Annotated in this window: 211 protein-coding genes and 1 riboswitch (1 of these 212 cut by a window edge); of the genes, 93 read left to right on the forward strand and 118 right to left on the reverse strand. The window is 42.4% G+C overall.

Annotated elements, in window-relative coordinates; translation table 11 throughout:
* Window positions 1-270: hypothetical protein (locus tag ABIN91_RS20150; RefSeq protein WP_348053273.1), on the forward strand; the 270-nt coding region annotated here is incomplete at its 5' end.
* A gap of 114 nt (window positions 271-384) precedes the next feature.
* The gene (locus ABIN91_RS20155) at window positions 385-1,317 is read left to right on the forward strand and encodes a hypothetical protein (RefSeq protein WP_348053274.1); all 933 of its coding nucleotides are present in this window, start codon (window positions 385-387) and stop codon (window positions 1,315-1,317) included.
* 51 nt (window positions 1,318-1,368) lie between these two features.
* On the opposite strand, the gene ABIN91_RS20160 is transcribed toward ABIN91_RS20155, so the two are convergent.
* Entirely contained in the window at window positions 1,369-2,958 is a 1,590-nt protein-coding gene (locus tag ABIN91_RS20160) for a S41 family peptidase (RefSeq protein WP_348053276.1), read from the reverse strand.
* Window positions 2,959-3,070: 112 nt separating this feature from the next.
* Between ABIN91_RS20160 and murQ the strand changes: the two genes are divergently transcribed.
* The 5 genes from murQ to metF all read left to right on the forward strand — a co-directional run bounded on the left by murQ (window position 3,071) and on the right by metF (window position 10,545).
* Window positions 3,071-3,883: an N-acetylmuramic acid 6-phosphate etherase gene (gene murQ, locus ABIN91_RS20165; protein WP_348053278.1), complete on the forward strand. Its 813-nt coding sequence runs from the start codon at window positions 3,071-3,073 to the stop codon at window positions 3,881-3,883.
* A gap of 36 nt (window positions 3,884-3,919) precedes the next feature.
* A complete protein-coding gene (locus ABIN91_RS20170) occupies window positions 3,920-4,486 on the forward strand; it encodes a hypothetical protein (protein WP_348053280.1) in 567 nt (188 codons plus the stop codon).
* A 56-nt stretch (window positions 4,487-4,542) separates the two neighbouring features.
* Window positions 4,543-5,283: a Bax inhibitor-1/YccA family protein gene (locus tag ABIN91_RS20175; protein ID WP_348053282.1), complete on the forward strand. Its 741-nt coding sequence runs from the start codon at window positions 4,543-4,545 to the stop codon at window positions 5,281-5,283.
* Window positions 5,284-5,442: 159 nt separating this feature from the next.
* Window positions 5,443-5,553, forward strand: a riboswitch (SAM riboswitch).
* Between the two features lie 149 nt (window positions 5,554-5,702).
* A complete protein-coding gene (gene metH / locus ABIN91_RS20180) occupies window positions 5,703-9,419 on the forward strand; it encodes a methionine synthase (RefSeq protein WP_348053284.1) in 3,717 nt (1,238 codons plus the stop codon).
* 169 nt (window positions 9,420-9,588) lie between these two features.
* Complete coding sequence (gene metF / locus ABIN91_RS20185) at window positions 9,589-10,545, forward strand: methylenetetrahydrofolate reductase [NAD(P)H] (RefSeq protein WP_348053286.1); 957 nt, start codon at window positions 9,589-9,591, stop codon at window positions 10,543-10,545.
* Between the two features lie 3 nt (window positions 10,546-10,548).
* Here the strand turns inward: metF and ABIN91_RS20190 are convergent, their stop codons facing one another.
* The 5 genes from ABIN91_RS20190 to ABIN91_RS20210 all read right to left on the reverse strand — a co-directional run bounded on the left by ABIN91_RS20190 (window position 10,549) and on the right by ABIN91_RS20210 (window position 16,962).
* Entirely contained in the window at window positions 10,549-11,160 is a 612-nt protein-coding gene (locus ABIN91_RS20190) for an HAD family phosphatase (RefSeq protein ID WP_348053288.1), read from the reverse strand.
* Window positions 11,161-11,285: 125 nt separating this feature from the next.
* Window positions 11,286-12,596, reverse strand: a complete 1,311-nt coding sequence (gene thrC / locus ABIN91_RS20195; RefSeq protein WP_348053290.1) for a threonine synthase — start codon at window positions 12,594-12,596, stop codon at window positions 11,286-11,288.
* Window positions 12,597-12,600: 4 nt separating this feature from the next.
* The gene (locus tag ABIN91_RS20200) at window positions 12,601-13,560 is read right to left on the reverse strand and encodes a homoserine kinase (RefSeq protein WP_348053292.1); all 960 of its coding nucleotides are present in this window, start codon (window positions 13,558-13,560) and stop codon (window positions 12,601-12,603) included.
* Between the two features lie 56 nt (window positions 13,561-13,616).
* Entirely contained in the window at window positions 13,617-16,064 is a 2,448-nt protein-coding gene (gene thrA, locus ABIN91_RS20205) for a bifunctional aspartate kinase/homoserine dehydrogenase I (protein WP_348053294.1), read from the reverse strand.
* A gap of 592 nt (window positions 16,065-16,656) precedes the next feature.
* A complete protein-coding gene (locus ABIN91_RS20210; protein WP_348053296.1) occupies window positions 16,657-16,962 on the reverse strand; it encodes a phage tail protein in 306 nt (101 codons plus the stop codon).
* A gap of 142 nt (window positions 16,963-17,104) precedes the next feature.
* On the opposite strand from ABIN91_RS20210, the gene rsgA reads away from it, so the two are divergent.
* Complete coding sequence (rsgA, locus tag ABIN91_RS20215; protein ID WP_348053298.1) at window positions 17,105-18,025, forward strand: ribosome small subunit-dependent GTPase A; 921 nt, start codon at window positions 17,105-17,107, stop codon at window positions 18,023-18,025.
* Window positions 18,026-18,168: 143 nt separating this feature from the next.
* Here the strand turns inward: rsgA and ABIN91_RS20220 are convergent, their stop codons facing one another.
* Window positions 18,169-20,526, reverse strand: coding sequence for a hypothetical protein (locus ABIN91_RS20220; protein WP_348053300.1), 2,358 nt, complete (start codon window positions 20,524-20,526; stop codon window positions 18,169-18,171).
* Window positions 20,489-21,505 carry a hypothetical protein gene (locus ABIN91_RS20225; protein WP_348053302.1) on the reverse strand — a complete coding sequence of 339 codons (1,017 nt, stop codon included), beginning with the start codon at window positions 21,503-21,505 and terminating at the stop codon, window positions 20,489-20,491. The genes ABIN91_RS20220 and ABIN91_RS20225 overlap by 38 nt, the downstream gene beginning before the upstream one ends.
* Before the next feature lie 35 nt (window positions 21,506-21,540).
* Between ABIN91_RS20225 and dtd the strand changes: the two genes are divergently transcribed.
* A complete protein-coding gene (gene dtd, locus ABIN91_RS20230; RefSeq protein ID WP_348053304.1) occupies window positions 21,541-21,999 on the forward strand; it encodes a D-aminoacyl-tRNA deacylase in 459 nt (152 codons plus the stop codon).
* 11 nt (window positions 22,000-22,010) lie between these two features.
* Entirely contained in the window at window positions 22,011-22,337 is a 327-nt protein-coding gene (locus ABIN91_RS20235) for a nucleotide pyrophosphohydrolase (protein ID WP_348053306.1), read from the forward strand.
* Window positions 22,338-22,495: 158 nt separating this feature from the next.
* On the opposite strand, the gene ABIN91_RS20240 is transcribed toward ABIN91_RS20235, so the two are convergent.
* The 3 genes from ABIN91_RS20240 to ABIN91_RS20250 all read right to left on the reverse strand — a co-directional run bounded on the left by ABIN91_RS20240 (window position 22,496) and on the right by ABIN91_RS20250 (window position 25,680).
* Window positions 22,496-23,215: a 2-phosphosulfolactate phosphatase gene (locus tag ABIN91_RS20240; RefSeq protein ID WP_348053308.1), complete on the reverse strand. Its 720-nt coding sequence runs from the start codon at window positions 23,213-23,215 to the stop codon at window positions 22,496-22,498.
* Window positions 23,216-23,348: 133 nt separating this feature from the next.
* A complete protein-coding gene (gene gcvT, locus ABIN91_RS20245) occupies window positions 23,349-24,428 on the reverse strand; it encodes a glycine cleavage system aminomethyltransferase GcvT (RefSeq protein ID WP_348053310.1) in 1,080 nt (359 codons plus the stop codon).
* Window positions 24,429-24,474: 46 nt separating this feature from the next.
* Complete coding sequence (locus ABIN91_RS20250) at window positions 24,475-25,680, reverse strand: glycosyltransferase family 4 protein (RefSeq protein ID WP_348053312.1); 1,206 nt, start codon at window positions 25,678-25,680, stop codon at window positions 24,475-24,477.
* 100 nt (window positions 25,681-25,780) lie between these two features.
* On the opposite strand from ABIN91_RS20250, the gene ABIN91_RS20255 reads away from it, so the two are divergent.
* Window positions 25,781-27,688, forward strand: coding sequence for a DUF4153 domain-containing protein (locus ABIN91_RS20255; protein WP_348053314.1), 1,908 nt, complete (start codon window positions 25,781-25,783; stop codon window positions 27,686-27,688).
* A gap of 6 nt (window positions 27,689-27,694) precedes the next feature.
* Here the strand turns inward: ABIN91_RS20255 and ABIN91_RS20260 are convergent, their stop codons facing one another.
* Genes ABIN91_RS20260 through ABIN91_RS20270 form a run of 3 tightly spaced genes read right to left on the reverse strand, consistent with a single transcriptional unit; the run spans window position 27,695 to window position 30,739 of the window.
* On the reverse strand, window positions 27,695-28,291 hold the full coding sequence (locus ABIN91_RS20260) for a ribonuclease HII (RefSeq protein ID WP_348053316.1): 597 nt from the start codon (window positions 28,289-28,291) through the stop codon (window positions 27,695-27,697).
* 3 nt (window positions 28,292-28,294) lie between these two features.
* A complete protein-coding gene (locus tag ABIN91_RS20265) occupies window positions 28,295-29,533 on the reverse strand; it encodes a PP2C family protein-serine/threonine phosphatase (protein ID WP_348053318.1) in 1,239 nt (412 codons plus the stop codon).
* Between the two features lie 42 nt (window positions 29,534-29,575).
* Window positions 29,576-30,739: an ABC transporter permease gene (locus ABIN91_RS20270; protein WP_348053320.1), complete on the reverse strand. Its 1,164-nt coding sequence runs from the start codon at window positions 30,737-30,739 to the stop codon at window positions 29,576-29,578.
* Window positions 30,740-31,030: 291 nt separating this feature from the next.
* On the opposite strand from ABIN91_RS20270, the gene bamD reads away from it, so the two are divergent.
* The 4 genes from bamD (at window position 31,031) to purN (ending at window position 33,617) form a co-directional block, all read left to right on the forward strand.
* Window positions 31,031-31,951 (forward strand): outer membrane protein assembly factor BamD, encoded by a 921-nt coding sequence (bamD, locus tag ABIN91_RS20275; RefSeq protein ID WP_348053322.1) that lies wholly within the window; start codon window positions 31,031-31,033, stop codon window positions 31,949-31,951.
* A gap of 12 nt (window positions 31,952-31,963) precedes the next feature.
* Window positions 31,964-32,296 carry a DNA-directed RNA polymerase subunit omega gene (locus tag ABIN91_RS20280; RefSeq protein WP_348053324.1) on the forward strand — a complete coding sequence of 111 codons (333 nt, stop codon included), beginning with the start codon at window positions 31,964-31,966 and terminating at the stop codon, window positions 32,294-32,296.
* A 143-nt stretch (window positions 32,297-32,439) separates the two neighbouring features.
* Window positions 32,440-32,961 (forward strand): hypothetical protein, encoded by a 522-nt coding sequence (locus ABIN91_RS20285; RefSeq protein WP_348053326.1) that lies wholly within the window; start codon window positions 32,440-32,442, stop codon window positions 32,959-32,961.
* A 77-nt stretch (window positions 32,962-33,038) separates the two neighbouring features.
* Complete coding sequence (gene purN, locus ABIN91_RS20290; RefSeq protein WP_348053328.1) at window positions 33,039-33,617, forward strand: phosphoribosylglycinamide formyltransferase; 579 nt, start codon at window positions 33,039-33,041, stop codon at window positions 33,615-33,617.
* A 20-nt stretch (window positions 33,618-33,637) separates the two neighbouring features.
* Here the strand turns inward: purN and ABIN91_RS20295 are convergent, their stop codons facing one another.
* Complete coding sequence (locus tag ABIN91_RS20295) at window positions 33,638-35,311, reverse strand: glycosyltransferase family 39 protein (protein WP_348053330.1); 1,674 nt, start codon at window positions 35,309-35,311, stop codon at window positions 33,638-33,640.
* A 159-nt stretch (window positions 35,312-35,470) separates the two neighbouring features.
* Between ABIN91_RS20295 and ABIN91_RS20300 the strand changes: the two genes are divergently transcribed.
* Window positions 35,471-36,889 carry an ATP-binding protein gene (locus tag ABIN91_RS20300; protein ID WP_348053332.1) on the forward strand — a complete coding sequence of 473 codons (1,419 nt, stop codon included), beginning with the start codon at window positions 35,471-35,473 and terminating at the stop codon, window positions 36,887-36,889.
* A gap of 123 nt (window positions 36,890-37,012) precedes the next feature.
* On the opposite strand, the gene ABIN91_RS20305 is transcribed toward ABIN91_RS20300, so the two are convergent.
* The 4 genes from ABIN91_RS20305 to ABIN91_RS20320 all read right to left on the reverse strand — a co-directional run bounded on the left by ABIN91_RS20305 (window position 37,013) and on the right by ABIN91_RS20320 (window position 39,181).
* The gene (locus ABIN91_RS20305; RefSeq protein ID WP_348053334.1) at window positions 37,013-37,204 is read right to left on the reverse strand and encodes a cold-shock protein; all 192 of its coding nucleotides are present in this window, start codon (window positions 37,202-37,204) and stop codon (window positions 37,013-37,015) included.
* A 177-nt stretch (window positions 37,205-37,381) separates the two neighbouring features.
* On the reverse strand, window positions 37,382-37,573 hold the full coding sequence (locus tag ABIN91_RS20310; protein ID WP_348053336.1) for a cold shock domain-containing protein: 192 nt from the start codon (window positions 37,571-37,573) through the stop codon (window positions 37,382-37,384).
* Between the two features lie 105 nt (window positions 37,574-37,678).
* Window positions 37,679-38,761 carry a ketoacyl-ACP synthase III gene (locus ABIN91_RS20315; RefSeq protein ID WP_348053337.1) on the reverse strand — a complete coding sequence of 361 codons (1,083 nt, stop codon included), beginning with the start codon at window positions 38,759-38,761 and terminating at the stop codon, window positions 37,679-37,681.
* A gap of 210 nt (window positions 38,762-38,971) precedes the next feature.
* Complete coding sequence (locus ABIN91_RS20320; protein WP_348053339.1) at window positions 38,972-39,181, reverse strand: hypothetical protein; 210 nt, start codon at window positions 39,179-39,181, stop codon at window positions 38,972-38,974.
* 189 nt (window positions 39,182-39,370) lie between these two features.
* On the opposite strand from ABIN91_RS20320, the gene ABIN91_RS20325 reads away from it, so the two are divergent.
* Window positions 39,371-39,703: a hypothetical protein gene (locus tag ABIN91_RS20325; protein ID WP_348053341.1), complete on the forward strand. Its 333-nt coding sequence runs from the start codon at window positions 39,371-39,373 to the stop codon at window positions 39,701-39,703.
* A 25-nt stretch (window positions 39,704-39,728) separates the two neighbouring features.
* On the opposite strand, the gene ABIN91_RS20330 is transcribed toward ABIN91_RS20325, so the two are convergent.
* The 8 genes from ABIN91_RS20330 to ABIN91_RS20365 all read right to left on the reverse strand — a co-directional run bounded on the left by ABIN91_RS20330 (window position 39,729) and on the right by ABIN91_RS20365 (window position 44,779).
* Complete coding sequence (locus tag ABIN91_RS20330) at window positions 39,729-40,334, reverse strand: hypothetical protein (protein WP_348053343.1); 606 nt, start codon at window positions 40,332-40,334, stop codon at window positions 39,729-39,731.
* Between the two features lie 63 nt (window positions 40,335-40,397).
* Window positions 40,398-40,820 (reverse strand): VOC family protein, encoded by a 423-nt coding sequence (locus ABIN91_RS20335; protein WP_348053345.1) that lies wholly within the window; start codon window positions 40,818-40,820, stop codon window positions 40,398-40,400.
* A 70-nt stretch (window positions 40,821-40,890) separates the two neighbouring features.
* Window positions 40,891-41,376: an SRPBCC family protein gene (locus ABIN91_RS20340; RefSeq protein ID WP_348053347.1), complete on the reverse strand. Its 486-nt coding sequence runs from the start codon at window positions 41,374-41,376 to the stop codon at window positions 40,891-40,893.
* Window positions 41,373-41,714, reverse strand: a complete 342-nt coding sequence (locus tag ABIN91_RS20345) for a metalloregulator ArsR/SmtB family transcription factor (RefSeq protein ID WP_348053349.1) — start codon at window positions 41,712-41,714, stop codon at window positions 41,373-41,375. The genes ABIN91_RS20340 and ABIN91_RS20345 overlap by 4 nt, the downstream gene beginning before the upstream one ends.
* Window positions 41,715-41,784: 70 nt before the next feature.
* Entirely contained in the window at window positions 41,785-42,516 is a 732-nt protein-coding gene (locus ABIN91_RS20350; RefSeq protein WP_348053351.1) for a MauE/DoxX family redox-associated membrane protein, read from the reverse strand.
* 81 nt (window positions 42,517-42,597) lie between these two features.
* Entirely contained in the window at window positions 42,598-43,158 is a 561-nt protein-coding gene (locus ABIN91_RS20355; protein WP_348053353.1) for an AraC family transcriptional regulator, read from the reverse strand.
* 10 nt (window positions 43,159-43,168) lie between these two features.
* A complete protein-coding gene (locus ABIN91_RS20360) occupies window positions 43,169-44,113 on the reverse strand; it encodes a Smr/MutS family protein (protein WP_348053355.1) in 945 nt (314 codons plus the stop codon).
* Between the two features lie 66 nt (window positions 44,114-44,179).
* Entirely contained in the window at window positions 44,180-44,779 is a 600-nt protein-coding gene (locus ABIN91_RS20365) for a hypothetical protein (protein ID WP_348053357.1), read from the reverse strand.
* A 64-nt stretch (window positions 44,780-44,843) separates the two neighbouring features.
* On the opposite strand from ABIN91_RS20365, the gene ABIN91_RS20370 reads away from it, so the two are divergent.
* The 8 genes from ABIN91_RS20370 (at window position 44,844) to ABIN91_RS20405 (ending at window position 53,397) form a co-directional block, all read left to right on the forward strand.
* The gene (locus ABIN91_RS20370) at window positions 44,844-45,575 is read left to right on the forward strand and encodes a phytanoyl-CoA dioxygenase family protein (RefSeq protein ID WP_348053359.1); all 732 of its coding nucleotides are present in this window, start codon (window positions 44,844-44,846) and stop codon (window positions 45,573-45,575) included.
* The gene (locus ABIN91_RS20375; RefSeq protein ID WP_348053361.1) at window positions 45,562-46,092 is read left to right on the forward strand and encodes an NAD(P)H-dependent oxidoreductase; all 531 of its coding nucleotides are present in this window, start codon (window positions 45,562-45,564) and stop codon (window positions 46,090-46,092) included. The genes ABIN91_RS20370 and ABIN91_RS20375 overlap by 14 nt, the downstream gene beginning before the upstream one ends.
* 9 nt (window positions 46,093-46,101) lie before the next feature.
* Window positions 46,102-46,320, forward strand: a complete 219-nt coding sequence (locus ABIN91_RS20380; RefSeq protein ID WP_348053362.1) for a VF530 family protein — start codon at window positions 46,102-46,104, stop codon at window positions 46,318-46,320.
* Window positions 46,321-46,478: 158 nt separating this feature from the next.
* On the forward strand, window positions 46,479-48,365 hold the full coding sequence (gene htpG / locus ABIN91_RS20385) for a molecular chaperone HtpG (RefSeq protein WP_348053364.1): 1,887 nt from the start codon (window positions 46,479-46,481) through the stop codon (window positions 48,363-48,365).
* Between the two features lie 254 nt (window positions 48,366-48,619).
* Window positions 48,620-48,904, forward strand: coding sequence for a hypothetical protein (locus ABIN91_RS20390; RefSeq protein ID WP_348053366.1), 285 nt, complete (start codon window positions 48,620-48,622; stop codon window positions 48,902-48,904).
* Entirely contained in the window at window positions 48,865-49,308 is a 444-nt protein-coding gene (locus ABIN91_RS20395) for a hypothetical protein (protein WP_348053368.1), read from the forward strand. The genes ABIN91_RS20390 and ABIN91_RS20395 overlap by 40 nt, the downstream gene beginning before the upstream one ends.
* 353 nt (window positions 49,309-49,661) lie before the next feature.
* Window positions 49,662-50,162 (forward strand): cupin domain-containing protein, encoded by a 501-nt coding sequence (locus ABIN91_RS20400; RefSeq protein ID WP_348053370.1) that lies wholly within the window; start codon window positions 49,662-49,664, stop codon window positions 50,160-50,162.
* Between the two features lie 454 nt (window positions 50,163-50,616).
* Entirely contained in the window at window positions 50,617-53,397 is a 2,781-nt protein-coding gene (locus ABIN91_RS20405) for a glycosyl hydrolase (protein WP_348053372.1), read from the forward strand.
* Between the two features lie 48 nt (window positions 53,398-53,445).
* Here the strand turns inward: ABIN91_RS20405 and ABIN91_RS20410 are convergent, their stop codons facing one another.
* The 6 genes from ABIN91_RS20410 to hflX all read right to left on the reverse strand — a co-directional run bounded on the left by ABIN91_RS20410 (window position 53,446) and on the right by hflX (window position 59,884).
* Window positions 53,446-53,808: an RNA-binding protein gene (locus ABIN91_RS20410; protein WP_348053374.1), complete on the reverse strand. Its 363-nt coding sequence runs from the start codon at window positions 53,806-53,808 to the stop codon at window positions 53,446-53,448.
* 58 nt (window positions 53,809-53,866) lie between these two features.
* Window positions 53,867-56,755, reverse strand: coding sequence for a DNA gyrase/topoisomerase IV subunit A (locus ABIN91_RS20415; protein WP_348053376.1), 2,889 nt, complete (start codon window positions 56,753-56,755; stop codon window positions 53,867-53,869).
* Between the two features lie 84 nt (window positions 56,756-56,839).
* A complete protein-coding gene (locus ABIN91_RS20420; protein WP_348053378.1) occupies window positions 56,840-57,265 on the reverse strand; it encodes a PIN domain-containing protein in 426 nt (141 codons plus the stop codon).
* A 3-nt stretch (window positions 57,266-57,268) separates the two neighbouring features.
* On the reverse strand, window positions 57,269-57,514 hold the full coding sequence (locus ABIN91_RS20425) for a DUF6364 family protein (protein ID WP_348053380.1): 246 nt from the start codon (window positions 57,512-57,514) through the stop codon (window positions 57,269-57,271).
* 51 nt (window positions 57,515-57,565) lie between these two features.
* A complete protein-coding gene (locus ABIN91_RS20430) occupies window positions 57,566-58,642 on the reverse strand; it encodes an alginate lyase family protein (protein ID WP_348053382.1) in 1,077 nt (358 codons plus the stop codon).
* Between the two features lie 57 nt (window positions 58,643-58,699).
* Complete coding sequence (hflX, locus tag ABIN91_RS20435; RefSeq protein WP_348053384.1) at window positions 58,700-59,884, reverse strand: GTPase HflX; 1,185 nt, start codon at window positions 59,882-59,884, stop codon at window positions 58,700-58,702.
* Window positions 59,885-59,998: 114 nt separating this feature from the next.
* On the opposite strand from hflX, the gene ABIN91_RS20440 reads away from it, so the two are divergent.
* Window positions 59,999-60,211: an alkylphosphonate utilization protein gene (locus ABIN91_RS20440; protein WP_348053386.1), complete on the forward strand. Its 213-nt coding sequence runs from the start codon at window positions 59,999-60,001 to the stop codon at window positions 60,209-60,211.
* A gap of 329 nt (window positions 60,212-60,540) precedes the next feature.
* Here ABIN91_RS20440 and ABIN91_RS20445 read toward each other — a convergent pair whose 3' ends face one another.
* The gene (locus tag ABIN91_RS20445; protein ID WP_348053388.1) at window positions 60,541-62,082 is read right to left on the reverse strand and encodes an aldehyde dehydrogenase family protein; all 1,542 of its coding nucleotides are present in this window, start codon (window positions 62,080-62,082) and stop codon (window positions 60,541-60,543) included.
* Between the two features lie 255 nt (window positions 62,083-62,337).
* Between ABIN91_RS20445 and ABIN91_RS20450 the strand changes: the two genes are divergently transcribed.
* The 4 genes from ABIN91_RS20450 (at window position 62,338) to ABIN91_RS20465 (ending at window position 70,420) form a co-directional block, all read left to right on the forward strand.
* Window positions 62,338-63,741, forward strand: a complete 1,404-nt coding sequence (locus ABIN91_RS20450; RefSeq protein WP_348053390.1) for a tetratricopeptide repeat protein — start codon at window positions 62,338-62,340, stop codon at window positions 63,739-63,741.
* 119 nt (window positions 63,742-63,860) lie between these two features.
* Window positions 63,861-64,622: a phosphosulfolactate synthase gene (locus tag ABIN91_RS20455; protein ID WP_348053392.1), complete on the forward strand. Its 762-nt coding sequence runs from the start codon at window positions 63,861-63,863 to the stop codon at window positions 64,620-64,622.
* 471 nt (window positions 64,623-65,093) lie between these two features.
* A complete protein-coding gene (locus ABIN91_RS20460) occupies window positions 65,094-66,749 on the forward strand; it encodes an exosporium protein (RefSeq protein ID WP_348053394.1) in 1,656 nt (551 codons plus the stop codon).
* 356 nt (window positions 66,750-67,105) lie between these two features.
* Window positions 67,106-70,420 (forward strand): vitamin B12-dependent ribonucleotide reductase, encoded by a 3,315-nt coding sequence (locus ABIN91_RS20465; protein ID WP_348053396.1) that lies wholly within the window; start codon window positions 67,106-67,108, stop codon window positions 70,418-70,420.
* A 72-nt stretch (window positions 70,421-70,492) separates the two neighbouring features.
* Here the strand turns inward: ABIN91_RS20465 and ABIN91_RS20470 are convergent, their stop codons facing one another.
* From ABIN91_RS20470 to ABIN91_RS20480, 3 genes are all read right to left on the reverse strand, one after another.
* Window positions 70,493-70,921, reverse strand: a complete 429-nt coding sequence (locus ABIN91_RS20470; protein WP_348053398.1) for a hypothetical protein — start codon at window positions 70,919-70,921, stop codon at window positions 70,493-70,495.
* Window positions 70,922-71,061: 140 nt separating this feature from the next.
* The gene (locus ABIN91_RS20475) at window positions 71,062-71,706 is read right to left on the reverse strand and encodes a porin family protein (protein WP_348053400.1); all 645 of its coding nucleotides are present in this window, start codon (window positions 71,704-71,706) and stop codon (window positions 71,062-71,064) included.
* 110 nt (window positions 71,707-71,816) lie between these two features.
* Window positions 71,817-72,212, reverse strand: a complete 396-nt coding sequence (locus tag ABIN91_RS20480) for a hypothetical protein (RefSeq protein WP_348053402.1) — start codon at window positions 72,210-72,212, stop codon at window positions 71,817-71,819.
* A 336-nt stretch (window positions 72,213-72,548) separates the two neighbouring features.
* Here ABIN91_RS20480 and ABIN91_RS20485 point away from each other — a divergent pair, with 336 nt between their 5' ends.
* Together ABIN91_RS20485 and ABIN91_RS20490 are read left to right on the forward strand one after the other, a co-directional pair.
* Complete coding sequence (locus ABIN91_RS20485) at window positions 72,549-72,929, forward strand: RNA-binding protein (RefSeq protein ID WP_348053404.1); 381 nt, start codon at window positions 72,549-72,551, stop codon at window positions 72,927-72,929.
* 874 nt (window positions 72,930-73,803) lie between these two features.
* Complete coding sequence (locus tag ABIN91_RS20490) at window positions 73,804-74,280, forward strand: Lrp/AsnC ligand binding domain-containing protein (protein ID WP_348053406.1); 477 nt, start codon at window positions 73,804-73,806, stop codon at window positions 74,278-74,280.
* 4 nt (window positions 74,281-74,284) lie between these two features.
* Here ABIN91_RS20490 and ABIN91_RS20495 read toward each other — a convergent pair whose 3' ends face one another.
* Together ABIN91_RS20495 and ABIN91_RS20500 are read right to left on the reverse strand one after the other, a co-directional pair.
* Window positions 74,285-76,555, reverse strand: coding sequence for a Tex family protein (locus tag ABIN91_RS20495; protein WP_348053408.1), 2,271 nt, complete (start codon window positions 76,553-76,555; stop codon window positions 74,285-74,287).
* Between the two features lie 109 nt (window positions 76,556-76,664).
* Complete coding sequence (locus ABIN91_RS20500) at window positions 76,665-76,871, reverse strand: hypothetical protein (RefSeq protein WP_348053410.1); 207 nt, start codon at window positions 76,869-76,871, stop codon at window positions 76,665-76,667.
* 150 nt (window positions 76,872-77,021) lie between these two features.
* On the opposite strand from ABIN91_RS20500, the gene ABIN91_RS20505 reads away from it, so the two are divergent.
* On the forward strand, window positions 77,022-77,480 hold the full coding sequence (locus tag ABIN91_RS20505; protein WP_348053412.1) for a VOC family protein: 459 nt from the start codon (window positions 77,022-77,024) through the stop codon (window positions 77,478-77,480).
* Between the two features lie 215 nt (window positions 77,481-77,695).
* A complete protein-coding gene (locus ABIN91_RS20510; protein WP_348053414.1) occupies window positions 77,696-78,580 on the forward strand; it encodes a hypothetical protein in 885 nt (294 codons plus the stop codon).
* On the opposite strand, the gene ABIN91_RS20515 is transcribed toward ABIN91_RS20510, so the two are convergent.
* Entirely contained in the window at window positions 78,577-79,389 is an 813-nt protein-coding gene (locus ABIN91_RS20515) for an alpha/beta hydrolase-fold protein (protein WP_348053416.1), read from the reverse strand. The genes ABIN91_RS20510 and ABIN91_RS20515 overlap by 4 nt on opposite strands.
* Window positions 79,390-79,525: 136 nt before the next feature.
* On the opposite strand from ABIN91_RS20515, the gene ABIN91_RS20520 reads away from it, so the two are divergent.
* From ABIN91_RS20520 to ABIN91_RS20565, 10 genes are all read left to right on the forward strand, one after another.
* Window positions 79,526-80,230 carry an alpha/beta fold hydrolase gene (locus tag ABIN91_RS20520; protein WP_348053418.1) on the forward strand — a complete coding sequence of 235 codons (705 nt, stop codon included), beginning with the start codon at window positions 79,526-79,528 and terminating at the stop codon, window positions 80,228-80,230.
* An 84-nt stretch (window positions 80,231-80,314) separates the two neighbouring features.
* Window positions 80,315-81,400, forward strand: a complete 1,086-nt coding sequence (locus ABIN91_RS20525) for a hypothetical protein (RefSeq protein ID WP_348053420.1) — start codon at window positions 80,315-80,317, stop codon at window positions 81,398-81,400.
* A gap of 144 nt (window positions 81,401-81,544) precedes the next feature.
* Entirely contained in the window at window positions 81,545-82,642 is a 1,098-nt protein-coding gene (locus ABIN91_RS20530) for a carboxylate-amine ligase (RefSeq protein ID WP_348053422.1), read from the forward strand.
* A gap of 21 nt (window positions 82,643-82,663) precedes the next feature.
* Window positions 82,664-83,497, forward strand: coding sequence for a GMP synthase (locus tag ABIN91_RS20535; RefSeq protein ID WP_348053424.1), 834 nt, complete (start codon window positions 82,664-82,666; stop codon window positions 83,495-83,497).
* A 5-nt stretch (window positions 83,498-83,502) separates the two neighbouring features.
* Window positions 83,503-84,702: a hypothetical protein gene (locus tag ABIN91_RS20540; RefSeq protein WP_348053426.1), complete on the forward strand. Its 1,200-nt coding sequence runs from the start codon at window positions 83,503-83,505 to the stop codon at window positions 84,700-84,702.
* A 143-nt stretch (window positions 84,703-84,845) separates the two neighbouring features.
* Window positions 84,846-85,007 carry a FeoB-associated Cys-rich membrane protein gene (locus ABIN91_RS20545; protein ID WP_348053428.1) on the forward strand — a complete coding sequence of 54 codons (162 nt, stop codon included), beginning with the start codon at window positions 84,846-84,848 and terminating at the stop codon, window positions 85,005-85,007.
* Between the two features lie 69 nt (window positions 85,008-85,076).
* On the forward strand, window positions 85,077-88,451 hold the full coding sequence (locus ABIN91_RS20550; protein WP_348053430.1) for a glycosyltransferase: 3,375 nt from the start codon (window positions 85,077-85,079) through the stop codon (window positions 88,449-88,451).
* 103 nt (window positions 88,452-88,554) lie between these two features.
* On the forward strand, window positions 88,555-89,538 hold the full coding sequence (locus tag ABIN91_RS20555) for a pyruvate dehydrogenase complex E1 component subunit beta (RefSeq protein WP_348053432.1): 984 nt from the start codon (window positions 88,555-88,557) through the stop codon (window positions 89,536-89,538).
* 70 nt (window positions 89,539-89,608) lie between these two features.
* On the forward strand, window positions 89,609-90,403 hold the full coding sequence (locus ABIN91_RS20560) for a hypothetical protein (protein WP_348053433.1): 795 nt from the start codon (window positions 89,609-89,611) through the stop codon (window positions 90,401-90,403).
* Window positions 90,404-90,411: 8 nt separating this feature from the next.
* Entirely contained in the window at window positions 90,412-91,482 is a 1,071-nt protein-coding gene (locus ABIN91_RS20565; protein ID WP_348053434.1) for a sugar O-acetyltransferase, read from the forward strand.
* On the opposite strand, the gene ABIN91_RS20570 is transcribed toward ABIN91_RS20565, so the two are convergent.
* From ABIN91_RS20570 to ABIN91_RS20580, 3 genes are read right to left on the reverse strand one after another with little or no spacing between them, the layout of a single operon-like run.
* On the reverse strand, window positions 91,483-92,139 hold the full coding sequence (locus ABIN91_RS20570; RefSeq protein WP_348053435.1) for an HD domain-containing protein: 657 nt from the start codon (window positions 92,137-92,139) through the stop codon (window positions 91,483-91,485).
* A 5-nt stretch (window positions 92,140-92,144) separates the two neighbouring features.
* Complete coding sequence (locus ABIN91_RS20575) at window positions 92,145-92,690, reverse strand: hypothetical protein (RefSeq protein ID WP_348053437.1); 546 nt, start codon at window positions 92,688-92,690, stop codon at window positions 92,145-92,147.
* Between the two features lie 3 nt (window positions 92,691-92,693).
* Complete coding sequence (locus tag ABIN91_RS20580) at window positions 92,694-93,869, reverse strand: class I SAM-dependent RNA methyltransferase (protein ID WP_348053439.1); 1,176 nt, start codon at window positions 93,867-93,869, stop codon at window positions 92,694-92,696.
* Between the two features lie 81 nt (window positions 93,870-93,950).
* Between ABIN91_RS20580 and ABIN91_RS20585 the strand changes: the two genes are divergently transcribed.
* Complete coding sequence (locus ABIN91_RS20585; protein WP_348053442.1) at window positions 93,951-94,316, forward strand: DUF3127 domain-containing protein; 366 nt, start codon at window positions 93,951-93,953, stop codon at window positions 94,314-94,316.
* Window positions 94,317-94,557: 241 nt separating this feature from the next.
* Here the strand turns inward: ABIN91_RS20585 and ABIN91_RS20590 are convergent, their stop codons facing one another.
* Together ABIN91_RS20590 and ABIN91_RS20595 are read right to left on the reverse strand one after the other, a co-directional pair.
* A complete protein-coding gene (locus tag ABIN91_RS20590) occupies window positions 94,558-95,142 on the reverse strand; it encodes a carboxymuconolactone decarboxylase family protein (protein WP_348053444.1) in 585 nt (194 codons plus the stop codon).
* Window positions 95,143-95,365: 223 nt separating this feature from the next.
* Window positions 95,366-95,911 (reverse strand): peroxiredoxin, encoded by a 546-nt coding sequence (locus ABIN91_RS20595; RefSeq protein WP_348053446.1) that lies wholly within the window; start codon window positions 95,909-95,911, stop codon window positions 95,366-95,368.
* 487 nt (window positions 95,912-96,398) lie between these two features.
* Between ABIN91_RS20595 and ABIN91_RS20600 the strand changes: the two genes are divergently transcribed.
* Both ABIN91_RS20600 and ABIN91_RS20605 read left to right on the forward strand, forming a co-directional pair.
* Window positions 96,399-99,260 carry an insulinase family protein gene (locus ABIN91_RS20600; RefSeq protein WP_348053447.1) on the forward strand — a complete coding sequence of 954 codons (2,862 nt, stop codon included), beginning with the start codon at window positions 96,399-96,401 and terminating at the stop codon, window positions 99,258-99,260.
* A 108-nt stretch (window positions 99,261-99,368) separates the two neighbouring features.
* Complete coding sequence (locus ABIN91_RS20605) at window positions 99,369-101,948, forward strand: ligase-associated DNA damage response DEXH box helicase (protein WP_348053448.1); 2,580 nt, start codon at window positions 99,369-99,371, stop codon at window positions 101,946-101,948.
* Here ABIN91_RS20605 and ABIN91_RS20610 read toward each other — a convergent pair.
* From ABIN91_RS20610 to ABIN91_RS20725, 24 genes are all read right to left on the reverse strand, one after another.
* Window positions 101,945-102,232: a hypothetical protein gene (locus ABIN91_RS20610; RefSeq protein WP_348053449.1), complete on the reverse strand. Its 288-nt coding sequence runs from the start codon at window positions 102,230-102,232 to the stop codon at window positions 101,945-101,947. The two genes, ABIN91_RS20605 and ABIN91_RS20610, sit on opposite strands and share 4 nt — an antisense overlap.
* A gap of 18 nt (window positions 102,233-102,250) precedes the next feature.
* Window positions 102,251-102,616 (reverse strand): VOC family protein, encoded by a 366-nt coding sequence (locus tag ABIN91_RS20615; RefSeq protein ID WP_348053450.1) that lies wholly within the window; start codon window positions 102,614-102,616, stop codon window positions 102,251-102,253.
* Between the two features lie 50 nt (window positions 102,617-102,666).
* A complete protein-coding gene (locus ABIN91_RS20620; protein WP_348053451.1) occupies window positions 102,667-103,257 on the reverse strand; it encodes a TetR/AcrR family transcriptional regulator in 591 nt (196 codons plus the stop codon).
* A gap of 79 nt (window positions 103,258-103,336) precedes the next feature.
* A complete protein-coding gene (locus tag ABIN91_RS20625; RefSeq protein ID WP_348053452.1) occupies window positions 103,337-103,636 on the reverse strand; it encodes a pyrimidine/purine nucleoside phosphorylase in 300 nt (99 codons plus the stop codon).
* Between the two features lie 45 nt (window positions 103,637-103,681).
* On the reverse strand, window positions 103,682-103,954 hold the full coding sequence (locus ABIN91_RS20630; protein WP_348053453.1) for an Ada metal-binding domain-containing protein: 273 nt from the start codon (window positions 103,952-103,954) through the stop codon (window positions 103,682-103,684).
* A 2-nt stretch (window positions 103,955-103,956) separates the two neighbouring features.
* Entirely contained in the window at window positions 103,957-104,805 is an 849-nt protein-coding gene (locus tag ABIN91_RS20635; RefSeq protein ID WP_348053454.1) for a methylated-DNA--[protein]-cysteine S-methyltransferase, read from the reverse strand.
* 66 nt (window positions 104,806-104,871) lie between these two features.
* On the reverse strand, window positions 104,872-106,176 hold the full coding sequence (locus ABIN91_RS20640) for a M20/M25/M40 family metallo-hydrolase (protein WP_348053455.1): 1,305 nt from the start codon (window positions 106,174-106,176) through the stop codon (window positions 104,872-104,874).
* Window positions 106,177-106,179: 3 nt separating this feature from the next.
* Window positions 106,180-108,009 carry a M61 family peptidase gene (locus ABIN91_RS20645; protein ID WP_348053457.1) on the reverse strand — a complete coding sequence of 610 codons (1,830 nt, stop codon included), beginning with the start codon at window positions 108,007-108,009 and terminating at the stop codon, window positions 106,180-106,182.
* 64 nt (window positions 108,010-108,073) lie between these two features.
* Window positions 108,074-108,640, reverse strand: a complete 567-nt coding sequence (locus tag ABIN91_RS20650) for a thiamine pyrophosphokinase (protein ID WP_348053458.1) — start codon at window positions 108,638-108,640, stop codon at window positions 108,074-108,076.
* Window positions 108,641-108,970: 330 nt separating this feature from the next.
* The gene (gene gmd / locus ABIN91_RS20655; RefSeq protein ID WP_348053459.1) at window positions 108,971-110,107 is read right to left on the reverse strand and encodes a GDP-mannose 4,6-dehydratase; all 1,137 of its coding nucleotides are present in this window, start codon (window positions 110,105-110,107) and stop codon (window positions 108,971-108,973) included.
* Window positions 110,108-110,272: 165 nt separating this feature from the next.
* Window positions 110,273-111,142 carry a glucose-1-phosphate thymidylyltransferase RfbA gene (gene rfbA, locus ABIN91_RS20660; protein WP_348053461.1) on the reverse strand — a complete coding sequence of 290 codons (870 nt, stop codon included), beginning with the start codon at window positions 111,140-111,142 and terminating at the stop codon, window positions 110,273-110,275.
* Between the two features lie 239 nt (window positions 111,143-111,381).
* Window positions 111,382-111,954, reverse strand: a complete 573-nt coding sequence (locus ABIN91_RS20665; RefSeq protein WP_348053462.1) for a DUF3109 family protein — start codon at window positions 111,952-111,954, stop codon at window positions 111,382-111,384.
* Between the two features lie 17 nt (window positions 111,955-111,971).
* Window positions 111,972-112,742 carry a DUF3108 domain-containing protein gene (locus ABIN91_RS20670; RefSeq protein WP_348053463.1) on the reverse strand — a complete coding sequence of 257 codons (771 nt, stop codon included), beginning with the start codon at window positions 112,740-112,742 and terminating at the stop codon, window positions 111,972-111,974.
* Between the two features lie 34 nt (window positions 112,743-112,776).
* The gene (locus ABIN91_RS20675) at window positions 112,777-113,292 is read right to left on the reverse strand and encodes a DUF2480 family protein (RefSeq protein ID WP_348053464.1); all 516 of its coding nucleotides are present in this window, start codon (window positions 113,290-113,292) and stop codon (window positions 112,777-112,779) included.
* Window positions 113,293-113,364: 72 nt separating this feature from the next.
* A complete protein-coding gene (locus ABIN91_RS20680) occupies window positions 113,365-115,479 on the reverse strand; it encodes a peptidylprolyl isomerase (RefSeq protein WP_348053465.1) in 2,115 nt (704 codons plus the stop codon).
* Window positions 115,480-115,573: 94 nt separating this feature from the next.
* Window positions 115,574-116,179, reverse strand: coding sequence for an LPS export ABC transporter periplasmic protein LptC (gene lptC / locus ABIN91_RS20685; RefSeq protein WP_348053466.1), 606 nt, complete (start codon window positions 116,177-116,179; stop codon window positions 115,574-115,576).
* Window positions 116,180-116,188: 9 nt separating this feature from the next.
* A complete protein-coding gene (locus tag ABIN91_RS20690; RefSeq protein WP_348053467.1) occupies window positions 116,189-117,520 on the reverse strand; it encodes a hypothetical protein in 1,332 nt (443 codons plus the stop codon).
* The gene (locus ABIN91_RS20695) at window positions 117,513-118,259 is read right to left on the reverse strand and encodes a type III pantothenate kinase (protein WP_348053469.1); all 747 of its coding nucleotides are present in this window, start codon (window positions 118,257-118,259) and stop codon (window positions 117,513-117,515) included. Before ABIN91_RS20695 ends, ABIN91_RS20690 begins: the two co-directional genes overlap by 8 nt.
* Window positions 118,259-118,951: a phosphoribosylformylglycinamidine synthase subunit PurQ gene (gene purQ / locus ABIN91_RS20700; RefSeq protein WP_348053471.1), complete on the reverse strand. Its 693-nt coding sequence runs from the start codon at window positions 118,949-118,951 to the stop codon at window positions 118,259-118,261. The genes ABIN91_RS20695 and purQ overlap by 1 nt, the downstream gene beginning before the upstream one ends.
* Before the next feature lie 45 nt (window positions 118,952-118,996).
* Window positions 118,997-119,986: a DUF6427 family protein gene (locus tag ABIN91_RS20705; protein WP_348053473.1), complete on the reverse strand. Its 990-nt coding sequence runs from the start codon at window positions 119,984-119,986 to the stop codon at window positions 118,997-118,999.
* Window positions 119,987-120,234: 248 nt separating this feature from the next.
* Window positions 120,235-121,233 (reverse strand): glycosyltransferase family protein, encoded by a 999-nt coding sequence (locus ABIN91_RS20710; RefSeq protein WP_348053475.1) that lies wholly within the window; start codon window positions 121,231-121,233, stop codon window positions 120,235-120,237.
* 46 nt (window positions 121,234-121,279) lie between these two features.
* Entirely contained in the window at window positions 121,280-122,134 is an 855-nt protein-coding gene (locus ABIN91_RS20715; protein WP_348053477.1) for a UDP-2,3-diacylglucosamine diphosphatase, read from the reverse strand.
* A gap of 280 nt (window positions 122,135-122,414) precedes the next feature.
* Complete coding sequence (locus ABIN91_RS20720; RefSeq protein ID WP_348053478.1) at window positions 122,415-122,936, reverse strand: DinB family protein; 522 nt, start codon at window positions 122,934-122,936, stop codon at window positions 122,415-122,417.
* Entirely contained in the window at window positions 122,933-123,631 is a 699-nt protein-coding gene (locus ABIN91_RS20725; RefSeq protein WP_348053479.1) for a YjjG family noncanonical pyrimidine nucleotidase, read from the reverse strand. Before ABIN91_RS20725 ends, ABIN91_RS20720 begins: the two co-directional genes overlap by 4 nt.
* Before the next feature lie 129 nt (window positions 123,632-123,760).
* Between ABIN91_RS20725 and ABIN91_RS20730 the strand changes: the two genes are divergently transcribed.
* The 8 genes from ABIN91_RS20730 to ABIN91_RS20765 all read left to right on the forward strand — a co-directional run bounded on the left by ABIN91_RS20730 (window position 123,761) and on the right by ABIN91_RS20765 (window position 131,873).
* Complete coding sequence (locus tag ABIN91_RS20730) at window positions 123,761-124,057, forward strand: hypothetical protein (RefSeq protein ID WP_348053481.1); 297 nt, start codon at window positions 123,761-123,763, stop codon at window positions 124,055-124,057.
* Window positions 124,058-124,297: 240 nt separating this feature from the next.
* Complete coding sequence (gene uvrB / locus ABIN91_RS20735; RefSeq protein WP_348053483.1) at window positions 124,298-126,325, forward strand: excinuclease ABC subunit UvrB; 2,028 nt, start codon at window positions 124,298-124,300, stop codon at window positions 126,323-126,325.
* A 1-nt stretch (window position 126,326) separates the two neighbouring features.
* Window positions 126,327-126,752, forward strand: a complete 426-nt coding sequence (locus ABIN91_RS20740; RefSeq protein WP_348053484.1) for a hypothetical protein — start codon at window positions 126,327-126,329, stop codon at window positions 126,750-126,752.
* A 103-nt stretch (window positions 126,753-126,855) separates the two neighbouring features.
* A complete protein-coding gene (locus ABIN91_RS20745; protein ID WP_348053486.1) occupies window positions 126,856-127,704 on the forward strand; it encodes a hypothetical protein in 849 nt (282 codons plus the stop codon).
* 94 nt (window positions 127,705-127,798) lie between these two features.
* The gene (locus ABIN91_RS20750) at window positions 127,799-128,590 is read left to right on the forward strand and encodes a hypothetical protein (RefSeq protein ID WP_348053488.1); all 792 of its coding nucleotides are present in this window, start codon (window positions 127,799-127,801) and stop codon (window positions 128,588-128,590) included.
* A gap of 192 nt (window positions 128,591-128,782) precedes the next feature.
* Complete coding sequence (locus ABIN91_RS20755; RefSeq protein ID WP_348053489.1) at window positions 128,783-129,037, forward strand: DUF4834 family protein; 255 nt, start codon at window positions 128,783-128,785, stop codon at window positions 129,035-129,037.
* Window positions 129,038-129,039: 2 nt separating this feature from the next.
* Complete coding sequence (locus tag ABIN91_RS20760) at window positions 129,040-129,327, forward strand: hypothetical protein (protein WP_348053491.1); 288 nt, start codon at window positions 129,040-129,042, stop codon at window positions 129,325-129,327.
* 68 nt (window positions 129,328-129,395) lie between these two features.
* Window positions 129,396-131,873 carry a hypothetical protein gene (locus ABIN91_RS20765; protein WP_348053492.1) on the forward strand — a complete coding sequence of 826 codons (2,478 nt, stop codon included), beginning with the start codon at window positions 129,396-129,398 and terminating at the stop codon, window positions 131,871-131,873.
* Window positions 131,874-132,282: 409 nt separating this feature from the next.
* On the opposite strand, the gene ABIN91_RS20770 is transcribed toward ABIN91_RS20765, so the two are convergent.
* The 3 genes from ABIN91_RS20770 to ABIN91_RS20780 form a co-directional block, all read right to left on the reverse strand.
* Window positions 132,283-132,747: a phage tail protein gene (locus tag ABIN91_RS20770; RefSeq protein ID WP_348053494.1), complete on the reverse strand. Its 465-nt coding sequence runs from the start codon at window positions 132,745-132,747 to the stop codon at window positions 132,283-132,285.
* A gap of 52 nt (window positions 132,748-132,799) precedes the next feature.
* Window positions 132,800-134,914, reverse strand: coding sequence for a tetratricopeptide repeat-containing sensor histidine kinase (locus ABIN91_RS20775; RefSeq protein WP_348053496.1), 2,115 nt, complete (start codon window positions 134,912-134,914; stop codon window positions 132,800-132,802).
* Between the two features lie 232 nt (window positions 134,915-135,146).
* Entirely contained in the window at window positions 135,147-136,991 is a 1,845-nt protein-coding gene (locus tag ABIN91_RS20780; RefSeq protein ID WP_348053498.1) for an FAD-dependent oxidoreductase, read from the reverse strand.
* A gap of 52 nt (window positions 136,992-137,043) precedes the next feature.
* On the opposite strand from ABIN91_RS20780, the gene ABIN91_RS20785 reads away from it, so the two are divergent.
* The 12 genes from ABIN91_RS20785 to ABIN91_RS20840 all read left to right on the forward strand — a co-directional run bounded on the left by ABIN91_RS20785 (window position 137,044) and on the right by ABIN91_RS20840 (window position 148,343).
* Window positions 137,044-138,729, forward strand: coding sequence for an amidase (locus ABIN91_RS20785; RefSeq protein ID WP_348053500.1), 1,686 nt, complete (start codon window positions 137,044-137,046; stop codon window positions 138,727-138,729).
* A gap of 11 nt (window positions 138,730-138,740) precedes the next feature.
* A complete protein-coding gene (locus ABIN91_RS20790; RefSeq protein ID WP_348053502.1) occupies window positions 138,741-139,262 on the forward strand; it encodes a YfiT family bacillithiol transferase in 522 nt (173 codons plus the stop codon).
* Between the two features lie 76 nt (window positions 139,263-139,338).
* Window positions 139,339-139,968: a hypothetical protein gene (locus tag ABIN91_RS20795; RefSeq protein ID WP_348053504.1), complete on the forward strand. Its 630-nt coding sequence runs from the start codon at window positions 139,339-139,341 to the stop codon at window positions 139,966-139,968.
* A 93-nt stretch (window positions 139,969-140,061) separates the two neighbouring features.
* Window positions 140,062-140,796 carry a DNA-formamidopyrimidine glycosylase family protein gene (locus tag ABIN91_RS20800; RefSeq protein ID WP_348053506.1) on the forward strand — a complete coding sequence of 245 codons (735 nt, stop codon included), beginning with the start codon at window positions 140,062-140,064 and terminating at the stop codon, window positions 140,794-140,796.
* Between the two features lie 42 nt (window positions 140,797-140,838).
* Window positions 140,839-142,149, forward strand: coding sequence for an Ig-like domain-containing protein (locus ABIN91_RS20805; RefSeq protein WP_348053508.1), 1,311 nt, complete (start codon window positions 140,839-140,841; stop codon window positions 142,147-142,149).
* Between the two features lie 43 nt (window positions 142,150-142,192).
* Window positions 142,193-142,384, forward strand: a complete 192-nt coding sequence (locus ABIN91_RS20810; protein WP_348053509.1) for a DUF2683 family protein — start codon at window positions 142,193-142,195, stop codon at window positions 142,382-142,384.
* The gene (locus ABIN91_RS20815) at window positions 142,375-142,641 is read left to right on the forward strand and encodes a Txe/YoeB family addiction module toxin (protein WP_348053510.1); all 267 of its coding nucleotides are present in this window, start codon (window positions 142,375-142,377) and stop codon (window positions 142,639-142,641) included. The genes ABIN91_RS20810 and ABIN91_RS20815 overlap by 10 nt, the downstream gene beginning before the upstream one ends.
* A gap of 140 nt (window positions 142,642-142,781) precedes the next feature.
* On the forward strand, window positions 142,782-143,879 hold the full coding sequence (locus ABIN91_RS20820) for a VWA domain-containing protein (RefSeq protein WP_348053512.1): 1,098 nt from the start codon (window positions 142,782-142,784) through the stop codon (window positions 143,877-143,879).
* Between the two features lie 127 nt (window positions 143,880-144,006).
* Window positions 144,007-145,503, forward strand: a complete 1,497-nt coding sequence (locus ABIN91_RS20825) for a sigma 54-interacting transcriptional regulator (RefSeq protein WP_348053513.1) — start codon at window positions 144,007-144,009, stop codon at window positions 145,501-145,503.
* Between the two features lie 17 nt (window positions 145,504-145,520).
* Window positions 145,521-146,804, forward strand: a complete 1,284-nt coding sequence (locus tag ABIN91_RS20830; protein WP_348053517.1) for a metallophosphoesterase — start codon at window positions 145,521-145,523, stop codon at window positions 146,802-146,804.
* 44 nt (window positions 146,805-146,848) lie between these two features.
* Window positions 146,849-147,721 carry a UbiA family prenyltransferase gene (locus tag ABIN91_RS20835; RefSeq protein ID WP_348053519.1) on the forward strand — a complete coding sequence of 291 codons (873 nt, stop codon included), beginning with the start codon at window positions 146,849-146,851 and terminating at the stop codon, window positions 147,719-147,721.
* Window position 147,722: 1 nt separating this feature from the next.
* Complete coding sequence (locus tag ABIN91_RS20840; RefSeq protein ID WP_348053521.1) at window positions 147,723-148,343, forward strand: methyltransferase domain-containing protein; 621 nt, start codon at window positions 147,723-147,725, stop codon at window positions 148,341-148,343.
* A gap of 145 nt (window positions 148,344-148,488) precedes the next feature.
* Here ABIN91_RS20840 and ABIN91_RS20845 read toward each other — a convergent pair whose 3' ends face one another.
* The 3 genes from ABIN91_RS20845 to ABIN91_RS20855 are packed head-to-tail and all read right to left on the reverse strand — an operon-like array spanning window position 148,489 to window position 152,757.
* Window positions 148,489-149,178: a response regulator transcription factor gene (locus ABIN91_RS20845; RefSeq protein WP_348053522.1), complete on the reverse strand. Its 690-nt coding sequence runs from the start codon at window positions 149,176-149,178 to the stop codon at window positions 148,489-148,491.
* Window positions 149,179-149,191: 13 nt separating this feature from the next.
* Complete coding sequence (locus ABIN91_RS20850) at window positions 149,192-150,835, reverse strand: HAMP domain-containing sensor histidine kinase (RefSeq protein ID WP_348053523.1); 1,644 nt, start codon at window positions 150,833-150,835, stop codon at window positions 149,192-149,194.
* Between the two features lie 14 nt (window positions 150,836-150,849).
* Window positions 150,850-152,757, reverse strand: a complete 1,908-nt coding sequence (locus ABIN91_RS20855; RefSeq protein WP_348053525.1) for a prolyl oligopeptidase family serine peptidase — start codon at window positions 152,755-152,757, stop codon at window positions 150,850-150,852.
* 196 nt (window positions 152,758-152,953) lie between these two features.
* Here ABIN91_RS20855 and ABIN91_RS20860 point away from each other — a divergent pair, with 196 nt between their 5' ends.
* The 3 genes from ABIN91_RS20860 to rfbC are packed head-to-tail and all read left to right on the forward strand — an operon-like array spanning window position 152,954 to window position 155,680.
* Window positions 152,954-154,804, forward strand: coding sequence for a tetratricopeptide repeat protein (locus ABIN91_RS20860; RefSeq protein WP_348053527.1), 1,851 nt, complete (start codon window positions 152,954-152,956; stop codon window positions 154,802-154,804).
* Between the two features lie 19 nt (window positions 154,805-154,823).
* On the forward strand, window positions 154,824-155,126 hold the full coding sequence (locus ABIN91_RS20865; protein WP_348053528.1) for a DUF4286 family protein: 303 nt from the start codon (window positions 154,824-154,826) through the stop codon (window positions 155,124-155,126).
* A gap of 2 nt (window positions 155,127-155,128) precedes the next feature.
* Window positions 155,129-155,680, forward strand: coding sequence for a dTDP-4-dehydrorhamnose 3,5-epimerase (rfbC, locus tag ABIN91_RS20870; protein WP_348053529.1), 552 nt, complete (start codon window positions 155,129-155,131; stop codon window positions 155,678-155,680).
* Between the two features lie 146 nt (window positions 155,681-155,826).
* Here the strand turns inward: rfbC and ABIN91_RS20875 are convergent, their stop codons facing one another.
* The 20 genes from ABIN91_RS20875 to ABIN91_RS20970 all read right to left on the reverse strand — a co-directional run bounded on the left by ABIN91_RS20875 (window position 155,827) and on the right by ABIN91_RS20970 (window position 175,897).
* Window positions 155,827-156,675, reverse strand: coding sequence for an OmpA family protein (locus ABIN91_RS20875; RefSeq protein ID WP_348053531.1), 849 nt, complete (start codon window positions 156,673-156,675; stop codon window positions 155,827-155,829).
* A 28-nt stretch (window positions 156,676-156,703) separates the two neighbouring features.
* Complete coding sequence (locus ABIN91_RS20880) at window positions 156,704-157,366, reverse strand: DUF2461 domain-containing protein (RefSeq protein ID WP_348053532.1); 663 nt, start codon at window positions 157,364-157,366, stop codon at window positions 156,704-156,706.
* Window positions 157,344-157,751 (reverse strand): DUF983 domain-containing protein, encoded by a 408-nt coding sequence (locus tag ABIN91_RS20885; protein WP_348053533.1) that lies wholly within the window; start codon window positions 157,749-157,751, stop codon window positions 157,344-157,346. Before ABIN91_RS20885 ends, ABIN91_RS20880 begins: the two co-directional genes overlap by 23 nt.
* A gap of 87 nt (window positions 157,752-157,838) precedes the next feature.
* Window positions 157,839-158,114: a hypothetical protein gene (locus ABIN91_RS20890; protein ID WP_348053535.1), complete on the reverse strand. Its 276-nt coding sequence runs from the start codon at window positions 158,112-158,114 to the stop codon at window positions 157,839-157,841.
* A gap of 25 nt (window positions 158,115-158,139) precedes the next feature.
* Window positions 158,140-158,712: a DUF420 domain-containing protein gene (locus tag ABIN91_RS20895; protein ID WP_348053537.1), complete on the reverse strand. Its 573-nt coding sequence runs from the start codon at window positions 158,710-158,712 to the stop codon at window positions 158,140-158,142.
* Between the two features lie 11 nt (window positions 158,713-158,723).
* Window positions 158,724-159,410 (reverse strand): SCO family protein, encoded by a 687-nt coding sequence (locus ABIN91_RS20900; RefSeq protein ID WP_348053538.1) that lies wholly within the window; start codon window positions 159,408-159,410, stop codon window positions 158,724-158,726.
* Between the two features lie 13 nt (window positions 159,411-159,423).
* On the reverse strand, window positions 159,424-159,768 hold the full coding sequence (locus ABIN91_RS20905; RefSeq protein WP_348053539.1) for a cytochrome C oxidase subunit IV family protein: 345 nt from the start codon (window positions 159,766-159,768) through the stop codon (window positions 159,424-159,426).
* A 19-nt stretch (window positions 159,769-159,787) separates the two neighbouring features.
* Window positions 159,788-160,519, reverse strand: a complete 732-nt coding sequence (locus ABIN91_RS20910; protein ID WP_348053540.1) for a cytochrome c oxidase subunit 3 — start codon at window positions 160,517-160,519, stop codon at window positions 159,788-159,790.
* An 18-nt stretch (window positions 160,520-160,537) separates the two neighbouring features.
* Window positions 160,538-161,128: a cytochrome c oxidase subunit 3 gene (locus tag ABIN91_RS20915; RefSeq protein WP_348053541.1), complete on the reverse strand. Its 591-nt coding sequence runs from the start codon at window positions 161,126-161,128 to the stop codon at window positions 160,538-160,540.
* Window positions 161,129-161,135: 7 nt separating this feature from the next.
* Complete coding sequence (gene cyoE, locus ABIN91_RS20920) at window positions 161,136-162,011, reverse strand: heme o synthase (RefSeq protein WP_348053620.1); 876 nt, start codon at window positions 162,009-162,011, stop codon at window positions 161,136-161,138.
* A complete protein-coding gene (locus ABIN91_RS20925) occupies window positions 162,008-163,072 on the reverse strand; it encodes a COX15/CtaA family protein (protein WP_348053542.1) in 1,065 nt (354 codons plus the stop codon). The genes cyoE and ABIN91_RS20925 overlap by 4 nt, the downstream gene beginning before the upstream one ends.
* An 85-nt stretch (window positions 163,073-163,157) precedes the next feature.
* A complete protein-coding gene (locus ABIN91_RS20930; RefSeq protein WP_348053543.1) occupies window positions 163,158-165,044 on the reverse strand; it encodes a cbb3-type cytochrome c oxidase subunit I in 1,887 nt (628 codons plus the stop codon).
* A gap of 17 nt (window positions 165,045-165,061) precedes the next feature.
* Window positions 165,062-166,252 carry a cytochrome c oxidase subunit II gene (locus tag ABIN91_RS20935; protein WP_348053544.1) on the reverse strand — a complete coding sequence of 397 codons (1,191 nt, stop codon included), beginning with the start codon at window positions 166,250-166,252 and terminating at the stop codon, window positions 165,062-165,064.
* A gap of 53 nt (window positions 166,253-166,305) precedes the next feature.
* Entirely contained in the window at window positions 166,306-167,565 is a 1,260-nt protein-coding gene (locus ABIN91_RS20940) for a quinol:cytochrome C oxidoreductase (RefSeq protein ID WP_348053545.1), read from the reverse strand.
* Between the two features lie 15 nt (window positions 167,566-167,580).
* Window positions 167,581-168,168 carry a cytochrome c gene (locus tag ABIN91_RS20945; RefSeq protein WP_348053546.1) on the reverse strand — a complete coding sequence of 196 codons (588 nt, stop codon included), beginning with the start codon at window positions 168,166-168,168 and terminating at the stop codon, window positions 167,581-167,583.
* Entirely contained in the window at window positions 168,152-168,688 is a 537-nt protein-coding gene (locus ABIN91_RS20950; protein ID WP_348053548.1) for a DUF3341 domain-containing protein, read from the reverse strand. The genes ABIN91_RS20945 and ABIN91_RS20950 overlap by 17 nt, the downstream gene beginning before the upstream one ends.
* A gap of 2 nt (window positions 168,689-168,690) precedes the next feature.
* Entirely contained in the window at window positions 168,691-170,163 is a 1,473-nt protein-coding gene (gene nrfD, locus ABIN91_RS20955) for an NrfD/PsrC family molybdoenzyme membrane anchor subunit (protein WP_348053550.1), read from the reverse strand.
* 29 nt (window positions 170,164-170,192) lie between these two features.
* The gene (locus tag ABIN91_RS20960; RefSeq protein WP_348053551.1) at window positions 170,193-173,270 is read right to left on the reverse strand and encodes a TAT-variant-translocated molybdopterin oxidoreductase; all 3,078 of its coding nucleotides are present in this window, start codon (window positions 173,268-173,270) and stop codon (window positions 170,193-170,195) included.
* 34 nt (window positions 173,271-173,304) lie between these two features.
* Window positions 173,305-174,639: a c-type cytochrome gene (locus ABIN91_RS20965; protein ID WP_348053552.1), complete on the reverse strand. Its 1,335-nt coding sequence runs from the start codon at window positions 174,637-174,639 to the stop codon at window positions 173,305-173,307.
* 274 nt (window positions 174,640-174,913) lie between these two features.
* Window positions 174,914-175,897: a deoxyhypusine synthase family protein gene (locus tag ABIN91_RS20970; protein ID WP_348053554.1), complete on the reverse strand. Its 984-nt coding sequence runs from the start codon at window positions 175,895-175,897 to the stop codon at window positions 174,914-174,916.
* Window positions 175,898-176,086: 189 nt separating this feature from the next.
* On the opposite strand from ABIN91_RS20970, the gene ABIN91_RS20975 reads away from it, so the two are divergent.
* Both ABIN91_RS20975 and ABIN91_RS20980 read left to right on the forward strand, forming a co-directional pair.
* Window positions 176,087-177,040 (forward strand): alpha/beta hydrolase, encoded by a 954-nt coding sequence (locus ABIN91_RS20975; protein WP_348053555.1) that lies wholly within the window; start codon window positions 176,087-176,089, stop codon window positions 177,038-177,040.
* Between the two features lie 195 nt (window positions 177,041-177,235).
* Entirely contained in the window at window positions 177,236-178,435 is a 1,200-nt protein-coding gene (locus tag ABIN91_RS20980; protein WP_348053557.1) for an MFS transporter, read from the forward strand.
* A gap of 64 nt (window positions 178,436-178,499) precedes the next feature.
* On the opposite strand, the gene ABIN91_RS20985 is transcribed toward ABIN91_RS20980, so the two are convergent.
* From ABIN91_RS20985 to ABIN91_RS20995, 3 genes are all read right to left on the reverse strand, one after another.
* Window positions 178,500-179,192, reverse strand: coding sequence for an ATP-dependent Clp protease proteolytic subunit (locus ABIN91_RS20985; protein WP_348053562.1), 693 nt, complete (start codon window positions 179,190-179,192; stop codon window positions 178,500-178,502).
* Window positions 179,193-179,321: 129 nt separating this feature from the next.
* On the reverse strand, window positions 179,322-179,585 hold the full coding sequence (locus tag ABIN91_RS20990; RefSeq protein WP_348053564.1) for a hypothetical protein: 264 nt from the start codon (window positions 179,583-179,585) through the stop codon (window positions 179,322-179,324).
* Window positions 179,566-180,105 carry a sigma-70 family RNA polymerase sigma factor gene (locus tag ABIN91_RS20995; RefSeq protein WP_348053565.1) on the reverse strand — a complete coding sequence of 180 codons (540 nt, stop codon included), beginning with the start codon at window positions 180,103-180,105 and terminating at the stop codon, window positions 179,566-179,568. Before ABIN91_RS20995 ends, ABIN91_RS20990 begins: the two co-directional genes overlap by 20 nt.
* 572 nt (window positions 180,106-180,677) lie before the next feature.
* On the opposite strand from ABIN91_RS20995, the gene ABIN91_RS21000 reads away from it, so the two are divergent.
* The gene (locus ABIN91_RS21000; protein ID WP_348053567.1) at window positions 180,678-182,333 is read left to right on the forward strand and encodes a glutamine--tRNA ligase/YqeY domain fusion protein; all 1,656 of its coding nucleotides are present in this window, start codon (window positions 180,678-180,680) and stop codon (window positions 182,331-182,333) included.
* Between the two features lie 218 nt (window positions 182,334-182,551).
* Here the strand turns inward: ABIN91_RS21000 and ABIN91_RS21005 are convergent, their stop codons facing one another.
* The 4 genes from ABIN91_RS21005 to ABIN91_RS21020 form a co-directional block, all read right to left on the reverse strand.
* Entirely contained in the window at window positions 182,552-183,541 is a 990-nt protein-coding gene (locus tag ABIN91_RS21005) for a hypothetical protein (RefSeq protein WP_348053569.1), read from the reverse strand.
* 333 nt (window positions 183,542-183,874) lie between these two features.
* Window positions 183,875-184,441, reverse strand: a complete 567-nt coding sequence (locus ABIN91_RS21010; protein ID WP_348053570.1) for a hypothetical protein — start codon at window positions 184,439-184,441, stop codon at window positions 183,875-183,877.
* 9 nt (window positions 184,442-184,450) lie between these two features.
* On the reverse strand, window positions 184,451-185,002 hold the full coding sequence (locus tag ABIN91_RS21015) for a hypothetical protein (protein ID WP_348053571.1): 552 nt from the start codon (window positions 185,000-185,002) through the stop codon (window positions 184,451-184,453).
* Between the two features lie 3 nt (window positions 185,003-185,005).
* Complete coding sequence (locus ABIN91_RS21020; protein WP_348053572.1) at window positions 185,006-186,334, reverse strand: hypothetical protein; 1,329 nt, start codon at window positions 186,332-186,334, stop codon at window positions 185,006-185,008.
* A 349-nt stretch (window positions 186,335-186,683) separates the two neighbouring features.
* Here ABIN91_RS21020 and ABIN91_RS21025 point away from each other — a divergent pair, with 349 nt between their 5' ends.
* Window positions 186,684-187,430: a terminase small subunit gene (locus tag ABIN91_RS21025; protein ID WP_348053573.1), complete on the forward strand. Its 747-nt coding sequence runs from the start codon at window positions 186,684-186,686 to the stop codon at window positions 187,428-187,430.
* Between the two features lie 26 nt (window positions 187,431-187,456).
* Here ABIN91_RS21025 and ABIN91_RS21030 read toward each other — a convergent pair whose 3' ends face one another.
* Window positions 187,457-188,350, reverse strand: a complete 894-nt coding sequence (locus ABIN91_RS21030) for a carbohydrate kinase (protein ID WP_348053574.1) — start codon at window positions 188,348-188,350, stop codon at window positions 187,457-187,459.
* A 204-nt stretch (window positions 188,351-188,554) separates the two neighbouring features.
* On the opposite strand from ABIN91_RS21030, the gene ABIN91_RS21035 reads away from it, so the two are divergent.
* Window positions 188,555-188,980, forward strand: a complete 426-nt coding sequence (locus ABIN91_RS21035; RefSeq protein WP_348053575.1) for a nuclear transport factor 2 family protein — start codon at window positions 188,555-188,557, stop codon at window positions 188,978-188,980.
* A gap of 1 nt (window position 188,981) precedes the next feature.
* Window positions 188,982-189,206, forward strand: a complete 225-nt coding sequence (locus ABIN91_RS21040; RefSeq protein ID WP_348053576.1) for a hypothetical protein — start codon at window positions 188,982-188,984, stop codon at window positions 189,204-189,206.
* 32 nt (window positions 189,207-189,238) lie between these two features.
* On the opposite strand, the gene ABIN91_RS21045 is transcribed toward ABIN91_RS21040, so the two are convergent.
* From ABIN91_RS21045 to ABIN91_RS21060, 4 genes are all read right to left on the reverse strand, one after another.
* The gene (locus ABIN91_RS21045; RefSeq protein WP_348053577.1) at window positions 189,239-190,120 is read right to left on the reverse strand and encodes a cupin-like domain-containing protein; all 882 of its coding nucleotides are present in this window, start codon (window positions 190,118-190,120) and stop codon (window positions 189,239-189,241) included.
* Window positions 190,121-190,258: 138 nt separating this feature from the next.
* A complete protein-coding gene (locus tag ABIN91_RS21050; protein WP_348053579.1) occupies window positions 190,259-190,807 on the reverse strand; it encodes a fasciclin domain-containing protein in 549 nt (182 codons plus the stop codon).
* 227 nt (window positions 190,808-191,034) lie between these two features.
* Window positions 191,035-192,156: a radical SAM family heme chaperone HemW gene (gene hemW, locus ABIN91_RS21055; protein WP_348053580.1), complete on the reverse strand. Its 1,122-nt coding sequence runs from the start codon at window positions 192,154-192,156 to the stop codon at window positions 191,035-191,037.
* 97 nt (window positions 192,157-192,253) lie between these two features.
* Window positions 192,254-193,612 carry a trehalase family glycosidase gene (locus ABIN91_RS21060; protein WP_348053581.1) on the reverse strand — a complete coding sequence of 453 codons (1,359 nt, stop codon included), beginning with the start codon at window positions 193,610-193,612 and terminating at the stop codon, window positions 192,254-192,256.
* A gap of 191 nt (window positions 193,613-193,803) precedes the next feature.
* Here ABIN91_RS21060 and ABIN91_RS21065 point away from each other — a divergent pair, with 191 nt between their 5' ends.
* From ABIN91_RS21065 to gldN, 7 genes are all read left to right on the forward strand, one after another.
* Window positions 193,804-195,711, forward strand: a complete 1,908-nt coding sequence (locus tag ABIN91_RS21065) for a 7TM diverse intracellular signaling domain-containing protein (protein WP_348053583.1) — start codon at window positions 193,804-193,806, stop codon at window positions 195,709-195,711.
* A 128-nt stretch (window positions 195,712-195,839) separates the two neighbouring features.
* Window positions 195,840-196,766 (forward strand): DUF4271 domain-containing protein, encoded by a 927-nt coding sequence (locus tag ABIN91_RS21070; protein ID WP_348053584.1) that lies wholly within the window; start codon window positions 195,840-195,842, stop codon window positions 196,764-196,766.
* A 26-nt stretch (window positions 196,767-196,792) separates the two neighbouring features.
* Window positions 196,793-197,551 (forward strand): uroporphyrinogen-III synthase, encoded by a 759-nt coding sequence (locus ABIN91_RS21075; protein ID WP_348053585.1) that lies wholly within the window; start codon window positions 196,793-196,795, stop codon window positions 197,549-197,551.
* 244 nt (window positions 197,552-197,795) lie between these two features.
* Window positions 197,796-199,112 (forward strand): SUMF1/EgtB/PvdO family nonheme iron enzyme, encoded by a 1,317-nt coding sequence (locus ABIN91_RS21080; protein ID WP_348053586.1) that lies wholly within the window; start codon window positions 197,796-197,798, stop codon window positions 199,110-199,112.
* Window positions 199,113-199,168: 56 nt separating this feature from the next.
* Window positions 199,169-199,960: a gliding motility protein GldL gene (gene gldL / locus ABIN91_RS21085; RefSeq protein WP_348053588.1), complete on the forward strand. Its 792-nt coding sequence runs from the start codon at window positions 199,169-199,171 to the stop codon at window positions 199,958-199,960.
* 39 nt (window positions 199,961-199,999) lie between these two features.
* Entirely contained in the window at window positions 200,000-201,541 is a 1,542-nt protein-coding gene (gene gldM, locus ABIN91_RS21090; RefSeq protein ID WP_348053589.1) for a gliding motility protein GldM, read from the forward strand.
* 20 nt (window positions 201,542-201,561) lie between these two features.
* Window positions 201,562-202,533, forward strand: coding sequence for a gliding motility protein GldN (gene gldN / locus ABIN91_RS21095; RefSeq protein ID WP_348053590.1), 972 nt, complete (start codon window positions 201,562-201,564; stop codon window positions 202,531-202,533).
* A 74-nt stretch (window positions 202,534-202,607) separates the two neighbouring features.
* Here gldN and uvrC read toward each other — a convergent pair whose 3' ends face one another.
* Window positions 202,608-204,446 carry an excinuclease ABC subunit UvrC gene (gene uvrC / locus ABIN91_RS21100; protein WP_348053591.1) on the reverse strand — a complete coding sequence of 613 codons (1,839 nt, stop codon included), beginning with the start codon at window positions 204,444-204,446 and terminating at the stop codon, window positions 202,608-202,610.
* Between the two features lie 156 nt (window positions 204,447-204,602).
* Here uvrC and ABIN91_RS21105 point away from each other — a divergent pair, with 156 nt between their 5' ends.
* Window positions 204,603-205,736 (forward strand): AI-2E family transporter, encoded by a 1,134-nt coding sequence (locus ABIN91_RS21105; protein ID WP_348053592.1) that lies wholly within the window; start codon window positions 204,603-204,605, stop codon window positions 205,734-205,736.
* A complete protein-coding gene (locus ABIN91_RS21110; RefSeq protein ID WP_348053593.1) occupies window positions 205,723-206,754 on the forward strand; it encodes an aldo/keto reductase in 1,032 nt (343 codons plus the stop codon). The genes ABIN91_RS21105 and ABIN91_RS21110 overlap by 14 nt, the downstream gene beginning before the upstream one ends.
* Before the next feature lie 73 nt (window positions 206,755-206,827).
* Here the strand turns inward: ABIN91_RS21110 and ABIN91_RS21115 are convergent, their stop codons facing one another.
* Window positions 206,828-208,360: an SUMF1/EgtB/PvdO family nonheme iron enzyme gene (locus tag ABIN91_RS21115; protein ID WP_348053594.1), complete on the reverse strand. Its 1,533-nt coding sequence runs from the start codon at window positions 208,358-208,360 to the stop codon at window positions 206,828-206,830.
* A gap of 276 nt (window positions 208,361-208,636) precedes the next feature.
* Here ABIN91_RS21115 and porV point away from each other — a divergent pair, with 276 nt between their 5' ends.
* Both porV and ispF read left to right on the forward strand, forming a co-directional pair.
* A complete protein-coding gene (porV, locus tag ABIN91_RS21120; RefSeq protein ID WP_348053595.1) occupies window positions 208,637-209,824 on the forward strand; it encodes a type IX secretion system outer membrane channel protein PorV in 1,188 nt (395 codons plus the stop codon).
* Between the two features lie 93 nt (window positions 209,825-209,917).
* Window positions 209,918-210,397: a 2-C-methyl-D-erythritol 2,4-cyclodiphosphate synthase gene (ispF, locus tag ABIN91_RS21125; protein ID WP_348053596.1), complete on the forward strand. Its 480-nt coding sequence runs from the start codon at window positions 209,918-209,920 to the stop codon at window positions 210,395-210,397.
* 3 nt (window positions 210,398-210,400) lie between these two features.
* Here ispF and ABIN91_RS21130 read toward each other — a convergent pair whose 3' ends face one another.
* The 4 genes from ABIN91_RS21130 to ABIN91_RS21145 all read right to left on the reverse strand — a co-directional run bounded on the left by ABIN91_RS21130 (window position 210,401) and on the right by ABIN91_RS21145 (window position 214,032).
* Window positions 210,401-210,871, reverse strand: coding sequence for an FKBP-type peptidyl-prolyl cis-trans isomerase (locus tag ABIN91_RS21130; protein ID WP_348053597.1), 471 nt, complete (start codon window positions 210,869-210,871; stop codon window positions 210,401-210,403).
* 278 nt (window positions 210,872-211,149) lie between these two features.
* Window positions 211,150-211,344, reverse strand: a complete 195-nt coding sequence (locus ABIN91_RS21135; RefSeq protein WP_348053598.1) for a hypothetical protein — start codon at window positions 211,342-211,344, stop codon at window positions 211,150-211,152.
* 23 nt (window positions 211,345-211,367) lie between these two features.
* A complete protein-coding gene (gene aspS, locus ABIN91_RS21140) occupies window positions 211,368-213,113 on the reverse strand; it encodes an aspartate--tRNA ligase (protein ID WP_348053599.1) in 1,746 nt (581 codons plus the stop codon).
* Between the two features lie 118 nt (window positions 213,114-213,231).
* The gene (locus tag ABIN91_RS21145) at window positions 213,232-214,032 is read right to left on the reverse strand and encodes a hypothetical protein (protein ID WP_348053601.1); all 801 of its coding nucleotides are present in this window, start codon (window positions 214,030-214,032) and stop codon (window positions 213,232-213,234) included.
* 449 nt (window positions 214,033-214,481) lie between these two features.
* Here ABIN91_RS21145 and ABIN91_RS21150 point away from each other — a divergent pair, with 449 nt between their 5' ends.
* The 6 genes from ABIN91_RS21150 (at window position 214,482) to ABIN91_RS21175 (ending at window position 223,343) form a co-directional block, all read left to right on the forward strand.
* Complete coding sequence (locus ABIN91_RS21150; RefSeq protein ID WP_348053602.1) at window positions 214,482-216,872, forward strand: TonB-dependent receptor; 2,391 nt, start codon at window positions 214,482-214,484, stop codon at window positions 216,870-216,872.
* 32 nt (window positions 216,873-216,904) lie between these two features.
* On the forward strand, window positions 216,905-217,537 hold the full coding sequence (gene pnuC / locus ABIN91_RS21155) for a nicotinamide riboside transporter PnuC (RefSeq protein ID WP_348053604.1): 633 nt from the start codon (window positions 216,905-216,907) through the stop codon (window positions 217,535-217,537).
* A gap of 262 nt (window positions 217,538-217,799) precedes the next feature.
* Entirely contained in the window at window positions 217,800-218,909 is a 1,110-nt protein-coding gene (locus tag ABIN91_RS21160; protein ID WP_348053605.1) for an acyl-CoA dehydrogenase family protein, read from the forward strand.
* Between the two features lie 161 nt (window positions 218,910-219,070).
* Entirely contained in the window at window positions 219,071-220,729 is a 1,659-nt protein-coding gene (gene pafA / locus ABIN91_RS21165; protein ID WP_348053621.1) for an alkaline phosphatase PafA, read from the forward strand.
* Window positions 220,730-220,881: 152 nt separating this feature from the next.
* The gene (locus tag ABIN91_RS21170) at window positions 220,882-221,505 is read left to right on the forward strand and encodes a thiamine phosphate synthase (RefSeq protein WP_348053607.1); all 624 of its coding nucleotides are present in this window, start codon (window positions 220,882-220,884) and stop codon (window positions 221,503-221,505) included.
* Window positions 221,506-221,702: 197 nt separating this feature from the next.
* On the forward strand, window positions 221,703-223,343 hold the full coding sequence (locus ABIN91_RS21175) for a S8 family serine peptidase (RefSeq protein WP_348053609.1): 1,641 nt from the start codon (window positions 221,703-221,705) through the stop codon (window positions 223,341-223,343).
* Between the two features lie 271 nt (window positions 223,344-223,614).
* Here ABIN91_RS21175 and ABIN91_RS21180 read toward each other — a convergent pair whose 3' ends face one another.
* The 5 genes from ABIN91_RS21180 to ABIN91_RS21200 form a co-directional block, all read right to left on the reverse strand.
* A complete protein-coding gene (locus ABIN91_RS21180; RefSeq protein WP_348053610.1) occupies window positions 223,615-224,304 on the reverse strand; it encodes a response regulator transcription factor in 690 nt (229 codons plus the stop codon).
* 7 nt (window positions 224,305-224,311) lie between these two features.
* Entirely contained in the window at window positions 224,312-226,189 is a 1,878-nt protein-coding gene (locus ABIN91_RS21185; protein ID WP_348053611.1) for a HAMP domain-containing sensor histidine kinase, read from the reverse strand.
* 304 nt (window positions 226,190-226,493) lie between these two features.
* Window positions 226,494-227,831, reverse strand: a complete 1,338-nt coding sequence (locus ABIN91_RS21190; RefSeq protein ID WP_348053612.1) for a histidine-type phosphatase — start codon at window positions 227,829-227,831, stop codon at window positions 226,494-226,496.
* A gap of 77 nt (window positions 227,832-227,908) precedes the next feature.
* Window positions 227,909-229,315 carry a hypothetical protein gene (locus ABIN91_RS21195; RefSeq protein ID WP_348053613.1) on the reverse strand — a complete coding sequence of 469 codons (1,407 nt, stop codon included), beginning with the start codon at window positions 229,313-229,315 and terminating at the stop codon, window positions 227,909-227,911.
* 9 nt (window positions 229,316-229,324) lie between these two features.
* On the reverse strand, window positions 229,325-230,686 hold the end of the coding sequence (locus tag ABIN91_RS21200; protein WP_348053614.1) for a TonB-dependent receptor. 1,446 nt of this gene lie beyond the right edge of the window; only the last 1,362 of its 2,808 coding nucleotides appear in the window; its start codon lies off the right edge, out of view; the stop codon is at window positions 229,325-229,327.

Genomic DNA, 230,686 nt, shown 5'->3' on the forward strand with positions numbered 1-230,686 from the left:
CTGGGTTTCTTTGAGACTCAAGAATCAAGAGCCAAGAATCAAGACAAAAAAGAGCAGGAAGCGGGAAGCTTGAAGCCGGAAGCTTTGGTTGTTGACGCGGATGGTGATTTAGGATTTGTTGCCGGGAATGGAACTAAAAAAGACGAAAATATTCTTACTTTATCCCCCCTTGTGGATGCGATGAATGAGGGTTGCAGCAATTTGGTGATTAACGGTTGTACCGCAAGAGAGAGCCTTGCGGGAGCCATGGAAGTATCTGCACGAACATAGCAGGCCGCTTATTTAATCCTGCCTAATTAGCCATATTAATTTCCACCATTCCTACTTGCAAATAAAAAATATAGTGCTTATTTTCAATCAATTAATCATCTTTAAATAACCACTATGAATCTTATCAAAACAACCTCAAAAACAAATCCTTTGTACGTTGGTGAGTTTAGAAGCCAACAGGAGTGCGCGCATTTAACTGCTAATTTCAGAAAAAGTTTTCCTGATGAAATTACTTCGGTAAACATCAAAAGATCTGTGATCCAAAACCTGCTCGATAACGAAAACGTTTCGGGGATCCGTTTCATGTACGGCCTGGGCGATAAGAACGATGCTGCATCGAGGGTGATCATATTAATGCCCTGCAATTTTACCATGCAAGGCAATATCCCAAATGTGATTTTTAACAAAAGCGGCTTTTACACTCACAATGGCGATATGATATCCCTGGATGATGCCTGTGGCAAACAAGTTAATCATGTTTTCAGGATGAAAAGCCAGAATCCCGAAATTGCGTATACTAAAATTTTAAGGGGTTACTTTTTAGGAAAGGCAGGTTTGCTGGAACTAATTAACCGGGTAACTGATGAATATGTTAGTTACAATTTCGGGTACGATATTACTTCAAATTCAACACTGAAACCGGTGATCCGGTCAATCGACGGGGATGATGACGGGCTCGACCATGGAAAACTCTGTCCGCCAGATACTGATTGTGGTATGGAAAGCGACATTACCTGTGTTGCTACCTATGTTGCCGAGTATTATGCAGCCAACAAAGAAGGAGAGTTAAATATTTTGCGCGGCTTTAGAGATATTGTTTTAAACGAGAATTTAGCAAGCGCGGCTATCGAAAAATATTACACCATTTCGGCATCAATAATGGAGCAGTTGTATAAAGATGTCGCCAAAACAGAGGTAGCCCAAACACTTTACCATAACTACTTCAAAACATCGGTAGCATCGTTAGTTGCTGATGATAAGGCCCAGGCATTCCGGATATTTGAGGAGTGCATGCAATACTTAACCGATAAATACTTGTACCAATAATTGCATAGATCAAACAATAAAAGCTGCCTTAAATACCCGAGGCAGCTTTTATTACTGCACCACCTCAACGGCTTTCTTCACCGCGACATCCTCATCATTAATGCTGGTATAGTAAGCCACGTCACCCCATTTAAAGTGCGCGGCGGCAGCCTTCAAATAACGTTTGATATTCGCCTTTGAACGTTCGATCTCTCCCGAATCCATCTGCTTTAAGCTTTTGGTAGCGTAAATAATAAAGCGGGTAAGTTCATCATCGGTAACGGTATAAGCTTTGTTAAAGCTGTTGAAAGTGGGATATTTGGCCAGTTTGCCTTGCATTTTTTGCAGCACATAGGCCATAAAAATATCCTGGTTGTTTAAATCATACAGCAGTTTGGTATTGCTTACGGTATCGGCAGGTACAAATACATCGGGCATAATGCCACCACCGCTGTACACCTTTTTACCGCTCAGGGTATGATATTTGGATGGTTGTTGGAACAGGCTATCATCCAGGTTGTTCTTTGCCGAAAACAGTTCGCCCTTTTGCATCCGGCTGGCCAGCTCGTTATGGTAACGCTCAACGCCGCCATGATACGATTTTTGTACCGACCGGCCCGATGGTGTATAGTACCTCGCCACAGTCAAATTAACCGCCGAGCCATCCTTAAAAGCAAACTGCTCCTGCACCAGCCCCTTACCAAACGAACGCCTTCCCACAATAGTGGCCCGGTCCAGATCCTGCATCGCGCCAGCCAAAACCTCACTCGCGGATGCCGAATATTCGTCGATCAGGATAGCCAGCTTGCCTTTTTCAAAGCTGCCGGTATCGGTACTAAAATAATCGGTACGGGGTTCGTGAACGCCTTTGGTGTATAAAATAAGTTTCCCGGCAGGCAAAAACTCGTCGGCCATTGCGGTTGCCGCGCTCAGGTAGCCACCGCCGTTATTGCGCAGGTCGAGTGTAAGTTTGGTCATACCTTGGGCTTGCAGCTTTTTAAGGGCTGCTTTAAAATCCCGGTCGGTAGTGGCGGCAAACTTGCTTATTTTAATGTAGCCGGTTTGCGGGGCGATGATGTAAGCGGCATCTAAACTACTCAAGTTAACGCGGCCACGCTTCAGGTTCACGGTTAACACCTTCGCCGAAGCATGGTGCAGTAAACCCAATTGCAGCCCGCTATCTTTTGGCCCCACAAAGGCTTTATGAATGGTTTGGATAGTGAGATGCGTGCCGGAAAATGGCTTCCCGTTAAGGTTAATCACCCTGTCGCCGCCAATAACACCCGCCCTGGCTGCCGGCGAACCTGCCACAACCTGTGTAATGTAAAGGGTATCATCAATCAACTGATACGATACGCCAACGCCGTTAAAACCACCGTTCAGCTTTTCGTTAACAGATTGCGCCCGCTGCGGCGGAAGGTAGAGCGAATGCGGATCGAGGTTTTGTAAAAACTGGTTCACGGTTTCGCCCTCAAGGCTATCCACATCAACCGAATCCACGTATCTATCGTGCACCAGCCTCACCACACTGGATAGTTTATTGTCTTTCCCAAAACTAAAAGCATGCCTTCCCCAACCACGATCGTTCAATATCGTACCAATTATTACACCCATAAACAGGATAATAATTGCGCTAAACAGGTTAAAAAAGTTGATTTTCATGCCTTGTATGGCTGCTAAAATAAACAAAGCATAGCTTTAGCAATAATTTTTATGTACGATTGCATTAAGTATCTCCAAAAATTTACCGATTTTTGCTAAACAAGCATTTAACGTGGAAATAATAACAGAAAAGGAATCCTACTACCATAACCTGGATAAAATGTCGGTATCAGAGATACTGCACAACATTAACCAGGAGGATAAAAGCGTACCGCTGGCTGTAGAAAAAGCCATCCCGCAATTAGAAAAATTGGTAGCCGTTACCGCCAAACGCATGCAAAACGGCGGCAGGTTGTTTTACATAGGTGCAGGCACAAGCGGCCGTTTAGGCGTTGTTGATGCATCAGAGTGCCCGCCAACCTACGGCGTACCCTTTGATTGGGTAGTAGGCATCATAGCCGGTGGCGATGGCGCCATCCGCAAAGCGGTTGAGTTTGCCGAAGATGACACCGAACAAGCCTGGAAAGATTTGTTGGAATATGATATCACCGAGAAGGATGTTGTGGTAGGTATAGCCGCGTCGGGCACTACGCCTTATGTTATTGGCGGCCTGCGCACAGCTAACGAGCATGGCATTGCCACAGGCTGCATAGTTTGTAACGAGGGAGGCCCGGTTGCCGCTGTAGCGCAATACCCGGTTGAGGTAGTTACAGGCCCCGAGTTTGTTACGGGTTCAACCCGGATGAAAGCCGGCACAGCCCAAAAGCTGATATTGAATATGCTGAGCACATCGGTAATGATCAAATTGGGCCGCGTACAGGGCAATAAAATGGTGGATATGCAACTATCAAACCATAAGCTGATAGATCGTGGTACCCGTATGGTGATGGATGCCACCGGTGCCGACGAGCAAACCGCCGCCGAATTGTTAGAGCAACACGGCAGCGTGCGCAAAGCGGTTGATAAGTACATGCAGAAGAAATAAGCAACACAAACTTTCGTTTTAAGCACAGAAGGTTAAATGCACGAGATAGAGCCATATTACCGCTGGAGAGACGATTACGTAGCATCGGAAGATGAGCTATCGCCTTTTTATGCTACCGAATATAACGAGTTTGAGTTTGATAAGCAGGTGTACAATTACCTGCTCCACCCCCAGTGGGATTCTTTCGGCTCAAACACCATGTACATTAAAGTACTGTTTGCCGATTACGACCGTAACTACGCAATCATCGAATTAATTGGCGAGTGGAACGATGCCATCGACAACGACATTATGCTGCTCAAGCGCGAGATCATCGAACTGATGATGGATGCCGGAATAGACAAATTCATCCTGATCGGCGAAAACGTTTTAAACTTCCACTCCAGCGATGATTGCTATTACGAAGAATGGTTCCAGGAGGTTGAAGATGGCTGGATAGCAGGTATCAACTTCCGCGATCATGTGATCAGCGAATTCAAACGCAACAATATCGATTACTACATCAACTTCGGCGGCGTGTTAGATGATCTGAACTGGCGCACCCTAAAACCCCTCCAGGTATTCAAAAAGGTAGAAGAACAACTGGTAAAACGCTTAAACTAAATATCAATTCTTAACGTTATATTTGAGTAACAAAAACCAATCATATTTTTAATAAAATGGACAACAATAAATTAAATTACACGTACGATAATATCATCCAGGTTGATGAAAACACGGTAACCCGCAAGTTTATGGCCAACGTATTTTTATGGATGTTTTTAGCATTAGGCATATCGGCACTTTGCGCTTTCGAGGCCGCCTTTAACCCAAGCGTTCGCGATGTTATATACGATGCCACTACAGGCCAAAGAACAGGTTTAGGTACATTAACAATATTTGCGCCCTTCGCTTTCATCATGGTAATGGGCTTGGGCTTACAAAAACTGGCTTACCCTATACTGGTTGTATTGTTCATCGCATTTGCGGCGGTAATGGGTGTTGGTTTAAGTTCAATCTTTTTACAATACACTATCAACGCCATATTAGGCGTATTCGCAAGCACATCGGTACTGTTTGCGGTTATGGCTATTGCCGGATATACCACTCAAACCGATTTAACCAAGTTTGGCTCCCTAATGATGATGGGCTTAGTTGGCATCATCATCGCATCAGTAGTAAACTGGTTTCTGCAAAGCAATCAATTAGATTATATCATCAGTTTTGTTGGTGTAGCCGTATTCATCGGTTTAACCGCTTACGATGTTCAAAAGCTAAAACAGATAGCCGCAACCGAAGATATTGATGGTACCCTGAAAAGCAAGTTAGGCTTAATGGGCGCATTGAGCTTATATCTTGATTTTGTTAACCTGTTCCTGATGCTGCTGCGCTTATTCGGCGGTGGCCGCGGACGGAATTAATCAGTAAACTCTTTACGCAAAGCCTCCGCCAAAAACGGGGGCTTTTGCTGTTTAAGGCAGAAACTAAAAGCATCGGGTTACTTAAGTCAGCACCGTGTCCTATCTTGATTCCTGATTCTTAACTCTTGCATCTCTCCCTTTTATTGTGCAACTTTGCGCTGCTTATAGAGAAAGACGGAGGGATTAGACCCTGCGATGTCTTAGCAACCTGTACTTACAAGGTGCTACATTCTACTCAGGTCACACTTCGCGGCCCGGGACAGATAAGCGAAAGTCAATATTAACGCCCGACTTTTCGATATAAGCTTTTTTTTAGTATCAAGTAATTAGTATCAAGTAGCAAGATGATTTTCTGATCGTCAAAATCTGCTACTGATATTCTTCGTACTTGATACGTGATACTAACTACTTGATACTACATGGATATCAGACAACAACTAAAAAAACGCATCCTCATCATCGACGGGGCAATGGGCACCATGATACAACGGTACCAATTGCAGGAAGCCGATTTCCGTGGGGAACGTTTTAAAGATCATCATTCAGATTTGCAGGGTAATAACGACCTGCTCAACATAACACGCCCCGATATTATCAAAGCCATCCACGCCGAATATTTGGAGGCTGGTGCCGATATCATCGAAACAAACACTTTCAGCACACAGGTAATTTCACTTGCCGATTACGCCCTCGAAGAATTAGCCTATGAGCTAAGCTTTGAAGGCGCACGCATAGCCCGCGAAGTAGCCGATGAATATACGGCCAAAAACCCTGATAAACCCCGCTTTGTAGCCGGTGCCATCGGGCCAACCAACCGTACTGCTTCCCTATCGCCAGATGTAAATGATCCTGGTTACCGTGCCGTTAGCTTTGACGATCTGGTAGAAGCTTACTACACGCAGGTTCGTGGTTTAGTTGATGGTGGTTCGGATGTACTATTGATCGAAACTATATTCGATACCTTGAATGCCAAGGCAGCGATCTTCGCCATCAAAAAATATGAGGATGAGTGTAAGGCAGCGGGTAAAGATTACCCGGCTTTCCGCAAAACGGGCGGTATTATGATATCAGGTACCATTACCGATGCCTCGGGACGTACCTTATCCGGGCAAACCGTTGAGGCTTTCTGGAACTCCATTCGCCATGCTAACCTGTTATCGGTTGGTTTAAATTGCGCTTTGGGAGCTAAGGACATGCGCCCTCACATCGAAGAATTATCCGCTAAAGCGGGAGTATATATTTCGGCTTACCCCAACGCGGGTTTGCCAAACGAATTTGGCGCTTATGATGAGGCCCCGCACGAAACCGCCCACCTGGTGGAAGACTTTATGCAGGCCGGACTGGTGAACATTGTTGGTGGTTGCTGCGGCACCACGCCCGATCACATCAGTTGCATTGCCCGCAAGGCAGATAATTTCCCGCCAAGGCAGATCCCGGTTATTCAAAACAACATGCGTTTGAGTGGCCTCGAAGCTATTACCCTCACCCCCGAAAGCATCTTCGCTAACGTAGGTGAGCGTACCAATATTACAGGTTCGCCAAAATTCAGCAAGCTCATTTTAGCCGAAGATTACGAAGGCGCATTGGTAGTTGCCCGCCAACAAGTTGAAGGCGGCGCGCAGGTGATTGACGTGAACATGGACGAGGGTATGATAGACTCGGAAGCAGCCATGACCAAGTTTATGAATCTGATCGCTTCTGAGCCAGATATAGCCAAGCTGCCTATCATGGTCGATTCCAGTAAATGGACCGTAATAGAGGCTGGTTTAAAGTGTTTACAAGGCAAAGGCATTGTTAACTCCATCTCGTTGAAAGAGGGAGAGGAAAAATTCATAGAATCTGCCCGTAAAATTATGGCTTATGGTGCCGCTACGGTAGTGATGGCATTTGACGAAACTGGTCAGGCCGATAGTTTGGCGCGTCGTATTGAGATCTGCCAGCGCAGCTACGATATTTTGGTGAAGGAGGTTGGCTTCCCTGCCGAAGACATCATTTTTGACCCCAATATATTAACCGTTGCCACGGGACTTGAAGAGCACAACAACTACGCTGTAGACTTTATTGAGGCTACCCGCTGGATAAAACAAAACCTGCCGTATGCTAAAGTAAGCGGTGGTGTGAGTAATATCTCGTTCTCCTTCCGGGGAAACAATACCGTGCGCGAGGCGATGCACTCCGCCTTTTTATACCACGCCATTCAGGCCGGTATGGATATGGGTATTGTAAATGCCGGGATGCTTGAAGTATACGAAGAGATCCCAAAACCATTGTTAGAGCTGGTTGAAGATGTATTATTAAATCGCCGTCCCGATTCAACCGAACGCCTGGTTGAATACGCCGATACCGTAAAAAGCAAGGGCAAAGAGATTGTTAAAGACGAAGAATGGCGTAAAGACCCTGTTGAAAAACGCCTATCGCACGCGCTGGTAAAAGGTATTATTGAATACCTTGACGATGATGTGGAAGAGGCCCGCCAAAAATACCCTAAACCATTAGAGGTTATTGAAGGCCCGCTGATGGATGGAATGAACATCGTGGGCGACTTATTCGGCGCGGGTAAAATGTTCTTACCACAGGTTGTAAAATCTGCCCGTGTAATGAAAAAAGCCGTGGCTTACCTGCTGCCATTCATAGCCGCAGAAAAAGCCCGTGTATTAGCCGCCGGTGGTGGCGATAGCGGCGGCCGCAGCAATGCCGGTAAAATATTGATGGCCACTGTAAAAGGTGATGTGCATGATATTGGGAAGAATATTGTAGGCGTAGTACTGGCCTGTAATAACTTTGAGATCATCGATCTTGGGGTAATGGTTCCGGCACATAAAATTATCGAGGAAGCTAAAAAGCAAAACGTTGATATCATTGGTTTGAGCGGATTGATCACCCCATCGTTAGATGAGATGGTTCACTTTGCCAAAGAGATGGAACGCGAAGGGTTCACCATTCCGTTAATTATTGGTGGTGCAACCACATCACGCATCCACGCCGCGGTGAAGATCGACCCTAACTATTCTGGCCCGGCAATTCACGTTTTGGATGCATCACGTAGTGTAACCGTGTGCAGCAACCTGATGAACAAAGATAATCGTGATGGCTATATTCAAGGCATTAAGGATGAATACGCCAAGGCCCGCGAAGCGCATTTGAACAAAAAGAGCGACAAGCGATTTGTAACCATTGATGATGCAAGAAAGCAAACTATCGATTTAGACCTGGATGCTATCCCTGCCAAGCCATCATTTTTAGGCACTAAAGTTATCGAAGCGTATCCGTTAGAAGAACTTGTTCCGTACATCGACTGGACACCTTTCTTCCACACCTGGGAACTCCGCGGAAGCTACCCTAAAATATTTGACGATAAGGTGGTAGGCGTTGAAGCCAAAAAGCTTTATGATGATGCCCGTACTTTATTAACCGAGATTGTAGATAACAAATTATTGCAGGCCAATGGCGTTATCGGTTTCTGGGCAGCTAACGGCGTTGGCGACGATATTGAACTATACACCGATGATACCCGAACCGAAGTATTATCAACCATTTACACGCTTCGCCAACAGGCAGAGAAAGTAAAGGGTGAACCATATTACGCCCTATCCGATTTTATCGCGCCCAAAGAAAGTGGTGTTGCAGATTATTGGGGTGGCTTTGCTGTAACAGCAGGTATCGGTTGCGACGAGTTAGTAGCCAAATACGAAGCCGATCACGACGATTACAACAGCATTATGGCCAAAGCCTTAGCCGACAGGTTAGCCGAAGCCTTCGCCGAAAAAATGCACGAACTGGTGCGTAAAGATTACTGGGGCTACGCCAAAGATGAGAGCTTAGGCAGCGAAGACCTGATCAAAGAAAAGTATCAGGGAATCCGCCCGGCACCGGGTTATCCCGCCTGTCCGGATCACACCGAAAAAACAACACTGTTCGAACTACTATCAGCCGAAGAAAACGCCAAAATGCATCTAACCGAAAGCTTAGCCATGACACCGGCCGCATCAGTAAGTGGCTTCTACTTCGCGCACCCACAAGCCAGATATTTTGGTTTGGGTAAGATTGGGAAAGATCAGGTTATTGATTACTCAGAAAGAAAACAAATGGATTTAGAAACGGTAGAACGTTGGTTGAGTCCGAATATTAACTACTAACCACCATGTCATTTCGACGATAGGAGAAATCTTTTGCGCGCTGCCGGTCAACACCATGCAAACGCACAAGAACAAAGCAGAAGATTTCCCTCTCGTACCTCGTTCGAAATGACATAGTTTTACATATAATTGCACAATAAGATTAAATAAGCCTTCACTGGGGTTGCACATGAAAATTACGGAGCATATTAAAAACGCAAATGGAAAGACTCTCTTTTCTTTTGAACTACTTCCCCCAATAAAGGGTCAAAGCATACAAGGCATCTATAACGCCATCGATCCCTTAATGGAGTTGAACCCTCCATTCATTGATGTAACCTCCCTGCGTGAAGATCACGTTTACAAAGAGCACGATAACGGCCTGTTAGAAAAACTCATCACCCGCAAACGCCCTGGTACTGTAGCGGTTTGTGCGGCCATTATGAATAAGTATAAGGTTGATGCCGTTCCGCATTTAATATGTGGTGGTTTTACTAAGGAAGAAACCGAATACGCCCTTATCGACCTGCAATTTTTAGGCATCGACAACGTATTGGTGCTCCGTGGTGATGCCCGAAAGGCAGAATCCGGCTTCGTACCGACTCCCGGCGGCCATGCCTACGCTACCGACCTATTAGGCCAGGTAGTGAACATGAACAACGGCATGTACCTGCACGATACCGGCCCATCAGCCTACAAAACAGATTTTTGCATAGGCGTTGCCGGTTACCCTGAAAAACACTTCGAGGCCCCAAACCTAAAAACCGACTTTAAATATCTCAAGCAAAAGGTTGATATGGGCGCAGGCTTCATTGTAACCCAAATGTTTTTTGATAACAGCAAATACATCGAGTTTGTAAATAACTGCCGGGCCAATGGTATCAATGTGCCTATTATTCCGGGCTTAAAACCTATTACCGTATCCAAGCAATTGATCAGCCTTTCCAAAATATTCCATATCGATATTCCGGAAGCATTGAGCGAGGCCATTACCGATTGTAAAAACGAAAAGGATGTTAAAGAAGTAGGCATACAATGGATGATACAGCAATGTAAAGAGCTGGTTGAGTTTGGCATACCCCTACTGCACTTTTATACCATGGGTAACCCCGAGCCTACTAAACGCATTGCGCAGGCGGTATTTTAGTAGCTACTGAATTTGAATATTGAGATCTTCAAATGCTTTTTTTAATTCATCAGCCGAAACAAAGTGAATAGATTCAATCCCCATTTCCCTTGCGGCAATGATATTGCGGTAGTTATCATCAATAAACAAGCACTCGCCAGCTTTAACATCGTATCTATCTAAAAGCAGCTGATAAAACTCCGGAACAGGTTTACGCATACCTTCGGCGCCTGATACCACAATACCATCAAACCAACTCAAAAAATCGTAATGCTTTAAGGCGATAGGGAAAGTTTCGGTACTCCAGTTGGTTAAAGCGTAAAGCTTGTACTTACCGCTATCTTTTAACTGTTTAAACAGCTCCACCGTTCCCGGGATAGCACCGCCTAACATTTCTTCCCAACGCTCATAATAAGCGCGGATATTAGCCTCATGCTCGGGGAATTGCTGAACCAGCAAATCGGTACCATCCTTTATAGATCGCCCGGCATCCTGTTCCTCGTTCCAATGCATAGTGCAAATGGCATCCAGAAACGTTTTGATGTCTTCATCATGATCAAACAGTTTGCGATAGAGCAGGTATGGATTCCAGTCTATCAATACATTGCCGAGGTCGAAGATGATGGTGGTGATCATGGGTTAAAAAAGCTATGTCATTGCGAGGAACGAAGCAATCGCGAACTATACAGGGCGAATAAGCATGGCCGCTATGCCTCCGTGCGATTGCTTCGTTCCTCGCAATGACAATTTGAGAATTCCTTTTATTCGTTATTTAATAACCACCATTTAAACCCTTTAAAATCGCTACCCATCGCGCTCACAACGGGCAACTTACCCTGCATTTCTTTCACAGATTCAGGCACCACAATAGCCGCGTGGATCTCATCCGAAAACACATCTGGAAACTTACAAGGATGAGCCGTAGATAAAAACACACCCGCGCTTTGATCTTCCGGATGCTGGACCTGGTAATCCTTCAAAGCTTTCCAGGCGATAGCAGTATGCGGACAAACCACATAATTATATTGGCTGTAAACCTGGTTAATGGCTTCAACGGTTTGCTCGTCTGTATAGCTTACACCCCGAACCAGTTTCTTCAATTCGGCAGTATCACCTTTAAACATTTCGTCAATGCGTACCCAGTTGCTTGGGTTGCCCACGTCCATCGCGTTTGATAAGGTTTGCACCGATGGCTTAGGCTCATATACTCCGCCATTCAAAAATGCCGGAACGGTATCATTGGCATTAGTAGCAGCGATGAATTGTTTAACCGGCAGGCCCAATTTCCAGGCCAGTAAACCTGCGCCTATGTTACCAAAATTTCCGCTCGGTACACAGAATGTCACTTCACTTTTACCTTCGCGCAATAGCTGCGCATAAGCATTAAAGTAATAGAATGTTTGCGGAATTAACCTTGCGATATTGATAGAATTTGCCGATGTTAAGCGGAACTTTTTATTTAGTTCATTATCAGTAAAAGCTTGTTTAACCAAAGCCTGGCAATCATCAAAAGTACCGTCAACCTCAATAGCACGAATGTTTTTGCCATTGGTGGTTAATTGCTGCTCTTGTATCGCGCTTACTTTCCCTTTAGGGTACAATATAGTTACCCGGGTATTCGGCACACCTAAAAAGCCTAAGGCTACGGCACCTCCTGTATCGCCGCTGGTGGCTACCAATACATCCAGCAGTTGCTCGCCATCACGCAAAAAGTAGCTCATCACCCGGCTCATAAAGCGGGCGCCAAAATCCTTAAAAGCTAACGATGGGCCATGGAATAACTCCAGCACATAAACGTCCTCTTCAAGCTTTACTATTGGTGCCTCAAAGTTAATGGCATCGTCAATTATAGCTTTCAGATCATTTTCCGGGATAGAACCTGACAGCAATGTTTTAGCCACCTCAAAAGCGATCTCCGGAAGGGAATATTTATCAAGGTTCTTGATAAAGTGGGCATCCAGTTGCGGGATGCTCACTGGCATATACAATCCCTTATCCTGCGGTAAGCTATTAAAAACCGCTTCTTTAAACGGAACCTGGGTTAATGTGTTATTAGTACTGTAAAAATTCATGATCTTATCCGATTATTTTTGGCCCTTCTTGGTTCACGGCCGAAACATAGGTTTCACTCGCAATGTGTAAACCGGTTAAATGTTGTTGTATTTTATTGGTGATATTAACGGCCGTTTGCTCATCTCGTGTAAACGCAAATACCGACGGGCCAGAACCCGAAATACCGAAACTTACAGCGCCCAATTCCATCGCCATCTCGCGCATCTTATAAAAATCAGGTATTAGTATAGATCGTGTTGGCTCAACTAAAACATCGTGCATGCTGCGGCCTATCAGGTCAATATCATTCATAAACAAACCGGTAACCAAGCCGGCTACGTTACCCCACTGCACCACCGCATCTTTCAGCAATACGCTTTTGCGGATCATTTGCCTGGCATCACGCGTAGGTACATCCACATCCGGGAAAACAATAGCGCAATACAGGTTAGGTGTGGGCAGCTTAATAATATCCAAAGGCTCATAACTGCGTATCAGTACAAAGCCGCCCAACATAGCCGGGGCCACGTTATCGGCATGACCGGTACCGCAGGCAAGCTCCTCGCCCTTCATGGCGAAGGGCACCATTTCCATCGCGGTAAGTGGCCTATCCAATAGCTCATTAATGGCAAACAAACCCGCCACCGTACTCGCCGAACTTGAACCTAATCCACTACCTATCGGCATCTTTTTGTGCAACTCAATATCCACACCAACATCAGTACGGTTAATGTGCTTTAGGTAATGCTGCACACTGGCGCTCACGGTATTCTTATCCGCGCTCATGGGCAGGCGGCCATTGTCACCGGTAATTTTGCTGATGCTTACGCCGGGCTTATCCGTAAAACGCATCACCACTTCATCGCCAGGCGCGTTAACCGCGAAACCCAGCACATCAAAGCCGCAAACTACATTGGCAACTGTTGCCGGAGCAAATACTTTTAGGCCCCCCAACCCCCTAAAGGGGGAGTTTATTATGTCCATTTCTTTATAAATTCTTTATTCAACTATTCGTTCCCCCTTCAGGGGGTTAGGGGGCTCTACGCTCCCACATTCACAATATCCGCGAACACACCGGCCGCGGTAACTTCGGCACCCGCGCCCGGTCCTTTCACTACCAACGGACGCTCTTTATAGCGTTCAGTGGTGAACGATATGATGTTATCACTCCCCGATAAGGTATAAAAAGGATGGTTCTCATCAACCATTTGCAGAGTGATGGATACCTGTCCGTTTTCTAACTGACCAATATAACGCAACACTTTTCCCTCTGCTTCGGCCATAGCCTTCATATCGGCGAAGAACTTGTTTTCGTTGTTCAACTCCTTGTAAAACTCATCCACAGTACCGGCATCTAAACAAGCCTTTGGCAACATGCTTTCAATGTTAACATCGCTTGGTTCTAATACATAACCAGCATCGCGGGCCAGTATCAGCATTTTGCGCATAAAGTCGGTACCACGTAAATCATCACGCGGGTCTGGTTCGGTATAGCCTTTTTCCTGGGCAATTTTTACGGTATCATGGAAAGTGGCATCGCCTTTAAAGTTATTGAAGATGAAAGATATCGTCCCCGAAAGGATGGCTTCTATCTTGATCACCCTGTCGCCGCTCATCATCAAATCTTTCAATGTACGTACTATTGGCAAACCTGCACCCACATTGGTTTCGTAATAAAAATCGACACCGTGTTTGCGGGCGCTATCTTTAAAGGTTTTATATTGCTCGTACGATGCCGAGTTACCAATCTTATTACAGGTAACTATCGATATATTCGATTTAAAAATAGTATCGTAGTATTCAATTGGTTTCGGGCTCGCGGTATTATCGGCAAACACGCAGTTAGGCAAATTCATCTGCTTCATCTCGGCCACAAAGCCTTCTAAACTGGCTTGTTTGTTAGATTCCTCCAAAGTTTCTTTCCAGTTATCCAACGATAAACCATCCGAATTGAAAACCATCTTCCGGGTATTCACCACACCAACCACTTTTATCTGGATACCATTATTCTTTTCCAAAAACGCGGCATGCTCACCCAACTGTTTAAACAGCGTGGTGCTGATATTACCTGTACCGGCCACAAATACATGTAGCGTTTTATTCAGTAACTCAAAGAAAGAATCGTGCACAGCGTTCAACGCCTTGGCCATATCGTTTTTAGATATGATAACCGAGATATTATACTCCGACGAACCCTGCGCAATAGCCCTTACATTGATACCATTACGGCCCAAAGCATGGAACAATTTTCCGGAAATACCCGGAGTTTGTTTCATATTCTCGCCAACTATGGCCAATATAGATAGGTTGGGTTCTATCTGTGGTTTGTCCAGCTTTTTAGCTGCGAGTTCCAGTTCAAATTCCTGCTCAATTAAGTGCTGGGCTTTCACCGCATCCGCGGGAGGAATAGCGAAGGTAATGCTATGCTCTGAAGATGATTGAGTGATCAGTATCACGCTGATCTGCTCACGGGCCAGCATCGAAAACAGGCGACCACTAAAGCCAGCTTTACCCACCATACCGCTACCTTCCAGGTTAATGATGCTTACCTCATTGATCGACGAGATACCTTTTATCGGAAGATTAGAAGCAGCGCAATCGTGCTTGATATAAGTACCCTCAAAATCTACATCAAAAGTATTGAGAATGCGGATAGGGATCTTTTTCAAAAAAGCCGGGATCATGGTTGGTGGGTAAATTACCCTCGCGCCGAAGAAAGAAAGCTCCATCGCTTCGGTATAAGATAATTCCGGTAACGAGAACGCTTTTTTAACCATGCGCGGGTCGGCGGTCATCATGCCGTTTACATCAGTCCATATCTGGATCTCGCTGCAATTTAATGCCGAACCTATAATAGCAGCGGTATAATCGCTGCCACCCCTGCCTAAAGTTGTGATGCGACCATCTTCGTTGCTGGATATAAATCCGGTAACGAACAGCAACTTGTCCGTGTTATCGTAATAATAATTGCGCACCAGCATATCGGTCAAAGCCATATCAACCTTGGCATGGCCAAAACTGCTATCGGTTTTGATCAGGTCGGCAGCGTTAACAAATACCGCGTTCGGGAATTGCTGTGCCGCAATTTTGCTGATCATAAAAGTTGAGCAACGCTCGCCATAACTTAACACTAAGTCGCGGGTTTGGGCAGTTAACTCGCGCAGACTGTAAATGCCTTGCAGCAAATCTTCAAGCTCATTAAAGTAGATCTTCAGTTTGGTGAACACCGGATTTTGGCTCTGTACATCCATCAGCGCCTTGATCACATCAAAATGCTTGCGTTCTAATTCGGCCAAATCAGCCGTAAACGTTTGTCCCGTGGCTGCCTTCTCGGCCATAGCGGCCAATAAGTTGGTTACACCGCTCATGGCGGATAATACAGCTACGGGATTTTTACCGTTTGCTACCTCTTTTTCAAGAATGTTGAGTACGGTTTTGATACTGGATACCGACCCTACCGATGTGCCTCCGAATTTTAGAACTTTCATTTTATTAGATATGAGTATTGAGATTTGAGTATTGAGACAGTTTCCTGCTCACTCATTCCCTTATTGCTTTAAAACAAAAAAGCCTCTCTCTTTTCGGAGGAAGGCTTTTTTGTGGTTTTATATTTTGATTATTAATCCCAAAAACTATCCTTCCTCCGTTTTAACCCCGGTGGTAGTTGTTGTTGTGCTTGTAATAATCGACTTTGTGTTCATTTCTCTGTTTGCTTGCCGCTCAATTGATTAGCGACGGTAAAGTAAGCAGTTAAATTTTATATATGCAATTTTATTTGATCTTTTTGCGATAAAGTATATTGATTTAGTAGGAAATGTATTCTATACATCGTTACTGTAACAACCATTAAATTTTGATTAATTATATTAACCATAGAAAAATAAAATATACCATTTGGCATAGTATTTGATTTACACCTATCGTATCAAATTTAAAAACTATGGGAACAGTGTTGATTGCAAGCGGAATTGTTATTGGAGTTTTGGGTATAACCCGCGGAATACAAATCGTAATTAAAAAGTATAAAATATATTAAAAACCTGTTTCTTACATTTTATAATTAACAATTGAACGCTGTTACTAACGGAATATATTGCCATAGGTAAACTTAATAAGATACCTAAAAGGCAGATTATTTATTTGTTGAACACCCAGATCTGGAAGCCTGAATGAACCACCATCATCACCGGGCTTATTATAAGTAGCAACAATAACGGCGTACAATTCGGGATATAAGTGAATATCACTTGTTCGCCCATCACAGATCATCCAGCCCCAGGCTTCTATGTTAATCTGCCTTGAGGGTTCAGCGGAGAAGTCTGGATAAAGTACAATTGTACCCACAGGCACATTTACATTTAATTGCGGCGATGGGAAACCTTGCATATATTTTAATTATGTTATAATAAATATACAAACTTACTATTATATAATTGAGCGTCTGCCCCGATTAAATTCTATAGGTTAAAAGCATCTTGATTACTGATTCTTGGCTCTTGATTCTAAACCCCTATCTTTGCAAAACTAAATGCAGGGATTAATTACAAAATCAACAGGGAGCTGGTACCAGGTACAAACGCCGGAAGGGCGCAGGGTGGATTGCCGTATCAAAGGTAAATTCCGGATCAAGGGTATAACTACCACTAACCCGGTAGCTGTAGGTGATAGTGTTGATTTTGACATGGAGCCCGAGCAGGAAACCGGCGTGATCACCACCCTGCACGAGCGCAAGAATTACATTATCCGCAAATCCATCAACTTATCGCGACAAGCGCAAATTATCGCTGCCAACCTCGATCAGGCTTTCCTGGTGGTTACACTGGCATCACCACGCACCTCGCTTGGCTTTATCGACCGGTTTCTGGTTACTGCCGAAGCTTACCACATCCCCGCAAGGTTAATCTTCAACAAACTCGATCTGTTCAGTAAAGAAGGCTTAGATATCTTAGCCGAGTACAGCGCCATATACGAAAAATTAGGTTACCCATGCTACCATGTTTCGGCCACCAAAAACCTGCACGTGGATAAAGTAATTGAGCAATTAAAAGACAGGACGAGCCTTTTCTCCGGCCACTCCGGCGTAGGTAAATCAAGCCTCATCAATACTATTTTACCCGAACTAAGCCTACGCACCACCGAAGTATCCGAATGGCACGATAAGGGCATGCACACCACCACCTTTGCCGAAATGTTTGAACTACCTTTCGGTGGATTCATTATCGATACACCCGGCATCCGCGAGTTTGGTATTGTTGATATTGAGCAATCAGAATTAGGCCGTTTATTCCCCGAGATCCGCCAGCACATGGAAGACTGCCGCTTTAAAAACTGCCGCCACATTAATGAGCCAGGCTGCGCGGTACTAACCGCTGTTGAGAATGGTGAGATCGAATTATCACGCTATGAAAGCTATTTGAGCATCTATCATGGTAATGATACGAGGGCGTAGTTTTAAGAATCCCCCTGCTTGTCATTTCGACGATAGGAGAAATCTTCTGCGCTGATAAGTCTACACTATGCCTCGCCACCGTGTCAATCGCTCGCAGAAGATTTCTCTCTCGTACCTCGTTCGAAATGACATTTTGTTGATTGTTACTTCCCCATCAACACATAATCCTTCAAATAGCTGCACTCTCCTACTGCTTTTTTAAAGATGGCTGTTTTACGGTATTTGGTTTTTAGCTCGTCAAAATAATCACTGCCTTTTAACTGCTGCATGTAGTTTTTTTGGAGGGCATCATAATTATCCATGCCATAGTTGGGCATTACCAATTGCTTTTGATGGCATTTGGCGGCCATAAAGGTACACTTGGCCTTAAATTCTTCGTTGCTGCTTAATGAGCGGGCCAGCAGGTAATACTTTTCGGCATTTTTGGTTTTAACATAATCGGCATCGTAGCTGTATTGATAATCGCGCCCAAAATCCATCGAACTCCAATTGTACGATATCAAATACCAGGCATTACCATAGTGCGATGTATTGTACAATCCGGTAGCATACCTGTAATAATAAGATGGTGCATTTGGCGCGTCTGTTTTAATCTTCTGTTCCAGGTCGTTCATCGCGTCGGCAAATTGCAGCTTGTTAAACCCTTTGGTTTTACCGTAACGCATTACTTTAGGGTAATCATTTATCCGGTCAATAAACGGATCGCCCTTGTAATAATCTTCCGGCGATTTATTGAGTTCAACCGGGTCAACCTGCTTAAGCGCGATAATGGCTTTGGCGTATTGATGCTCACGCAGGTAAGCCGTGCCTAAAAGCTCGTACAGGTAATTCAATTTAAAGTTGCCCACTTTGTTAACTAAAAAATTAAGGTAAGGCACCGTTGGAGGCACCTTTTTCCAACGGATGATGCGGGCTATTTGTATAGAATGCAAACCAGTTTCCCAAAATTCGTTTATGGCGTAATCACTTCCGCTCTTTAACAGGGCCAGCGCCGCCCGTGTACTATCTCCCTGCCTTAAATACCCCGGAGCCAAAATTTGCTGGTAAAAATCGCGGGCTGTATTGGTAAACTTGTGATCATCGTGATAAGGATATTCAGACGTTTTATTTTCGGCTTTAACCTTACCATCCAGCCATTGCAAAGCCGGCAGCAACTGTCCCTCATTAACATCGTTCAGTTTTTGTATCCCCTGCGCAGATAGTAATAACCGGATGATCTGTTTCTGATCATTCTGTGCAGGGCTTAAACTCTCGCCGCTTAAAGTCCGCAATTCATCAAAGCCCCCGGCGTTATCGCCCTGCATCCATGCCATGTAGGCAATGGCTAAAGCACCCATGTTATAATCGGGATATTTGCGCTCCTTTACCACCAGTTTACAAAAAGCGCTCAGCTTATTCATGTAATTTCTGAGGGTAATGTCTTTATCCGCATCGGCTTTCGAATATTGATTTGCCGTTGTAAGCCTGTTCTTTTTATAAAGGTAAGGCGTTAAAAATTGTTCCTCAAGCTTATTAAGCTCGCGCGTAAGCAACAAACCAACCATGGGCGATGCTGGCTCTATCTCGTAAACCTTCTCTAACGGTTGCAAGTTATTGTCGGTATTACCAAAGGCATCCATGGCATATATTACAGCCTTTTCGTTATTGTTTGCAGCAAGGGCAATTACGGCAGCGTTGTTACCGCGCAAGTATTTATAATTAATGTAGGCCTGTATCCGCCTTTCAGGATATTGAGAAAACACTTTCGAGAACAGATAGGCCGATTGTACACTATCTTTCAAATGCCTCAACTCACCCGCTTTCAGCGCCAGCGACCAACCCTTAATATGGCTTTTTGACGAGGTAAGCACCAGGTAACGGTTATAAATTTTTAACGCTTCGCTATAAGCCCGGCCATAATGCAGCAAGCGTTGAGCCTGGTAATAATACCGTAGCTGAATAAATTTGTCTTTTTCGAGCAGAGCAGTTTTAAGGGCCGCGTTACCTGCAACGCGCAGGGCTATTGTATCAATGGGTTTAGGGTTCCAGTAATCAGATGCTACGTTAGCTATCTTCTCTGCTCCTTTAACAAAGCGGTAATATTTAAAGGCCTGGCTATTCCGTTTAAGTGCTTTTAAAAAGGAGTTGTTAGTCAAACTATCCGGAAGTTTGTCACCTGTTTTAAGATACCCCTCCTGCAAAAGCGAATCGGCTTTGGGGGTTAAATGGTACATGGCTTTTAACACATCGGCGGCGCTAACTTCTTTGCCTAAATAGGCGCTCCATTCTTCGGCGTTTATTTCGGCTTCGCTTGCGGGTTCGGTTTCATCGTAAACATACAGCGCGCTGGTATAATAAAATGACCTGTATTCTTTTTGATGTTGAACATCGTTATGGAAAAACGATACATAATAATCATAAGGATCTATCTCGGCCCCGCAGGCTAAAATAAGGGCTATTCCGGCACCAAAACAAGCTATAAAACTAACGCACCAAATTAGCGGTGTTCTGCAGATCCTCATATTTGTATTTTTTAACCATAGCCCCATCTAAATGAAAGTACACGATATTAACTTCGCCGGGTTTTAAATATTGTGCAATGTAAGCCGCTGCAGCCTGCACCGCTTTGATATCCGAATCTTCCCAACGCACCTCATCGCCTTTGTGTAAACCGTAAGCAGGCAAATCTGTTTCGGCGGTATACAGATTATTTCCTTTTGATGCGAATTGATTTGTTTGGTTTAAATTATCAAATTTTATCCGCTTATCAATACCAATATACTGCTTATCGCGAAAAGCCACCACCCAACTAAACAGCGGCAAACCAATATCCATTGGCATGGGATAGGTACCGAGGTTATCATCTGTATATTTTTCAAGTTCGCTCAACTCAATGATAGAGTTTTGCACACCATATTTGCGCAGGTTGCCCATATTATAGCACATCAGCAAAACCTTATCGGCAGGTGGTACACCGCTTGTTTTTTGATTTTTAAGCTGATGCAGGCGCAACGTTACCGAGAGTTGTTTATCACCGATAAGGCGCTTGATCTGTTTGAGCAGATAAAAATAATTGTCGCGGGTTTCCTGTGTCCAGTCACAATCTATCTGGAGTTCATTAAAGTTTGCTTTGCCAGCTTGCTCTGCTTTGGCTTTTACAAAGTTGTTGAGCTTACGCGACAGATCATCCATCCGCGCATGCGTAATATTTCTTAAAACATCATTCACAATAAATACTACCGGAATGATCTGTAAACTATCCGGCAGTTTATTTTGAAAAGTGATGGGTGATATCGGAATGGGATTAACACCATCATCGGCCATATCAATATCCATTATCCTAACGTACAGTTTATGCGCGTTCAATCGTTTGAGGTAGCTATCGGCGGTATCATTTTGCCTGTAAACAGTTTTCCAATAATAAAAGGAAGTGTTTACCTTTCTGCCGGGTTTGCAGGCGGCAAGCAGTACAACAATTAAAAACAGATAGCCCAAACGCATTAACCAAAGTTATTAATTAAAACAGAAGCTGAAATATGAGGGCAGTTATTCAACGCGTAAGCCATGCGAATTGCAAAGTAGATGGCAAAATTACCGGCGAAATTGAAACCGGATTACTGGTTGTGTTAGGCGTTGCCGATGATGATACCACCGAAGATTTAGAGTGGCTTTCCCAAAAACTAACAAACCTGCGTATTTTTGGCGACGAAAATGGTTTGATGAACAAGAGCTTAATAGATGTTGATGGTAATATTTTATTGATATCGCAATTCACCCTTTTCGCCCAAACCAAAAAAGGGAATCGCCCATCCTTCATCCGCGCGGCAAGGCCGGATAAAGCTATACCGATGTATGAGCAGATGATTGCCACACTGGGAAAGCTATTGAATAAAAAAATAGCCACGGGCATTTTTGCAGCCGATATGAAAGTAGAGCTACTCAATGATGGGCCTGTCACCATCATTATGGATACCAAAGACAAAGAAAACCATTAATTTAGCCTATCATGACTATACAACAAGCACAAAAAGAAGTTGACCAATGGATAAACACCACCGGAGTGCGTTACTTTAACGAACTAACCAACACTGCCATCTTAATGGAAGAGGTTGGTGAGGTTGCCCGGATAATGGCGCGCAAATACGGCGAGCAATCGTTCAAAAAATCGGACGAGGAAGTTAACCTGGCCGATGAAATGGCTGATGTGCTTTTTGTACTGATATGCCTGGCTAACCAAACAGGGATTGATCTCACTGAAGCTTTGGAGAAGAATATGATCAAAAAAAATATCCGCGATGCGGACCGGCATAAGAATAATGAGAAGTTGAAATAAGATTTCCCTTTTGTCATTTCGATAGAGCAGGGGCAGGAATGTGCGGCTGCGCGAAAGAGAAATCTTCTTGGCGCGATGAGTATGCTGTAGACCAAGCAAATGTATATGAACCTTCCAGAAGATTTCTCCCTTCGGTTCGCAATGCCATAGTTTGTTATTTAAACCAACTTCACTAATTTATCACCCTTCAAAACCGGGATAGCCGTTGTAATATCCACATGCAAACAAAAAGCGATATCATCTAAAATCCCCAATTGCTTCATCCGTTCACCATGTGATGTTTTGCTCAGGTAAGCGCCCAGATCTGGTTTGGCTAAACTGTACATATCATTGGCGGCTATGGTGGCATCATCCCATTTATAATCGAGTTCTTGGAGTTGATCGGCAACGGCCCCGGCAAATACGGTATCTTCAATATTGAAGTTGTTTTTCCAGCCGGCGCAAACCAGCAGGATGTTTTCGTTTTGGGTTTTCAGCCAGTTACACAGCGATGTTAAATTCAAGAATGAGCCTATCACAATTTGTTTGGCCTTAATGCTCATGTGCAGGGCATGGGTACCGTTGGTTGTGGTTAGCACTATGGTTTTGCCCGCCACTTTTTCTTTAGTGTACGAGAATGGCGAGTTGCCAAAATCAAAACCATCCACTACCGCGCCATCACGTTCGGCGGCTAAAAGATAATCTAAACCCATTTCGCGATAAGCGGCGCACTCTTCTACTTTGGCAACGGGGATAATAGCTTCGGCTCCGTTATCAATACCATAGCAGATGGATGAGGTAGCGCGAAAAATATCTATTACCACTACAATACTATCTTCAATATTGAATAAAGGCAGTAAAGCTGGACTTAGGCAAACTTCTAATTTCTTTTGTATCATGCTGATCTTATTAGCACAGGCTAATAATTAGTATTGTCATTTCGAGGCACGAAGCAATCGCGAACTATGCACGACCGCTTAGCTTCTGTGCGATTGCTTCGTACCTCGAAATGACATGGTGGTGATTGTAAGATTATTTATAAAAAGGCGGCTTTGCAACCTGGGCCTTTACTTTGTTATCGCGAATTTTGATATAGATCTCGGTTCCCTCTTTAGCGAAGGCTGTATTTACATAGCCCATACCTATCGGTTTTTGTAACGATGGCGATTGTGTGCCCGAGGTTACTTTACCTATTACGTTGCCTTCGGCATCAACAATTTCGTAATCGTGGCGGGGTATGCCGCGGTCAATCATTTCAATGCCTACCAGCTTGCGGGTTACGCCTGCCGCCTTTTGATCTGCTAAAGCTGCGGAGTTGGTGAACTCTTTATTGAATTTGGTTACCCAGCCTAAACCAGCTTCCAATGGCGATGTGGTATCGTCAATATCGTTCCCGTAAAGGCAAAAACCCATTTCTAAACGCAGGGTATCGCGCGCGCCCAAACCTATTGGCTTAATACCAAATGGCTCGCCTGCTTTAAAAATGGCATTCCAAATTTCTTCGGCATGTTCGTTATCAAAATATACTTCAAAGCCACCCGCGCCGGTATAACCCGTTGCCGATATCAATACGTTATCAATACCCGCGAATGTTCCTTTTTGGAAGGTATAATATTCCATCGAGGCCAGGTCGATATCAGTGAGGCTTTGCAGGGCTTCGGCTGCCTTGGGGCCCTGGATGGCTAAGAGCGAAGTACGGTCGGATATATTTTTCATGGTTACCCCCATGTTGTTGTATTTGGAAATCCAGTTCCAGTCTTTGTCAATGTTTGATGCATTAACTACCAGCATATAGGTTTTCTCGTCAATGCGGTAAACCAGCAAATCATCAACTATACCACCATCTTCGTTAGGTAAGCATGAGTATTGCACTTTGCCATCATACAGTTTTGAGGCATCGTTACTGGTTACTTTTTGGATAAGGGCTAATGCGTTATCACCTTTCAAAATAAACTCGCCCATGTGGCTCACGTCAAAAACACCTACGGCTTTGCGTACGGTATCGTGTTCGGCATTAATGCCCGTGTATTGTACTGGCATGTTATATCCAGCGAAGGGAACCATTTTTGCCCCTAACTTGATATGGACATCGGTTAAAGCCGTATTCTTCATAAACAGTGTTGTTTTATTTGGCAAAAATATTAAAAAATGCCGGATCTCAGGCCCCCAGAAGCTGTTGGTAAAAATTTATAAATTTCTCGGTTACCACGTTGGTATCATGTTCCTGCTCAATTAAAAGGCGGGCGTTTATGCCTATGCGCTTGCAATATTCCTCATCGCCAATGCATCGTTTTATAGCGCTGAAGAATTCGTCCCTGTCGTTAGCTATCAAAATATTATCGCCGTTGGAGTAGTGCAAACCTTCGGCACCCAAAGTTGTGGTGATGATGCATTTTTGCATGGCCATGCCCTCTACGATTTTAACGCGCATACCACCACCGGACAGTAGAGGCACTACCATGATTGATTTGCTGTTCACAAACTCCAGGGCATCGTCAACTTCGCCCTGAATAAATATTTTACCCATTACCTCGTACTCGTCAAACCTTTCGGGGATATTTTTGCCGCCTACATAAAATTTTACACGCAGCTCGCCATCGGTGATATCGGCCGAAAAATTATCCAGGAACCACTCCATTCCCTCCCGGTTAGGCATCCAATCCAAAGCTCCCAAAAAGAACAGGCTGGGGAATTCTGTTTTACTATAATCGGGCTTATATCGGGTTAAATCAATCCCAACGGGCATTACCTTAATGGGTACTCTGGAACCGTATTGCAGCATCAGTTGCTTATCCTGACCGGTTAGGGTAACTATAGCATCAAAAATATTAAGGTATTTTAACTCATAAGCTTTGATACGTTTAGCCAGTAAACGCAGGTATGTTTTTTTAATAGGATCGGCCTTTTGCTCGGATAGGCGCTGCCATATTAAATGTTCAATGTTGTGCGCCCTGTACACCAGTTTTGCCGTACTGTTTTTGCGGATAGCAGGCAGATATGACGACATAAACAAACCCTCGAACTGAATGATATCGTATTGAACGCGCTTAAGTTCGTTGATCAATACCTTTTCGAAACCAACATCGTAAAAACGATCTACATTATAAGTTCGGCGGCCTACCAGGTTGAGAATGAATTGCCATGGGGATAAGCGGATATCGATATCGTAAGATTGGTAATATATCCTGCGGATCAGTTCATCATCATTATCCAGACTAATACCCCGCTGGTTTTTGTTGTTAAGCGTGAATACCGATACCTCGTGACCTTCGTTCACCAAACCCAAAATGGTATTGCGTACCACAATGGGGTAGCCTCCGTTTTGAGGGAATGGGACACGGTTACTGAGGATGAGGATTTTCACAAAGGGTTGATTAGTGTAACAAAAATAGTAAGCCTTGGGGCTTATACAATGATAGCGCTAAAAATAAAACTTAATTATATATTTACTTAAACCTGTCACCATGAAACTCCCATCAATAAAATTGCTGGCGCAAAATACTTTTAGTGTATTTAAACGTTTTCCGCTCGAAGTTATCTCTGTCGTATTTGGCTCTACCATCGCAACCATAAACATCAAATCATCCTATCATAACTATGAATTTGATGGTACCCTGTATACCAGGCTTACCATGCTGGCCAGTTTGAGCTTGCTGCTCAATTTATCGGCAACCTTGTTTACAGCCAGCAAGCAAATTAAAGGTATTGCTAAATGGGGGTACCATATTGTTGCCTGCATTGTTATTGCGGGTTTATTTTTTATGCTGAATCCTTACAATCATGGCACAGCCTACCTCATACGTTTCTTTTTGATCAGCCTGTCATTCCACCTGTTAGTTGCTATTGCGGCGTTTATTGGGGTGCCGCATGTTAATGGCTTCTGGCAGTTTAACAAAACGCTTTTTTTACGCTTTTTGGCCTCATTTTTATATGGGGTAGTTTTATACCTGGGGCTTGCCGGGGCTTTGGCTTCAATGAACTTTTTGTTTAACACACATTTTGAATGGGATACTTTTTCTATCCTTTGGGTGTGGGTAGTTGGAGTTTTCACCTCAGTTTTCTTTTTGGCGGGTGTACCCAATGATCTGAATGCGCTTGAGCACGATGAAAACTACCCTAAAGGGCTAAAAGTTTTTACGCAATATGTATTGATACCATTGGCAACAGTGTATGTAATTATCTTGCTATCCTACGAAGGTAAAATACTTATAGAATGGCGGTTACCAAAAGGTATGGTATCTGATTTGATACTGGGCTATGCAGTTTTCGGCATCCTGTCGTTACTGTTGGTTTATCCGATACGTAACCTGGAAGAGAACAAGTGGCTTAAAACCTTTGCCAGGTCTTTTTATTTTTTGATGATACCCCTTATTGTATTGTTATTTTTAGCGGTGGGCACACGGGTATTTAAGTATGGCATTACAGAATACCGTTACTTTTTAATACTGCTGTCGTGCTGGCTGTTTTTCATTACGCTATACTTTTTAATATCCAAAAAGCAAAATATCAAACTGATACCAACTTCGCTATGCATACTTACGTTGTTATCGGTTTACGGGCCACAAAGCGCGTTCTCGGTTTCTGAGTTTTCGCAGCGCCGGGTGCTCCAAAACATTTTTGAAAAATATGGCGCCGTTAACGATGGTAAGTTAATATCATTAGCTGATAAAAAGGTTAGCAATAAAGATGGCCGACGAGCAGTATCAACCCTGGAATATTTAATAGACAGCCACAATTTAACTTCGCTGCAAACATTTTTTAAGCGCGACCTGACGGAAGTTATTGACTCAATAAGTAAACTAAAAAACAAAGCCGGAAAGATTATAGTGGTTGACCGATACGATTTACACAATAAAAAACTGGAGTGGGCTAAGGCCTATCTTGGACTATCGAAATTTAACTGGAACAGGTATAGCAGAGACACTGATACGGATGTGGTTGAAATAAAAACTAAGAACCTTCGTGCTAAAGCAGATGGGGTAATCGAAATAAAAGGATTTGATTATATTATTAACGGACAATACCTTGAGGACGACACCACATTGCACCACTATACTGGCATAGCCTTTAAACAGCGACACGATAAAAACAAAAACACCTACAACCTGACGTTGAATAACGAAAGGATTGTATTTGAAATAGCCCCCTTGGTGAATAAGCTGCTTAAAGACAAAAACTTAAAGAATTATAAAGACAAAAATGAATATCAGGATGAGTACACTTTTCCGAAAGACATGCTTGAGTTAAGGGCTGAAAGTAAAAGCTATTTAATTATATTTAAGATAGATAACATTACTGTTGATGCACCTAAAATTGGCAATCAGGATCTTAATTCTGTTAGGGGAGATTTTTATATTAAAATTAAGCATTAGGCTTGATTAAAATAACTCCATTTGTGGGTCGGTTACACGGAAGGTACGGCGGTGATATGGGGTAAAACCCAGTTCCATAACCGTGTTACGGTGTTTAATGGTAGGATATCCTTTGTTGGTATGCCAATCGTACTCGGGATGTTCGAGGGCTATTTTTTGCATAAAATCATCGCGGTAGGTTTTGGCCAGTATGGATGCCGCGGCTATGCTGAAATATTTACCATCGCCTTTGATGATGCAGTGGTGTGGTGTGGTGCCGTATTTGTTAAAACGGTTACCGTCGATAATTAACAGTTCTGGCGATATGTGCAATTTTTGAATGGCGCGGTGCATAGCCAGGAATGATGCGTTGAGGATATTGATCTCGTCGATCTCGATATTATCAACCGATGCTACGGCATGGGCTATGGCGCATTGCTCAATTTCTTCGCGCAGCTTGTAACGGTTTTCTTCGTTAATCTGTTTGGAATCGTTCAGCAGATCGTGCTCAAAATCGGGTGGTAAAATTACAGCCGCGGCAAATACCGGGCCTGCAAGGCAACCGCGTCCGGCTTCGTCGCAACCGGCTTCTAACAATTCGTATTGAAATCTGGCTAACAGCATTTACTAAAATATGCGCAAAGTTAACAAAGTGATATCATCTATCTGTTTCGATTTTACTTTAGAGTTTAACTCATTCAACAAAGCCTGATTAAACTTATCGGGAGTCATCTCGCCGTTCGCAATTAAAAAATCCATTAATGTTTCTTCGTTCCAGTTTTCGGCATCGCTGGGTTCATAATCCAGCAGGCCATCGGTATAGTTTACAATTAACGACCCCGGCTCAATATCTATTTCACCCTGATTAATAAACGGCAACTCATCAAAAGCGCCTATCATGGTGGTACCCAATTTTAACTCGACAGCCTCGCCGTTAGAGTATAAAAGCGATGGGTTGTGCCCCGCATTAATAAAGTTTAAACGACGGGTTTCCTCATTATATTTTGCCAGGAACAAAGTAATAAATTTTTCGCCCTTGGTTATTTTGATCACAATACGGTTAAGGCGCTCAACAATGTTTGTCAAATCCTCTTCAACCGTGGCCCAGGCACGTAAGCTGGCCTGGAAGTTGGCCATTAACAACGCCGCCGAAATACCTTTGCCGGATACATCGGCAATGCACCACATAAATTCCTTTTCGTTAAGGCGGATAAAGTCGAAATAATCGCCACCAATGTTTTGATGCGGCAGGTAACGCGCGCCAATTTCTACCCCGGTTTCAATATGCAGCCTTATCGGGATCAGCATGTTTTGCACCTCAACCGCCAATTCCATTTCGCGCTGAAAACGCTCAGCTTCTATCCGCTCCCGGAATAGCCTTTTATTCTCGAGCGCTACCACAATCACATTCATAATGGTTTGAATGAAATTGAGATCATTGTTAAGCATTTCGCCCGAAGTAGTAAACTCGCCGATCAGGGCAAAAGCCAACAGCTTGCTTTTATGATAAATGGGGATAAAATAATCGTAAGATGAGAGGATGCTGTCGTTATGCGATGTAAGTTTAGCGGGCAGCTTAAACTTATTCAGTTTCATGGATGATTTATAGAGATCTGTGTTGCTCTCAAAATCGCCCCCGTATTTTGCTATGCAATAGTAACTGCCAAATTTCTCGATCATGAAGCGAAGCTTACCTACATTAAGGTAATTTTTGAGGATAACTTCGAGCATACTAACCAGCACCTGGGTGGAAGTATTTTTGTTGATGGCCCGGGTAACTTCGAGCAATGAGTTTAGCTCCGACTGCCGTTTTAACAGCAAGCGAATTAATTCACTCTCGTCGTTATTGTGATCAAGGTCCTCCATTAAAAACTGTTAGATAGACAGGTAACTAAATTACAAAAAAAACTATATCCGCACGTTTTGCGATTTAATATCGAAAGCATCGCGTAAACCAATGGTTACCAGGTTAAAGGCGTACACCATCAGCATAATGGCCACCCCGGGTAACACAGCAAGGTAAGCATCATCCATAATAATATAACCGTAATGTTCCTTGATCATGCCTCCCCAGGTTGGTGTTGGCGGCTGCGCGCCGAAGCCTAAAAAGCTTAAACCGGCTTCTAACAAAATAGCCGAAGCAAAGTTAGATGATGCCAAAACCAGTATAGGGCCTACTATATTCGGCAAAATATGCTTCCAGATGATGCGGTTATTGGTGAAACCCAAGGCATGCCCGGCCTCAACAAACTCAAACTGCTTTACACTCATTACCTGCCCCCTAACCAGCCTTGCCACATCAACCCACATAGAAATACCAACGGCAATATAAATTTGCCCTAGGCCCTTACCTAAAGCGAAGGATATGGCGATAACGAGCAGTAAGGATGGCAGCGCCCATAAAACATTCATCACCCAACTTAGGCCGGCGTCAATCCGGCCACCGTAGTATCCGGCCATAGCCCCAACAAAAACGCCAATAAGCATGCTGATGATAACAGCCACCAAACCAACCGATAGCGATATACGCGCGCCTAAAATAATGCGGCTCAATAAATCGCGACCGTACAAGTCTGTGCCAAGCAAGTATGTTTTTTTAATGATCTGATCTTTTTGTATTTGTTGGCGTATGCTTGCGCGGAGGGCATCGTTAACGTTAGCAGGAGTTCTTTTTTGACCACTTACCACCTCAAAAACACTGTATCCATGTTTCTCGGGTTTATCTTCGTTGCCGATGAACTGATCAACCAGAATTGAATCGCCATTAAAATGATAAGCCGTGATGGGTACACTGCGATACTGATCCGGCTGACCGAACAACATCTTACTAATAATATTAACCTGCTCCACATGCTCAGGCTTTTTTATCCGCAACAGCGTGAATTGCGAACCCGGTTTTTTGATGCTGAGTTGCAGTAGCATGTTGTTTGAATCGGGCGTACTGTCAGGTGTTATCAGGTAACCCAGTAAAGCAGCTAAAACAGAAATGATGATGAACACCAGCCCACCAAACGCTAACTTATTGCGTTTAAAGGTTTTCCATATTCGTTGGCCGGGCGTATTATCTGTCATATTTGGTAATGGCTAAATATCGTTTATTTGGCCGAATAAACAATCAGTATTTGGTAAAATGAATGAAACGGTAAAGGTTTGGGATATTTTGATCCGTAATTATTAAGGTTATGATTGATGCCGGATAGAGCAATTACAACCTAAAAAGATTGGTAATATAACCTCCAATTATAGCCATAGCGTTAAAATATGTTAAATGCGGAGACTTAAAAACGGGATGTGAAAAAACGGTTTTATATTGCACCGAAATAAATAATTGACTGATTTACATTATTGAATTATCTTTGCAGGATGTTTAAAAAACAAAAAGCCCTTATTGGCACACTCGTGCTTGCCTTGTTTATTGCCTTAGCAGGCTGTAAAAGCAAGTTTGAGAAGCTAAAAGCCAGTAATGACAATGCTAAAAAATACCAGGAAGGTATTAAATATTACAACAAAAAAGAGTACACAAAGGCGCTCGACCTGTTTGAAGACCTTGTACAAAAGTATCGCGGGCAAACTGAAGCCGAAGATTTATACTACTATTACGCGTACACAAACTACAAACTGAAAGATTTTACATCGGCACGATACCACTTTAAGGTTTTTGCGGATAGCTATCCTAACAGTAGCCGTACCGAGGAGTGTAGGTTCATGTCGGCGTACTGTTATTACCTTGATTCGCCAAATTTTTCGTTAGATCAGGATAATACACAGAAGGCCATTGATGCCATGCAGTTATTCATCAACTTGTACCCTAAGAGCGAGCGTGTTGCCGAGGCGAGCAAGCTGATACAAAATTTAAGGGATAAGCTGGAAGAAAAATCATACGCTAACTCTAAACTATATTTAATTATAGGTGATTATCAATCGGCAGTTATTGCGTTTGGTAATACATTACGTGATTATCCGGATACTAAATATGCCGAAGAACTTGAGTTTTTAACTATTAAAGCGCAATATTTATACGCTAAAAACAGCTACGAGGTTAAACAAGAAGAGCGTTATAATGCGGCCATCGCGTTTAGTCAGCAATTTACTGAAAAGTACCCAAAAAGCAAATACGATAAAGAAGCGGAAGCTTTTAAAAAGGATAGTGAGCAGGGTATTATACAAAGTAAGCGTATATTAGCCGAAGCTGTTACCAACGAGCGTTTGTATAAAAAGATACAGGCTGAAAAATATGGCGCTCCACCAGAACTAAAAGCAGACACAACAAAAGTAAAAAAGTAAAATCCCAATAAAATGACAAATGTTACTAACAAGCCAACTGTGGCAGGAAGTACAATAACACGCGATTTACGCGAGTTAGACGTACAAACAGATAATATTTACGAGTCTATCGTAATTATGGCTAAAAGGGCTAACCAGATATCAAACAACGTAAAGGAAGAATTGCACCAAAAGCTTTCTGAATTTGCTTCATCAAACGATAACCTGGAAGAAATTTTTGAAAACCGTGAGCAAATTGAAATATCTAAACACTACGAAAGAATGCCTAAAGCAACTTTAGTAGCCGTTCAGGAATTTTTAGAGAACAAGGTTTACTACCGTAACCCGGCTAAAGAAAACTTGTAATACCCGGCTACGCGGGTTATTGAAATTATCCCGGTTGCTTTTTAAAGCGACCGGGTTTTTTGTTGATATGCCCCAACTGCCGCTATGATGAAATATTAACTACTGCCGCCCGTTATTATGGCAGGATATTATAACTTTGAACTGTGCGTTTTTTTAAGAGATACAGGCTTTATGTATGTGCATCGCTACTTTTGGCGGGTATTGGTTTGTTCAGTAACTCGTGCAAAAAAGACAACAGCGATACCTTGAGCTATTTTTTAACTACCGGCACATGGCAGTTAGCTTCGGTAACGAGGCAAACATTTGTTGGCGATACCTTGAAAACTATTGGTACAGATACATTGAACCTTACATGTAACTTAACCCAAACCTTTAAGTTTAATACCGATAACTCTTGCACTTATATTAATTACCATTGCATTAATCAAAGCTCAAAAGGTACCTGGGCGTTAGATATAGACAACCTGAACGTGCAAACTACTTTAAGTGCCCAGGATACTTCAAAAAACACAATTGTTACTGTAAAAGCATTTGATAATGCACAGATAGAAACACTGGGACAATACTCGTTAGTTTTAAGAACCGGCTATACAAGTTCGTATTATACCTCAAAAACCAAACGTGTAATTGTACGTTATGGATTTGTTCACGCTGTTAATCAATAATATTAAATGAAAATGTATACCTTAGAAATGTTCAAAATTATATATTTGAACAGGTATATTTAAAAACATAGTATTACTTGAAAAAACGCATCGCTATTTTTGCTTCCGGATCGGGATCAAATGCTCAAAAAATTATGGAGCATTTTAAACGCAGCGCTATCGCCGAAGTAGCGCTCATTTTAACTAATAACTCCGAAGCTTACGTTTTACAACGTGCCGATAACTTTGAGATCCCATCGCATATTTTTGACAGGCAGGAGTTTTATCATACCGATGACGTGATCCGCCTATTGAAAAACCTACAGGTTGACCTGATCGTTTTAGCCGGATTTTTATGGCTCATACCACCATCGTTATTACAGGCCTTTCCTAATAAGATCATCAATATCCATCCGTCATTATTGCCCAAATATGGTGGCAAGGGTATGTACGGCGATCGTGTGCATAACGCGATACTGGCAGCTAAAGAGGATGAATCGGGGATTACGATACACTTTGTTAACGAAGAGTTTGACGAGGGTGAAGTAATACACCAATCGCGCTTTAAGATTGAGGCTGATGACGACCTTGAAATGGTAAAGTTTAAAGGGCAGCAATTAGAGCACGCTCATTTTGCCAAGGTTATTGAGAGCCTGCTGAAAAAAATGAAGTCGTAATATATAGCGCAGCCTTCCCCCTATTTCACCATTACCAACTCAACTTGCTCTAAAGTGCTTTTACGTGTTCTCTGATTGAGGAATGCGGGTTTTAAACGGGTGATCCAATACCGTTGGAAGGTTTTAACTGGCGTGATCTGCCAGCCTTGAGCTTTTAAAAATTCGATATTGTTAGGATAGCCATACATCAGAAACGGTTTTGATGGTAGTTTACCTGTTCCGTTCTCGGTAATAGTATAAAGCGGCTGATCAAGGTAAAACTCCATCGGGTAACTATAATCGTTTACACGGATGCATTGTACTACCGGCAGTTTGCCCGGGTTGTTTTGATTGATCCAGATAGCGGCTTCGCTGCCTGATTGGTATTTTAGCAGCGAAGGATAAAATGCCAGATTGAGATATAGGTTAACAATTATACCCGCTAATATAGTACGCACGCCTACTCTCTGATACCAGGTGAGCGTTAACCGCGATGGCAAAATTAACATCACAACAAATAAAGCCAGCAGTATTAAACACGTGAGCCAGTTAAAGCTATCGGGATTAAAGAAGTATTGAAGCGCGATAACTAATAACATCAGCAAACTAATGATAACTGTTTGTATGATGTGGATTGCTTTGATGCTTTTAGCTTGCACTACACCATACAGGTATTGCGCTGTTATAATAGCGTAGAATGGAAAGATGATATTGGTATAAAAAGGCAATTGAAACTTAGATGCCGAGAATACCAGAAAGGTTAATGCAAAGCCACACATAGAATACCACTCGGCTTGCTGCGCATTTTTTCGATTTTTTTTAATGAACTGAAATACCCCGGCAAACAGCAGTAACGACCAGGGCAAAAAAGCCCAAAGCGTAGTATGCACAAAAAATGTAGGGTCGCCGTGCCCTTTAATGGGGCCGGTGTTGAAAAACCTACCAAACTGGCTATCCCAAAAAAAGAATTTAATACCCGATACGTTATGATGGCCAAATACGGTTTTTTCGGGATGTAGGTCAAACTGTTCTCGTAAACAATAAAGTTCGGGCAAAATGAATATTAGTATCAATAGCGCGCTTAAAAGCCATCGCCAGTGGAATAGTAGTCTCCATTGTTTGGTGATGCTTAAGTGGCCCACAATAGCGCCACCAATGGGTATAAGGGCAAACATTCCCTTTGTCATTAAAGCGCAGGCTGCAAACCCGCTGGCTATGGTGATATGCAGTATGGTTTTGCTTGTGAGCGATTTATAGAAATGATAAACCGAAGCAATGATCAACCCGGTTAAATAAGGCTCGGCCCGAACATCCTGGTTAGATATAACGATGTGCTGGGCAGTTAACAGTATCAATACCGACCATAGCGCAATTTCTTTATTGTACAAGCTCTTGGCAAAAAGATAAGTATAACGCGCACCCATCAGTAAAAAAAGAATAGCCGGTAACTTATAGGCCCAGGTTGTAATGCCCAAACATTTAAATGATAAGGCAGCCATCCAAAACGGAAAATGTGGTTTATCAAGCCAATCGCGGCCCTCGGCAAACAAATCTATGTAATTGTTGCGCAGTACCATGCTTTTGGCTATGCCCGCGTAAAGTGCGCCATCGGGAGCTACTATTGTAACAAATAAGCCGCTAAAGTTTAATAAAACAACCAGGCCAATAAAAATGTATAACCATTTATAAGTATTAGCCGTATTACTTTCATCCATATCAATGCCGCTTAAAGGTGTAAAGGTAATCAGATTTTTGCTTTAACAGTTGAGTAGCCTTGTAACACCTACATAATTTAAATTATCTATTTTATGCCAAAAAAGCTTACATTCATATGGTCATATTACCTAACAAAATAGAACTATAAGTCACCCATTATGCCTGGCTTTAAAAAACCGTTGTTGACTGATTCTGCTTTGGCAAAAAGTCCGTTTTACATAAAATACGGTGTGCCTTTGCTGTTAACGGTTATTGTTACCATTATCAAGATATCGCTTACCAATTATATCGGACAAAAAACTCCTTTCCTTTTATATTTTGGTGTTGTAATTATTACATCCAGATATTTTGGAAAAACACCTGCCATTGTAATCACATTATTATCCGCTATAGCTGCCAATACCTTTTTTATATCCCCGGTTGATCCCTTTGTATTTAACAACGACGCACTGTTACAGGTGGCTATATTTATTGGCGAATGCTCATTATTAATAGCCTTAAGTAATGCTTTAAGCAAAGCGGTAACTATAATTAATGAAAAAGACATTGTATTTAAAACGCTGGTTGAAAAAAGTTCGGAAGGTATCATAACCGTTAATGCCGATGGTAAAATAACTTATTGCAGCCCATCGGTACAAAACATTATTGGTTATACCGGCGAAGAGTTTATGAGCTTACCTGCATGGCAATTACTGCATGAGGATGAAGCACTTGAGGTTAAAGAACAATATTACCGCTTTGCGGCCCACCCCGGCAAACATATCACCATGACCCACCAAATGAGGCATAAAAATGGCGATTATATTTGGATAGAGAGTAAAATGAGCAACTTATTAGGTGAGCCGCCCATTAACGCCGTGATAGCTAATTTTACTGATATAAGCGACCGGATATTTGACAATAAGCTACGCGAGGACTTTATCGGCATCGCATCGCACGAGTTAAAAACGCCTTTAACCAGTTTAAAAGCTTATACCCAGGTACTGCAAAATCGCTTTAGAGACAATACCGACGAAACATCGCTTAACATTGTAAACAAAATAGAAGTGCAGGTGACCAAAGTGATACAAATGGTTACCAATTTATTAGATATAACATCGCTACAGCAGAAAAAGCTGATTCTTAATATCGGGCTATTTGATCTGAACCTGTTGATAAGCGAAATTGTAGATACATTGCAATCAACCACAAAAAAGCACAACATTATTACCGAGCTTGTACCAGTACCCGATATTTGGGGAGATAAAGAACGGATAACGCAAGTGATCATCAACCTGGTATCAAACGCGATAAAGTACTCACCGGATGCAAATACTGTTACCATAAGTTCGAAAGTGGAGAATGGCAGCGTAATACTTTTGATTACCGATCAAGGCATTGGTATACCTAAAAATGATCTGAAGCGTGTTTTCGCCCGGTTTTATCGTGTTCATAATACGAGCAAAAATTTTCAGGGTTTAGGTTTGGGCTTATTCATTTGCTCGCAGATAGTTGAGCACCATGGCGGCGAAATTGGTGTTGAGAGCGAGGTTGGCCAGGGATCTACCTTTTGGTTTAGTTTGCCATTGAGCAATTAACAGGCATTTGTCCGGATAATTAAAGCCTGAGTATACTGGGACTATTCTATATAACAGCATACTATAAAACAAAAAAGCATCCGCTTTAGGCGGATGCTCAACGATTTTATGATGGTTTGCTAATTAAGCAAGTTTCACGTTTACCGCGTTCAAACCTTTTCTACCGTTTTCAACTTCGTATTCAACGCTGTCGTTTTCACGGATTTGATCCATTAGGCCTGTAGAATGAACAAAGATCTCGCTATCGCCATTGCTTGGTACGATGAATCCGAAACCTTTAGTTTCATTAAAAAATTTTACTGTTCCACTTTGCATTATATTGTATTTAATTATTAATAAGGCGCAAGGTAACACTAATTAATTGATTAACAGTATTTTTTATTATTCACAAACCAGCCCGATCCAATAAACCCCTAATTATCAACAGGTTTTTAAACAAAAAAGCATCTGTTTTTTAACAGATGCTTTATGATTAATTTATGATAATTGTGATTAAGCGAGCTTCACATTTACTGCATTTAATCCCTTTTTGCCTTCTTGTTCTTCGTAAGTTACTTCATCGTTTTCGCGAATCTGATCTTGTAAGCCAGAAACGTGCACAAACACTTCTTTGCCCGATCCGTCTTCTTTGATAAAGCCGAAACCTTTACTCTCATTAAAAAATTTTACTACACCTGTTTTCATTATAACGTATTTTGATTAATAAATAGATTGCAAAGTAGTACTAATTATTGAAAAAAAAGACAAGCTTTAGTTTTTAAGTAGTTTGTACTGATTGTATTAACTTTTTTAAAACTGGTACACCAGGGCATTAATATTCATCCCAGCCCCAACAGAAGCAAATACCACTTTATCGCCTTTATTGATCTGATGGTTGGCAATTTGACCTTTAAGTACCAGATCTAACAATGTTGGAACGGTGGCTACAGAGCTATTGCCGAGCCATGATATGGTCATGGGCATAATGGAATAGATATCGTTATTTTCCATTCCATATAGCTTAAACAAGCGTTGCAAAATAGCATGGTCCATTTTATCATTAGCCTGGTGGATCAATACTTTTTTGATCTCGGAAAGGTGAACCCCGGCTTTTTCTAAAGCCATTTTAACTACCAAGGGTACGTTACTAAGGGCAAACTCATATAGCTTACGGCCATTCATGGTTAAAAAAATATCGTTCTTTTCGCCACCGCAATCATAAACCGGGTTGTGCATGGTGAGCAGCGTAGCATGCTCTAATGAATAGGTTTGAGTTTTGTGAGCCAGTATCCCTTGTTCCGAATTTGTAGCCGCTTCTAAAATAACCGCTCCTCCGCCATCGCTGTAAAGCATGGTATCCCTATCATGCGGATCAACTACACGCGATAAGGTTTCGGTACCTATAACCAGGCAGCGTTTGGCATCGCCTGATTTGATAAAGTAGTCGGCCTGTATCACTCCCTGTACCCATCCCGGGCAACCGAAAGGCAGATCATAAGCAACGCAATCGGGGTTTCTGATCCCTAATAAATATTTGATACGTGAGCCTAAAGATGGTACCATATCTGTTCGGTTACTACCGTGAGCCACATCACCAAAGTTATGGGCCACTATAATATAGTCCAGTGTTTCGGCATCAATGCCTGAGCTTTCCAGCGCGTTTTTGGCAGCAAGATAACCTAAGGTTGAGGCGTTTTGTTCGGGTTGCGCGTAGCGGCGTTCTTCTATGCCCGCTATCTCGCGGAATTTTTCAATAATGGTGGCATTATCTTTAACAATGGGAGTTCCGTCTTTCTCTAAAAAACGGCTATTCAAAAAATCGTCATTACTGATCACAATTTCGGGAATGTAGCTTCCGGTTGCTGCAATTACAGTTTTAATATGGTTATTCATGTACTAATTTGAACTGTTTATTAATAATAGGGATGGCGTTTGATTAAAATGGAACCAGGTTTATACGGTTTAAAGCTAAAGCGGTAATAAAACACGCGCATCATTTAATTAAATAAACTTAGGTAAAAAAGTTTGAATTAGAAATAATTAAACAACAATTTATTATTAGAACCAAAATGGTATATGGTATTATACTTTTATTTTGAAGTTTTAAAGGCGCCTTTTAAGGCCGTAAATAATATACACCAACAAGCCGGCAAACGGCGCGAATACAATAATTGCCGACCAAAAAAGTTTAATGGGTAAGGCAACATCTTTGCGCCTGGAAAGCGTGATCAATACCACAGTGAGTACTACCACCCAAACCAATAAAGCAATAATAAATATGTTAAAAAACACCGAAGAGAAACTGATTTGCATAATGACTATTTTTGCTTTTTCGATGCCATTTTTATGCCACAATTGCGTTTAGATATTATATTGTAAGTACAGTAATGGAAGCGGATAAGTATTGACTTACAGGAACAGTTATTTATGCGTTACGCACTATTTAAAAATTGTGAAACCAAGTTTGCCAAACATTGCGTAATTTAACTGCGTTAAACGTTTATGCTTAAAAAAATACTGTTATTATCAATTAAAAGGCACCCTTTAGCCGTAGCCCTGTATGTGGTATATTTATGTATTTGGTTAGGGATGTGCTACTTAACCTATTACTTTTTAATACAGGGTGATGATGATGTTATACAAGGCATTCTTTTTTACTGGTGCATGTGTTTATGCATACCGTATTTGATAGTGAACATTATACTATCATACCATAGCTTAAAATTCCGGAGGTTTTATAACAACATGAGTAATTTGATATTTGTGCCAATAGGTATGCTCATTTTGGTGTGGATTGAGCACGGAATGATCGCTTATTTTAATAAGGGCGTATAAGTTTTCGGGGCAGCGACCTAATCTCTCAATTTATCACTAAAGTGTATTTACCAGAAAAGCTTGACGGAGTAGCAGCATTCAACATAACATTGTAGTTAAATGTACCTATATCATTAATAAGTGGTACAAGGTATTTGAGCGATATGGCTAACTCATAAGTGTATTTTTTTTGATATGATAACGCTGCGGCTTCGATGCCAAGGTTGTTGGTAGTTGAAATCAATGAATCGGGTGTTGCTTTAATCCCGGTTACTTTAATTTGCTGGATATTGTTTAAAGGATAGGTTATGATGAGGGGTACCGAACCACCGCCCTTACCGTCACCTTTGATGGTTAAGGTGATACCGCTGTTTATTATTCTTTCTATTATAGCGGTATCGGCAACCTGTATGGTTAGGTATAATTTTTCGTTATCATTAGCCATGGTGTAATACATGGAGGCAGCCTTGTTATAGGCCTCAAACTTACTACCCCACTCTGTAGCTTTACCATCGGTTTTTACTTGCGGAGGGGCCAGCACACCTACGGTTTGCACATTAGGCAACTGTTGCGCTTTGACCGGTGGGCTGGTAGCCGTAAGTAAACAGGCAATAGGTAATACAGGAATATAGTTAAGGTTGAGGTTTTTCATGCACTAAATTTAGCACGAGTAAACCTCAACCGTTTATTGTTTAACTTATTTTAACACAAAGTGTTAAATACCTTTTTGGGGTACCTGGCTCATATCCATATAAAGTACGTTCCAGCTATGTCCATCCGGATCGGCAAACATGCAACCGTACATCCAGCCTTGCATTGGGCCTGGTTTATGGTTGCTGCTACCACCTGCATCAATTGCACGTTGTGCCATTTCATCAACCTCTTCTTTGTTTTGCGCATCGATAGAGAGTATTACTTCGGTGCCCTTTTGGGTGTCCGAAATTGAGTTGCTGATGTATTGCTTAAATTGTGGTTCTTCACACAACATTACAACCGTGTTCTTTTCGCCAACAAGCAAGGCGGCCATATTATCGTTTTCGCCAAAGCGAGGGTTAAATTTGAAACCCATTTGAGTAAAAAACGCCCTTGAGGTTTTAACATTCTTAACCGGTAGGCTAAGCCAAAAATCTTTTGCCATGATATTTAAGTTTGATTTGATCGCCTACTCTTTTATAGGATTTTCGGGTACTCCTTTATACTAATCTTTTTTATGACGCTAATATTTCATCCAGTTTGGCAAAGCCTTCGGTGAGGCCATATTCCATTCCTGAACTGATCATGCCATCCCTATCGGCTACAGATTTATATACTGATTGGATGGTAAGTTTGGTACGGCCATTAGGCAATTCTTCAAATATGGCGGTATCTAAAGATACGTGCCCTTTGGTTGGCATACCCTCAAACTCGAAGGTTTGGATGAGCATTTCGGGCGCTTGCATTGTGTGGATCACGCCGTGAAAGCAATATTCATTTCCTTTTGGGTCGGTATGAATGTAACGGTATGCACCACCGTTTTTGGGTTCGTAATAATCAATAGCCATGGTGTAACCATTGGGGCCGAGCCATTTGATGAGCAGATCCGGATCGGTGTAGGCTTTGAATACCATATCGCGCGGGGCTTCAAATTCGCGCACGATGAACAGCTCCTGCTTGCCTGGCTCGGCAGTAAGCTTGAGTTTTTTTTCTGTTGTCATTTTTTACTTTTTTTATCGGTTTTCATTTGGTTTAGTACATCGTCAAGCCTATCGAAACGTTGTTCCCACATTTGGATAAAGGGTTGCATCCAATCGGCAACTTCGGTAAGTGGCTTCAGCTCTACTTCGCAATAACGCTCGCGCCCTTGTTGTTTAATATTGAGCAAACCGCATTCCATCAGTATTTTAATGTGTTGGGATATTGCGGGGCGGCTCATCTCAAAATTATCGGCAATAGCGTTCAAATTCATCCGCTCGCGGGCCACCAGGCCCATTATTTGTCTGCGGGTTGGATCGGCTATTGCCTGGAAAACATCTCGTCGTGCCTGTATTGCCATTTTATGTAAGTGAATGCTTACAAATATATATGTAAGCATTCACTTACGCAATAGTTTGATAAAAAAAAGTTTAATAAAGAATGAACATGAGCAAACTCATTACTATCATCAAGCCATCTTCAATAATGGTTACGGTGCTCATTGGCAAGTTAAAAACAGCCCCAAGACAAGCGCAACGTATTTTTTGTTTATTCAATACGCTTTGTAATACGCCTGCCAAACTTACCGTCATCACCAAAAATGCAATAGCACTGGTAATTTTCGGCAACAAGTTAAACGCGTAGGCCAAACCAAGGACAAGTTCAACAAAGGCATAGATGTAGCCCCAGGCCTTTATCCGGCGGGCAATAATATCATACATAGCGTAGCTATCGGCAAAGCCTTGCAGATCGAGCATCTTAAAAAACGAGAAAGTCAAAAAGAAACCGCTCATAAATACCCGCATCATTACCATCGGGCTAAAGCCATTTGATTGATGTCCGGCAATTAGCGTTATGCCCAATATGTAAGCAAAAATGAGCAGAATGGGCCGGTATGTTTGCAGCCATGTTCTGTTATCCGTATCATCCATTATAGATGTAGCCGGAAATGTATGCGCTTCGGTTAACTGGTATTTAGGATAAGCCTCTAATGCTTTTTGCAATACATCTGTCGGGATATGCTGTTCCATTGTAATATCGGCCGTACCTTCGGCTAACGATATATCCACATTTTTAACTCCTTTGATCTGCGAAAGCAGGGATTGCACTTTAGCCTGGCAGCCAGAACAGGTCATGCCGCTAATTTGATAAGTATGTATCATGATCTTTTAAATTTTATGATACAAATTTACCCTTGAGAACAGCCCTGAATGTTACGGAATTATGGTAGTGATTTATAAGATTTACAGGTCTTCGAGGTTTGTTCGCTTTTTACCTTGCATGTTTTTAAAGGCCGAAGGCGTTATGCCGGTGACTTGCTTAAATTGATTGGAAAGATAAGCTACACTGCTATAATTTAACTGATATGCAATTTCGGATAAGCTTAATTGATTGTAAACTAATAGTTCTTTTACTCTTTCGGTTTTCTGCGCGATGAAGTATTTCTCAATAGTGGTTCCTTCTACCGTAGAGAAAAGGTTACTTAAATAACCATAATCGTGCTTTAACTTATCAGCCAATACTACAGATAGCTTAAGTGGTTGCGTGTTGTTTGGGTAATGCACCATTGCTATGATCTGTGATTTGATCTGCCCGATCAGTTTGCTTTTCTGATCGTCAATTAACTCAAAACCCAATTTATTTAAGCCTGTGGATAATTGTTCCATTTGCTGTACTGTTGGCTCGCCTTCCACATCAACCTCGCCTAACTCCATGTGCAGTACCTGCAAGTGCGCCTTATTCAACTCGTTTTCCACTGCCATTTTACAGCGACGGCAAACCATATTTTTGATGTACAGTTTCATGCCATTAAGCTCACTTTAACAACACCTTTGTAGCCCCATATCCAAATTTCTCTTTACGGGCATCCATAAAGGTTTGGATGTGCGGGTGTTTGCCCACTATTTTGTGGAGTTCGTTTTTGAGGGTGCCGTTGCCTACGCCGTGTATAAAGGTGATTGATGGCAGTTTGTGAACTATGGCCGCATCCAGTGCTTTACGGAAGGCGGTGAGTTGGATGTTGAGTATTTCGGCGCTGCTTAAAAATTGGTGATCGTCACGTAGTTTTTCGATGTGGAGGTCGATCTCGTGAACTGGTTTTTCTATTTCGCGTTTTTCTTCGGCGGGTTTAAAAAAGCTTTCTTTGAGTTTTTCGGCATCAAGCACCAACTCCGGTTCGTCTAAACGGATGAGCCAGGCTTGTTGCTTAATTAATGGCACTACGGTTTTGGTGCCCGAAAAATCTTTGGCCTTGAAGGTTTCTTTTAGAATTAAAGGCTGGTTGATCGCGATGTTTTGGGTAGTGTAAAAAACGACCTGAAAATTAAATACCGGCCATAATTGAATATCCTGCAAAGGGGCTGAAAAAATTTTAGTGGCCGATTTTGGGGCTATGATGCCTGCGTATTCGCCTTTAAACTTGTATAGTTTTTCGGTAGTTAGGGCGGTTAGGAGTTGGAACGAGGTTTCGTTAACGAGGTAAAAATGAACCACCGATGCGATGCGCTGATCGCTGGCCACGGCGAGATAAATACCGCGGGTATCAAAATCGCCTGTGTTTGCTTTTACTTCGTCAAATGCCTGGCTCTCTACTGCGGTTGATTTGTGGCCATGTACCGTTGTAACCTTGCTGGCCAGAACCGGTATCTCAAAATCATCTTCGCCGGTTACACCAATCATATCATCATCAATGATGGTGGTTACATATCCTTCCATTTTCTCGTCAACAAACCGCACAAAATCGCCTAACTTATACTTCATAACATCGTAAATATGAGGAGGCGAATTTACCGATAATTATTGGGCGATGGGTAGTTTATCAAACGACTAATTATCGGCATTAAATTTTTCTATAGCCTTTAGATATTCTTTTTTAATGAAGGCTTTCATGGCTTTTGGATCATTACTGATCATTTGTTCAAGGGCACGTTCGTCAAAGGTTTGTATGACACCGGTGCCGGTTTGCAAGGCCGAAACACTATAAGAGCCCGCGCCTTCGGAAAGGAATGAGTAGGCATTGATCTTTCCGCTCACTATTTTGAACAGCCAGCAGCTATCGGTAGCAATACCTATTATTTGCTTGCTACCATCCTCGCGGCTAATGCGGCGGGTTTGGCTGCAATATATTTTTTTCTGATCGTCCATTACGTAGCTCCTATTATTCGCACTATCGGCGTATAGCTTGGAGTGTACCTCACGGGTGGAGTTATCTTTCATGGTGAGGGTGAAGGTATACCTGGCGTTTTTGAGGTTGCTTAACCGATAGGCCCAATTGCCGCGTTCCAGTTCAAGATTAACTGTTTCGTGGCCACCCATTTTGCTATAATCGCCAATGTAGGTAGCTCCCACGCCTGCCTGAGCCTTTGCCTTGTTACCAAATGCAAACACGATGAGTATGATGGTAATTGAACTGTATAATTTTTGCATCCTGATCAAATTGCTATCGCAAGATAATATATTAGCCGTGAAAATGGGTTGCTTATTTAAACCAATGGACAATAAACAGGCATTATTACAGGATTTTGATGATAAGGGCTTCATTATTATTGAGGATGTATATACTCATCAGGAAATTGAACAGCTATTAACAGCCATCAATAGTATACCTGTTAATGGTAGTACTTTCCGCAAAACGAATAATCTGTTTGCTATTCGCCAGTTTTTGAATGAGGTGCCGGTGAGCCGACCATTGATATTTAACGATAAACTGAAAGGCATTATTAAGCAATTATTGGGTGATGATTTTTTCGCCACCAAAGCCATTTATTTTGATAAACCGCCACAATCGAACTGGTTTGTTGCTTATCATCAAGATCTGACCATTTCTGTAAATAAGCGTGTTGATATTAATGGTTATGGGCCCTGGACGGTAAAACAAAACCAGTTTGCGGTACAGCCACCTATCGGAATACTCGAGAACAACTTTACCATTCGGATACACCTGGATGATACGGATGAAAACAATGGCGCGTTAAAAGTTATATCCGGCTCAAACCGAAAAGGCATTTATCGCGCCGAAACAATAGATTGGGATACAGAAACTGAAGTATTTTGTCCGGTTAAAAAAGGCGGTATCATGTTGATGCGGCCCTTGCTTTTGCACGCATCGAACCGTAGTACCAATAATCTATCCAGACGGGTTATTCATATTGAGTTTAGCAATAGTGAGCTTCCGGCAGAAATTGCGTGGTCTGAAAAATATAATTACCATGAAACCCATTAAAATCCTCGCCATATCGGGCAGTTTACGGCCCAAGTCGTCTAACAGTTCTATCATCAATAAAATAACTGAGATGGCTGACGGTAGCATTTCGTTTGACATTTATGATGGACTGGCTGATCTGCCACACTTTAATCCTGATCTGGATGATGACACCCCTCCTTCCACAGTGATAGCCTGGCGTGATCAATTGAAGAATGCCGACGCGGTATTGATCTGTACGCCTGAATATGCTTTTGGTGTGCCGGGATCGTTAAAGAATGCTTTGGACTGGACGGTTTCGTCGGGAGAGTTTGTGGATAAGCCTATGGCTTTGATCACGGCATCCAGCGTAGGTAGTAACGGGCATGCGGCTTTGTTATTAACCTTGGAAGCGATATCGGCCAATGTGCCGGGGGATGCTCAATTACTGATTCCTTTTGTACGTACTAAAGTTAATAGCGACGGGAGTATTACCGATGCGGAAGTTTTAGCATCGTTACAAAAAGTATTGGATGCGTTGGTGGCTGTTATTATTTAACTTTGCTTAATGGCAGAGCAAACCAATAACCCATTACACGGTAAAACGCTGGAAGCGATATTAACCCACTTGGTTGAGTACCATGGCTGGGAACGGTTGGGCAAGGTGATCAAGATCAATTGTTTTATCAGCGACCCCAGCATTAAATCGAGCCTCAAGTTTTTGCGCAAAACGGATTGGGCGAGAAAGAAGGTGGAAGACCTTTATCTGGAAACGCCACAGAAATAAATCTCTTATTCTAATAGCCCATGTGCCATCCCTTACGTATGTTATAGTAACAAACCTCAATAACTTATTCTGCCAATTTGACAAGTTAGCACTCTTTGGAACGGCCCTTGATAACAGGGTATCAGTACAAATTTTAAACTCAAAAACAGAACATAGTTATGCAAGAAAAAGGAACGATCTCGATACATACCGAGAACATTTTCCCGATCATTAAAAAGTTTTTATACTCTGATCATGAGATATTCCTGCGCGAATTGGTTTCGAACGCGGTGGATGCCACTCAAAAGATCAAACGTTTAGCGGCATTGGGTCAGTACAATGGCGAATTGGGCGATTTACAGGTTGAGGTTGCTTTTGACGAAGCTGCAAAAACCATTACCATTAGCGATAATGGTTTGGGTATGACCGCCGACGAAATTAAGAAATACATTAACCAGATCGCTTTTTCGGGTGCTACGGAATTCATGGAAAAATTCAAGGATGCCAAGGATGCCAACGAAATTATCGGAAGGTTTGGTTTAGGCTTTTACTCGGCCTTTATGGTATCTGACCAGGTTGAGATCCAAACCTTATCGTACCAGGATGGCGCCGAACCTGCCCGTTGGGTATGTGATGGCAGCACCGAATTTGAGATAAGCGAAGGTAGCCGTACAACCCGTGGTACCGATATCATTATGCATATCAACGCAGATGGTGAGGAGTTTTTAGATAAGAGCCGCTTGCAAGGCATCTTAGATAAATACGCTAAATTTTTACCTGTGCCTATTAAGTTTGGTACCACTACCGAGCGTGAGCCTGATGGTGAGGACGAAGAAGGTAAACCAAAATATACCGAAGTTGAGGTTGATAACATTATTAACAATACCAGCCCGATATGGACCAAGGCTCCTGCCGATCTGATCGATCAGGATTATTTGGATTTTTATAAGGAGTTGTATCCATTTTCGGAAGATCCGTTATTCTGGATCCATTTGAATGTTGATTATCCGTTTAATTTGACGGGGGTATTGTACTTCCCGAAAATTAAGAATGACTTTGAGATCCAGAAGAACAAGATCAAATTATACTCGCGCCAGGTATTTATTACCGATGAGGTGAAAGATATTGTTCCGGAGTTTTTGATGTTGCTGCATGGTGTGATCGATTCGCCGGATATTCCGTTGAACGTATCACGTAGCTTTTTACAGGCCGATGGTAATGTGAAAAAGATCAACAACTACATTACCAAAAAAGTTGCTGATAAACTGAGCGAACTGTTTAAAGCCGACCGTAAAGCGTTTGAAGAAAAATGGAGCGACATTGGCTTGTTCGTTAAATACGGTATGATAAGCGAGGACAAGTTTTATGATAAGGCTAAAGACTTTGTTTTGCTTGAGAACACTAAAAAAGAGTTTTTCACTTTAGATGAATACAAAACTAAGGTAGCGCCAAATCAAACTGATAAAGACGGTACTGAGGTTTATATTTATACCAACGACCCGGCTAAACAAGATACTTTTATCCAGAGCGCCAATAAAAAGGATTATGATGTATTGTTGCTGAACTCGCCTATTGATGGTCACTTTGTGGCTCAGATGGAGCAGAAGTTAGAGAAAACATCCATCAAACGTGTTGACGCGGATGTGATCGATAAGATCATCAAGAAAGAAGACGCGCCTGCGCATGTGTTGACGGAAGAGCAATCGGCTACTATCAAAACCATTTTTGACAAGGCGATAACTAAAGCCAACTTTAAGGTTGAAATTGAAAGCCTAAACCCTGACGAGTTACCGGTAACTGTAACTATGGACGAGTTTATGCGCCGCATGAAAGAGATGGCAGCCATGGGTGGTGGCGGCATGAGCTTTTATGGTACTCTGCCGGATAACTACAAGGTATCTATTAATGGTAATCACAAATTGATCAGCCGTATAGCGCAAGCTGAAAGCGAAGAGGAGCAAACTCAATTGGCTAAACAGGCTTTTGATTTGGCTTTATTATCGCAAGGTATGTTGACTGGCCCGGAATTGACGGAGTTTGTTAACAGGAGCGTTAGTTTGATATAATAGTTTTTTATAAGTAAAGAAAGGCCGTTCCGTAGGGGATGGCCTTTTTTATGAGGTGCGACTTGGGATTGAGAGTGGATTTCACAAATCAATTTTGGCTAATCCGGCGGATTTTTCGTATATTGTATGGAACGGTTTGTAATATGAGGTTGCGAATTAGGGTGTGAAATGTTTCTTACTTTATCCCCCTTTGAGGTTTTGTTGATTACAAAACAATAAAGCTGAAAATATTATAACAAATAATGCTATATCAAATGAACGAAACTCAATCTTTACCTTTTGGGCTACAATTTACTGTAGCATTAGCTTCAATATTTTCGGCAGCCGCAGTTATAATTTACATTATTCAAACGATTATGAATGCACGGAATTTTAATAAACAATTTAAAATCAGCGAAGCGCAAACTAAATTAGCTAAAGATCAATTGATTTATCGCAAAAACAGATTCGTTATGCTAATCAAGGATGGCTATCAATTGAATTACAACCTCTTTTGGCAATGGCACAAACCCAGCCTCAGACTCTTCATGCATCAATGAAACCTGGTTTGAAATATCGTGAGATTGGACTTAATACACCTTTAGAAAACACAGGAAATACGCCGATAAAAATCGAATTTAAAAGTTTCATTTTGCGATTTAATGGGGTTGAATATTACAAACGCGATACCTCAACTAATAAAAAAGGAATCTATCCACCAATTATTTTATATCCTAAACAAAAGATTCCGCATTCATATGGTGGCTTAACCTTTGATGCAAAATCAACAAGTTTAACATCACCAGAAATAAATAATTTAAATGTAACAGCAGAGTTTGAAATACACTACAAAGATTTAAATTATGACCAAATCAAAATTATATATAGAACAGTCAAATTTATCTTAACAGATGTATCCATTGCAGTAATCTATACAAATATTGATGATACTATTCCTGAATAATATTAACGAGTTATAAGATCGATGACTAAATTATTTCTTACTTTCTATATTTCCTAATGATATAGAACTATCTTGTGGTACCCGAAATAAATTCGGGATGACAGATTGAGAGGGTTTGAAATATTCTTACTTTATCCCCCCTTGGATGAGAACGAGAAATTAGGAGGCACCTACGGAGCCAATTTTTTCAATTTATATTTTCTATAAACAGGGTGCTCCTACGGAGCAATGAGTGGTGAAAAAAACCTACTTTATCCCCCCCTTTCGAAACGGAGTAATACCTGTTTGTTTATTTTTTTTTGCGAGGCAACTTATTAGTGTTGTGATTGTTGACTTTATAATAACTTAATCAAATGAAAAATCTGATCAACCATATTACAGCAGTAGCAGCCAGTGAAGGCGAGAATGTTTCGGTAGTAGGCGATACTTACCGGATAGTAATGTCGGGCAGCCAAACAGGCGGCGATTATGCTTTGATTGATATGCTGATACCCCCAAACGGTGGCCCTGGGCCGCATGCACATAAATATATTCAGGAAACGTTTTATGTGCTGGATGGTGAAATTGAAGTGAAGACAAAGGAGAAAACTTATACCGTTACAAAAGGTGGTTGCGTAAACATCCCGAAAGGGGGCCTTGTGCACCAATTCAAAAACGTGAGCGATGAGGTTGCGCATATGCTTTGTGTAGTTACACCGGCGGGTATGGAGGATATGTTTAAGGCAATTGGAGTACCTGTTGAGCCGGGTAAATTTTTACCGCCACCCGAGATGACTGCTGAGAAGTTGGGAAAATTTAAAGCAATTGCTGAGCAGTACGGACAAGAGTTGTTTCCGCCTGATTATTTCGGTTAGTTAATAGATTTTGCACCAGGAGAAACAGCGCGCTATATGGACAGATTATTTGATAATGAGGCTGCTTTTTTGTATATTGTATAGAATGTGCTTGTAACACGAGGTACAGAATGAAGGGTGAAATATTTCTTACTTTATCCCCCTAAATAGAATCAAGAGTTAATATGCAGCAATCAAAATTTGAAAAAAACCTACTTTATCCCCCCTTTGCAGATGGAGCAGGCCTTATGTTAAATTGGCTTACGTGCGGTTGCTTCGTTCCCTGTCTGCCGACAGGCAGGCTCGCAATGACATAGTTCTTAGTTTGAAAAATCCTACTTTATCCCCCCTGCGATCAAAGATCAATGTCACATTTTAGAGATACAGCATACTACAGGACGGTTTGTTGTTTGGGTATAATATCTTTGTGGTATAATGCGATTCTTCGCATTGTGAACCTATATTACTACCCTAAATGAAGAAATTACTTATACTTTTTGTTGGCGGTTGCTTTGGCATTAATGCCGCAATGGCCCAAACTGCAAAAACCGCTACTCCGGTATGGCCAACGGTTACCAAAGAAATGCGCCCCTGGACACGCTGGTGGTGGATGGGTAACGCGGTTGATGATAAAAACACAGCGCGTTTATTGGAAACCTACAATAAGGCCGGCTTTGGCGGGGTTGAGGTAACACCTATTTACGGAGCCATTGGTTATGAGAGCCGGTATCTGCAATTCTTATCCCCGCAATGGATGAGCGCGTTGGAGTTTACCGTTGGCAAGGCTAAAACTTTGGGTATGGGTGTGGATATGAACACCGGTACAGGCTGGCCATTTGGCGGTCCGCAGATCAAGAGTGAGAACGCAGCGGCTAAATTGATCGTTCAAAACTATAAGGTAGCGGCAGGGCAGGCACTTGCTGAGAAGATATATGTTAAAGATGCCAAGCAAAAGAGTGCTCCTTTGCAGGCTGTTACCGCTTATGGTGAGCATGGTGAGGTGATAAACATCACCGATAAGGTTACAAGTGGTGGCACTTTAAACTGGAAGCCTGAAAAAGGTAACTGGGATATTTATGTGGCCTTTAGCGGAAAAACCTTGCAGCAGGTTAAACGCGCCGCGCCGGGTGGCGAGGGTAATGTGATGGATCATTTATCAAAAGATGCGGTTAACATTTATTTAAAGCGTTTTGATGATGCTTTTAAGGGCAAGCCGCCGGGAGTTGGTTCGTACTTTAATGATAGTTATGAAGTTTATGGAGCAAGCTGGTCGCCGGTTTTGTTTGATGAGTTTCAGAAACTACGCGGGTATGATTTACGCCTGCATTTACGTGAGTTAGTGAGCAGCGATAATACTGAGGCTGTTGCCCGCGTAAAGAGTGATTACCGCGAAACCATGAGCCAGATGTTGCTGGATAATTTCACGTTGAACTGGACAGCCTGGGCGCATAAAAACCATAGTTTAACCCGTAACCAATCGCATGGTTCGCCGGGTAATTTATTGGATCTATATGGTGCTGTTGATATACCGGAGTGCGAAACCTTTGGATCGAGCAAGTTTGATATTCCGGGTTTACGCCGCGATAGCGCGGATGTGAGGAACGTTGATCCTGACCCGATCATGCTAAAATTCGCGCCATCGGCAGCGCATGTTACCGGGAAGCCTTATGCTACATCGGAGACATTTACCTGGCTGGCAGAGCATTTTAAGGGTTCGTTATCGCAAACCAAACCTGAGTTAGAGCAAGTGTTTTTATCGGGCGTGACCCATGTTTATTTTCATGGCACTACTTACTCGCCTGATGATATCGCGTTCCCGGGGTGGTTATTTTATGCATCGACCAATTTTGTACCTGATAATAGCTGGTGGGGACATTTGAATGGTTTGAATACTTACATTGCCCGCTGCCAATCGGTTTTACAGGCAGGAAAACCGGACAATGAGATTATTATGTACTGGCCAATTTATGATGCCTGGAGTGCTACCAAAGGCCTGGAAATGGATATGGCCATACACGGTATTAACGATTGGCTGCGCCCTACGGCTTTCTACAAAACGGCCAATGCTTTGCAGAAGAGCGGGTACTCGTTGGACTTTATCTCTGATAAAGCGATAGCGGGTTCGAGCGTGGTTAATGGCGAGATAAGCACAGCCGCAAATGCGGAAACCAGGAAGGTTTTAATTGTGCCTGCATGTAAATATATACCTTTGGCTACTTTGCAAAACATCATCCAGTTAGCTAAGAATGGAGCGACGGTTATCTTCCAGAAATTGCCTGAAGATGTGCCGGGGCTGAATGACCTCGCCAACAGGCAACAAGGCTTAAAGGGCATTTTGGCTGCATTAAGCTTTACAGATGCAGGTAATGGGGTTAAAAAATCGGTTACAGGTAAAGGATTGATCTTATTAGCCGATGATGTGCAAAAGGCTTTGGAATATAGGAATATAACTGGCGAGGCTTTGGTAAATACGGGGTTGAAATTTATCCGTAGAGAGATAGCTGGCGGCAAGTACTACTACATTGTTAACCACACGGCTAAGACTATTGACACAGATTTGCCTTTGAATATACAGGCCCATACAGTTATGTTGATGGATCCGCAAAGCGGTAGTTATGGTGTTCCGGCATCAAGTAATGTTAATGGCAAAACTAAGGTGAGGGTTCAGTTGCAATCGGGCGAAGCCTTAATTATTAAGGCGACCAACAATATTGCTCCACAGAGCGCCAAATGGAAGTATATTGAAAAAACAGAAGCGCCGATTGTTGTTGGGAAGGAATGGGTTTTGCACTTTACTAAAGGTGGACCGGAGTTACCTGCTGATCAAACTTTGACCGCGCTTACATCATGGACTAATTCGCCTGATGCTAAAACGCAATCCTTTTCGGGAAGTGGTGAGTATAGTACTACATTTGAGATACCCGCCACTAAAGCGAGTGAGTATATATTGAACTTAGGCAAGGTTTGTGAAAGCGCCCATGTTTATATTAATGGTGAGGATGCTGGTATATTTTGGAGCATACCGTTTAGTGCCAGGGTTGGGCAATATTTAAAGCCCGGAAAGAACACCATCAAAATTGAGGTTGATAATTTGATGGCAAACCGCATCAGATACATGGACCAGAACGGCCTGCAATGGCGCAAGTATCACGAGATCAATTTTGTGAATATTGATTACAAGCCTTTTGACGCCAGTAAATGGAACGTAATGTCATCAGGATTATTGGGCCCGGTTACTTTGACACCGGTAGACTAAGGAGAATAAAAAAAGCCTCCCGATTCAACATCGTGAGGCTTTTGCTTTTTAGCGGAAGCTCTTTTGGCCTGAGCCTCCTGAACGTTTGAAACCACCACCAGCACCGCCGGTTTTTGGTTTGTCGTCTGCCTCGGCTACAGAAATTCTGCGACCGTAGTAATCGGCTCCGTCCATATTAACAATGGCTTCTTTAGCTTCATCATCGTTAGTCATTTCAACAAAACCAAAGCCTTTGCTTTGTCCTGTTTCACGATCTTTAACAATACGTAGTGATTTTACATGCCCAAAATCTCCGAAAACAGCGGTTAGTTCTTCTTCCCCAACCTGGAATGGTAGTCCTGCAATAAATATCTTCATTAAATCCTTAAAGTTTTTTACAAAGATACAGATAACGGGGCGGGCAATTGCCACAGCAGTGTTATTATCGGTAACAATGTTGTGGGTAAGACTGACGGAAATGTCAGTTCGATTAGAATAAGCCTAACTGCCCATTGTCATCAATATCCAACTCATCCGGATTAGTTATCTCGAAGTCTATCTTTTTAACGGGTTTAACTTCGGGAGCAGGTAGCGTTGGTTTTTCTTTTACCAGCGGTTTAGCTTCTTCTGCCTTCTCTTCAATCGCCGGCAGTTTTGGCTCTTCCTTTTTTGCTTCAATTACCGGTGGAACCGGTTTTTCTATAACAGGCACCTTAACTTGTTCTTTCTTTTCTTCTATTACCGGTGGTGCTGGCTTACTTTCTTCAATTGCCGCATCATCATCATCACCCGTGATCTCCTTTTCGGCTTCTTCATCGGCTTGCTCGGCAGCTATTACTTCGCTTAGCGGGGTTTCGGCTACCGGATCTGGTACGTCTTCCTCATCGTCGTGCTCGGTTATCAGGACTATCTTTTTCACCTCGTGAGGTGTTAAGCGGTTACCCTGGGCCTTCATACCTTTCACATCAATGGCATCAGCAAGGTTGATCTCGATGGTTTCTGGTATTGATGATTTGCCTTTCAACTGCTCAACAGTTACAACGGGTTGCGCGGCAGAGGATATCAAGGTAAGCTTTGAACCGTTCTCGTCGCTGATGATGCTGGTTGGCTTGCCTATCGCTATGTGCTCAAATGAAAAACGCTTAACGTAGTAGTTTTTTGATTTGCCTTCGAAATGAATAACCGAGTACACCTGTTCAGGGTTGTACTTTTCTATGCGGATCATTTTATCATCAAAGTGATTGCTCAGATCGAAACTGGTGAGTTCGTAGATACCTGTGTTGAGTACGGTAAGTATCTTATCATCGCCATCAAATTCGCCTAAGTATTTACCGCGGGCATCAACGTTAAGGCGTTTCAGGATATCATCATACCAGATCTTCCGTCCCGCTAAGGTTGAAATACCCTTTGATTTTAGGATGATCTTTTTAACCGGGTATTTGGTAATGATATTACCCATTGACGAACGTCCTTTAATGGCGATCTCGGCAAAATCCTGGTCGAAAACGAGTTTCTTTAATTTGGAATGTGGCTTTAGTGATACGTTTATGATCTCAGCTTCTCCGTTAGGGTTAGCGCTAAAGTATAATGTTCTTGAGCCTTTGGTGCCTTTGGTTAAATCATATTCCTTATCGCGGGTAACGCCTAATACCGAGAAACGTTTGATGTATGCTGTACCATTCGGGCCATCTTTATAGATCATGTTATAAACGGTACGCTCATCGTTCTTTTTGAATACGCCTACGTGGATGATCTCTTTACCGACGAAAACCTTATCCTGAACTTTGGTAACCAAACATTTCCCGTCTTCGCGGAAAACGATGATCTCGTCCAGATCCGAGCAATCGCAAACAAACTCGTCTTTCTTTAAACCAGACCCTATGAAACCATCGGTGCGGTTTACATACAGCTTAACATTGGCTAAAGCAACCTGCGAGGCTTCTACCCTATCAAATGTTCTTAACTCGGTTTTACGACCGCGATCTTTGCCATACTTGTCCTTTAGTTTTTGGAACCAGGCTATGGCGTAATCGTTCAAGTGTTTGAGGTGATGGTTAACTTCTTTGATCTCGTTCTCTAAAGTCTTCATCTGCTCATCCGCTTTCTTTACGTCAAAGCGGGTGATGCTACTCATCGGTTTATCAATGAGCTTTTTGTAATCTTCGGGAAGTATGGCACGATAGAAGATCTTAAAGAATGGCTCGAACAAGGTGTTCAATACTTCAACAACACCTTCAAAATTCGCCGAGGTTTCGTAAGCGGGGTTTTTATACATCCCTTCCTGGATGAATATTTTGAGCAATGAGCTAAAGAAGATCTTCTCTTTTAGCTCATTTAACCTGATCTGTAGTTCTTGTTTAAGTAAGTTTTTGGTATGATGCGTACTCTCGGTAAGCATATCGTTCACGCTCATAAAGCGTGGCTTATCATCGTGAATTACGCAGGTGTTTGGTGATATGGATACTTCGCAATCGGTAAAGGCATAAAGCGCATCGATGGTTACATCGGGCGATATACCTGGTGCCAGGTGGATTACGATCTCGACATCCCTGGCGGTATTATCTTCGATCTTTTTGATCTTGATCTTACCCTTATCGTTGGCAGATATTACGCTATCGATCAAACTACCGGTTGTGGTAGTAAACGGAACTTCGGTAATGGTAAGTGTCTTTTTATCCTTTTCGATAATACGGGCACGAACGCGTACCTTTCCGCCACGCTGGCCCTCATTATAGTTGGATGCATCGGCTAAACCGCCTGTCGGGAAATCGGGCAACAGGTTTGGGCGTTCGCCATTTAATACGGCGATGGAGGCATCAATTAGCTCCACAAAGTTGTGGGGTAATATTTTGGTAGCTAAACCTACAGCGATACCTTCGGCACCTTGAGCAAGTAATAAAGGGAACTTGATAGGTAGGGTGATAGGTTCACGGTTACGGCCATCATAGCTGGATTGCCAGATGGTAGTATCGGCATTAAAGGCAACCTCGAGAGCGAATTTAGATAGGCGGGCCTCGATATAACGCGGAGCGGCAGCCGAATCGCCTGTTACCGGATCGCCCCAGTTACCCTGGCATTCTATCATCAGGTTTTTCTGACCTATCTGCACCATAGCATCACCAATAGAGGCGTCCCCGTGAGGGTGATACTTCATGGTGTTACCAATAACATTGGCGGCTTTATTGAAACGCCCGTCGTCCATTTCTTTTAGGGAATGGAGGATACGGCGCTGAACCGGTTTTAAGCCATCGTAAATGTGCGGAACGGCTCGGTCTAGAATTACATAAGATGCATAATCCAGGAACCAGTTTTCGTACAGGCCGTCGAGAGAGGTTATGTTATGTAATTTTTCGTTATCCGGACTTTGTTCTTCGCTCATCAATTAATCAAAAATGCTATGGATGTGTAAAGATAAGTTATAGAGCGTAAATTTTGAATGGAAATTATAAACAAGTTGACATTATTAAGAAATATATCCCATCGATATAATTGCTTCTGATGGTGTTAGTACCGGCAATTTACTTTTCTTAAAATCTTTTGTGTTGCGCATTACAATAAAATCAACATGAGGAACACTAAGCGCACAGTAATATTGAATGGAATCTTCGTAATCTTTAAAATCTGTTTTTAAAGATTGCCATATAATAGAACCTGTTACATCTACTATCTCTGTCATTTCAGCCAGATCCTCCAATAACCTAATGGTGGCAGCATTGGTTAAGGATTGCCTAAGCACATAATAAATATTATTGTACGAAACGGCAGATATATAGATTCTCGCCTTTTCAGCAATGGCGAGATCAAATAGTTTTGCCACATCTAATGAAAATGGCCGCCTGTCTGCTAAAAAATCAATAACAACATTCGTATCCATGAATACATGTTTCATGGCCTACTTGTATTTTTTGAGCAATGCATTTCCAAGCTCTTTTTTATAATCAAAATCGTCGGGTAGTTTAATTACTCCCATCATCTTAGCCACCTTAGGTGAAAGCTTAGAATCTGATTCTTTATGAGCGGATGTTGACCTCAAGTAATTTTCTACAATACCCGATAAGCTTTTTCCTTCTTTACGGGCATATTCCTTGGCAGAATCAATTACTTGATCTTCCATAGTTAATGTAAGCTTCGTTGTCATTACACGTGTGATTTTACAATCAATTATACGTATAATTGATTATAAAATGGGCTATTGCACCATCACCTTATTCAACACCAATTGCCAATCGCGGTAATCAGGCTTAACCGTTTTAAGGGTATTGTTATATTGCGGATTAAAGTACGATGCCAAAGCCAGCGTACGATAGCCATTTTTTGGGTTCCATAGGGTACCTGCTTTGTATTCCGCCTCGCCGTTGTTAGCCCGTTTCAAATCAAAGCTAACAGTTGAGTTTACAAATTCGCCGTGGGTTTTTTCGCCGGTTATGTATGGGATAACCCACTCTACAGATTTTTTGATGGATGCGCCGCTTTCGGATGCGATTGCATAAGCATCAGCACCAGTTGCACGTTTTAACACAATGGCCAAACTTAACAAGGGTTCCAAATCATAAACGTGGTAGTGCAGGGCATCACGCAGTTTAAAATCAATGCTTGAGCCATCGGGCAACAAGTTCTTTTCCAATTGGCGTTTCAGGTCTTCATCCACATACTTTTTGTAGTCAGCATCGTTTATCGCGTAAGCTATCATGCCCACAATTTTAAGGCGGTGCGAATTCCAGTTGTTATAACCCGTGGCTTTATTAAAGTTCTTTTTATGCGTTGCTATTTCGGCATCGGCGGTTTGCTTAAACCATTTTATAATCAAATCATTATCGTTTGGTTTAAGTTTGGTTTTAACCATGTCATAAGCTTCAATAGCAGGCTCCAGGTTGGTATCATCAATCGGGTCGCCACGGCCAATGTTTATTTTTGCCCAGGCTGTTAAGTACGATGCCAAATTTGACAGGTAATTTTTTTCGCCATCAATACGGTAAGTAATGGCCAGGGCATACATTTTACGCATATCGCGCAAAGCTAATGCCGTAGCTTCCTTTTTAGGGTTTCCTTTTAGTAAACCCTCGCTGCGGATGGTATCTATTGGAGCTGGGTTCACGTTAACGGCAACATCGGCTATAGCCTGATAGTCGTTATACATCTTTTTAACATCAGCATCTTTAGCGATCAGATCTTTGAGATTTTGGATCTCTTTATCATTCAAACCAACATACTGCGCCTTAACAGATGCAGATAATAACACCAAAGCAACAAAGAATATTTTTCTCATATATAACCGGTTTATGGTGATGGTTAGAAGGGCAATTTGCCCAATGGTTTAACGAGCCTAATATAAAAGATTATCGTAAGGATAGCGCTCGGTATGGATAGCTTTTGTACGCTCATAAACCAAGGCCCTAAACTCGTCAATATTCTCCTTATTCAATGCTGAGATAAATATAGCAGGGCTATTATTTTTAGCCATCCAGCTATGTTTAAAATCATCCAAGGTCATTTTCAACTCAGGCTCCGATGGCGTTACCGGAATAGGCTTATAGGCATCTATCTTATTGAACACCGTGATCACCGGTTTATCAATAGCGCCAATTTCTTTTAAGGTTTCGTTAACGGTTTTGATCTGATCTTCAAAATTTGGGTGCGATACATCAACCACATGTAATAGAATATCAGCTTCACGAACCTCGTCTAAAGTCGATTTAAAGCACTCTACCAAACTATGTGGTAGTTTGCGAATGAACCCTACAGTATCTGATAGCAGGAAGGGCAGATTTTCGATCACCACTTTACGTACCGTAGTATCCAGCGTTGCAAACAGCTTATTCTCGGCAAATACCTCCGATTTGGAGATCATATTCATGATGGTTGATTTACCTACGTTGGTGTATCCTACCAAAGCCACCCTAATTAACTGACCACGGTTTTTACGCTGGGTTTCGTTCTGGCGGTCTATCAGCTTCAACTTCTCCTTTAACAGGGATATTTTATTGAGGATGATACGCCTGTCCGTTTCTATTTGCGATTCACCGGGGCCGCGCATACCGATACCACCTTTTTGGCGCTCTAAGTGAGTCCACAGCCTGGTTAAGCGGGGCAGCAGGTATTGTAGCTGCGCTAATTCAACCTGACTGCGAGCCTGCGACGTTTGGGCACGGGCGGCGAAGATATCCAGGATCAGATTGTTCCTGTCCAGTATCTTGATCTGTAATTCATTCTCAATATTCCGCAATTGCGATGGCGAAAGGCCATCGTCAAAAACGGCTATGTCAATTTCTTCGGCTCTGATATAGTCTCTGATCTCTTCGAGCTTACCTGTACCCACAAAAGTAGAACGCTCCGGGCGTAGCATTTTTTGGGTAAACGTTTTAACCGTTACACCACCGGCAGTTTGTACTAAAAACTCCAGCTCATCTAAGTATTCTTTGGCTTGTTCGGCAGTTTCGTCGGGTGTAATTACACCTATCAGCACCGCTTTCTCCTGCTTCACAGCAGTATCATAAAATTTTGGCTTCATTCAATATTATTCGTTTACAAAAGTACGCAATTTGATTAACAGCGTATTGGTATGTATTTGTTTTAAGTGTGCGATATTTAAGTACTTTTGCCGCCTCACTAAACTACAACAAAAATGGATGTTAAAGACAGCAACGGAACCTTATTAGCCGATGGCGATTCGGTATTGGTAAACAAAACCCTGAAAGTTAAAGGATCGCAGATCAATTTAAAAATGGGCACCGTGATCAAAAACATCCGTTTAACCGATAGCCCCGATGAGGTAGAGTGCCGCGTTGATAAAAGCGTGATCGTTTTGAAGACGATGTACTTAAAGAAGAAGAATTAACATCAACTGCGCTTATTCTTAATAACCCCAATATCAGAAATAACAAATTTGTCGGTATATATGGGTATTTTCAAAATCAAACCTCCCATTGTAGGGGGGATAAAGTAGGTTTTATTTCAAATAAAATATTCAACCCTTCAAAAATCAAACCTTCAATCATTGAAAGAAGGGGGAAATAGTAAGAGGATTATTCACGCTTCCAATAGTTAACTCCAATGTGATCACTTCTATAAAGATACGAAAAAAACACCAAAAAAGCCAGCGCAATGTATGCGCTGGCTTTTCAAAAGTTCCCCCTTTAGGGGGCGGAGGGGGCTGTGCTTTGTTGTCTACAACTCAAACTTTATCCCCTGCGCCAGCGGCAAAGTGGTAGAGTAATTAATGGTATTCGTTTGCCTGCGCATATAAACCTTCCACGCGTCCGAGCCCGACTCACGCCCACCGCCTGTTTCTTTCTCACCACCAAAAGCTCCGCCAATTTCGGCACCTGAAGTACCGATATTCACATTCGCTATCCCACAATCAGAACCCGCGGCCGATAAAAATGCTTCCGACTCACGCAGGTTATTGGTTACTATAGCCGATGACAAGCCCTGCGGAACACCGTTCTGCAAATCAATAGCCTCGTTCAAGGTATTATATTTGATCAGATATAATATAGGCGCGAATGTTTCATGCTGAACAATGGCGTAATGATTCTCCACCTCGGCAATGCAAGGCTTCACATAACAACCCGATTCATAACCATCGCCATTCAGCACACCGCCTTCAACGGCAAATTTGCCGCCCTGCGCTTTACACTCCTCTATCGATTTTAGGTAGGCCTTAACCGCGTCGGTATCAATCAGCGGCCCAACATGGTTGTTTTCGTCCAGCGGGTTACCAATGCGTAATTGTCCGTAAGCGTTAACTAATTTCTGTTTAAAAGCATCATATATACTGCTATGTATAATTAAGCGACGGGTAGTGGTACAACGCTGCCCGGCAGTACCCACCGCGCCAAATACGGCACCTGTTAAAGCAATATTCAGGTCAGCGTGCTCACTGATGATCACGGCATTGTTGCCACCAAGCTCAAGCAAACTTCTGCCTAACCGGGCACCAACAGCAGCGCTAACCGCCTTACCCATCCGGGTAGAGCCCGTTGCCGATACTAAAGGCACGCGGGTATCATTAGCCATCAGCTCACCAATTACACGGTCGCCAATTACTAAACATGATACACCTTCGGGCACACCATTAGCTTCAAAAACTTTTTGTACAATATGCTGACAGGCAATAGCCGTTAACGGTGTTTTTTCGGACGGTTTCCAAACGCAAACATCACCACAAACCCAGCCCAGCATAGCGTTCCAACTCCAAACCGCTACCGGGAAGTTAAAGGCCGATATAATACCTACTATCCCTAAGGGATGATATTGCTCATACATTCTATGTTGCGGCCTTTCCGAGTGCATCGTTAAACCATATAACTGGCGGCTCAAACCCACCGCGAAATCGCAGATATCGATCATTTCCTGCACCTCGCCGCGGCCTTCCTGCAGGCTTTTACCCATTTCGTAGGATACTAAGTAACCCAGATCATCTTTATGCGCGCGCAACTGGTCGCCAATTTGCCTTACCACATCGCCACGTTTAGGCGCGGGTATAGCCCGCCATGCCTTAAATGCCTCGGTTGCTTTCGCAATCGTTTTGTCATAACATGCGGGTGTGGCCATTTTAACATCGGCAATTTTTTGCCCGTCAACCGGCGATGAAATAGAGCTTACAGCGCAATCAGGCTCGCTTCCCCAGGTTTTACCTATACTAAAAGCTTCGTTTGTAACGTTTATACCTAAATTGCTAAGTATGGTTTGAGTTTTGTTATCCATAGGTTTTAGTAACTTTGTACAAAGTTAAATAAATATACCGGCCCATTTACCCCCACGCAGTGCCAACGGATGTGATATCCGATAAAATTGTTTCCAATTTACTATCAGGCACTTAAATTCAAATTCTATCAAAATTGGGGATATGTGGAAAACTAAATTATTAGCTGGTCGGTTTTATGGTTAATTTAACTCAAACAAAAACGAGTACCCCGATAATTAATTAACGCTAAGCAGAAGTTCTGCAAACAAAACTGAATGGAAGAAGAATTTGAATTTGATTTTACTGAGGACCCACAGTTCTCGGTAGAACGATACGAAGAGATGATCCGCAACCACGATCAGTACTTTTTTGATGCACAGGCGTTTGAAAATATCATCGACTACTACATCGAAAAGAACGACCCCGTAAAGGCACTCCAGGTAGTTGAATACGCCCGCGCCCAACACCCCTTCGCAGCAGTTTTCCTGATCAAGCAAGCGCAGCTATACGTGGTAACAAACCGTATTGGCGATGCTTTTGCCTCACTGGATAGGGCACAAACCCTCGAAGCATCTGATGCCGATATCTACATCATCCGCGGTAATTTGTACGAAAGTATTGATCGCTACCCCGAAGCTTTGGAGAATTATGAAAAGGCTTTAGGCATGGCCGAAGAAATTGACGAGATACTATTGCACATAGCATACGTTCACCAAAACATGGGCGATTATGAAACTGCCATAGGTTACCTTAAACAGTGCCTTGAACAAAATATGGAAAACCAGGACGCTTTATACGAACTGGCTTTCTGTTATGATGTGATGGACAACCAGGCCGAAAGTGTGCAGTTTTACCAGCAATATATTGATAATGAGCCTTACAGCTATGCCGCGTGGTATAACTTAGGTAACGCTTTTACTAAGCTAACCCTGTTTGAAAAGGCAATTGATGCTTACGATTATGCCATATTAATTAAGGATAGCTTCGCATCAGCTTATTTTAATAAAGGCAACGCGCTGGTTAACCTCGAAAAATATGCCGAGGCCATTGAAGTTTACCGCCAAACGTTTGAGTACGAGCAACCCAACGCCGATACTTATTGCGCTATTGGCGAGTGCTACGAAAAGCTGGAGCAAATGGACGAGGCCCGCTCATTCTACAAAAAATCGGTTAAAATGGACCCCAAACTGGCCGATGCCTGGTTTGGAGTTGGTGTGACCCTTGATTTTGAAGAACGTTACTTTGAGGCCCTCCACTTCTACAAAAAAGCTTTGGACCTTGACCTAACTAATCCGGATTACTGGTTTGCCATTGCCGATGCCGAGTACAAATTAGGCCACTTAGTTGAAGCCGAATCCGCTTATGAAAAGGTGGTTGAGCTTAATCCATTGGATACCGATGCCTGGTTAGATTACTCATCCATATTATATGAGCAAAAACGTTTGGATAGCGCCATCGAAGTGATTGCCGAAGCTATCAAGAACAACCCTGACGCGGCCGAGCTATATTACCGCATGGTAGCTTACTTGTTTGCCCGCGGCGAGTTGAACGAGGCCTTGAGTTACTTAGAACAAGCTTTAACAGCCGATCCGGAAAAGCACTATATCTTGTTTGATTACCTGCCGCAATTGCAGGAAAATAAGGTGATCATCGATATCATAAACAGATACACCAAGTAACCAGTATTAACACAAATTTTACGATCCGGAATTTTTATAGTTCCGGATTTTTTATGACCTTTGCTTTTAGAACAATTTGTTATAGGCTATATCAAAAAATTATAATTGAAATACTTTTCATGAATTATCATCTGAACGATCTACCTGCGCGCGAAGTTAAACCCCGTACCAATGGCTTAACCATGGTTATGGATAAAGGCCTAAGCTGCCGCCAGGCCGAAGATTTTATAGAGGTAGGCGGCCCGCATTCGGATATTATCAAGTTGGGTTGGGCAACATCGTTTGTTACGCCTAAGCTTGAAGAAAAACTACAGATCTATCGTGATGCCAACCTGCCGGTATATTTCGGTGGTACTTTGTTTGAAGCCTTCATCGTCCGCAACCAGTTTGATGATTACCGGCGCATCCTGGATAAGTATAAAATGGAATTCTGCGAAGTATCCGATGGCTCCATCACCATTGAGCACGATGTAAAATGCGAATACATCCGCAAACTGAGTGAACAGATCACCGTGATATCCGAAGTTGGCTCTAAAGATGTTCAAAAGATATTCGCGCCTTATAAATGGATCAAACTGATGAACGCCGAAATTGAAGCCGGGTCATGGAAAGTAATTGCCGAAGCCCGCGAAAGTGGTAATGTAGGTATCTACCGCGATTCCGGAGAGGTACGCCAGGGTTTGGTTGACGAAATATTAACCCAGATCCCACAGGAAACCATCATCTGGGAAGCACCTCAAAAAGCGCAGCAGGTTTGGTTTATCAAATTACTTGGCGCGAATGTGAACTTAGGCAATATTGCACCAGCAGATATGATCCCATTAGAAACTTTACGTTTAGGATTAAGAAGCGACACTTTCGACCATTTTATTAATCTGTAGTTTTCGGGATTTTACCGTCCCCTTAAAATCCCATCCGGGGTTAGATATCGTCAGACAAATAAAAAACAAACAGGCTAAAAGTAACTGTAGTTGAATAATAAACCATAATAGTAAAGGCTCCCGATCTAAAATCGGGAGCCTTTTTTGTTTATACCATATCCTTTCTGAACATCTACTTTGCCACTGCCTAAATATGCTGCCCTAATAAAACAGAGTTAAGTATCTCCAGCACTATTAAACAGATATATTTTTATTTATAATAACAGTTTTATTTATAAAAATATATTTAGACAGAAGTTAAAGCATTCCATTTATTATCATCACCTTGGAGTCTATAACCATGCCTGATTTTTTTTAGCTTTTATCGATGTCTTGTGTCACGTATTTAATTTGGACATGTTTTCTACCAAATAAACGATGACGCTAAGTCCCATATAATAAGCTAGCCAATTAAAATATTAAAAGTAATACATGAAAAAAAAACTACTCATTCTATTTATAACCGTATTTGCTTTTTGTACTGGTGCTTTGGCTCAATCTCAGGCATTTAGGTACCAGGCCGTTGCTCGTGGCGCCAACGGTGGGTTGCTGGTGAACCGGGCACTTAATATTAGATTATCCATACGTACAGCAACACCAGGAGGCACAATTGAGTATCAGGAAGTCCAAAATGTAACCACCGATCAGTTCGGATTATTTGGTTTAGAGGTGGGTAGTGGTACTGCTACGGTAGGTACTTTTACTACAATTAATTGGGCCAGCGCTCAAAAATATATCCAGACAGAAGTTGACTTGGGTTCAGGTTTTATGGTAATGGGGGTTTCGAAACTGTTAAGTGTTCCTTACGCTATATATTCATTTAACCCGGGCGGCGCCAAAGGAGCTACGGGCGCTACAGGCCCGCAAGGAGCAAGTGGTATACAAGGAATAGTAGGTGCGACAGGAGCAACCGGTGCAACGGGTAACAACGGAACGAACGGTGTTACTGGTCCGACAGGATCAACCGGTGCAACGGGTAACAACGGAACAAACGGCCCAACTGGTGCCACAGGATCAACCGGTGCCACAGGTAACAATGGAACGAACGGCCTAACTGGTGCCACAGGATCAACCGGTGCAACAGGTAACAATGGAACAAACGGCGTAACTGGTGCCACAGGATCAACCGGTGCCACAGGTAACAATGGAACAAACGGCCTAACTGGCGCGACAGGATCGACCGGTGCCACAGGTAACAATGGAACGAACGGCCTAACTGGTGCCACAGGAGCAACCGGTACTACCGGTAACAATGGAACGAACGGTGTTACTGGTGCGACAGGATCGACCGGTGCCACAGGTAACAATGGAACAAACGGCGTAACTGGCGCGACAGGAGCAACCGGTGCGACAGGTAACAATGGAACAAACGGCCTAACTGGCGCGACAGGAGCAACCGGCGCAACGGGGAATACTGGAATCACGGGTGTTATCGGGGCAACAGGTGCCACTGGTTTCACAGGATCAACAGGGAATACTGGAATCACGGGTGCTATCGGGGCAACAGGTGCCACTGGTTCAACCGGAGCGACAGGTCCAACGGGCGATACAGGAATAGCGGGTGCTACCGGAGCGACGGGCAACACAGGAATAACGGGCACGACTGGTGCTACCGGAAGTACCGGTGATATTGGTGCCACAGGGCCTACCGGGAGTACAGGAATAACCGGATCTACTGGCTCCACCGGGAGTACGGGTGCTACCGGATCTAACGGAAGCTATGGTGCGCCGGTGGTGGCTGTGAACAGTACCTCAGGCAGCATTACAGCCGATTTTAGCGCAAACACAACCACCAAATTCTTTATTATTGACCGTGCCGGTACCGGCACCAGTTTTAGCGTAAACCTTACGCTACCGTCTTCAAGCAATTACAGCGTGGGCGACGTTGTTACGGTAGCTTTTGTGGGGAGCGGTAACGCCACGGCAACCGTAACATTGACTATGGGTGGTGTTACATCATTCTATGCCAGGGAATTTGCTTCATCGGTAGACATTTCAACCACTGGGACTTCATTTTCTACAACGTCAACTCTGGCTTCATTTAAGATAATTAAGTATAGCGCTACAGCTTGGTACAGGTTTAACTAATAGCTGCCAGCCTGCAACACTTCAAAAACGCCCTGCACTAACTGCGGGGCGTTTTACTTTCACGCTCCTACCCAGGGGCTTGCAATTAAGCATATCACCATTTAATGCCCCATGGGTTTCCTGAGCGCCATAACGCGTTAATCAAAAATGACTAGGATCATTTTCGCGGTTTTATAGTTTTCAACAGCTATAAGCCATTCTGTTCTAATAATTTAAGTGGCTTTGACTAATTATGATGTGACTACTTAACACAATGTTGAAAACTCTGAATAGTATCAGATTATCGAGATAGATAAATTCGTTTTAAAACCCCTTAAGTTTTACCCATCGTTCAACACTATCTAATACATGCAGATATGAGCAAAAAAGATACAAAAAAGACAAGCGCTGCTAAAGGACTAAAACTCGACAGGTATTTTAGTAAAGAAGGTACCACCGTATATGATCAATTCACTTACGAAAAGCGCACATCTGTTATCCGTAACCCATCTGGCGATGCTGTTTTTGAAATGAACGATGTTGAGGTGCCAGCGGCCTGGTCGCAGGTGGCAACAGATATCTTAGCTCAAAAATACTTCCGCAAAGCCGGCGTACCACAACCCGATGGTACTACCGGTTCCGAAAAAAGCATTAAACAGGTTGCCCACCGCATGGCCAACTGCTGGAAAGACTGGGGCCAACGTTATGGCTACTTCGCATCAGCAAAAGATGCCGATATATTTTACGATGAATTGGTTTATACCCTGGTTGGTCAGCTTGCAGCTCCAAACTCACCGCAATGGTTTAACACAGGTTTGCATACCTCATACGGTATAACCGGTAAACCGCAGGGCCATTATTATGTTGACCCGGTTACCGAAAAACTTGAAAAATCGACATCTGCCTACGAGCGCCCGCAACCGCATGCCTGTTTCATTCTATCTGTAGATGATGATTTGGTTAACGAGGGTGGTATTATGGACCTTTGGGTTCGCGAGGCACGTATTTTTAAATACGGCTCAGGCGTAGGCACCAATTTCAGCAAAATTCGTGGCGAAAGCGAAAAGCTCTCTGGCGGTGGCTATTCATCAGGTTTAATGTCCTTCCTCAAAATAGGCGACAGGGCAGCCGGAGCCATCAAATCTGGCGGAACAACCCGCCGTGCCGCTAAAATGGTTTGTTTAGATCTGGACCACCCCGAAATAGAAGGCTTTGTAAACTGGAAAGTTGAAGAAGAAAAAAAGGTAGCCGCGCTAATTGCCGCAGGCTATTCATCTGATTACGAAGGCGAAGCTTACCGCACCGTGTCCGGTCAAAACTCAAACAACTCAGTTCGTATCCCTAATAACTTTTTTCACGCGTTAAAAGGTGGCAAACAGTGGGACCTGATCAGCCGCATGAATGGCCGGGTGATCAAATCCGTACCCTCACAAAAACTATGGGACGATATCGCTTTCGCGGCCTGGGCTTGCGCCGATCCGGGAGTACAATTCGACAGCACCATTAACGAGTGGCACACCTGCCCCGAGGGTGGCCGCATTAATGCGTCTAATCCATGTTCGGAGTATATGTTTTTGGATAATACGGCTTGTAACCTGGCCTCCATAAACCTTGCCCATTATTTTGATGCCGATACCCGTGTATTTAATGTAAAAGCCTTTGAACACACCTGCCGCATTTGGACCATTGTATTAGAGATATCTGTACTAATGGCGCAGTTCCCGTCTAAAGATGTAGCGCAATTATCTTATGATTACCGCACGCTTGGTTTAGGCTACGCCAATTTAGGTTCGGCCCTGATGGTGAACGGCATCCCTTACGATAGCGATAAGGCCCGCGCCATTGGCGGAGCAATAACCGCTATTATGACGGGTACCGCTTACGCCACCTCCGCCGAAATGGCCCGCGAGTTAGGCACCTTCAGCAAATACAAAGAGAACAAAAAGCATATGCTCCGCGTAATGCGAAACCACCGCTACGCGGCCTACAATTCAACTGAAAATTATGACGCGCTGGAAATTCACCCGCCGGGAATCGATCAAAAATATTGTCCGGATTACCTGTTATCAGCCGCCTGTAATGCCTGGGATAAGGCCGTAGAAATGGGCGAAAAATATGGTTACCGCAATGCCCAAACCACCGTAATTGCCCCAACCGGAACTATAGGCCTGGTAATGGATTGCGATACCACCGGCATCGAACCAGATTTTGCACTGGTCAAATTTAAAAAACTATCAGGCGGTGGATACTTCAAGATCATCAATCAAGCCGTTCCCGAAGCTTTAAGGAACTTAGGCTACAAAGATCACGAGTTGTTATCCATTATCAACTACGCCAAAGGAACAGCTACTTTAGCAGGAGCACCACACGTTAACCTGGATTCGCTCAAAGCAAAAGGCTTAACCGATAACGAACTGGAAAAATTAGACAAAGCCGTAGTATCCGCTTTCGAGATCAGCTTCGCGTTCAACATCTGGACACTGGGCGAAGATTGCCTCAAACGTTTAGGCTTAACCGCCGAGCAATACAATGCTCCCGATTTTAACCTGCTCCGCGCCCTCGGCTACAGCAAACAACAGATCGCGGAAGCTAACGAACACATCTGTGGCAACATGACCATTGAAGGCGCCCCATTTTTAAAACAAGAGCATTACCCCATATTTGATTGCGCCAATAAATGCGGCACCAAAGGCGAGCGCTATATTCACGCCCACGGCCATATTAAAATGATGGCCGCCGCACAACCATTCTTATCCGGAGCCATCTCAAAAACCATCAACCTGCCTAATGAAGCTCAGGTTGACGAGATCAAAGATTGTTACGAACTATCATGGCAACTGGGCCTCAAAGCCAATGCCCTTTACAGGGACGGCTGCAAACTATCGCAACCGTTATCAACCAAATCAGATCAAAAAGAAGAAGTATCCGACGAGAAACTGGATACTGTAGAAGAAGTACTGGGCAACGCCGCTAACGTTAAACTAAGCGACCTAACCCCCGATCAGGTTCTGGAAGCGGCCATAGCAATTATGGAGCGTTCAAAAGATACCAGTTTTATGCGCCAGCTATCGCGCGTGGTACAGAAGAAGAGCCTGCCATTTAAACGCCGTGGTTTTACTCAAAAAGCCAGCATTGATGGCCAAACCGTATTCGTTCGCACAGGCGAGTATGAGGATGGCACCCTGGGCGAAATATTTGTGGATATGCACAAAGAAGGCGCAACCTTCCGCTCATTGATGAACTGCTTTGCCATAGCCGTTTCGGTAGGCCTGCAATATGGCGTACCGCTTGAAGAATATGTAGAAAAATTCACCTTTACCCGTTTTGAACCAGCCGGTATGGTGGTAGGCCATGCTAATATCAAAAGCTCAACTTCTATTATTGATTACATCTTCAGGATGCTGGGTTACGAATACCAAAACCGTACCGACCTGGTGCATGTCATCACCGAGCAAAACGCCATCACCGGCAACCCGCAAATGGGCGACGAAGACTTTAATACCGACGAAAGCAATATTTATCAACCCGCAAACCCAGCGACCAGCAACGGAGCTCAAAAACAGTATAGTGTTGATTTGAGCATGGGTGTTCAAAGCGATGCACCTGCTTGCAGCGTGTGCGGCCACACTACATTACGATCGGGCACGTGCTACAAATGCCTCAATTGTGGTAATAGCATGGGCTGTTCATAACCCCTAAATCCCTGACCAATTATATACCTAAGTATGAAGCCCCCGTTTCTTCGGGGGCTTTTTGTTGAAATATTAAACCATCAACCGGCCTTCGTTAGCATCTAACGACTGGATACCGGCTTCGCGCACTGCGCGGTGTGGGCTGGTTAAAAATGGTGAGTTTTGGGTGAAGATGGATAATACCATAAACAACGCGCCAAAAAGCAAAGTGGGTAAAAAGGTAACATCAGCAAAGTTGAATAACCATGGTGATACCATCAGGAAGAAGCCCGAGAACATCAATATCACCATGTGCATTTGATTAGGCAACGATTTAAACAAACCCAATTTATTATCAGCAAACGTGGCCATCAATAATAAAATGCCCCCCATATACATGGGGATAAGCGATGCCGCGCCGCTTGAATGGGCAAAACCAAATACCCAGGGCGAAACAAATAAAGCGGCACTACCTAAGTAATCTGCAGCCGCGAACTGTGTGGTAGGGATGAACGTTTTCATAATATTATAATTAGTTAAACAATTCTTATCTAACTATATAACGTGGTAAAAACAAAATTGTGTTTTTAATTAAAGTTTATAAAAACAAAAGGGAGAAAACACATGTTTTCTCCCTTTTAAAGATTAAAAATAAAGTATGATTACCTAAAGGAATATCCCACCGAAATACCAAACACATTATTATGGCTTGTTGTACCACTTGTGTTTGATAAGTTAGCTATTCCTATTCCGTAACCCACTTTAAACAACAAGTTGTTTTGAAGAGCAATGCCTGCACCAAGATTTAAACCAAAATCAGGGTTTTTAACATCGCCAGAATTGCTGCCAAATGTAACATTCGCTTCAGCGTTTCCACTTACCGAACCTGTATAAGTAACTTTTTCTTTACCAGATAAACCCAAGGCAACATATGGCCCACCACCCAGAAAAATTTTGCCAATACTTACAGGTATATGGTAAAAAATATTTACCGGTATCTCTACATAATTAAGGGTAAGTTTATCAGTAGCATGAACGCTATACGAACCGCTACTTTGGGTAGACTCGTCACTGCCTCCTTTAAGCGAAAACAACACACCTGGCTGGATGGATACAGATTTACTCAATTCAAAATCGGCAAAAGCACCAACATGAAAGCCAGCAAGGCTTGAACTTGAAATGGATGAACCGCTTGATGTGCTTGAAATACTTGCCAGGTTAAGACCCGCAATAACGCCAAATTTTGTTTGCGCGTAGGTTAAGCTTATTGACAGCGATAAGCTAAGTAATAGTAAGGTTTTTTTCATTGTGATAAGGTTATTTGCCGTAATTATAACAATATTATACCAAAACATAAAAGAATTTATTTAACAATACTCATTGCATTTCTCAAAAATATTTCCGTTTGATAGTATTGTTATAATGACACTTTTGGTTTAACCAGCTTTGATGCGATAAAAGCGAACAAGCCCTGGAATACCCCGAACCCTATTCCAGAAGCTATACCGATCAGGATCATAAATAAAATAGTATGGTTATCCTTTGGCATCATCTTAGCCATATCAGGGTGATGGGCATTGTACGAAGTAAGAAAAATAGTATGTGTAGCTGTAAGATAAATACTGTTAAATATGCTCACAAAAAAGCCATGCGCAAAGTATTTACCGGTGCACACTTTAGCAATAATATATGCTACTACAGCAAATATCACTACCCAGAATATAAATTCTACCTTTTCGGGAATTAAAGAAATAGTTCCGAAGGCCATAATAAGGCCAAACATGGATAATTGAATAATGAGTTTCCAGTTCATGTGGTTTTGATTAAGGTTTATAGTTTAAATATACAGCTTTAAAGTGTGCCAACAGGGTGTTAAAAAATAATTACACGGGCTTAAAACAATTTGCCCGGCGGCTTGCTATAGTAATGTAATGGTTTGTTAAGCTAATAATTATGTAAAGAATAAGCTTAATGAATCTTTATAGTTAAAAATTGCGTAATACAGGGTTAAGAAGTAAATAACGCAAGGATATTTTTTAAAACAAGGGTTTAAATGCCAATATATTCGCATTTTATTTGCGCTAATTGATGCAACTTATTTTATTTAATATACTTTTGCTTAAACATTAAAATTAATTGATAAATAAACATGAACATTTTTGTAGGTAGTCTTCCGTTTAAAGTTGAAGAGAGTGAATTAAAAGAAGTTTTTGAAGAATTTGGTGAAGTTACATCGGTAAAGATTATCACTGACAGAGAAACAGGTAGAAGCAAAGGTTTTGGTTTTATTGAGATGCCTGATGATGAGGCTGCTCAAAAAGCAATTAACGACGTAAATGGCGCTGAACTTTACGGACGTACAATTGTTGTAAACCAAGCTGAAGAGAAAAAAGATCGTCCATCAGGTGGCGGCGGTTACCGTGGCGGTAGCGGTGGTGGCGGCGGCGGTTACAACCGTGGCGGCAACAGCGGCGGCGGTGGCGGTGGTTACAACCGTGGCGGAAGCGGCGGTGGCGGCTTTAAAAGATAGTATCTCGTTTTAATGTATTGAATCATTAACCGGTTCACTATTTTCAAACAGACTTTATTTTTCTCTATTCCAATTCAGTACTTAACGGGTACTACCGAATTAGATATTTAATACTACCGGCGAAGCGTTCTGCCTTGCCGGTAGTTTAATTTATATGCATGGTTAATTGCTGTGTATATTCTTTTTATTCCTTTAGGGGATACTTAATTATATTTATTAAAAACAATTGTCATCGAACGAAGGTACGAGAGAGAAATCTTTTGCGTGCGCTAGCTCGCGGCTACATGATGCAAACGCATCACATCAACAAGATTTCTTCTATCGTCGAAATGACATAAATTAGTCCTTCCCACCCGTCATTGCGAACTCTTGCGAGGCAATCCTCTATGCTATATAGAGCAGATTGCATGGCGTGCAGCTTACATGGTCGACCGGCCTAAAGAGATTACTTTGTACACTTACAGCAATGATGACCAGGGTGAAAATACAAATGAACAGTGGATTATTTCCGGTTTACAAAAAGCTATAAAAAAGTAAAGCCTCCTGATGGGCAGGAGGCTTTTACTAACCAATTATAAACCTAAATTATGAGAAGAGCTGTAGGAGAAGGAGTCGAACCTTCACAGAGTGGTTATTCTTATTGCTAAGAGTTTCCCATGATCTCCGCCACCGCGACAAGGAGGTGTGTCTGCCAAAAATTTCACCACCCAACAATTTGTTGTTATATTATTTTAAAGAACGTGTTAGCTTTTAGGTTGATTGCTTGATACAAATTTAATATGCTTCTACATTCTTTGCAAATATTTCAACAAAATATTTGCATTTTTATACAATTTTTAATTAAACTTGTATTTAGATAAACATTTACAAATTTATGTCGCACAAAAAAGCCCAAAATTTAGAAATTGATAATTTAGATATCCAAATTTTATCAATATTAATGAAGAATGCCACCACCCCATACACCGAGATCGCTAAAGATCTGATCGTATCCGGCGGAACTATTCACGTTCGGATGAAGAAGCTTGAAGAGATGGGTGTGATTAAAGGCGCTAACCTTGAGGTTGATCCGCAGAAACTTGGTTATGATATCTGTGCCTTTTTAGGGATATTTTTGGAAAAAGGTTCGCAATACAACGAGGCTGTAAACCAGTTAAAAAAGGTTAAAGAAATTGTTGAACTGCACTACACTACAGGCAGCTACAGCATCTTCGCCAAAATTGTATGCCACGATACCACGCACCTGCGCGAAGTATTGAACGAACAGATACAAAGCGTAAAAGGCATTCAGCGTACAGAAACCTTTATTTCGCTTGAAGAAAGCATCAAAAGGCAAATCACACTGGACTAACCCCCTACCTGAATTTGCTTTTCAATGCGGCTAATTTGGCCAGCATGTCTGTTTCTTCGTTGCGGTTTTTTTCTGGACCTCTCCGTTCTGCTTGATCAGGTTTTGGTTTCGGTATAAACTTACCGAGTTGTTTTGCAGCATCCCTTGGTTCGTTAGCTTTCATAGATAATGCTATCCGCTTGCGGGTAACATCTACATCGGTTACAGTAACTTTTACTTTTTGGGCCACCTTTAAAACCTCGTTAGGGTCTTTAATAAAGCGGTTAGTTATCTGGCTCAGGTGTACCAAACCATCCTGGTGAACGCCTATATCAACAAAAGCGCCAAAAGCGGTAATGTTGGTTACTATGCCGGGTAGCTCCATTCCTATTTTCAAATCACTTATCGCGTTAACGCCTTCGGTAAAGCTAAAAGCCTCAAACTGTTCGCGCGGGTCGCGGCCGGGTTTGGCTAATTCGGCCATAATATCGTTCAGGGTTGGTAGGCCAACCTGTTCGGTTACGTATTTTGATAATGGGATACTTTTGCGTAAACGTTCATCCTGCATCAAGTCTTTTACTTTACAACCCAGGTCTTTAGCCATTTTTTCAACCATCTCGTACCGTTCGGGGTGCACACCGCTGGCATCAAGCGGATTATCAGCATTGCGGATGCGTAAAAACCCTGCTGCCTGTTCATAAGCCTTATCGCCCAAACGGGCCACCTTGTGCAATTCGCTGCGCTTTTTAAATGCTCCGTTTTGGTTACGATAGTCGATAATATTTTGAGCTAACTGTGGCCCTAAACCCGATACATAGGCCAATATTTGTTTTGATGCTGTATTCAATTCTACTCCTACGGCATTTACCGCGCTTATTACCGTATCATCTAACGATACCTGCAATTTATTCTGATCAACATCGTGCTGATACTGGCCCACTCCTATTGATTTAGGATCTATTTTAACCAACTCGGCCAATGGGTCCATTAATCTGCGACCTATAGATACCGCACCACGCACCGTTACATCTTTATCCGGAAACTCTTCACGGGCGACGTCCGATGCGGAATAAACCGAAGCACCCGCCTCATTAACCATCACAACAGCTATATTAGCCAGGTTCAATCCACGTACAAACGTCTCGGTTTCGCGCCCGGCGGTGCCGTTGCCTATCGCAATAGCTTCAATATTAAACTGCGAGCATAAATGCGCTACTGTTTTTTCGGCATCTTTTAAATTACCCGCGCCGGTATGCGGGTAGATGTTGGTGTTTTCCAACAGTTTACCTTGCTCGTCCAAACATACCACCTTACAACCCGTACGGAAGCCCGGATCAATAGCCATAACACGCTTTTGCCCCAATGGTGCGCCCAATAATAACTGGCGCATGTTTTCGGCAAATACCCGGATGGCTTCCTCATCGGCTTTCTTTTTGGTGAGCAAACGCACTTCGGTTTCCATCGATGGTTTGAGCAGGCGTTTGTAGCCATCGGTCACAGCCTGCTTAACCTGATCTGTACAGGCGTTATGCCCTTTGATAAATTGGTTTTCGATGATATTGATGGCATCTTCTTCCTGCGGTAAAACATCCAGGTATAAAATCTCTTCCTTCTCGGCACGGCGCATGGCCAATACCCGGTGTGATGGGGCGCTTTTTACAGGCTCTTTCCAATCAAAATAGTCTTTGTATTTAATACCTTCCTCTTCCTTACCAGGGATAACTTTAGATTGAAAATTACCCTTATCCAAAAACAGCTGACGAACATGAGTCCGCAATTCAGCATTCTCGGCAATGTGCTCGGCAATAATATCCCGGGCACCGGCCAATGCTTCTTCTAAAGTATTTACACCCTTTTCGGCATCGATATACTTTTCGGCCTCGCTTTCCAGATCTATGCGGCCTTGCTGTAAAATCACATCGGCCAAAGGTTGCAAACCTTTTTCGCGGGCAGCGGTTGCACGGGTTTTACGTTTAGGGCGATAGGGCAGATAAATATCTTCTAACACCGTCATACTTTCGGCAGCGTTAACTGCTTTCTCCAGCTCGGGCGTTAGCTTACCCAATTCTGTTAACGATTTTAAAATGGCTTCGCGGCGTTTATCCAGTTCGCGCAGTTGTTGCATCCGATCGCGAACGGCGGCAACCTGTACCTCGTCTAAACTACCGGTCATTTCTTTACGGTAACGCGATATGAAGGGAACTGTTGCGCCTTCGTCTAACAGGTCAATAGTGGCGCTAACTTGTTTTTCGGCAATGGAAAGTTCGGAAGCTATTTTTTTAAAATGCGATATCATGGTTTACTATAAAATTCGAGGCTGCGAATTTGCAGGAATCTGGATAAATCAAAAGGAATTGAGCAACAATGCTAATAGGTTGAGTAAAATTTAGAAATGCAAACAGCCTTTATGACGATTTTTTGCTGTTTTTATTGGCATTATAGATAGTGAAAATTAAAAGGCATAAAACAATTACAGTTGATACCGACGCGATTACTACACGCGTAGTATTGTGCTGGTTAATACCATTAACAATGCTGTTTGCATTAACACCCAATATGCCTAAAAACACAATGAAAGGCACTACGAGTTTTTTCCTTACTTCAGTATCCATACCCGAAAGTAGTAATTATTTGGTTGAAATATAAAATGCGGGTGTAAAAACATTGTCCGGTATCACCCCGATTATTGACCGCTTTTACCATCACCGCCTGAACAGCAATTCACTAAATTTACTTTAACAAAACGCTTAAATAAAAACATTATGCAAAAAATAACCCCATGCTTATGGTTCGATAACAATATCGAAGAAGCAATTGAGTTTTACAGTGGTATTTTTAAAAACTTTAAAGTAGTGATCAGCAGTAAGCTGCCTGATCAAACTAATATGCTTACCGCTATATTTGAAATAGAGGGCCAGCAATTTATGGGCCTTAATGGTGGGCCGGGCCATCCTTTTACCGATGCTATATCGCTTACCGTGAACTGCGATACCCAACAGGAAATAGATCACTACTGGGATAGCCTAACCGCCAATGGTGGCAGCGAAGTTCAATGTGGTTGGCTTAAAGATAAATTTGGACTATCATGGCAGATCACCCCGACAATCGTATTCCAAATGCTGGCCGATCCTGACGCTGAAAAGGCTTTGCGTGTAATGGATGTGGTAATGAAATCAATAAAGCTGAATATAACCGAACTGAAAGCAGCTTACGAAGGGTGATCAATCACCACATAAAAAGGCTGCCCCTTTTAACGGAGGCAGCCTTAAAAAAACAACAACACTTATCTAAACTCACAAATCAATTTCTGTATTGGTAATTATACTATTCTGACTATCGTTAAGCCATAACGTTTAATTAAAATAGATAAATATTAGGGATTTAAACTTTTACGCATACCTTTAGTCAAAGCAATAACCCTAATTAACCTATTGCAATGAAACCTGTATACAAATTACTGACAGCATGCTTGTTCGTGCTCGCTTCTTCTAACGTTTACGCTCAAGCGGATACGTCCGATAACCAGGCATCTTTTCAAATTGGCATCAACTTTATTAATAATAATGTTTACCTGGGCAGGCCCGATTCCGTTTCAACGCCCAGCATCTCGCCTAAAATTAAATACACGTTTAAATCGGGTTTGTATTTTTCGGGAGAGGTAAATTATATCACCAACAAAAAATCAAGTAAGTTAGATGGCGGCAATATAGAAGCTGGCTATGATTACACTACCCCAGAAAACTTTGAAGCCGGGGCATCAATAACCAAGCTATTTTACAATGCTACAAGCACGCAGGTTTCTTCGGCGTTAAGCACCATAGTTAATGCTTACGCGGATTACGATATCGTGGGCATTGTAACGCCGGGCATCAGTGCCAGCTATATTTTTAATAAAAGCGGCAACAAAAATGATATTTTATTTAATCTGCATATTTCGCACGAATTTGAATTTGAAAGCATATTTGGCGATGATGATGATCTAACTATCACTCCGCAAGCCGGCCTGAACGCCGGATCGCAAAATTTTTATGCTGGTTACCAGGAAAGAAAAGGTAAATTAAACCGTAAAGCTAACGCCGCTATCACAGCATATGATAATCAATTAGGCGATTTTAAACTGCTAAATTACGAACTATCTGCCCCGCTTGAATATGCTACGGGGCGATTTGTATTCAACTTTACGCCGACATACGCTTTTACTCAAAACAGCCTGCCACAGAGTACTCTTGCAGAGCAGGCGATAACGAAAGCTTTAGAAAACGCGTCGCCATATAAGCCAAGTATCTTTTATTTTGAAGTTGGAGTATCGTTGAAGTTTTAAGCTTTAAACGCCCAGCATAAAAACTTAGGCATGGCTTTGGCCCAGGTAGGCATATCATGCTTGCCACCAACCATTTCAAGGTATTGAATATCCGCGGGGCGGGTATAGCCCTTTAATTCTAATTCCTTTATAATATCAATGGCATCGTCAATCGAATCAATGATGCCGTTCTTGTTCCGGTCGGCAGTTTCATCTTCGGTGCCGGTTTGCAGCCAGAACTTAACGTCGGGTTTGCCGCTTGTGTTTCTGATCAGTTGATGCATAATGCGGTCGTTTTCGTGATAACCCTCATCTAAACCTTTGCTTCTCCACCAAAAAGAGCCCGAAAAAACGCCAACTTTATCAAATACTTCTGAATGATTCCAGGCAATATCAAAAGCGGTTAAGCCTCCCAAACTCACTCCCGCGTAAGCGGTAGATGCAAAACTATTAACACCCGTGTTCTGGTGGATAAAGGGCAAAAGTTCATCTAAAACAAATTGAGTATACAATTCAGCTTTGGTACCGCGCTTTTTATAATCGGGGTTGCCTGCTACGCCGTATTCCTGCAAACGTTCCTCGTTGGCATGTATGGCGGCAACAAGTACGGGTTTTATTTTATTGGTATTGTATAAGTCTTCTAAAGCCTGGCTTACCATCAGGTTTTCAACTTCCTGTCCGTCGTTTAGCAGTAGTAAATTGAGTGGTTCGGCTTTGTTGTAATCGGCAGGCACTAATAAGGTAATGGTTACTTCGCGCGCAAGTAATTCAGAATTTATGGTAAGTATTTGTTCGGTAATAGTCATTTCGGCAAGCAAACTTCGGTACATCTTTCCCCTCTGTATTAATTAAGGCTGCAAATGTAGCGTATCTGACTAAAAGGCGAAGCAATAATTTAAACATAAGTGCCTGTGCCCATTTGCACATTAAAAACAATCCCCTTATATTACACTAAATTAACGGGCTTTGAGAGAGGATTTTAAACGCTGGTATTCGCACAACCTGAGTCGTGATCTGGATATGCTGGTTTACGGCGACCGGGGTTATCCTGTGATCCTGTTCCCCACATCAATGGGCCGTTATTATCAGAACAAAGATTTCCATCTGATAGATTCCGTGAGCTGGTTTATTGAACAAGGCTTGGTTAAGATATACTGCATTGACAGCATAGACGAGCAAAGCTGGTATAATAAAGGCATCCACCCGGCCGACCGCGCCCGAACCCACATCGCTTACGACCGGATGCTTGCCGAAGAACTTGCTCCCTGGGCCATGAACGAAACAGGCGCAAGTAAGGTAGCCGTTGCCGGATGCAGTTTTGGTGGCTACCATGTGGCTAATTTCGCGTTTAAACATCCGGATAAGGTGGCGCACCTATTCTCGATGGGTGGGGCGTTCGATATTAAGCAGTTTACGGACGGTTTTTATAACGACGACATCTTCTACAACAACCCGCCCGATTTTTTGCCGGGCAGCAACCAACCCGAACTGTGGCAGATGAACATTATTTTAGGAACCGCGCAGGATGATTTTTGCAAAGGCGAAAACATTCACCTATCTAACATATTAAAAAGCAAAAACATAAACCATTGGCTGGATATCCGCAATGGCGACCATGACTGGCCCGTTTGGCGCGAAATGTTTCCGCATTATTTATCAACTATTAAGTAAACTGGTAACTTATAATTAAGATACCGTAAACAATTGATATACAATTTAGCTTTCTATAAACGATAGCTAACAATTATAAAACACATGAAGAAAATAGGCATTCTATTCGGACAGGAAAACACATTTCCGCAAGCGTTTGTAGACCGCATTAACTCGAAGGGCGAAAAAGGTATCAGCGCCGAATTCGTTAATATCAACAAAGTGATGCAGGCCGAACCATTGGACTACGCCGTGATTGTTGACCGGATATCGCAGGATGTACCTTTTTATCGCGCGGCATTAAAAAATGCCGCCATTTGTGGCACAGCGGTAATAAACAACCCCTTTTGGTGGAGTGCCGACGAAAAGTTTTTCAACAATGCCTTAGCGGTTAAACTTGGTGTACCAGTACCCAAAACGGTTATCCTGCCATCAAAAGAGCTTCCTGATGATACCACATCGCAATCGTTCCGTAACCTGGCTTACCCTTTAGATTGGAAAGGCATTTTTGAGTATATAGGCTTCCCCGCGTATATGAAGCCTTTTGACGTTGGCGGCTGGAAAGAAGTTTACCGCATTGAAAACGAAGAAGACTTTTTTGATAAATACAACGGCACCAAACAATACGTAATGATGTTGCAGGAAGAAGTAACCTTTGACGATTACTTCCGCTGCTATTGCATTGGCGGCAAGCACGTGCGCATTATGCAGTACGAACCACGCAACCCGCACCATTTGCGTTATGAACATGGTAAACCACCAGCATCAAAAAAAATACTGGACATGGTTGAGGCCTACGTTATTAAACTAAACCAATATTTAGGTTACGATTTTAACACTGTAGAGTTCGCCATTCGCGATGGGATACCTTACGCGATAGATTTTTGCAACCCGGCTCCCGATGCCGATATAAAAAGTGTTGGCGTAGAAAACTTTGAGTGGGTGGTTGAAACCGCTGCCAACTACGCCATTGAACGTGCCAAAGCACAAAAAGATGGTATGGATAATTTAACCTGGGGGCAGTATGTAAAAACAGGAGCCGCGGGTTTACCATTGGTAGGTAAAGCGCCGAAAGTAGGCAAGGTTGATGTTTCGGTTGGCCCGGATATTAAAGCGCCAAAGGCGATTAAGAAAGCGTCGGCTCCGAAAGTGGAGAAGGAAGTTAAGGCGAAGAAAGTGGCTAAGAAATAAAAATGTCATTTCGAACGAGGAACGAGAGAGAAATCTTCTGCATCATTTATAAACGCGCGATAAGTTTACAGTAGACAAAGCAAGCGCAGAAGATTTCTCCCTTCGGTTCGAAATGACATCAACAATAAATAAAATACAGGTGCAATGAACGAATTTACCATAGGTGTTGAAGAAGAATTCATGGTCATAGATCCCGTTACACGGGAGCTTAAGTCGCATGAGCAAAAAATTGTGGATGGGGCGCAGAAAATACTTGAAGACCAGGTAAAAGCCGAAATGCACCAGGCCGTTGTTGAGGTAGGTACACACATTTGCCATAACACCGGCGAGGCCCGTGCCGAGGTCACCAAGTTGCGCCGTACCGTTGCCGGTTTAGCCGGTGATATGGGTTTGCGAATTGGTGCCGCCGGGACACACCCGTTTTCGCACTGGCAACACCAGCTGATAACCGATCATCCCCGTTATTTTGAAATTGTTGACGAATTGCAGGATGCCGCCCGCTCAAACCTCATCTTTGGTTTGCATGTGCATGTGGGTATACAATCGCGCGAGATGGCTATCCATATCGCGAACCAGGTGCGCTATTTTTTGCCGCACGTTTACGCGTTATCAACCAATTCTCCTTTTTGGGAAGGCAGGAATACAGGTTATAAATCTTTCCGGACCAAGGTGTTTGATAAATTCCCCCGTACCGGGATACCTGATTATTTCAGCAGTATTGAAGAGTACGATAATTATGTAAAGCTGTTGGTAAAAACCAACTGTATTGATAACGCAAAAAAAATATGGTGGGATATCAGGGTGCACCCTTTCTTTGAAACCATTGAGTTCCGCATTTGCGATTGCCCGATGCTGATTGATGAAACCATGGCTTTTACCGCTTTGTTTCAATGCCTTTGCGCCAAGTTATATAAACTACGTTTACAGAATATGAAATTTATTACCTACAGCCGAGCGTTAATTAACGAGAACAAATGGCGCGCTGCACGTTACGGTATTGATGGTAAAATGATAGACTTTGGCAAGCAACTGGAAGTGAATACCCGTGCCTTAGTATTAGAACTGTTAGATTTTATTGAAGATGTGGTTGACGATTTAGGCTGCCGACAGGATCTGGCCTATGTACACAAAATATTAGAGCACGGCACAGGCGCCGACAGGCAATTAGAAGTATTTAAACAAAAAGATAGCTTAGTAGATGTGGTTGATTATATCACTTCTCAAACTTTATTAGGAACTTAGCGGCCAGAAAAGGATCAGTAAATGCAGACAGATAAGACAGAAATAAAAGCAGCCATAATTGACCTGTACGACAATTACCCCAACCAGGGTATGCGTGGTTTTCAGGACCTGTTGAACCAATACAAAGAGAAACACGATGTAAATTTAACCTACCAGGTATTTGATCTGCGTGGTAAAAATGAAATACCCGGAACTGAGTTTGACCTGTACATATCAAGCGGCGGCCCGGGCAATCCCATAGATACCGCCGATACGGAATGGGAGCGCTTGTACTGGAATTTGATTGATGCCATTGAGGCTCACAACCAGTCGGATGCGCCGAATAAAAAACATGTTTTATTTGTTTGCCACTCGTTCCAGTTGATGTGCCGCAGATTGGAATTGGGTGATGTGAATACCCGCAAATCAGAATCATTTGGTGTTTTCCCTACCCATGTTACCGAAGATGGAAAAAGCGAGCCTTTGTTTGATGGTTTAGCCGATCCGTTTTTTATTGTGGATTCGCGCGAATGGCAGGTAGTGAACCCCAATGAGCAACGTTTTGCAGAAATTGGTGCCAAACTGTTAACTATAGAAAAAGAACGCCCGCATGTGGCCCTACCACGCGCTATGATGGCTATCCGGTTTAACGAGTATTTCTTCGGTACACAATTTCACCCCGAAGCAGACCCGGCAGGGATGAAAATCAGGATGCTGGGCGAAGACAAAAAGCAACTTATTATTGACGAATACGGGCAAGCCCGGTACGACGATATGCTCACCCAACTAAACGACCCGGAAAAAATAGCACTTACTTTTAAAACACTTATACCCAATTTTATACACCAGGCTGTACAAAGCTTGCAGGAGGCTTAGCAATTATGGTTCCATCGGCAAGGGCGGCATTTAATACTAATTTCACGCAGGAAAAATACCAGTCGTTTTTAAAGGATATTCAGGCCGGTTTTTTAAAACCTATAGAATTTAGATTAGCGGAAACACCTGTTTTTATTGGTGCCGGATTCAGAGATATGCTGATTGAAGCTGGTAATGACATCATTGAAACTATCCTTCGCCCCGATTTTAAACAGATCACCGAAAAAGCCATCCCCGAAAGGTGGAGAGTAGCTAATGAAAATGATCACCCGCATTTTATAGCGCTCGATTTTGGTGTTTGTACTGATGCGAATGGCAAATTGGTTCCGAAACTGATCGAGATGCAGGGTTTCCCCTCGTTGTATGGTTTTCAGGCGCATCAGGGGCATCATTATCAAAAAATTTATGGTATGCCCGATGCTGATCAATGGTCTATCTATTTTAATGGATTGGGTGATCAGAGCTATATCGAGCTTCTCAAAAAAACTATTCTTGGCCCCTATCAACCTGATGAGGTAGTATTGATGGATGTAAACGCATATAATCAAAAAACCGTAGTCGATTTTTTTGTCACGCAACAATACCTTGGCATCCCGATAGTAGCGTTGGAAGATTTGAAACAATTAGGCAATCAACTATTTTACGAGCTGGATGGCGAGTTGAAGCTCATCAAACGTATTTATAACCGTTTGATATTTGATGAGATAGAAAACAACGAAGCGCTTTTAGCCAAAGTTGTTGATGTGCGCCAGCCGTTGGATGTGGAATGGATAACACACCCTAACTGGTTTTACCGAATCAGTAAATACACCATGCCTTTTTTAAAGGGCGATTATATCCCTAAAACCTTTTTTTTAGATCAATTGGATACTATCCCATCCGATCTGGAAAATTATGTTTTAAAGCCGCTGTTTTCCTTTGCGGGACAAGGGGTTATTATTGATGTAAAATCGTCAGACATTCACTCCATCCTCGATAAGCATAACTGGATTTTACAACAAAAAGTAAATTACGAACCGGCCATACAGGCACCTGATGGCGGCGTTAAAGCCGAAATAAGATTACTATACCTTTGGCCGGATGGGGATAATAAGCCAACCTTAGCCATTAACCTGGCCCGTTTGAGCCGTGGCAAAATGATAGGGGTGCGTTATAATAAAGATTTTGACTGGGTTGGCGGCACAGTAGCCTTCCTTGAAAAATAAAACAGATTATAATTCGTTTTATATTATTAAAATAGGATTAAAATTCACCAAATAATTGCTGCTGAGATAATAATCGGCCATTGTAAAACGCCATATAAGGGGCCAACAACGTTAAAGGCAATATTTTTAACTAAGTTTGTAGCATGAATATCCAGGTCATCATTATATTAGTACTCTTCGCGGCTGCTCTGTTTTATGTGGGCCGCATGATATATAATAGCGTATCCGCCAAAAAAAGCTGTGGCTCAAACTGCAAGTGTGGTGTTGATTTTTCAAATGTTGATTCTATTAAATCTGCCAAATAAACTATCTTTAAACACATTAAGCTACTATTTGCTACACCAGTTAATTTTCCCAAAAATTAAAAAATATTAATGTCGTCTAACAAGCAGATTTTTCAGGCTGATACCCCGGGAAGATGGACACGTTTTAAGTGGCTCAGTCGCTTATTACTGATCGTATTGATCTTAGGGGTTGTAGGTGCAGCTATTACCATCACATCTAAAGAATACCCTACCCTTCCTAACTTAACAGAAACTCCCAAAAAGATATCTAAAGATGAGTTGGACGCGTTAAAGCATTCAACCAAGTACAAAGATTTTAAGCTGCAAAAAAACGAGCTACAGGATTTGCGGAAAAGTTTGCGTTTACATCAGTTAAAGCACCCAAATAATAAAAACCGTATCAATGCGGGATTTTATGTGAATTGGGATAGCCAATCATTCAATTCATTGGCCGATCATATCGGCAAATTGGATATGGTAGTGACCGAATGGTTTTTTATAACCCCTGGTGCCGATACTGCAAACTCAAAAGTTGATACTGCCTTAGTACATCTTAACAAAAAGTATAAAAAACCCATTATTGCACAATTATCTAACTATGTTAATAAGGATAATAAAACAGGCGGGTGGGATACTAAAGACCTGAACAGGATATTCAAGACTAAAAAAAGCCGCGAAAAATTTATCAGCAGCCTGGCATATAATCTTAAAAAGAACAACCTGCAGGGGATAGATATTTCGTTAGAAGACCTTAAAGACAGGAATGCGCCAACCTTTCTCGCTTTCCAAAAGGAGCTTTATGCCAGTTTGCATCCGCAAGGACTATTGGTTACTCAGGATGTAATGCCAGAAAATGACGAATACGATATTGAAGAGATAGCTAAGCACAACGATTACATTTTTGTAATGGCCCGCGATCAGCATACCGAATCGAGCAATGATGGGGATATCTCGCACCAGCGTTGGGTGGAGTCTATCCTGGATGATGTGTGTGATGAAATACCGAGCGAAAAAGTTATTCTGGTTGTAGGGGCTTATGGTTATGATTGGCCCGAGAATAGTATTGGTACACCGATAACTTATCCGCAAGCTATTAGTACCGCATTTGAACACAAAAGCAAGATCATATTCAATCCGGAATCGGCCAACTTACACTATACTTATACCGATCTGAATAAAACGCCACACTCGGTATACTTTACAGATGCGGTTACCAACTTCAACATTATGCGGATGGCGGATGATTGGTCTACAGCTGGTATAGCCCTTTGGCGTTTAGGATCAGAAGACCCGCGTTTGTGGAGCTTTTTTGATAAGAACTTATCGCTCGATTCGTTAAAGAAAACAGGCGTTGATACATCAAAACTAACTAAGGTTGGTTTGAATGATAAGATAGATTATGCTGGCGATGGCGAAGTGTTGGATCTGGTAACCACACCATCAAAAGGTTTGATCAACATTACGCTTGATCCTAAAACCTTTACCATTACCCAACAGAATTACGTAAAGCTGCCAACCAAATACCAGATCCGTAAGTATGGTTATGCTCCTAAAAAGATAGTATTAACCTTTGATGATGGCCCTGATGCGGATTATACGCCACAAATATTGGATATACTGGAGCGCGAAAAAGTTCCGGCTTCGTTTTTTGTGGTGGGATCGATGGTCGAAAAAAATATCCCTCTGCTCAGGCGTGAGTTTGAGGCGGGGTACGAGATCGGGAACCACACCTTTTTCCATCCGGATGTATCAACCATTAGTTTAGATCGCGTTAAGCTTGAACTGAACGCTACCCGCAGGTTGATAGAAGCGATCACGGGGAGAAGCACCATTTTATTCCGCCCGCCGTTTAACGCGGATGCGGAGCCGCAAACCATTGCCGAGGTTATCCCGGTAGCGTTGAGCCGACAGCAAAGCTATATTAACATTGGGGAGTCTATTGACCCGCACGATTGGGAACCTGGTGTTACGGCAGATACTATTTTGGCCCGTGTTATACAGCAAAAAGATGCAGGATCAATGTTGTTACTGCACGATGCCGGTGGCGAGACCCGCGAAGAAACTGTAAAGGCCTTGCCTGGAATTATCCATTTCTTTAAAAGCCACGGTTACCAATTTACCACCATTGCCGATGTTTTGGGTAAAACCAAAAATGACCTGATGCCGCCGATAAGTGACGATGCCGACAGCGGTATTATTGGCCATTTGTATAACTTGTTTATCATGTTCGTCTTTTACGGTAACTGGTTTTTATTGTACCTGTTTTTATCGGCCATATTTTTGGCTATGGGTAGAGTTATCCTGATCGGGATATTGGCTTTGAGGCAGCATTCCGAAGATAAGAAAGAGGTCCCCGAAAGGGCGGCTAATACCAACCTGCCACCTGTGAGCATTATTGTACCTGCTTATAACGAAGAGATAACGGGCGCCCGTACCATTGAAAGTTTGCTAAAAACCAAATACAAAGATTTCGAGATCATTTTTGTTGATGATGGATCGAAGGATAAAACCTTTGAGATCGTAAACGGAGCATACGGCAATCACCCGCAGGTACAGGTATTAACTAAGCCTAACGGTGGTAAGGCATCGGCACTTAACTTTGGTATCGATCGCGCCAAGCATGATTTTGTGATCTGTATTGATGCCGATACCGAACTTGAAGACGATGCCGTGTACCATTTGATGAGTTACTTTACCGACGAAGAAATAGGCGCCGTTGCTGGTACTGTGAAAGTTGGTAACGAGAATAACCTGATCACGAGGTGGCAATCTATCGAATACATTACGGCTCAGAATATGGACCGTCGCGCGTTTGATTTGCTCAATAGCATAACCGTTGTGCCGGGTGCTATTGGCGCTTTCCGTAAGGAGGCGATCAAAGATGCCGGTGGTTTTACCTATGATACCCTGGCCGAGGATTGCGATTTAACCATGCGTATTTTAAAACAGGGTTATATTGTAAAAAATTGTGCCGAGGCCATTGCTCATACCGAAGCGCCGGAATCTATCAATATGTTGCTAAAACAGCGTTTCAGGTGGAGTTTTGGGGTGATGCAAAGTTTCTGGAAAAACAGGGACGCGTTATTCAATAAAAAGTATAAGTTTTTTGGGATGGTGGGGATGCCTAATATTTTGGTATTCCAGATCATACTGCCCTTGTTTTCGCCTCTGGCCGATCTGATGATGATATTCGGTTTATTCGGTGATCATTGGCAAAAGATACTGATCTATTATGTAGCCTTTGTATTGGTTGATCTGTTTGTGGGGGTTATAGCCTTTAAGTTAGAGAAAGAGAAATACAGTAAACTGGTTTATATTATTCCGCAACGCTTTGTTTGGCGCCAGTTGATGTACTATGTGCTTTTCAAATCAATACGCCGCGCTGTAAAGGGCGAATTGAGTGGCTGGGGCGTGCTGAAACGCACAGGTAACGTTACCAACAGAGGCACTACGGCCAAACCGTAAAATTTATGATAATTTAAGCCTTTGCAGGCTATACAGCAGTTGCATTATAAAGTTTACTCATTATATTTGCACTCGCATAAAAACACTTGATTTAACAATAGTAATGAGAGAAATACAATTCAGAGAAGCACTTCGCGAAGCAATGAACGAAGAAATGCGCACAGACGAGACAATTTATCTGATGGGTGAAGAAGTTGCCGAGTATAACGGCGCTTATAAAGTAAGCCAGGGTATGTTAGATGAATTTGGCGCGAAACGTGTTATTGATACGCCAATTTCTGAATTGGGTTTTGCAGGTATCGCCATTGGTTCGGCTATGAACGGCTTGAAACCGATTGTTGAATTTATGACTTTCAACTTCTCGTTAGTTGCTATCGATCAGATCATCAACGGCGCTGCCAAGATTATGAGTATGAGCGGTGGCCAGTTCTCTGTGCCTATCGTATTCCGTGGCCCAACTGGTAACGCGGGTATGCTGAGTTCACAACACAGCCAATGCTTTGAAAACTGGTATGCAAACTGCCCGGGCTTAAAGGTGATTGTACCATCAAACCCGTATGATGCAAAAGGACTGTTAAAATCAGCTATCCTTGATCCGGATCCTGTTATCTTTATGGAATCGGAACTAATGTACGGCGATAAAGGTGAAGTGCCTGAAGAAACTTACTACATTGAAATAGGTAAAGCCAAAGTGGTTAGCGAAGGTACCGATGTTACCCTGGTTGGTTTTGGTAAAATAATGAAGGTAGTTATTTTGGCTGCGGCTGAACTGGCTAAAGAAGGCATCAGCGCTGAAGTTATTGACTTACGTACCGTTCGCCCTATTGATTACGCTACGGTTATCGAATCGGTTAAAAAAACAAACCGTTTGGTTATTGTTGAAGAAAGCTGGCCTTTAGGCTCTATCGCTACAGAGGTTGCATTTAAAGTACAAAAGGATGCTTTTGATTATTTAGATGCGCCTATCCTGCGTATCATGGGTGGTGATGTTCCGTTGCCTTATGCTCCAACATTGATACAAGAGTACCTGCCAAACCCTGAGAAAGTGGTTAAAGCGGTTAAAGAAGTAATGTACGTTAATAAATAATTTCACTTTTAAATATTTGAAAAGGCTCCGACAAATCGGGGCCTTTTTTGTTTAACTTTAAACTACGCTCATGAAAAGAATAGCTTTAACTATAATTGTGCAGATAGCTATACTTGCTAATCTTTCAGCTCAAAATGTCCAAAAAACGGAGTATAAGATTTCATCCGAAATAGCACAAAAATATAATCGGATTATTAAACTAATTAAAGGGGACAAGTCACATGATTTATCAAAATTGATAGTTTATCCTTTAAAAATGCAAAACCCGTTACCAGACATTCAAACTCCGGAACAATTTGTTTCAAACTACACCATGTTGTTTGATGCGGCGTTCAAAAAGAAACTCCAACACTATCGCGACACAATCATTTTTGAACACAATGGCGCTTATGGATTGGTAGGCGGCCTATTTGATGGCGATTTGTGGATGAACGATGATGGAAAGTTAACTGGCATAAACTACGATTCGAAACAACAAATACAGAAGCGCAGTCAACTAACCAAGCATATTCAAAGTCAAACGTATCTAACCGTTAACTCATGGAAAAGAAATATTATTGTTGGGAAATCGGACAAATTATTGATTAGAGTTGATTTGATGTCCAACAATAGCATCAGGTATGTATCATGGAGTAAGGGTAAATCTATTGCAGACAAGCCAGATCTAATTTTGCTTAATGGCAAAGAAGAAGCTCAAGGTACAATGGGCGGCTGGACATGGACATTCAAAAGTGGTGACTGGATTTATATTGTAGACGATGTGGAAATGTGTGAAGATAATAAACCTCAAAACTGTGGCTTGTTTTTGAGGTTATCATATAAAGGTATTGACAAAAGTTCAATACGACTTAAAGAAATTAAATAACGTTTACAATGGATACTACCGCAACAATGCACATCATCAACTTTATTAAAGGCATAGGCATTAAGGTTGATTATGAAACTATAGAAAAGGAAACTTTTGTACCTGGTATTTCCATTAAGGATGGTGGGATTATTGTTGACCCTACCCGGTTGAAATATCCCGGCGATATTTTGCATGAGGCGGGGCATATCGCGGTAACACCTAAAAACAAGCGGAAAGATCTGAACGATAATGTGGATGCTTTTGCGGAGCAAGGCGGGAATGAAATGGCAGCTATTGCATGGTCGTACGCGGCGTGTAAACATTTGGGGATAGATAGCAGCGTGGTATTTCACGCGGATGGTTATAAAGGTGGTAGTGAATCGCTGATCGAGAATTTTGATAACGAGCGGTATTTAGGTGTACCGATGCTGCAATGGTACGGTATGACGTTTGATGCTGCAAAAGCAGCCGAATTACAGGTTGAGCCTTATCCGCATATGACCAACTGGTTATCGCAACAACAGGTTTTAAACGACCCGCTGACAGAAAAAGATAAGATGATAAGCGGTGAGCCATACCGCCCTACTGATGCGGAGTTAATTCAACTTCGTGCCGATGTGAGAAAAAAGCTGGGTGTATACAACCAGGTAGGGATGCATGAAAGTAAGGTACAATATGGTTTACTTAAACAGATGCTTGGTGAGTGTGGCGAAAACAGTTGGATAGAGCCACCTTTTTATTGTGATTATGGGTTCAATATCATCATGGGGAAGGATTCGTACATGAATTTTGATTGTGTGATCTTAGATGTGGCCCCGGTAACTATTGGCGATAACGTGATGTGCGGTCCGAAGGTGCAATTATTAGCAGCTACGCATGTTCTTGATCCGCAGGAGCGCAATTTTTCGGGAACTGAATTAGGGAAGCCTATTAATATAGGTAACCGGGTTTGGCTGGGCGCGGGTGTTATTGTTTGCCCCGGTGTTACTATTGGCGATGAGGCTGTGATAGGTGCCGGCAGCGTGGTTACGCGTGATATCCCGCCAAGGGTATTTGCAGCGGGTAACCCTTGTAAGGTGATTAAGGCTATTGAATAACTACATCCTTCCTTCCCACTCGCCGTAAAATTGCTCCAGGTATTGCTCCATAAATTGGTGGCGTTGCTGGGCTATTTGTTTGCCGGTTTTGGTGTTCATTTTATCTTTTAGCAGCAACAGTTTTTCGTAAAAGTGGTTGATGGTTGGGGATAAGGTGTTTTTGTATTCCTCTTTACTCATGCTGAGGTTTGGTGGGATGGCAGGATCATAAAGTTCACGATTTTTAAAGCCTCCGTAAGTGAACGCGCGCGCTATACCTATGGCGCCTATGGCATCTAACCTATCGGCATCTTGTACTACCTGTAACTCTAAGGAGTTGAACTTAACCTCATCAAAACTGGCTTTGAACGACATGTAACGGATGATCTGTTGAACGTGTTCTATCACATCCGCGTTAGCGTTAATGCTTTTTAAGAACGCACCTGCGGTTTGCGGGCCAATTTCTTCGTCGCCGTTGTGGAACTTACTATCGGCAATATCATGCAGCAGGGCGGCTAATTCTACTATCAGCATGTCAACCCGCTCCTGACTGCCTATCAGTTTGGCGTTGTTCCAAACGCGTTGGATATGGAACCAATCGTGTCCGGCTTCGGCACCTTGCAGGGTTATTTTTACGTATTGGGCGGTTTGTTTTATTAATTGCTGATTGGTATCCATTTAAGTTAATTGTAATCTACAATAATGGTTGGTAACAGCGTAGCGTAGTTTAGTGGAACCTGATCATGAGCTATGATGGGCACATGCTTTTGGTGAAAATCGAGTATCGCTTTCATGGCAGCAGGTTTAATTGCTCCTGCAGGTTTGTAGTTATAAGTGAATTGGATTACAAAATCATACGATTCAACTTCTTTCGGGATCACCCATTTGCCATTGGTTCGGCGCAAGGCATCGGTTGCGGGCTGCGTAAGGATATAATCATCGGCATAGTAAACTACGATGCTGGTTAAAAAACCTTCGTTATCTGCTGTGAATTTTATGATTGCCGAACCAGAGGCTTTTGCTTTAACTATGGCAGGTGTTACAATCAGGTTATCTTTAAAGAATAAAAGCAGACTATCCACACCGCCTTTAAAGGGTTGTGGCAGTTCCTTTTTAACAACTTCTTTTGGAGCGTCGTCGGCGTGTTCTTTTTTGGCGGCTTTCTTTTTTTGGGCGAAGGCGCTGCTAAACAATAAGATCGCGATAGCTAAAGCAAAAATCCTCTTCATAGTTTATTCTTCTGGTTTTGGTTCTCTTTTACTACCGTCGTATAGTTCGTATTCTAATAAACGGCAGTCTAATTTACCATTATAAAATTCAATTTTGCGGGCCGCTTTCAAGCCTATTTTTTTAGCCAGATCGGGATTACCGGTGAAGATATAACCCTTGTAGCCTTTGCATTGCTGCTTCATAAAATCGCCAATACGTTTGTAGGTGGCTTCTAATTTGAAGTGTACACCTAAACGCTCGCCATACTCGGGGTTAAAAAATACTACTCCGGGAGTTTCTGGTACTTCGGTTTCGGCAAAATCGCAAACGGCAAAATCAATCAAATGGTCCACTCCGGCGGTTTTAGCATTTTTGCGGGCTATATCAACCGCATCGTCGGATATATCGGTAGCAACAATTTTAAAGTCGATCTGTTTGATGGCTTTATCCTTCAGGATGCGGCGCTCGTTAAAAAACACCTGCTCATCGTAGCCTAAAATGTGCATAAAGGCATAGTTCATCCTGAAAAAGCCCGGTGGTTTATCGGTAGCCAGCAAAGCCGCTTCGATGGCCAAAGTGCCCGAACCGCACATCGGGTTAATGAAAGGTGATTTTTTATCCCAACCGGTAGCCATAATGGTTGACGCGGCCAAGGCCTCGAGCATTGGCGCCTTGCCTGGAATTTTGCGATAGCTGTGTTTAGCAAGAGTTTCGCCGGAGGTGTCGATGAAGATCTCGGCATTGTCATCCTGCCAATACAGGTGGATAACTGCTTTATTTAGATCGGGGCCAGAGTTTGGGCGGATGCCTTTTACCTGTTTGATCCTATCTACAATAGCATCTTTAACCTTTACGTTGGCATAAAGCGGGGTTAAAATATGCTCGTTGTTTACGTTTGAGGTTACGGAAAAGTATCCGGCAAAGTCGATCAATTTTTCCCATTCAATGGTAACCAGGTGGTCATACAGTTCTTTTGGATCGGCGGCTTTAAAGCTACCTAAAGAGTATAATACCTGGCTCACGCAACGGAGGTTGATATTGAGCGGAATACAATCGTTAACGGAACCCTCCAGCTCAAGGCCGGTTTGGAATTCGCGTTTGATATCGAAGCCCAGCGCTTCTACTTCTTCACGTAAATAGGAAGATAACCTTTTATTACAGGTTAGGATGATTTTGCTTGGAGTGTTGAAAACTTGCATAATAAATTGTGCGAATTTACGTATTAAATACTCCCGTTTTTATTTCATATCACTTAACTTTACATTTTTAATTAAACAATTATGGAGATCAAAGGGAAAGTACACGAAGTATCTGCAACTGCACAGGTTACAGAATCACTTAAAAAAAGAGAACTAATACTTGAATATATAGAGAACCCACAATACCCTGAGTACCTTAAATTTGAGGCCATACAGGATCGTTGCGCATTATTAGACAATGTTAAGGTTGGCGAAGATGTTGAAGTTTTCTTTAACCTGAAAGGCCGCCCGTGGACTGACAAAACCGGTAAAAAGAGCTACTTTAACTCGATGCAGTTGTGGAAAATAAATGTTTTGGGTAATGGCGCTGCCGCTGCTACACCAGAATATGCCGCTCCTGTTAACCTGAGCGCTGCTCCGGGTGAGGATGATGACCTGCCGTTTTAATTAACCGGTAGTACATTTAAGATAAAAGCGTTATTGTGGGGAAAGCCGCAACCTCTATATAATACAGATTCGATTGTTATGATCGACCTGCCTATGTAGAGATTGCCACGCTATCGCTCACAATGACGCTTTACCATTTTTGTGCCAGCCTGTCCTCCGACGCATGGCTAAAGGACACACCCCTCCGCCCCTCTCGAGAGGGGAATCACACAGGGCCAAGGCTTTTTCCTGCTGTTAAGTTTTAGAAAATTATTTTTCCGAATGAGGTAACCAATGATGCGATGCGAACGGCATCAAAAACGCGTTCTTCGGTTGTTCCTAATTTGATGAGGGAATCTTCGTGCGAGTTTACGCACATTTCGCAGCCGTTTACTGCTGATATGGCAAGGCTCATCAATTCAAAAAACTCTTTACCGGTTACTGGTTTCATCATGATCTGCATGCGGATGCGCGCGGGGATCTGGGTATACTTTTCTTTTTGGGTAAAGTGACGGAAGCGGTAAAAGATGTTGTTTGATGCCAATAATGACGCACAGGCTGCTGCTTCGGCAACATCGGCTGCGGTAGCGCCCTGCTCTTCGGCGTATTTGGTGAAGTAATTTGTTAGTGGTTTGTTGTTGTTATTTACAGCGGTGCTTAATCCTAACAGAGCACATTCTTTTGTGCTGAGGTGTTCTGATGTTAGGGTGCTGGTAAAGTTTAGTTTCAGATCACGCAAGTAACGTGATTCGCCGGCTTCTAACAGGCTCAGGCTGCTGGTGCGGTAATCGGCGTTTAGGTTAACGCTTTGGAGTATTTCGGTTATGATATCTGTAGTTTCGCTCATGGTGTGGTTAATGAGTTATTTGTTATTTGAGGGTCTTACCCTCGCTTGTCATTTGAAATGGCTTGAGTTAGCTGTAGACCTATTGCCTGGTTAGTCGCGCGCAAAAGATTTCTCAGTCGCTCCTCCTTCGAAATGACAAGGTGGGTTTTGAGATTTTATTTTTATAAAAAATCCCCAATACTATATAGTAAAGGGGATAGTATAATTATTGGGTGCGCTTAAATTAAGCTGTTAAAGTTTCTTGACCTTTTTCCCAGTTGCAAGGGCAAAGTTCGTCGGTTTGTAAACCATCTAACACACGTAAAACTTCTTTAACGTTACGGCCTACACTTAAGTCATTAACCGATACCCAACGGATGATACCTGTAGGATCAACGATGAAAGTAGCACGGTAAGCGATTTTTTCTGTTGGCTCTAATATGCCTAAGTCTTCGGCTAATGATTTTGAAGTATCAGCTAGCATTGGGAATTTCAAATCGCGCAAATCGTCGTGATCTCTTCTCCATGCAGCGTGAACAAATTCAGAATCGGTAGATGCGCCAATTAAGCGGGCATCACGGTCACGGAATTCGCCGTAAGCTTTGTTGAATTCAGCAATTTCGGTAGGGCAAACAAAAGTAAAATCTTTTGGCCACCAGAACATCACTGTCCAAACGTTATCGTCATTTACCAGGTAATCAGAAGTTAATGTTTCAAACTCTTTACCTTTTTCAATGCTCACTACAGCAGTTTTGGAAAATGAAGGGAATTTTTGTCCTATGGTTAACATAATTGTAAGTTTTTAAATGATTTGTTGATACAAATATAGCCATAAAAGCCTAAGCCTGTAAATTCTATTATTCTATAGCATATAGAATTTATCTATAGTTATTTTGGTAATTATAGCTATTGAAGATAATAGCTAATTCTTTTAATGGAAAACTGATGGATTTTGCGTATATTAGTGATGATGGATAAAGGAATAAAGAGCAAAGAATAAAGATTAAAAAATCTTACTTTATCCCCCCCTCTTTCATAATGATTGAAGCCTGCCTGTCGGCAGACAGGGATTGAGTTTTTGAAGGATTGAATAAAAGATTTAAATAAAACCTACTTTATCCCCCCCTTGGCGATTTGAAAATTATTATAATGACCATTGGTAGTTTAGACCCTACCGGTTATTATACAATCTGTATCTTAATCGACTGCTAAAGTTTTCAACAACTTGTAACAAGGCTATTGTTTTTGCATCTTAGATTTAAATATAATTGACCACTATGAAAATTAATTACGTATTATCAATAAGTGCGCTGCTTGCCCTAAGTACAGCCACTTATCAAGGTTTTGCACAAGTTAAAACCAAGCCGGCACCATCGCCTAAAAGCAAACCTATAGCGGCTAAAGATCAGCTTTCGGCTCAAATACTACCAACAGACCCGGCGGTATTGATAGGCAAGCTCCCAAACGGTTTAACTTACTACATCCGTAAAAACGTTCAGCCAAAAAACAGGGCCGAACTTTATTTGGTGAATAAAGCGGGTTCGGTTTTAGAAACTGATGCGCAGCAAGGTTTGGCTCACTTTACCGAGCACATGGCTTTTAATGGTACAAAAGATTTTCCTAAAAATGAGCTGGTTAATTATCTGCAAAAATCGGGTATTAAGTTTGGTGCCGATTTGAACGCCTATACATCATTTGATGAAACGGTATATCAATTGCCATTACCTACCGATAGTGTTAAGATATTTGAAAAAGGCTTCACCATTTTAGCCAACTGGGCGGGAATGGTAAGCTTTGATACCGACCAGATCAACAGCGAGCGTGGTGTTGTTTTGGAAGAAGAACGTTTACGCGGCAAGAATGCCAGCGAACGTATGCAGAAACAAACCTTGCCGGTTTTATTGAATAACTCGCGCTATGCCGTGCGTTTACCAATTGGAAAGGAAGATATATTGAAAAACTTTAAGCCCGAAACCATTAAGAGCTTTTACCATGACTGGTACCGCCCGGATTTGCAAGCGGTTGTAGTTGTTGGTGATTTTGATGTGAAAAGAGTTGAAGAACTGATCAAAGCAAATTTTTCGCAATTGAAAAACCCTGTTGGTGAAAAACCACGTACTAAATACAATATTCCGGCAAGCGTTGGTACAACGGTAAAAATTGTGACCGATAAAGAGCAGCCTTACACAATTGCTCAAATTATTGTAAAACACCCGGGCAGCGTTACTAAAACCGAAGCCGGTTATTCAAACAGCATCCGCCACAGCTTATTCAACAGCATGCTGAACGCGCGTTTAGGTGAGCTGACTCAAAAGGCAGATCCGCCGGTATTATATGGCGGTGCAAGCTATGGCGCTTTTTTAGGTAACCTTGATGCCTTTACCACTATAGCGGTTGCTAAACCAGGCGAATTGGAAAAGGCAGTTAAGGCGGTGGTTGCCGAAACAGAACGCGCCCGCAAATTTGGGTTTAACCAAACCGAGCTCGACCGTGCTAAACTATCGGTTATGACGGCTATGGAAAGCGCTTACAAAGAGAAAGACAAAACAAAATCGGTAAACTATGTACGTGAGTACCAGGCTAACTTTTTAAAAGGTGAAGCTATACCTGGTATAGAGGTTGAATATAACCTGTACAAAAAGTTTTTGGATCAGATCAAACTGAGCGAGATCAATACTTTAGCCGGTAAATTTATCAGCGATCAGGACCGTAATGTTATTGTACAGGCTCCTGAAAAAGACAAAGATAAATTGCCAACTGAGCAAACCTTGTTAACCTGGATAAAAGATGCATCGAACGGTGTTACGGCTTATGTTGATAATGTAAGCAACAAGCCACTGTTAGAAAAAATTCCGACAGGAAGCAAAGTAGTATCGGAAACTAAAAATGCCGCTATTGGTACAACAACCCTTGTTTTTGGCAATGGCGTTAAGGCTATTTTGAAACCCACTGACTTTAAAAACGACCAGATACTGATCAATGGCTTTAGCTTTGGCGGTACATCATTAGCGAGCGATGCTGATTTCCGTTCGGCTAACATGTCTGATGATTTGGTAAATGGCAGTGGTATTGCCGATATTGATGAGATCAAACTTGATAAAATGATGACTGGTAAAAGGGTTAGCATATCGCCATATGTTAGCGAAACCAGCCAGGGGATCAATGGCAGCTCAACGCCTAAAGATTTTGAAACTGCCTTGCAATTGCTTTACCTTTATTATACTCAGCCACGCAGCGATGCAAACATCTGGCAGTCGACTTTAACGCAGATCAAATCAACTTTAGCCAACCGTGGCCTTGATCCGGCTACTGTATTTGCGGATAGTGTTGCGGCGGTTTTAGGCAACCACAATATCCGCAGAATGCCTACTACCTTAGCTACTTTGAATGAAGCTAACCAGGATAAGGCTTTCGCTTTTTACAAAGACAGGTTTGCAGACGCGAGCAGCGCTACATTTGTAATAACCGGCAGCTTTGAAGTTGAAAAAATTAAGCCTTTATTGGAACAATACTTAGGCGGTTTACCAGCAACCAACCGTAAAGAAACTTATAAAAATCTGGGTATACATGCTCCGGCTGGTCAGCTTACCAAAACCGTTTATAAGGGTATTGGAGATAAGAGCAATGTACAATTGGTATTTAGCGGCGCTTATGATTATAACCAAGCCAACAACATCCAGTTAGATGCTTTGGGCGAGGTATTACAGATCAAATTAATTGAGCGTTTGCGTGAAAAAGAAAGCGGTGTTTATTCGCCGGGTGTTAGGGCAAGCTATTCAAAACTGCCTACCGGCCGTTACAGCATTGGCGTTTACTTTAGTTGTGCACCGGTAAATGTTGAGAAGCTGATTGCCGCTACAATGGAAGAGATAGCCAAGATTAAGAAGGAAGGCGCCCAATTGGTAGATATTCAGAAATACACTGCCGAAGATAAACGCAGCACTGAGCTACAATTGAAAGAGAATGGTTTTTGGGCCGGTCATTTGATTCGTACTGCTCAATACCAGGAAGACCCGGCCGCGGTATTGAACCACAATAAAGATTTAGAGCAGGTTACTGTTCAAAGCACTAAAGATGCCGCCAACAAATACTTAGGCGACAATCTGATCAAATTTATTTTGTATCCGGAGAAGAAATAACCGGAATAACATCCCGTAAGGAAATAACTTATAATAAAGGTCCCGCTATATTGGCGGGACCTTTATTTTTACAAGCCACAAGCAAAACCGCCTTAGCATTGTATGTAGATGGTGAGCACACCTGGTCAGGATATTGTACGTCAGTGGTTCCGGGATAAAAGCTGGGAGCAGTTCGCGTTTCAGCGCGAGATGGAAGAGGTATACCTTGCCGGGAACTCGGGCTTACTGAACGCCCCAACGGGCAGCGGTAAAACCTATGCTATGTTTTTGCCCTTCCTGGAAGAGTTTATCAACAAGCACCCTACCGATTATCAAACCCGCCAGAATAATGGCCTACTGATGCTTTGGATAACGCCTTTGCGGGCCTTGACCAACGACATCCGCAAAGCCATGCAAACTGCATGTGATGAGTTAGGATTACCCTGGCGGATAATGAGCCGAACGGGAGATACATCTGCCGCCGAGAAGGCTGCTCTAAAACGTAAGCTACCCGAAGTTTTGTTGACCACTCCCGAGAGCCTGCACTTGATGCTGGCGCAAAAGGACTACCCAAATCTGTTCAAGAGCCTGGAGGTTGTTGTGGTAGATGAGTGGCACGAGCTATTAGGCACCAAACGGGGTGTGCAGGTTGAGTTGGGTTTTTCGAGGTTGAAAGGATTGAAACAGAATCAAGAATCAAGAACCAAGAATCAAGATACTGATTCGGAAGTCTTGAATCACGAGCCGGGCTTTTTGCCTCTTAAAATATGGGGAATAAGCGCCACTATAGGCAATTTGGAAGAGGCCGCCGAGGTGCTTTTAGGTAACTCTTTCCCGAAAGACAAGATCAAGATGGTACGTGCGAAGATCGAGAAGAAGATCGTGATCGAATCGGTAATCCCTCAGAGTGTTGAGACCTATTCGTGGGCGGGGCACATCGGGGTGGCTTTGTTACCTGAGGTGATGGAGATAGTAGCGAAAAGCAAAACGACCTTGATATTTACCAATACCCGGTCGCAGTCAGAAATTTGGTACCATGCCATTTTGGATAAGTACCCGGAGTACGCCGGTATTATGGCTATGCACCATGGTTCGCTGGACAATGATATCCGTAACTGGGTAGAACAGGCTTTACATAACGAGGCTCTGAAAGTGGTGGTGTGTACTTCAAGCTTAGATTTGGGGGTGGATTTCAGGCCGGTTGATACGGTGGTTCAAATAGGCAGTCCAAAGGGAGTTGCCCGGTTTATGCAGCGTGCAGGTAGAAGCGGTCACCATCCGGGAGCTATTTCAAAGGCTTACTTTGTGCCTACACATTCGTTGGAATTATTAGAGGGTGCCGCTTTGAAGCAAGCTTTGAAGAATAGTGTATATGAGAGTCGGGATCCTATTTTGTTAGCCCTGGATGTGCTGATACAGTATATGGTTACACTCGCCGTGTCGGACGGCTTCCGTGCAAACGAACTATTCAAGGAGGTTAAGGCCACTTTCGGCTATGCCGATTTAAAAAGAAGCGAGTTTAATGAGTTGCTTGATTTTATAACTCACGGTGGTAAAACCCTGGCTCAATACGATGAGTTTTTAAAGGTTGAAATTGAGAAGGGTGTCTATAAAGTGAACAACCGTAGGGTTGCCATGCGGCATCGCTTAAGTATTGGTACCATCACCAGCGATGTAAGCATCCGGGTGAAATGGATCAGCGGTGGTAGTTTGGGTACTATTGAAGAGTCGTTTGTGTCACGATTGAAACCGGGCGATAATTTTTGGTTCGCGGGGCGGAGTTTGGAGTTTGTGCGGATCAAAGAGATGAGCGCCTATGTTAAAAAGTCCAACAAGAAGAAGGGTATGATACCGAGTTGGATGGGCGGGCGAATGCCTTTATCATCACAACTATCAGCGGTGCTCCGTTATAAGTTAGACGAAGTGGCGCAGGGGATTGAGACGGATATTGAAATAAAAGCCCTAAAGCCATTGTTTGAGATCCAGAAACTGGAATCACATTTACCGCGCAGCAATGAGTTTTTGATAGAGCATTTTGAATCGCACAATGGGCATCACTTGCTCTTCTACCCATTTGAGGGAAGATTGGTTCACGAGGGCATGGCATCTCTATTAGCCTACCGTATCTCTAAGATCAAAAATGCCAGTTTTTCTATTGCCATGAATGATTATGGCTTTGAACTGCTTACCGATGATGATTTGCCTTTACAGGAAGCCTTACAAAAGAACCTATTTACCATTGATAACCTGTTGGATGATATCCAACATAGTTTGAATGCCAACGAAATGGCCCGCCGCCGTTTTCGTGATATAGCGCATATTGGTGGTTTGATATTTACTGGCTATCCCGGCCAACCGGTAAAAGGGAAACATTTGCAGGCCAACTCCTCGTTGTTGTTTGATGTGTTTAGCGAGTATGAACCTAATAATTTATTAGTGAGGCAAGCTTATAACGAAGCATTGGCTTTTCAACTGGAGGAGTTTAGGCTACGCGCGGCGTTGCAGCGTATTCAAAAACAGAAGATCATCATTAAGCACACCGAACGGCCCACGCCATTCGCGTTTCCGATATTAGTAGACAGCCTGGGCCGTGAAAGACTCACCACCGAAACGCTTGAAGAACGCATCACTAAAATGACCAAGCAATATGAGTGGGATCACAAGCCGGAATCTTCCCCCCGGAAACCGATCAGGAAACGTGGGCTTTAAATCTCTACAAAAGGCATAGCACGTGCCAATTCACTAACGTTGTTTTTTAAAGCCGGGTCGTTGCTGATGATGTCTTCCAGTTCTGTATCGCAGGATACATTCAGGATCACAAAGAATTTATGCTGGTTGTACAGATCGCCACTGATGGCAACTTTTCCGCTTGAGCGCAGCATATCGTAATAGTTTATTTGCTGGGCCAGACAAATTTCCGTCTTTGATTTGTTGTTCCGCTGTTTCTCTTCAAAAAACAGCATTACCTGGTGTGGGTTTTTATAGTCGATCATAAGGTTGTTTAGTATAGTTTATAAATAGCTTACCTCCGTTAAAATATTGCCGGGAGCGTTAAAGTAAAAGCCATAGCCACCGCGCAGGTTGCCAGGTTTTTGATCTAACGGAAATCCCCTTTGTACAAGACGATCATAAACCTGATTTACTTTATCTTTTTCATCAAATAAAAATCCGATGTGAAAAGCATCTGGATAAACCAGGTTACCGTTCTTATTAAACGCTGCCGACATCAGTACCAGCGTAAAATCGTCCTCTCCTTTTAATATCGCCAACATATTATCTCCCTTTACATCAATACATTTAAAATCAAAGTATTGTGTAAAGAATGTAACACATTCGGCAACGTTATCTACCGGTAAATTGACGTGGTTCAGTTTCATTTTAATCTATGCTTTAAATGAGTACTCATTTATTTAAATATTAAATTTTTTTACGGTTTAAGGGCTTTCAAAACTAAGCTTAAGGCCTGCTTCATTACCTGATCAGTTAAAGCGAAGGCATTGTTTACATAGCTTTGCCCTTGTGTATGAAATTTAACTAACTGATAAAGCGGCGAAAAAGCAAGCGCCCAATACACCTCAAAAGGCAGTTTAATTAATTGACCGTTCTGCTGTGCGTTATCTTTAAATTCGTTCATTATAGCACCAAAGTCGCGCTTCATCATGAAGGTAACTTGTTCATAAAAAATGGTATAACGCATAATTTCTAAAAACTCCATATCAATGGGGTGCTTTAAAAAATAAGCTAACCTATTCTTCCATTGGATCTCCAAACCTTTTTCAAAAGACATTTCCGGATTAAAATCCGTCAAGCTCTGATCCAGCATTTCTTTACCAACCTCTAAACAAAGCGTGGATATTAAATGCTCCTTATCCTTAAAGTAGATATAGATAGTAGCCGGAGAAACCCCCGCCGCTTTTGCCAGTTTATTCACACCGAAGCCTTGCAAGCCTTCCTTCACTATCATTTCGATAGCTTTTTGCTTGATGTTGTCTTCTTTAGCCGTGTCTTTAATCCGCATTACAATACAAATATAAGCGAGCGCTCATTCATTTTAAAATTTATTTGAAATTTTATTTTCCAAATGTCTCAATTAAAAATTACTGATAATAGCAAATATAAGCTACATCCGTATCACAGCTTACATCAAAAGATTCATTAGCTGTTATCGAAAACGATTGTTGCGGAAGATAAATAGCCCATTCACACTCAGGCAACTTAGCGCTCAATTCGCCGCTAATGATCACCATTTCTTCTGCTGATGATGTCCCAAAAGTATATTTGCCGGCTTTCATAACGCCAACTGTGGCTTTTCCTTTTTCAGTTAAAAGGCCAAGGCTTTGAACCATGCCTTCAAAATAGCTATTGTGCGATACCGGTGTTGTGTCTGTTGTGCTCATGTTCGTATTTATATTTTGGCAAATAAACATAATAGAAGGCATACCTCAAACTCCATTTGTTAATTGCTGCTTCCATAAAGCATATTCTGTCCTCATGCAATGCCCACATGGGCGATAATCATAATCAATCGCGTCCTTTTCAGATGAAAAAAACACCCGGTTTTCAGCCTTCATCTTCCTGCCCGATATGCAATCCAGCCTACCATATATCTTCAGCTTCCTATTCCCGCCAAAAACGATCTCCCCCTGATCTATTAAAAGCTTCAGCTGCCTTTTGATACCGAAAGACGTGCTACCCAATTCAAGATGTCTGATCATGTCTAACTCTCCTGGTTCAACTGCGCCGCTTCCCAACCTATCATAACCGCCTTACGTGTACTTCCCCAATGGTATTGTCCAAAGTCACCCGTAGATTTTATAATGCGGTGGCAAGGGATTAAAAAAGCTACCGGGTTAGCTCCAATTGCCGAACCAACCGCTCTCGAAGCGCCCAAATTATCAATGCTTTGCGCGATGTCTGCGTAACTGCTCAAATTTCCCATTGGTATTTTCAGCAGTGTTTCCCAAACTTTAAGTTGGAAGGGTGTTCCTTTCAAATGCAGCTTGATCTGGTTTAGCTTCGTCCAATCCTGCGTAAAAATATATAAGGCGTTTTGCTGTATCATATCCACAACCTGCTGATATTTAGCATTAGGGAACTGACCTTGCAGATCGGCAAAAGCCAACTGCTCATCATCGGCGAAAGCTATATAACAAATCCCCTTAGCCGTTGATGCTACGATCAGATTCCCGAATGGGCTTTCTGCAAAGCTGTAGTTAATATTCAGTTGCTCACCCCCGTTCTTATACTCGCCGGGTGTCATCCCTTCAATATTCATAAACAGATCGTGAAGGCGGCTCGTGCCGGATAGCCCGGTTTCAAAAGCGGCATCAAATAGCGTAACCTGTTTATCCTTTAATATAGTTTTAGCATACTCAACGCTTAGGTACTGCAGAAACTTCTTCGGACTAACGCCTGCCCATTCCTTAAACATCCGCTGAAAGTGAAACGGACTAATATGTACCTTTTCGGCAACTTCTTCTAATGTAGGCTGGCTTTTAAAATTGACCTTGATATAATCTATAGCCTGGGCAATCCTGCTGTAATCTGTTAAGTTTTGCGTTTCCATTTCCTTAAATTTGATATACAAAACTATAGCTAAAGACCACGGATAAGAACCCGAAACTTGCTCAGTTTACCGCTCCAGCTTCGCTACCCTTTTCGGTGTGTCTTTGCCTTCTACAATACTGCGTGAGCTTAACGCGATAGCCCTTATGGTTGATGTAATATTAGCCACATCAAGCGAAGCCACATCATCACCAACGCTGTGGTATAACTTATCGGTTGGTATCTGGTCTGTTGATATGCTATGCGCCGGAACACCCAAACGTGCCAGGGTTGCATTATCACTGCGGTAAAACAGGTTTTGCTCGGGGTACGGGTCCGGATAAAACTTAAAGGCTGTGCCAAGCAGGTTACGCTGTAGTATCGCTCCAAAGTCTGAGCGTTCGTACCCCGTAATAAAGGCCGAATTAGCTCCAAATTTTGAGGCCTTGCCAATCATTTCAATATTAAACATAGCCACAACGCTATCGGCATTTAACTGTTTCGAAAAGTATGATGCACCAAACCCGCCTATTTCCTCGGCGGTAAAGGCCACAAATATTAAGGTGCGCTCGTTTTTCTTTAACTTCTTATAATACTTAGCTAAAGCTATTACCGCCGTAGTTCCAGATGCATCATCGTCGGCCCCATTGGCAATGCTATCACTTTTTATTGGCGGTAAAATGCCCAGGTGATCATAATGCCCGCTAAAAATCACGTATTCCTTTTCTTTCGATTTACCCGGTAACATCCCTGCAATGTTGAACAACGGAGCCTGCTCTATTTTAGCCGTATACTCTACCGAAAACGTTTTAACATCAACATTATTAAAGGCTCCCAATACCAATACTATGTTTTGGTCCGCATTAGGTGATTGACTAATAACACCTTGCTTATACCGATATACTGAACTTTTAAACTGCTGTTTAAAACTGCTATCAACCAATATCAGCATCTTTTTACCTAATCTGGCATAGCCCCGGTAAGCCGATTGAAAATTCTTATCCGCTCCTATTTTAGCTACTTCAACATCACTATTGCTCGCCCAGTGTATCGCCGGCGCCCCTGATATAACCAAAGCGCTATCGGCAGCTATAACTTTGCCATTAATGGTAATCTCCGTTTTGAGCGGCAATATCTTTGCCATATTAAAATTTTGGCGAAAACTGCTATTGCCTGATAAAGGTACAAGGCCTATTTTCTTATATTCCTTTTCAATAAACTTTGCAGCCTTTTCAATACCTGGCGTACCCGTTGCCCTGCCAAGCATGTTATCGGCAGATAGGGTTTTAATTATCCGCTTAACATTTTTCTCTTTAATGTTCTTGTTTACATCTTGCGCCTTCATCTGCGTAAAAACACCCAGTAAGCAAGCAACAGCTATATATAGCTTCATAACTTATTTAATTTTAGAGGATAACCATTTTGCACGAAACTCTTGCTGTTCCTTGGTTAAAGCTTGTCCCGCGCTCTCAGCGGTAACTATTTCCAGCTGGGGGTTTTCTTCCAGCGTAACCTTCGCCTGGTGTATACCTGCGCGGTTCTCGTAATCTATCGTAATCACATCGCCAACTTTTTTATTGACTAAATAATCTGCCAGCGGTACAGAGCCATCAACATTTTTACCATCTATTTTTTTCAGAATATCGCCGGCATCAATCCCCGCTTTGTAAATTGGCGAGCCTATAATTGTACCAGCCGTAAGTATCACATTACCATCATGCAGTTTAGCGGTTAAAGCCCCCATCCACCCCTTACCAGCATTAGCTTTACGTAGTACATAACCACCTTTGGCCAACAAGGCTTCGTAGTTGTTTTTCTCTATTCCATAAATGTAATTCTTAAAAAAAGCGGCTGCAAATACCTTATTATTGGTCACCTTACCCAGCGCTTTTTCCAGATCATTTAAAGTATAGGGGATATAAGGTTTACCATAATCTAACCAAACCTGGCGCATATAATCATCAAGTGTCAAATTAAACTCGCCGCGCAAACGCAAATCCAGCGCCAAAGCCGTAGCGCCACCATAGTAATAATAACTGGTGAACATATTGGCTTTATTAGTTGGGTCTATCGATACACCGGCATCGGCAAACACCGCGTAATTGCTGTTTTGCACCGCCGAATATTTGATGCCTCCGGGTGTGTTCAACACGGCATTCACCAAACCACTCATGGTTTTACCATACTCATTTGCCGTATGGAAACCCGCTCTAACCAACAACAGCTCGCCATAGTATTGCGTAAAGCCTTCGGCAAACCAAAGTTCGCCACTCATATTGGCATGCTCAAAATTAAAGGGATCCAATGTTTTGGGACGGATGCGTTTCACGTTCCAGCTATGAAAATACTCGTGCGAAAACGTACTCAGCATCCTCACTTCATTGCCCTGGATTTGATCAAGTCCCGAAGTTATACAAGTAGAGTTACGGTGCTCCATACCGTCACCCGCATTGGTTGAATGAACATCCTGCAGAAAAGTGTATTCACCATAATCATAAACCGGCAACTCTCCAAAAACGGCTCTTTCTTCCAAAACAACCTTTTGCACCATCTTACCAAAATTATCTACAACAGGCTGCGCATCTGCCGAGTGTGTACTCAACCGGATAGTTTGTTCCTTTTTATCAGCACCTGCAACCGTCCAGCTTGTTTCTTTATAAGCTGATAATTCAGCAGGACTATCCATTAAGTACTGCAAGCTGGGTGCACTGTAAACACTTACACCATCATGCTTTAACTGTGTCGCTACCTTCCAGCCATATTTATCCAGATCATTAAACTGAACCTTAACAGCTCGCTTTTCTAAACCTATTGCCCACATAAAAGTAGCTGGCATGTTTAAATGCGCATGGCTCTCATCAATGCCAGAGTATGTTCCGTCAACGTAATCGGCATACAGGGTATAGCTTATTTTAAACGCCGGCTCCTGATTGTTTATCTCATAAACATCGCCTTCCAACTGTTTCATGGCTAACTCCTTATTATCAATAGTTAAAGCCTTTACATTATATATGTTTTTACCAAACTCATGCGTAGCATACCGGCCTGCTGATGAACGGCTCATCCGCACCCTGACGTTACCGCTTGGCGCCTCCGGAATGGTCATGGTTATTTCAGCTTCGTGATGCGACGCGTTGGGGAACGATATCGCGTAAAAAATTGGCTTTTGAGCAAAAGCACTAACGCTAACAAACAAGCTAAGTAAAACGAGGTTCAGTTTTTTCATTGTATAAAATTCAAAAAGTTGAAATTAGCAAAAAGACCACCATCCCGCAAAACCGGGTAAGGCCTTAAATACTCTCGGCAATAAAAATAAAAGGCTCTTTAAATTGGAGGGTAAAAAAGCCATCGCTGATGGTTTGGTATTGGCTTTCGCCGATGGGTTCAAGCCCGGTAGAGGTCATGTCGCTAACATTGCTCATTACAGCTATCACATCCCCCGCAGGCTTCCATTTGGCAAAACCGGTGGTCACAGGGTATATCTTCTTCCCGGCATTAAATATCACAATATTGATCTGGCTCGCATACGGCAAATAATCACCCAACACCAGATCGTCCGTAACCACATTAACGGCAGGGTAACCATTATCCGTCAGGTACTTCAAAGCAGCCTCGGTAACAGTTTCACCTTTATGGGATACATACTTAATATCCGACTGCAATTCAACCTCCCCATCTCCCACCACAACATCAAACTTAACCCCAAAGGCATTCAATTGTTCAGCAGTATCTGCCGTAACCATCAACGTTGGGCTCCATTCCAATAACTGCCCCAACCAATCATCCTCAAAATTATTCAGCCCTAAAACCAACAAGGCCGGCTCCTGCTTTTCGCGAATAATATGATGAGATGACATTGACTTAGATTTGAGTATTAAGATGTAGGATTTGAGATAATAACTTCGATAACCACATAAACTAACAGGGGGATTAAGGGGGATTCTTAAACATTCATTCTTAAATACTGACTCTATTATTCCTCAAAGGGGGGATAAAGTAGGTTTTTTCGCCTCTCTATATTCTCTGTTCATTCAATCATTCAGACATTCAGACATTCAATCCCTGTCTGCCGACAGGCAGGCTTCGATCATTAATAAACAGGGGGAATAAGGGGGTATTTTTAATGTCTTGATTCTTGTACCCTTATTCTTGATTCTCTTCTATGCAATATACAAAAAAACTACCATTTACTCAAATTGGCTCTTGGTTTTAAACCCATTCGCCTTCAAATATTCATCCTTTTTAACCAGGTTTAAATCGCCAGCCATCATATCCTCAACCAAAGCTTGCAGATCATATTTAGGCTCCCAACCCAGTTTAGTTTTAGCTTTAGTAGGGTCGCCTATCAAAAGCTCAACTTCCGTTGGCCTAAAATATTTCTCGTCAACCCTAACTATCGTTTGGCCAAAACGTAAAGTATCAGGCTTTAATCCTAATGATAGCATTTTCTCCTCATCCATATCAATCACCACACCTTTCTCGTTGGCGTCCTTCCCGCTAAATTCAATCTCAATACCTACCTCTAAAAATGCCATGCGCACAAACTCGCGCACAGTGGTAGTAACACCAGTAGCAATTACAAAATCTTCGGGTTCATCTTGTTGCAGCATCAACCACATGGCCTCAATATAATCTTTAGCATGGCCCCAATCCCGCTGTGCCGATAGGTTTCCCAGGTACAAACAATCTTGCAAACCCAAAACTATTTTTGATGCGGCACGGGTAATTTTACGGGTTACAAAAGTTTCGCCGCGTATGGGGCTTTCATGGTTAAACAATATCCCGTTACAGGCATACATACCATACGCCTCACGATAATTTACAATGATCCAGTATCCATACATTTTAGCCACCGCGTAGGGCGATCGTGGATAAAACGGGGTAGTTTCGCTCTGCGGAACCGCCTGCACCAAACCATAAAGCTCAGATGTTGATGCCTGGTATATTCTCGTTTTCTTCTCCATCCCCAGCAAGCGTACAGCTTCCAATATCCGCAACACGCCAATCCCATCCGCGTTAGCGGTATACTCAGGCGTATCAAAACTTACTTTAACATGGCTCATAGCGGCCAGGTTATAGATCTCGTCTGGCTGCGTTTCCTGTATCAAACGGATCAGGTTGGTAGAGTCCGTCATATCTCCATAATGAAGTGTAAAATTCAAACCCGCCTCGTGCTGGTCATGGTATAAATGATCTATCCTATCCGTATTCAATAAGGACGAACGACGCTTAATACCATGCACCGCATATCCCTTGTTCAACAAAAACTCGGCTAAATAAGCGCCGTCTTGCCCGGTAATACCGGTTACCAATGCTGTTTTCATTTCAGATAGATTATTTTTTAAATTTGTTGCCCTCAATAGGAGTATCCTGTTATAGAAAAATAGTCGCTAAAAAATAAGCTCCGTAGGTGTTTCCTATTAAAAACCATCCACGGAGCTAAAAACTCATATATTACAACTTTCGGTCTTCCGGACTTCCCGACTCACTTAATGTTTCTTCTTCAGCAACTTCAGCAAATACTGGCCATAGCCACTCTTCACTAAAGGCACTGCAATGCTTTCTAACTGGGTGGCATCAATAAAGCCCATACGGTAAGCTATTTCTTCAATACAGCCTATCTTCATGCCCTGGCGCTCTTCAATAACCTGTACAAACTGCCCGGCCTGCATTAACGATGCAAAAGTACCAGTATCCAGCCATGCTGTTCCACGGCTTAAAATGCCAACCTTAAGCTTACCTTGTTGCAGGTAAACCTTATTCACATCCGTAATTTCATATTCACCACGCGGCGACATAGGGATATTCTTCGCTATCTCAACAACGCTATTATCATAAAAATATAAGCCCGGCACCGCGAAATCCGATTTAGGCTCAACCGGCTTCTCTTCTATCGAAATAGCCTTATTATTCTCATCAAACTCAACAACACCATACCTTTCCGGGTCCGATACCTGGTAGGCAAAAACCATCCCGCCATCAGGCTCATTGCTCACCTGCAGCAAGTGCGATAGGCCATCACCATAAAAAATATTATCACCCAATATCAACGCTACGCTTTCGCTTCCAATAAAATCGGCACCAATAACAAAGGCCTGTGCCAGTCCATTTGGTTCGGCTTGTACAGCATATTCAAACTTACAACCAAGCCGTGATCCATCGCCCAGTAATTTTTCAAAGTGCGGTAAATCATGCGGTGTTGATATGATAAGTATTTCCTTGATACCGGCAAGCATCAGTACAGATAACGGATAATAGATCATCGGTTTATCGTAAACCGGCATCAATTGTTTGCTAACCGCTAACGTTAAGGGGTGTAACCTCGTTCCCGATCCCCCGGCAAGTATAATTCCTTTCAATGTATTTCTGTATTTATAGTAAAAACCTACACAATAATATCAATAAATAATTTGTAGTGCTATGGAAAGGTGAAAAAAGTGAATGGAGAGAAATATCGAATGATGAATATTGAATATCCACGATTCCAAATACACATCAAAAAATTTTCAAATATTGAACGATGAATCAACGATCACAATATTCCATCATTCGAAATTCAATATTCAAACAGCAAACATGCCAATCAAAAACTCCCCCTTCAGGGGGCTGGGGGGCTCGCCACCTGGTTCTCCAGCTCGGCATACCATTCCTCACCGTACTTACGGATCAGCGGTCCCTTCAAAAATTCGTGCACTCTAACCTTCAACTCATCGCCAAAACTGCAGGCAGGGCTGCAAATGCTCCAGCGGTCGTAATTCAACACATCAAATTCAGGATAAGCCGTTACCCGGATAGGGTACATATGGCATGATATTGGTTTTTGCCAAGCAACCGCGCCCTCTTCCCAGGCCTTTTCAATGGCGCATTTGGTAATGCCGCCTTCCCATATCACGTAAGCGCATTCTTTGTTGGTATCAACACAAGGGGTAGTATAATCACCTTCAAAATCAACCACATGGGTGCCAACAGCTTCAATGGTAGCAATGCCTTTGGCCGTCATATACGGTTTTACTTTGGGGTATATCTCTTTTAAAATATCAAGCTCTGCGGCTTCAAGCGGGGCTCCGCTATCGCCTTCAAGGCAGCATGCGCCTTTGCACTTATTCAGGTTACACACAAAGTTCTCTCTCACCACATCTTCGTGCACCAGTGTGCTTTGTACTTCAATCATCTATTAGGTATCTACTATTACTTGTTATTAAGCGGGTATCTTAAGCCTTTAGCCTCGGTTAGGTCCATTGTCAGGCTGCCAACAATAACTTCAACCTGCGCCTTTACAGGGATACGGTTCTTATCGTCAGTTATCCAAAGGTAAAACTTACTATCCTTTCTAAAAATATTTCCGGGGATGATCTCCGGATTAAATTTCAAACAGTTAAACTTCCCCATCGAACACTCCACCGTTTCCTTACCCACATAAGTTATGGTGAGCGATTGTACTTTATCCTCTAAAAAATATTTAAATACCAGCTTATCGCCCACCTTAACCTTGCTCATATCCAAACAACGGGCATAAAAATAAGCCGAGGGAAAATCAAATATTTTCCCCTTAAACGGGAAAACGCCTTTGGTAGCCGTTATCTTACCGCTATCATGGTCAAAAATAATATCGTCGCTGTGTCTGTATTTGCCTTCCCGGCGATTTTCTTTATAGCGATAAGGTAATAACGTACCGCAATCAATGTACGATTCGTATACATTCCTTACCTTATAAAAAACATCAAACGTGCCTGTAGTTTTGCCATTGGCTACAATATGATAGGCGGGCTTGTTGTTAAACTTAATATCGCTGTTGCTAACTTGCAAATCGGCTTCGGCAGCGGTAAAAAACCCGTACTTCAATTTATAGTGCAAATGCTCCCCCGGCTGAAAGGCAGGCAGCGCATCCTTAGGTAATTCCTGCGAATACCCCCTCAAACTGATAAGTGCAACTAAGAAAACCAAATTAAAAAATCTCATACAGCACTTATTACAAAAAAGCAATATAAATTGTTTAGTCCTTCCGCTTATATATTGGCACCGTCGAACATGGCTCTCCATACATCAGGCTCTTCACCACCGGTGTTAAGCGCCTGGCCAACTCCACATACGCCGATTCGGGTACCGCGACATCACCACAACCCTTGATCACAATCCGCTGGTCGCGGTATTGCTCAAGGTTCAGGTTGTTTAACGCCTTTTCAAACAAAATAGTTTCCAATACCTTCAAATCTCCAAAAACAACTTCGCGGGCATAGGGTGCTAACCGGTTGGCCAAAAGCATATAGGCCCAGGTAGGTACAATGGCATCTTCGCTGCAAAATAACGCAACGTTCTTATCCTGATACTGTGTCCAGTCATGCCCTTTCACAAACTCCCTGAAATCCTTTTCGCGTAGCATCAAACCCATAAACAGGTTATCTTTAATATCGTAAGCCACACGCTCGCCCGGCGGGTAAAAGATCGCCGGGTCAAGGCTCACCAAACCGCTTTGGGCTACCTTATTTACTATATCTGTCTGGATATCCATCTTATTATTAAACAAAAAATCCGGGAAAGGTTTAATCACCAATCCCGGATACAAAATTACTTAATATATTGGTTACAATACCTTTGCTCTGTAATCTTTGACATTCGCCTTATCTTTCAGCGCTTCTAAAATAGCGCTTTCCGATTTTTGCATCAACATCTGGCTCATCTGATCTTTCTGACGGGCAATATCCGCAGGGGCTGTAGAGCTGGTAAAACCTTCCACAACAAACGCGTAAACACCTTTATCGCCTTCAATAGCTTTCGATAGTTTATTTACCGGCGAACCAAACATGGCGCCAACCAATTTATTCTCTTGTGATGAACCTGGTACAACCGGGTTAGCAAAAACAACGTTTTGTACCGGGGTAACCTGTGTGTTCAACTTTTGGGCAACCTGCTCAATGGTATTTGCACCATTTAGCGCGCTTTCCAATTTAGGTGTTAACTGTTTTGCTTTCGCGATGTTCATCACCTGGGCTTGTATTTGTTTTTTAACAACATCTAAAGGCAATATACCCTTAGGTTTAATTTGTATTAAACGCGCAATTACATATTCATTTCCTGGTTCATAAACCTGGTCGGTAAAGTCACCTTTATCAGCCTTAAATGCCCAGCGTACCAAATCGCGGATGTTATCTAAACCACCACCAGCCGAAGCTAATCCGTCAACATCATCGGCATTCTTTTTAACCAAGCCATCTTTTTTAGCCAGGTCATCAAAGTTATCTTTAGTCAGGTTACCCAAAAATGCTTGTGCTTTTGAGTAAGCTGCCGATTTTGTTTTGCTGCTTGCCTCCAATGGTTTATCAACCACGGCAACCTTAACCACTTTTGACGACCCTTTTTGATCTTCTATCTCAACTAAGTGAACACCGTATTGAGAAGTCACAATTTTGATCTCGCCTTTACTTCCGTTAAATACCGCCTCTTCAAACGCAGGTACCATTTGGCCACGCGCAAAAGTACCCAAGTCGCCACCTTTTGCTGCCGATTGTTTATCAATAGAGTTTAATGGCGCTAATTCTGCCCAGGTTTTTTTACCGCTTTGGATCAGTTTCTTCAACGAATCTGCCTTAGCCAAAGTTTTAGGTAAGCCACCTTCTGCTTGCGGGCTTAACAAAATATGACGCGCCTTAACCGAATCAGGGCTAAAACGTGAATCAACAAGCTTTGCCAGTTTGTAAGAACCGCCCGAGAAATACGGACCATATACAAAACCTTTTGATGCACCTAACATGATAGAATCAATTTTAGGATCCAGCTGACCTTTCTTTTGATAAGTAAAAGGCGCTTTAGTTTCGGCATTTACCGCAACAAATAACGAGTCATCAGTGCTTGCCTTAAAATCAGGAAGGATCTTAGCAACCTGCTCCTTTACCGCTGCCGAATCTTCTTTTGATGGTGATGCGTCAAACGCAACGTACTCAAAGCTTCTTAGCTCTTCAGGGTTTTTAAACTGGTTTTTGTGATCTTCGTAATAGCTCTTATAATCATCATCGGTTAAAGTAACCTTGGCATCAGGTATTGATGCATAATCAAGGCCTACGTATTTAAAGTTAACCAATTTATTTTTTGCCGTGTAATCATCCTGCGCATCTAAACTGTTTACATACAAGCCATTTTTAACAATAGCCAGGTATTTTTCAGCTTTTCTACTTTCAATCATCTGGGTAACAAAGTTGCTCCAGGTGTTTTTGATCGGATCGTCACTCTTGGCAACTCTCAGCTTACCTAAAAATTCATTCAGGGCAGCTCTGTCCAACTGGCCGGTTTGCTGGTTAGCAAAGTTTTGTAATATCATTTGGTTAGGCGTAGGGCCGCTAATCATGTCTTGTGTTTCATCAACACCTACAACCACACCTAACTTATCAATTTCCCTTTCCAGTATAACGCGTGTTATCTCCTGGTTCCAGGTATTTTTTTGTATAGCGCTCACAATTTGCGGGTCAACACTCGCCTGACCAGAGCGTTGCTTAAAGTTAGCCAGGTTTTGGTCAACCTTTTTGTCATAGTCGTCCTTCTTTATTTTCTGGCCATCAACCTCGCCAACATCATTGGCCGACCCATTAAAATACGATTTACCATACTGAACAACCTCGGTTATGATAAATAAACTAAGCGCAACACCAATAGTTATAGCAACTATCTTTCCAAACCGTTCGCGCAAAAACCCCATTATACCCATACAATATCTATATTTTAATTATTCAAAAGAGCGCGCAAGATACAACTTTTGATAAAAATTTATAATACAATTTTTATCTCTCTAAATCAGCCTCTTATTCCGCTAAATTTCCGCTGGTTATAAGCTTTCCCTTGCCATGGTCAAAATGGTATTGGGTAAAGGTTTCATTGCTTGTAAAACCAGTTCCATCCAGCACGGTCCCGTCCACCTTAGTTAACAAACAGTCTACCTTGCTATAAATTATTTTCTTTACCGAATCGTAAAACAACTGCTGCGTTTTAAAAACATCACCGGCTGTATTGGTAACCACCACATTTTTACGCAGCTCTACCAGTTTATCATCATTACTGGTAATGGAGTAATCGGCTACAACAGTAAATATAATATGCTTATCAGCGTTAAAATTTTTAGCGCTCAAATTCATTTTATCATCATAAAAAATGATCTTTACCCCTTTGGGCATCTCGTAGTAAGGCTTTGCTACGGTATGGCGCAACATTAAAGGCGTTAAAATACGCGACTTTACCTTTGCCGAATCGCTGTAAATAACATCAACACCTTTGGTGGTATCAACAGGCTTATTTACCTCCTGAGCCGATATTTGCTGAACCTTTTTTAAATCGTTTTCGCAGGCGAGCAGTAGCATGGCCATCAACAATGCCGGCAAAAATATCCCGGTTAACCATTTTACCTGCTTCATACCGCAAATTTAATCAAACTTGTACTTCTGGAACCATTTATCGTTAATGGTGAACCCGATGTGGAAGTTATAAAAGTTTTCGCGTACTAAACTATTTTCAAGCGTACCCCTGCGGCCTATCTCGGCAGATATGTTGACCTTATAAAAACTGGTACGGCGTTCGTTAGGTATTGGCAAGCCCAAACCAAATGTAGCGGCATATTGTTTAATATCGGTTGCGTTGGTATTGATATACGTTTTATCGTATTTTAAACCGAAACGGTAATCGCACACGGCTAAATAGCTTGATATCGCATCAATGTTAGGGGTAATTTGCCCGCCAATAGCAAAGCTTTGGCTGTTTTGTAAACCGGCATTAACACCTAAAATTGATAGATCGCTCCACTGGCCCATTTTAAAATCGGCGCCTATCATGTATTTACCATCTTTTTGGTAAGAAATACCAAAGCGGTGTATCATAGGCAAATTAATTTTACCCGATGTACTGGTGCTGATGATACTATCACGCGGCAGATCGGGCACGCCATCGCTGGTTAACAGGTACTGGCTCACAATAAATTTTTGCGTGGCATTAAGCGATGAACTTGACGAGCCGGAGTAACCAATGGTAAAACGTCTTGTTTCGCTAACTTTAATATTATACTGGGCGCCAAAATCAAAATTTAAACCTCCGGCGCTAAAACTGTTTTCAATGTTGGTATTCAACGTGGTACCCATGTCTGGGAATTCGGTTGCGCGGTTTTGTAACTCATTACCAAAAATATAACCTACATTAAAACCCAGGTTCAGGTTTTCGCCAAGGCCAAAGCCATAACCAATATAAGCTTTTGATAAACCACCTTCGCCAGAGTAGGTGTTATTTACAGTAACACTGGTATCGGTACCTCCGGTTGCTGCCCTGTTAAGTGGTGTTTTACTTTGCTGCCTGTAGCTATAACCTAAATTGGCATAAGGCAATATACCAAAACTCAAAGCCGAATGCTTGCTAACCGGAACCGCGAATGTAACATGGCTCAGCCTAAAGTTGGCGTTGGTTTGAGGGCTAATTGATGACGTACTCAACGAGCTAAAGCCCGCGTAAGCGCCAATATCAATAGTAGTTAATTGTATTGAACTGTACGATGCAGGGTTCAAAACGTTAATATCGTTAAAGCCACTTGGTTTACGTACCGCAACACCTATACCGCCCATAGCCCTTTGTTGTGGTAAAAGTGATTCCTCAAAATCGCCTATGCCAAATTTAGAATAAGGTGAACTTGTAGTAGCTGTAGTTTGCGCGAAAGCGCCAAATGCCGTAGCTGATAGTAAAAATATTATAAATAACTTAACGTACTTAATCATTCTGCTGTTGTATAACTGCGTTTAATCCACTCAGAACCAAATGCGGTTCAATTTTTATGTGAGGGGCAAAGATGCTATTTTTCAATAGAGTATCAAAAAAAATCGAATCGCCCCCGGTTAGTAAAATATTCATTGGTTTTTGGGCCTCAAAGTAACTTTCAATAAAGCCAGTCATTTCAAACCTGATCCCGTTTTGCACTCCCGACCGGATAGCGCTATCGGTATCATCGCCCGCTTTTGCATTAAATTGATCATCCGCGTTAAGCAAAGGCAAAGCAGAGGTATAATGGTTCAAAGCTTTATAACGCATTTGCAGGCCCGGCGATATACTGCCGCCAAAATAATTTCCGGCTTCGTCAACATGGTCATAAGTGATGCAACTACCGCCATCAATAACCATGTTTGCTTTAGCGGGATACAAAGCCTGCGCGCCAATAATGGCCGCCAGCCTGTCAAGCCCAAGGGTTTGTGGTGTACGATAATGGTTTTTTATTGATCTGGCCATATCTGCATTAAACTTAACCAGCGGAATGTGTTCACTTAAATACGGCTCCCAGGTTTCGGTATGTTGTTTTTTTACTGATGAGATAATGGCTTTATCAGGATTGTACCCGGCTAAAACCTCTTTTAAAACTACCTCATCAACAGTAGTATAACTTTCAATAAAGGCTAACTTATCAAAATCAAATACTGCAATTTTGATCAACGTATTACCAATATCGATTATCAAATTAGGCATTAGGCCTTCACAAACGATAATATAGATTCAAAAATGGCAAGCCCGTCCTCATTAGCCAATAAGCTATCGGCAGCACGCTCAGGGTGTGGCATCATACCAAACACATTACGGTTGGCATTACATACACCGGCTATATTTTCTATCGCTCCGTTCGGGTTAGCCTCGGCAGTAATATTACCACCCGCGTCGCAATAACGGAACAGCACCTGGTCGTTATCATTAATCGCTTTCAACACATCGGCATCAGCAAAAAAGTTACCCTCGCCATGCGCTATAGGTATTTTTAATGCCTTTGCGGGATCAACCAGTGATGTGATCAATGAGTTTGATGTTTGCGCTTTAAGGTAAATGTTATTACAGATAAACTTGCGGTTGTTGTTATGCAGCAATGCACCCGGTACCAAACCGGCTTCGGCCAGTATTTGGAAACCATTGCAGATACCAAATACATAACCACCCTTGGCAGCGAAGTTGATAACCTCCGTCATGATGGGCGAAAACCTGGCGATAGCTCCGGAGCGTAAATAATCGCCAAAGGAGAAGCCTCCGGGCAATACTACAAAGTCAACTCCTTGCAGGTCATGGTCTTTATGCCAAAGCTGTACAACCTGCTGACCCATTATTTTCTCCAATACATAAATGATATCCTGATCACAGTTGGAGCCGGGAAAAATTACTACGCCAAATTTCATGCTACAAAACTAACACAAGCGGGCACATTTGCACCAATTTTATAGTTAAAAATTGTTAAACTGAAAGATAATGATGCTGATTAGCAGTAAACAATACAGCGTTTCGTAAAACCAGCGAACGTTGGCGTACAAAAAGTAATAGGCAAACATAATGGATGCAGGCACCGCGCACAATATAAAATGGCTCAAATTAAAATTGGCCTTTACATAAAACGATACCAGCGAGATGAAGAATATAAACGCCAACGACTGGAACGATTTCCGCATTAGCACATAACTTTTAAAAAAATTTTGCCTTAATCTAAAAAACGCCAGCACCAATATTACAATTACCGGGATAATGATGAGGTAGTTATAATAATTTACGATCTCTATCCTGTTAGGAAAACTGCTGCCCAATGGTAGCCAGATCTTGTAAAACTGGTCTATCCTGTCGTTCCAGAAATAAAATACTGCCAGAAAAAAGAAAATGGTAATAAACCCAACCACCGCCGATACCCACTCGCGCCAGTTAAACGGACGAAAAATAACCAGCCCCGCCCATACCGTTAAAAACATATAGATGTATGGAAAATATATTAGCGTACCTATGGCCACTATCATCCCCAGATCGTAAGCTGTGGCTTTGGCATTCTCATCTGCATAAAGCTGCAACAGCTTATCCACCATCCAGATCAGCAAAAAATTACAGATCAGCGCAGGGCTCAGTATCAGGAATGGGATAAACAGCGATGATACCGTAATGTACATTAACGCTGGTAAAAAGGTAGCCTTACCCAGCAGGTTATAATGATTGATGATATGATTCACCCAAAGCGATTGACCCAGTATAAGCACCGCGGCTATCAATACATTATTTATCGGACTAAAAAAATTCTCGTAACTAACCGGGATAAGCAATCGGGCAAAAGGCTCAACTAAGGTAAAGGGGATATGATCGGGCAATTTAATAATAAAACCCACACGCAAACCAATTAAAACCAGGCCAAGCCAAAGTATATTAATAGGATTAAGCGTACGGAAAGCGTTGATCATCTAAAATGGAAACTATTTACAGCAATATTAACAGAAAATCAGCGAAGGGGGAAATAACAATTACCTAATCACATACTCTATGTCATCGAACAAGGTACAATTGAGCAACGCGGTATTGACCGACGAGAGAAATCTTCTGCGAGCTATAGGTCTGCTATAGAAAAGAACACATGTATACTCTTCGCTCGCAAAAGATCTCTCCTATCGTCGAAATGACAAAATTGCAAATCAGTTCCCCCTTCAGGGGGTTAGGGGGCTGTACTTCTGGCATACTTCTTCACCATCCCCTCAATTATCCCCGCCGTTTCATCCGGAAAATTTACTGTAATAACCTTGCTCTCTTCAACCCACGCTCTGAGCTTCGCAACAAAACTATCGTCAATATCATGTACCACCGGAACGCCTAATAATGATGCCGCCTGCGCGTTACATTGCTGCTCGTACTGATCCTTCATCGGTATCATCAAAACTTTTTTACCTAAAAACAGCGCTTCGGCGGGTCCTTCAAAACCGCCGCCGGTTAGTAACCCTTCACAATTGCACATGCTTTGGTTAAAGGCTTCGTTGTTAACCGGGCTAACTGTTACGTTGCCTTCGGTATAGTTGGTTTTTTGGCGTTTGCTGAATATCTGCCAGGGCACATCAACCTGACTCAAATATTTTAGCAGTGTACGGTCATCATAAGCAGGGAGATAAACCGTATAATGTCCTTTATTTTTAGGATCAAGACTGCGGATACCACTACGGATAACCGGAGTATGGATAAAATCGGCATACCTGTCAAAATGGAATCCAATATGATAATTAGTAGGCGAATAATATTTCAACAGCAACTCCGCGGCAGTACTCCGGTGCTCGGGCCGTGGCGTATTTGGCGAAACGAACGAACACTGATGGCTCAACGAAACCGACTCCACCTTCTGCAAACGGCAGGCCCAGGCGGTTACCGGTTCAAAATCGTTCACAATTAAATCGTATTGTTTTAGTGGGATCGAATGGATGTCTTTCCACAACTTCGGCAGGTTCATCAGCTTGTAGGTTGCCCATTTATCAACCCCGCCCTTGTTACCAAACACAAAGCTAAACCCATGATACTGGTATTTAAGCGGCTGCGTTAAAGCCATTTCGGCCTCGGTACCGCTCACCAATAAATCAAGCTCGCCATATTGCTGCAACAAGGGTGCAATTTCACGCGCACGACTAATGTGGCCGTTTCCTGTCCCCTGTATTGCGTAAAGTATTTTCATGTTGATCTATCCCGTAGCCTGCACAAATATAGAAGCTTTAACTACATTAATGCGTCTCTTGTTTAAAGCGCTCTAATAAATCAAGTACATTCATTTTGGCATCCAGATCTTCCGAATCCGTTTTATCATCGTCTTCGGTTTCTATCTCAAAAGCGGCAGGTTCATATTTGTAGATATCCCAACTACCATTATTGTATTCGAGCGAGGTTAAGCTTTCCACCCAATCGCCACTGTTTAAGTATAATACAGATCCGGTTTTCTCTTCATTTTCAATCGTCCTGATCTCGGCATGGTGAATATGCCCGCATATCACATAATCATAACCCTTATCAACAGCCAGGTCGGCAGCCGTTTGCTCAAACTGATTGATAAACTTAACAGCATCCTTAAACTTAGCCTTCACCCTTTGCGAAAAGCTCATCTTTTGCTTACCCATCACCGTAAAGCCCCAGTTCACCATACTGTTGATCAATATTAAAGTATCGTAACCAATAGCGCCCAGTTTAGCCAGCCATTTGGAGTGTTGCATAGTCACATCAAAAATATCACCATGAAATATCCAGGCTTTTTTGCCGTCAATATTCAACAATACTTTATTGAGCAGCTTAAAACTTCCTAAGTCAAAATCGGCAAACTTACGCAGGGTTTCGTCATGGTTCCCGGTAAGGTAATAAACCGGAACGCCATCGGCAATGAATTTGAGTATCCGGCGCAGCACCTTGGTATGCGCCTCGGGCCAGTACGATTTGCTGAACTGCCAGATATCAATAATATCGCCGTTCAAAACCAAAATTTTAGGTTTAATACTTTTTAAATAGCGCAACAGCTCTTTAGCCTGGCAGCCATAGGTGCCTAAATGCACGTCAGATATCACAACAATATCTACCTCACGTTTCGTCATAATGTGCAGGGGCGGCAATAAATATAAGGGGGAGCGGTTTTAATCCGGTTAAAAAAACCGGTTATAGCGGAGTAGTTTTGCCTTTGATTACTCGTCGTCTTCCTCGTCCTCATTTGCTTTCAGTTCGTAGGGGCTGAAGTAAAAGATCATTACTAATGCCAACAGCGCGCCAACTTCAAACACATGGATAAATTCCCAATTCATCTTTTACAAAGTGTTAATACAAATATCTGTTTATCAGATTATCTGTATGTTAAGACGCTGTTAACATTAAAACGTTTCACGCGGACTGAAATTTTTTATCGATGCGCTTTAATTGCTTTAAATGATGCCGGGTATGGATGTCAATAAACCTCAGCCATTGCCTGGCATTGAGCAATCCCAAACGGGGGTGTTTAATTTTACTGAAGCTTGATGCCTTAGTCACAACGGGCACCATTAGGTCCATCTTTGCTTTAAGTTTAACCAATAGGTTACGTGCTTCCTCTTTACCAATATTGTTTACCATTGCGGCAAGCTTATCCGGAGCCTTAAATTTGAACGGAAAACCACCTATCAAAAAAATGAATTGGGCTAACCAACCCATCCGTTTATTATCAAGCTTACCCGTGCCGTTGGCGCAGCGTTCAATAGCGATGAACGAACCTAAGTTTGATTGTAAAATATGCGAGTACACTTCGCCATAGCTCCAGCCACCGCCCGGAGGCGTGGCATTAAAACGATCATCAGGTATCTGATCAAGCTTGCGGCGGTATTCTGCCAGCAGGTTTTCCAGTGATTTTTTATCCGAAGCGATACTCATAACAACAAAGTTAACTCATTTAAGCTGGTAATTTGCACAGGTATATCGGCCGGTTTTTCCAACCCTGCCGGGTTAAAATAAATGGCATCCATCCCAAAACCTAAGGCTCCGCGCACATCGGCCTCAATGCTATCGCCAATCATTAAACTGGTTTCTTTATCAGCGCCGGCTACATTTAACGCATGCCTAAAAATTGCCGGGTCGGGTTTGTTAACGCCCACATCTTCGGATACGATGATCTGATCGAAATACTTTCCAATATCCGTCCCGTTTATCTTTGAGTCCTGTGATTCTTTAAAGCCATTAGTTATTAAATGCATGGTATATTTGCCATGCAGATATTGCAAGGTTTCATGCGCCCCTTCAAACAGGTTAGTTTTGGTAGGACAAATGCGCACATAATCATCCTCAAAAGCTACCGGGATCACATCAGCGCTAAGCCCCAAATCCAGAAACGTTTTCTTAAACCTTGTTTCCCGCAAAGTTTCTTTGCTGATCTTCCCCACATGGTAATCGGCCCAAAGCTGATGGTTGTTGCGGGTATAGGTTTCAATAAAAGCATCCGCCGAGGTTAACCCCAGATCATTTAGGTTATAAGTGATATACAATTCCTGCAAAGTCTCTTCGGCATTCTTATCAAAATCCCAAATCGTATGGTCTAGGTCGAAAAAGATGTGTTTGTATTTGCTATTCATGGAAGATGTATGAGGTAATATGGAAGATGTGTTCAATAAATGTTTATTTTTATTTCCGATGGATTTTATCATCCGCAACAAAGCTACAACTTGAAAAATATAAATCGCGAACGCTTCTTTATCTCTTTCATGATAATCGCCTCCATATCGGTATTTACCTATATCATGGGCAATGGCTACCACCAGGGTGTTTTTGGTAACGGATGGTTTGCGCACCTCATCAATCATTTTTGCAACCTGTGGTATGCCATTTTTGTGTTCCCTAACATTATCCTGTACATGCTTGGGATAATGCAAAACTGGATAGGTTTCGCTTTAGGCGTAATTACAGGTGCATTGTTTTATAGCTGGTTGATCGAGGTTATCTTGATACGACGCAAATCAAAAAACAAATCCGAAATCGAAAATCCCAATTCCGAAATCTAATTCTATTGTCATTAAAAAACTCCCTTAAACTAAACTACATGTGCAAACGTATTTAATAGTGAACATCAGTTTGCACTGTTGTTTGATAAGGTTTGATTTAGGGGGAGCCACGGGTTGGTTCCCCTTTTTTATTGAGCTTTGCCCCAACAAAATTTCATCCTATCTGTTCATTTATTTTATTGTCGCATCTCATTCCGATAGCTATCGGAACTCCTATCTTTTTTGTATTTTTGGTAACCTATGGATTTTAAGATCACATCTCAATATGTACCCACCGGCGATCAGCCCGAAGCCATCAAACAACTGGTGCAAGGCATTAACAATGGCGATAATTACCAAACGCTGTTAGGTGTTACCGGTTCAGGAAAAACATTTACCGTGGCCAACATTATTGAGCAAACTCAAAAGCCAACGCTCATACTAAGTCACAACAAAACCCTGGCCGCACAATTATACGGCGAGTTCAAACAGTTTTTTCCGGAGAATGCGGTAAATTACTTTGTATCTTATTACGATTACTACCAACCTGAGGCATTTATCCCCTCGTCCAATACTTATATCGAAAAAGATCTTCAGATCAATGAGGAGATCGAAAAACTACGTATCCGCACCACTTCGGCCCTAATGTCGGGCCGTAGGGATGTAATCGTGGTATCGTCTATTTCCTGCATCTATGGTATGGGTAACCCGGAAGATTTTGCCAACTCGGTATTCCGCTTCGCGGTGGGCACACGCATTAGCCGCAACGCCTTTTTACACCGTTTGGTTGAGATACTCTACGCCCGCACCACGGCCGATTTTAAACGTGGTAACTTCCGCGTAAAAGGCGATGTGGTTGATATATGGCCCGCCAATATGGATTATGCCTATCGTGTTTCGTTTTTTGGTGATGATATTGAAGAGCTAAGCACCTTTGACACCGCCACCGGAAAAACCGTCGAAAAGATGCAGAACATGGTGGTTTATCCCGCCAACCTCTATGTAGCACCGCGCGAGCGTTTCCAGCAATCCGTTTGGGAGATTCAGGAAGAACTGGAAACCCGCAAAAAACAATTCATTCACGATGGCCGCTTTTTAGAAGCCAAACGTTTGGAAGAAAGGGTGAACTACGATCTGGAAATGATACGCGAATTAGGCTATTGCTCCGGTATCGAAAACTACTCCCGCTTTTTTGATGGCCGTGCCCCCGGTGCAAGGCCGTTCTGTCTGCTGGATTACTTCCCCGATGATTACCTGATGGTGATTGACGAGAGCCACGTAACCGTACCGCAGATACGCGCCATGTATGGTGGCGATAGATCCCGCAAAATATCACTGGTTGAGTACGGCTTCCGCCTGCCTGCCGCTTTAGATAACCGCCCGCTCAACTTTCAGGAGTTTGAGCGTTTGGCACCCCAAACCGTTTACGTAAGCGCCACCCCCGGCGATTTTGAACTGGAAAAATCTGGCGGCGTAGTTGTGGAACAGGTAATACGCCCAACCGGATTATTAGACCCGGTGATAGAAGTTCGCCCGGTAATTAACCAGGTTGATGATCTGCTTGATGAAGTAGACAAAACCATTAAAATGGGCGATCGTATATTGGTAACCACCCTAACCAAACGCATGGCCGAAGAACTGGCTAAATACATGGACAGGCTGGGCATCAAATGCCGCTACATCCACTCCGAAGTTAAAACCCTGCAACGGGTAGAAATACTTCGCGGCCTCCGCTTGGGCGAGTTTGATGTACTTATCGGTATCAACTTACTGCGCGAAGGTTTGGATCTGCCCGAGGTTTCCCTTGTCGCGATTCTGGATGCCGATAAAGAAGGCTTCCTCCGCTCTGAGCGCTCATTGATACAAACCATTGGCCGCGCCGCCCGTAACGACCGGGGCCGGGTAATTATGTATGCCGATAAAATAACCGATTCCATGCGGGTAACAATGGAAGAAACCAATCGCCGCCGTGATATCCAGATAGCCTACAACACCGAACATGGCATCACTCCAACAACAGTAGGTAAATCGCGCGAAGCTATCATTGAGCAAACCTCGGTTGTCGACTTTAAAGGTGGTGTTCAATACGCCTACGTTGAAGATACCGCCGCCAACATAGCTGCAGATCCGATTGTCCAATACATGACCAAGGCCGAACTTGGTAAATCCATCGAGAATACCAAAAAAGAAATGCTTGCCGCCGCCAAAGGCATGGACTTTTTACTCGCCGCCAAACTCCGCGACGAAATGTTTGCACTGGAGAAAATGATGGAAGAGAAGTTTTCGTAAGATGGAAACAGAATTTACTTTGTTAGATGTTATCAAAGATTATCAGAAAACTGCTGATAGGGCGGTAACTATCTTTAAAACCAAATATCAAGTTGATAATATTCTTGAAGGATGGCATAGCAGGCTTTATGAGCAAACAGGCTCACTTAAGGAGTACGGAGTTAATTTCTATGCTTTTCATGGAATTGGTTTAGCTATACACTTTGAAGATAAGATGATTGATTTTGACTTCGCGTTTTTCCCTGAACCCCGTCATGATGGCTTTGATATTTGGAGACTTAACGGGTTTGTTAGTGAACAACCAATAAAGTATACAAGATATCTTGCTAAAGGTATACTTGAAATAGAATTTCAAAACTTAATAAATCAAGGAATAATAGCAAAGCCTAATCTGGAAGATTCGACGACATTGTATTTCTTAGTTTAACTCCTTCTTCTGTAACAAGTTTGTTCGCAACCTTATACTTATTTAATTTTCATCAAAACTTCATTTAACCCGGCTATTGTTGTAGAATCAAAACATCCGGCCAATGAAACTCAGATATAAATATACCTTTTTGTTTATCCTGCTTATCTCTTGCTTAATGGAGGCCTACTCTCACTCAGAGCAAAACCCCGCTATGCAAAAAGCGCCAAAAAGTGTAAAAGTTGATGGTAAACTAACCGAGTGGGGTGATACCTTAACCATGTATGATAGCAAAAGCAAACTCAATTACACCATAGCCAGCGACGATTCAAACCTATACGTTGCAGCCTTTGTGCGCGATAAGCAGCTCAAACGCAAAATTATGGCAGGTGGCATAACCATATCTGTAAACGGCCAGGGCAAAAAAAGCAAAACCTGTAGCCTTACTTACCCCATCCCCGATAAAACAGCCTATATGAACCGCAATCACGATGATGATGCCGATGATATGCCACGCCCGTCGTTAATCGAATCAACCAGTATCCGTGTAGCCGGATTTAAAGAAGTAGAGAGCGACGTGATCACCACCTCAAACACCTATGGTTTTAACGCGGCATTGGGTTTTGATGATCAGCACAATCTAATATATGAAACCGCCATACCTTTAAGTTTACTTCATTTAAAAACAGGCAAAAATAAAATGGCTCAAGTGGCTATCAACATCTCCATCAACGGAATGGAAAAACCAGCCAATGGCCAAGGCGGTGCTGGCCGCCGTAGCGGCATGGAAGGCGGCGGTATTGGTGGCGGAGGAGGCATGGGCGGCGGTGGAGGTATGGGTGGAGGTCGCAGAGGTGGAGGCGGTGGCCGTGGCGGAAACCGTGGTGGTGGCACAGGCAACCAACAGCAAGACAGATCTACCCTATCACAACCAACCGATTTTTGGGTTGAACTTACCATAGCCTCGCATTAATAATAATAGGGTCATATTTCAAGCTCTTACTTAATATTTTTTAAAAAAAATAAATTAGTTTTTCATAACTTGCAGTACACTAACCAACTTATCTATGAAAACAAAATATTACATTGCTCTTGTTCCATTATTTGGGATATCAGTACTTGGCATAAACGCCAAAGCGCAATCTAAAACTCATGTTATACAAAGGGCACCTAAAGTTATTACTATTGATGGTACTGTAGCCGAGTGGAAAGATTCGGCACCCAAGTTTGATGCCACCAATAAATTGGGCTATACCGTAGCCAATGACGATAACTATTTATATATATCGGCCTTTACTAAAGATTTACTTACCGAGCGTAAAATACTATTGGGCGGAATAACCATTTCGATAAACACAGCCGATAAAAAAAACAAAGCTTATCAATTGACCTACCCGGCACCCGGCACATTTTTAAAAAGCAACCCGGCCGATACCATTAAAACTATCAATATCAAAACATCAGGCTTTAATGGTGGTGATGCGGAAGTTAATGCAACAGCAAATACACAAGGCTTTAAAGCTGCATTAAAATTTGATGATTATTCAAACCTGGGCTATGAGATCGCTATACCATTAAAACAATTGGGGTTAGTGGCAGGTACAACCAATCAAATTAAAATGAATATTTGCGTAAATGGTGTAGAGTCACTCGCGACAATTTCTGAACCACAAATTGTGATCGAAGATCACGCATACTTACAAGAAGTTAGAGGTTACCGGCCCAATTTTGATCCATCATATAAAGGTACGATAGCTGAAGCACGTATGCCTACACCCCATGTTGAGCTTCCTGGTAAAGGTCCAGAAATTACTGTATCCCATGATTTTGATCTAAAAGTAGCACTGGCGACTAATTAATTATTCAATTGATGTAGCTTTCTTATCCAAATGGCAAGAAAGCTACATTATTATTGAATTGCCCTACCGCCTTAAATTACACTCTCCATAATATTCACAAGGCATTAATTTACACTTAAATTAAAAAGGCATATCATAAGCAAACTATTTTATCGTTATTAACTTTATATATTTGTGCTTTAAATTTATCCAATGTCTGGTATAGTTGAATTTCTTCTCATCGGCGCGCTTATTTACTACGGTATACGTGCGCTTATACGTTTATTGCTCCCCATGCTTTTTCAAAGTTTAGTGAACAAGGCTCAGCAAGGTGGTCAGCAACAATATAACAATCAATCAACCCGCCGCCCAACCGAAGGTTCTGTACGTGTTGATAATGCCCCAAAAACTAAAAGCTCAATACCTGATTCGGAAGGCGATTACGTCGATTTCGAAGAGATCAAATAACGATGCTCCCCGAAGAGGTTTATAAGCGCAGGCATTTTGGCACCCCCCAATCGTTTTTCCTGATAACGGTAAACTACGTTGTGCTTGCCCTGGCCGTGCAGATGTTTGCCGCCTGTAGCCATATCCAAACGTTTTTTTGGGTGGTGATTGCTGCACTTGCAGCTTACAACGTTTACAAAATACGCCGCGACCGCGAAGAATACGATAAAATACGTATTATTGCTTATGTAATTAGTGTTGCCGGTATGGTACTCCTGTTTTTTGCATTTCGCATCAATTTGCATTGTTGATAGCCAAATACATAAATAGTTTCTATTCCCGGCCAAATTCCTATTTTTGAAGCTCATATCTCATATTAATGAACAATTGGTTTAAACAAAATGGCATTCATTTGGCCATTATCGGCATATTTTTCGCCATTAGCTTTGTATACTTTACGCCTGCTTTTAAGGGTAAAGCATTAGGTCAAAACGACGTAACGCGCGCGCAGTCCACTCAAAAAGAGATCATGGATTACCACGCCAAAGACACCACCATACTTTGGACCAACCAAATATTAGGTGGTATGCCCGCTTTTCAAATATGGGCACCATATCCGGGTAACATCACCACGCACATTGTTAGCACACTAAAGTCTGTATTCCCAAGCCCTATTGATACCGTATTACTCCTTCTGTTAGGCGTTTACTTCTTACTCTCCGTTTTAAAACTCAATCCATGGCTGGCAGCAGCGGGGGCATTGGCGTTCGCCTTTTCGTCATACAATATTATATTGATGGTTGCCGGACACGCTAACCAGGTATTCGCAATAGCATTTTTTGCGCCGATACTGGCAGGCATAATTTTAGCTTTACGCGGAAAATATCTTCTGGGAGCATCGCTTACCGCGTTTTTCCTGTCGTTAGAGATCAGGGCCAACCACATCCAAATGACTTATTACCTGCTTATCGCGATATTGCTATTGGTAGGCTTTGAACTATACAATGCCATTAAAGGCAAAACTTTGGCAGCTTATATCAAAGCTATTGCCTATTTAGCCGTAGCAACTTTATTAGCTATCGCGGTTAACGCGTCGTTATTATGGAGTACTTACGAGTACGGTAAATACACCACCCGTGGCCAGTCAAACCTTACTCAAAACACCAAAGAACCAAGCAACGGCCTGGCTAAAGATTACGCCTTTCAATACAGTCAGGGTATTGGCGAAACCATTACCTTTTTAATACCTAACGCCTATGGCGGCGGTAGCGGCACCCCTCCGGGCGAAGGCTCAAACATTGCCAAAGCATTAATAAGCAATAATGTTGATCCGGCCCAGGCCGAAACCTTTGCACAGCAATTTTCACTTTATTGGGGTGATAAGCCATTTACCGAGGGGCCCAATTATTACGGGGCAGCAGTATTCTTCCTGTTCATATTCGGGCTCATTGTAGTGCGTAACCGCATCAAATGGTGGTTGCTTAGCGCCATTATATTATCCGTACTGTTATCATTTGGCAGTAACCTGGCATTCCTTTCTAACTTCTTCTTTAACTACTTCCCGCTATATAATAAGTTCCGCGCGGTTGATTCTTTCCTGGCTATCACCATGCTATGCTTACCGGTATTGGCATTCCTGGGTATTAACGAGGTGATCAATACCACAGATAAAGCCCCGCTATTTAAAAAGCTCCTTATCGCCTTATATATTACCGGCGGTATCTGTTTAGCCATTCTTATCCTGCCAGATCTTTTCCTCTCGTTTAAAAACGCGGCAAACCAAAACATAACAGATCAGCTAACACAAGCCTTTAAAGGCAACCGCGAGGCCGCCCTTGCTGTTATGCGCGGCTTAACCGACGATCGTATAGCCGTAGCCCGTGCCGATGCATTCCGCTCATTAGTACTGGTGCTAATCGCCTTTGCTTTACTATGGGCGTTCATCAAACAAAAGATCAACACTACCGTGCTATCCATAGCTTTTTTGGTGGTTACCCTGATAGACTTATGGCAGGTAGATAAACGCTATCTTAAAGATGATAGCTTTGTTGATAAGCAAGAGGCCCTGGCGCCAAAACCACGTGATATCGACCAGATCATTATGCGTGATAAAGACCCTGATTTCCGTGTGTTCGACGTAACACAACCCATCATGACCGATTCGTTCACACCATATTTCCACAAATCCATCAGTGGTTACTCGGCAGCGCGTTTAAAACGTTATGATGAAATGGTGGATAACCAATTATCCAGAAGCATTAATCAGGATGTATTGGATATGCTGAATGTTAAATACATTATCACTACCGATCAAAAAACACAAAGCCTGACCATGCATGCCAACGAAACAGCATGTGGCCATGCCTGGTTTGTAAAAAATGTAAAATACGCCGCTGACGCTGACAAAGAAATGCAGGCCATCAGTAGCTTCAACCCTTCTGAAGAAGCCATTGTAGATCAACGCTACAGCAAACAGATAGACGAGAAACAAACCGCTTTAGATACCAATGGATCAATCAGCCTGGTAAGTTACAATCCCGATCACATGATCTACCAGAGTGGCTCGATAACACCACAGGTAGCTGTATTCTCTGAGATCTATTATGAAAAAGGCTGGGCAATGCTAATAGACGGCGCCGAGAAACCATACTTCCGCGCCGATTACGTTTTGCGTGCCGCCCAAATACCTACAGGAAATCACAAAATCGAGTTCGTATTCCACCCGGCATCATACTATACCGGCGAGAAGATCTCAATGGCAAGTTCGGCTATCATGATACTGGCCCTGTTCGGCGCCTTGTTTATGGAAACCCGTAAAAAACAAACACCGGCCAAACCGGCAGCAGCTAAAAAGTAACAGATCAACAATAATATTCAGTATAGCGATGCGTGTAAAAACTCATCGCTATTTTTTTGCCCTAACTTTTCGGGAAAAGATGGATATTACAACATAGCTTGATTCCTGCATCTTGACTCTTGGTTCTATTCAAGGGGGGATTAAGGGGGATTTTCAGTATCTCATATTTTCTAACCCATTGCCATTTTAGCAATCCATAATAACCGCAATAATTAACAAGGGGGGAAATTGTAAGACTTTTTCGCTACCTTCTGAATGCCCTTTACAAAATCAATAATAAAACACCAACAGAAACCAAAATCACCTTAATAACGGTAATAACAAACAGGATGATTTAAGAGATCATTTACCTGCTTAATTGCGTTCTGCCGTTATACAAAAATACGGAAATAAACCCAGATAGCCGTTATTAACCATTGCTAATGATAAGCAGTTCGTGCGCAAGTTCAATTGTATCCACAGCAACTTCGTTCCCGTCAGATTTTAGATCCGTACTTGTAATTTTAGTGGGCCAGGCATTTTTCAGGGTCCATTGCATAGTTACCTTACCGCTTTCATCAAGCAGTTTGATAAGCACCGTCCTTCTCTTTACCACATTCATTTTAATCTCGGCATGCCAGTTCCAAAAAGAATTGTCGTTAATAAACACCCCTCTTTTTAAAGTTACATTACCGTACTTAGTTATGCCGGGCATCTTTTCGGTACTAAACAAAGGGCTGTTACTTTTCCGGTATTCAATAACCTGGTTTTCAACCTCCATTCCAGATACTTCCTGAAAAGCAACGCCTTTCAATTCCGTTCCAAAATCTACTTCGAATCTAAACTTCGGCATGGGCCATGTTGCGCCTTCTTTACTGCCATCGTCATTCACCATCTTCTATTTATTTAAGGGATATCAAAAACCATGTTATTTTGACATTAATAAACTACGCTCCCGCCGGTATATCAATAAAAAAAGTAGTGCCTTTGCCCGGTTCGGTCTCAAACCATATCTTTCCGTTATTCTGTATCACCATATCCTGGCAAAGTATCAAACCTAAATGGCTGCCCTTTTCGCCGTGTGTACCGCTGCTGCTTAAACTATGCTCTAAACTAAAAAGCTTTTGCTGTTCGGCCTCGCTAATACCCGGGCCGGTATCACTAATGGTAATTAACACACGGCCACCCCTTTGTTCAACCCTCAACACAATTTCATCGTTCGGGTTACAAAACTTGATCGCGTTCGATAATATGTTTCTTACCACAACGTTAATCATGTTCTTGTCGGCAAAAACCGTTACCGGCTCGGTAGCCCTGTTCACTACCTCCAATTTTTTCAAACTTATCTTACTTTCAAAAAGCTTAATGTTCTCGGCCACACAATCCGAAACATCAAAATTAACAGCATTAATAATAATACCCTCCATTTGGCTTTTTGACCATTCCAACAGGTTATCCAAAAATGTACCCGTGTTAATAATGGTATCCTCAAGCTTAAGCAACAACATGCTCAACTCATCATTACTGAGATCCCCTTCCCGGTAAATAGAAAGCAGGGTTTGCAGCGTACCTATGGGGCTCCGCAAATCGTGCGAAACAATGGAGAAAAATTTATTCTTGATATCGTTCATCCGTTCCAGCTCAAGGTTTTGGCTGTTGGTGAGTTCTATCTGCGCTTTAATTTCCTCGTTTAGTAATTCAAGCTCTTTATTAATAGTTGCTATCTCTTCTTTTTGTAAAAGCAATTGTTTGTTAGCAGCCTGTTTTTCGCGGTTACGTTTTAATAATACCAGCACAAGCAGGGTAACAAATACCAGTATAACCAGGGTTATAACAATCACATTGCTATACCGTTTAAGCCGTTCCAGGTTATCGTTATTTTTTGATGAAATGATCAGGTTATTCTTATTTAACTCCTCGTTTTCGGTTTTCACCCTACCAACCTCAACCATGTTAAGTTCTTTTAAAGACCGGGCAGCTTCAAATTCATCCTGCGATTTGATATAATCCGATTGGTATTTAAATGCCTTTTTAATATCGCCTGTTGCTGTGTAAACCGATACCAACCTATCCATCGCTTCAGCATCACCAGCCTTGGTTCCAACCTCTTTACTAAGCTTTAAGCATAACAAGGCCGAGCTTTCTGCTTTAGCGTAATCCTTCATTCCCAGATAAGCATCGCACAGGTCGAGCAATAGGGCGCATTCTTCATACTTATCCTGTAAACGGCGAACGGTGTTTAAAGCGCTGTCTAAATAAACAAGCGCTTTGTCGTATTGCTTTTTGTTGGTATAAACCTTACCCAAATCCTTTTTAACCAAAGCAACCCCATTTACATCACCCAGTTTTTCGCGAATGGTTAAACTTCGTGTCAAATAATCTATAGCCTTTTCATTTTCGTGGAGCGCCATATAGCAGCCGCCTACCGTAAACAAGCCATACCCAATTCCCGCAGTATCTTTCAATGCTGTATAACTTGCCAAACTTTGGTTAAAGTAGCTCTCCGCAATTTTGTATTGCCGCAAATCAAAATAGATCGATCCAATATTGGTATATAATTGATTGAGCAGCTTTTTATTATCCAACTTTTTCAGGATAACCAAAGCATCCAAATAACACCTTATGGCATCCTTTGTCTGACTAAGCCTATCATAAGTAAACCCCATGTTCGACAGGCTCTTTGCCGTGCCTAATTCATATTTGTTTTTTACCGCCCTCACATACGCCTGCTGCACTACCAGCAAGGTGCTATCCATTTTACCTTGCACAAAATAATAGTTACCCATTTGCAGGTCGGCATCAACAATGGCGTTTTCATCGTGCAGTTTTACGGCCAGTCCCTTAAATAATTTAGTGTAATAAAGTTTCTTTACAGGATCAACCGATCCGTAAGCCTTAGCCAGCTGGCTATACAATTTTAACCGGGAAGTATCGGCTGGGTTTTGCTTTAGTTTAACCTCAAGCTCTTTAACCTTAGCAGGCTGCGCAAAACCATATTGAGTAAAAAACGCGGAGAGTAGTAAAGCAAAAAAATATTTGACACACTTGGAGAGCCGCGGCATACATTAGGGTTTATACAGGTAAGGCAAATACCACATACTTGATATTTGTATCCGGTACTTACAACTAATGTATGAAATGATTTTAGCTAATGGGGAAGAATAATGAGGAAGTTACAACCAATTGCGCTCATGTTAACCACAAAAATCTTTATATAACAATCTTAAGGCGTACTAATTTCGAAGCATCTCAAAAGTAAATCCCAAATCGAACATCCCCAATCCCGAACCAAACCTAATTCACAAACCTACCCGTAATATCCACCGTCCGGGCAAACGGATTAATATAAGTATTGGCCAATACGGCAAATTCACGGCGGGTTATGGCGCGGTTAACATCAAACTCGGTGGTAAACTTAAACCTGGTTTTCCAGTATTTGGCCATGTTGTTGTTGAGGGTTTCCGGGTCGGCCAATGTCATTTCGCTAATAAAGGATAGCATATTGCCTACCGTAAATGCCTCGCCCGGTTTTGCTTTATTGAACCATAAAAACGCACGGGTATACAGGTCAAGCAGAATAGGTTTTACCTCGCTGGTTAATACCGTAGTATCGGGTAAAAAGTAAACCGCGGCAGTTTTGTTGTTTACCTTTTGTACACCTCTTAATAAACCGGTAGCACCCACCTGTTGTATGGCCCTAAAATCACGGTCGCTTAAGTTAACATCTGCAAAAGGCATCAGGTAGCCTTTAAAATCCAATAATTCGTTTTGTATTTTGCGTACTTGCAGGTCTTTAAGGTCCTTGGTGGTCAGTTTAAAAAAAGCGATGTATGCGGCAACCGTACCCGCGCCTTGCCCCAAAGTCATTTGCACACTCGGATAAAAACTGCTGGCATTAACCAAATGCGTGGTCGACATGGCCTTCTCGGTCACCAAAAAATTATCAATACCCCTTACAATCACCGCGCCCATCGGTATGCTATACCCCGGCATAGGCGGATAAGCCGTTTTAGGCGCCTTGCTATCTGCCGGATAATGTTGCCCCGGACTCGCATCACCAACGCCTATCGAAGTGCGGTAATACAACTTGCCCGCATTATCATAGGGCGTACTGATCTCGTTCATCGTCATCCGAATGATGCCCTGCGCGCGCCTGGCCTCGCGGATATACGGGATATACGGTAAGCCATCGGCACTACCAAACTCTTTAGGGTCAATACCAATATTCTTCATACCCATTTCCGTCTCAATAAAATAAACAAGCCCCAAAGTATGCTGCTTTACTTTATGATAATAAGCCTCCCTGTTTTCCGGCTCCAGATCATGCATCGTAACCGGGAAACTATTGGCACAATCCGCCCATTTGATCATAAATTTATTGTTCGGTATTCTACCGCCTTCCAGCATCTTTTTAATGTCTTTCCCTTTCAGACAGGCATAATCCGCTGCGTTATAGCCTTCGGGTTTAGGTATGGTATGGTCGGCAGCATCTTTATAATCTTTAACAATGGCTATCCAGGTAATTTCCTGTATCAGCGGATTAGCCTCATCAGGAGCAATAGCCTCGCCGGTAGCTTTTTTACTTTCAAAACCAATATCAAATTTAGCCCCCGCTTTAGCGGCGATATCGGCAGTTTCGGTAGCATCAATAACTACCTGCGCTTTAACGGTTATTTGTTTTCCCTTTTCGGTGATGGTAAGCTCCCAGCCGTCGCCATTTTTTTTGATGGATGTGCAGGGGGTATTCAATTTCACAGTCAAATGCTTCACCGTATCGGTTATCTTTTTCAGGATGGCCGCCCCGGTATAAGGTTCAAATTTTAAAGCGGCATTGGCTGCGGTATCAAAACCCGGCTCCTTTTTATAAAACTCGCGCACATGTTTCCTAAACTCCCCCCATATGCCCGATGGTAAGTTCCGGTTGGCATCAACAATGCAATTAGCGCCCGCGGTTAAGCTCCCACCCAACCAGGGGCCTGGTTCTACTATTAATGTTTTTACATTGCTGCGCGCGGCTTGTATCCCCGCGGCAACACCACTGGCGCTGCCACCAATCACCACTACATCGGTTTTAATGGTTTGGCCGTACGCCACTGTACATCCGGAAATTAAGAGAGAGAGTAAAAACTTTTTTATCATGCTTTAACTTTAAACAAGTACAAAACGCTAATTTAGAACAAACCTTTTAAGCATGGTAAAAAATAATACCCGTAAGCGCTTTATATTATTCGGCATCAGCCTTTTCAGCTTTGTATTTGGCGCCTTTGTATGGAACAAGGTAGAACAATTACCCATAACTATTGATATGCTTAACCAGGCCCAAAAATTGTTTGGCCTGGAGTTTACCCAGCCTCAAAAAGAGCAGATGCTGACCACGCTCGACAAGCAAGCCAAAATATACCAGGAATTACGAAACCTTAAACTCCCAAACAGCGTTGTACCTGCCTTAAACTTTAACCCCATTCCGGTTGGCTTTGTTGATCCCGACATGCGCAAATACAGCAGTTTTAAGTTGAGTAAATTAACCACACCCGTAAAACTCCCTGCCGATAAAGCTGAATTAGCTTTTTATACCATCCGCGAACTGGCCGAACTGATCCGCACCAAACAGATCACTTCGGTTGAGCTAACCCGTTTCTTTTTAGATCGCTTAAAAAAGTACAATGCCAAGCTGCTCTTCGTTGTTAATTTCAGAGAAGAACTGGCCCTTAACGAAGCCGCCCGTGCCGATGCCGAAATTAAAGCCGGCAAATACCGTGGCGTTTTACATGGCATCCCATTCGGCGTGAAAGACTTGCTATCCACATCCGATACCAAAACCACTTTTGGCGCGGCCCCTTACCGGGATCAGGAATTAAAGGTTGATGCAACCGTAGTAAAACGCCTGCAAGATGCCGGAGCCATACTCATAGCCAAACTAACCTTAGGCGAATTAGCCATGGGCGAAACCTGGTTTGGCGGCATGACACGCAACCCCTGGAATATTACCCAAGGCTCAAGCGGCTCTTCTGCCGGCCCAGCATCATCCGTTAGTGCCGGGTGCTTACCCTTCGCCATCGGGTCCGAAACTTTGGGCTCCATCGTATCCCCGTCGGATAGGTGCGGTGTTACCGGCCTGCGCCCGTCATTTGGTCGCGTAAGCAAATACGGCGCAATGGCTTTGAGTTGGAGTATGGATAAATTAGGCCCCATAACCCACAGCGTTGAGGATGCCGCCATCGTATTCAACACCATCCAGGGTACCGACCCTAAGGATCTGAGCACCATTAACTGGTCGTTCGCCTACGATGGCAATGTAAAAAAAGACCTTAAAGGCTGGAAGATCGGATACCTTAAAACATCCTTCAGCAACAAGTATTTAAACCCGGTTAACGATTCTGTCACCTTGGTCAAACTAAAAGAGTTAGGAGCAACCTTGATCCCGATAGAATTACCAAGCCTGCCAGCATCGGCAATAGGCTTGGTATTAGATGCCGAAGCCGGTGCCGCTTTCCAGGATCTGATATTGGATAACCGGGCAGATATGCTGGCCCAGCAAGGTAAAGACTCCTGGCCAAACGTTTTCCGTTGCGCCCAGTTTATCCTGGCGGTCGAGTACATTAACGCCCAGCGCGCCCGCACCCTGCTTATCCAACAATGGTACGAAAAATTGAAAGGGCTGGATCTTTATGTAGCTCCATCCTTCAGCTCAAATTTGCGTTTAACCAACCTAACCGGTAACCCCTGCGTAGTAGTGCCCAACGGTTTTAAAAACGGACAACCAACCAGCATCACCTTTAACGGTCAGCTTTTTGGCGAAGGCAAAACCTTAGAAGCCGCCAAAATTTATCAGGATGCCACAGACTTCCACAAAAAACACCCAAGTTTGAATTTTTAATCTGATTCACCATGACCGAACTTGATCCACTAAAATACCCCATAGGTAAATTCACCCCACCAACATCATACACCGAACAGCAAATGTTAGCCTGGATAGATGATATCCGCTCCCTTCCGGGCAAAGTACGCAATGCTGTAATGCCCCTAACCGAAGCACAACTGGACACACCCTACCGCCCCGGCGGCTGGACCATCCGCCAGGTAGTTCATCACATTGCCGATAGTCATATCAACGCCTTCATCCGCCTCAAATGGACGCTAACCGAAGATAACCCCACCATTAAACCTTATGAAGAAGCCGACTGGGCGCTACTCCCCGATTACAAACTCCCGGTAGAGCCAAGCCTGCGTATGCTCGAGGGTTTGCACTTGCGCTTTGTAGCCATACTGGAAAGCCTGAACGATGACCAATGGGACCGCACCTTTGTCCATCCGGCAAGCGGCGAAACAATCCCATTACGTAAGTTATTGGGCTTGTATGCCTGGCATGGCAATCACCATTTGGCGCATATTAAAGGTGCTAAATTCTAAATATGAAAGATTTAGCAACAGATATTGAAATTGGTAAAAAGATTTTTCACGATGTACCCAATAATCTAATACCAGATTGGGCGGGGTTATATTATCTTGCTTTGATGATTATATCCCTAATATTCCTCTAGAAATAAGCGATTTATACCCGATTATTTCCAACAAAAACAGATGGAAAGAAGCTCATAACCAATTCACTCAAATAAGACTTTTTTTATTAGCACATCCAAGCTTTAAACCTGAGGCCTATTTGTTGCTGGCCGAAACAGCTGCGAAGATTACTTACAATGCGTCTAATGAACCCGCTCCATTTGATGCCGATAGAGGATATTGGATTCCCAAATTAGCGATGCAAGCAGCGGAATACTTTAAAGATGAACGGCTTAAAGAACAATTAACATCAACTATCTTACTCTTTAAAAAGAATAAAAAGTTCAAGGAGAGCCTTATAGCTGCAAAAGATTTTTTGCTGTATAAAAAAATCGATGCTATCCTTTGGTATGATTGGGACCCAATAGGTATTAATGATGATTTCCCTCGAGATGAATATCAATCTTACGTACCAGGGGCTTACAATTTAAAAAAGGCCGGTACAGGTAAAGAAGAAATTGCAGCATACCTGTTAAATATTGAAACAGAGCGCATGGGAATGAATGGAGGATTAGATAATTGCTTAAAAATAGCCGAAAAAATAATTAATCTTTAGAATATTCACTCGCCTAAGTTGGTGTTGTCATTAACATTAAGCAACATCAAAACATATCCTCAACTTTTTGAGTTAATCTCAAAAAACAAATCCATGCCCGAAGGTCCATCCATTGTTATTCTCAAAGAACTTGTCCATCCGTTCAAAGGCCAAACTGTAGAAAAAGCCAGCAACAACAATAATAAACTGGATATAGCTATCTTAAAGAATCAAAAGGTAACCGACTTTAAAACCTGGGGTAAAAGCTTTTTCATCTGCTTTAAAAAATTTAGTATCCGCATTCATTTCGGTTTATTCGGCTCATATCGCATAAATGAGCATACGGCCAAGCCTGCACGTTTGCATTTACAATTTGACGATAGCGAACTCAACTTTTATGCCTGTACTTTACAGCTGATAGAAGAGCCATTAGATAAGCTATACGATTTTACAGCCGATGTGATGAACCCCAAATGGAGTAGCCCAAAAGCTCTTGCAAAGATGCTTGCGGAGCCCCAAATGTTGGCTTCCGATGCGCTGATGAACCAGCAAATATTTTCGGGCGTGGGGAATATTATTAAAAACGAAGTGCTTTTCCGTACCCGCATCCACCCGCTTAGCGAGGTTGGCCAAATCCCCGCCAAAAAACTAAAGGAAATGGTGCACGAAGCCGTTAAATACACCTTCGAGTTTCTGGAGCAAAAAAAAGCGGGCACACTTAAAAAGCATTGGCTGGCGTACAAAAAAGCAACCTGTCCGCGCGACAACGTGCCCTTCCAAATAGCAGATACAGGTAAAAGCCGCCGCCGTACCTTTTATTGCGATAAATGCATGGTACTGTATAAATAGTTAACACGGATACCCTATTTTAGCGTATACAATCCGGCTATTATGTATAAAACAATTGTATTCTCCCTGCTTGCAGTAGTATTTGCTTCTTTATCATTCGGCCAGCCAAAGCAACAAACGGTTATCACAACCGATATTGATAACTTTTGGAATGCTTATGACAGCATCCGCACCACAAACGATAGCGTAAAACAGATCAGGTACATCCTCAATCTGTACATTGATAAAGGCACATCCGGTTTAAAAGCCTTTATGGCTGCTAAAGATTATACGGCAGAATCGTGGGTGAGCAGCATTCGTCAGCACCCCAAATTCTGGAACTCCATTCGCCCCAATACTCAAAAAGTAAAGAATCTTGACGCGGAGTTTGAGCCGCAGATCGCCAAGTTAAAAACCCTGTATCCCGAATTAAAACCTGCAAATATCTACTTTACCATAGGCGCTTTACGCTCGGGCGGAACAACGCAGGACGGTCGTGTTTTAATAGGATCAGAGTTGGCTACCGGTAATGCAGAAACCGATATATCGGAATTTACAGGCAACACGCGCAAGTTTTTAAACACCTATTTCATTACCGATCCTATTAAAAATATTGTTGCCTTAAACATACATGAATATGTGCATACCCAGGAAGGCCATTACGGTTATAACCTGTTATCGCAATCCATTTACGAGGGTACCTGCGATTTTGTAACCCAACTGGTAACCGGTAAAACCATGCCCCTTCCCTACATGGATTTTGGCCCGCAGCATGAAGCAGAAATCAGGGAAAAGTTTAAGGTAGAAATGTACATGCCATCATGGAACAACTGGCTGTACAATAGCGGAAGCGGCGGCAATTGGGTTCCCGATCTGGGTTATTACATGGGTTATGCCATCTGCAAATCGTACTATCAAAATAGCCCCAACAAAAAGTTGGCGGTAAAGCAAATGATCCTGTTGGATTACACCGATAGTGTAGCAGTTGAGGCATTTTTAGCCAGATCAAAATATTTTAAAGAGCGTTTGGATAAACCCGCCTTAATAAAGGCCTACAATGCCAAACGGCCATCCGTTGTTAAACTGATCCCGTTTACAAATGGCGATACCTTGGTAAATGCCTCAGTAAAAGAAATCCGTCTTGAATTTTCTGCCGAGATGGCGCGAAATACATCTATTGATTACGGGCCATCAGGTAAAGATCATTTTCCAATTACAGGTCACCTTGGCTTCGCCGCCGATAAAAGATCTATTGCTTACCAGGTAACTTTGAAACCCGATACAGAATATGAATTTGTGGTGAATGACGGTTTCAGATCGGCTGACGGATACCCTTTAAAAACTTACCGGGTAAAATTTAAAACCCGGAAATAAAACTCGACTTTGATATCTTTTTAAAAAACCCTAAATTTGATATATGGAACTGTTGTTGAAAAATGTAGACCCAAAGGATTTTACGCTATTGTATGATCTGGCTCAGCGTTTGGGTATACAGGTAGAAGCCAAAGATGATTACGACCCCGAATTTGTAGCTAAGATCCTAAAAAGCAAACAACAAGCAACAGAAGGCAAAGTAACTGTTATATCAGTTGAGGATTTATGGAAGTAGCCTTTACCGATGATGCTAAAGTAGATTTAAACTATTGGAAAGACCACAACAATCCAAAAATCAAAGAAAGAATTTCCCAACTTATATTGTCAATACGCCAACACCCATTCAAAGGTATTGGTAAACCCGAACCGTTAAAGCACAATCTTTCAGGTATGTGGTCCCGACGGATAGACAGCGGGAATCGCTTGGTTTATGAGGTAAGCAAAGAGCGGATTACCATACACGGATTAAGAGGCCATTACAAGAAACGATAATTAAGACATCGCTTCAAATTTTATATTTCGAAATCGCACACCCAATTCCGAAATCAAAATACCGTCATAATCCCAACAAAACCTTACGGTATCAAACTATATGCCGTACCTTAACGTTAATTAATTTTTGAAAGGATAATATGCGTGGTTTCGGGTTTTCAAAGTACATTCCTCAGCAAATAACAAAAGGCGGTTTCGACGATCTGTTGAAACTGTTTATGGAATTGCTCAACTACACCGCCGGTGATGCCGGCGAGGCTTTGCAGTGGATGAATGAGCTGGATAAGAAATATAAAATGACCAATGACGAGTATGGCATGGGCGATTTTATTGACGACTTGAAAAACAAAGGTTACCTGAAAGAAGATGGCGAAACCGGCGAGATCAACATCACCGCCAAGGCAGAGCAAAGCATTCGCCAGTCGGCATTGGAAGAGATCTTCGGTAAGCTAAAAAAATCGGGCAAAGGCAATCACCGTACACCACAATCAGGCCAGGGCGACGAGAAAAACTCGGAGCGCCGCGAGTTTCAGTTTGGTGATAGTTTGGACCAGATAGACATGACGCAATCTGTACACAACGCGCAGATCAATCATGGGATAGATGATTTTCACCTCACCGAACGTGATCTGGAAGTAGAAGAAATGGATTTCAAAACCCTGACTTCTACCGTGCTGATGATCGATATATCGCACTCCATGATACTTTATGGCGAAGACCGGATAACCCCCGCCAAAAAAGTAGCCATGGCTTTAGCCGAACTCATCCGCACCAAATATCCTAAGGATACTTTGGATATTGTGGTGTTTGGTAACGATGCCTGGCCCATAAGTTTAAAAGATTTGCCCTACCTACAGGTAGGCCCGTATCACACCAATACTTACGCCGGTTTAGAGCTGGCTACCGATATTTTACGCCGCCGTAAAACACACAACAAGCAAATATTTATGATTACCGATGGTAAGCCAACCTGCTTAAAAGAGGGCACCAAATATTACAAAAACAGCATCGGGCTCGACCGTAAAGTAGTGAACAAAACCCTGAATATGGCCGCCCAATGCAAGCGCCTTAAAATACCCATCACTACCTTTATGATAGCTAAAGACCCATACCTGCAACAGTTTGTACGCGACTTTACCGAAACCAACGGCGGCAAGGCATTTTACAGCTCACTTAACGGCCTGGGCGAATACATTTTTGAAGATTATATTAAGAACAGAAGAAGAACTGTAAGATAATAACCTGTTGTCATTGCGAGCGATAGCGTGGCAATCGCACGGAAGCAGAGCAAACATACAGAGCGAACCAGTTTCCGTGCGATTGCTTCGTTCCTCGCAATGACAAATTGTACTACTAAACACAAACATGAGCATACCAACCATAAAAACATTAGGCGAATTAAAAAAGAGCGGTTACATCAGCCGTTCAGTAAAAGAAGAACTGCGCGAGAATCTGATCACCCAACTGCAAAAGCAGGAAGGTGGTTTTGAAGGCATTATTGGTTACGAGGATACGGTTATTCCCGATCTGCAAACCGCTATCTTATCCCGCCATAACATTTTATTACTAGGCTTACGCGGACAGGCCAAAACCCGTATCGCACGTTTGCTCATCAATTTATTGGATGAGTACGTGCCTTATATTGAAGGTTCTGAACTTTACGACGACCCATTAAACCCTATATCATGGTTCGGTCATAACGAGGTTAGCGCTAAAGGTGACGCTACCCCGATTGCCTGGTTGCACCGTTCAGACAGGTACACCGAAAAGCTGGCTACACCAGATGTTACCGTTGCCGATCTGATCGGTGATGTTGACCCGATTAAAGCGGCTACTTTAAAACTAACCTATTCGGATGAGCGTGTATTGCACTTCGGTTTAATCCCGCGTGCGCATAGGGGCATATTCGTAATTAACGAATTGCCCGATTTGCAGGCCCGTATTCAGGTATCTTTGTTCAACATTTTGCAGGAAAAGGATATTCAGATCCGTGGCTTTAAATTGCGCCTGCCATTGGATATCCAGTTTGTATTCACCGCTAATCCGGAAGATTATACCAACCGTGGCTCTATTGTTACACCATTAAAAGACCGTATCGAAAGCCAGATATTAACCCACTACCCGCGCAGTGTCGAAATCTCGCGCAAAATAACTCAGCAGGAAGCTTCCATATCGCCTCAGCAAAAAGCAACTATAGAAGCTGATGGCTTGGTTAAAAACCTGATAGAGCAGATCGCGTTCGAAGCCCGTAACTCGGAGTACATCGATAAAAAATCAGGTGTATCTGCCCGTTTAACCATTTCGGCATACGAAAACCTGATCAGCAATGCCGAGCGTAGGATGATCATCAACAAAGAGAAATCAACCTTCGTCCGCATCAGCGATTTTTTAGGCGTTATCCCGGCCATCACCGGAAAAATAGAGCTGGTTTACGAAGGCGAGCTGGAAGGCCCGGCCAAGGTTGCCAATATTTTGGTTGGCAAGGCCATCAAAACTTTGCTACTCCAATACTTCCCCGATCCCGAAAAGGCTAAAAAATCAAAGGCTAAAAACCCGTACAGCGAGGTGATCAATTGGTTTGGCAATGGCAACACATTGGCACTTATTGATGGTTTACCTTTGCAGGAATACAAAAAACTACTGAACTCGATAGATGGCTTAAAGGATATCGTAAAACAGTTCCATCCCAAACTAACCGAAAACCAGCAGCTATTATTAATGGAGTTCATTCTGCATGGCTTAGCCGAGTTTTCTCAATTGAACAAAGGCTTTTTGGATAATGGTTTCGCTTTCTCGGATATGTTTAACAGCCTGTTCAATTTACAGCCCGAGGATGAAGATGAAGAGGATGATCGCTATTAATTAATAACTTTGCTTTAATGGATTCACAGCTTATAGTTATGTTGGCCCTATCGGTAGGGCTTATTCTTGCCGATATGTATATTATTTCGGGTATCAGGGGTATCTCTAAAAAATGGAAAATTACCCGCAGCGCCAGTTTCACTGTAGCTTATTGGATATTCTCCTTCTTTTTACTTACCGGGCTATATTGCGCTATCTTTTTCAAGCTGACTATTGGTGTAAAGGGAGCCATCTTAATGATCTTTTTCATTGTCTGGATAGCTAAAGTATTGTTTTTGCCGTTTATTGTGGTTGACGATGTACGCCGTTACTTTCTATATCGGGCACGCAAAAATAACAAGCCAGAGCCAGAATTTCCGGCAAGCCAGCCCGCCCCGGATGCTATTCCGCGTTCAGCGTTTTTAATGAAAGCCGGTTTGGTGGCAGGCGCTTTACCACTGGCATCACTAACCTTCGGTATCATTTCGGGCGCTTATGATTACCAGATCCAGCGCCGGACTCTATATTTACCTAACCTGCCCAAAAAGTTTGATGGTATTAAATTGGGGCAGTTATCAGATATTCACTCCGGTAGTTTTTACAATAAGAAAGCGGTATTAGGTGGTGTTGAAATGTTAATGCGTGAGAAAGCCGATTTCATTTTCTTTACCGGCGATTTGGTGAACAACAAGAGCGACGAGATGCGCGAATACCAGGATATCTTCTCCAAAGTGAAAGCTCCTTTGGGTGTATACTCATCATTGGGTAATCACGATTATGGCGATTATCATATATGGCCGAGCCCCGAAGCTAAAAAGAAAAACCTGGACGATTTAAAAGCCACTCATAAAAACATGGGCTGGGATTTGATCCTCAACAGCAACCGCCGTTTAAAAGTTGATGGCGAAGAGATCGGTATTTTAGGTGTAGAAAACTGGGGCAGCATGAGCCGTTTCCCTAAATATGGCCGGGTTGACCTGGCTTTAGAAAACACTGACGATCTGCCCGTTAAGCTTTTGCTTTCGCACGATCCATCACATTGGCGCGCCCAGGTACTTAATTACAAACAGGTTGATATGATGTTCTCGGGCCATACACATGGAATGCAATTTGGTGTTAAAACAGCAAATTTCCAGTGGAGTCCAATACAATATGTTTATAAAGAATGGTCGGGCTTTTACCGCGAAGGCAACCAACAGCTTTATGTAAATACTGGCTACGGCTTTTTAGGCTATCCGGGCCGGGTTGGAATATTGCCCGAAATAACGATATTTACACTCAAAGCATCTGCCGATCCTGCTTTAAAAAGCAAGCTATCATAATTGAATAACGCGAGGGTAAAGCAGGATGAATCTTCTTGCCGTAAATGAGAAAGTTCTATTACCAGTTTCTTGACCTGATCCTATTTAGCAACCTGTTTATGGCGCTTTGCACCGTAGCGCAGGCATTGGTAACGTTTAAGCTGATTGGCTGCGCCCCATATTACCCTTTGCTGGCCCTGCTATTTTCGTCAACGCTTTTCATTTACAATATCTGCCTGTTTTTAACCAAACCTGCTAATCCGGATAAATCACCGTTATTACCTAAACGCTGGTTTTTTGCCCATCCCCGGTTAATGACCACCCTTACACTCATCTCCGCAATGGTATTGCTGTTTATGTACCTGCTACTCACGTTTAAATCCGAAGTTTTGCTTGTGGGGCTTGGTGTTTTATCGGTAGGTTACTCGCTACCTATATTCTCAAAAAACGGGCAAAGGTATGGCCTGCGAAATATTCCCGGCATAAAATCCATATTGATAGCCCTGGTATGGACCATGAGCTGCGTAATGCTACCCATATTTGAAGCCGAAAGAACCCACCACATTGTGGTATCAAATTCCGACATTGCTTTACTCATCACTAAACGGTTTTTATTTATTGTGGCCCTTACTATACCCTTTGATATCCGCGATCTGTTTCACGATAGCCAGGGGGGCTTAAAAACCATCCCGGTTATGTTTGGCGAGAAAGGCGCTTACCTGTTTTGCCAGGTATTACTGATAGTGCATTTAATCCTGCTATTCTTATTCAAGAACGGATTCGATCTTGATTTTTTGGCTTTAGGCCTCACTACCCTATTAATGGGCTGGCTCATTTTCAAATCCAAGTGGGAAAAGAATGAGTACTATTATTTTTTCTACATGGATGGTGTGCTCATATTGCAATACGTACTTTTAATGGCCTTTACTTTTATTTGACATGCCATCCAACTATGATAATTCCGCCGCTTTTTACGACCAGCTTTCGCGGATGGTATTTGGTAAAGCATTAATTAAGGCGCAAAGCCATCTACTAAAACAGGTTCCGCCAAACGCATCAGTACTCATAGTTGGCGGCGGAACGGGTTGGATATTGGAAGAACTTTCAAACATCCATTATTCGGGTTTGGATATCACTTACGTAGAAATATCATCTCGCATGACGGCCCTTGCCAAAAAAAGAAACACAGGCATCAATAAAGTAACTTTTATAAACGATGCTATTGAAAATACAAGTCCCGAAACGGCATATGATGTGGTAATTACCCCATTCCTGTTAGATAGCTTCACCGAAGACACGCTCGAAAAAGCATTCGCGCACATGCACCAGCAGCTTAAACCAAAAGGCTTATGGCTCTGCACCGATTTCCAGCTGACAGGTAAACTATGGCAAACCCTATTGCTCAAAAGCATGTATTTTTTCTTCCGGATTTTGTGTGGCATAGAAACTATGAGCCTGCCTAAAATAGATCACCAGTTTTATAAGCATGGGTACAAGGTTCTATCTATAAAAAGCTTTTATGGGGAGTTTATTATATCGACGAGGTATCAAAAGCCTTAAAACCGATAGCGCGAGGCTCCAGCCTCGTGCTCACTATAACCAGGCCTCTGGCCTTAGGCAAGATGCCTTGAAATAGCAAGTCACGAGCGAGACGCTCGCGCCATAATATTATATAAATCCTTATTCTTTGTTCCTTACTCCAATATCAATCGTGTACAAACTTATAACCAATACCCCTCACAGTTTGCAGGTACTGCGGCGAATCAGGATTGTTCTCTATCTTTTTACGCAACCTAACAATGTGCATATCCAGGGTGCGGGTATTTACATCGGCGTTGTAGCCCCACACTTCCATCATTAACTCTTCGCGGTTAATTACCTTGTTTTTGTTTTTCAGAAAGTATAGCAGAATGCGGTTCTCCAATATTGTTAACTCTATCTTTTTACCATCCCTCAACAGCGTATGCGTATTAGGCTGGTGCTCCATATTGGCAAACTTATGCGATTCCGTTTTATCGCTGTTCAGCGTAAACTTGATCTTGTTATCAATCATGGCTACCAAAACATCCATATTAAAAGGCTTGGTTATATAATCGGATACGCCAAACTGGTAGGCTTCTATTTTGTCAACATCCTGGGCCTTAGCGGTCATCATAATCACCAGCTTATCAAAACCCTTATCGCGTATGGCGGTACATACTTCAGATCCCTGTTTACCGGGTAGCATCCAATCCAGCAAAACAATATCGGGTGTTTCGGCCAGTATCATTTTTTCGGCAGCATCGCCATCGGCGGCTTCTAAAACTTTATAGCCTTCAAGTTCTAAGCGCTCGGCAACTAAAAACCTTAAATTTTCGTCGTCTTCAACTAAGGCAATTTTTATTTCCTTGTTCATATAATTGTTTAATTTAATATGGCAGTGTAATCTTAAATTCCGAACCTTCGTTAACCTTACTGCTCACGGTTATATCGCCGTTCATAAAATTAACAAGTTCCTTACAGAAAGCCAAACCCAAACCCACGCTCCCATTCTGATTGTACAGGCTTTCTATCCTATAAAATTTTTTAAATATATTCTTTATCTCCTTTTGCGGGATGCCGATACCTTTATCCCTAAACCTTAACACCAATTCTTTTTTTATGCGCTCAACAACAATATGCAACTCTTTACGCTCGGGCGGAGAATACTTGTAAGCATTATCAATCATGTTTTGAAATATACTCCCCATCAAAACCGGATCGGTGTCAAAGCTTTTGACGTTCTTAATCTCATAAGTCAATTTAAAAAGCGGGTATTTAATTGTAAAAGTATCGATATACTTCTCAACAAATGCCTTCAGATCTATCGTCTCCGTTTTTAAATGTATCGATTTATTTTCGAGCTGGGTGAATGATAACAGCTTATTCATCAAATCGTTTAACTTATCAGCTTCCTCATCCAAAATTTTACCATAGTGCATCCGTTGCCGTGTGGTTAGCTCACTATCGCTGCGCAGGTTTGAGCCGGCTATTTTAATTACACTCACCGGGGTTTTAAACTCATGGGTAAAATTGTTGATAAAATCGTACTGCAACTTAAACAGCTTGTGATTAACATTAAGATTGCGGTAAATGAGCCAGCCTATAAGTACAATAAATAGATATACCGCTAAAACCAAACCTGTAACAGGCAAAAACCGGCGCACTGTTTCTTTGGTAATAAAACCGTTATTCGATTGAAAATACAGCTTATAATCAGAGAAAGCGCCCGGCAAAGCTATTTCGGTAAACATTTCGGTATCGCTGTTATCCAGCGGATCGTAAACTACCTGTTTGATACTGATATGCTCATATAATTCGGGATGGGTATTCTTGATATCCAACCCAAACGGACTCAAGTGGAAGGTCATCATATCCTGCTGGTACACCGAAGCAGAGCGCTCATTAGCCAGCAGGTCTTTATATATTTTGATCTCTTCGCGCCGCGGGTTATTGATATAACTTATTTTGTTGGGCTTAATATCATAAAAGGTTTTAAAAAGCTCATCGCTGGTGGGAGCCCGGGCGGTATCGGCGGTTTTAATAAAGCTGCTCAATTTAAACGCCATCGATTTAAAATCGTCAATATTTTTCTCGGCATTTATCTTAACACTCTTAGCCTTTTTACCCTCAACAGGTGTAAAATTGAAAACGTTACGTACCGATATACTTAAATTACCATTATCTAAAGTAGCGCGCTCCCGGTGGCTGCTGATATCAAAATGGTAAAAATCAATACTCTTTACAAAGGGGTAATCGCTAAAAACCGAATCGGCATATTTAGCTGCTGATGCCTGGGTCAAATAACCCTGATAAGCAGTAATTTCGGGGATTTTATTTAGGGTAAGGTCATTATAAGGCTGCATGGTTTTTTCAAGCACCTCAATTTTGTTGGAGTAAAACTCGTTCTCAACATACTTACGGGTAAGGCCGTAAGCAATAAGCAAAGCCGCCACCAAAATAGCCGATATCAGCACAATGAATGCCACGATCAGCGAAAAGTTTTTGCGGTATATACTTTCGTTTTTAGTCATTTAGGCGGGTAGCCTTATTTTTTACCGAGCAGGTTAATATCTAAAAATTTCTCCAGTTCGGTATATAATTGCAGCCTGTTACGCTCACGTTGGCTGCGGTCGCGTTTGGTTTTATCTTTTCCGTTACTATTTACCAAAACATAATCAACGCTAACCTTTTTCCGTTTCAACTCCCTAACATATTGGTTTAGCTCAACCATATTTACGCGCCTGTCTTTCGCGTCCTGATAGATCAATAACGGTACTTTAATTTTATCGGTATTAAATATTGGCGATATGGCCCTAAACATATCGGCATCCGTTTCGGGGTTACCCATTTTTTCGTATATCATACTTTGATATGGTTTCAAAAAAGCGGGGATCTCTTTGGAGAAGGTGAATAAATTGATCAGCGGACTTTGTACGGCCACGCATTTATATAACTCAGGATGAAAAGAGGTGCCAAACAGTGCCGAAAAACCGCCAAAGCGCGAACCATAAATGGCTATTTGTTTGGGATTAGCTATTTTTTGACTAATTAACCATTTAACACCATCGGTAATATCCTGTTGCATTTTACCACCTTCCTGTTTAAAACCTGCGCTATAAAAAGCCTTACCATACCCGGTTGAACCACGATAGTTTACCTGGAACACACCATAGCCACGGTTCGCTAAAAACTGCACTCCCGCATTATATCCCCAGCTATCCCGGCGCCAGGGGTCATCATGCGGTATAACAACTATGGGTAAGTTTTCTGCAGCTCTGTTTAATGGCAAGGTAAGGTAGCCATTGATCAACATACCGTCACTGGCTTTGAATGATACGGGTTTCATTGCGCATAATTGCGATGGGCTTATTGATGCAGTTTGGTTGGATAACCTGGTCAGTTTTTTATCTATTGACGAATACAGGTAGCTTGACCCCGCATCACGGTCATTATAAGTATTGATCAGGAAATGCGTTTCCGAACTGTCTTTATCGGTAACGTTAATTTCGCTGCCGGGCAGTTGCTGCGCCAGGTTATCATATACAGATTTTAGGTCGGGATTTAAAAAATGTTTTTGAGGCTTGGCTTCCTGACACAATATAACATCAAGCCGGTGTTTATTTTTTGAGTATGATACCTCTTCAATATCGGCATTGTTATTACTGTAAACAACCCGTTCTTCCCTTCCATTTTCGGCATTGATCTCAACCAGGGCTATCTTATCACGGTTTACGTTGGATAACGCGTAGAAATAATTTTTAACCCCGGTAAAAGCTATCGGCCTCACCATGTTTTTAAAATTATTCACAATAATGGGCTTAAATTTAGCCTCATCATTATTTCTGAAAAGGATGGTTTCATTCACCCCGTCGGATGCTTTGGCTAATCTTATCCTGCCATCAACATCGGTATACCAATCGGTAATGTTGCCGGGGTTTTGGATGTACATTTTAAGCTCCCCGGTTTTAATGTTCATGCGGTAAACATCGCTCACTACGGTATCGCGCTTATTCATAGCAAAGGTGATCACATCCGGATTAACGCGGTTGCGGTTAAGTACCCTGAAAGCTATTTTTTGTGGGATAGAAAGCAAATTGCGTGTCTGCATCGTTGCCATATCAATGGCATACATATCAAACTGGCTGTCGAACATGTTTTTGGTTACGATGATCTGGTTATTATAGGTCCAAAAGTTATCGCGCACATCATAATCGGCAAACGAGCTTGCCATTTGCTCTTTGCCATCAACCAGCGATTGTATAAATATATTTTGCTTACCCTGGTACCGTTTTAAATACGACAGGTACTTACCATCGGGCGAAATATGAAAATTACCTTTTTCGGGCGAATTGAAAAAATCGCCTATCGGGATAAGCTGCGCACGTTTATTGCTGCACGAGCATACGCCGATAATTACCGTTATTAAAAAAATTTGTTTAAAACGCTTCAACATTTAGTACGGTCAGCCCCCTCCAGTTAGATAGATTATGTTAAATTATAAAATGTAATTGACTACACCTAACTGTCACTACATTTTTACTGCTTTTACAAATTTAATATTACGTTAAATACCAGCCTAAGACAAAAAATCGTTTTAATATTTTATTTTTGATTACTATGAAGTATTCACCTGTTTTTATGCCTGTTATATGCTGAATATTTCGCTCAATATAAATCCGCGTAAAGCAAATAAGCTGATCAAAAAGGTCGGTTTTTGCCTGGTGTTTTTATTTTTTGGCTTCAAGACATTTGCACAAATAGAAGACCTGCAATTAGCCATGCAATTTAACCGTAGCGGCGAATTACAAAAAGCTAACGACATTTACCTCAAGCTTTACAAGCAAAGCAACGAAGGCTATTTCCAGTTTTACTTTAAAAGCCTGATAGGTCTTAAAAAGTTTGACGAGGCCGAAAGTGTGGTTAAAAAAATGATCCGTAAGCATCCGCAGGAATATCAGTATACCGTAGCACTTGGTACTGTTTATCACGAAAAGGGGGCCCAGGATAAAGCCGATGGCGTTTACAACGAGATAATCAAAAACATGCCTGCCGAGCAAACCGCGGTGAACGAAATTGCCATGAGCTTTTACCAGGCCGAAGCTATTGATTTTGCTATTAAAGCCTTTATGCAGGGCCGCAAAATACTACATAACGACGAATTGTACAGTAATGAATTAACCAGCTTATACCGCTATAAGCACGATAAAGTGAATTTGGTTAACGAATATATCAACATGCTGCAACACCACCCGGAGTATGCGAGTCCGGCTAAAAATATGCTTGCCGCGATGTTTGATGGCAATGATGATTATAACATGTTTAAAGCTGCTTTGCTGAAAGCCATCCAGCAATACCCGCAGCAAACCGTATTTGCTGATCTGCTTACCTGGCAATACTTACAGCAAAAACAATTTGACCAGGCGCTTATTCAGGCCATAGCTTTGAGCCGGAGGTTAAACGATGGCGGAAGCTCTTTAATTGAACTTGGCCAAACCCTGATCAACAACCAGGCCTACGATGAAGCTATACGCGCTTACGACTACGTTATTAGTAAGGGCAAAGAGGGCGAATACTATTTTAGAGCTAAAATGGATTTGCTAAACGCCAAAAACCTCAAAGTAACTACCGGGAAATATACGCAGGCCGATCTGTTAGGTTTAGAAACAGGATATCAAGAGTTGTTAGTGGAATTAGGCCGCAATGCCACTACAGCTTTTGCCATGCAGAAGCTGGCCCGTTTGCAGGCTTTTAAACTGCACAAATTGAATGATGCCCAGAAGCTTTTGGAAGAAGCGATAAGCTTCCCCAATATGCGCCAGCGTTTGTTAGATGATTGCAAGCTTGACCTGGGTGATATTTACTTGCTCAACAACAAACCCTGGGACGCTACATTGATGTATAGCCAGGTTGAGAAAAGTTCACCCGGAACGCCGATAGCGCAGGAATCTCAATACCGAAACGCCAAGCTGGCTTATTACATCGGTGATTTTAACTGGGCCAAAGGGCAACTGGATATTTTGAAGGCTGCAACATCGCAATTAATTGCTAACGATGCTTTGAACCTATCGTTAATGATAAGCGACCATACCGCTTTTGATAGTACCGGTAACGCGCTTAAAATGTATGCCCGTGCCGATCTGCTGATCTTTAAGGAAGATCCCGATAAGGCGGTGATTACTTTAGATAGTATTGATAAGGCCTTCCCGGGTAATAATTTGAGTAACGATATTTTGATGGCCAAGGCTCGTATCCTGATACAAAAAAACGACTACCCCAAAGCCATTATTAATTTGAAAACCATAGCCGATAACAAGGCCGACCTGTGGGCCGATGACGCGGTTTATATGCTGGGCGATATTTACGAAAACCAATTAGCCGATAAAGTAAAGGCTCAGGCTTACTATCAGCAAATAATTACCGATTACCCCGGTAGCCCCTGGCTTACCGAAGCCCGCAAAAGGTTTAGGTTATTACGCGGGGATGTGGTTCCGGGCTCTTAAAAATTATTACTTTTGTGATATGATCATTTTAAATGAAACGATAATACTTGACCCAGAAGTACATACCGAATGGCTGGATTGGGTTAAGGCCGAGCATATCCCTGCTATAATGGCTACAGGGCATTTTACAGGGTTTCGTATACTGCATGTTTTGAGTTCGCCTAACGAGGGTTTTACTTATTGCATTCAATACAATGCCGATAGCCTGAACCATTATGAAGCTTACGAGCAAACTGTAGCCAGCACCTTGAAACACAAACACATGAAAACCTTTGAAAACAAGCTGGTTGTTTTTGAAAGCATTATGCAACACATAGACTAAATATGAACGTAACTACAACACCTATAGAAGGCCTATTAATTATTGAACCACGCGTATTTCCGGATGACCGTGGTTATTTTTACGAGAGCTATAACAAACAAAAATATGTGCCCGCCGGCATTACGGTAGATTTTGTACAGGATAATGAATCGAGCTCCTCAAAAGGTACTTTGCGTGGCTTACACGCTCAGGCGCCACCATTTGGGCAGGGTAAATTGGTTAGAGTAACACAAGGCTCTGTAATTGATGTAGCTATTGATATCCGCAAAGGCTCACCTACCTATGGCCAGCATTTTAAAATTAAGTTGAGTGCCGAAAACAAACTTCAATTCTGGATTCCTGAAGGCTTTTTGCATGGGTTCTATACTTTGGAAGACGATACTGTTTTTACTTACAAGATCACCAATTTTTACGATAAGGTATCAGAAATAGGCGCTAAGATCACTGACGAAGCTTTGGGTATTGATTGGGGTGTAGATTTTGGAGATGACATTAAGCTATCACCAAAAGATGAGGTATTGCCGGATTTTAAGGATTTTGTTAGTCCGTTTTAAGAATTAATTATCCCACCATGTCATTTCGAACCGTAGGGAGAAATCTTCTGAAAGGTTCTACCCGTGCGATAAATCTATAGCAGACCAGGCAGGAGCAGAAGATTTATAAAAAAAGAAAGCCGCTAATTTTAGCGGCTTTCTTTTTTCTACTTAGTTATCAGATTGTACAATTCATCCAATTTAGGCGAGAGCACAATTTCAATTCTTCTGTTTCGGGCGCGGGCTTCTGTTGTAGCGGCGGCGTCAATGGGTTGGAACTGGCCTTTACCTGTGGCGGTTAAGCGTACAGGGTCTATCTTTTCAACTTCGGTTAGGTAGCGGGTTACCGATGTGGCACGTAATACACTCAAATCCCAGTTATCTTTGATCTGGCCCAGGTTGATGATCTTTTTATCATCGGTATGGCCTTCAACGGCAACGTTAATATCTGCTTCTTTATTAAGTACGGCGGCCAATTGTTTTAGGGCGGCTTTCCCTTTTTCATCAATAATGATACTTCCGGATGGGAACAGTAATTTATCGGTTAACGAAACATAAACCTTTCCGTTACGGATATCTACAGTTAAACCGCTTTCTTTGAATCCTAATAAAGCTTTTTGCAGTTTTTCTTTCAACGCATTGGTAGCTTCATCACGTTTGCGCAAAATACCTTCAACCTCTTTTAAACGGGCCTCACGCTTTTGCAGATCTGTTGATAGCTGGCTTACCTTTGATGTTGTTGCCGAGTAATTGCTGTTTAGGGCATTGTATTTATCGTTCAGCGTATTGTACCTGTCGTTCAGGTTAGACTGGCTTGATTGCAGTTCGGCAATTTGGCGGTGCAGGCGGGCTGTATCTGCTTTTAAGGCCGAAACGATGCCCTCCAGTGTAACTGTGCGGGTGCTCAATGAATCCTGGGTAGCCAGTAACGCTTTATATTTTTTGGTAGACATTACCTGGCACGAATGCATGGCCACACAAATGGCTAACAGGCCTAAAATATGTTTTAATTTCATATCGTATGATAGGGGTTTGGGCACTAATTTAGGTAATTGCGTTATTTAAAAAAACTGTGAGCGGATAAATATTACTTAGCACTTCGGCCACAAGTTTGGGCGAGTCGGCTTTCATCATCTCGGCATCGGTAAATTGATGTATGGCGGCAAAGCTTTTTAGTTTGATCAGATCAATATTATCTCCTTCCGGATCATAACCCCGGGGCATACTTTTCAACTGTTCCTGGCTGCGGAACTCGCCGAACAGTTTTTTAAAATGAGGCGCATCAATTATCTTTTTCAGATCATCGGCATTATAATCAATTTCCTGGCGGATGGCTTTCAGGTGTTCAGCTTGTGGCATCCAGTATCCGCCACCGGCAAAGCTGTTACCCGGTTGTATCTGTACATAATAACCAATCTCGTCCGATTTTCCGCCAGAGGGTAGCTTACTTATCCCGAAGTTGTTTTTGTAGGGTGTTTTATTCAGGCTAAAGCGGATATCGCGGTAAATGCGCATTACGCATTTCTTGGGGTCAATATCGGCATTGATGGTAGGGTCTATCTTTTTTAATTCCTTGATGAGCTCTCCCGCGAAAGCTGTGACGTTCTCCTTCGCCTCTTCAAAACGGGGCTTATGCTCCTGGAACCATTCACGGTTATTATTTTTAACAAGGTCCTTTAAAAAATCAAGGGTGGCTGATCTTATCATCTGTATCTAAATGTGGCTGGTAATGTACTTTAGGGGATAACCAATATAGCAAAAACACACGTGAGTACCTAAAGTTTATAGGTGCCAATATTAAACAACCGCCCAATATAACGCTAATATATAACCAGGGCGATGTGGTATTATGGGTAATTGTATAAGTGCTGAACCATAATAAACCAGATTCCATTACATTAAGACTGTAACTTACATACATGGCGGCATAAAAATAGCCGGGTTCAATTTCAAACACCATGTTGCAACGCGGACAGCGCTCGTTGATCTGATTTGACCTGAAACTGTATAGCAACCCGTTAAACATATTACCACGGCGACAACGGGGGCATTTGCAATGGAGCATAGCCCATGATTTTGGAGTTTCGGCCATAGTTTAAATTTAGCACCTGTTTAATTGTAACCGCAAAGGGAACTGAGCAATAAACCCAGAGTTACAGAGAGAACCTATCGGGTTATGTTAGTTCAAATTTAAACGTTCGCCGCCCATTTTGATGGGAACATTTTTACGGCGGTATTTTTTGTACCAAATGTAACCTACTACCGCTACCGCCAGATAAGGCGCAGCCAGCAGGTACATAATACCGTGGTTTAAGCCGTTACCTTGTTTACCGCCATTAGCAGTATTAGTTTCAATATTAGTGCTACAAACGGCACATTGTGCCTTAAGCTGCTGTACGCTTAACACGCTTGCCGAAAGCACTACCAGAATGGCTAATATCCTTAAGTATTTCATATTACAAATTTACCAAAAATTAAACTTAAAAATGGTAGTAAGGCGATATCATTAAATACACAATAACACCCGTAACGGTAACATATAACCAGATAGGAAAAGTCCACCTAACCAGTTTACGGTGCTTTTCAACCTGCATTTGCAGGCCGCGGTAAAAGCTCAGTAATATTAACGGCAAAACGCCCGCTGCCAGTACAATGTGTGTAATTAAAATAAAGAAGTAAACGTTGCGGATACTTCCTGCCGCAGCCTTCTCCATATCGGATACAATGCCATTGCCATCCAGATCGCCATATTTGGTTTCGGGGGCCAGCCAGTGGAACGCGATGTAGGATACCAGGAACAGGGCCGACAACACAAACGTGAGGATGTTGATGCGTTTATGCACCGTTACATTGCCATGCAGAATAAAGTAAAGCGATACCAATAGCAATACACTGCAAGTACCATTTAGTATGGCATTCAACTTAGGCAAAAAGTAGAGGAATGATGGGATAACTTCGGGTTTGGGGATGATCTTCATGCTTAATATCAGCACCACTACAAACACGAACACGGATATACCGGCAATAAAACGAAATATGAATTTGTCGCTCATGACTTAAAAAATTATTCCACTCCCTTAATTTTACGAAGCTCTTCGGCTATTTGTACTTTGATCTCTTCGTTAAGCTTGGTGATATCACGGCTCTCGGTACTTTCGTAATAGCCGCGGATCCGCCTTACGGGATCAATCAGTATCAGCTTATCGCTATAAATAAAATCATCCTTACCTAACTTTAAGGCATTCACTAAAAACCCATGACGGGCAAGGTTGTATACTACCGATGTATCGCCGGTTAAAAAGCTCCATTTATTGGGGCTTACTTTAAACTGCTCCGCATACTTCTTCAGTACCGGGGCCGAATCTCTTTCCGGGTCAACCGTAATGGATACAAAGCGAACCATTTTATTGCGGGTGTAGCTTTCGGCCAGTACAGATACATTGCTGTTCATTTGCTTGCAAACGGTTGGGCAATGCGTAAAGAAAAAATTAACTACCAATATCTTGCCGGCGTAGGTTTCCAGGTTTACTTTTTTGCCATCCTGATCGGTGAGGTTAAAATCAGAAACCTGGTGATAAATGGTATCGGGGATAGCCTTGCCGTGATATTTGTGAAAGGTTTTGGCTACTACCTTAGGCCCGTAAATAGCCAGTGGCTTGTAGCGATTTTTACCTTTCGCGGTAAGCAAATAATATAAAAATCCCGGTACTGCTAAAATGAGTACCAGGATCACAATTTTTTTTATACCCATCAAGGGGGTTCAATTAAAACCTAAGTTGAAACCAGTAGTGGCTCTCGTTAGTTAATACCAATATTAAACCGATGATGAACAAGGTTGGTACCACTATTGCATATATTAAAGATGTTTTCTCAAACTTTAAGTGCATAAAAAATGCGACAATATAGTAAGCTTTGAACAATGTTAATAATATGTACACCGGATTCGCATACTCTTTTATTTTTGCGTAATGCGGTGCTAAGTATAATGCGATAAGAAACTCTATTGCTGTTATAGCTAACAATATAACCAACACCTTAACGATGCCTCCTTTAGTTAAAGTTTCTCCGTGTTCGCCCTCGGCGTGTATATGTGGTGTTTCTGCTGACATGATAACTCAGATTAAATAATTATACTAAATAGAAGAATGTAAATACGAATACCCAAACCAAATCTACAAAGTGCCAGTAAAGACCAACTTTTTCGATCATTAAATAGCTACCACGTTTTTCGTAGGTGCCTTTTAAAACATTGATGGTAATGATGATATTGATGATAACACCAGTAAATACGTGGAAACCGTGGAAACCAGTAATGGTAAAGAACAGGTTAGCAAATTGCTGGCCAGATAGCGCCATAGTTCCTTCGTTTACTCCAGCGGCCTTTAAATCAAAAAATTCGGCCAATTTTTCCTTACCCGGGATACTTCCCCACCAAAAACCTTCGTGGTGTAAGTGTGTCCACTCTAAAGCCTGGCAACCCAGGAACAGGAAACCACCAATTACGGTTGCTATCATCCACCAGGTAACTTCTTTTTTAGCGTTACGGTGTCCAGCCTCAACAGCTAATACCATGGTTACAGAGCTCAAGATCAAAATAAAGGTCATGATACCCACGAATACCAGCGGCGCTCCGCTTTCTATCATGCCTGGTACAGACTGGAATACTTTATCGGCACCTGGCCATGTTTGCGCGCTAAAACGTAATGCTCCGTAAGCTATTAGTAACGAAGAAAATGTGAAGGCATCCGATAAAAGGAAAAACCACATCATCAACTTTCCGTACTCTACCTTGAATGGTGAATGTCCACCAGCCCATGGCGTGGTTTTAACTTGGTCAATTTCTGAAACTGCTGTACTCATTGCAATTAAATGTAAATTTTAGTATTGGTTCAAAAGTAAAAAAACATATAGATAAATCCATATAATATCGATAAAATGCCAAAAAATAGAAGCAAATTCCATTCTGAACACATTTTTGGTTTGCCCCATGTTTTTGTAACTACCCGAAAGGGTATAAAACAACAGAGCAAGACCCGCTACTATATGTAAAAGGTGTAAACCGACAAATACATAGATGAACGATTGCGATGCATTATTGTTCACAAAAAGCACTCCTGTTTTGACCAATAGGCTTAAACCATAAACCTGCAAACCCAAAAACGCGATGCCCAGTAAAGCGGTTATCGATAAAAATAATTTCTGTTTTTCAAATTGTGATTGCTTTGCTCCGCGGGAAGCCAAAAACATACTAACGCTGCTGATCACAATAACGATGCTGCTGTATAGAAATGCCTGCGGCAAAATGATCTTTGTACCACTGTGCGCCGCGTTACCGCCTGCATATACAATAAAACCACTTGTAAGGGCCGCAAACATCATGAATGAGGCGAATACAAACAGCCACATGTTGAATTTTTTTGGCGCCAGATCAAGCCTGTCTTTATCTTGTTGTAATTGAGCCATCATCATCTCCTTGCTATTTCTTTCCTAAAAAATCAAATAATAAAACCAACTGCACTATGGGCAGGTAAAAAAACGAACCGTACATCAATTGTTTAGCCGCTTTAATTTCGAGCGTACGCATCAGGTTAAAGGCCTGGTACATAAATATCAAACTCATTACCAACGATACGCCGCCTATGATATAACCGCCAAAGCCCATATATGTTGGCAGTAAACTTACGGGTAGTAAAATCACTGCAAATATAAACGGAATTATGGCACTGATCCGGTCGCGTTTCCCGGTTGGTAATAATCTAAAACCCGCCAGCTTGTAATCATCATCCAACACCCAGGCAATGGCCCAAAAGTGGGTAAACTGCCAAATAAATTGGATACCGAATACTACTAAACCTATTTCATCTATCTGAGGGTGTGCGGCCACGTAACCAATTAGAGGCGGCAATGCACCTGGTATTGCGCCAACAAATACCGCTATCGACGACTTACGTTTTAACGGAGTATAAACAAAGGCATACAAAAATATCGAGAATACAGCCAGATATCCGGCTGTGGGGTTAAGCTTAAATAGAATTATAACCCCCGAAATACCCATAAACATCCCGATAATTAGAGCTTGTCCGGTTGTCATCACGCCTGATGGTATTGGTCTGCCCATAGTGCGTTTCATCAGCTTATCCAAGTCTTTTTCAATAATCTCGTTAAAGATGTTGGCAGCACCTGTTACCAGGAATCCCCCTGCTATCAGTAGGCCCCAGTTATACCAGTTGATAGGTTCATGAATAGTTTGCTCGTTTACCTTACTGCCTATCAAAAATGTGATAGAGGCAGAAAACACCACCAAAAAGGTAAGTCGGAACTTGATCAGCTGTGAAAAATCTGCCCACTTCATGAGTTGCTCCCCCATACTTTAGCACTCCGGTACAAATTAAGTATCAGGTAAAACTGTGCGCCAAAAACTAAACTCGCCAAAACTATATGTATAGCCTGTGCCGCAGGTGGTAAACCATCGTATGATAAAACAATACCTGTTACTATTTGCAGCATGATCATCAAAAAACTAAAACTCATTACCTGTTGCTGTACCGAGTGCCTGTTAAAGCCCCGGCGTATCAACGCGTATAACATTACATTTGCCACCAAAACCAGTATAGCCAGGTCGCGGTGGTTTGAAAATATGGCCCCGGCATCGGTAACCCAACTCTCACGGGATTGGCCTTGTAACCTGCCCGATATGGCATCTATCCGTTCCCTTACTTCGGTACCAATTGTTATTTGTATAATACTTAACAGTATAGCCGCAAGGGCTAAAACTTTTAATAATGGCTTGGCCGCAACCCTATCGCTGGAGTTGTTTAACCGGGCCGCATGGTATGTATATATGCTGATGGCTAAAATTGCCAACGCTAACAGCATGTGCACAGTAACCGTCCAAGCGAGCAGGTTTGTTGATACTACAATGCCGCCCAACCAGCCTTGAAAGCCTACCAGTATCACATTAAAAATACTGGCTACCACAATGCGCTTTTTATCCTTTAAGTACGAAAAAGAATAGGCGGCGGTTAGTAATAACAAAAAGCCTGTTGCTACACCTGCTAAACGGTTAATATATTCTGTCCAGGTTTTTGCCGCGTTAAAATCTTCGGGCAATAATATGGATTTATCGTTGCGGATGCGGTTTGCTAAGTCGGTATAACCCAATACATCCAGTGTGTGTGCAAAGCGTTGATTTTTTGCCAATCGTTTTGCAACGTATTTGTCTTTATAATCTTTGGGTATTTGTGTAACGCTTGTTGGCGGCACATATTGGTCAAAACATTTTGGCCAATCGGGGCAACCCATTCCTGAACCTGTACTGCGCACTACACCTCCCGCCAATATCAAAACAAAGAGCGAAATGATAGTCGCAATGTTTATGGTTTGAAATCGTTTTTTTTCGGGAGATACCTTCATTTATAAACCTATTCTAAAAAGTTGGGGTATCTGTTATAGGAAAATTCCTGCTACAGATACCCCAAAAAATCAGATCAATGAAATATTAATTTGCCTCTATAGCTTTGTTTTCCTTCTGCCACTTGTCGTAAGCTTCCAAACCGGCCTCATTGTCTTCAAAATCATGAGGTAAGTTTGAGCTCATGGTTTGAGAGAAAGGTACAGTTTGAGGGATAAAATCCTCTTCGGCACCAGGCTTGCTGTAATCATATGGCCAACGGTAAACGGTTGGAATTTCTCCTGGCCAGTTACCATGTAAATGTTCTACCGGGGTAGTCCACTCTAAGGTGTTTGACTGCCAAGGGTTTTGTGTTGTTTTCTTTCCGAAGAAGATAGAGTAGAAGAAGTTGAATAAGAACAACAACTGTGCTACTGCCGACATGATAGCCGCCCAGGTGATAAATGTATTTACTGATAACCATTGTTTCATGGATTCAAATTCGGTAAATGCATAGTAACGACGAGGAACACCATCTAAGCCCATAAAGTGCATTGGGAAGAATACCAGGTAAGCACCAGCGAATGTTAACCAGAAGTGCAGGTAACCTAATCTTTCGTCCATCAAACGGCCGAACATTTTGGGGAACCAGTGGTAAACACCAGCCAACATACCAAATATAGCTGCCGAACCCATTACCAGGTGGAAGTGGGCTACAACGAAGTAAGTATCGTGTAAGTTGATATCCAAAGCAGCGTTACCTAAGAAGATACCGGTTAAACCACCAGAGATAAAGAATGATACTAAACCTATAGCGAACAACATACCCGGCGTAAAGCGCAGGTTACCGCGCCATAGCGTAGCTAAGTAGTTGAATGTTTTTACTGCTGATGGTACCGCGATGATCAAAGTAGTGATCATAAATACCCCACCGAGGAACGGATTCATACCCGTAACAAACATGTGGTGACCCCATACGATGAACGATAATACAGCGATACCTATTAGAGAGTAAACCATGGCATGGTAACCGAAGATTGGTTTACGTGAGTTTGTTGAAATAATTTCGGATGAGATACCGAATGCAGGCATAATTACGATATATACCTCTGGGTGACCCAAAAACCAGAATAAATGCTGGAACAGGATAGGGCTACCACCTTCGTAAGGCATAACCTTGCCGGCGATAACGATATCTGACAAGTAAAAGCTTGTTCCAAAACTACGGTCAAAAATAAGCAATACTACACCAGCAACTAATACCGGGAATGATAATACACCTAATACCGCTGTTAAAAAGAAAGCCCAGATAGTTAAAGGCATTTTCCAAAGGTCCATACCTTTGGTACGCATGTTTAATACGGTACTTACATAGTTGATACCACCCATTAATGATGATGCAACAAATAGAACCATACTAATTAACCACAATGTCATACCCTCACCCGAGCCTGGCATCGCTTTTGGCAACGCGGATAGCGGCGGATAGATAGTCCAACCACCACTGGCAGGTCCTTTTTGAACAAAGAAAGAGCTTAACATGATCACACAAGCTAAAAAGAAGAACCAGTATGATAACATATTCAGGAATGGCGAAGCCATATCCCTTGCGCCAACCTGTAACGGAATTAATAAGTTACTAAATGTACCGCTCAAGCCCGCTGTTAACACAAAAAATACCATGATGGTACCGTGAATGGTAACTAAGGACAGGTAGAAATCGGGACTGATCTTTCCTTCCGGTGCAAAGCGGCCTAAAAGAGTTTCCAATAATGGGAACGATTTTTCGGGATAAGCTAATTGGATACGGAACAATACTGACAAAAGCATCGCAATAACCGCCATAATAATACCTGTGATCAGGAATTGTTTAGCGATCATTTTGTGATCCTGACTAAAAACATATTTTGTTATAAACGTATCATGGTGGTGATGCTCGTCATGACCGTGGCCATGTTTATCAACCTCATGCGCGTGAACTGTTACTGTTGACATATTCGCTAATCTTTGTATTAATTATTTAATGCTAATCTGTTTTGACCCTGTGCAGCTGGCTGAGTGTTAACAGCCATTTTCAACTCCTTCTTCACTCCGTCAGTTAGATAAGGCTTTTGTTTTGACAACCAATCGGCATATTCTGAATCGCTAACAACGCGAACTACCTTTTGCATATTGTAGTGGCCACCACCGCAAATTTTATTGCAGTACAGCAGATATTCAAATTTAGGGTTCCCGGTTTTCTCACGCATGTCGGTGGTTAAAATGGTGGGGGTAAATTTCATATAAGTTGGCAAACCCGGTACCGCGTTCAACTGTGCGCGGAAGTGAGGCATGTAAACCGAGTGGATAACATCCTGAGCAAAAATATTGATACGGATTGACCTGTTAACCGGGAGAACCAAGGTATCGGCAGCCAAATCATCCAAAGAGTTTTTATCTTTAAAATCAATACCTAATTTGTTGGTGCCGCTAACCAAAGTGTATTTTTTAGAACCTAACTTACCATCTTTACCAGGATAACGTAATTCCCACGCAAACTGATGGCCGGTTATATCAATATTGATATCGCCTTTCACTTCGGTAGTATTGGTAATTTCTTTCCAGGTAAAAAACCCGGTGATCACTAAAACAGTTAAAACAATAGCCGGAATAATGGTCCAGATCTTTTCGATGGTGTTGTTGTGCGGATAGAAGTAAGCTTTACGTTTGCCTCTGTTTCTGTAATAGAACGAGAAACCAAACAGGGCTATCTGTGTAAGGAAAAATACAACAACGGTGATACCAAACGTAATGTTAAACATGTTGTCGGTTTTAACACCATGTAAAGAAGCCGATATAGGTAAAAGCATGTTACCCTGTACAAAGAACGACCACAAAGCGCCATATATACCTGCAACAAGGAAGATAATGAAAATTATCCCCATCACATTGCTCCAGTTGATGGTTTTTTTGCCTTGTATTTGCAGGGTTAAATCGTAAACGCGGAGTATTTTACCAACTATGCCTATTATGATACCTACTAATACAACTATTAAAGCGTAATAGCCAACAGTTGTCCACATTGCACTTTTGGCCGCGTCATCAGCACCCGGAAAGTTGGTTGCTGTAGTATCCTGCGCCATAACTGTGCTTGTCGCGAAAAGCAACATAGCAGCAAACGCCGATGACAGAGTTTTAAGATTTAGTATTTTTTTGAATGCCATTATATATTCTTTTTTGGTATTCGTTACCGATGAATACAAAAGTAAACTATTTATTAAATGTGATGATGTAAGCTTTCTTCTAAGAACGGGTGATTTTTAGGCGCCAGTGATTTGAAGCTGCTTAAAGCGGTTAAAAAACCGAATACAAATAAACCAACGAAACCTATAGCGATACCAATTTCTTCGAAAGATAAACCACGACCTTCGGCGCCTACTGTTCCGGGCATGATCATCATATAATAATCTAACCAGTGACCAAGCAACAACACGATACACACATATTTTAAACGTGATGTTAAACGTTTTGCATCGCGAGACATTAGTAACAATACCGGTGTGCCAAAGTTGATGATAATATTTAACCAGAACCAAGGTTTAAACTCAGGCTCCCAACGTTTGTAGAAATAGACAGCTTCTTCGGGTAAATTGGCGTAATAGATCAGCAAGAATTGTGCGAACCATACATAAGTCCAGAAGATTGAGAAACCAAATATTAACTGGCCCAAACTGTGCAAGTGATCTTGAGATACCCAGCTAAAGTAACCGTTTTGGCGTAATATGATCAACACTAAAGTGATCAAAGCCAAACCACTAACCCACAGGGCAGCAAAGTTGTACCAACCAAACATGGTTGAGAACCAATGCGCCTCTAAAGACATGATGGTATCGAAAGCAAATATAGGGCTGGTAAAACCAAGGATAACCAGGAATATACAAGCCATTTTAAAGCTCTTTGCATAATTGCTCATGCCACCTAATTCATCTTCGTTGGTTGAATACTTTGTAAACAATAATCCAAATATGCTATATACACCTAAAAATACAACCAAACGGCCCAGGAAAAACGGGACATTTAAGAACGATGATTTACCGGCTAAAATAGCATCGAAATGTTTGCTTTTGGGGTCAGATACACCTTCGCCAGCCCAAATTTTGTATAAATATGGAGCTAAATGTGTTCCGGTACCTTCTTCATTAGGAACCTGATGTTTAAAAAACAAACCACAAGCAATTATTAATATTAAAAGCGTGGCAGCATAGGGTAATACTTTAGCAAATGCCTGCGGTACGCGAATTAATGATGCGGACCAACCAGCTTGTGCTACGTATTGTACAGCACAGAAAAACACACCTGCTATACATACGCATGTAAAATAGTATCCCATGAGCAACAGGTTGTCAAAGGTGCGTTCGGCGTGTACAAAGAATCCGGCTACTATACAAACCAATCCAACCAGGATAGCAATTATGCTATAGGTTTTGGCTTTGCCAGTAAACTCGAACCTTGCGTCAAAATTATTATGAGTTTCCATCAATCTAAATAATTCTTATAAAGTTTGTAAATGGTGAATATACGCTACTACTTTCCAACGCTCCTCAGGGTTAAGCTGTGACGCGTATGAACCCATGGCGTTTACGCCGTAAGTTATAGTGTGGTATATTTTACCGTCTGTTAAATCTTTCATGGCACCGCCACGAGAAGATTGACCTTTTGAATACGAAGGCGGAGGTGGGTAACCATGTTTGGTTACTTCGCCATCACCTTGCCCTGTCATACCGTGGCATGGTGAGCAGTAGTGTTGAAACAACACCTCGCCATCTGCAAAGTTATCTTTGGTTTGGGCCAGTACGCTTTTTACTTCAACACTTGCCAGTTCGTAACCATCTTTAGTATTTGGATAATCAAAGCGTGTAAAGCCTACAGGTGTAGTACCTGCCGGTGGCAATTGCGCTGTTTTACCATCCTTAAAGTTCGGATTTTTTTGATCCGGATCGTATGCAATATGCTCATACATATTAGGGGCATACTCCCAGCCTGTGCTCCGCTTATCATGACCACATGATGTGATCAATACAGAGGCAGCAATGGTGATAACCGCAGCACCTAATACCTTAAATTTATTCATAGCTAACATATTTTTTCTCGTTATGCTTAACTTCTACAGCACCAGCTTCGTTTAATATTTTAGTGATATCATCGTGCGGAACGTTTCCTCTCGCATCAATGGCGATAACAAACCTATCATCGGTTGCTCTCAGGTCCATTACCCTTGGCGCACGGCCCGGGAAAAGGTGAGTAGCGTAAAAGAAGGTTAATACCATACCGAACGCGGTGAACAAAACCGTCCACTCAAAAGTAATCGGAATAAAATCGGGTATGGCAAAGTTTGGCTTACCGCCGATGTTATTTGGCCAATCCCAAACCATCATATAATAAAGCATACTAAACGCTACAGTACCACCAGTACAACCGAATATAAATGCGGCGTAACCTAAGCGCGACTCTTTGATACCCAATTTGGCCTCAATACCGTGGATAGGCATTGGGGTATATACATCATAAATAGGGACGCTACTTTTCTGTAATTTACTGATGCCGTCTAACAAGTTATCCGGATCATCAAACAGGCCTAATATAAATTTTGTACTACTCATGTTTATAATTTTGCGTAATCCGCTATTTCAACACTATCAAATTTCTCTAACGACTCTTTGTAGAATTCGGCCTGAGCCGGATCAACATGGCTGTGTGCTAACACTTTTTTCTTAGCCTGCTCGCTTGATCCTTTAAGCAATAATTTAACCTCGGCCATAGCTACTGATGGTAACACGCGGATAAACAACAGGAACAAGGTAAAGAACACACCGATTGAACCGATGAAGATACTTACCTCAACCCAGGTTGGATAGAACATGGCCCAGCTTGAAGGGATATAATCGCGGTGTAATGATGTTACGATAATTACGAAACGCTCAAACCACATACCGATGTTTACTACGATTGACAGGAACCATGAGAATGGAATGCTCAAACGTAATTTACGGATCCAGAATAATTGCGGAGAGATCACGTTACAGCTCATCATACTCCAGTATGCCCACCAGTACGGACCGGTTGCACGGTTGATGAACGCGTATTGCTCGTATTCAACACCAGAGTACCATGCGATAAAGAACTCGGTAATATAAGCCACACCCACGATTGAACCTGTTAAGATGATGATCTTATTCATGGATTCGATGTGGAACATGGTGATGTAGTTCTCTAACCCTAATACTTTACGTGCTACCAATAACAGGGTTTGCACCATGGCGAAACCTGAGAAGATAGCTCCCGCAACGAAGTATGGAGGGAAGATGGTAGTGTGCCAGCCTGGCTCTAATGATGTTGCAAAGTCCATTGATACAATGGTGTGTACCGATAGTACCAGCGGAGTTGAGATACCTGCCAAAATTAATGACACGGTTTCAAAACGTTGCCAGGTTTTTACTGAACCTGTCCATCCGAATGATAATATTGAGTAGATACGGCGGGTAATACCTGATGCACGATCGCGGATTGAAGCGATATCCGGCAATAGCCCTGTGTACCAGAATACTAATGATACAGAGAAGTATGTCGAGATCGCGAACACGTCCCAGATCAACGGTGAGTTAAAGTTAACCCAAAGCGAGCCGTATTGATTTGGTAATGGTAATGAGTAAACAGCCATCCATGGACGACCCATGTGAGCCACAATGTATGTGGCGGCACAAATTACCGCGAAGATGGTCATCGCTTCTGCCGACCGGTTAATGGAGTTACGCCAGTTTTGACGGAACAGTAACAATACCGCGGATATAAGCGTACCGGCGTGACCAATACCTACCCACCATACGAAGCCGGTGATATCCCAGGCCCAGCCTACTGTTTTATTTAAACCCCAGGCTCCAATACCGAACCAGAATGTATAACTAACTGCAACTACCCAAAGTAAAGCGCCTAATGATGCTACGGTAAAACCGATCCACCATGCTTTAGTTGGTTTATTTTCAACAGGGCGTAAAATATCGTTAGTTATCTGAGCATAGGTTATATCCTTGCCCGTAATTAACGGTTCCCTTATTATCGACTCGCCATGAGATGCCATATTCTAATCTCTATATATTGATGTAAAAATTATGCCTCTTGTTCAATTGTGTTTCTAACCTTAACCTGGTAACCAATACCTGGTTGTACGTTTAACTCTTCTAACACGTAGTAAGTTCTGTCGCTCTTAAGCGCTTTCGCTACTTCTGAGTTTTCGTCGTTCACGTTACCAAAAACAATAGCGTTAGTTGGGCAGGTTTGCTGACAAGCTACTTTAACATCGCCATCTTTCAACGGGCGTTTTTCAATTTTAGCTTTCAATTTACCTGCTTGTATACGTTGGATACACATTGAGCATTTTTCCATAACCCCACGGAAACGTGTTACCACATCGGGGTTAAGTACTAATTGTGTATGCTCGTTGTTTAAGTAGTTATCAAAACGTGAATCGTTCCAGTAGTTGAACCAGTTGAAACGACGTACTTTGTATGGACAGTTGTTAGCGCAATAACGTGTACCAATGCAACGGTTATAAGCCATGTGGTTTAAACCTTCGCTTGAGTGAACGGTTGCCAATACCGGGCAAACAGTTTCGCAAGGCGCGTGGTCACAGTGCTGGCAAAGCATTGGTTGGTAAACAACCGATACATTATCCAGGTTATCCAATTTATTGATCTCTTTTTCGCGTGTTACAGCGCTTGTACCATCATCGTTAAAGCTGTAATAACGATCGATACGAATCCAGTGCATCTCGCGACGACGGCGAACCTCGTCTTTACCTACAACCGGAACGTTATTTTCGGCATTACAGGCTACCACACATGCACCACAACCGGTACAGGCGTTTAAGTCGATAGCCATTACCCAGTTGTACTGAGGGCGCTCGTACTCATCCCATAAAGTGTAAACCTTATGCTCTTTGCTTTTGGCATTGCCGGATGTAGCGTCTTTTTTGTATTTCTCGAAAGATGTTTCCTTGATCACAGAACGGCCTTCGTAAGAGTGGTGCGTTTGTGTTTGAGCAAGGATTGATTTGTTACCAGTTTTTTCGAATGTTGCTACTGATGATGTTTGGAAAGTACCATTCTCTTTACTTAAGAAAGGGAATGCATTTTGACCAGCACCATTAGCTACCGGGCCGCCCAATGTGCGGCCATAACCTACGGCCACCGAAACGGTACCTTGCGCTTGTCCCGGTTGGAACAATACTGGCACCTCAATGGTGTAACCGTTAGCGGTGATCTTGATCACATCGTTTTCTTCCAAACCTAATTTCTCGGCAAACTTAGGGGCTATAGCAGCGTAGTTTTCCCAGGTTGCTTTTGAAACCGGATCAGGCAACTCTTGCAACCAAGGGTTGTTCGCTTTTTTACCATCGCGCATTACTGAGCTTTGGTAAACCTGTAACTCAATATCTTTATCGCCTTTAGCAGCTAACTTGCTGCTTTGAGCGGTTATAGTTTGAGCAACGCCGTTCAGATCTTTAGAGAAAGTGTATGAACCGGCTGCATTATCGGCAACTTTAACAAAACCTGTTTGCAATAAAGTTTCCCATCCTTTTTGACCAGAAAGAGCGCCTTTAGCTAATAAGTTTTTATTCCAGTTGTTTTTAACGTATGTGTAGTAATCTTTAGTAGCGTTATCGCTCCATATCAACAAGCTTTCTTCGGCCTGGCGGGTATTGTATACCGGGCGTATGGCTGGCTGAACAATGGTGTAGTAACCTTCAAGCACGTTAGCATCACCCCATTGCTCTAAATAGTTATGGTTTGGTGCAATCACGTTACATAGTGACGATGTTTCGTCGCCTATAGTAGATACGCCTTCGCCGTTGCCGCCGTGATCAGAGAAAGAAACTTTCAATCTCACTTTAGCCAGAGCATCAGCAAATTCTTTTGCTTTGAAGTAATCGTAAACAGGGTTAGCATCCAGGAAGAATACCGCGTCAACCGCGCCAGCCTTCATATCAGCAACCAACTCATTAATTTCGGTATCGTTACCAGCGTATTGTTTTGATGGGTTATCTAAATCGATAGTGTTGCCGTAGCTACCCAATAACGAGTTGATGGCGTTAACCAGGGTTTGTGTAGCAACATCGTTTGAACCTGCAACAACCAATGCTTTACCTTTTGCAGCCAACAACTCTTTAGCAGCGATCATGATCGATTTTTCTGCAGAAGGATTGTTTGACAGTTTAGCGCTTCCTGGTAAAGTTGTGCCGGCGATAGCGTTGTATAAGTTAATGATAGCAACACCTTCTTCTGACGGTTTAACCGGGATACGAACATCGGCGTTGGTACCTGTTACGCTCATGCCAGACTCAAACTGGATGTGGCGCGACATTTTTTTAGCTTCTAACGATTTTGCATTACGGTTAGAAACGTATTGGTTCATAAACTCGGCTTGCGAGATCCATGAGCCTAAGAAATCGGCACCGAAACTTACAATAACATCGGCTTTATCAAAACGGTAGTGAGGCAATACAGATTTACCAAAGCTGTTTTGATTAGCCTGGATAATACCTGTATAGGATACAGCATCGTAATTGATATGTTTAGCGTTTGGATAAGCAGCGATAAAATCGGCAATAACAGCTAAAGTAGACGGGCTGTTTACTGTTGAAGTTACCAAACGTATTTTTTTACCACCTGCTTTAATAGCGGCCAATTCTGATTTTACGAAGCTATCAACTTCATTCCAGCTTGACGCTCCACCTTTTAATGATGGGTTTTGCAAACGGTTTACATCGTACAGATCTAATACCGAAGATTGCGCCATTGCATTTAAACCACCTTTAGCTAACAGATCGTTAGGGTTACCTTCAATTTTGATAGGGCGACCTTCGCGGGTTTTAACTAAGATGGCGTGACCATCGTAAGTTGAGGTATAGTAGTTAGCTATACCTGGGGTAATTTCTTCGGGCTTTACTAAGTATGGGATTGATTTGTGAACCGGAACTTTTTGACAAGCCGCCAGAGAAACCGCGCCTACGCCAAAACCTACCGCCTTTAAAAAGCTACGACGCGGGGTTTTGTTCATTAAACCTGTTCCGCTCAATATCTCTTCAATTGGAATGGGCTCCGCAAACTCGTTTTTGTTCAACTCAACAAACTCTTCAGTTTTGTTCAGTTCTTCTAAACCTTTCCAGTATTTCTTATTGCTTTCCATTTAAGCTATTAACTGTAATTGTAAGTTCTTTTTATTAATAATGACATTTACCGCACTCAATACCACCTAACGCGGCAGCAGTAACTTTCTCACCGCGTTTCAACCTGTCGTGAACTTGTATCATGTTATCATAATACGCGTTTCCTTTATGGCCGTCTTTGCTGAAATCAACTTCGGTACGTTTGTGGCACTGGATACACCATTTCATTGTTAATGGTGAGTACTGACGAACTTCCTGCATGGTTTCGATCGGACCGTGACAAGTTTGGCATTTAATTTTACCAACTTTTACGTGTTGTGAGTGGTTAAAGTAAGCCAAGTCCGGAAGGTTGTGAACACGGATCCATTGGATAGGCTTCGCTTTGGTAGAATCGTATTTAGTGGTAGCCGGATCGTAACCCAAAGCATCGTAAATTTTATGAATTTCCGGCGATTCGGTTTTAACTGTCTTATGGCAGTTCATACAAACGTTAAGCGACGGGATAGTAGCATTTTTAGATTTATAAGCACCACCGTGACAATACTGACAATCAATTTTCATGACACCGGCGTGTAACTGGTGAGAGTATTTAATTGGCTGTACCGGCTGGTAACCTGTGTGAACGTTAGTGTTCCACAAGGTTGTCCACTGCCAGCTTGCACCGGCTATGGTAGCGCATAGTAAAAAGAAGAACACTAATTTTTTATTCTTTATTAGTTTTTTGAAAGTTGCAGCACGATCTGTAGCAACACCTTCTTCTTCGCCCTCTGGCAATAAACCTTGTTTGCCCAATAACAAACGCTCTAAGCTGCCAATAACCTTGTTCAATACCAATATAATGATAAAGGCAAGGATGATAACAGCTATTAAACCGAAGATAACTAAATCGCTTGGGCCATTATCTGCAGGTACACCACCGGTAGTACCAGTAGGGCCTTTTGGTGTATCCTGAATAGCTTTCCAATCCTTACGTACGTAAGCTATAATGTCAGCCACATCACCGTCAGACAGTTCGGCAAAAACCGTCATCCCAGCCTGGTTGTACTCGTTGTAAATCTTCAACGCCTTTGGATCCTTTGCAGCGATCAAAGCCTGGTTATTCTGGATCCATTTAGTTAACCACTTGTCGTCGGTTTCGGATGAGATGATTGGGCCCAATGCGGGACCAGTCATACGCGTATCGATCTTATGACAGGCGGTACATTTGGCCTTAAACAGAGCTTCACCCTTAGCGGCATCACCAGTTCCAGAAGCAGCGGCAGCTGCGGCCGGAGCTGCAGGCGTAGCGGGAGCTGTTTGTGCATTGGCAGAAAATCCCCAGACAGCGATACCTGCTACAAGTAGTACAGACCTGGAAAATTGCTTAATAATCAATGAGATATTTCTCATAAAGTGTATTTATGCTGAATAATATTTGTTTTAATGTTGTTGAAGTTTGGGAATAGCGTGTAGCCCCTCCCGATTTCAGTCCACAAAAGTATAATTTATTACATAATGGCTGACAAATTAATGACAGTTATATCTAATTTATAAACATTCTAAATAAATGATAAAAACGCTGCAAATTTTATCCAAACAGCGTTTTTATTTTATGACATTGCTTGCAATAGGTATTGTTTGCTTTGCACATTGGCAAAAACGAAAACAGCTATTTGGAAGTTTATTATTGTTTTAGTAGCCAGGCAAATATAAGCGGGGCTACAATGGTGGCATCACTTTCAACAATAAATTTGGGTGTGTGTATATCCAGTTTTCCCCAGGTAATCTTCTCGTTAGGTACTGCGCCAGAGTATGATCCGTATGAGGTTGTTGAATCGGAGATCTGGCAGAAATAGCTCCAGAAAGGTATTTCGGGCATCTCCATATCCTGATAAAGCATCGGTACAACGCATATCGGGAAATCACCGGCTATACCGCCGCCTATCTGGAAAAAGCCTATGCCCTTACCGGTTGAATTTTCGGGATACCAGCCAGCTAACCAGGCCATGTATTCGATACCGCTCTTCATGGTTAAGGCTTTGATCTCGCCTTTTATAACGTATGAGGCAAAAATGTTCCCCATTGTACTATCTTCCCATCCCGGCACTACAATTGGCAGGTTCTTTTCGGCAGCAGCCAGCATCCATGAGTTTTTAGGATCGATCTCGTAGTATTGCTCCAATACACCGCTTAATAGCATTTTGTACATGTATTCGTGCGGGAAATAACGTTCGCCGGCGGTATCGGCATCTTTCCATATTTTATGGATATGCTTTTGTAAGCGGCGGAAGGCTTCTTCTTCGGGGATACAGGTATCGGTAACCCGGTTGTAGTGGTTCTCTAATAAGTCCCATTCATCCTGCGGGCTTAAATCGCGGTAGTTGGGTACGCGTTTGTAGTGCGAATGCGCAACCAGGTTCATGATATCTTCTTCCAGGTTGGCCCCTGTGCAGGATATGATCTGAATTTTATCCTGACGGATCATCTCGGCTAAAGAGATACCCAATTCGGCGGTACTCATGGCACCACCCAGGGTAACCATCATTTTACCACCTTCCAGCAGGTGCGTTTCGTATCCTTTGGCGGCATCCATTAATGCCGCCGCGTTAAAGTGCAGATAGTTTTTTTCTATGAATTGGGATATTGGCCCGCGTTGTGTATCGCTCATGATAGTTGTTGTTGATTTTTGTGCAAAAGTAGAAAAAAGTATTTAGTCGGGAAGTCCGAAAGACGGAAAGTCCGGAGACTGGCAAAAGAGACAGAAATGAATGATCGCGGTTATTTGTCTTTTCGGACTCGCCGACTTTGCAGACTTCCGGACTATTTTCTTAATTTTAGTGCGACCAATTTTACTGATATGAAATACAAATTTTTGATCTCTGTATTAACTATAGTTACAATATCGCAAATGGCAAAGGCTCAGGTTGCACCTATATTACCACCATTATCTCTTCCGACCAATGTTATTAAGCTTTGGCCGGATAGCGTTCCGAACTCTAAAAAGGCTCCGGCTACTTATGCGGAGAAAACAGAAAACAACCGCACCAGTATGGTTACCGATCCGGTTTTGATACCTTACTTCCCCGAAAAGGGTAAAGCTAACGGAACGGCAGTGGTTATTTGCCCGGGTGGTGGTTATAGCCGTTTGGCGATGGATATTGAAGGTGTTGATGTGGCTAAAAAGTTTAACGCCATTGGCATTACCGCCTTTATATTAAAGTACCGTTTGCCCAGCGACGAAATTATGGTTGATAAAGCCATAGGCCCTTTGCAGGATGCGCAACGATCAATACAACTGATTCGCCAACGCGCGGCTGAGTGGAATATTAATGCTGCTAAGGTTGGGATCATTGGCTTTTCGGCGGGCGGACATTTGGCTTCGACAGCGGGAACGCATTTTTATAACGCGGTTATTGAGAAGAAGGATACCATTAGTTTGCGCCCGGATTTTATGATGTTGTTGTACCCGGTGATCAGTTTTGGCGAAATGGCGCATAAAGGATCAATGCAACGTTTACTTGGTGATAAACCTATCCAGGAGCTGATTGACCTATACTCGAACGAAAAACAGGTTAAAGCCACTACTCCACCCACTTTTATTGTACAGGCTGAAGATGATAAAACTGTACCGGTACAAAACAGCCTGATGTTTTATTATGCCTTGCTGGCTAACAAAATACCTGCGGAGCTGCATATTTACCCTAAAGGCGGACATGGTTTTGGGCTGAACAATAAGACGACGAAAGATTATTGGTTTGATAGCGCTACACATTGGCTGGATGCTAATGGGTTGCTGACGAAGGCCCCCTAACCCCCTGAAGGGGGAACTTTTGATTGATTAATAGCAGAGGGATGGCGTCGAGAAGCCCCCTCCGCCCCCTGTCTGCCGACAGGCAGGCTCTCAAGAAGGGAAATCGCACTATGCCTAAGATTTTTTGAACCGGGGCAACCTAAGGGTATGCGCGTTTCGTATACCTATCAAATACCTCAACCTACTTATCTTTTAATGAAACGCATTTTACCAACCATCGTTATCTCACAATTTTTTTGCACCTCACTTTGGTTTGCAGGGAACGCAATAATGGGCGATATGGTGAAACGGTTTGGGATTGAACCTGGTTACCTGGCGCATTTAACGAGCGCCGTGCAGTTAGGGTTTATTGTGGGGACATTGGTTTTCGCGGTGTTGAGCATAGCCGACCGGTTTTCGCCTTCAAGGGTTTTCTTTGCTTGCGCGATTGTGGTGGCATTTATTAATTTGGCAGTAAGTTTTGATGGGATAGGTTTAAGCGGATTGCTATTGCTCCGATTTATGACCGGCTTTTTTTTGGCTGGGATATACCCCGTGGGAATGAAAATAGCATCCGACCATTACCAGCAGGGTTTAGGTAAATCGTTAGGATTTTTAGTTGGGGCCCTGGTATTGGGCACGGCCTTCCCTCATTTTTTAAAGAGTATGACGGGTGCTTTGCCCTGGCGATATGTAATTTACACTACATCGGCACTTTCGGGCGTAGGTGGTTTGGCTATGCTGGCTTTTGTACCCGATGGGATGTACCGTAAGGCGGGCCAACGATTAAACTTAACTGGTTTTTTACATGGGTTTAAGGATAGCAAATTCCGGTCGGCGGCGTTTGGGTATTTTGGGCATATGTGGGAACTGTATGCCTTTTGGGTTTTTGTGCCGGTGATACTGGCGGCCTATAACAGCCGTTACCCGGATGCGGGATTGAATGTTCCGATATTATCCTTTTTAATTATAGGTGTTGGTAGTTTAGCATGTGTGATGAGCGGATATTTATCGGGATGGTTTGGTGCTAAGAGGGTGGCTACTGTTGCTTTACTAACATCGTGTATCTGTTGTTTGGTTTCGCCTTTGTTGTTGTTCAACCAATCGGCTACCTTGCTCATCGTATTCTTATTTATATGGGGCATGGCTGTTGTGGCAGATTCACCTTTGTTTTCGACTTTGGTTGCACAGAATGCCCCGGCGGAAACTAAAGGAACATCGTTAACTATTGTGAACTGTATTGGGTTTAGTATAACTATTGTAAGTATACAATTAATTGGTGCTTTGCGAAATGATGGGAACGTGCAGTTTATTTATATGTTGCTGGCGGTAGGGCCGATGCTGGGGTTGAGCTCCCTCCGCCCCCTGAAGGGGGAACCTTTGAAAAGACAGATAATATCGAACACCGAATATTGAACGTCGAATATTGAAGTGACTTCAGTGTTAGATATTCGGTGTTTGTTATTCGATATTGATCTTTCTATTTCTCGCCCAGCACTTCGTCAACCATGCCGAATGCTTTGGCTTCGGCGGCTGTCATCCAGTAATCCCGGTCGGATGCATCGTGAACGTGCTGATAGGATTGACCGCTGTGTTTGGAGATGATATCATAAAGTTCCTTTTTCATGATCTGCATCTGGCGGTGGGTGATCTCGATATCAGATGCCTGGCCCTGTACTCCGCCTAATGGCTGGTGTATCATTACCCTGGAATGTTTTAATGCCGCGCGCTTACCCGCTGCCCCGGCGCAAAGCAGTATCGCACCAAACGAAGCCGCCATACCTACACAAATGGTACCTACATTGGGGCCTATTAACTGCATGGTATCGTAAATGCCTAATCCGGCGTAAACCGAACCTCCTGGTGAATTAACATACAACTGAATATCCTTTTTATCATCTACAGATTGCAAAAACAGGAGTTGCGCCTGGATAATGTTGGCTATCCTATCGTCAACGGCTTCGCCAAGGAAGATGATACGATCCATCATCAGGCGCGAGAACACATCCATCTGGGCTACGTTTAATTGCCTTTCTTCGGTGATATAGGGCGTCATGGCGGTGGGTAGCACAGTGCTGTTTTGTACACGGGAAATGAAACCATCTACATATTGGCTGCCGATGCGATGATGCATTACGGCGTATTTGCGGAATTCTTTTTGATCGATATTCATGATTATTTGGGGATTAATAATTGGGTTATAAATGCGCTGGAAAGGACACACCCCTCCACCCCTCTCAAGAGGGGAATCGCACGCTTCCCCCGCTCAAATGGTTTTAAGAATTAGTAATGATGTTGTTGTTTACTTTTTGAACAAGCTAATTAACCTTTGCATGAAGCTATTGGGTTTATTCAAAAGCTTTTGGTGGACTGCTTCTATCTCTGCTTTGAGTTGTTTGCGACCGTATTGCTCAACTATTTGGTAGGTGCTATTTTGCAGGGCTACTTTATCCCTTAACGGGATGTTTAAAATCAGGTTTGCCTGGAATAATAAACTATCTGCCGGGTGGTTGCGGTTAAACAGGTGATCTTCTATGGCTTTGATCTCATTCAAGGAAGTCCTCATAGTGCAGTGATTTTTGTTTAACGGTATCCCTAACTTTCTCTAAACATTTGTATTTCTGTACGGTGGCCGAATGCGTACCCGAGTAGCCGAACAATTGGGTTATCTGGGTTAGGGGCAACTTATCGTAATAAAAGGCCTTGAGCACTTCCATACATTTTTGGCCGGTGGTTTCGAGGTAATGCATCAATTTATTGGATGCGTATTGATGTTGCTCTTCTTGCGGTTGATCAACGTTGGCAACATCAAGCGGAATATTGCCCGCGTTATCGCGATAGGTTTTGAGCCAAAGGTGTTTGGCTATACCTAATATATAGGCCTTATCGCTGCTTTGCAGAGTGACGCTGTTGCTGAGTACTTTTTCGTAATAGATCACCAGCGCATCCTGAAAGATATCCTTAGCCTGATCAAACGAGCCACCCATTTTGGCTACATATTTTGCCACTATGGGGAAAGCTTTTTGATAGAGCGTTGTAAATAGCTCCTCCCGGCTTTGCTTTGTATTGATCGGTTTTGACTGCATACAATTTGGTATTTAATAGTATGTGGGCGATATTGGCAATATATCACCCGAAGATTGTGAATTTTTTTTAGATTGTTGTTTTTTGGATGGTTTAGATCTTGCATAGTTTCCGCTCATAGCCGCGGGGGCTTAGTTACTTTTTGTCGCCACAAAAAGTAACCAAAAAAGGCTGTCAGCAGGAGGCTTCTTTTCGCACAGTCCATTGCGCACAAGCGGAGAGAACTCACGGGCTGGATGCCTTTTCCCCAAAGGCTGCATAAGGCCTGCGCTATGAAAAGTCAAGAGGCCCTTCCCTACTCACAGGCCTGCACGTTCTCTCCGCTTTTGGCCGAAGCTGCCTGCTGACGGGTGGCTGGGTTCAAATTGTGTTTTGGAGTTTGGCTGGGCTATGGTTTGCGTTAAGGATAGAAGCGGATACCGGCCTGTGATTAAGGCCTATGTAGTATGAGCGGATAGCCTGGGCCGAAGGTAACGCCCAAATGAGGTAAGATGGAAGATGTGTGTATATTTTGAGAAATACTGTGAAATCAGCGCTTATACAATTTGCGCACTTTGCTTACCTTTGACCTACTATGAGCGAAGAACGATCATTAAATTTTTTAGAAGAGATAGTTGAAGAGGATATTAGCGCAGGCAAGCATGATGGCAGGGTATTAACCCGATTTCCGCCGGAGCCTAACGGGTATTTGCATATTGGGCACGCTAAGTCTATTTGTCTGAATTTTGGTTTGGCTAAGAAGTATAACGGCAAAACCAATTTGCGTTTTGACGATACCAACCCTGTTACCGAGGATACTGAATACGTTGACAGCATAAAGCAGGATGTGAAATGGCTGGGTTTTGACTGGGCCAATGAGTTTTACGCATCCGACTACTTTGACCAGATATATGGCTTTGCTGTTAAGTTAATTGAAGCCGGTTTGGCTTATGTTGACGATAGCACCGCCGAAGAGATTGCCGCGCAAAAAGGCACGCCTACCGAACCTGGTACCGGTAACGAATACCGTAACCGCAGCGTGGAAGAGAACCTGCGCCTGTTTACCGAAATGAAGGAAGGCAAGTACCCGGATGGCGCCAAGGTTTTGCGTGCCAAGGTTGATCTGGCATCGCCAAATATGCTGATGCGCGACCCTTTGATGTACCGCATTAAACATGCGCACCACCACCGCACGGGCGATAAATGGTGTATTTACCCGATGTATGATTTCGCGCACGGGCAGAGTGATTCGATCGAAGAAATTACGCATTCGATATGTACGCTGGAGTTTGTATCGCACAGGGATATGTACGAGTGGTTTATTGAGAAGCTGGGCATTTTTGAATCGCACCAATACGAATTTGCGCGTTTGAACATGACTTATACCGTGATGAGCAAGCGTAAACTTTTGCAACTGGTAAAAGAGAACCATGTGGAAGATTGGGACGACCCGCGTATGCCAACCATCAGCGGTTTGCGCCGCCGTGGTTATACGCCGCATTCTATCCGTGAGTTTTGCGAGCGCATTGGTGTGGCCAAGCGCGAGAATATGATAGACGTGAGCTTGCTGGAGTTCTGCATCCGCGAGGATCTGAATAAAACGGCATGGCGCAGGATGGCGGTGCTTGATCCGGTTAAGTGTATCATTACCAATTTCCCGGAAGGTGTTGAGGAAATGCACTTTGGAGAGAATAACCCGGAAGCAGAAGGTGGCGATGGTGGCCGTGATATTCCGTTTAGCCGTGAAATTTGGATTGAGCGTGAAGATTTTATGGAGGAGGCTCCCAAAAAATTCTTCAGGCTTGGGCCGGGTTTGATGGTGCGTTTGAAGAATGCTTACATTATAAAGTGTGACGATTTTGTAAAGGATGCCGGGGGTAATATTACCGAGATCCATTGCTCATACATTCCGGAATCACGCTCGGGTAGTGATACCAGCGGGATTCACGTTAAGGGTACCATCCATTGGGTGAGTGTCGCCCATGCTAAAACCGCCGAAGTACGTTTGTACGACCGCTTGTTTAAGGTGGAAGATCCATCTAACGAGGATGGTGATTTTAAGGAGTATTTGAACCCGGATAGCTTAAAGGTGATCAACGCTTTTGTTGAGCCGGATATGGTTACCTTGCCTACAGGTAAAACCGTTCAGTTTATCCGTAAAGGGTATTTTTGTTTAGATAAAACCTCGACGGCGGATAAGCTGGTGTTTAACCGGACCGTTACTTTGAAAGATGGTTGGGTGAAGAAGTAATTCTCACTTGATATTTATAAAGCCCTGTTCTTTGTTGAGCGGGGCTTTTTTGATTTATCAGGGTATTATTTGATAAGCACTCTAAGTTAGGTCATCGGCCGTTCAATTGCCGCTGGGCTTACACGTTCTCCACGCTTTGGCCGAAGCTGCCTGCTGACGATAACAAGAAAATCAGACACAAAATCAGGGAGCGAGAACCTTCACCTTTTTCTTATTTATCATCCTCCTTTGCTGTGGTGGAAGGCGAAGGATACGCCCGCGGCTACTCCGGCGCTGAAGTACCAGTAGCTATTTTGGAAGAAGATGTTGTAATCGTCTTGTCCGCGGTAGCCGCCGCCAGCCATTAGGGCCACGTTTTGCATAAAGGGAAACTGGTAGTAATAAGTGGCGGCTATGTTAAGGCGCTTGTTTATACGGGTGATGGCGTAGCCCGCGTAATCGTCCATAATATATTGGAAATCAACCTGCATACGCATCCAGTTGTTGTAGGTAGTTTTACTGCGGTTAATAGCATCGGGGCGGGCTTTAGCCAGGTTGTACATCCAGCTTCCGTTGAGGCGGACGAAGCCGTAGTTGCCTTTTAGAGCTTCGGCTACGCCCTGGTTGATGAGGCCCGCGTGGAGTTCGAGGCCCAGGGTTTGATAGCGGTTGGTGATGATGTTACCCCTATCCACCCGTTTGCCGTTGGTATAGGCTATAGTGTAAAAGTTGGTGGTAAACTTGCCGCTATCGGTATTGAACGTGCCGTTGGGATTTAGGGTTGGGCCGCGCACGCCGTTGCTGTGGTGCGAGTAGGACAGCGACATGAACGATGGCTCATGATCGTTACGGTTGAGGCGGAAGTAGAGCGTACCGCCGGGCATATAGCTTGGTGATTTTACGGGCGCGCCTTGTGTGGCCAGCAACCGTAGCTTTACGCGAGGATTGAAGATGAACGCGAACCTTGATTTCGGTGTGGCGAAGAGTACAAAGTTGCCGGTTAGATCGGCCACTAACTGAGTTGGGATGGGGCCGCCGTACTCGTTGCCGAAGGTGGCTACACGGGCGTTTTGCAGGTAAATATTATCGTAGTTTTGGTTGAGTACGCGGGTTTCGGTTTGTTTATCGGCTATGGTATCTTTGATGTTTCCGGTTTTGGGTGGGTCTATTTGAGCGGTGGCTTTTAAACTTGTGATGAGCAGAATAGCGAGCAGTATATTTTTGAGCATGGCTTATGGTTTGCTGATGATATACGCTTGAAATGGGGGTTTGGTTTGATTAATTTTTTTACTGCGGGGTGCGTAGTGGCGACTTTGCACCCTATGCTTTGAGTTCATGACACCCCTGCGCATCGGGTGGGGTTGACGGGTAATTTCACTTATGTGGATAAAACTTACAAAGCTGCTAACGGAGGAAAACTGTAAGCTATTTCGCTTGAGGGTAGACAGAGTCTACAGGCATATTAGTCCGAAGTCAGAGACTTCGGACAGCGAGGGGAAACAACACAGGTTGATAATAAACAAATGATGAATAATTTAACAGGTATCTTTTTCATTGTAAACTTAAGAATGAATGCTTATTTGAGTTCCAAAAATACATTCATCTAAAAAAGGCGGTCTTCTTTCGAGCCTTATATCTTTAAAATGATTTAATAAATAAAACCCATTTGAAAAATCCCAAGGAGAATATTCTTTAAAAAAATTATCCAAACTCCTTTTCACTTGTTCATAGGCGTTTTTTTCGCTATCTGTGACTGGATTACATCTGACAAACCGATTATTTTGATCGAATGCCCGGTTATCATAATACAAATCATATACATTGGCAATTACACTTATTTTAGCCGTTAACCAATAAGGCTCATTTTGTTTTTCAGCAGTAATAATATGAGCACAAAACGAAGGAGAAAAAGTTGTAGATAGATTGAGTGAATTGTCTAATATTCGAACATTTACGTTACTTTTTATTTCAGCAAGAAACGATAACCAATTGTTTTGATCATTGTAAGCCTCCGTACATTTTTCAATCATTTTTTTAGATGAGGGATGATTTATATACAGGGGATCATCTAAGGCTATATCTGGGGAGTAGTATGCGTTCGCTATAGCTATTAGCTCTTGAGTGCTCATGACATATTATTAAGGATGAATACTAAGATATGGCCCGAATACGCATTCATCTAAATACGGTTTTCGGCCATGGTTCTTTACATTTCCCATTTGATGCAATACGTAAAAACCATCAGAGAAACTAAGTTTGGAATAGTCTTTAAAATATTTAAAAAGAGCATTTTCAATTAGTATAAACGATGCTGTTTCGGATTCTGAAATAGGATTTATTCTCAAAAAACGTTTATTTTGATTTTGGGCAATGTTATCGTAATATAACATATAGACTGGCGCTATAACGCTTATTTTTAATATCAAATTACATTGTTCCTTTTCATCGGAAATGATAGAGGCTATTAATGACGGGTTATTTTGAAACAATAAACTATAATCCCAAATCTGAATACCTAAATTAGCTTTTATTTCAGTTAATAAATTATTCCAATTATCTTTATTAAAGGTTGAACAAATATTGGATAACTTTTTAAACTCGTCTGTTTGTAAAAGCGACTGTTCATCATCCAAATCCACTTCTGGAGGATAATAGGCTTTCACTACTTTTTTCAATTCATTCAAATTCATTTTCTAGTCACAAGGGTTAGTACCATAACGAATAATTGGGGTACCGGGGCTGATACTTGCTTTGGCTTTTACCCCCGGAGCTCTAAGTACAGCAATTAGTGTAGCTTGTACTAAGGAAGCAAACTCTTTAGAATATGTTACCTGTGCACCAGCACTCAGGAAGAAATCAACTCCATGCGTGTTAGCGATAGTAGCTTCTGCTGCTAACAAAGCTGCTGCTGTAGCAGTTTGAGCAGAAGCATAGGATACATAAGTTGGTATTCCAATTTCAATATCAAATTTAATAAATTTCGTTCCGAAAACATTATCCTGTATACCCAAATTATAATTGACAATTCCGACGGCCATCCACTCACTTGTTATCTGTGTAAATTTCAGGGCGCAGGGTTTAACAGGAGCAAGTTTATAACATGGTGCAGCAGCAGGAGGCTCTGGCGGTCCATCTCCAGGAACGTCCCCTATAGGGTCTTGCATTCCAGTGACTACTATGGTTTTTATGGAATTTACTGTACCGGTATCTAGTACGCAAGGGTTTGGGTTACTTGAACCACCACCATCGCCACCGCCTTCACAAACTGTAAATGCAAACTCCACATCGAAGATGTCGCCGTACTGGTCATAAGTAACCCAATACCAATCCTGACAAACGGTAGTATATGGATCCTGATCTGCAAATGTTTTTATACCTTGAGTTGTTTGTGTAGTTGTTGACGGTTTTTTATCGGTAAATGGTATGATGTACCCGTTTTTATAACCATAACTACGTATAAACTTACCTTTGGGTGTAAAGTACATTACTATACCGCTAAAATCGGTATCAATCTTTCGGTAGGTATTGTGTGAAAGTTTGCTTAAATCGTTATTAACGTAAGTGGAATCGGCTACGATCATCATCACATATGCCTGGTATTTACCGCCTGATTTTAAGATCAAGAACGAGGTACGGGTATAGGCTTTATTGTAAGATTTTAATGTGTTTTTGATACTGAAACTAAATTTACCGGATGGATCGAGGGGCATTTCAATCACATCTTTACTCAGTTTGTTATAAGTAGCATTGTGTATCCAGTCGGGCTTGATCAATTGGCTCATATCGCCATTGGTAGAATGCACGCCTGTGCTTAATGTAGTTATAGGGCTTTTGACGATGCTGGTTGAATTTTGCGGATAGGTACTTTCGTACCAGGTTTTGGCTTGCTGGATCTCGGGGTTGGTAACATCGAGTGTTTCGGAAATATCTTTACGGCAGCTGTGAATAATGAACATTAACGCGATACAGGATAAAAGTACGCTTGCCCTAATGATTAATGATTTGGTGAAATGGTTTTTCATTTAATGTAATGAGGTTTAGGTTTACTAAGATGATAATAATAAATAATATTTCACGACCGTATGAATATTATTTATTGATTGTAACAATACTTTTATCGGGGTTGGTTATTGGGGTAATTTTAGTTATTAACTTGTTTATATTTAATTAGTTACATATATTTGTATTTTATTTACCGAAGCTAGTTCGGTATTATTTTAAGCAGAATTATGGCCGCTTTTCTCCGTGCGGTTGCTTCGTGCCTCGCAATGACACAGTTTAATATTCCCTTTTTGTGTTGAGGCCTTGTGTTTGCCATTTGGCTTTTCTTTTCTGAATTTTTCAAAATCAATTATATAAAACCATAAACATATGATACGTGTAACACCAAATTTGAGCGAGCAACAGATTTGCTTTTGTGATGAATATTTAGTGAGCTTTAATGCTTACCGGAGCGCTATTAACAGTGGCTATAGTGAGAATACTGCCCGAAAGGGTGAACTTTTGCACTACCCTAAGATACAGGAGTATTTGCGGATGAGGATGCAGGAGCGGAGCGACCGGATGGAGATTACGCATGATATGATACTGCGGGAGTATGCTAAAATCGCTTTTAGCAATATAGCTAATTATTATGATGAGCGTGGTGATTTGAAACCGGCTTGTGAGCTAACCGAGACTGAAATGGCGGCTATTAGCTTTTTGGAGACGAGGAACATAGCGGAGCCGGATGGATACATTGTTGGCGCGGTTACTAAAATTAAGCTGCATAATAAGATGGCGGCGCTGGATAAGATTGCCAGGCACCTGGGTTTCTTTGAGACTCAAGAATCAAGAGCCAAGAATCAAGACAAAAAAGAGCAGGAAGCGGGAAGCTTGAAGCCGGAAGCTTTGGTTGTTGACGTGGATGGTGATTTAGGATTTGTTGCCGGGAATGGAACTAAAAAAGACGAAAATATTCTTACTTTATCCCCCCTTGTGGATGCGATGGATGAGGGTTGCAGCAATTTGGTTATTAACGGTTGTACCACAAGGGAGACCCTTGCGGGAGCGTTGTGTGATCAGGATACCAAACAAAAATCGCCTGCCAGATGGCAAGCGATCAAGTATGTTAGATAGGAATCGAAATTCCAACTTCTGCAATCCTATACTCCAACACTGTCCCCGGTAATGATGCGCTCAATTTCGGCGTTATCATAAATAGGGTTGGCACCGCAGCAACTGGCTACATAGCCGCCAATTCCGCAGGCTTTTTCGAGGATCTGATCCATTGGGTATTTGTTGAGCAGGCCGGCAACAAAGGTTGCCAAAAAGGCATCACCCGCGCCAACGGTATCTTCTACTTCTATTTTAAAGCCGGGGTGTTCGTAAAAATGCTCGTCGTGCCATACCATGGCGCCGTTTTCGCCCCGGGTTACGATGATGGTTTGGCAATGGTACTTTTTCTGAAACTCGATGATCTTATCTTTTAAAGGTTCATCGTAGGCGCTGATAAGCAGGTTGGCTTCTTCCTCGTTCATCTTTACCACATCGGCCATAGCGGCCAGGGTTTGTATGGTTGAGAGTTCCCAATGCGGGCTGCGCAGGTTCACATCAAATACTTTGAGCAGCTTGTTTTCAACCAAAAGGGTCATTAACGTATTGCGGCTGGTTGCGGTGCGGCAGGCTAAACTGCCAAATACAATAACATCGGTATGTTTAATGCGGTTGAGCAAGGCTTCGTCGCTGCGGATGTTATCCCAGGAAACTGGTTTGGGTATTACATAGGTGGCTTGTTGTTTGGCATCCAGTTTAACAGCAACCTGGCAGGTAGGCAGCTTATCATCGTGCTGAATGAGTTCGCCGTAAAGCTTGTTTCTTCGTAAAAACTCTACGAGTTCGTCGCCCAGATCATCATTACCTACCCTACTGATCAACCCGGCATTCACCTTTTGCTGAACCAGGTGCATAGCCACATTCATGGGTGCGCCACCGGGCTTTTTTTCCTGGCCAAAGGTATCCCATAAAACTTCGCCGAAACACAGAACTTGTTTTTTCATTTGAGTTGTTGTTTTTTGAAAGCTTCCGCAGACCTTACAAAGCTAAAGCGTTTACCGCATGTATTTGTTTTATTTACCTACTTAATAGTGGGTAGAGTGTAAAAAGTTATCTACAATTGTTTATTGTATTTGTGAATTAAGAAAAGAGAACCAAGAATCAGGAGGCAAGAATCAAGAACTTTAAATATTTGCTATTTTTATAATATGAAGAAACTTATCTTTTTGTTTTGTCTCTTGATTCTGGTCTCTTGCATCTCACTAAAAGCTCAAAACAAGCAAGCCATTTTAAAAGTGCTCGAAACACAGCGCATAGCCTGGAACAATGGGGATATCCCGGCGTTCATGCAAGGGTACTGGAAATCGGATTCGCTAATGTTTGTTGGCAAAAGCGGCCCTACTTATGGCTGGCAGCAAACATTGGAGCATTATAAAAAAGGTTATCCCGATAAGGCGACAATGGGTGTGTTGAGTTTCAAGATACTGAAAGTAGACATACTTGACCCAAGCAATGCCTTTGTATTAGGCGGATGGAATTTAAAGCGTGAAAAAGATGCCCCGGGCGGTTATTTCACCTTATGGTTTAGAAAGATAAAAGGTGTGTGGGTGATCGTTTGTGATCATACGAGTTAACATGCCTAAAGTTATTATTACAGGTTGGCGTTATGGTCTCCAAAAAATCAGTTTGACTAAACTGCAGGCTGATTCGCTAAACATGGGTTTAAAGGAGTCAAAAAAGAACGTTACTGATATCCTTGATGGCAAGCAGGTTGAATTTGATATCCCCGATATTAAGGTTGCAAAGAAATTTATGCTCGAAGCAGAATGGTTAGGTGCCAATTGCACGTTAATAGAATAGTTATTTTATTCCCCCTTTAGGGGGGTAGGGGGCTACACTGGTTTCCCCGCCTTCAATTCCCTTTCAGCCCATTTCACCGCCAGCTTCTCTCTAAACTTAGCATAGGGTACTTTAAAGGCCATTTTCAATAAGCTATCTAAACCGCCTTTAATAGCCAGATTATATAAACTGGCCGCCTTTCGGGATAAGGAAGCATCCCAGGCACGCAGGCTTAACGAGTACGAACCATCCAGATACTTCATCCAATGCCAGTAACCGGTGGGCATAAATAAGGTATCGCCATGCTCCAGAAAAGCCTGCTGGCCTTCTACTCCTTCCAGTGCAGGGAATTTGGTGGTATCGGGGTTCAGCACATCATAATCTTCCAAAGCATAGGTAGCGTTGGGGATACAGTATAAACGGCGTTTCCACTTATTCTCGAACAATATCACATGTTTGCGGCCACCAAAATGAGTATGGAAGATATGCGGAAGATCAATATCATAATGCAAAAACGTAACCGAGTTTGAGCCACCAAAAAACATGGCAGGCATACTTTCTAAAAAGCCCCCCATTAAATCTTTAGGCATCACAATATCGTTCATCAGTTGCGGGGCCTGCTTAAATATATTAAAGAAGAAGATGCGCAGCTCGGTAGGTTTTGACCGGATGAGATCTATATACTCGCCAAATTGCATATGCGTAGTGGCCGAGTTGATGGGTTTAGCGGGATCGGCTTTGGAGTTATCGTACAGTGGTACTACCTTATCGCCAACGGCTTGCTTTAAATATTCGGGGGTCCATTTATCACGGGCGGGCCAATCTTTGGTAAGCCCTTTTATAACCAGCGGACGGCGTGGCTTGAGGTATTTCTCTGTAAAATCAGCCTTGCTAATGGTATCAACCGTATCAATATCGCTCAGTATAAAGCCCATACGTTAAATCTAAAGTGGCAAAGTTATTCAATTATTAACAATGCTTGTATTAACGTTGTGTTAACCCCAATTATTACCCACAAAAAAGCCCGGCGCTCAAGGCAGCCGGGCCAATTGTAATGTTATTAAAGCGTATGCTTAGTTAGGCATCAACACTGTGTTCACTACGTGTATCACACCGTTCTTTTGGTTCACATCGGCAATCGTTATCCACGATTTTCCGCCTTTTTCGTCGACCAGGTAAACTTTTTTACCTTGCATCATGGCAGTTAAAGTACCGCCCTGTACGGTTTTAAATTCGGCTTTGCCCATGCCTGCTTTAATTTTAGTTATAATATCGGCAGCGCTAAATTTACCGGCCAATACGTGGTAAGTTAAAATTTTAGTCAGGGTTGCTTTGTTTTCTGGTTTAACTAAAGTTTCAACAGTACCTTTTGGCAATTTGTCAAAAGCCTCGTTAGTTGGGGCAAACACAGTGAACGGGCCAGCGCTCTTTAAAGTTTCAACCAAACCGGCAGCTTTAACAGCGGCCACAAGTGTGGTATGATCTTTAGAGTTAACCGCGTTATCAACAATATCTTTTGTTGGATACATGGCTGCGCCACCAACCATTTTGGTTTGAGCGTAAGTTTTTGGGGCTACTGCAAGAGCTACTAATGCAAAAGCTGCGATGAATAATTTTTTCATTTTCGTTGTTTTTTTTAGTTAGTAATGAACTTGCCTGCAGGGCTTTCTATAGGTTGATTTTTTGTTTGTTAACAACCTGATAAAGCATTCATATTTAATTTGATAGAGTTACGTCAAAGCTTTGCACTTTGGATTTACACAATCGAAAATACATTGCAATAAACTAATTATCAACACATTAAAATAACAACTAAAAGTAGTAATTGAATTTTTGAGATGCAGTTTTGCTAAAAAAACAACTCGGCGGCAATCTTATCGGCGTACAATTTACCCTCGGGAGTAAGGGTTATCACGCGCTCTTTCCGGGTTATCCAGCCCTTATCAAAAAATTCTTCCGCGGCCTTGATCAATTCCTGATCTGATTGCTTGCTGATGCTGTTAAGCTTATCCAGATCCAGGCCCCACATGGTACGGAGCGATGTCATAATATACTCGTTCAGCCTGTCTTGTTCGCTTAGTTCTTCCCGCTCGGCGGGGATGGTATTTAAGCTTAAAGCCGATATATATTTGGCGTTATTAGCCACGTTCCATTGCCGCGCCTCACCATTAAACGAGTGTGCCGATGGGCCGATACCCAGATACTTCACCCCTTTCCAATAGTTAGAGTTGTGGCGCGAGTACTGTCCCGGAAGGCAAAAGTTTGAGATCTCGTATTGCTCATAGCCCTGGCTTTGCATTTCATCGAGTAGTACCATAAACTGGTCGGCGCTTTGAGCCTCGTTCATGGGCGCGAATACCTTCTTTTCGATAAAGGATGCCAGCGCGGTTTTAGGTTCAACCGTCATGCTGTAAGCCGATATATGCGGAATGTTCAGCTCAAATATCTGCTCCAGGTTATGCTTCCATTTATGGTCGGTAAGCAAGGGGTAGCCGTATATCAAATCGGCGGTTAGGTTGCTGAAACCAGCATCCTGTACCCGCTTTACCGATGCTTCGGCCTCATTACTGCGGTGCGCACGGTTCATCCAAAACAGGTCCTCATCGTAAAAGGATTGGATGCCAATGCTAAAGCGATTGATTGCCGTTTGGCGAATCTCTTTTACCCGCTGCTCGTTCAGATCATCAGGATTAGCTTCGATGGTAATTTCGGCATCTGATGCTACGGTATGGTATTTCGTTATCGTGTCAAACAAAGCATTGATCTCGTCGCCAGTTAATAACGATGGTGTACCACCGCCAAGGTAAATGGTTTCGACGGTTTGGCCGGATAGGTAATCTTTTTGCAGTCGGATCTCGTTCTGCAAAGCCTTCAAAATATCGCCTTTGTATTGCAGCGAGGTGCTGAAATGGAAATCGCAGTAATAACAAGCTTGTTTACAAAAAGGGATGTGGATATATATGCCGGCCATGCTTTTATTTAATACCTGTATAAAGTGTACAAGTACAATTGTGTATCAGTCAGCAAAAATAGCAAAATGCTTAGGTAACCGTCGTAATTGTTTTTGCTTAAAACTCCTCGATAACCTTTGTGCCATCTAACCAACTGATCATATTTAAAACCAGGTAGTTCCAGTTTTGGAATCCTTTATTCAGGATAGGCTCACCTGTATCGGGTTCGTAATACTCGTGCAGGGCGCCTGTTTTTTGATAATCCTTTCCAAATAGCATAATGGTTTTTACGGCCATATCTTTTGCCTGTTTATCAAACCCGTATTTAACCAAACCCCGATAGGTTAAATAATTAGAGATGCCCCAAATAGGCCCTAACCAGTTAGATGGATTATTGCTTGCCCTAACGCTGTACATTTTTTCGAGTTTCGAAAGCGTTCTTACCCCATAACCGGCACCAAAAGTTTTTGGGTTTTCAAGGTTTTCACTTACCATCCGTTTAGCCTGTTCGGGGGTAGCTATCCCGGCCCACATAGCCATAAAGCCCGACCATACGCCTATTCTCTGAATAAGGCAATCATATGATCTGGGGAAGCCAGTATGCAAGATGAAGGTTTGGCCAAATATTACCGATGGCTGGTTGGTAACCGGCCGCAAATTAATATCTACCGAATAATAAAAGCCATCTTTTTCATCCCAGCAGTTTTTTTGGATGGCCGCTTTAAGTTCATCCGCGTCTTTATCATACTCTGTACTAATGTCTTTCAAATTTAACTGAGTTGCTAAATACACCATCGCTTTTAACTCCTTATACATTAAGCAATTTAAAAATATGGACGCGGAGCTGCCAGGTGGCCTAAAAAACGTAGACGGATCGTTATCAACACCAATAGCCAAATCATCCTGCCAGTAATACAAGCCGGTTGGTTTATTACGATGGTGCGATTGATAGTTATTGATAAATGCCTGCATTAGGGCAAACTTTTCGCGCAGCCACTCTGCGTTACCATTATTCATCCGGGTTAAAAATGCCGCATGTTGGGCAAGTACCGGTTTATGCATGTTGGTTGTGTAAATATTTTGTGGCTTAATTTTTTCGGGGTCAGATTTTTTGGCAATTAAAATTGGCATATAACCATCAAACCCCGTGTACGATAAATAATTGAGCACACAGCCTTGCTCAAAGCGTACAGCATCCTTCTTATCACTTTCTGATCCCTTGTCCGACAGGATCTGCCTTAGGGCGATGTTACTTAACCACGAATCCCAATCCCACAGGTCATTAGCGTATGCGCTACTCCCTGGTGTAATATAGGCATAATTTAAAGCGCCACCCGGTTCGCGGAACATTCCTTTATAATCGGCATAGATGTTTTTCTTAATGATATTGATATTCTGCCTTACGCTGTCGGCAGTTTGCGAAAGCGCCACTGAGCACTTTAAAATAAGCAATAAAAGCAGGCCTTTCCTTTTCATAGCAGGTATATAATGGTTTGGCTGTTGTTTGGTAGTAAGTAAATTGGTTGTGCAATTTATAAATCAAGAGGTTAATAACCTTAAAAATGATGCAATATATTCTTATCTTACTTCAATAATAACATCCCTCACCAAAGCATCTTTCCATTACTTATATTTGCAAGCTATAAACCACCTTTCTTTTTATTGATATGAGTGCAAAAAAGTGCGGTAAGGCTTTTTTTACAATTATGCTGTGTTTAGTTGCGGCGGTTTTGCGTGCGCAACAGCCCGTAGTTGTAAATAATAATACTAACGAGCATATTTTCCATACCAACGAGGTTGAATACATTGAAGACCCGCAAGGTACATTAACCATACAGCAGGTGAGCAGCCCGGCATTCAGCAGCAAGTACCAATTGCCCAAAAACTATTACGGGGTTAATTACAATATCAAGTCGGTTTACTGGTATCGCATTAAGCTTACTGTAATAAACCCGGGTAATGGCATATTCGAGTTTTTTGATCAAACCATTGATGATATTACCGCTTATTTACCAACTGACCAGGGTGGCTTTCTGTCAATAAAAGCAGGTGCAAAGTATGATTTTACCAAACGCCTGTATCAGCATAAAAACTTTGAGTTCCCCATCAAAACACAATTGGCCGGCCAAAACATTTACTATTTCAGGGTGCGATCAAGCCAAAATGCCAATGTGATTATTGTTTACCGTACCATTGAGCGCTTTATACAATACGCTTTAACTGAGTATTTAACTTTCGGTTTTTTTTATGGTATGATTATGATCTTCAGCTTCCATAACCTGCTCATGTTTATCGCCATACGGCGGCGGCAATACCTGGTTTATGTGCTATACATATTAAGCGTGGGCTTGTACGAAATGTCTGTTGATGGTATAGCTTTCCAGTACATATGGCCAAACTATCCTGCTTATAACGAGTTCGCGTTTGGTATCCCGCTGTTTGCCATCAGTACCTTCGCGCTTATTTTTACCCGCGAGCTGTTACATGTTAAGGCCAAAGCCCCAAAGCTGGATCTATTGATCAAGGCCATGCTTGCCTTGCGTGCTGTTTTCTTTATCGTATGCTTGTTCAATACCCAACTGTTCAACTATAAAATCATCGAGATCATTCCGCTTACTGTAGCCTTTTTTACAGGTATATATGTTTGGAAAAGAGGGTTCAGGCCAGCGCGTTTTTTTGTGCTGGGCTACGCGTTTTTGTTTGCCGGTTTTATAGTTAAACTAATGTGTGTATACGGCTACGCCAAGTTTTTGCCGGGCGTAGTTGGCCATTACAGTTTAGGTTTCAGCTTTATTTTGGAGATGGTATTTCTCTCTTTCGCTATCGGCGATCAGGTACGCATCCTGAAAAAGAAGAAAGAAAAGGCCCAGCAAAAAATAATGGAGCAAATGGCCTTAAACGTTAAGCTTAAAGATTCTGTAAACCGCGAACTCGAAATACAGGTAGCCAAACGCACCAAAGAGGTTGTGATCAAATCAAACGAAGTATTCGAAAAATCGGCCATTATCGAAGCACAGAACAATGAGCTTCAGCATAAGAACCTGCTGCTCGAAAAACAATCTGAAGAGATCTCAAGAATGAATGTGCTGCTCGAAAAGGACAACATCAGCCTCAAATCAAACATCGAAACCGTGAACACCGCGCGTACCATGTTAACCGAACTGAGTTTTGAAGAATTCAGCATCAAATACCCCGACCAGGAATCATGCTACAAATTTCTGGCCGAATTAAAATGGCAAAAAGGATATACCTGTACCAAATGTGGTAACGACCATTACTCGGTTGATGATGTTAAATTCAGCCGCCGTTGCACCAAATGCCGCTATGTAGAATCGGCCTTGTATAATACCATTTTCGAAAACAACAAAATACCGCTCAACAAAGCCTTTTACTTAGTTTACCTGATGTATTTTAATAAGGGTACCATATCGTCGCCCAAACTATCCGAGAAACTAGAGATCAGGCAAAGCACTTGCTGGGCCTATTCAAACCGGGTTAAAAAAGTAATGGACGAGCGTAAAAAAGAACTAAAATCCACCAATAAATCGGGCTGGAGCTCACTCATTCTCAAATAATACAAACTATGGGCTGATGAATAGCACCAAGCCCTACCGGATTAGTTTGTTGATAAAGCTTTACCCCGATAGCTGTAAAACCATTTATTCATATAAATTTGCAATTATATAAATGCGGCAATATAAATATGCGTTCAATTATCCTGGTTTTATTTACGGTACTTGTTACCAGCCTAAGCGCCCATGCCCAGCAGGATACCATATTAAAGGCTTATCGCGATACCACATTTGTTACCAGTACTGATACCTTAGCCAAACCCGTTTTAGACACCATACCGGCATTAATCAAAATGCCCGATTCATTACGGCACAATCAGTTTATTGATACCCTGCTTAAAAGATTCGCCTTTGATCCCTACCTGTTTAATAGCCACAGTTTATTGCAACAAAAGCTACGTATGGGCCATGAGCGCCCTTCACGGGATACCTGGGTAGTATTTGCCATACTGGTGTTGCTTATTTATACCGGTACATTAAACCGCATTTTAAGTAAAGATATTTACAACGTTGTATTAGGCTTTTACCTCAAATCGTCGTTCGCTAAATTGAGTAAGGAGGATAACCTGCTAACATCATGGGCATTCATCTTTCTGTTCCTGCTCTTTGGCTTTACCATGGGTATGTACATTTACCAGATTATTAAATATTACAATGCCGCCTATTCCATCAGCGGCTTCCAATTATTTATGGCTTGCTCGGTTTTGGTTATCGTGCTATTCGTATTAAAAATAATGGTGCTCAGGGTGCTGGGCTTTATCTTTAATATCCATAAACTTATCCGCGAATATATCTCCATATTATACTTAACTTACTTTAATCTGGCCTTTATATTTTTGCCGGTAATTATTTGTTTTAGTCTTTTACCATCGGTTATAACGCCCTATTTACTAAAGGTTTCGATAGCAATAATTGCTATAGTTATGCTAATTCAGTACACACGGAGTATTCTTAATATCATTTCTAATTTTACGTTTCATAAAATCTATTTATTTATCTATCTTTGTGCCCTCGAAATTTGCCCCGTCTTAATAATTATTAAGGCATTGAATTTGTAAGATATAGAGAGTAAAAACTGTGTAAATTGGAAGATAGAAAGAAAAAGGTTAAAAGTATATTGGTTACTTTACCTAAACCTGATACAGATAAAAACCCTTACGCTGAGTTGGCTAAAAAAGCAAACCTGAAAATTGATTTCAGGAGCTTTATCCATGTTGAAGGAGTTTCTGCAAAAGAATTCCGTAAAGAGCGTATCGTGCTATCCGAATACACTGCTGTAATTTTTACCAGCCGTAACTCTGCCGATCACTTTTTCAGGATCTGCGAAGAAATGCGTTTTGACGTTCCCGCCGAAATGAAATACTTCTGCTTATCAGAAACTATAGCCCTATATCTTCAAAAATACATCCAATACCGCAAGCGTAAAATATTCTTCGGTAAACAAACCGCTGCCGATCTGGCCGAGGTACTAAAAAAACACTCAGCAGAAAAATTCCTTTACCCATGCTCTGATGTAGCTGCCGAAGAAACCCAAAAATTCTTACTGGATAACGGCTATAACTTTACACCAGCTGTATTGTTCCGCACCGTAGTGAGCGACCTGTCTGATCTGGCTGAAGTATTTTATGATGTAATCGTTTTCTTTAGCCCGTCCAGCATCCAATCGTTATATAAAAACTTCCCCAATTTCCAGCAAAATAACACCCGTATAGCAGCTTTTGGCGCAACAACGCACAAAGCCGTTTTAGAGGCTGGCTTAATATTAGATATATCAGCACCCACACCTGCCGCCCCTTCCATGACGATGGCTATTGAGCAATACACCAAACAGGTAAATAAATAGCTCGTAATTATTTAAACCATTTTTGAGCTTTTAGTGTAACCCTATACCTTTTTTATGCGTATAAAACGCAGAAAGAACCTTATCACGCTCTTTTTTCACTCTTTGACATACATTTTAATACAAAATGGCGTTATTGGAAAACCAATAGACCTAAGCAGCAAAAAGTTTTTGGTACTGAGTGAAAGTTTTTGGTATATTCGGAACGTCATGGTATGTGATTAATTAAAGGAGAATGCATTATAGAATGAAATTATACTATTTCATAGTCATTATAGTAGCGGGGATCGGGTTGTTTGGTTGCAATACTAATCATCGTGGCGAAGTAGTTGGAGTATATCAGCGGAGCTTTAGGGCAGAGGTACCAACAGGAATGGCTTATATACCCGCGGGTACCTTTTTAATGGGCCCGGTTGATCAGGATATCACATTCGCTCAAATTGGCGATAATAAACAAGTAAGTATTCCAGCTTTTTATATGGACGAGTATGAACTTTCAAACTCTAAATACAAACAATTTGTAAACTGGGTTCGCGATTCTATCGCCATTACCCAATACCTTAACGATGATAAATATTACGTTCATCCCAAAGGCGCCACACCGTCAAAATCATCAACAGCACGCAAGTATATCGATTGGGATTATGTAGCTAAACATCCTCCGTTTCGTAACAGTAAAGGTCAAAACAATTCCAGCAAACTCGAAAACATGTTTTACCAGGGTGATGACAGGGTGTTTGACCGTAACGAAATTGATGTTACCCGCTTAAAATACAATTATGCTATGTATCTGTTAAATGATGCGGCAAATAACCAGGGCAACACAAAAAAGAAACGATCTGATTTTATTTTGCGTGATACATTACCCATCTATCCGGATACCTTAGTATGGTTACGTAACTTTTCTTATTCGGCAAATGAGCCTTACGCCCAAGGTTATTTTTCGCACCCGGCATATAATTATTACCCGGTTGTAGGTGTAACCTGGAGACAGGCCCGCGCATTTGCAGCTTGGCGCACCAAATTGCAGGATGCCGCCGCTACAGATGGCAGGCACTTAACACAATCACGTTTACCTTATGATCTGCCTTCCGAATCGCAGTTTGAATACGCGGCACGTGGTGGCAGGATAGGTACAAATTACCCTTGGGGTGGCCCTTACATCAAAAACGCAAAAGGCTGCCTATTGGCTAACTTTAAACCTGGCCGTGGCGATTATACCTCGGATGGTGGTTTGATGACCGTAAAAGTAAATGCCTATATGCCTAATGATTATGGCTTGTACAACATGGCTGGTAATGTTGCCGAGTGGACATTATCATCGTATGATGAAGCCTCGTCAAGTTTTGTAAGCGATTTAAACCCCTCATTCACCTATAACGCCAAAAAATCCGATCCGGAAGTAAAAAAACGGAAAGTAGTTAGAGGCGGCTCATTCAAAGATGTGGGCTACTTTCTGCAAAACTCAACACGTACATATGAGTACCAGGATACCGCTAAAGCTTATATCGGCTTCCGTTGCGTAACCACATTCATCGGTCGCGATATTAACGACAGAAACTAAAAAACAAATTAAACACAATAATTAAATTAACTTAAAACCACTAACAATTTTTAAAAATGGCTGGCACACAAAAATCAAAAATCGGGATCGGTAATATTGTATCCTGGGGCGCAACAGTAGTAATCATTGGCTTGTTGTTCAAAATACAACACTGGCCTCACTCAGAGATCTTTATTACTATAGGTTTAGGTACCGAAGCAGTATTGTTCTTTTTAATCGGTTTCCAGGCAGAGCCTGTTGATCCGGATTGGACATTAGTATATCCTGAATTAAAGGGTGATGCTACCGCACCTAAAGTAATAGCTCCAAAACCAGTTGCGGGCACCGCACAATCATTAGATAAACTAATGGCAGATGCCAAGATCGGACCAGAATTGGTTGCGAGCTTAGGCGAAGGTTTAAAATCATTCGGCGATAAAGTAAAAACGATCTCTAACGTTGCTGACGCTGGTGCTGCCACTCAGGAATTTACAACAAAAATTAAAGCTGCCGGTGCAAGCTATGATAACCTGAACACTGCTTTCACCAAAGCATCTGCAGGTTTAGTTGAGCTTGGCAACACAAGTATTGATTCTAAAACTTACCATGAGCAGGTAACTAAATTGGCTAAAAACCTGTCGTCACTAAATGCTGTTTACGAACTTGAATTACAAGATTCAAACAAACATTTAAAATCAATGGGTACTTTCTACGAAACTCTGGGTGTAACCATGAAAGGTTTCACCGAATCAGTTGATGATGCTAAGAAATTTAAAGACGAAGTTGGCCGTTTAGCTAAAAACGTAGCAACATTAAATTCAGTTTATGGCAATATGCTATCTGCAATGAACCAGCCTCTTGGTAAATAATTGTTTAATAAATCAACCTTAAATTAATAACTAAGAGATATGGCTGGAGGTAAACAAACCCCAAGACAGCGGATGATCAACATTCTTTACCTGGTGTTACTGGGCTTAATTGCCCTTAACGTACCGGAGAGTTTGTTAGATTCGTTTAAAAAGATAGGTGATAGCTTATCAACTTCTACAAAAAACGTTCAGAGTGGTATAGCACAAAATTATGCCGCCTTTGATAAACACTTGAAGGATGAACCTGGTAAGGCGCAACCTATTTACAACAAAGCAAAACAAGCATCAGCTTTAGCAGATAAATTGTTTAACGATGTTGAGGCCCTAAAAACAGAATTAAGCACAGAAACTGGTGGTATCAGTGATCAAACGCATGATTATGCCGGTCGTGATAACATGGAAGCTGCTGAGCGCTTAATGATCAAAAACAACAAAGGCGAAGCATTGAAAAAAGAGATACTTGATACCAAAGAAAAACTGATGGCATTGTTAGATGCTAAAGAAAAAGTTGGTGTTAACTTATCTTTGGATGCATCAGATCCGATACCGGCTTCTGGTCAGCAAAAAAAATCGTGGGAAGAAGCCAATTTTGGCGCTAACATCCCGGTAGCGGCTGTAATGACAACATTTGTTAAGATCCAATCGGATGCTAGAAATGACGAGTCACAGATCGTTAAAAAACTATTAAGCAAGTTTGATCAGGCTGTTGTAAACTTAGATCACTTTGAGGCAGTAGCAGTAGCGCCAACCAGCTATATGGTTGTTGGCCAACCTTACAAAGCTCAGGTTTTCTTAACCGCTTCAGATTCACATTCTAGTCCAGACGTTAGTGTTGGCGGTAGTAAATTACCCGTTGTTGATAGTAAAGGTGTTTACACCGGTAACACCAGCAGCGAGGGTATGAAAACCTGGGAAGGTGTAATTACTGTTAAACAAACCGACGGTGTGATCAAAACGTATAAAACCGGAACTCAAACTTACCAGGTAGCAAAACCGTCGGCGGTTGTATCTCCTGATAAAATGAACGTGTTGTACATGGGTGTACCTAATCCTTTATCAGTATCGGCTCCAGGTATACCGGTTGAAAAACTACATGTAAATATCTCTGGTGGCGGTGGCAGACTAAGTGGCGACAAAGGTCATTACGAAGCACGCGTTTCATCAGCTGGTGAAGCTGTGGTTAGCATTTCTGCTGAACTTGAAAAAGGTAAAACAGTAAATTTAGGTTCTACAAAATTCAGGGTTAAACGTATTCCTGATCCTAAAGCGCAGTTTGGTGGTAAAAGCAGTGGTTCATCACCGGCTGTTAACTTAAGAGCACAAGACAAGCTGTTTGCCAAATTGGAGAACTTTGAGTTTGATGCTAAGTTTACTGTTAAGTCTTTCAAATTGATCATCCAAAAACCTCGTCAAGATGGTATTGTAATTGCGGGTGGTTCAAATGGCGAATTAAATGCCGCTCAAAGAGCAGCATTAGCTACAATTATTCCGGGTACAACCATTTTCTTCGACGGTATTATAGCCGTTGGTCCGGATGGTGCAGAGCGTCCGTTGGATGCGATTACATTAAGGGCAAATTAATAATTAAAATTTAGGTGGATATGAAGAAGGGGATATTAGTTATACTGTTTTTAAGTTTAGTAGGCATTACCTTTGCTCAAAAAAAGGGAACAAAAACAAAAGCTAAAAAATCAGCTGCAAAAACGGCCGGTAAAACTAATACCCTCCCTTCAAATACACAAGTGACCTCGGTAACTCAAACCGCCTTGGTTGATACCTCCAAAAAGAAGGCCCCGATTTTAGATCGCCCGTTAGATGGTTATTACAAAAAGATCAATACCGAAAATGCACAACCTGTAGCTTACACCTCAGTACGCCAGGCCGATGTTGTATTCGCCAGACGGATATGGAGAGAGATTGACTTACGCGAAAAAATGAATCAATACTTAGCCTCGCCAAAAGCAAGGCTAATAGATGTATTGATGGATGCCATTAAAAACGATGAGCTACGCGTTTTTGATGCTACGCCAACAAAAGAATCGCCTAACGGTGATGATTTTGCAACGCCGTTAACATCAGCGCAAGCGATGTCAAAAATGGCAGATAGTGTTTTGGTATCTACTATTGATAAAAACACAGGCGAAAAAACAGGAACCCGCAAAGTACTCAGCGAGTTTAATCCTGATAGTGTTGTTAAGTTCCGCATCAAAGAAGATTGGATATTTGACAAGCAGCGTTCGGTTTATGAGCCACGCATTATTGGTATTGCACCGCTTATCCAAATTGTTGCCGGTGGCGAAAAGTTAGATTATCAGCCAGCATTCTGGATCTATTTCCCGGAAGCAAGGCCAATTTTAGCTGCAAAAGAAGTTAGCCGCAAAAACAACGATGCCGGTAATTTGAGTTTCGATCAGATATTTTTGAAACGTATTTTTGCCAGCTATATCGTAAAAGAATCTAACGACAAAGACGTTCGGATTAAAGACTATACCAATGGTATCGACAGGCTTTATGAGTCGGAACGTATCAAAAAATCGTTATTGGATTGGGAGCTTAATCTTTGGCAATATTAAGCTTATCGCTTAAAAAGAATTTAAAGCCACTGCGTTTATTCGTCGGTGGCTTTTTTATGATATAATAAATTAACCTATTCAGGTGTGTTTATCACTGTTGTTTCTTCAATCCTGTTCTCGGCAGCGAAATAATTTAAAATAGCCTTGGCTTGTTTGGTGTTCACCACTTCCAGCAATTCGCTTTCGCTTGCCAAACGTATCTTTTTAACCGATTTAAAGTATTTTAAAAGCTTATCAGCCGATGTTTTCCCTACGCCGTCTATCAGTTCAAGCTCGGTAGCCAAGGTGCCCTTATCGCGCTTTTTACGGTGAAAGGTAATCCCAAAACGGTGCGCTTCATCACGCAAATACTGTATCACCTTCAACGTTTCCGATTTCTTGTCCAAATACATCGGGTACTGATCGCCCGGATAAAACAACTCTTCCAAACGTTTGGCAATACCTATCACGGTTACCTGCTTCTCAATCCCCAACAGCTTCAAGCTTTTTAATGCCGACGATAACTGGCCTTTACCCCCATCAATCACGATCAATTGTGGCAACTCGGTCCCTTCATCCAGCATACGGCGATACCTGCGATGTACAGCCTCTTCCATTGTGGCAAAGTCATTCGGGCCTTCAACAGTTTTCACATTAAAATGGCGATAATCTTTTTTAGATGGTTTGCCGTCCCTAAATACCACAATGGCCGATACCGGATATTTACCCTGAAAGTTGGAGTTATCAAAACACTCAATATGCCTTGGCAACTGGTTCATCCGCAAATCCTTCATCATCTGCGTCAGCAAACGTTCCGATCTAACTTCGGGGTTCAGTTTCTCGTATTGCTCTATCTTATCCCGTTTAAAAAAGGTAACGTTCTTTATTGATAGGTCGAGCAGTTTCTTCTTCTCCCCCAATTTGGGCACCGTAAATTTAAGATTAGAGTCTTCAACATCAATATCAAACGGCACAATGATCTCTTTCGATTGGCTGTTGTATCGATTTCTGAATTCTGTAATGGCAAAAGTCAGCAGTTCCCGGTCGTCCTCATCTAGGCGCTTTTTCAGCTCAATGGTTTGGGTTTGGATAATGGTTCCATTCATCACCTTTAAAAAGTTAACAAAGGCATATTTTTCTTCCGATGCGATGCTAAAGACGTCTATATCCGTAATAGAAGAGTTAACCACAGTTGATTTACTTTGATAGTTTTCCAACAGGTCGTACTTGCGCTTTAACCTGTGTGCCAGCTCAAAATTCATGTTAACCGCGGCATTCTCAATATCACCTTTCAACGTTTTAATTACCGCTCCCGTTTTGCCGTTTAGTATGTCTTTTATTTCTTCAATGCTGTTGGCATAATCCTCCTCGGTTTGGTAATTCTGACAAGGGCCTTTGCAGTTGCCTAACTGATATTCCAAACAAACCTTAAACTTGCCGGCATCAATATTGGCTTTGGTAAGTGGCAGGCTACAGGTACGCAAAGGATAGGTTTCGCGTATCAAACCCAAAATGGCATGCATCATACTTACCGAAGCATACGGCCCTAAATATTTGGAGCCATCCCTAACAATGGTGCGTGTCCAGTAAATGCGCGGGTAATGTTCGTTTTTGATAATGATCCACGGGTAGGTTTTATCATCCTTCAGCAAAATATTATAACGCGGCTGATGCTTCTTAATTAAAGCATTCTCCAACAGCCAGGCGTCAACCTCGGTATCAACAATGGTAAAAGTGATTTTGCGGATGCGGGTAACCAGCACCTTGGTTTTGGCGTTTACATTCGAATCCTTATTAAAATAAGAGCCAACCCGGTTACGCAGGTCCTTTGCCTTACCAATATAGATCAATTCGTTATCGTTGTTCCAATACTGATACACCCCCGGCTTGTGCGGAATGTTTTTTAAAGCGGCTTTGTAGTCAAAAATCTCCATCAAATTTATACAACGGCAAAATTAGGCTTATTTTATTATTAAGCTATATTTTAAAAACCAGAGTTTGCTTAACAATTAAGCTAAAGCATTGTTATCACACCATCACATCCAAAAAATACTTATATTCATGCTCAGTGTAGCAACATTTAAAACTATATGATAAAACCCATAGCCTCACCCTATTACGCCAAACTCGCCTATATATTAATCAGCCTTATAGCAATTGGTTATATAGCCGTTTTGGGTAAAGAAGTTTTGGCACCACTGGTTTTCTCGTTTTTGTTTGCCATGTTGTTGTTGCCCTTTGCACGCTTTTTAGAGAATAAACTGCGTTTCCCACGGGCGCTGGCCTGTATGCTATCGGTAATTTTATTTACTGTGATCATCGTGTTTATTGGCTATGTGGTTGGAATGCAAATAAGCAGCCTGAGCGATGACTGGCCCAAAATTCAAGTACAGCTAACCCAGGTTGGCAACGAAATTCACCGTTGGTTAGTAAACACTTTTCACATGAACGTGAACCAGCGGATAATTGATGCCAAAAAAGAGGCTAACTCTGCCGCGGCATCTGTAATAGGTTCAACCTTTTTGTCGGTATCATCTATCGTTTTGTTCCTGGTGTTCATTTTCATTTATACCTTTTTCATCCTGTTCTATCGCAAAATATTGATCAGCTTTTTACTCAAAGCTTTTGGCGACGAAAGCCAGGTACGGGTTTTTGATGTTGCCGAGCATATCCAATACATCATGAAAAAGTACATCTCGGGCCTATTTATCGAGATGCTTGTTGTGTGCGCCATTGTATTTGGGGCTCTGGCTTTATTAGGTGTTAAGTATGCTTTATTGCTTGCGCTGATCACCTGTTTATTTAACCTGATACCGTATGTTGGTATATTTACAGCAATGGCCATAAGCACCTTCCTTACTTTAGGAACAGCCGGCCCTACCAAAGCTATTGAAGTTGCCGCCTGCATTGTTATAGTACATTTAATAGATAGTAATATTATTATGCCACGTATAGTGGGCTCTAAAGTACAACTGAACGCCTTGATAGTAGTATTAGGCGTAGTTGCCGGCGAAATGATATGGGGCTTCTCGGGCATGTTCCTCGCAATTCCTGTACTGGCTATTGTGAAAATAATCTTTGATCGTATTTCCGATTTAAAACCATGGGGTTTATTATTGGGTGATGCGACCGAATACGAAGAAATTTTGGTAGAAAAGGTTGCCAAAAAAAGCGACTCGCCAAAAGAAGTTAAACAGAAGGCAGAAAAAAATGATGAAGTATAAAACATTAGGCCGGTCGGGATTAAAGGTATCCGAATTATGCTTAGGCACCATGGGCTTCGGTACCGAAAACGGCTGGGGCGCCGATAAAGAAACAAGCAAGCAGGTTTTTGATACCTACGTTAACGCGGGCGGTAATTTTTTAGATACCGCCAACTTTTACACCCGCGGTACCAGCGAAGTATTTTTGGGCGACTTTATTGCCGCCGAGCGCGATAATTATGTAGTAGCTACCAAATACAGCCTCTACGAAAACACCAAACAAGCCAACGCCAGCGGCAACAACCGCAAAAACATGATGCGCGGTGTTGAAGCCAGCCTAAAGCGTATGAATACAGAATACATTGATTTGATGTACCTACACATCTGGGACAACCTCACACCTGTTGACGAAATTTTGCGCGGACTGGATGACCTGGTTAAACAAGGCAAGATCATGTACATCGGCATATCTGATACACCGGCCTGGGTAATATCAAAAGCCAACACCATGGCCGAACTTATGGGCTGGAGCCAGTTCATAGGCTTACAGGTTGAATATAGCTTAATACAACGCACCGTAGAGCGCGAACTGATACCTATGGCGCAGCATTACAACATGTCGGTTTTACCATGGGCACCCTTAGCGGGAGGAGCCTTATCCGGCAAGTACCTTCGCGGCGAAAAGGGCCGGATAAAAGAAAGCAGCAACCGCCTCAACGAACGCAGCACCAGTATTGCCCGCGAGGTTGTAAGTATTGCCGGCGAGTTAGGCGTGGCGCCATCAAGCATAGCTTTAAAATGGCTGATGCAGCAACCGGTATCGTGCATCCCAATCGTAGGGGCCACCAAATCTGATCAGGTTGCCGAAAACCTGAAATGTGTTGATGTGATACTAAACGACGAGCAAATGCAACGCCTTAACAAAGTAAGCGAGTACGACCTGGGTTTCCCTGCCGCGTTTTTTGAAGAAGATGCCGTAAAGAAAAACCTATTTGGGGGCTTTCATAACGAGATCGAACACCGGCCATTCTTAAAATAACGATATTAAAAAGTTAATAAACAGAATAGCCCCGGTGATTTACCGGGGCCATTTCCATTATATCGTATACCTATTATTTAGGCTTGTAAGCTTTCGGTTTTTTCACCGGGATATGTGATTTACCTTGTGGGTTTATTTCGGCAGAGCCTTCCATTGTCATAGAGCAACGGAAACCAACATCGGCACTTGCCTCACCCTGATCCATAAAACGACGCATAGCCGGGTTTAGCCAATAGGCCATATCATTCCATGAGCCGCCCTTGTAAACTTTCGATCTGTCGTTAACTAAAGTAGTTTTAGCATAAAGCACATTGTTCACCGTATCATTATACCCACGCTGATCTGGGTTGTAAGGTTTACCATCGATAGATGATTGATACCTGCTTGGTACTGATGGATCGGGCAGTTTAGTTTGGTTCTGTGCTGTATTTTCGCCTTGATACGGTGTTTTACTACCGCTCTTTGAAAGGTCGTGATACGGGTGACCGTATTTATCTGTCAGTATTTTACCCGAAGCATCTGTGCGGGCATTAGTAAATATATTACCCCTTATCGGGTTCATATCATCATCATCGGCACGTATCTGTCTGTAAGTATCGGCTGTCCACTCATTAACGTTACCCGCCATATTGTATAATCCAAAATCATTTGGCGCGTATGATCTTACAGGAGCCGTAATATCAGCTTTATCATTTAAGGACCCCGCGATACCACTATAATCACCCATACCACGCTTAAAGTTAGCCAGCATTAAACCTTGTGTTTGGCGCTTTGGCGATCTTAAACCCATACCACTCCATGGGTACATTTTACCTTCCACAATATTTTCATCCTTGCCAACAACGCCTAATGCCGCATATTCCCATTCGGCTTCGCTTGGTAAACGGTAATGCGCTTTTAAAATACCATCCTCGGCACGTACCGGCCTTGTTGATTTTCCGCTGGCTCCTGGTTTAGCACCCACGCTCAGGTCGGGCATCATTTTTTTACCGTCAATACCTTCACCACGTAGCTGTCCATTCAGGTAAAGCTCAGTATTAAATGGCATAACTACTTTTTCTCCATTATTTGAGGCTGTTTTCCAGTCGGCAATGCGGCCGGTTTCACGCAAAATACCTTCATTAACGGCATCTGTACGCCAATCGCAAAAATCATTTGCCTGCTCCCAGGTTACACCAACAACCGGGTAATCCTGAAAAGCGGTATGCCTGAAATAAGCATTTACATACGGCTCGTTGGCCGATAAAGGCCTGCGCCAAACCAAAGTATCCGGTAAGGCATTATAATATAATCCGTGGTCGGTTGGATAGTGTGTTTTTATCCAGTGCAGGTACTCAAGCCAATCGCGGTTGGAAACTTCCGTCTCATCCATATAAAATGATGCGATAGAACGCCTTTGCTTATCCACAAAATCATATTGAATATCCTGATCGGCAGAACCACCCTCTACAAAAGTCCCTCCTTCAATAGGTATCAGGCCAGGCCCCGGCGCGGGGTGCGTCTTTTTAAAAACCTGGAAACCTCCGTTGGTTTTATCGTTATATTTCCAGCCTGTTTTCTCTGATCGTTGTGGCGATTTACAGCCATAAACTATCAAACAAGCCATAAAAAAGGGTAAAATTCGTCTTCTCAAAATCAATCTCATTAGTCCACAATCTTCAAGCAATCAAGCCAGTATAAATTAATTAGTCCTGCTAATATACATTAAACAGTTTAATTATTGTTTTTTTTAACAAATCCCATATTAATAACGTTAAAGCTCAAACTTATTATAATAATTTTATATTTAATTATGAGGGTGTTAAAATTAAATGGGCTACACAAAACGGTTACTTGGTAAATAAGTAACTATTAATTAAAAAATAAGTTCTAAATTACGGCGATGAATTTTTTCACCAAGCATTTTATACGGATAATATCGTGTTCGGTTACATTAACTGTTTGCAGCAATGCATGGGCACAATCTGTTGGTACAGGTGCAACAAGCACCAATGGTAGCTCGGTTAACGCTATTCCTACAGCCGTACCTTTTTTAACCGTATCGCCCGATTCCCGTTCCGGAGCTATGGGTGATGCCGGCGCAGCCCTATCTCCGGATGTGAACGCCAGCTATTGGAATCCCTCTAAACTTGCATTCTTGGAGGATAATAACGCCAATATTTCACTGTCATACAGCCCATGGCTGCGTCATTTATTACCCGATGTTAACCTTACCTACCTCAGTTTTGCTAAAAAACTGGATGATCGTAATGCCATAGGCGCCTCATTACGCTATTTTAACCTGGGCACTATAGAGCTATTTGATCAGTACCAAACCGCGCAGGGTACTTATCGCCCCAACGAGTTTTCTATTGACGGCACCTTCGCCCGTAAATTTGGCCAAGATTTTTCGCTGGGTGTAACCTTGCGCTACATCCACTCAAGTTTAAGTAATGGCGCTTTTGTTCAGGGACAGCAAATCAATGCCGCTAATGCCGTTGCTGCCGATGTATCTGTGTATTACAAAAAGAAAACCGAGCAATTTGGTAAAGATGCCGTTTTCGCCTTCGGAGCAAATATTTCAAATATAGGTACCAAAGTTGGTTATACCGATGGTGGCCAGAAGTATTTTTTACCTACCAACTTTAAATTCGGAGTAGCAAATACCTTAGATCTGGACGAATATAACCAGCTTACGTTAACACTTGATGTGAACAAGCTACTGGTTCCAACTCCACCCCTACGTGACTCCAACGGAAAGATCATATCCGGAAAAGATGATAATGTATCTACAGTATCGGGTATTTTCGGCTCAATGTTCGATGCTCCCGGAGGCTTGAGCGAAGAGTTTCAGGAGATCAGCTTTTCGCCTGCTGCCGAGTATTGGTACAACAAACAATTTGCCATACGCGCAGGTTATTTTTACGAAAACCCCAACAAAGGCAACCGCCAGTATTTAACTTTGGGCGCAGGTTTAAAATACGACGCGATTGTGTTCGATTTTGCATACCTTATTGCTAACCAAGCTCAAAGCCCTTTAGCCAATACCCTCCGTTTCACACTAAGCTATAAATTCGGGGGCAACAAATAACTATGAAACCATCATGAGCTAAGGCTCGCCAACCGGAATGATATTAATCTGGCTCATGATAGCTTCATCACCATTAAAAAACAAATTATTCTGATGAAAATTAAAGTAGGCTTTGGTTTTGATGTGCACCAATTGCGCAGCAATCATCCTTTTGTTTTAGGTGGTGTAAAGCTTGATCACCACTCGGGCGCTTACGGGCACTCCGATGCCGATGTTTTGCTTCACGCGATATGCGATGCCCTGCTTGGGGCCGCTAACATGCGCGATATTGGCTATCATTTTTCTAACACCGATGATCGCTGGAAAGGTATCAGCAGTGTGATCCTTTTACAAGAAGTGGTTAAGCTTATCGCCGGAAAGGGATTCACTATCGGCAACATTGATGCCATGGTATGCCTTGAAGCACCCAAAATAAACCCGCATATCCCGGCCATGAAAAAACACATTGCCGAAGCCATCAGCATCAGCGAAGAGGATATCTCTATCAAAGCCACCACCAACGAACAAATGGGCTTTATAGGCCGCGAAGAAGGTGTGGTAGCTTACGCCGTTTGTTTGATAGAGAAAGCCTAATAATTAGTTAGAACTCAATACATCAATAGTAAAAACTAATACCGAATTTGCTGGTATAGAACCCTTATCTGAGTTACCATAACCAAGTCCGGATGGTATGATCAGCAATATACGGCCACCAACTTTAACTAACGGAATTCCTATTGTCCAGCCCTGTATAACCTGATTTAAAGGAAAGCTACGGGAGCCTGTGCTTGCGGTTGTCTGGTCAAAAATACTACCATTTAATAATTTGCCAGTGTAATTTGCAGATACTGTTGAAGAGGCTGTAGGATTTACGCCCGTTCCCTGGGTAATAATTTGGTAATATAATCCTGACGCATTTTTGGTTACCGGAATATTATTGGTTTTTATATACGCTTGTATAGCCGCATCATCAGTAGCTGCTTGCGCAGCAGGATCAAAGGGTGTTTCTTTTTTACCGCAAGCCGATAAGAATGCGATAATTATCAGTAAAAAAGTATATTTTTTCATATAAGATTATAAGAAGAGATTAACTACGGCCACTTTTGATAAATCTCTTTACGATGCAAAAATCTAATCAGAACTATTTCATTATCGTCGGTATGTCTTAAACCAATTCGATAATTGCCTAATCTAATGCGATAAAGGGCTTTGTATCCGGTTAACTTTTTTAGATTGGTTATTAGTTTGCTAATTGTAGCTGTTTAACCGCTCAATGATTAAAAGCTTTATTTTACGATCATTAATTTTATTGGTGTCTTTTTGAAAGCTTTTATCAATTTTGACAATCATTCCAAGGATTTTAGAAATTGATCCGTATCTATCAACTCTCCGGTTTCACCTTGCTTTATAGCTTTCGCCATACCAATATCCTCAACTTCGTCTTTAGTAAGAAATTTGGCCTTTATACCCATTTTTTCTGCTATGCTTAATAAAAGCTGAATGTCCTTTTTAGATTCTCCTGATATTATAGCTGATTCCATAGCATAAAGATAACGAATAAAATTTATACCGTTGTTTTGATCTTCAACTCATTCAATTGCTTATCATCAATGGTTGATGGCGAGTCGATCATCACATCACGTCCCGAGTTGTTTTTAGGGAAGGCGATCACATCACGGATAGAATCCAGACCAGCGAAAATTGAACACAACCTGTCAAAACCAAAAGCGAGCCCGCCATGTGGTGGCGCGCCAAACTCAAAGGCATCCATCAAAAAGCCAAATTGCTTTTGTGCCTCTTCTGGCGAAAAACCAAGGTGTTTGAACATCAGCGCTTGCAATTCCCTGTCGTGGATCCGGATAGAACCGCCACCTACTTCAATACCATTGATCACCATATCGTAGGCATCTGCTCGCACAGCTCCCGGGTTGGTTTCAAGCATGGCAATATCCTGAGGCTTTGGTGATGTGAACGGGTGGTGCATAGCGTGGTAACGCTCTGTTTCCTCGTCCCACTCCAGTAAAGGGAAATCCAATACCCATAGCGGTGCGAATGTATTCTTGTCGCGTAAGCCTAAACGTGTACCCATCTCCAGGCGTAGTTCGTTCATTTGCTTACGTACTTTATCGGTCTGCCCGGCCAATACCAATACCAGATCACCCGGTTGGGTATCAAATGCTGCCGACCATTTTTTCAATTCATCTTCACTGTAAAACTTATCAACCGACGATTTTAAGCTACCATCCGCATTATGGCGAAGATAGATCAAGCCTGTAGCGCCAATTTGCGGGCGTTTTAACCATTCGGTTAATTCATCCAATTGCTTGCGGGTATATTCGGCGGCACCTTTGGCATTAATACCAACAACCAGTTCGGCATTATCAAATACGCCAAAACCTTTGCCTTTAACCAGATCATTCATCTCCACAAACTGCATCCCAAAACGCACATCTGGTTTATCCGACCCATACAAACGCATCGCATCCGCATATTGCATCCTCGGGAAATCGATCAGATCAATACCCTTTACGTTTTTAAACAGCGTGCGGGCTAAACCCTCAAAGGTGTTCAATATATCTTCCTGCGTAATGAAACTCATTTCGCAATCTATTTGGGTAAATTCTGGCTGGCGGTCGGCACGTAAATCCTCATCCCTAAAACATTTAACTATCTGGAAGTAACGGTCAAACCCGCTCACCATCAGCAATTGCTTAAATGTTTGCGGCGATTGCGGCAAAGCATAAAACTCACCCGGATTCATGCGGCTTGGCACCACAAAATCGCGCGCGCCTTCCGGGGTCGATTTGATCAGCACAGGGGTTTCAACCTCAATAAAGTTCAGGCCATCCAAATACTTACGCACTTCCTGCGCCATTTTGTGGCGAAGTATCATGTTGTTACGTATCGGCGCACGGCGCAGATCAAGGTAACGGTATTTGGCACGTAGTTCCTCGCCGCCATCGGTATCATCTTCTATCAAAAAAGGTGGAATTTTAGCCGCGTTCAATATCTCAATTTCGGCAACTACAATTTCTATCTCGCCGGTAGCAATTTTGGCATTCTTGTTTGAACGCTCAACAACCTTACCGGTAACTTTGATCACAAACTCACGGCCCAGTTCGCGGCTCACCTCGCGCATGGCATCGCTGGTTTCGGCATTAAATACCAATTGGGTTAAACCATAACGGTCGCGCATATCAATAAATGTGGTACCGCCCAAATCGCGCGATTTTTGTACCCATCCGCATAAAGTAACCGTTTGACCTAAGTGGCTGATGTTTAAATCGCCACATGTATGAGTTCTAAGCATAGTTATTCAATAAAAGTCTGCAAAAGTAACATTTTCTTAATTAGATGTGAGTATTGAGCTGTTAGATTTGAGACTTATCAATTTAAAGGGGGGAATAAGGGGGAATTTTTCAAAGCCATTACATCGAAGCTGAACTAAACCTTGATTTTACCAGGTACCTGTAATAAAAAGTAAACTTGTCTTTAAAAACGCCAAAACTGCCAAAAGCGCTCGCGAAAGCCTCATCAGCGGTATGCCCTTGTTTAAGTGACGCAACAATAGGGGTTAAATAATCCTTGTCCTGTATCACCAAAAAATAAAACACGCAAAAAGAAACCGCGTGCAATACCTTACCATTTGTGCTGGCTTTACTGTTCCAATCGGTATTGTTATCCATAAACAGCGCGTCAAAGTCAATCCCATCGCCCCAGGTTAGGTCTTTTATTTGTTTATTATAATCAAAATTAGGGGTATATATCAATTTCCTGTTTTCGTCTTCATCAATAAAACTCATTACGGTTGCGCTGCCCTCGGTTAACCACTTGGGCGCGTTGGGGTAATTATAACGCCAAAGGTTGTTACTAACTGATCGGAGTATAACGTGCATAAACGCTTCATTCTTAAAAACAAACGTCCGGTTTTGCTCGGCAGAGTACATGCCGTTGGTCAAATCTTTTAACCCGGTGGCTTTTACCGCCTTAACATAGGCCTTGTTTTTCCCGTAAATGCTGATTCTAATGCTAGCCGTATCGTTTAAATGTGTATTGAATATCTGATTATAAAACTGCCCTTCGTGCCTCACCATTTTGTTGAGGTATGATGTATCGGTTTCATTCACTTCGCAGCCTACGCTATCAATATGCAATATCTGCGCATGCGCTGCCAAACCGCAAAACATCAGTAAAGTCAAAGTATACTTAAAGGATAAAAGTTTACTCATGGGTAAATATGGGTATTTTCAAAAAGTAATGCGGGCTATCTTTAATTTAGGTTTAAACAATTAATGTTTTAAATGGCCTCTAACAAATATACAAAAAAGGCTCCAAAATTGCCAGTTTTAAACTAAATGGAAATCAAAATTTCGATTTCCAAAATCTAAACCTATATTTGCCACGTAATTCTCAAGGGGTGCCTTGCTTTGGAACGATAACACAAATTGCAAATTGTGTTAACCAAACTGAAAGACAGGCTGAGATCAAACCCATTGAACTTTGAGTTGAAAGTAAAAAGTTAAAAGTCATTTGTCTTTTCTCTTTGCTCCTTCTTCAAAAAGTCCATGCACCTGATCCGGGTAATGCCGGCGTAGGGAGAGGTAAAATAAAATAGTTAAGTGTACTGCGTGTTCACCCTGACGGGCAGATGGTTTAACTCAATTTAATTTAAAAACAATTGAAAAAATTATTATTAGCCATTACTGGCCTTGTGCTGCCTTTTTGGGCCGCGGCCCAGTTTTCCGTATCCGGAAAAATCACAGATCAGCGTACCGGCGAAACTCTGCCCGGCGCAACCATTAGTATCGATAATACCTACCTCAACGCGGTAGCCGATGCTAAAGGTAGTTACCTCATCAAAAACATCCGCTCGGGTAGTTACACCATCAAAGTAAGCTACGTTGGTTATCAGTTGGCGCATGTATCTATTAACTTAACTGCCAATTCAACACAAAATTTCGCCCTAAACAAATCAACCCAAGTTACTGACGAGGTTACCGTTAAATCAACCCGGGCATCAAATAATGCGGCAACGGCCTTCACTAATCTCAATAAAAAAGATCTCGAAAAAAACAATCTCGGTCAGGATCTGCCTTTCCTGCTTAATCAAACCCCATCGGTGGTGGTTACTTCCGATGCAGGTGCCGGAGTAGGCTACACAGGGATCCGTATCCGTGGCTCCGATGCAACCCGGACTAACCTTACCTTAAACGGTATCCCGCTAAACGATGCCGAAGACCAGGGAGCTTATTTTATTGATCTGCCCGATTTGGTTTCGTCTGTAGATAATATCCAGATTCAGCGTGGTATAGGTACATCAACCAATGGCGCGGGCGCGTTTGGGGCCAGCATTAACATGCAAACTACTACCCGCCGCGATACCGGCTATGCCGAGTTGAACAATACCTTCGGTTCATACAATACCCTCAAAAATACGGTGAGCATAGGCTCCGGATTGATAGATGGTAAGTTTAGTTTTGATGGCCGCTTATCGCGTATTAAGTCTGACGGGTATATTAATCGAGCTTCGTCTGATCTTAAATCTTACTTTTTGAGTGCTGCTTACTATGGTAAAAACACGCTCATCCGTGCCAACGTATTCTCCGGCTACGAAAAAACCTACCAGGCCTGGAACGGTGTTGAACAAACCATGCTCGCTAAAAACCGCCAGTACAACGAGCTTGGCCTCGAATCAAACGGAACGTTTTACAACAACGAAACCGATAACTACACCCAAAACTACGCGCAGCTATTGGTAACCCAAAAGCTATCGGATGTATTATCGTTTAACGGGGCCTTGCATTATACCCGCGGCTTTGGCTATTACGAAGAATATAAAAATGCCGATCCTGATTATAACCCTGTTACCAGCTACGGTTTAGACCCTGCCGTTGTAGGTGTTACCACTACCGATCTGGTACGCCGCTTATGGTTGGATAACGACTTTTATGGTTTGACTTACAACTTTAACTATACGCCAAAAAACAACCTCAACTTTGTTTTAGGTGGTGCCTATAACGAGTACAAGGGTCGCCATTATAATAACATACAGTGGAGTCAAGACAATCTGCACATCGGCCCTGATTACGAGTATTCCCGTAATAACGCTAAAAAAACCGATTTTAATATTTTTGCTAAAGCTGATATCAAAATTAATCAATTTACGCTTCTCGCTGATCTGCAATACCGCCATCTAAATTATTCTTTCCTCGGTTTTGATCGTAACCTGAACAATGTTCAGCAAGAAGCCAAACTCGATTTTTTCAATCCCAAGGCAGGTATAACCTACCAGATCAACACCAACAATAACGTTTACGCCTCATTCGCGATAGCCAATCACGAGCCTAACCGTAACGATTACACCAACTCTACACCCGATAGCCGCCCCAAACCCGAAAACATGAAAGACCTTGAAATAGGTTACCGGGCAAACTACTCTGGCTTTAACTTTGGCATTAACGGCTTTTTTATGGACTATAAAGATCAGCTGATCCTAACCGGCCAGATCAACGATGTAGGCGAATACATCCGTAGCAATGTAGCCGATAGCTATCGTTTAGGCGTTGAGCTGGATAGCAAACTGCGCATAATACCACAATTATACTGGGCGGCAACATTATCATTAAGCGCCAACAAAGTGAAAAACTTTAACGAGTTTGTAGATAACTACGATACCGGGGGCCAGGACGAAAACAAGTTTACAACTACCGATATCGCCTTTTCACCAAGCGTAGTAGCCTCGAGCGAATTCAGTTTTGCACCTGTAAAAGGCGGCGAAATTGCCCTGATCAGCAAATATGTAGGTAAGCAATATCTGGATAACACATCAAACAACACCCGTAAAATCGACGGTTTTTTTGTGAATAGTGCACGCTTGCGTTATGGCTTCAGCACCAAATCGGTAAAAAACATCGGCGTATCATTACTGGTAAATAACCTGTTTAGTACCCTCTATTCGGCCAACGGCTATACCTATGCTTACATAGAAAGCGCTAAACGTATTGATACCAATTACTACTACCCACAGGCCACACGCAACTTTTTACTATCACTTAGTTTAGCATTTTAACAATGAGCGCGCATCAGCTAATTCAATTGTTCATGGAGCAGATGAGGGGTACTAACTTAATAGGTTGGATAGCCGTTATCATGAGCATTGCCGAAGTTTTGCTTGCGCGGATAAATAATGTATGGTTATACCCAACAGGTATCATAGGTATCGTGTTGGGTATTTATCAACTCATGGAAGTTAACCTATACGGCGAATCGTTATTGAGTATATACTATTTAGTAATGAGTTTTTACGGTTGGTATTACTGGATAAAAAAGAAGGATGAACCACCCGTAAAAGTAACCTGGAGCACACCCGTCGAGTGGAGCGTTACAATAGCCATCACCTTTGCGGGATGGTTGCTGTTATACCTCATACTAAATCACGGCCTGGTATTTTGGAAATTCAATTTCCCGCCATCAACCGTACCCATCTGGGATGCCTTCGTATCATCAAGCGCCTGGGCGGGAATGTGGCTGCTTGCCCGCCGTAAAATAGAAAACTGGTTGTTACTCAATCTGTCCAACATTTTCGCTGTGCCGTTATTATTTTACAAACACCTGCCTCTGTTTGGCTTTTTAACCATCTTTCTATTCATCATAGGCATATGGGGATTTATTGATTGGATGAGGATATATAATAGAGAAAAGACAACAGAAAATCTCGTTAGTCAAACACCTTAATGCCTATTTGTACCGTTTTTGTCAGTAAAGCAGCTTCGGGAAAGTGGACAGAACGTGTAAGGCTGTGCGGCTGGAGGGCCTCCTGATTGTGCATAGCGCTGGCCTATGCAGCCTAAGGGGCACAAGCATTCAGCCGTGAGTTCTGCCCTCTGTGCGTGAAAGGCCTGTGCGGCACAGAAGCCTTTTTGCTGACTTGATTTTTTGGTTCTTTTGTATCAAGACAAAAGAACATATACAATGTTTAATCTATTCAATGAGTTCAATGCAAATCGAATCCCACCCATCAAACCAACTCCAACCCGAGCATATCACGCTCATCCGCGAAACAGCGACAGCGGCCGAACAAGCCCGCCAGCTATTGCCCGAGCAGTTAGAGTTGATCTATCAGCAGCAATGGTTCAAAATGCTGGTACCAAAACAATACGGCGGTTTAGAAATGGATCTGAATAGCGAAGTTCGCCTGATTGAAGCCCTGGCTTGGGCCGATGGTAGCTTAGGCTGGGTAATTACCTTATGTACCGGCGCAGGCTGGTTCGGCGGATTTCTGGACCCTCAATATGCCAAAGAAATATTCGCTAACCGCGATATTTGCCTTGCCGGAAGCGGAGCGCCAACCGGAACAGCCGCCATCACAGAGGAAGGATACCTGATCAACGGCACATGGCAATACGCCAGTGGAGCATTAAACACCACCCACTTTACCGCTAACTGCAACATCACCCAAAACGGAGAACCGGTTTTAAATAAAAACGGGGAGCAATTAATACGGCCCTTTGTATTTAAAAAAGAAGAAGTGAATGTAATATCTGCCTGGGCCTACAACGGCATGGTAGCAACCGGAAGCCATAGCTTTGAGGTTAAAGATGTAGTAGTTCCCGAGAAAAGAATATTCAAAATTGATCCATCAGCTATTAAAGTAAATAGCCCGTTATACATTTATCCATTCCACCAATTAGCCGAAGCTACACTGGCCGCCAATATCTCCGGCATGGCCATTCACTTTATCGATCTTTGTAAAGATACTTTCCAACAAAAGCGTATCAGCAAAAAACTGAACAACACCCAAAGTGCCGAACTTGACGAGGTATTAAACTGGTCAATGAGCCGAATGAACCATGCCCGCGCATCTTTTTATGATGATGTTGACCGCTCCTGGAAAAATTATGCCAGTAACGATCCGTTAAACCAGTCTGTAAACCTGCAAAGCGTAAGCCAGTCCAGCCGCAAGCTCGCCAAAAAAGCCCGCCAGATAGTTGATGAGCTCTTCCCCTACTGTGGCCTCGATGCCGCCCGCACCCAATCAGAACTTAACCGTGTTTGGCGCGATATTCATACCGCAAGTCAGCATAGTTTGCTAACGTTTTCTGTATAGCCCACAATTCAAAAGCATGGGCATGTGCGATTCCCCTCTTGAGAGGGGTGTGTCATTCGCCACGCGATATTCAATCCCCTCTCTTTAATCCTATCTTAACAATAAAATCACATTACAATTGAATCGCATTTCTGATATTTGAATTTTACTGATCACCCATGATGAAATTCAAATACCTACCCATCGCTTTAATAACAAGCTTAACGCTTACCGTATCTGCCCAAACAAAAAAAACTGTAACTGCCGCCCCAACACAGGTACCCCGCCCTAAATTAGTGATAGGCATTGTGGTTGATCAAATGCGCTGGGATTACCTGTACCGTTATTATGATCGCTATCAAACCACCGGTTTCAAACGCCTGTTAAACGAAGGTTTTAGCTGCGATAATACCAATCTGGATTATATCCCAACCGTAACCGCCGCCGGTCATAGCTGTATCTATACCGGTACCGTACCAGCTATACACGGCATAGCCGGGAATGATTTCATTATTCAGGCCACGGGCAAACCGATGTATTGCGCCGAGGATACTTCGGTGAGTACCGTGGGCAGCACATCAACCGCGGGGCAAATGTCGCCACGCAATTTGCTCACCACCACCATTACCGATGAATTAAGATTAGCCACCAACTTTCACTCCAAAGTGATCGGCGTAGCCTTGAAAGACCGTGGCGGAATTTTACCTGCGGGGCATTTAGCCAATGCCGCTTATTGGTTTGATGATGCAACCGGCAACTGGATCACCAGTACCTATTACATGAAAGACCTGCCTGACTGGGTTAAAAAATTTAACAACCTTAAACTTGCCGATAAATACATTAAACAGGATTGGAATACGCTGTACCCAGTAAACACTTATCTGCAAAGTACTGATAATAACAGCCCGCGGTATGAAGGCAAATTTAAAGGCACCGATGCCCCAACCATGCCGGTTAAAACGTCAGCATTAAATGCTAAAGACTTCGGCCTTATCCGCAGCACGCCTTATGGCAATAGCTTAACGCTCGATATGGCCAAAGCCATTATCGAAAACGAAAAAATGGGCAAAAATACCGTTACCGATTTTTTAGCAGTGAGCCTGTCGTCAACAGATTATGTTGGCCACCAGTTTGGTGTTAACGCCGTTGAAACCGAAGATACCTACCTGCGCCTTGACCGCGACCTGGGCAGCTTTTTTACCTATCTGGATAATACGGTAGGTAAAGGTAACTATACCGTATTTTTAACCGCCGACCATGGCGCGGCCCACAACAGCACTTTTTTAAGTGACCGCAATGTACCTTCGGGAATTTGGCCCGCATCCGACATTAAAAATAGTCTGAATTATTATTTGGCTAACAAGTATGGTATTAAAGGTTTAGTTATCAATCTGGGCAATTACCAGGTTAATTTCAATAACCCGCTTATCGCCGATAAAAAACTGAGCGAATACGCCATTAAACAAGATGCCATCGCCTTTTTACAAAAGCAAACTGGCGTAGCTTTCGCTATAGATATGCAAAACTCACGCGTGGCAAGCATACCCGAACAGTTACGCCTCCGTATCATTAACGGTTACAATACCGAGCGCAGCGGAGCCATCCAGATCATTTTAAAACCGGCCTGGTACGACGGGCATGGCCTTACAGGCACAACCCACGGCACCTGGAACCCTTATGATACCCACATCCCGCTGATATTTATGGGCTGGGGTATTCCACACGGCCATACCAATGCATCTGTACACATGACGGATATTGCACCAACCGTATCCGCCTTATTACACATCCAAACACCAAATGGAGCTATCGGGTTACCGATATTAGACATAGTTAAATAGTTTTAGTCGGGAAGACCGAAAGTCGGAAAGTCCGAAAGATGCATGTTTAGTGTTACCTTTCGGGCTTTTATTTTTTCATCTCATTACGATTTTCCTTTCGGAGTTAACAGACTTTCCCGACTTTCGGTCTTCCGGACTTTCGGACTCATGAAATGAAAAAATACGTCTCCCGTTTCAATTACCTCACGCAGGATCTGCCCAATCTTAGCCATGCCCAACAAACACAAATGGCTTGCCAGGCGGGCGTGAACTGGATACAGTACCGCTGCTTGAATAAGTCCGATGAGGAGATGATTCCCGAGATCCATGAAATAGCCTCCATCTGCGACGATTGGGGCGCTACGCTGATATTGACCAATCATTATCATTTATTGGACAAGGTAGATGCGCAGGGCGTTCACATCGAAGGCATGGATGCCGATCTATCCGCTATCCGCGATATCATTAGCGATGAGAAAACACTTGGCGCATCGGCAACTGATCTGGAGCGCATCCTATCCCTGCAACAGCAAGGCTTTGCGGATTATGTTGGCTACGGGCCCTTCGCGCATACCGATACTAAACCGAATGATTATCCATTACTGGGATTCAATGCTTATCGCGATCTGGAAAAACATCCGGTAACGATACCCATAATAGCGGTAGGCGGCATCCAACTCAACGATGCGGAAAACCTGATGCAAACCGGTATCGCCGGGATAGCCGTATCCGGAGCGGTAAATAATGCCATCGACCCGCAAGCCATGCTCAAAGCTTTTTACCAAAAAATATATTGAGTATCAAGATTTGACAACTTTTAAAAAGTTGTCAAATCTAAGCTAACCAATCAGCGGTCAAACAACTGCCGCTCCAACCTGTTAACTGTGCGGGAATCACTTTTAATAAAGTAATATTTCTGTATCAACACACTTAAATTTTAAAGTGAAAGTTTTATCTATGTTTGCTATCGTATAATTTGTAATACCAGTTTTTGATGATTCCTATTTCTCATAAAATTTACGGCTTTGTTATTGGTGCCGTTTTGTTGTTCGATATTTCAGCTTCGGCCCAATTATTACCGGCTACAACCGAAAAGCCATTACCCAAAAACTGGCACCAGCTGGATTATAAGCTTGATGGTTATTACGGCATCAGTTTAAAACAAGCGTACACCTTGCTTAAAGGCAAAAAAAGCAAAACCATTATTGTTGCCACTATTGATAGCGGTGCAGATACACTACAGCGCGACCTGAAAGACATCCTCTGGACCAACACCAAAGAAATCCCCGGTAACGGCATTGACGACGACCACGACGGTTATATTGACGATGTACACGGCTGGAATTTTTTAGGCGGCCCCAATGGTAAATGTGATTTTAACGAAACCACCGAAGAGGTACGTGAATACGCCAAACTGCGCAACAAGTACATGGGCCTAACCGAGGAAACCGCTACCGATAAAAAAGAATACGCTTACTGGCTCACCGTAAAAACCACCCGCGATTCTACAGTAGCGGGTTCGCAAAAAGATTATAAAGAAATGGCGCCTTTTGTAAATGCTTTGGTAACCACCAGCGCTATCATTAAGCGGGGTTTGCATATGGATGCCAATGCCGCCTTTACCTTAACCGATCTGAGTAAGTTTAAAACCACTGATGATGCTGAGATCCAAAGTCGCGACCTGTGGAAGATAGCCTTGCAGCAATCTCCCGAGTCTAACAGCAGCAAAATGATAAACGATTATACCGAAGAGTTTACCAAAGCCAATAACGATATCAGCCCCGATCTGGATGCCCGTAAAAATACGGTGGGTGATAACCCTGACGATGATACCGACCCGCATTATGGCAACAACCTGCTCAAGTTTCCGGATGCATCGCACGGAACGGGTGTTGCCGGTTTAATAGGCGCCAAACGTGGTAATGGCTATGGCATTGATGGCGTTGCCGATAATGTGCGCATAATGCCCATTAAAGCCGTGCCTAATGGCGATGAATATGATAAAGATGTAGCCAACGCTATCCGCTTCGCGGTAGACCATGGGGCGCGGGTGGTTAACATGAGTTTTGGTAAACGCCTGTCGCCACACAAAAACTGGGTTGACGATGCCTTTAAATATGCCGCCGCGCATAACGTGTTGTTAGTAATGGCAGCCGGCAATGATAACCAGGATGTAGACGCGCGCGTATCATACCCTAATGATGCTTTTGAAGATGGATCGGCAACCGATGCCGATAATGTGATCAACGTAGGTGCATCATCAGCCAAACGGAATGAAGAGCTTGCCGCCAAATTCAGTAACTATGGCAAAAAAAATGTAGATGTATTTGCCCCCGGCGTTAAAGTAACATCGATAGATAAGGATGATGAATTTAATACCGCCGATGGAACAAGTTTTGCCTCGCCAATAACAGCGGGTATAGCGGCTTTGCTATTAGAGTATTACCCAACGCTAAGCGCAAAACAATTAAAACAGATTATCTTAAAATCGGCCAAACCGGTAAACGTTATGGTTTTAAAACCGGGCAGCACCACACAAAAGGTTGATTTTACTACGCTATCAAAATCGGGTGGAATTGTTAACGCTTATCGCGCGGTACAGATCGCTTCGAAAACGGTGGGAGAGCTGAAATAAAAACTATCATTTTGAATGAGGTGCTAGATAGAAACCTTACCCATAATATCTTAATCTTTCATTCCCCTTTTGAGAGGGGGACGAGTTGGAAAGTGTAGTGGCAGGGGTGTGTCATTCTACGCACGACCGAGGAGATCGCATAAAGGACACCCCTCCGCCCCTCTCAAGAGGGGAATCGCACAAGGCCAATACTTTCACTCGCAATTGCACCATTAAAAACCGCAGGATTTTTTTAACCCGAAAGAATAGCCAGATTAAAAGAAACGCCAAATTAATTCACCAGCAATTTATATCCTTTACCATGTACATTAATGATCTCTACTTTGGGGTCTTCCTTCAGGTACTTGCGTATTTTACTTAAAAACACATCCATACTGCGGCCATTAAAGTAATTATCATCATGCCAAATGCTTAACAGGGCCTCTTCGCGGGTTAAAACCTCGTTTTGTTTAAGGCATAGCAGGCGCAATAGTTCAGCTTCTTTGGTGGATAGCTTTTGCAGATGATCGCCGTCCTTAATGATCTGGGTGGTGTAATCAAACTCGTATTTACCTACCGTAAAATGCGATAGGGTTTCGCCGGTTTCTTTGCCGTTATCGTTAACCCGTTTCAATAAAGCGTTAATACGCAAAAGCAGCTCTTCAATGCGGAAAGGTTTGGTAATATAATCATCGCCACCCAAATTAAATGCCTGGGTTTTATCCTCTATCATGGCCTTAGCCGTAGCGAAAATGATGGGTACCTTAGGGTTCATCTTTCTGATCTCTTTACCCAGCGTAAAGCCATCTTTTTTGGGCATCATCACATCCAGTATCAGTAAATCATAATTACCCTTGGTAAAGGCCCTGAGGCCTTCATCGCCATCTTTACAAAGTACCACATCAAACTTGCCTTTTAGCTGCAGGTAATCCTGTAGCAGCATGCCTAAATTCGGGTCGTCCTCAACAAGTAATATCTTCATTCAGTGGTTATTTATCAGGTGAAATTTCGCTAAACCTCAATTCAAATTCAGATCCCTTCTCTCTTTCCGATCTCACACTGATTGTCCCGTTAAGGCGCTTAACTATGGTATTTACATAACTCAACCCTAAGCCAAAACCCTTCACATCGTGCAGGTTGCCGGTTGGTATGCGGTAAAATTGTTCAAATATTTTAGCCTGCTGATCGCTGTTCATGCCAATGCCCTTATCGGCTACTTTAATAATGGCCTGGCCGTTTTTACTTAACGTAGATATGGTAATTTCTGGCTCTTCGTTACTGTATTTAATGGCGTTATCAATCAGGTTGTATATCACGTTGCTAAAATGCAGCTCATCAGCCTTGATCATCATTTCTTCGTCGGTCAAATTCAGGTCTATTTTGACATGATGTTTCTGCAATTTCAATTGCATGCTATCAAGCACCGTAGTAATCGTTTCGTTAACATCTATCAGCCTGATATCGAGCTTAAAGTCGTCCTTTTCAATACGGGCAATATTGAGTACGCGCTCAATATGGCTTCCTAAGCGTACATTCTCTTCGTAAATAATATTGGCCAGCTTGGCAACACGGTTTTTATCCTCGGCAATTTCGGCATCCTTTAAAGCCTCGCTGGCTATCATAATGGTTGATACCGGAGTTTTAAACTCATGCGTCATGTTATTGATAAAGTCGGTTTTCATTTCCGATACCTTCTTTTGCCTTAATATAGAGTAAATGGTGTACCCAAAACAGAAGATCAGCACAAAAAGCAAACCGCCTGTAGTAGCCATGGTAGCTGCCATACGGTTCAATATTACCGAGTTTTTTTGTGGGAAGGATACCTGGATCTTACCCGGGTCGTTAACGGCATTGTTAAAAATAGACCGCTGGTATGAGTTGCTGGCTAAAAATACGGGCTTCTCACCCTTGGTATCCAAAGCCTTTGAGTAAATGATAGAATCGTTACCCATATTGGCAACATCATAACTAAAGGGCAGGTCAATACCCTGGTTATGCAATTCAACACGCAGCAAGGTATCCAATATAAACTGGTTTATACGGTCTTTTAAAGGCACGTCGGCACGCCTGTACTCACGCTCAAGGCTGGCTATAACACCCGGCTTTTCGGGTAAAGCGTTGCTTTTATTAGGCGTATCCGCCGCTGCTATCTGCAATAAGCGTTGCACTTGTTTTAATTGCTGTACCTTTTTACGGCGCAGCATTTGCTGTTTTAACAGGGCCTGTTGCTGTACCCACAAAGGATTAAGCCGCGGTATTGATATTACCTGCGGACCGTAAAGTGGGTCAATGTAAACTTTGTGTACGGTATCAATATACTTTTTCTGCTTGCCTTTTAGTATCGTTTGCTCAAGCGGGTCAACCGTCCGTTGTGTTATTTGTGGTATAAAATTTTGGCTCACGTTGCCAAACTCGTCGGTATACTCTTCAACCTTTACCTGCAAGTTGAACCTGCCCCGTACCTCATCAAGCACGTTATCCATCATCAGGTGCTGGGCGCTGTCTTTTAGCTGGGCTATGCGGCGTTTGCGGCTTAACTTATTGCTGTCAATAGGTTTAACCCTTGTAATTATTTTATATTTAGTTAGGTTGTTTGATGGAGCTATTGTTAAATTATGCGGAGCGTACTTCGCGCTATCAACCTGCTTGGTAAACCTGAACTGGTTACTTTTATCTATCAAAAACTTGTTGGCATCCTGCGTAGTTATTCTGGACACCACATTGTTAAGCGCCTGGTTTACCGAACTATCAAACAGGCTTGATTGCAGGCTGTATGATTGGCGAAGGAAATAGAATTGCATAGCCATTACCCCCAACAGCGCAAATGCCATTAAGCCGGTAATTAGAACAATATTCTTTTTCTTCATCCTCTACAAAAATATCGAAGTGTAAGGTAATATAATTTGCTTTAACATTTTTTAACACATCATTAACAACTTCAAATTCAATTGCTTACTAAAGTGAATAATTTATTGTTCAACGTATTAATCCCCCCTGTCATTAAAATCACTTATCGGGCCCGGTGGTACATTTAATAAAATCTTTGGCTTACCGCAACGGAATATACTCCCTGCAATTAAGCAAGACAATAGTTTAGGCTTGCGCCGGATAGTAAAAGGGTAATAATTTTAATAGGATAGGCTATCCGGATATAACGGGATAGCCTTTATGTTATTTCAAATTCATTAAATAAGCGTGCATATCATCACTCAATTGTACATGCAGCGTGCTCAATTTATTGAGGTAATGTTTCCGGATATCGCTCCATTGGTAGTATGGGAATGTTTTGGTGACTACGCCATCAATGGCCGCTTCTTTTTCGTTCAATAATATTTTGACTAAGTAATTGCCTTTTGCGTTTTTAAACAGCACCCATTGTACGTTTGAGCTTAACGGAATAACAGCAGCAGCGCTCCATACTTTACCGAAACTTAAAATATCCATAGCCGGTTTATCGGCGCCTTTAATATCCATTAACGCGGCAATAGGCGCAATCGTTTCCGCATGAGCGAACCTTAAATTGGCTGTGATATCATGTTTAGATATATAATTATCGGTGGTGTTAATAAAACTTACCAGCAAAGGCACGGCATCCCTTACCTGTATACCCCCGTTATTCATTGCAGGGCCTTTCTTTAAAAAATCATCTGCCGAAGCCAGCTCATCCAATATCTTCAGTTCGCCGCATGTTATCAGGCTGCGCAAATCCAGGTCGGCAGGTTTATGCCCCGCGTTTACAATTTCCTTTTGGATAGAATTTGTTATGGAACTAAAGCCAAATACATCATCAATCAGTTCGCTTTGTTCATCATTACTCAACTTATTAATAAAGCTTTGTTGAAAAAAGCGGGTTAAAAACTGCTGGTTAAAAGCGGCGGGTTTAATGGCCTTTTCTAATTTATCATATTCCTTTTTCCATGCACCATTTTTTTCAAATTCGGCGTAAGCGGGCGCTATCGAAAAAAAACGCAGATCATCGTTATTGGTAACAAATTCGGTTTGGCAGGTTTGCGTATAGTTCAATCCCTTTAAAAAGGCTTCGGCGCTTTGTTTGGTCCGCTCCTCTTTGGTAATGGCCATATTTAAACATTGTTTATTGTTTTTAAATATGCTGTTATAGTTCTGCATCATACGTTGCCCAATGGCCTGCTGCTCTTCGGCACCCCGTATCGAAATGGATTTTAACCCTGGTTTTTCTATTTTCTGCAATAGCATCACCATATTTTTTAGCTTAATGCCATTGGCTTTTAAAGCTTTGGCGCTATCGGCTTTTTGCAGCAAACGGTAAGCTAAGGTGCCAGCCAAATCTTTAGTCACATGCCTTGAGCCATGCCGGCCCACATGGTTAATATATACCGCCTGATAGCCTTTGGGTACCGGTGCATACTTTTTTTGCTGAGGCTCGTATATTGTTTTTGTTCCCCAATATGCATTATTGCAGTTTTGCGCTTTCGCGGATGTACTCAATAATGCGGCGATAAGCAAGCAAAAAAATAATGATCTGTTCATTGTGCTTTAAATAATGTATAGATACCAAAAAAGACCAGGTGTTATCATTCCCGGTCCTTCAAATATAAGTTTAACTATTAATGTTGATTACCTGTCCCGTCGTTCTGGTAAGCGCCAATATCTTTGCCCGGCAGGGTTACTGTGGTGCCAAAAGTACCTGTTGCGGTAACGTTGCCTTGCGGCGCAAAATCAACCTTACCCTTATTCAATCCTGGCGAACCTGCTTGTAATTTAAAGTTTGATGTACCAACTGCTACTACTTTAAAAGGTTGCAAACTGGCGCTTATTGGGCCGGGGTTAGCTGTAAAATCGTATTGGTTTACATCAAAGCCATAAAATAAAGGGTCGTTTTGTTTTACTGTAGTTGATATGATATCGCTTGGCGCCTTAGCCGCCTGAACGGTAGGGGCGCTATCGGCAGTGTAAAACTGCGCCACAATAGCCGGCGAATAACCATAAAAAAACTGGTTGCCATAAGCTACATTCGCAAAGTCAGCATCGGGCGTAATGCGCAAGCCAAAGCGGCAATTTACGATGAGGTTATTATAGGCCCTGCCCCTGGCACCCTTTTCAAAATCGATAGAGCCACCACGGCCTGCTTTTGTTTGCCTGTAACCACCATCAATAATGGTATTGTTATAAACGGTAGCGGTACATTGCACACCCGATGTTCCGGAATCGGAGATCTTCATGGCGTTGGTTGCCGAACCTATAAAAACGTTATAAGCAATATCGCCCAGGGTACCGGTTTTGATGTTGAAAAACTCGCCACCCACAGCGCCGCATAACTCAAAAGTGTTACGCATGATGCTTATTTTACCACTACCTACCTGTACATTGTCATCTTTCGCGCCAAAAAACCACGAGTCTTCAATGATCAGATTTTTTGAGCTATTTCCAAAATAGATCAGAAAACGTGATGTACCCGACGGATAAATGGCTGTATTATCATTAGCACCCGATGGTGCACCGCCAAATTCAAGGTGTGTCCATTTGATGATCGCGTCGCCACCTTTAGGATTTGGATTGTTTGGCGTCGCGTTAGCCGGGGTACAGGTAATACCTCCCCACCATCCAAAAAACACCTTAGTATAGTCTTGATTGCTCGCCTGGGTGTGCAGGTCGGCGGCGTTTTTAACGGTAATGTAATTCGGTTTATCCCTGGTACCTAAACTAATAAAAGTACCATGCACAAATATCTCCGGACTGGTTGCCGCAGTTACGCCATCGCCCAAAGCTATCAGGCTTACGCCGTTCTGCATTAAAAGGGTATCCCCATCGTTTATAGTAATATCGCTTTTAAAGTAATACGTTTTACCGCTTAACAGTGTGCCTTTAATGGTGCCTGATAAAGTATCGGATGTAATGGCATTGGCTGTGAATACCACCCCCGATGAAACAGCAACAATTTCTGTTTGATGGCAGGCACTTAGTGTGATGCCCAGGCCCAACACTATAATTAATTGATTTAAGATCTTTTTCATTTTACCTGATTATAATTTATAGTGTAAGCCAAGTATGTAGTATTGCTGATAGTTATCCTTACGCACAAAAGTATTTTGGCCCGCTTGCTGGTATTCTATAGCCTGCCCTGCTGCTCCGGCTGGTGCCAGTGGCGGGTAAGGCAGCTTAATAAATAACTGGTAAGGCGTATTTAAAAGGTTGGTTGCCTTAGCGTAGATATAAAATTGCTTGAATATCTTTTTCTCTGCCGATACATCCAGCGTTACGAAACCTTTTTGCCAGATATCGTTATTGAGGTAAATAGATACGCTATTGATACGCTCGCCGGTATATACGGCGGATACCTGCGCATCCAACCCTAATTTTGAATCTTTATAGAGTAACGACAGGTTACCTATATTTTTAGACTGGCCCTGTAACGGGCGGCTTTGATCAACAGTTCTTAATGTATTTTGACCTGTACCGTCTTTATAAGCTTCTTTTTTAGAGGTTGTAATTTCTGATTGTGTGAACGAGTAATTGGCCCTTACCCCAAAATGGTTGATGTATTTGGTAACATCCACTTCTAAGCCATAATTGTGAGCCGTACCAAAGTTACCGGCAGATAGCACCAGATCTTTACTTGATGATGAGTTGACCAACGAATACTCGATAGGGTTAGCTATCTTTTTATAAAACACGCCGATCAAAAACTGATCTAATGGTTTGGGGAAAAACTCGTAGCGCAAGTCGTAATTATCCGCTGTAGCGTGTTTCAAGTTAAAGTTGCCTTCTTCTAAATAATCCGAGTTAGGGTCGCCGCCGGTATGGGGCACCAGCTCATAAAAGTTAGGGCGGCTAATTGCCGAGTAATAAGATGCGCGCAGGTTTTGTTTATCCGATAGCATGTACTTAAAATTCACGCTCGGTAACAGATCATAATACTTGATCGATCCGGTTTTACCATCTTTAGTATCCGGCAAGGCATCTAACCAGCTTTGGTGCGTATGCTCGTAACGTACACCGGCTAAGGTTTGCAACTTACCCGCTGTAAATTTAAACTGGCCGTATACCGCGCCAACATTCTCGGTAAAGTTATAGTTAAGGCCATCTCCGGCTGTACCTTGTTTGTTGCTTGCCAGTTCAAAAACGTTATCATCTATATTACCCGTGTACAGCTGGGTTGAATTTGTAACAGGTAAGGTTAAAGTATAATCGTCATAAGTACTGCTCCGGGTTTTGTTGCGATACATGCCACCCGCGCTAAACTCCACCTTGGTATCCAATATTTTAGGCGTATAAATAAAGTTTAAATACCCGCTCTTATCCTGATCGGAATTGTAAGAAAAATTTTGGTTAAAGCCGTTTGACGCGTCAACCGTTAAAGGATTATGAATTACCGCACCCGATGG

The sequence above is a fragment of the Mucilaginibacter sp. genome (assembly GCF_039921305.1).
Lineage (GTDB): Bacteria > Bacteroidota > Bacteroidia > Sphingobacteriales > Sphingobacteriaceae > Mucilaginibacter.

Coding starts and splice junctions, on each gene's coding strand:
- ABIN91_RS20515 (WP_348053416.1), bottom strand. CDS start 79,389: ATGTACCGAAGTTTGCTTGCCGAAATGACTATTACCGAACAAATACTT.
- ABIN91_RS20485 (WP_348053404.1), top strand. CDS start 72,549: ATGAACATTTTTGTAGGTAGTCTTCCGTTTAAAGTTGAAGAGAGTGAA.
- ABIN91_RS20830 (WP_348053517.1), top strand. CDS start 145,521: ATGGATTCACAGCTTATAGTTATGTTGGCCCTATCGGTAGGGCTTATT.
- ABIN91_RS20630 (WP_348053453.1), bottom strand. CDS start 103,954: ATGATCAGACATCTTGAATTGGGTAGCACGTCTTTCGGTATCAAAAGG.
- ABIN91_RS21050 (WP_348053579.1), bottom strand. CDS start 190,807: ATGAAAAAATTATTCATCGCAGCTTTTGCATTAGTAGCTCTTGCAGTA.
- ABIN91_RS21065 (WP_348053583.1), top strand. CDS start 193,804: ATGAGTGCAAAAAAGTGCGGTAAGGCTTTTTTTACAATTATGCTGTGT.
- ABIN91_RS20595 (WP_348053446.1), bottom strand. CDS start 95,911: ATGTTAACCATAGGACAAAAATTCCCTTCATTTTCCAAAACTGCTGTA.
- ABIN91_RS20845 (WP_348053522.1), bottom strand. CDS start 149,178: ATGAACAAGGAAATAAAAATTGCCTTAGTTGAAGACGACGAAAATTTA.
- ABIN91_RS20725 (WP_348053479.1), bottom strand. CDS start 123,631: ATGAATAGCAAATACAAACACATCTTTTTCGACCTAGACCATACGATT.
- ABIN91_RS20960 (WP_348053551.1), bottom strand. CDS start 173,270: ATGGAAAGCAATAAGAAATACTGGAAAGGTTTAGAAGAACTGAACAAA.
- ABIN91_RS20265 (WP_348053318.1), bottom strand. CDS start 29,533: ATGGAGGACCTTGATCACAATAACGACGAGAGTGAATTAATTCGCTTG.
- ABIN91_RS20765 (WP_348053492.1), top strand. CDS start 129,396: ATGAACAATTGGTTTAAACAAAATGGCATTCATTTGGCCATTATCGGC.
- ABIN91_RS20895 (WP_348053537.1), bottom strand. CDS start 158,712: ATGAGCGACAAATTCATATTTCGTTTTATTGCCGGTATATCCGTGTTC.
- ABIN91_RS20340 (WP_348053347.1), bottom strand. CDS start 41,376: ATGACAACAGAAAAAAAACTCAAGCTTACTGCCGAGCCAGGCAAGCAG.
- ABIN91_RS20155 (WP_348053274.1), top strand. CDS start 385: ATGAATCTTATCAAAACAACCTCAAAAACAAATCCTTTGTACGTTGGT.
- ABIN91_RS20335 (WP_348053345.1), bottom strand. CDS start 40,820: ATGGCAAAAGATTTTTGGCTTAGCCTACCGGTTAAGAATGTTAAAACC.
- ABIN91_RS21040 (WP_348053576.1), top strand. CDS start 188,982: ATGCCTAAAGTTATTATTACAGGTTGGCGTTATGGTCTCCAAAAAATC.
- ABIN91_RS20945 (WP_348053546.1), bottom strand. CDS start 168,168: ATGTTAGCTATGAATAAATTTAAGGTATTAGGTGCTGCGGTTATCACC.
- ABIN91_RS20635 (WP_348053454.1), bottom strand. CDS start 104,805: ATGGAAACGCAAAACTTAACAGATTACAGCAGGATTGCCCAGGCTATA.
- ABIN91_RS21080 (WP_348053586.1), top strand. CDS start 197,796: ATGAAATTATACTATTTCATAGTCATTATAGTAGCGGGGATCGGGTTG.
- ABIN91_RS20460 (WP_348053394.1), top strand. CDS start 65,094: ATGAAAAAAAAACTACTCATTCTATTTATAACCGTATTTGCTTTTTGT.
- ABIN91_RS20825 (WP_348053513.1), top strand. CDS start 144,007: ATGAGCATACCAACCATAAAAACATTAGGCGAATTAAAAAAGAGCGGT.
- ABIN91_RS20450 (WP_348053390.1), top strand. CDS start 62,338: ATGGAAGAAGAATTTGAATTTGATTTTACTGAGGACCCACAGTTCTCG.
- ABIN91_RS20670 (WP_348053463.1), bottom strand. CDS start 112,742: ATGAGATTTTTTAATTTGGTTTTCTTAGTTGCACTTATCAGTTTGAGG.
- uvrB (WP_348053483.1), top strand. CDS start 124,298: ATGGATTTTAAGATCACATCTCAATATGTACCCACCGGCGATCAGCCC.
- ABIN91_RS20240 (WP_348053308.1), bottom strand. CDS start 23,215: ATGATACAAAAGAAATTAGAAGTTTGCCTAAGTCCAGCTTTACTGCCT.
- ABIN91_RS20835 (WP_348053519.1), top strand. CDS start 146,849: ATGAGAAAGTTCTATTACCAGTTTCTTGACCTGATCCTATTTAGCAAC.
- ABIN91_RS21170 (WP_348053607.1), top strand. CDS start 220,882: ATGAAAAAATACGTCTCCCGTTTCAATTACCTCACGCAGGATCTGCCC.
- ABIN91_RS20315 (WP_348053337.1), bottom strand. CDS start 38,761: ATGAATAACCATATTAAAACTGTAATTGCAGCAACCGGAAGCTACATT.
- ABIN91_RS20705 (WP_348053473.1), bottom strand. CDS start 119,986: ATGATCAACGCTTTCCGTACGCTTAATCCTATTAATATACTTTGGCTT.
- ABIN91_RS20615 (WP_348053450.1), bottom strand. CDS start 102,616: ATGAAACTGAACCACGTCAATTTACCGGTAGATAACGTTGCCGAATGT.
- ABIN91_RS20465 (WP_348053396.1), top strand. CDS start 67,106: ATGAGCAAAAAAGATACAAAAAAGACAAGCGCTGCTAAAGGACTAAAA.
- lptC (WP_348053466.1), bottom strand. CDS start 116,179: ATGAAGCAGGTAAAATGGTTAACCGGGATATTTTTGCCGGCATTGTTG.
- ABIN91_RS20420 (WP_348053378.1), bottom strand. CDS start 57,265: ATGAAACATGTATTCATGGATACGAATGTTGTTATTGATTTTTTAGCA.
- ABIN91_RS20355 (WP_348053353.1), bottom strand. CDS start 43,158: ATGAAACTGTACATCAAAAATATGGTTTGCCGTCGCTGTAAAATGGCA.
- ABIN91_RS21070 (WP_348053584.1), top strand. CDS start 195,840: ATGCGTTCAATTATCCTGGTTTTATTTACGGTACTTGTTACCAGCCTA.
- ABIN91_RS20325 (WP_348053341.1), top strand. CDS start 39,371: ATGCTTAAAAAAATACTGTTATTATCAATTAAAAGGCACCCTTTAGCC.
- ABIN91_RS20170 (WP_348053280.1), top strand. CDS start 3,920: ATGCACGAGATAGAGCCATATTACCGCTGGAGAGACGATTACGTAGCA.
- ABIN91_RS20600 (WP_348053447.1), top strand. CDS start 96,399: ATGAAAATTAATTACGTATTATCAATAAGTGCGCTGCTTGCCCTAAGT.
- ABIN91_RS20370 (WP_348053359.1), top strand. CDS start 44,844: ATGGACAATAAACAGGCATTATTACAGGATTTTGATGATAAGGGCTTC.
- ABIN91_RS21045 (WP_348053577.1), bottom strand. CDS start 190,120: ATGGGCTTTATACTGAGCGATATTGATACGGTTGATACCATTAGCAAG.
- ABIN91_RS20610 (WP_348053449.1), bottom strand. CDS start 102,232: ATGATCGACTATAAAAACCCACACCAGGTAATGCTGTTTTTTGAAGAG.
- hemW (WP_348053580.1), bottom strand. CDS start 192,156: ATGGCCGGCATATATATCCACATCCCTTTTTGTAAACAAGCTTGTTAT.
- nrfD (WP_348053550.1), bottom strand. CDS start 170,163: ATGGCATCTCATGGCGAGTCGATAATAAGGGAACCGTTAATTACGGGC.
- ABIN91_RS20975 (WP_348053555.1), top strand. CDS start 176,087: ATGAAATACAAATTTTTGATCTCTGTATTAACTATAGTTACAATATCG.
- ABIN91_RS21175 (WP_348053609.1), top strand. CDS start 221,703: ATGATTCCTATTTCTCATAAAATTTACGGCTTTGTTATTGGTGCCGTT.
- metH (WP_348053284.1), top strand. CDS start 5,703: ATGGATATCAGACAACAACTAAAAAAACGCATCCTCATCATCGACGGG.
- ABIN91_RS20555 (WP_348053432.1), top strand. CDS start 88,555: ATGAGAGAAATACAATTCAGAGAAGCACTTCGCGAAGCAATGAACGAA.
- hflX (WP_348053384.1), bottom strand. CDS start 59,884: ATGAAGCCAAAATTTTATGATACTGCTGTGAAGCAGGAGAAAGCGGTG.
- ABIN91_RS20820 (WP_348053512.1), top strand. CDS start 142,782: ATGCGTGGTTTCGGGTTTTCAAAGTACATTCCTCAGCAAATAACAAAA.
- ABIN91_RS20715 (WP_348053477.1), bottom strand. CDS start 122,134: ATGACGAAACGTGAGGTAGATATTGTTGTGATATCTGACGTGCATTTA.
- ABIN91_RS20490 (WP_348053406.1), top strand. CDS start 73,804: ATGTCGCACAAAAAAGCCCAAAATTTAGAAATTGATAATTTAGATATC.
- ABIN91_RS20890 (WP_348053535.1), bottom strand. CDS start 158,114: ATGAAATACTTAAGGATATTAGCCATTCTGGTAGTGCTTTCGGCAAGC.
- ABIN91_RS20720 (WP_348053478.1), bottom strand. CDS start 122,936: ATGAGTATCGCTTCGGATAAAAAATCACTGGAAAACCTGCTGGCAGAA.
- ABIN91_RS20965 (WP_348053552.1), bottom strand. CDS start 174,639: ATGAGAAATATCTCATTGATTATTAAGCAATTTTCCAGGTCTGTACTA.
- ABIN91_RS20345 (WP_348053349.1), bottom strand. CDS start 41,714: ATGGCAATACAGGCACGACGAGATGTTTTCCAGGCAATAGCCGATCCA.
- ABIN91_RS20405 (WP_348053372.1), top strand. CDS start 50,617: ATGAAGAAATTACTTATACTTTTTGTTGGCGGTTGCTTTGGCATTAAT.
- ABIN91_RS20225 (WP_348053302.1), bottom strand. CDS start 21,505: ATGCGTTTGGGCTATCTGTTTTTAATTGTTGTACTGCTTGCCGCCTGC.
- ABIN91_RS21115 (WP_348053594.1), bottom strand. CDS start 208,360: ATGGCTTGTTTGATAGTTTATGGCTGTAAATCGCCACAACGATCAGAG.
- ABIN91_RS20875 (WP_348053531.1), bottom strand. CDS start 156,675: ATGAAATTAAAACATATTTTAGGCCTGTTAGCCATTTGTGTGGCCATG.
- ABIN91_RS21185 (WP_348053611.1), bottom strand. CDS start 226,189: ATGAAGAAAAAGAATATTGTTCTAATTACCGGCTTAATGGCATTTGCG.
- metF (WP_348053286.1), top strand. CDS start 9,589: ATGAAAATTACGGAGCATATTAAAAACGCAAATGGAAAGACTCTCTTT.
- ABIN91_RS21005 (WP_348053569.1), bottom strand. CDS start 183,541: ATGCTCAAAAATATACTGCTCGCTATTCTGCTCATCACAAGTTTAAAA.
- ABIN91_RS21195 (WP_348053613.1), bottom strand. CDS start 229,315: ATGAAAAAGATCTTAAATCAATTAATTATAGTGTTGGGCCTGGGCATC.
- ABIN91_RS20350 (WP_348053351.1), bottom strand. CDS start 42,516: ATGATACATACTTATCAAATTAGCGGCATGACCTGTTCTGGCTGCCAG.
- ABIN91_RS20780 (WP_348053498.1), bottom strand. CDS start 136,991: ATGATAAAAAAGTTTTTACTCTCTCTCTTAATTTCCGGATGTACAGTG.
- ABIN91_RS21180 (WP_348053610.1), bottom strand. CDS start 224,304: ATGAAGATATTACTTGTTGAGGACGACCCGAATTTAGGCATGCTGCTA.
- ABIN91_RS20400 (WP_348053370.1), top strand. CDS start 49,662: ATGAAAAATCTGATCAACCATATTACAGCAGTAGCAGCCAGTGAAGGC.
- ABIN91_RS21145 (WP_348053601.1), bottom strand. CDS start 214,032: ATGAGTAAACTTTTATCCTTTAAGTATACTTTGACTTTACTGATGTTT.
- ABIN91_RS20665 (WP_348053462.1), bottom strand. CDS start 111,954: ATGATTGAAGTACAAAGCACACTGGTGCACGAAGATGTGGTGAGAGAG.
- ABIN91_RS20970 (WP_348053554.1), bottom strand. CDS start 175,897: ATGAGCGATACACAACGCGGGCCAATATCCCAATTCATAGAAAAAAAC.
- ABIN91_RS20545 (WP_348053428.1), top strand. CDS start 84,846: ATGAATATCCAGGTCATCATTATATTAGTACTCTTCGCGGCTGCTCTG.
- ABIN91_RS20850 (WP_348053523.1), bottom strand. CDS start 150,835: ATGACTAAAAACGAAAGTATATACCGCAAAAACTTTTCGCTGATCGTG.
- ABIN91_RS20990 (WP_348053564.1), bottom strand. CDS start 179,585: ATGAGGACTTCCTTGAATGAGATCAAAGCCATAGAAGATCACCTGTTT.
- gcvT (WP_348053310.1), bottom strand. CDS start 24,428: ATGAAGAATACGGCTTTAACCGATGTCCATATCAAGTTAGGGGCAAAA.
- ABIN91_RS20430 (WP_348053382.1), bottom strand. CDS start 58,642: ATGAGAAAAATATTCTTTGTTGCTTTGGTGTTATTATCTGCATCTGTT.
- ABIN91_RS20930 (WP_348053543.1), bottom strand. CDS start 165,044: ATGTCAACAGTAACAGTTCACGCGCATGAGGTTGATAAACATGGCCAC.
- ABIN91_RS20210 (WP_348053296.1), bottom strand. CDS start 16,962: ATGCAAGGTTTCCCATCGCCGCAATTAAATGTAAATGTGCCTGTGGGT.
- ABIN91_RS20375 (WP_348053361.1), top strand. CDS start 45,562: ATGAAACCCATTAAAATCCTCGCCATATCGGGCAGTTTACGGCCCAAG.
- ABIN91_RS20445 (WP_348053388.1), bottom strand. CDS start 62,082: ATGGATAACAAAACTCAAACCATACTTAGCAATTTAGGTATAAACGTT.
- ABIN91_RS20255 (WP_348053314.1), top strand. CDS start 25,781: ATGAAACTCCCATCAATAAAATTGCTGGCGCAAAATACTTTTAGTGTA.
- uvrC (WP_348053591.1), bottom strand. CDS start 204,446: ATGGAGATTTTTGACTACAAAGCCGCTTTAAAAAACATTCCGCACAAG.
- rsgA (WP_348053298.1), top strand. CDS start 17,105: ATGCAGGGATTAATTACAAAATCAACAGGGAGCTGGTACCAGGTACAA.
- ABIN91_RS20885 (WP_348053533.1), bottom strand. CDS start 157,751: ATGGCCGAAACTCCAAAATCATGGGCTATGCTCCATTGCAAATGCCCC.
- ABIN91_RS20305 (WP_348053334.1), bottom strand. CDS start 37,204: ATGCAAAGTGGAACAGTAAAATTTTTTAATGAAACTAAAGGTTTCGGA.
- ABIN91_RS20575 (WP_348053437.1), bottom strand. CDS start 92,690: ATGAAGAGGATTTTTGCTTTAGCTATCGCGATCTTATTGTTTAGCAGC.
- ABIN91_RS20365 (WP_348053357.1), bottom strand. CDS start 44,779: ATGCAAAAATTATACAGTTCAATTACCATCATACTCATCGTGTTTGCA.
- ABIN91_RS20740 (WP_348053484.1), top strand. CDS start 126,327: ATGGAAACAGAATTTACTTTGTTAGATGTTATCAAAGATTATCAGAAA.
- ABIN91_RS20910 (WP_348053540.1), bottom strand. CDS start 160,519: ATGAGTACAGCAGTTTCAGAAATTGACCAAGTTAAAACCACGCCATGG.
- rfbC (WP_348053529.1), top strand. CDS start 155,129: ATGAACGTAACTACAACACCTATAGAAGGCCTATTAATTATTGAACCA.
- ABIN91_RS20745 (WP_348053486.1), top strand. CDS start 126,856: ATGAAACTCAGATATAAATATACCTTTTTGTTTATCCTGCTTATCTCT.
- ABIN91_RS20775 (WP_348053496.1), bottom strand. CDS start 134,914: ATGCCGCGGCTCTCCAAGTGTGTCAAATATTTTTTTGCTTTACTACTC.
- gmd (WP_348053459.1), bottom strand. CDS start 110,107: ATGAAAACAGCATTGGTAACCGGTATTACCGGGCAAGACGGCGCTTAT.
- ABIN91_RS20260 (WP_348053316.1), bottom strand. CDS start 28,291: ATGCTGTTAGCCAGATTTCAATACGAATTGTTAGAAGCCGGTTGCGAC.
- ABIN91_RS20590 (WP_348053444.1), bottom strand. CDS start 95,142: ATGAGCGAAACTACAGATATCATAACCGAAATACTCCAAAGCGTTAAC.
- ABIN91_RS20900 (WP_348053538.1), bottom strand. CDS start 159,410: ATGGGTATAAAAAAAATTGTGATCCTGGTACTCATTTTAGCAGTACCG.
- ABIN91_RS20320 (WP_348053339.1), bottom strand. CDS start 39,181: ATGCAAATCAGTTTCTCTTCGGTGTTTTTTAACATATTTATTATTGCT.
- ABIN91_RS20855 (WP_348053525.1), bottom strand. CDS start 152,757: ATGTTGAAGCGTTTTAAACAAATTTTTTTAATAACGGTAATTATCGGC.
- ABIN91_RS21020 (WP_348053572.1), bottom strand. CDS start 186,334: ATGAAAAACCATTTCACCAAATCATTAATCATTAGGGCAAGCGTACTT.
- ABIN91_RS20695 (WP_348053469.1), bottom strand. CDS start 118,259: ATGCCTAATTTGATAATCGATATTGGTAATACGTTGATCAAAATTGCA.
- ABIN91_RS20620 (WP_348053451.1), bottom strand. CDS start 103,257: ATGCGGATTAAAGACACGGCTAAAGAAGACAACATCAAGCAAAAAGCT.
- ABIN91_RS20760 (WP_348053491.1), top strand. CDS start 129,040: ATGCTCCCCGAAGAGGTTTATAAGCGCAGGCATTTTGGCACCCCCCAA.
- ABIN91_RS20425 (WP_348053380.1), bottom strand. CDS start 57,514: ATGACAACGAAGCTTACATTAACTATGGAAGATCAAGTAATTGATTCT.
- ABIN91_RS21130 (WP_348053597.1), bottom strand. CDS start 210,871: ATGAAAAAATATACTTTTTTACTGATAATTATCGCATTCTTATCGGCT.
- ABIN91_RS20710 (WP_348053475.1), bottom strand. CDS start 121,233: ATGAAAATACTTTACGCAATACAGGGGACAGGAAACGGCCACATTAGT.
- ABIN91_RS20755 (WP_348053489.1), top strand. CDS start 128,783: ATGTCTGGTATAGTTGAATTTCTTCTCATCGGCGCGCTTATTTACTAC.
- ABIN91_RS20995 (WP_348053565.1), bottom strand. CDS start 180,105: ATGCAGTCAAAACCGATCAATACAAAGCAAAGCCGGGAGGAGCTATTT.
- ABIN91_RS21160 (WP_348053605.1), top strand. CDS start 217,800: ATGCAAATCGAATCCCACCCATCAAACCAACTCCAACCCGAGCATATC.
- ABIN91_RS20455 (WP_348053392.1), top strand. CDS start 63,861: ATGAATTATCATCTGAACGATCTACCTGCGCGCGAAGTTAAACCCCGT.
- ABIN91_RS20280 (WP_348053324.1), top strand. CDS start 31,964: ATGACAAATGTTACTAACAAGCCAACTGTGGCAGGAAGTACAATAACA.
- ABIN91_RS20880 (WP_348053532.1), bottom strand. CDS start 157,366: ATGATAAGATCAGCCACCCTTGATTTTTTAAAGGACCTTGTTAAAAAT.
- ABIN91_RS21030 (WP_348053574.1), bottom strand. CDS start 188,350: ATGAAAAAACAAGTTCTGTGTTTCGGCGAAGTTTTATGGGATACCTTT.
- ABIN91_RS20640 (WP_348053455.1), bottom strand. CDS start 106,176: ATGAAGCTATATATAGCTGTTGCTTGCTTACTGGGTGTTTTTACGCAG.
- ABIN91_RS20565 (WP_348053434.1), top strand. CDS start 90,412: ATGGATACTACCGCAACAATGCACATCATCAACTTTATTAAAGGCATA.
- gldM (WP_348053589.1), top strand. CDS start 200,000: ATGGCTGGAGGTAAACAAACCCCAAGACAGCGGATGATCAACATTCTT.
- ABIN91_RS20690 (WP_348053467.1), bottom strand. CDS start 117,520: ATGATTAAGTACGTTAAGTTATTTATAATATTTTTACTATCAGCTACG.
- bamD (WP_348053322.1), top strand. CDS start 31,031: ATGTTTAAAAAACAAAAAGCCCTTATTGGCACACTCGTGCTTGCCTTG.
- ABIN91_RS20585 (WP_348053442.1), top strand. CDS start 93,951: ATGGAGATCAAAGGGAAAGTACACGAAGTATCTGCAACTGCACAGGTT.
- ispF (WP_348053596.1), top strand. CDS start 209,918: ATGAAAATTAAAGTAGGCTTTGGTTTTGATGTGCACCAATTGCGCAGC.
- ABIN91_RS20785 (WP_348053500.1), top strand. CDS start 137,044: ATGGTAAAAAATAATACCCGTAAGCGCTTTATATTATTCGGCATCAGC.
- ABIN91_RS20395 (WP_348053368.1), top strand. CDS start 48,865: ATGGCACAAACCCAGCCTCAGACTCTTCATGCATCAATGAAACCTGGT.
- ABIN91_RS20680 (WP_348053465.1), bottom strand. CDS start 115,479: ATGGGTATAATGGGGTTTTTGCGCGAACGGTTTGGAAAGATAGTTGCT.
- ABIN91_RS21010 (WP_348053570.1), bottom strand. CDS start 184,441: ATGAGCACTCAAGAGCTAATAGCTATAGCGAACGCATACTACTCCCCA.
- ABIN91_RS20235 (WP_348053306.1), top strand. CDS start 22,011: ATGACTATACAACAAGCACAAAAAGAAGTTGACCAATGGATAAACACC.
- ABIN91_RS20805 (WP_348053508.1), top strand. CDS start 140,839: ATGTATAAAACAATTGTATTCTCCCTGCTTGCAGTAGTATTTGCTTCT.
- ABIN91_RS20860 (WP_348053527.1), top strand. CDS start 152,954: ATGCTGAATATTTCGCTCAATATAAATCCGCGTAAAGCAAATAAGCTG.
- ABIN91_RS20505 (WP_348053412.1), top strand. CDS start 77,022: ATGCAAAAAATAACCCCATGCTTATGGTTCGATAACAATATCGAAGAA.
- ABIN91_RS20475 (WP_348053400.1), bottom strand. CDS start 71,706: ATGAAAAAAACCTTACTATTACTTAGCTTATCGCTGTCAATAAGCTTA.
- ABIN91_RS20510 (WP_348053414.1), top strand. CDS start 77,696: ATGAAACCTGTATACAAATTACTGACAGCATGCTTGTTCGTGCTCGCT.
- ABIN91_RS20605 (WP_348053448.1), top strand. CDS start 99,369: ATGGTGAGCACACCTGGTCAGGATATTGTACGTCAGTGGTTCCGGGAT.
- htpG (WP_348053364.1), top strand. CDS start 46,479: ATGCAAGAAAAAGGAACGATCTCGATACATACCGAGAACATTTTCCCG.
- ABIN91_RS20175 (WP_348053282.1), top strand. CDS start 4,543: ATGGACAACAATAAATTAAATTACACGTACGATAATATCATCCAGGTT.
- ABIN91_RS20935 (WP_348053544.1), bottom strand. CDS start 166,252: ATGGCATTCAAAAAAATACTAAATCTTAAAACTCTGTCATCGGCGTTT.
- ABIN91_RS21135 (WP_348053598.1), bottom strand. CDS start 211,344: ATGGAATCAGCTATAATATCAGGAGAATCTAAAAAGGACATTCAGCTT.
- ABIN91_RS20540 (WP_348053426.1), top strand. CDS start 83,503: ATGGTTCCATCGGCAAGGGCGGCATTTAATACTAATTTCACGCAGGAA.
- ABIN91_RS21025 (WP_348053573.1), top strand. CDS start 186,684: ATGATACGTGTAACACCAAATTTGAGCGAGCAACAGATTTGCTTTTGT.
- ABIN91_RS20300 (WP_348053332.1), top strand. CDS start 35,471: ATGCCTGGCTTTAAAAAACCGTTGTTGACTGATTCTGCTTTGGCAAAA.
- purQ (WP_348053471.1), bottom strand. CDS start 118,951: ATGAAATTTGGCGTAGTAATTTTTCCCGGCTCCAACTGTGATCAGGAT.
- ABIN91_RS20865 (WP_348053528.1), top strand. CDS start 154,824: ATGATCATTTTAAATGAAACGATAATACTTGACCCAGAAGTACATACC.
- ABIN91_RS20360 (WP_348053355.1), bottom strand. CDS start 44,113: ATGAAGTATAAGTTAGGCGATTTTGTGCGGTTTGTTGACGAGAAAATG.
- gldL (WP_348053588.1), top strand. CDS start 199,169: ATGGCTGGCACACAAAAATCAAAAATCGGGATCGGTAATATTGTATCC.
- ABIN91_RS21035 (WP_348053575.1), top strand. CDS start 188,555: ATGAAGAAACTTATCTTTTTGTTTTGTCTCTTGATTCTGGTCTCTTGC.
- ABIN91_RS20905 (WP_348053539.1), bottom strand. CDS start 159,768: ATGTCAGCAGAAACACCACATATACACGCCGAGGGCGAACACGGAGAA.
- gldN (WP_348053590.1), top strand. CDS start 201,562: ATGAAGAAGGGGATATTAGTTATACTGTTTTTAAGTTTAGTAGGCATT.
- ABIN91_RS20915 (WP_348053541.1), bottom strand. CDS start 161,128: ATGATGATGGCTCAATTACAACAAGATAAAGACAGGCTTGATCTGGCG.
- ABIN91_RS20570 (WP_348053435.1), bottom strand. CDS start 92,139: ATGGATACCAATCAGCAATTAATAAAACAAACCGCCCAATACGTAAAA.
- ABIN91_RS21060 (WP_348053581.1), bottom strand. CDS start 193,612: ATGAAAAGGAAAGGCCTGCTTTTATTGCTTATTTTAAAGTGCTCAGTG.
- cyoE (WP_348053620.1), bottom strand. CDS start 162,011: ATGAAGTGGGCAGATTTTTCACAGCTGATCAAGTTCCGACTTACCTTT.
- ABIN91_RS20190 (WP_348053288.1), bottom strand. CDS start 11,160: ATGATCACCACCATCATCTTCGACCTCGGCAATGTATTGATAGACTGG.
- ABIN91_RS20770 (WP_348053494.1), bottom strand. CDS start 132,747: ATGGTGAATGACGATGGCAGTAAAGAAGGCGCAACATGGCCCATGCCG.
- ABIN91_RS20270 (WP_348053320.1), bottom strand. CDS start 30,739: ATGACAGATAATACGCCCGGCCAACGAATATGGAAAACCTTTAAACGC.
- thrA (WP_348053294.1), bottom strand. CDS start 16,064: ATGAAAGTTCTAAAATTCGGAGGCACATCGGTAGGGTCGGTATCCAGT.
- ABIN91_RS21110 (WP_348053593.1), top strand. CDS start 205,723: ATGATGAAGTATAAAACATTAGGCCGGTCGGGATTAAAGGTATCCGAA.
- ABIN91_RS20500 (WP_348053410.1), bottom strand. CDS start 76,871: ATGGATACTGAAGTAAGGAAAAAACTCGTAGTGCCTTTCATTGTGTTT.
- ABIN91_RS20310 (WP_348053336.1), bottom strand. CDS start 37,573: ATGAAAACAGGTGTAGTAAAATTTTTTAATGAGAGTAAAGGTTTCGGC.
- ABIN91_RS20550 (WP_348053430.1), top strand. CDS start 85,077: ATGTCGTCTAACAAGCAGATTTTTCAGGCTGATACCCCGGGAAGATGG.
- ABIN91_RS20625 (WP_348053452.1), bottom strand. CDS start 103,636: ATGAGCACAACAGACACAACACCGGTATCGCACAATAGCTATTTTGAA.
- pafA (WP_348053621.1), top strand. CDS start 219,071: ATGAAATTCAAATACCTACCCATCGCTTTAATAACAAGCTTAACGCTT.
- ABIN91_RS20790 (WP_348053502.1), top strand. CDS start 138,741: ATGACCGAACTTGATCCACTAAAATACCCCATAGGTAAATTCACCCCA.
- ABIN91_RS20950 (WP_348053548.1), bottom strand. CDS start 168,688: ATGAGTAGTACAAAATTTATATTAGGCCTGTTTGATGATCCGGATAAC.
- ABIN91_RS20470 (WP_348053398.1), bottom strand. CDS start 70,921: ATGAAAACGTTCATCCCTACCACACAGTTCGCGGCTGCAGATTACTTA.
- ABIN91_RS21000 (WP_348053567.1), top strand. CDS start 180,678: ATGAGCGAAGAACGATCATTAAATTTTTTAGAAGAGATAGTTGAAGAG.
- ABIN91_RS20200 (WP_348053292.1), bottom strand. CDS start 13,560: ATGGACATAATAAACTCCCCCTTTAGGGGGTTGGGGGGCCTAAAAGTA.
- ABIN91_RS20840 (WP_348053521.1), top strand. CDS start 147,723: ATGCCATCCAACTATGATAATTCCGCCGCTTTTTACGACCAGCTTTCG.
- ABIN91_RS20380 (WP_348053362.1), top strand. CDS start 46,102: ATGGCAGAGCAAACCAATAACCCATTACACGGTAAAACGCTGGAAGCG.
- ABIN91_RS20800 (WP_348053506.1), top strand. CDS start 140,062: ATGCCCGAAGGTCCATCCATTGTTATTCTCAAAGAACTTGTCCATCCG.
- ABIN91_RS20580 (WP_348053439.1), bottom strand. CDS start 93,869: ATGCAAGTTTTCAACACTCCAAGCAAAATCATCCTAACCTGTAATAAA.
- pnuC (WP_348053604.1), top strand. CDS start 216,905: ATGGAGCAGATGAGGGGTACTAACTTAATAGGTTGGATAGCCGTTATC.
- ABIN91_RS21105 (WP_348053592.1), top strand. CDS start 204,603: ATGATAAAACCCATAGCCTCACCCTATTACGCCAAACTCGCCTATATA.
- ABIN91_RS20925 (WP_348053542.1), bottom strand. CDS start 163,072: ATGAAGGTATCTCCCGAAAAAAAACGATTTCAAACCATAAACATTGCG.
- ABIN91_RS20220 (WP_348053300.1), bottom strand. CDS start 20,526: ATGAGGATCTGCAGAACACCGCTAATTTGGTGCGTTAGTTTTATAGCT.
- ABIN91_RS20560 (WP_348053433.1), top strand. CDS start 89,609: ATGAAAAGAATAGCTTTAACTATAATTGTGCAGATAGCTATACTTGCT.
- ABIN91_RS20295 (WP_348053330.1), bottom strand. CDS start 35,311: ATGGATGAAAGTAATACGGCTAATACTTATAAATGGTTATACATTTTT.
- ABIN91_RS20440 (WP_348053386.1), top strand. CDS start 59,999: ATGGATGTTAAAGACAGCAACGGAACCTTATTAGCCGATGGCGATTCG.
- ABIN91_RS20390 (WP_348053366.1), top strand. CDS start 48,620: ATGAACGAAACTCAATCTTTACCTTTTGGGCTACAATTTACTGTAGCA.
- aspS (WP_348053599.1), bottom strand. CDS start 213,113: ATGCTTAGAACTCATACATGTGGCGATTTAAACATCAGCCACTTAGGT.
- ABIN91_RS20980 (WP_348053557.1), top strand. CDS start 177,236: ATGAAACGCATTTTACCAACCATCGTTATCTCACAATTTTTTTGCACC.
- ABIN91_RS20535 (WP_348053424.1), top strand. CDS start 82,664: ATGCAGACAGATAAGACAGAAATAAAAGCAGCCATAATTGACCTGTAC.
- ABIN91_RS20650 (WP_348053458.1), bottom strand. CDS start 108,640: ATGTCATCTCATCATATTATTCGCGAAAAGCAGGAGCCGGCCTTGTTG.
- ABIN91_RS20645 (WP_348053457.1), bottom strand. CDS start 108,009: ATGAAAAAACTGAACCTCGTTTTACTTAGCTTGTTTGTTAGCGTTAGT.
- ABIN91_RS20525 (WP_348053420.1), top strand. CDS start 80,315: ATGAAGAAAATAGGCATTCTATTCGGACAGGAAAACACATTTCCGCAA.
- dtd (WP_348053304.1), top strand. CDS start 21,541: ATGAGGGCAGTTATTCAACGCGTAAGCCATGCGAATTGCAAAGTAGAT.
- ABIN91_RS20480 (WP_348053402.1), bottom strand. CDS start 72,212: ATGAACTGGAAACTCATTATTCAATTATCCATGTTTGGCCTTATTATG.
- thrC (WP_348053290.1), bottom strand. CDS start 12,596: ATGAATTTTTACAGTACTAATAACACATTAACCCAGGTTCCGTTTAAA.
- ABIN91_RS20940 (WP_348053545.1), bottom strand. CDS start 167,565: ATGGAAACTCATAATAATTTTGACGCAAGGTTCGAGTTTACTGGCAAA.
- ABIN91_RS20750 (WP_348053488.1), top strand. CDS start 127,799: ATGAAAACAAAATATTACATTGCTCTTGTTCCATTATTTGGGATATCA.
- porV (WP_348053595.1), top strand. CDS start 208,637: ATGAATTTTTTCACCAAGCATTTTATACGGATAATATCGTGTTCGGTT.
- ABIN91_RS20815 (WP_348053510.1), top strand. CDS start 142,375: ATGGAAGTAGCCTTTACCGATGATGCTAAAGTAGATTTAAACTATTGG.
- ABIN91_RS20675 (WP_348053464.1), bottom strand. CDS start 113,292: ATGGATATCCAGACAGATATAGTAAATAAGGTAGCCCAAAGCGGTTTG.
- ABIN91_RS20730 (WP_348053481.1), top strand. CDS start 123,761: ATGATAATCGCCTCCATATCGGTATTTACCTATATCATGGGCAATGGC.
- ABIN91_RS20810 (WP_348053509.1), top strand. CDS start 142,193: ATGGAACTGTTGTTGAAAAATGTAGACCCAAAGGATTTTACGCTATTG.
- ABIN91_RS20330 (WP_348053343.1), bottom strand. CDS start 40,334: ATGAAAAACCTCAACCTTAACTATATTCCTGTATTACCTATTGCCTGT.
- ABIN91_RS20985 (WP_348053562.1), bottom strand. CDS start 179,192: ATGAATATCGATCAAAAAGAATTCCGCAAATACGCCGTAATGCATCAT.
- ABIN91_RS21015 (WP_348053571.1), bottom strand. CDS start 185,002: ATGAATTTGAATGAATTGAAAAAAGTAGTGAAAGCCTATTATCCTCCA.
- ABIN91_RS20160 (WP_348053276.1), bottom strand. CDS start 2,958: ATGAAAATCAACTTTTTTAACCTGTTTAGCGCAATTATTATCCTGTTT.
- ABIN91_RS20530 (WP_348053422.1), top strand. CDS start 81,545: ATGAACGAATTTACCATAGGTGTTGAAGAAGAATTCATGGTCATAGAT.
- ABIN91_RS20415 (WP_348053376.1), bottom strand. CDS start 56,755: ATGAGCGAAGAACAAAGTCCGGATAACGAAAAATTACATAACATAACC.
- ABIN91_RS21190 (WP_348053612.1), bottom strand. CDS start 227,831: ATGAACAGATCATTATTTTTTTGCTTGCTTATCGCCGCATTATTGAGT.
- ABIN91_RS20495 (WP_348053408.1), bottom strand. CDS start 76,555: ATGATATCGCATTTTAAAAAAATAGCTTCCGAACTTTCCATTGCCGAA.